General features: G+C 60.4%; 193 protein-coding genes, 8 tRNA genes, 2 other RNA genes and 1 pseudogene (2 of these 204 running past the window's edge). 112 read left to right on the top strand and 92 right to left on the bottom strand.

Annotated elements, in window-relative coordinates:
- A protein-coding gene (locus tag ACF6ZU_RS21445) for an HAD-IA family hydrolase (protein ID WP_392886757.1) crosses the window boundary here: on the top strand, positions 1-507 show its 3' portion. The gene continues 189 nt to the left of window position 1, outside the view; only the last 507 of its 696 coding nucleotides appear in the window; the start codon falls outside the window, past its left edge; the stop codon is at positions 505-507.
- 144 nt (positions 508-651) lie between these two features.
- Here the strand turns inward: ACF6ZU_RS21445 and ACF6ZU_RS21450 are convergent, their stop codons facing one another.
- A complete protein-coding gene (locus ACF6ZU_RS21450) occupies positions 652-1398 on the bottom strand; it encodes a 3-oxoacyl-ACP reductase family protein (RefSeq protein WP_392886758.1) in 747 nt (248 codons plus the stop codon).
- A 125-nt stretch (positions 1399-1523) separates the two neighbouring features.
- Here ACF6ZU_RS21450 and ACF6ZU_RS21455 point away from each other — a divergent pair, with 125 nt between their 5' ends.
- Entirely contained in the window at positions 1524-2447 is a 924-nt protein-coding gene (locus ACF6ZU_RS21455) for a LysR substrate-binding domain-containing protein (protein ID WP_392886760.1), read from the top strand.
- Positions 2448-2542: 95 nt separating this feature from the next.
- On the opposite strand, the gene ACF6ZU_RS21460 is transcribed toward ACF6ZU_RS21455, so the two are convergent.
- The 3 genes from ACF6ZU_RS21460 to ACF6ZU_RS21470 form a co-directional block, all read right to left on the bottom strand.
- A complete protein-coding gene (locus tag ACF6ZU_RS21460) occupies positions 2543-3271 on the bottom strand; it encodes an aspartate/glutamate racemase family protein (protein ID WP_392886762.1) in 729 nt (242 codons plus the stop codon).
- A gap of 57 nt (positions 3272-3328) precedes the next feature.
- Positions 3329-4864, bottom strand: a complete 1536-nt coding sequence (locus ACF6ZU_RS21465) for an NCS1 family nucleobase:cation symporter-1 (protein ID WP_392886763.1) — start codon at positions 4862-4864, stop codon at positions 3329-3331.
- Between the two features lie 576 nt (positions 4865-5440).
- Positions 5441-6181, bottom strand: a complete 741-nt coding sequence (locus ACF6ZU_RS21470) for a phosphoadenylyl-sulfate reductase (RefSeq protein WP_392886765.1) — start codon at positions 6179-6181, stop codon at positions 5441-5443.
- A 173-nt stretch (positions 6182-6354) separates the two neighbouring features.
- Between ACF6ZU_RS21470 and thrH the strand changes: the two genes are divergently transcribed.
- On the top strand, positions 6355-6972 hold the full coding sequence (gene thrH, locus ACF6ZU_RS21475) for a bifunctional phosphoserine phosphatase/homoserine phosphotransferase ThrH (RefSeq protein ID WP_392886768.1): 618 nt from the start codon (positions 6355-6357) through the stop codon (positions 6970-6972).
- Positions 6973-7055: 83 nt separating this feature from the next.
- Here the strand turns inward: thrH and pabB are convergent, their stop codons facing one another.
- The 4 genes from pabB to ACF6ZU_RS21495 form a co-directional block, all read right to left on the bottom strand.
- Positions 7056-8393 carry an aminodeoxychorismate synthase component I gene (gene pabB / locus ACF6ZU_RS21480; RefSeq protein ID WP_392886770.1) on the bottom strand — a complete coding sequence of 446 codons (1338 nt, stop codon included), beginning with the start codon at positions 8391-8393 and terminating at the stop codon, positions 7056-7058.
- Between the two features lie 203 nt (positions 8394-8596).
- On the bottom strand, positions 8597-9583 hold the full coding sequence (locus ACF6ZU_RS21485) for an alpha-L-glutamate ligase-like protein (protein ID WP_392886771.1): 987 nt from the start codon (positions 9581-9583) through the stop codon (positions 8597-8599).
- A complete protein-coding gene (locus ACF6ZU_RS21490) occupies positions 9583-11118 on the bottom strand; it encodes an inactive transglutaminase family protein (protein WP_392886773.1) in 1536 nt (511 codons plus the stop codon). Before ACF6ZU_RS21490 ends, ACF6ZU_RS21485 begins: the two co-directional genes overlap by 1 nt.
- Before the next feature lie 5 nt (positions 11119-11123).
- Positions 11124-11660 carry an ATP-dependent zinc protease gene (locus ACF6ZU_RS21495; RefSeq protein ID WP_392886775.1) on the bottom strand — a complete coding sequence of 179 codons (537 nt, stop codon included), beginning with the start codon at positions 11658-11660 and terminating at the stop codon, positions 11124-11126.
- 1292 nt (positions 11661-12952) lie between these two features.
- Here ACF6ZU_RS21495 and ACF6ZU_RS21500 point away from each other — a divergent pair.
- The 6 genes from ACF6ZU_RS21500 to prpD all read left to right on the top strand — a co-directional run bounded on the left by ACF6ZU_RS21500 (position 12953) and on the right by prpD (position 21573).
- Positions 12953-13672: a GntR family transcriptional regulator gene (locus ACF6ZU_RS21500; protein ID WP_392893863.1), complete on the top strand. Its 720-nt coding sequence runs from the start codon at positions 12953-12955 to the stop codon at positions 13670-13672.
- Positions 13669-14559 (top strand): methylisocitrate lyase, encoded by an 891-nt coding sequence (gene prpB, locus ACF6ZU_RS21505; protein WP_008027432.1) that lies wholly within the window; start codon positions 13669-13671, stop codon positions 14557-14559. Before ACF6ZU_RS21500 ends, prpB begins: the two co-directional genes overlap by 4 nt.
- A 155-nt stretch (positions 14560-14714) precedes the next feature.
- On the top strand, positions 14715-15842 hold the full coding sequence (gene prpC, locus ACF6ZU_RS21510; RefSeq protein WP_392886777.1) for a 2-methylcitrate synthase: 1128 nt from the start codon (positions 14715-14717) through the stop codon (positions 15840-15842).
- Between the two features lie 204 nt (positions 15843-16046).
- Positions 16047-18641, top strand: a complete 2595-nt coding sequence (gene acnD, locus ACF6ZU_RS21515; RefSeq protein WP_392886779.1) for a Fe/S-dependent 2-methylisocitrate dehydratase AcnD — start codon at positions 16047-16049, stop codon at positions 18639-18641.
- A 55-nt stretch (positions 18642-18696) separates the two neighbouring features.
- Positions 18697-19887 (top strand): 2-methylaconitate cis-trans isomerase PrpF, encoded by a 1191-nt coding sequence (prpF, locus tag ACF6ZU_RS21520; RefSeq protein ID WP_392886781.1) that lies wholly within the window; start codon positions 18697-18699, stop codon positions 19885-19887.
- A 201-nt stretch (positions 19888-20088) separates the two neighbouring features.
- On the top strand, positions 20089-21573 hold the full coding sequence (prpD, locus tag ACF6ZU_RS21525; protein ID WP_392886784.1) for a 2-methylcitrate dehydratase: 1485 nt from the start codon (positions 20089-20091) through the stop codon (positions 21571-21573).
- A gap of 100 nt (positions 21574-21673) precedes the next feature.
- On the opposite strand, the gene ACF6ZU_RS21530 is transcribed toward prpD, so the two are convergent.
- Positions 21674-22612: a DMT family transporter gene (locus ACF6ZU_RS21530; RefSeq protein WP_392886786.1), complete on the bottom strand. Its 939-nt coding sequence runs from the start codon at positions 22610-22612 to the stop codon at positions 21674-21676.
- Between the two features lie 93 nt (positions 22613-22705).
- Between ACF6ZU_RS21530 and ACF6ZU_RS21535 the strand changes: the two genes are divergently transcribed.
- Positions 22706-24115: a PLP-dependent aminotransferase family protein gene (locus ACF6ZU_RS21535; protein ID WP_392886788.1), complete on the top strand. Its 1410-nt coding sequence runs from the start codon at positions 22706-22708 to the stop codon at positions 24113-24115.
- Between the two features lie 106 nt (positions 24116-24221).
- On the opposite strand, the gene ACF6ZU_RS21540 is transcribed toward ACF6ZU_RS21535, so the two are convergent.
- Positions 24222-25040 (bottom strand): pyruvate, water dikinase regulatory protein, encoded by an 819-nt coding sequence (locus tag ACF6ZU_RS21540; RefSeq protein ID WP_392886789.1) that lies wholly within the window; start codon positions 25038-25040, stop codon positions 24222-24224.
- 175 nt (positions 25041-25215) lie between these two features.
- On the opposite strand from ACF6ZU_RS21540, the gene ppsA reads away from it, so the two are divergent.
- From ppsA to ACF6ZU_RS21580, 8 genes are all read left to right on the top strand, one after another.
- Positions 25216-27591 carry a phosphoenolpyruvate synthase gene (ppsA, locus tag ACF6ZU_RS21545; RefSeq protein WP_392886790.1) on the top strand — a complete coding sequence of 792 codons (2376 nt, stop codon included), beginning with the start codon at positions 25216-25218 and terminating at the stop codon, positions 27589-27591.
- Between the two features lie 165 nt (positions 27592-27756).
- Positions 27757-28746 carry an alpha/beta fold hydrolase gene (locus tag ACF6ZU_RS21550; RefSeq protein WP_392886791.1) on the top strand — a complete coding sequence of 330 codons (990 nt, stop codon included), beginning with the start codon at positions 27757-27759 and terminating at the stop codon, positions 28744-28746.
- A 122-nt stretch (positions 28747-28868) separates the two neighbouring features.
- Positions 28869-29360 carry a ribonuclease E activity regulator RraA gene (gene rraA, locus ACF6ZU_RS21555; protein WP_262112211.1) on the top strand — a complete coding sequence of 164 codons (492 nt, stop codon included), beginning with the start codon at positions 28869-28871 and terminating at the stop codon, positions 29358-29360.
- Positions 29361-29378: 18 nt separating this feature from the next.
- Entirely contained in the window at positions 29379-30374 is a 996-nt protein-coding gene (locus ACF6ZU_RS21560; RefSeq protein ID WP_392886794.1) for a zinc transporter ZntB, read from the top strand.
- Between the two features lie 63 nt (positions 30375-30437).
- The gene (locus tag ACF6ZU_RS21565) at positions 30438-30686 is read left to right on the top strand and encodes a CrfX protein (protein WP_077748196.1); all 249 of its coding nucleotides are present in this window, start codon (positions 30438-30440) and stop codon (positions 30684-30686) included.
- 2 nt (positions 30687-30688) lie between these two features.
- Positions 30689-31513: a mechanosensitive ion channel domain-containing protein gene (locus ACF6ZU_RS21570; RefSeq protein ID WP_008027407.1), complete on the top strand. Its 825-nt coding sequence runs from the start codon at positions 30689-30691 to the stop codon at positions 31511-31513.
- Positions 31514-31599: 86 nt separating this feature from the next.
- On the top strand, positions 31600-32190 hold the full coding sequence (sigX, locus tag ACF6ZU_RS21575; RefSeq protein WP_032834987.1) for an RNA polymerase sigma factor SigX: 591 nt from the start codon (positions 31600-31602) through the stop codon (positions 32188-32190).
- A gap of 107 nt (positions 32191-32297) precedes the next feature.
- Entirely contained in the window at positions 32298-33332 is a 1035-nt protein-coding gene (locus ACF6ZU_RS21580; RefSeq protein WP_392886798.1) for an OmpA family protein, read from the top strand.
- 156 nt (positions 33333-33488) lie between these two features.
- Here the strand turns inward: ACF6ZU_RS21580 and cobA are convergent, their stop codons facing one another.
- From cobA to ACF6ZU_RS21615, 7 genes and pseudogenes are all read right to left on the bottom strand, one after another.
- On the bottom strand, positions 33489-34259 hold the full coding sequence (gene cobA / locus ACF6ZU_RS21585; protein ID WP_392886800.1) for a uroporphyrinogen-III C-methyltransferase: 771 nt from the start codon (positions 34257-34259) through the stop codon (positions 33489-33491).
- A gap of 10 nt (positions 34260-34269) precedes the next feature.
- Positions 34270-36987: a molybdopterin-dependent oxidoreductase gene (locus ACF6ZU_RS21590; protein ID WP_392886801.1), complete on the bottom strand. Its 2718-nt coding sequence runs from the start codon at positions 36985-36987 to the stop codon at positions 34270-34272.
- 20 nt (positions 36988-37007) lie between these two features.
- A pseudogene (locus ACF6ZU_RS21595) lies at positions 37008-38207 on the bottom strand (NAD(P)/FAD-dependent oxidoreductase); the annotation flags it as partial.
- Between the two features lie 387 nt (positions 38208-38594).
- Complete coding sequence (locus tag ACF6ZU_RS21600; RefSeq protein WP_392886803.1) at positions 38595-40265, bottom strand: protein kinase; 1671 nt, start codon at positions 40263-40265, stop codon at positions 38595-38597.
- A 7-nt stretch (positions 40266-40272) separates the two neighbouring features.
- Positions 40273-41484, bottom strand: a complete 1212-nt coding sequence (locus tag ACF6ZU_RS21605) for a nitrate/nitrite transporter (protein WP_392886805.1) — start codon at positions 41482-41484, stop codon at positions 40273-40275.
- Positions 41485-41847: 363 nt separating this feature from the next.
- Positions 41848-42423, bottom strand: coding sequence for an ANTAR domain-containing response regulator (locus ACF6ZU_RS21610; protein ID WP_392886807.1), 576 nt, complete (start codon positions 42421-42423; stop codon positions 41848-41850).
- Between the two features lie 15 nt (positions 42424-42438).
- Positions 42439-43650: a CmpA/NrtA family ABC transporter substrate-binding protein gene (locus ACF6ZU_RS21615; protein WP_392886809.1), complete on the bottom strand. Its 1212-nt coding sequence runs from the start codon at positions 43648-43650 to the stop codon at positions 42439-42441.
- Positions 43651-43880: 230 nt separating this feature from the next.
- On the opposite strand from ACF6ZU_RS21615, the gene ACF6ZU_RS21620 reads away from it, so the two are divergent.
- The gene (locus tag ACF6ZU_RS21620) at positions 43881-44900 is read left to right on the top strand and encodes a quinone-dependent dihydroorotate dehydrogenase (RefSeq protein ID WP_392886811.1); all 1020 of its coding nucleotides are present in this window, start codon (positions 43881-43883) and stop codon (positions 44898-44900) included.
- A gap of 216 nt (positions 44901-45116) precedes the next feature.
- Here ACF6ZU_RS21620 and rmf read toward each other — a convergent pair whose 3' ends face one another.
- Positions 45117-45332: a ribosome modulation factor gene (gene rmf / locus ACF6ZU_RS21625; RefSeq protein ID WP_003223300.1), complete on the bottom strand. Its 216-nt coding sequence runs from the start codon at positions 45330-45332 to the stop codon at positions 45117-45119.
- Between the two features lie 530 nt (positions 45333-45862).
- Here rmf and rlmKL point away from each other — a divergent pair.
- Positions 45863-48133 (top strand): bifunctional 23S rRNA (guanine(2069)-N(7))-methyltransferase RlmK/23S rRNA (guanine(2445)-N(2))-methyltransferase RlmL, encoded by a 2271-nt coding sequence (gene rlmKL / locus ACF6ZU_RS21630; RefSeq protein ID WP_392886820.1) that lies wholly within the window; start codon positions 45863-45865, stop codon positions 48131-48133.
- A gap of 210 nt (positions 48134-48343) precedes the next feature.
- Positions 48344-50734, top strand: a complete 2391-nt coding sequence (locus tag ACF6ZU_RS21635; RefSeq protein ID WP_392886822.1) for a diguanylate cyclase — start codon at positions 48344-48346, stop codon at positions 50732-50734.
- On the opposite strand, the gene ACF6ZU_RS21640 is transcribed toward ACF6ZU_RS21635, so the two are convergent.
- Both ACF6ZU_RS21640 and dacB read right to left on the bottom strand, forming a co-directional pair.
- Complete coding sequence (locus ACF6ZU_RS21640) at positions 50731-51057, bottom strand: hypothetical protein (protein WP_392886825.1); 327 nt, start codon at positions 51055-51057, stop codon at positions 50731-50733. The genes ACF6ZU_RS21635 and ACF6ZU_RS21640 overlap by 4 nt on opposite strands.
- A gap of 873 nt (positions 51058-51930) precedes the next feature.
- Positions 51931-53391, bottom strand: coding sequence for a D-alanyl-D-alanine carboxypeptidase/D-alanyl-D-alanine-endopeptidase (gene dacB / locus ACF6ZU_RS21645; protein ID WP_392886827.1), 1461 nt, complete (start codon positions 53389-53391; stop codon positions 51931-51933).
- Between the two features lie 234 nt (positions 53392-53625).
- Between dacB and ACF6ZU_RS21650 the strand changes: the two genes are divergently transcribed.
- Positions 53626-53970 carry a YggL family protein gene (locus ACF6ZU_RS21650; protein ID WP_392886829.1) on the top strand — a complete coding sequence of 115 codons (345 nt, stop codon included), beginning with the start codon at positions 53626-53628 and terminating at the stop codon, positions 53968-53970.
- A 199-nt stretch (positions 53971-54169) separates the two neighbouring features.
- Here ACF6ZU_RS21650 and ACF6ZU_RS21655 read toward each other — a convergent pair whose 3' ends face one another.
- Positions 54170-55363: a benzoate/H(+) symporter BenE family transporter gene (locus tag ACF6ZU_RS21655; RefSeq protein ID WP_392886831.1), complete on the bottom strand. Its 1194-nt coding sequence runs from the start codon at positions 55361-55363 to the stop codon at positions 54170-54172.
- 349 nt (positions 55364-55712) lie between these two features.
- Here ACF6ZU_RS21655 and ACF6ZU_RS21660 point away from each other — a divergent pair, with 349 nt between their 5' ends.
- Positions 55713-56477, top strand: coding sequence for a GntR family transcriptional regulator (locus ACF6ZU_RS21660; protein WP_392886834.1), 765 nt, complete (start codon positions 55713-55715; stop codon positions 56475-56477).
- A gap of 171 nt (positions 56478-56648) precedes the next feature.
- Here the strand turns inward: ACF6ZU_RS21660 and guaD are convergent, their stop codons facing one another.
- The 4 genes from guaD to xdhA form a co-directional block, all read right to left on the bottom strand.
- On the bottom strand, positions 56649-57953 hold the full coding sequence (gene guaD, locus ACF6ZU_RS21665; RefSeq protein WP_392886836.1) for a guanine deaminase: 1305 nt from the start codon (positions 57951-57953) through the stop codon (positions 56649-56651).
- An 8-nt stretch (positions 57954-57961) separates the two neighbouring features.
- A complete protein-coding gene (xdhC, locus tag ACF6ZU_RS21670) occupies positions 57962-58807 on the bottom strand; it encodes a xanthine dehydrogenase accessory protein XdhC (RefSeq protein ID WP_392886838.1) in 846 nt (281 codons plus the stop codon).
- A gap of 142 nt (positions 58808-58949) precedes the next feature.
- Complete coding sequence (xdhB, locus tag ACF6ZU_RS21675) at positions 58950-61349, bottom strand: xanthine dehydrogenase molybdopterin binding subunit (RefSeq protein ID WP_392886840.1); 2400 nt, start codon at positions 61347-61349, stop codon at positions 58950-58952.
- On the bottom strand, positions 61342-62796 hold the full coding sequence (gene xdhA / locus ACF6ZU_RS21680; RefSeq protein WP_392886842.1) for a xanthine dehydrogenase small subunit: 1455 nt from the start codon (positions 62794-62796) through the stop codon (positions 61342-61344). The genes xdhB and xdhA overlap by 8 nt, the downstream gene beginning before the upstream one ends.
- A gap of 268 nt (positions 62797-63064) precedes the next feature.
- Here xdhA and ACF6ZU_RS21685 point away from each other — a divergent pair, with 268 nt between their 5' ends.
- The 8 genes from ACF6ZU_RS21685 to ACF6ZU_RS21720 all read left to right on the top strand — a co-directional run bounded on the left by ACF6ZU_RS21685 (position 63065) and on the right by ACF6ZU_RS21720 (position 75625).
- Positions 63065-63724: a GntR family transcriptional regulator gene (locus ACF6ZU_RS21685; protein ID WP_392893865.1), complete on the top strand. Its 660-nt coding sequence runs from the start codon at positions 63065-63067 to the stop codon at positions 63722-63724.
- Positions 63725-63726: 2 nt separating this feature from the next.
- Complete coding sequence (smc, locus tag ACF6ZU_RS21690; protein WP_392886844.1) at positions 63727-67215, top strand: chromosome segregation protein SMC; 3489 nt, start codon at positions 63727-63729, stop codon at positions 67213-67215.
- Between the two features lie 258 nt (positions 67216-67473).
- Positions 67474-68328 (top strand): cell division protein ZipA, encoded by an 855-nt coding sequence (zipA, locus tag ACF6ZU_RS21695; RefSeq protein WP_392886846.1) that lies wholly within the window; start codon positions 67474-67476, stop codon positions 68326-68328.
- A gap of 177 nt (positions 68329-68505) precedes the next feature.
- Positions 68506-70863: an NAD-dependent DNA ligase LigA gene (gene ligA / locus ACF6ZU_RS21700; RefSeq protein ID WP_392886848.1), complete on the top strand. Its 2358-nt coding sequence runs from the start codon at positions 68506-68508 to the stop codon at positions 70861-70863.
- Between the two features lie 172 nt (positions 70864-71035).
- Positions 71036-72199: a putative zinc-binding metallopeptidase gene (locus ACF6ZU_RS21705; protein ID WP_392886849.1), complete on the top strand. Its 1164-nt coding sequence runs from the start codon at positions 71036-71038 to the stop codon at positions 72197-72199.
- Between the two features lie 128 nt (positions 72200-72327).
- Positions 72328-72424, top strand: an RNA gene (gene ffs, locus ACF6ZU_RS21710) — signal recognition particle sRNA small type.
- A gap of 640 nt (positions 72425-73064) precedes the next feature.
- Positions 73065-74153: a nucleoid-associated protein gene (locus ACF6ZU_RS21715; RefSeq protein WP_392886852.1), complete on the top strand. Its 1089-nt coding sequence runs from the start codon at positions 73065-73067 to the stop codon at positions 74151-74153.
- A 2-nt stretch (positions 74154-74155) separates the two neighbouring features.
- Complete coding sequence (locus ACF6ZU_RS21720; protein ID WP_392886854.1) at positions 74156-75625, top strand: hypothetical protein; 1470 nt, start codon at positions 74156-74158, stop codon at positions 75623-75625.
- Positions 75626-75915: 290 nt separating this feature from the next.
- On the opposite strand, the gene ACF6ZU_RS21725 is transcribed toward ACF6ZU_RS21720, so the two are convergent.
- Positions 75916-76464, bottom strand: a complete 549-nt coding sequence (locus tag ACF6ZU_RS21725) for a recombinase family protein (RefSeq protein WP_392886856.1) — start codon at positions 76462-76464, stop codon at positions 75916-75918.
- 616 nt (positions 76465-77080) lie between these two features.
- Here ACF6ZU_RS21725 and ACF6ZU_RS21730 point away from each other — a divergent pair.
- Positions 77081-77464, top strand: coding sequence for a hypothetical protein (locus ACF6ZU_RS21730; RefSeq protein ID WP_392886858.1), 384 nt, complete (start codon positions 77081-77083; stop codon positions 77462-77464).
- Positions 77461-78321 (top strand): hypothetical protein, encoded by an 861-nt coding sequence (locus ACF6ZU_RS21735; RefSeq protein WP_392886860.1) that lies wholly within the window; start codon positions 77461-77463, stop codon positions 78319-78321. The genes ACF6ZU_RS21730 and ACF6ZU_RS21735 overlap by 4 nt, the downstream gene beginning before the upstream one ends.
- A gap of 516 nt (positions 78322-78837) precedes the next feature.
- On the opposite strand, the gene ACF6ZU_RS21740 is transcribed toward ACF6ZU_RS21735, so the two are convergent.
- Positions 78838-78915: a DUF4236 domain-containing protein gene (locus ACF6ZU_RS21740; RefSeq protein WP_392893867.1), complete on the bottom strand. Its 78-nt coding sequence runs from the start codon at positions 78913-78915 to the stop codon at positions 78838-78840.
- Positions 78916-79349: 434 nt separating this feature from the next.
- Positions 79350-79496, bottom strand: coding sequence for a hypothetical protein (locus tag ACF6ZU_RS21745; RefSeq protein WP_392886862.1), 147 nt, complete (start codon positions 79494-79496; stop codon positions 79350-79352).
- A 218-nt stretch (positions 79497-79714) separates the two neighbouring features.
- Between ACF6ZU_RS21745 and ffs (ACF6ZU_RS21750) the strand changes: the two genes are divergently transcribed.
- Positions 79715-79811, top strand: an RNA gene (gene ffs, locus ACF6ZU_RS21750) — signal recognition particle sRNA small type.
- Between the two features lie 183 nt (positions 79812-79994).
- On the opposite strand, the gene ACF6ZU_RS21755 is transcribed toward ffs (ACF6ZU_RS21750), so the two are convergent.
- Positions 79995-80309, bottom strand: coding sequence for a helix-turn-helix domain-containing protein (locus ACF6ZU_RS21755; protein ID WP_392886864.1), 315 nt, complete (start codon positions 80307-80309; stop codon positions 79995-79997).
- A 418-nt stretch (positions 80310-80727) separates the two neighbouring features.
- Here ACF6ZU_RS21755 and ACF6ZU_RS21760 point away from each other — a divergent pair, with 418 nt between their 5' ends.
- Entirely contained in the window at positions 80728-82428 is a 1701-nt protein-coding gene (locus ACF6ZU_RS21760) for a putative bifunctional diguanylate cyclase/phosphodiesterase (protein ID WP_392886865.1), read from the top strand.
- Between the two features lie 145 nt (positions 82429-82573).
- Here the strand turns inward: ACF6ZU_RS21760 and ACF6ZU_RS21765 are convergent, their stop codons facing one another.
- Complete coding sequence (locus ACF6ZU_RS21765; RefSeq protein ID WP_392886867.1) at positions 82574-83311, bottom strand: substrate-binding periplasmic protein; 738 nt, start codon at positions 83309-83311, stop codon at positions 82574-82576.
- A gap of 143 nt (positions 83312-83454) precedes the next feature.
- Here ACF6ZU_RS21765 and dnaX point away from each other — a divergent pair, with 143 nt between their 5' ends.
- From dnaX to ACF6ZU_RS21790, 5 genes are all read left to right on the top strand, one after another.
- Positions 83455-85524 carry a DNA polymerase III subunit gamma/tau gene (gene dnaX / locus ACF6ZU_RS21770; protein WP_392886869.1) on the top strand — a complete coding sequence of 690 codons (2070 nt, stop codon included), beginning with the start codon at positions 83455-83457 and terminating at the stop codon, positions 85522-85524.
- A gap of 66 nt (positions 85525-85590) precedes the next feature.
- Positions 85591-85929: a YbaB/EbfC family nucleoid-associated protein gene (locus ACF6ZU_RS21775; protein ID WP_008028561.1), complete on the top strand. Its 339-nt coding sequence runs from the start codon at positions 85591-85593 to the stop codon at positions 85927-85929.
- A 263-nt stretch (positions 85930-86192) separates the two neighbouring features.
- Positions 86193-87227: an NADP-dependent oxidoreductase gene (locus ACF6ZU_RS21780; RefSeq protein ID WP_392886871.1), complete on the top strand. Its 1035-nt coding sequence runs from the start codon at positions 86193-86195 to the stop codon at positions 87225-87227.
- A 66-nt stretch (positions 87228-87293) separates the two neighbouring features.
- Positions 87294-87896, top strand: a complete 603-nt coding sequence (recR, locus tag ACF6ZU_RS21785) for a recombination mediator RecR (RefSeq protein ID WP_392886872.1) — start codon at positions 87294-87296, stop codon at positions 87894-87896.
- Between the two features lie 174 nt (positions 87897-88070).
- Positions 88071-89219: an acyl-CoA dehydrogenase family protein gene (locus ACF6ZU_RS21790; RefSeq protein ID WP_392886874.1), complete on the top strand. Its 1149-nt coding sequence runs from the start codon at positions 88071-88073 to the stop codon at positions 89217-89219.
- Positions 89220-89329: 110 nt separating this feature from the next.
- On the opposite strand, the gene ACF6ZU_RS21795 is transcribed toward ACF6ZU_RS21790, so the two are convergent.
- Both ACF6ZU_RS21795 and fnr read right to left on the bottom strand, forming a co-directional pair.
- A complete protein-coding gene (locus tag ACF6ZU_RS21795; protein WP_027921719.1) occupies positions 89330-89878 on the bottom strand; it encodes an adenine phosphoribosyltransferase in 549 nt (182 codons plus the stop codon).
- A gap of 80 nt (positions 89879-89958) precedes the next feature.
- A complete protein-coding gene (gene fnr / locus ACF6ZU_RS21800) occupies positions 89959-90693 on the bottom strand; it encodes a fumarate/nitrate reduction transcriptional regulator Fnr (protein WP_392886877.1) in 735 nt (244 codons plus the stop codon).
- 155 nt (positions 90694-90848) lie between these two features.
- Between fnr and ACF6ZU_RS21805 the strand changes: the two genes are divergently transcribed.
- A complete protein-coding gene (locus ACF6ZU_RS21805; protein WP_392893868.1) occupies positions 90849-91328 on the top strand; it encodes a hypothetical protein in 480 nt (159 codons plus the stop codon).
- Here the strand turns inward: ACF6ZU_RS21805 and hemN are convergent.
- The 14 genes from hemN to ccoN (ACF6ZU_RS21875) all read right to left on the bottom strand — a co-directional run bounded on the left by hemN (position 91325) and on the right by ccoN (ACF6ZU_RS21875) (position 106249).
- Positions 91325-92707 (bottom strand): oxygen-independent coproporphyrinogen III oxidase, encoded by a 1383-nt coding sequence (gene hemN, locus ACF6ZU_RS21810; RefSeq protein ID WP_392893869.1) that lies wholly within the window; start codon positions 92705-92707, stop codon positions 91325-91327. The genes ACF6ZU_RS21805 and hemN overlap by 4 nt on opposite strands.
- A 191-nt stretch (positions 92708-92898) precedes the next feature.
- Positions 92899-93582: a sulfite exporter TauE/SafE family protein gene (locus tag ACF6ZU_RS21815; protein ID WP_392886879.1), complete on the bottom strand. Its 684-nt coding sequence runs from the start codon at positions 93580-93582 to the stop codon at positions 92899-92901.
- Complete coding sequence (gene ccoS, locus ACF6ZU_RS21820) at positions 93575-93793, bottom strand: cbb3-type cytochrome oxidase assembly protein CcoS (protein WP_392886881.1); 219 nt, start codon at positions 93791-93793, stop codon at positions 93575-93577. The genes ACF6ZU_RS21815 and ccoS overlap by 8 nt, the downstream gene beginning before the upstream one ends.
- A 24-nt stretch (positions 93794-93817) precedes the next feature.
- Positions 93818-96268 (bottom strand): heavy metal translocating P-type ATPase, encoded by a 2451-nt coding sequence (locus ACF6ZU_RS21825; RefSeq protein ID WP_392886883.1) that lies wholly within the window; start codon positions 96266-96268, stop codon positions 93818-93820.
- 111 nt (positions 96269-96379) lie between these two features.
- Entirely contained in the window at positions 96380-96919 is a 540-nt protein-coding gene (locus ACF6ZU_RS21830; protein ID WP_392886885.1) for a FixH family protein, read from the bottom strand.
- A gap of 11 nt (positions 96920-96930) precedes the next feature.
- Positions 96931-98346, bottom strand: a complete 1416-nt coding sequence (ccoG, locus tag ACF6ZU_RS21835) for a cytochrome c oxidase accessory protein CcoG (RefSeq protein ID WP_392886887.1) — start codon at positions 98344-98346, stop codon at positions 96931-96933.
- A gap of 1003 nt (positions 98347-99349) precedes the next feature.
- Entirely contained in the window at positions 99350-100333 is a 984-nt protein-coding gene (gene ccoP / locus ACF6ZU_RS21840; protein ID WP_392886889.1) for a cytochrome-c oxidase, cbb3-type subunit III, read from the bottom strand.
- Positions 100330-100515: a CcoQ/FixQ family Cbb3-type cytochrome c oxidase assembly chaperone gene (locus ACF6ZU_RS21845; RefSeq protein ID WP_003175465.1), complete on the bottom strand. Its 186-nt coding sequence runs from the start codon at positions 100513-100515 to the stop codon at positions 100330-100332. Before ACF6ZU_RS21845 ends, ccoP (ACF6ZU_RS21840) begins: the two co-directional genes overlap by 4 nt.
- Positions 100516-100520: 5 nt before the next feature.
- Complete coding sequence (ccoO, locus tag ACF6ZU_RS21850) at positions 100521-101129, bottom strand: cytochrome-c oxidase, cbb3-type subunit II (protein ID WP_122567923.1); 609 nt, start codon at positions 101127-101129, stop codon at positions 100521-100523.
- The gene (gene ccoN / locus ACF6ZU_RS21855; protein ID WP_392886898.1) at positions 101129-102571 is read right to left on the bottom strand and encodes a cytochrome-c oxidase, cbb3-type subunit I; all 1443 of its coding nucleotides are present in this window, start codon (positions 102569-102571) and stop codon (positions 101129-101131) included. The genes ccoO (ACF6ZU_RS21850) and ccoN (ACF6ZU_RS21855) overlap by 1 nt, the downstream gene beginning before the upstream one ends.
- Positions 102572-103054: 483 nt before the next feature.
- On the bottom strand, positions 103055-104008 hold the full coding sequence (ccoP, locus tag ACF6ZU_RS21860; RefSeq protein WP_392886900.1) for a cytochrome-c oxidase, cbb3-type subunit III: 954 nt from the start codon (positions 104006-104008) through the stop codon (positions 103055-103057).
- Positions 104005-104202: a cbb3-type cytochrome oxidase subunit 3 gene (locus ACF6ZU_RS21865; RefSeq protein WP_392886902.1), complete on the bottom strand. Its 198-nt coding sequence runs from the start codon at positions 104200-104202 to the stop codon at positions 104005-104007. The genes ccoP (ACF6ZU_RS21860) and ACF6ZU_RS21865 overlap by 4 nt, the downstream gene beginning before the upstream one ends.
- 3 nt (positions 104203-104205) lie before the next feature.
- The gene (gene ccoO / locus ACF6ZU_RS21870; RefSeq protein WP_392886904.1) at positions 104206-104814 is read right to left on the bottom strand and encodes a cytochrome-c oxidase, cbb3-type subunit II; all 609 of its coding nucleotides are present in this window, start codon (positions 104812-104814) and stop codon (positions 104206-104208) included.
- A 10-nt stretch (positions 104815-104824) separates the two neighbouring features.
- Positions 104825-106249 (bottom strand): cytochrome-c oxidase, cbb3-type subunit I, encoded by a 1425-nt coding sequence (ccoN, locus tag ACF6ZU_RS21875; RefSeq protein ID WP_392886906.1) that lies wholly within the window; start codon positions 106247-106249, stop codon positions 104825-104827.
- A 93-nt stretch (positions 106250-106342) separates the two neighbouring features.
- On the opposite strand from ccoN (ACF6ZU_RS21875), the gene ACF6ZU_RS21880 reads away from it, so the two are divergent.
- Complete coding sequence (locus tag ACF6ZU_RS21880) at positions 106343-107020, top strand: alpha/beta family hydrolase (RefSeq protein WP_392886909.1); 678 nt, start codon at positions 106343-106345, stop codon at positions 107018-107020.
- 178 nt (positions 107021-107198) lie between these two features.
- Here the strand turns inward: ACF6ZU_RS21880 and ACF6ZU_RS21885 are convergent, their stop codons facing one another.
- The 3 genes from ACF6ZU_RS21885 to acnA form a co-directional block, all read right to left on the bottom strand.
- Entirely contained in the window at positions 107199-108764 is a 1566-nt protein-coding gene (locus tag ACF6ZU_RS21885) for a methyl-accepting chemotaxis protein (protein ID WP_392886911.1), read from the bottom strand.
- Positions 108765-108867: 103 nt separating this feature from the next.
- Complete coding sequence (locus ACF6ZU_RS21890; protein WP_392886913.1) at positions 108868-109659, bottom strand: CPBP family intramembrane glutamic endopeptidase; 792 nt, start codon at positions 109657-109659, stop codon at positions 108868-108870.
- Between the two features lie 229 nt (positions 109660-109888).
- Positions 109889-112630, bottom strand: coding sequence for an aconitate hydratase AcnA (gene acnA / locus ACF6ZU_RS21895; RefSeq protein ID WP_392886915.1), 2742 nt, complete (start codon positions 112628-112630; stop codon positions 109889-109891).
- A gap of 222 nt (positions 112631-112852) precedes the next feature.
- On the opposite strand from acnA, the gene rlmM reads away from it, so the two are divergent.
- Both rlmM and tusA read left to right on the top strand, forming a co-directional pair.
- A complete protein-coding gene (gene rlmM, locus ACF6ZU_RS21900; RefSeq protein ID WP_392886917.1) occupies positions 112853-113926 on the top strand; it encodes a 23S rRNA (cytidine(2498)-2'-O)-methyltransferase RlmM in 1074 nt (357 codons plus the stop codon).
- Positions 113927-114102: 176 nt separating this feature from the next.
- Positions 114103-114354: a sulfurtransferase TusA gene (gene tusA, locus ACF6ZU_RS21905; protein WP_392886918.1), complete on the top strand. Its 252-nt coding sequence runs from the start codon at positions 114103-114105 to the stop codon at positions 114352-114354.
- A gap of 67 nt (positions 114355-114421) precedes the next feature.
- Here the strand turns inward: tusA and ACF6ZU_RS21910 are convergent, their stop codons facing one another.
- Complete coding sequence (locus ACF6ZU_RS21910; RefSeq protein WP_392886920.1) at positions 114422-115873, bottom strand: MATE family efflux transporter; 1452 nt, start codon at positions 115871-115873, stop codon at positions 114422-114424.
- A gap of 274 nt (positions 115874-116147) precedes the next feature.
- On the opposite strand from ACF6ZU_RS21910, the gene pdxB reads away from it, so the two are divergent.
- Positions 116148-117290, top strand: coding sequence for a 4-phosphoerythronate dehydrogenase PdxB (pdxB, locus tag ACF6ZU_RS21915; RefSeq protein ID WP_392886923.1), 1143 nt, complete (start codon positions 116148-116150; stop codon positions 117288-117290).
- A 156-nt stretch (positions 117291-117446) separates the two neighbouring features.
- Here pdxB and ACF6ZU_RS21920 read toward each other — a convergent pair whose 3' ends face one another.
- Positions 117447-117626, bottom strand: coding sequence for a PA1571 family protein (locus tag ACF6ZU_RS21920; RefSeq protein ID WP_392886925.1), 180 nt, complete (start codon positions 117624-117626; stop codon positions 117447-117449).
- A 256-nt stretch (positions 117627-117882) separates the two neighbouring features.
- Here ACF6ZU_RS21920 and ACF6ZU_RS21925 point away from each other — a divergent pair, with 256 nt between their 5' ends.
- Positions 117883-119679 carry an ABC transporter transmembrane domain-containing protein gene (locus ACF6ZU_RS21925; RefSeq protein ID WP_392886927.1) on the top strand — a complete coding sequence of 599 codons (1797 nt, stop codon included), beginning with the start codon at positions 117883-117885 and terminating at the stop codon, positions 119677-119679.
- Between the two features lie 187 nt (positions 119680-119866).
- Here the strand turns inward: ACF6ZU_RS21925 and ACF6ZU_RS21930 are convergent, their stop codons facing one another.
- Entirely contained in the window at positions 119867-121795 is a 1929-nt protein-coding gene (locus ACF6ZU_RS21930; RefSeq protein ID WP_392886929.1) for a transglycosylase SLT domain-containing protein, read from the bottom strand.
- A gap of 213 nt (positions 121796-122008) precedes the next feature.
- On the opposite strand from ACF6ZU_RS21930, the gene ACF6ZU_RS21935 reads away from it, so the two are divergent.
- A complete protein-coding gene (locus tag ACF6ZU_RS21935) occupies positions 122009-123928 on the top strand; it encodes an ATP-binding cassette domain-containing protein (protein ID WP_392886931.1) in 1920 nt (639 codons plus the stop codon).
- A gap of 166 nt (positions 123929-124094) precedes the next feature.
- On the opposite strand, the gene ACF6ZU_RS21940 is transcribed toward ACF6ZU_RS21935, so the two are convergent.
- Positions 124095-124535: a universal stress protein gene (locus ACF6ZU_RS21940; RefSeq protein WP_008028495.1), complete on the bottom strand. Its 441-nt coding sequence runs from the start codon at positions 124533-124535 to the stop codon at positions 124095-124097.
- Positions 124536-124639: 104 nt separating this feature from the next.
- Between ACF6ZU_RS21940 and ACF6ZU_RS21945 the strand changes: the two genes are divergently transcribed.
- The 7 genes from ACF6ZU_RS21945 (at position 124640) to ACF6ZU_RS21975 (ending at position 133202) form a co-directional block, all read left to right on the top strand.
- Positions 124640-125077, top strand: coding sequence for a hypothetical protein (locus tag ACF6ZU_RS21945; RefSeq protein WP_392886933.1), 438 nt, complete (start codon positions 124640-124642; stop codon positions 125075-125077).
- Between the two features lie 624 nt (positions 125078-125701).
- The gene (gene fadB, locus ACF6ZU_RS21950; RefSeq protein ID WP_392886935.1) at positions 125702-127849 is read left to right on the top strand and encodes a fatty acid oxidation complex subunit alpha FadB; all 2148 of its coding nucleotides are present in this window, start codon (positions 125702-125704) and stop codon (positions 127847-127849) included.
- Positions 127850-127881: 32 nt separating this feature from the next.
- The gene (gene fadA / locus ACF6ZU_RS21955) at positions 127882-129057 is read left to right on the top strand and encodes an acetyl-CoA C-acyltransferase FadA (RefSeq protein ID WP_008028488.1); all 1176 of its coding nucleotides are present in this window, start codon (positions 127882-127884) and stop codon (positions 129055-129057) included.
- A 99-nt stretch (positions 129058-129156) separates the two neighbouring features.
- On the top strand, positions 129157-129393 hold the full coding sequence (locus ACF6ZU_RS21960) for a DUF1653 domain-containing protein (protein WP_046047845.1): 237 nt from the start codon (positions 129157-129159) through the stop codon (positions 129391-129393).
- Between the two features lie 114 nt (positions 129394-129507).
- Positions 129508-132135 carry a type I DNA topoisomerase gene (gene topA, locus ACF6ZU_RS21965; RefSeq protein WP_392886937.1) on the top strand — a complete coding sequence of 876 codons (2628 nt, stop codon included), beginning with the start codon at positions 129508-129510 and terminating at the stop codon, positions 132133-132135.
- Between the two features lie 154 nt (positions 132136-132289).
- Positions 132290-132814: a DUF6586 family protein gene (locus ACF6ZU_RS21970; RefSeq protein ID WP_392886940.1), complete on the top strand. Its 525-nt coding sequence runs from the start codon at positions 132290-132292 to the stop codon at positions 132812-132814.
- A gap of 154 nt (positions 132815-132968) precedes the next feature.
- A complete protein-coding gene (locus ACF6ZU_RS21975) occupies positions 132969-133202 on the top strand; it encodes a hypothetical protein (RefSeq protein ID WP_392886942.1) in 234 nt (77 codons plus the stop codon).
- A gap of 86 nt (positions 133203-133288) precedes the next feature.
- Here ACF6ZU_RS21975 and sulA read toward each other — a convergent pair whose 3' ends face one another.
- Together sulA and lexA are read right to left on the bottom strand one after the other, a co-directional pair.
- A complete protein-coding gene (sulA, locus tag ACF6ZU_RS21980; RefSeq protein WP_392886943.1) occupies positions 133289-133762 on the bottom strand; it encodes an SOS-induced cell division inhibitor SulA in 474 nt (157 codons plus the stop codon).
- A 10-nt stretch (positions 133763-133772) separates the two neighbouring features.
- Positions 133773-134381: a transcriptional repressor LexA gene (gene lexA / locus ACF6ZU_RS21985; protein WP_007944149.1), complete on the bottom strand. Its 609-nt coding sequence runs from the start codon at positions 134379-134381 to the stop codon at positions 133773-133775.
- A 229-nt stretch (positions 134382-134610) separates the two neighbouring features.
- Here lexA and ACF6ZU_RS21990 point away from each other — a divergent pair, with 229 nt between their 5' ends.
- The 3 genes from ACF6ZU_RS21990 (at position 134611) to ACF6ZU_RS22000 (ending at position 137235) form a co-directional block, all read left to right on the top strand.
- Positions 134611-135318, top strand: coding sequence for a TetR family transcriptional regulator (locus ACF6ZU_RS21990; protein WP_392886944.1), 708 nt, complete (start codon positions 134611-134613; stop codon positions 135316-135318).
- Between the two features lie 156 nt (positions 135319-135474).
- Positions 135475-136485, top strand: a complete 1011-nt coding sequence (gene nagZ, locus ACF6ZU_RS21995; protein WP_392886946.1) for a beta-N-acetylhexosaminidase — start codon at positions 135475-135477, stop codon at positions 136483-136485.
- A 12-nt stretch (positions 136486-136497) separates the two neighbouring features.
- Positions 136498-137235: an S-methyl-5'-thioinosine phosphorylase gene (locus ACF6ZU_RS22000; RefSeq protein WP_392886947.1), complete on the top strand. Its 738-nt coding sequence runs from the start codon at positions 136498-136500 to the stop codon at positions 137233-137235.
- Positions 137236-137357: 122 nt separating this feature from the next.
- Here the strand turns inward: ACF6ZU_RS22000 and ACF6ZU_RS22005 are convergent, their stop codons facing one another.
- The 3 genes from ACF6ZU_RS22005 to mfd are packed head-to-tail and all read right to left on the bottom strand — an operon-like array spanning position 137358 to position 144086.
- The gene (locus tag ACF6ZU_RS22005; protein ID WP_392886949.1) at positions 137358-140048 is read right to left on the bottom strand and encodes an SNF2-related protein; all 2691 of its coding nucleotides are present in this window, start codon (positions 140046-140048) and stop codon (positions 137358-137360) included.
- Between the two features lie 11 nt (positions 140049-140059).
- The gene (locus ACF6ZU_RS22010; RefSeq protein WP_392886950.1) at positions 140060-140626 is read right to left on the bottom strand and encodes a CsiV family protein; all 567 of its coding nucleotides are present in this window, start codon (positions 140624-140626) and stop codon (positions 140060-140062) included.
- 10 nt (positions 140627-140636) lie between these two features.
- A complete protein-coding gene (gene mfd, locus ACF6ZU_RS22015) occupies positions 140637-144086 on the bottom strand; it encodes a transcription-repair coupling factor (protein ID WP_392886952.1) in 3450 nt (1149 codons plus the stop codon).
- A gap of 363 nt (positions 144087-144449) precedes the next feature.
- Between mfd and ACF6ZU_RS22020 the strand changes: the two genes are divergently transcribed.
- The 5 genes from ACF6ZU_RS22020 (at position 144450) to ACF6ZU_RS22040 (ending at position 153487) form a co-directional block, all read left to right on the top strand.
- Positions 144450-145913 (top strand): glyceraldehyde-3-phosphate dehydrogenase, encoded by a 1464-nt coding sequence (locus ACF6ZU_RS22020; protein WP_392886954.1) that lies wholly within the window; start codon positions 144450-144452, stop codon positions 145911-145913.
- Positions 145914-147439: 1526 nt separating this feature from the next.
- Positions 147440-148645, top strand: coding sequence for an HlyD family secretion protein (locus ACF6ZU_RS22025; RefSeq protein ID WP_392886956.1), 1206 nt, complete (start codon positions 147440-147442; stop codon positions 148643-148645).
- Positions 148642-149886 carry a hypothetical protein gene (locus tag ACF6ZU_RS22030; RefSeq protein ID WP_392886958.1) on the top strand — a complete coding sequence of 415 codons (1245 nt, stop codon included), beginning with the start codon at positions 148642-148644 and terminating at the stop codon, positions 149884-149886. Before ACF6ZU_RS22025 ends, ACF6ZU_RS22030 begins: the two co-directional genes overlap by 4 nt.
- A gap of 1 nt (position 149887) precedes the next feature.
- Positions 149888-152038, top strand: a complete 2151-nt coding sequence (locus tag ACF6ZU_RS22035; RefSeq protein ID WP_392886960.1) for a glycosyltransferase family 2 protein — start codon at positions 149888-149890, stop codon at positions 152036-152038.
- 9 nt (positions 152039-152047) lie between these two features.
- On the top strand, positions 152048-153487 hold the full coding sequence (locus ACF6ZU_RS22040) for an efflux transporter outer membrane subunit (RefSeq protein ID WP_392886962.1): 1440 nt from the start codon (positions 152048-152050) through the stop codon (positions 153485-153487).
- A gap of 104 nt (positions 153488-153591) precedes the next feature.
- On the opposite strand, the gene ACF6ZU_RS22045 is transcribed toward ACF6ZU_RS22040, so the two are convergent.
- Entirely contained in the window at positions 153592-154890 is a 1299-nt protein-coding gene (locus ACF6ZU_RS22045) for an MFS transporter (RefSeq protein ID WP_392886964.1), read from the bottom strand.
- Between the two features lie 117 nt (positions 154891-155007).
- Between ACF6ZU_RS22045 and ACF6ZU_RS22050 the strand changes: the two genes are divergently transcribed.
- Together ACF6ZU_RS22050 and sthA are read left to right on the top strand one after the other, a co-directional pair.
- Entirely contained in the window at positions 155008-155994 is a 987-nt protein-coding gene (locus ACF6ZU_RS22050) for an FAD:protein FMN transferase (protein WP_392886965.1), read from the top strand.
- A 208-nt stretch (positions 155995-156202) separates the two neighbouring features.
- A complete protein-coding gene (sthA, locus tag ACF6ZU_RS22055) occupies positions 156203-157597 on the top strand; it encodes a Si-specific NAD(P)(+) transhydrogenase (RefSeq protein ID WP_007984277.1) in 1395 nt (464 codons plus the stop codon).
- Positions 157598-157639: 42 nt separating this feature from the next.
- Here sthA and ACF6ZU_RS22060 read toward each other — a convergent pair whose 3' ends face one another.
- Both ACF6ZU_RS22060 and ACF6ZU_RS22065 read right to left on the bottom strand, forming a co-directional pair.
- Positions 157640-158362, bottom strand: coding sequence for a glycerophosphodiester phosphodiesterase (locus tag ACF6ZU_RS22060; RefSeq protein WP_392886967.1), 723 nt, complete (start codon positions 158360-158362; stop codon positions 157640-157642).
- Between the two features lie 14 nt (positions 158363-158376).
- A complete protein-coding gene (locus tag ACF6ZU_RS22065; RefSeq protein WP_392886970.1) occupies positions 158377-158955 on the bottom strand; it encodes a PilZ domain-containing protein in 579 nt (192 codons plus the stop codon).
- A 94-nt stretch (positions 158956-159049) separates the two neighbouring features.
- On the opposite strand from ACF6ZU_RS22065, the gene ACF6ZU_RS22070 reads away from it, so the two are divergent.
- The 3 genes from ACF6ZU_RS22070 to ACF6ZU_RS22080 all read left to right on the top strand — a co-directional run bounded on the left by ACF6ZU_RS22070 (position 159050) and on the right by ACF6ZU_RS22080 (position 162301).
- A complete protein-coding gene (locus tag ACF6ZU_RS22070) occupies positions 159050-160300 on the top strand; it encodes a lipoprotein-releasing ABC transporter permease subunit (RefSeq protein ID WP_392886972.1) in 1251 nt (416 codons plus the stop codon).
- 7 nt (positions 160301-160307) lie between these two features.
- Positions 160308-160991, top strand: coding sequence for a lipoprotein-releasing ABC transporter ATP-binding protein LolD (lolD, locus tag ACF6ZU_RS22075; RefSeq protein ID WP_167362922.1), 684 nt, complete (start codon positions 160308-160310; stop codon positions 160989-160991).
- Between the two features lie 65 nt (positions 160992-161056).
- The gene (locus ACF6ZU_RS22080) at positions 161057-162301 is read left to right on the top strand and encodes a lipoprotein-releasing ABC transporter permease subunit (protein ID WP_392886975.1); all 1245 of its coding nucleotides are present in this window, start codon (positions 161057-161059) and stop codon (positions 162299-162301) included.
- Positions 162302-162407: 106 nt separating this feature from the next.
- Here the strand turns inward: ACF6ZU_RS22080 and ACF6ZU_RS22085 are convergent, their stop codons facing one another.
- Both ACF6ZU_RS22085 and ACF6ZU_RS22090 read right to left on the bottom strand, forming a co-directional pair.
- Entirely contained in the window at positions 162408-163757 is a 1350-nt protein-coding gene (locus ACF6ZU_RS22085; RefSeq protein ID WP_392886976.1) for a heavy metal sensor histidine kinase, read from the bottom strand.
- On the bottom strand, positions 163757-164437 hold the full coding sequence (locus tag ACF6ZU_RS22090; RefSeq protein ID WP_392886978.1) for a heavy metal response regulator transcription factor: 681 nt from the start codon (positions 164435-164437) through the stop codon (positions 163757-163759). Before ACF6ZU_RS22090 ends, ACF6ZU_RS22085 begins: the two co-directional genes overlap by 1 nt.
- A 175-nt stretch (positions 164438-164612) precedes the next feature.
- On the opposite strand from ACF6ZU_RS22090, the gene ACF6ZU_RS22095 reads away from it, so the two are divergent.
- Positions 164613-165116 (top strand): plastocyanin/azurin family copper-binding protein, encoded by a 504-nt coding sequence (locus ACF6ZU_RS22095; RefSeq protein ID WP_392893871.1) that lies wholly within the window; start codon positions 164613-164615, stop codon positions 165114-165116.
- A gap of 61 nt (positions 165117-165177) precedes the next feature.
- Entirely contained in the window at positions 165178-166008 is an 831-nt protein-coding gene (gene queF / locus ACF6ZU_RS22100) for an NADPH-dependent 7-cyano-7-deazaguanine reductase QueF (RefSeq protein ID WP_392886980.1), read from the top strand.
- 165 nt (positions 166009-166173) lie between these two features.
- Here the strand turns inward: queF and ACF6ZU_RS22105 are convergent, their stop codons facing one another.
- Entirely contained in the window at positions 166174-166437 is a 264-nt protein-coding gene (locus ACF6ZU_RS22105; RefSeq protein WP_392886982.1) for a DUF4404 family protein, read from the bottom strand.
- A 109-nt stretch (positions 166438-166546) separates the two neighbouring features.
- Complete coding sequence (locus ACF6ZU_RS22110; protein ID WP_392886984.1) at positions 166547-167167, bottom strand: HAD family phosphatase; 621 nt, start codon at positions 167165-167167, stop codon at positions 166547-166549.
- 201 nt (positions 167168-167368) lie between these two features.
- Between ACF6ZU_RS22110 and ACF6ZU_RS22115 the strand changes: the two genes are divergently transcribed.
- Positions 167369-168058 (top strand): VacJ family lipoprotein, encoded by a 690-nt coding sequence (locus tag ACF6ZU_RS22115; RefSeq protein WP_392886986.1) that lies wholly within the window; start codon positions 167369-167371, stop codon positions 168056-168058.
- Positions 168059-168119: 61 nt separating this feature from the next.
- On the opposite strand, the gene ACF6ZU_RS22120 is transcribed toward ACF6ZU_RS22115, so the two are convergent.
- The gene (locus ACF6ZU_RS22120; RefSeq protein ID WP_392886988.1) at positions 168120-168419 is read right to left on the bottom strand and encodes a PilZ domain-containing protein; all 300 of its coding nucleotides are present in this window, start codon (positions 168417-168419) and stop codon (positions 168120-168122) included.
- A gap of 276 nt (positions 168420-168695) precedes the next feature.
- Between ACF6ZU_RS22120 and rssB the strand changes: the two genes are divergently transcribed.
- A complete protein-coding gene (gene rssB, locus ACF6ZU_RS22125; RefSeq protein ID WP_392886990.1) occupies positions 168696-169877 on the top strand; it encodes a two-component system response regulator RssB in 1182 nt (393 codons plus the stop codon).
- Positions 169877-170359, top strand: a complete 483-nt coding sequence (gene rssC, locus ACF6ZU_RS22130; RefSeq protein WP_007935262.1) for an anti-sigma factor antagonist RssC — start codon at positions 169877-169879, stop codon at positions 170357-170359. The genes rssB and rssC overlap by 1 nt, the downstream gene beginning before the upstream one ends.
- A 158-nt stretch (positions 170360-170517) precedes the next feature.
- Here rssC and tal read toward each other — a convergent pair whose 3' ends face one another.
- The 6 genes from tal to ACF6ZU_RS22160 form a co-directional block, all read right to left on the bottom strand.
- Positions 170518-171444, bottom strand: a complete 927-nt coding sequence (tal, locus tag ACF6ZU_RS22135) for a transaldolase (protein WP_392886993.1) — start codon at positions 171442-171444, stop codon at positions 170518-170520.
- Between the two features lie 207 nt (positions 171445-171651).
- Positions 171652-171963 carry a helix-turn-helix domain-containing protein gene (locus ACF6ZU_RS22140; protein WP_392886995.1) on the bottom strand — a complete coding sequence of 104 codons (312 nt, stop codon included), beginning with the start codon at positions 171961-171963 and terminating at the stop codon, positions 171652-171654.
- A complete protein-coding gene (locus ACF6ZU_RS22145) occupies positions 171950-172270 on the bottom strand; it encodes a transcriptional regulator (protein WP_392886997.1) in 321 nt (106 codons plus the stop codon). The genes ACF6ZU_RS22140 and ACF6ZU_RS22145 overlap by 14 nt, the downstream gene beginning before the upstream one ends.
- Positions 172271-172444: 174 nt before the next feature.
- Positions 172445-173464: a tRNA dihydrouridine(20/20a) synthase DusA gene (gene dusA, locus ACF6ZU_RS22150; protein WP_392886999.1), complete on the bottom strand. Its 1020-nt coding sequence runs from the start codon at positions 173462-173464 to the stop codon at positions 172445-172447.
- 223 nt (positions 173465-173687) lie between these two features.
- Positions 173688-174788: an acyltransferase family protein gene (locus ACF6ZU_RS22155; protein WP_392887000.1), complete on the bottom strand. Its 1101-nt coding sequence runs from the start codon at positions 174786-174788 to the stop codon at positions 173688-173690.
- Positions 174769-175005: a hypothetical protein gene (locus tag ACF6ZU_RS22160; protein WP_392887002.1), complete on the bottom strand. Its 237-nt coding sequence runs from the start codon at positions 175003-175005 to the stop codon at positions 174769-174771. Before ACF6ZU_RS22160 ends, ACF6ZU_RS22155 begins: the two co-directional genes overlap by 20 nt.
- A gap of 32 nt (positions 175006-175037) precedes the next feature.
- On the opposite strand from ACF6ZU_RS22160, the gene ACF6ZU_RS22165 reads away from it, so the two are divergent.
- On the top strand, positions 175038-175256 hold the full coding sequence (locus ACF6ZU_RS22165; protein WP_392887004.1) for a hypothetical protein: 219 nt from the start codon (positions 175038-175040) through the stop codon (positions 175254-175256).
- 47 nt (positions 175257-175303) lie between these two features.
- Here the strand turns inward: ACF6ZU_RS22165 and ACF6ZU_RS22170 are convergent, their stop codons facing one another.
- From ACF6ZU_RS22170 to ACF6ZU_RS22195, 6 genes are all read right to left on the bottom strand, one after another.
- Positions 175304-176065 carry a transporter substrate-binding domain-containing protein gene (locus tag ACF6ZU_RS22170; RefSeq protein WP_392893873.1) on the bottom strand — a complete coding sequence of 254 codons (762 nt, stop codon included), beginning with the start codon at positions 176063-176065 and terminating at the stop codon, positions 175304-175306.
- A 107-nt stretch (positions 176066-176172) separates the two neighbouring features.
- A complete protein-coding gene (gene copD / locus ACF6ZU_RS22175; protein WP_392887006.1) occupies positions 176173-177108 on the bottom strand; it encodes a copper homeostasis membrane protein CopD in 936 nt (311 codons plus the stop codon).
- A gap of 3 nt (positions 177109-177111) precedes the next feature.
- Positions 177112-177483, bottom strand: a complete 372-nt coding sequence (gene copC, locus ACF6ZU_RS22180; RefSeq protein WP_392887008.1) for a copper homeostasis periplasmic binding protein CopC — start codon at positions 177481-177483, stop codon at positions 177112-177114.
- 55 nt (positions 177484-177538) lie between these two features.
- A complete protein-coding gene (locus tag ACF6ZU_RS22185) occupies positions 177539-178426 on the bottom strand; it encodes a copper resistance protein B (RefSeq protein ID WP_392887010.1) in 888 nt (295 codons plus the stop codon).
- 10 nt (positions 178427-178436) lie between these two features.
- Complete coding sequence (locus ACF6ZU_RS22190) at positions 178437-180128, bottom strand: copper resistance system multicopper oxidase (protein WP_392887012.1); 1692 nt, start codon at positions 180126-180128, stop codon at positions 178437-178439.
- Between the two features lie 114 nt (positions 180129-180242).
- Entirely contained in the window at positions 180243-180947 is a 705-nt protein-coding gene (locus ACF6ZU_RS22195) for a murein L,D-transpeptidase catalytic domain family protein (RefSeq protein ID WP_392887014.1), read from the bottom strand.
- Between the two features lie 81 nt (positions 180948-181028).
- Between ACF6ZU_RS22195 and ACF6ZU_RS22200 the strand changes: the two genes are divergently transcribed.
- The gene (locus ACF6ZU_RS22200) at positions 181029-182771 is read left to right on the top strand and encodes a murein L,D-transpeptidase (protein ID WP_392887016.1); all 1743 of its coding nucleotides are present in this window, start codon (positions 181029-181031) and stop codon (positions 182769-182771) included.
- A gap of 33 nt (positions 182772-182804) precedes the next feature.
- On the opposite strand, the gene ACF6ZU_RS22205 is transcribed toward ACF6ZU_RS22200, so the two are convergent.
- Positions 182805-183647: a LysR family transcriptional regulator gene (locus tag ACF6ZU_RS22205; RefSeq protein WP_392887018.1), complete on the bottom strand. Its 843-nt coding sequence runs from the start codon at positions 183645-183647 to the stop codon at positions 182805-182807.
- A 108-nt stretch (positions 183648-183755) separates the two neighbouring features.
- Here ACF6ZU_RS22205 and ACF6ZU_RS22210 point away from each other — a divergent pair, with 108 nt between their 5' ends.
- The 3 genes from ACF6ZU_RS22210 to ACF6ZU_RS22220 all read left to right on the top strand — a co-directional run bounded on the left by ACF6ZU_RS22210 (position 183756) and on the right by ACF6ZU_RS22220 (position 186907).
- Complete coding sequence (locus tag ACF6ZU_RS22210; RefSeq protein ID WP_392887020.1) at positions 183756-184460, top strand: haloacid dehalogenase type II; 705 nt, start codon at positions 183756-183758, stop codon at positions 184458-184460.
- Between the two features lie 18 nt (positions 184461-184478).
- Positions 184479-185270 carry an aldolase gene (locus tag ACF6ZU_RS22215; RefSeq protein ID WP_392887021.1) on the top strand — a complete coding sequence of 264 codons (792 nt, stop codon included), beginning with the start codon at positions 184479-184481 and terminating at the stop codon, positions 185268-185270.
- A gap of 65 nt (positions 185271-185335) precedes the next feature.
- Positions 185336-186907, top strand: coding sequence for a diguanylate cyclase (locus tag ACF6ZU_RS22220; RefSeq protein WP_392887023.1), 1572 nt, complete (start codon positions 185336-185338; stop codon positions 186905-186907).
- 54 nt (positions 186908-186961) lie between these two features.
- Here the strand turns inward: ACF6ZU_RS22220 and ACF6ZU_RS22225 are convergent, their stop codons facing one another.
- Together ACF6ZU_RS22225 and ACF6ZU_RS22230 are read right to left on the bottom strand one after the other, a co-directional pair.
- Positions 186962-187297, bottom strand: a complete 336-nt coding sequence (locus ACF6ZU_RS22225; protein WP_392893875.1) for a hypothetical protein — start codon at positions 187295-187297, stop codon at positions 186962-186964.
- 89 nt (positions 187298-187386) lie between these two features.
- Positions 187387-187974, bottom strand: coding sequence for a GNAT family N-acetyltransferase (locus tag ACF6ZU_RS22230; RefSeq protein WP_392887025.1), 588 nt, complete (start codon positions 187972-187974; stop codon positions 187387-187389).
- Positions 187975-188101: 127 nt separating this feature from the next.
- On the opposite strand from ACF6ZU_RS22230, the gene ACF6ZU_RS22235 reads away from it, so the two are divergent.
- The gene (locus tag ACF6ZU_RS22235) at positions 188102-188896 is read left to right on the top strand and encodes an exodeoxyribonuclease III (RefSeq protein WP_392887027.1); all 795 of its coding nucleotides are present in this window, start codon (positions 188102-188104) and stop codon (positions 188894-188896) included.
- Positions 188897-189007: 111 nt separating this feature from the next.
- Complete coding sequence (locus ACF6ZU_RS22240; RefSeq protein ID WP_392887029.1) at positions 189008-189835, top strand: arylamine N-acetyltransferase; 828 nt, start codon at positions 189008-189010, stop codon at positions 189833-189835.
- On the opposite strand, the gene ACF6ZU_RS22245 is transcribed toward ACF6ZU_RS22240, so the two are convergent.
- Both ACF6ZU_RS22245 and ACF6ZU_RS22250 read right to left on the bottom strand, forming a co-directional pair.
- Positions 189832-190149 carry a BrnA antitoxin family protein gene (locus ACF6ZU_RS22245; RefSeq protein WP_392887031.1) on the bottom strand — a complete coding sequence of 106 codons (318 nt, stop codon included), beginning with the start codon at positions 190147-190149 and terminating at the stop codon, positions 189832-189834. The genes ACF6ZU_RS22240 and ACF6ZU_RS22245 overlap by 4 nt on opposite strands.
- Before the next feature lie 3 nt (positions 190150-190152).
- Positions 190153-190434, bottom strand: a complete 282-nt coding sequence (locus ACF6ZU_RS22250; protein ID WP_392887034.1) for a BrnT family toxin — start codon at positions 190432-190434, stop codon at positions 190153-190155.
- Between the two features lie 257 nt (positions 190435-190691).
- On the opposite strand from ACF6ZU_RS22250, the gene ACF6ZU_RS22255 reads away from it, so the two are divergent.
- Positions 190692-192209 carry a nucleobase:cation symporter-2 family protein gene (locus ACF6ZU_RS22255; protein WP_392887036.1) on the top strand — a complete coding sequence of 506 codons (1518 nt, stop codon included), beginning with the start codon at positions 190692-190694 and terminating at the stop codon, positions 192207-192209.
- 210 nt (positions 192210-192419) lie between these two features.
- On the opposite strand, the gene ACF6ZU_RS22260 is transcribed toward ACF6ZU_RS22255, so the two are convergent.
- Positions 192420-192495, bottom strand: a tRNA-Asn gene (locus tag ACF6ZU_RS22260).
- Positions 192496-192722: 227 nt separating this feature from the next.
- Here ACF6ZU_RS22260 and ACF6ZU_RS22265 point away from each other — a divergent pair.
- Positions 192723-192953 (top strand): hypothetical protein, encoded by a 231-nt coding sequence (locus tag ACF6ZU_RS22265; RefSeq protein ID WP_392887038.1) that lies wholly within the window; start codon positions 192723-192725, stop codon positions 192951-192953.
- Here ACF6ZU_RS22265 and ACF6ZU_RS22270 read toward each other — a convergent pair.
- Both ACF6ZU_RS22270 and ACF6ZU_RS22275 read right to left on the bottom strand, forming a co-directional pair.
- Positions 192950-193159, bottom strand: coding sequence for a hypothetical protein (locus tag ACF6ZU_RS22270; protein WP_392887040.1), 210 nt, complete (start codon positions 193157-193159; stop codon positions 192950-192952). The genes ACF6ZU_RS22265 and ACF6ZU_RS22270 overlap by 4 nt on opposite strands.
- A 236-nt stretch (positions 193160-193395) precedes the next feature.
- Entirely contained in the window at positions 193396-194592 is a 1197-nt protein-coding gene (locus tag ACF6ZU_RS22275) for an amino acid aminotransferase (RefSeq protein WP_392887041.1), read from the bottom strand.
- 338 nt (positions 194593-194930) lie between these two features.
- Here ACF6ZU_RS22275 and uvrB point away from each other — a divergent pair, with 338 nt between their 5' ends.
- Positions 194931-196946, top strand: a complete 2016-nt coding sequence (gene uvrB, locus ACF6ZU_RS22280) for an excinuclease ABC subunit UvrB (protein ID WP_392887042.1) — start codon at positions 194931-194933, stop codon at positions 196944-196946.
- 104 nt (positions 196947-197050) lie between these two features.
- On the opposite strand, the gene ACF6ZU_RS22285 is transcribed toward uvrB, so the two are convergent.
- The gene (locus tag ACF6ZU_RS22285) at positions 197051-198541 is read right to left on the bottom strand and encodes an MDR family MFS transporter (RefSeq protein WP_392893877.1); all 1491 of its coding nucleotides are present in this window, start codon (positions 198539-198541) and stop codon (positions 197051-197053) included.
- Positions 198542-198590: 49 nt separating this feature from the next.
- A complete protein-coding gene (locus ACF6ZU_RS22290; protein ID WP_392887043.1) occupies positions 198591-199640 on the bottom strand; it encodes an HlyD family secretion protein in 1050 nt (349 codons plus the stop codon).
- Between the two features lie 220 nt (positions 199641-199860).
- On the opposite strand from ACF6ZU_RS22290, the gene gltX reads away from it, so the two are divergent.
- The 10 genes from gltX to ACF6ZU_RS22340 all read left to right on the top strand — a co-directional run bounded on the left by gltX (position 199861) and on the right by ACF6ZU_RS22340 (position 205832).
- Positions 199861-201342 (top strand): glutamate--tRNA ligase, encoded by a 1482-nt coding sequence (gltX, locus tag ACF6ZU_RS22295; RefSeq protein WP_392887045.1) that lies wholly within the window; start codon positions 199861-199863, stop codon positions 201340-201342.
- A 189-nt stretch (positions 201343-201531) separates the two neighbouring features.
- Positions 201532-201607, top strand: a tRNA-Ala gene (locus ACF6ZU_RS22300).
- 79 nt (positions 201608-201686) lie between these two features.
- Positions 201687-201762, top strand: a tRNA-Glu gene (locus tag ACF6ZU_RS22305).
- Between the two features lie 53 nt (positions 201763-201815).
- Positions 201816-201891, top strand: a tRNA-Ala gene (locus tag ACF6ZU_RS22310).
- Between the two features lie 80 nt (positions 201892-201971).
- Positions 201972-202047: transfer RNA gene (locus tag ACF6ZU_RS22315), tRNA-Glu, on the top strand.
- Between the two features lie 183 nt (positions 202048-202230).
- Complete coding sequence (locus ACF6ZU_RS22320; protein ID WP_392887046.1) at positions 202231-202770, top strand: TetR/AcrR family transcriptional regulator; 540 nt, start codon at positions 202231-202233, stop codon at positions 202768-202770.
- A gap of 31 nt (positions 202771-202801) precedes the next feature.
- Positions 202802-203635 carry an alpha/beta fold hydrolase gene (locus ACF6ZU_RS22325; RefSeq protein WP_392887047.1) on the top strand — a complete coding sequence of 278 codons (834 nt, stop codon included), beginning with the start codon at positions 202802-202804 and terminating at the stop codon, positions 203633-203635.
- 47 nt (positions 203636-203682) lie between these two features.
- Entirely contained in the window at positions 203683-204138 is a 456-nt protein-coding gene (locus ACF6ZU_RS22330; RefSeq protein WP_392887048.1) for an acyl-CoA thioesterase, read from the top strand.
- 167 nt (positions 204139-204305) lie between these two features.
- Positions 204306-205265: a tRNA dihydrouridine synthase gene (locus tag ACF6ZU_RS22335; protein ID WP_392887049.1), complete on the top strand. Its 960-nt coding sequence runs from the start codon at positions 204306-204308 to the stop codon at positions 205263-205265.
- Positions 205266-205385: 120 nt separating this feature from the next.
- Positions 205386-205832, top strand: a complete 447-nt coding sequence (locus ACF6ZU_RS22340) for an Hsp20 family protein (protein WP_253439292.1) — start codon at positions 205386-205388, stop codon at positions 205830-205832.
- 182 nt (positions 205833-206014) lie between these two features.
- Here the strand turns inward: ACF6ZU_RS22340 and ACF6ZU_RS22345 are convergent, their stop codons facing one another.
- Both ACF6ZU_RS22345 and ACF6ZU_RS22350 read right to left on the bottom strand, forming a co-directional pair.
- A complete protein-coding gene (locus ACF6ZU_RS22345) occupies positions 206015-209293 on the bottom strand; it encodes a PAS domain S-box protein (RefSeq protein WP_392887053.1) in 3279 nt (1092 codons plus the stop codon).
- 66 nt (positions 209294-209359) lie between these two features.
- Entirely contained in the window at positions 209360-210250 is an 891-nt protein-coding gene (locus ACF6ZU_RS22350) for a LysR family transcriptional regulator (protein WP_392887054.1), read from the bottom strand.
- Between the two features lie 146 nt (positions 210251-210396).
- Between ACF6ZU_RS22350 and leuC the strand changes: the two genes are divergently transcribed.
- The 7 genes from leuC to ACF6ZU_RS22385 all read left to right on the top strand — a co-directional run bounded on the left by leuC (position 210397) and on the right by ACF6ZU_RS22385 (position 219827).
- Positions 210397-211815 carry a 3-isopropylmalate dehydratase large subunit gene (gene leuC / locus ACF6ZU_RS22355; protein ID WP_392887055.1) on the top strand — a complete coding sequence of 473 codons (1419 nt, stop codon included), beginning with the start codon at positions 210397-210399 and terminating at the stop codon, positions 211813-211815.
- 10 nt (positions 211816-211825) lie between these two features.
- Positions 211826-212470, top strand: a complete 645-nt coding sequence (leuD, locus tag ACF6ZU_RS22360) for a 3-isopropylmalate dehydratase small subunit (protein WP_008028298.1) — start codon at positions 211826-211828, stop codon at positions 212468-212470.
- Positions 212471-212606: 136 nt separating this feature from the next.
- Positions 212607-213374: a class I SAM-dependent methyltransferase gene (locus ACF6ZU_RS22365; RefSeq protein ID WP_392887057.1), complete on the top strand. Its 768-nt coding sequence runs from the start codon at positions 212607-212609 to the stop codon at positions 213372-213374.
- 65 nt (positions 213375-213439) lie between these two features.
- Positions 213440-214522: a 3-isopropylmalate dehydrogenase gene (gene leuB, locus ACF6ZU_RS22370; protein WP_392887058.1), complete on the top strand. Its 1083-nt coding sequence runs from the start codon at positions 213440-213442 to the stop codon at positions 214520-214522.
- A gap of 68 nt (positions 214523-214590) precedes the next feature.
- Positions 214591-215703, top strand: a complete 1113-nt coding sequence (asd, locus tag ACF6ZU_RS22375; protein ID WP_008037636.1) for an aspartate-semialdehyde dehydrogenase — start codon at positions 214591-214593, stop codon at positions 215701-215703.
- A gap of 259 nt (positions 215704-215962) precedes the next feature.
- Positions 215963-216973, top strand: coding sequence for an aspartate-semialdehyde dehydrogenase (locus ACF6ZU_RS22380; protein ID WP_392887059.1), 1011 nt, complete (start codon positions 215963-215965; stop codon positions 216971-216973).
- A gap of 208 nt (positions 216974-217181) precedes the next feature.
- The gene (locus tag ACF6ZU_RS22385) at positions 217182-219827 is read left to right on the top strand and encodes a FimV/HubP family polar landmark protein (protein ID WP_392887061.1); all 2646 of its coding nucleotides are present in this window, start codon (positions 217182-217184) and stop codon (positions 219825-219827) included.
- 162 nt (positions 219828-219989) lie between these two features.
- Here the strand turns inward: ACF6ZU_RS22385 and ACF6ZU_RS22390 are convergent, their stop codons facing one another.
- Positions 219990-220649 carry a M24 family metallopeptidase gene (locus ACF6ZU_RS22390; protein WP_392887062.1) on the bottom strand — a complete coding sequence of 220 codons (660 nt, stop codon included), beginning with the start codon at positions 220647-220649 and terminating at the stop codon, positions 219990-219992.
- Positions 220650-220836: 187 nt separating this feature from the next.
- Between ACF6ZU_RS22390 and truA the strand changes: the two genes are divergently transcribed.
- The 12 genes from truA to ACF6ZU_RS22450 all read left to right on the top strand — a co-directional run bounded on the left by truA (position 220837) and on the right by ACF6ZU_RS22450 (position 230287).
- Positions 220837-221661 (top strand): tRNA pseudouridine(38-40) synthase TruA, encoded by an 825-nt coding sequence (gene truA, locus ACF6ZU_RS22395; RefSeq protein WP_392893879.1) that lies wholly within the window; start codon positions 220837-220839, stop codon positions 221659-221661.
- 63 nt (positions 221662-221724) lie between these two features.
- The gene (locus tag ACF6ZU_RS22400) at positions 221725-222348 is read left to right on the top strand and encodes a phosphoribosylanthranilate isomerase (RefSeq protein ID WP_392887063.1); all 624 of its coding nucleotides are present in this window, start codon (positions 221725-221727) and stop codon (positions 222346-222348) included.
- Positions 222349-222557: 209 nt separating this feature from the next.
- Positions 222558-223478: an acetyl-CoA carboxylase, carboxyltransferase subunit beta gene (gene accD / locus ACF6ZU_RS22405; RefSeq protein WP_214382092.1), complete on the top strand. Its 921-nt coding sequence runs from the start codon at positions 222558-222560 to the stop codon at positions 223476-223478.
- Positions 223475-224782, top strand: a complete 1308-nt coding sequence (gene folC, locus ACF6ZU_RS22410; protein ID WP_392887064.1) for a bifunctional tetrahydrofolate synthase/dihydrofolate synthase — start codon at positions 223475-223477, stop codon at positions 224780-224782. The genes accD and folC overlap by 4 nt, the downstream gene beginning before the upstream one ends.
- The gene (locus ACF6ZU_RS22415) at positions 224766-225425 is read left to right on the top strand and encodes an SPOR domain-containing protein (protein ID WP_392887066.1); all 660 of its coding nucleotides are present in this window, start codon (positions 224766-224768) and stop codon (positions 225423-225425) included. Before folC ends, ACF6ZU_RS22415 begins: the two co-directional genes overlap by 17 nt.
- A 99-nt stretch (positions 225426-225524) precedes the next feature.
- A complete protein-coding gene (locus ACF6ZU_RS22420; protein WP_017337640.1) occupies positions 225525-226085 on the top strand; it encodes a CvpA family protein in 561 nt (186 codons plus the stop codon).
- A 41-nt stretch (positions 226086-226126) separates the two neighbouring features.
- The gene (purF, locus tag ACF6ZU_RS22425) at positions 226127-227632 is read left to right on the top strand and encodes an amidophosphoribosyltransferase (RefSeq protein WP_007935163.1); all 1506 of its coding nucleotides are present in this window, start codon (positions 226127-226129) and stop codon (positions 227630-227632) included.
- 61 nt (positions 227633-227693) lie between these two features.
- Positions 227694-228905 carry an O-succinylhomoserine sulfhydrylase gene (locus ACF6ZU_RS22430; RefSeq protein WP_008037621.1) on the top strand — a complete coding sequence of 404 codons (1212 nt, stop codon included), beginning with the start codon at positions 227694-227696 and terminating at the stop codon, positions 228903-228905.
- Positions 228906-228916: 11 nt separating this feature from the next.
- Positions 228917-229678 (top strand): SDR family oxidoreductase, encoded by a 762-nt coding sequence (locus tag ACF6ZU_RS22435; RefSeq protein WP_392887069.1) that lies wholly within the window; start codon positions 228917-228919, stop codon positions 229676-229678.
- Between the two features lie 234 nt (positions 229679-229912).
- Positions 229913-229988, top strand: a tRNA-Val gene (locus ACF6ZU_RS22440).
- Positions 229989-230042: 54 nt separating this feature from the next.
- Positions 230043-230119 (top strand) — tRNA-Asp (locus tag ACF6ZU_RS22445).
- Between the two features lie 91 nt (positions 230120-230210).
- A tRNA-Asp gene (locus tag ACF6ZU_RS22450) sits at positions 230211-230287 on the top strand.
- A 33-nt stretch (positions 230288-230320) separates the two neighbouring features.
- On the opposite strand, the gene ACF6ZU_RS22455 is transcribed toward ACF6ZU_RS22450, so the two are convergent.
- Positions 230321-230617 (bottom strand): hypothetical protein, encoded by a 297-nt coding sequence (locus tag ACF6ZU_RS22455; protein WP_392887071.1) that lies wholly within the window; start codon positions 230615-230617, stop codon positions 230321-230323.
- 33 nt (positions 230618-230650) lie between these two features.
- On the opposite strand from ACF6ZU_RS22455, the gene ACF6ZU_RS22460 reads away from it, so the two are divergent.
- Positions 230651-230686: the start of a sigma-70 family RNA polymerase sigma factor gene (locus tag ACF6ZU_RS22460; protein WP_392887073.1), read on the top strand. Its footprint extends 474 nt past the window's final position; only the first 36 of its 510 coding nucleotides appear in the window; it begins with the start codon at positions 230651-230653; the stop codon falls past the right edge of the window.

Genomic DNA, 230686 nt, shown 5'->3' on the forward strand with positions numbered 1-230686 from the left:
GTGGTCGAGGCGCTGGAATTGCCGATCACCGCCGAAGAGTTTCTGGTGATCCGCGAGCCACTGATGCGCGAGCGTTTTCCCACCGCACTGGCAATGCCAGGTGCCGAAGAGCTGGTTCGGCATTTGAAGGCCAACAACATTCCGATTGCGGTGGGCACCAGTTCTTCGCGGCAGTCGTTCGGCCAGAAAACCACCTTGCACCGCGACTGGTTTGCGCTGTTCGACTTCATCGTGACGGCGGACGACCCGGAGGTCGGCGCAGCCAAACCGGCACCGGACATCTTCCTGACGGCCGCGCGGCGCCTGGGCGTTGCGCCTGAGGATTGCCTGGTGTTCGAAGATTCGCCGTTCGGCGTCACGGCGGCGAAAGCGGCGGGGATGACGGCGATTGCGATCCCGGATGCGGCGATGGCCGATGAAAAGTACGCACACGCCGATGGCATTCTTCGTACGCTGAAAGCGTTTACGCCGAGTGCGTGCGGTTTGCCGGCGCTCGATTGGGCTTAACGCGATAGGTGCAATGACACAAACCAATGTAGGAGCGAGCCTGCTCGCGATGGCGGTGGATCAAGCGACATTTGTGTCGTCTGAAAAACCGCTATCGCGAGCAGGCTCGCTCCCACATTTTGTTTTGCGTTTGATCTGCCGGGATCAGGCGCCGAAACCGCCGTCGATGGTCAGGCTGGCACCGGTGATGTAACCCGCTTCCGGGCCTGCAAGGTAGGCCACGAAGCTGGCGATCTCTTCCGCTTTACCGTAGCGACCCACGGCCATCAACGGGATCAGGCTTTCGGCGAAGTCACCGCTGGCCGGGTTCATGTCGGTGTCGACCGGGCCCGGTTGCACGTTGTTGATGGTGATCCCGCGTGGGCCGAGGTCACGGGCCAGGCCTTTGGTCAGGCCGACCAGCGCCGCTTTGCTCATGGCGTACGGGCCGCCACCGGCGAAGGGCATACGGTCAGCGTTGGTGCTGCCGATGTTGATGACGCGACCGCCTTCGGTCATGTGTTGGGCGGCGGCCTGGGTGGCGATGAACACGCTACGCACGTTGATGGCCAGGGTCTGGTCGAAGTCTTCGAGTTTGAAATCTTCCAGCGGGGCAACGGCCAGCACGCCGGCATTGTTGACCAGGATGTCGAGGCGACCGAAGGCTTTGACGGTGGCGCTCACGGCATTGCGAATCGCCTCGGCGTCGGCGCTGTCGGCCTTGATCGCCAGGGCCTTGCCGCCGTTACCGGTGATGCTGTTCTGCAATTCTTCCGCCTTGGCGGTGGAGCTGACGTAGGTGAAGGCAACAGTTGCGCCTTCAGCGGCAAGGCGTTTGACGATGGCCGCGCCGATGCCGCGAGAACCGCCTTGAATCAAAGCCACTTTGCCGCTGAGGTTCTGAGTAGTCATGTCGATCTCCAAAGTCCCGAAACGAAATGTCCCGGTTGATGGAGCCTAGTATCGATTCCGGATTACACCCTGAGTAGCCGGTCATTGCGATAGTCTGTGTAAACCAAAAGTTTATAGTGGCGCCTATGGAAACCTTCAGCAGTATCGAATGCTTTGTCCGCAGTGCAGAGGTCGGCAGCTTTGCCGAAGCGGCGCGCCGCCTGAGCCTGACCCCGGCAGCGGTGGGCAAGAGCGTGGCAAAGCTTGAAGCGCGACTCGGTGTGCGGCTGTTCCAGCGCAGCACCCGCAGCCTGACGTTGACCGAAGCCGGGCAGCTGTTTCTCGGTGAAGTGAGTTCCAGCCTGCACACGATCCAGAATGCCGTGGCCAACCTCGCGAGTGCCGAAGGGCGTCCGGCGGGAACGCTCAAGGTCAGCATGGGCACGGTCTTCGGGCGTCTGTACATCGTGCCGTTGCTCGGGGAGTTTCTGAGGCGTTATCCGGCTATCAACCCCGACTGGCATTTCGATAACCGACAGGTCGATCTGATTGCCCAGGGTTTTGATGCCGCGATCGGTGGCGGGTTTGAGCTGCCGCAGGGTGTGGTTGCGCGCAAACTGACGCCGGCGCATCGCGTGTTGGTGGCTTCGGCGGACTACCTCGCGGAGCGTGAAGCCATCGTCGAGCCCGATGATCTCAAGCGGCACGACGGCATCCTGATTCGCTCGCCGCAGACCGGGCGGGTGCGTTCCTGGCAGTTGACCAGCCGAACCCGGCAACACAGCCCGCTGACGCTGAAGGCGCGGATGACCATGAGCGATTCGGAAGCGGCCTGTGCGACGGCGGTTCAGGGCTTGGGCATCGCGCTGGTGAGCATGCCGTTTGCCTCGGGATACCTGGAGGCCGGGACGTTGCAGCGGGTGTTGCCGGACTGGTACGTCGACGATGGCAACATTTCCATCTATTACGCGGAGCACAAGTTGCTGCCGGGCAAGACCCGGGCGTTTGTGGATTTCATCATCGAGCAGTTTGCGGAGCGCGGGTTGAGCGCTCGGTTCAGTGCGGTTTGAGCCAGGGCTAGTACCGCGTTGCCCCTTTCGCGAGCAGGCTCGCTCCCACAAGGAATCACCGATACCTGTGGGAGCGAGCCTGCTCGCGAAGCGGTCTACCGCCCAAACCGCCCCGGCCAGCCAATGATGTTCTTCGGCCGAGGCGTCGCATAAGTGCGCACCTTCGAGGTCGACAACCCCAATCGTACCAGCGACTCGGCAATCGTCACCGCCGCCGTCACGCCATCCACCACCGGCACGCCGGTGCGTTGGCGAATCTGCTCATCCAGCCCGGCCATCCCGCCGCAACCGAGGCAAATCACCTCGGCCTTGTCCTCGCTGACCGCCAGTTCCGCCTGACGAACAATCGCTTCCAGCGCTCGCTGCGGATCGGATTCCAGCTCCAGCACCGCCAGTCCGCTGGCCCGCACCGAAGCGCAGCGGTCCCACAGTCCGGAGAGTTTCAGGCGGTCCTCGATCAGCGGTACGGTGCGATCCAGGGTTGTGACCACCGAGTACGCATGACCGAGGAACATCGCCGTGCTGGCGGCCGCATCGGTGATGTCCACCACCGGCACGTTGAGCAACTCCTGCAACCCTTCGCGACCGTGCTCGCCGTAACCGGCCTGGATCACCGCATCGAACGGCTGGTCGTAGGACATCACCCGGTCCATCACGGCGATGGCGGCCAGGTAACTTTCGAAATTGCCTTCGATGGAGTCGGCGCCGAAATGGGGTGTCAGGCCGATGATTTCAGTGCCGGGCGCGGCCACGGCTTGCGCCGAACGGGCGATGGCCTGGGTGATGGATTCGGTGGTGTTGACGTTGACCACGAGAATGCGCATGGAAAGTCCTTATAGCAGGGTGATTCTGCGGCCCGGCAATCCCGGGCCGTCATGGGGTTAATGGCTGACGTTGTCGACTGCGATGGCTTCACCGCTGACATCCGCGTAGTGGGGCTGCCGTTTGGCGATGATCAGGTACAGCATCCCGGCGATCCCGGCACCGATCAGCCAGGAAAACGGCGAGACCAGGTGGAAACCCGGCACCAGCGCCAGGACGATGGCGATCAGCGCCGCAGGAATGAACGCCGCCACGGCGCGCAAGTTGACGCCGCGGCTGTAGTAATAAGCGCCGGCGGGGTCTTCGCTGTACAACTGCGGCACGTTGATCTGACCTTTTCGCACAAGCCAGTAGTCGACCATGATCACCCCGTACAACGGGCCAAGCAGGGCGCCGAGGCCGGACAGGAAGTACACGATCACCAGCGGGCTGTTGTAGAGGTTCCACGGCAGGATCAGCACGGCAATGGTTGCACTGATCAGCCCGGCGCGGCGGAAGGTCAGGTATTTCGGGGCCAGGTTGCTGAGCACGAAGGCCGGGGCGACGAAGTTGGCCATGATGTTCACCGCCACGGTCACGATCAGGAACGCCAGGCAACCGAGCACCAGGAAGAAGGTGTTGGGAATCGAGGCGATGATTTCCGTCGGGCTTTCGATGATCCGGCCGTTGATCTGAAATTGCGCGCCACAGAGCAGGACGGTGATGGCGGCGAACACCAGAATATTCACCGGCAGGCCCCAGAAATTTCCCACCTTGATGGTTTTGCGGCACGGCGATGAACGGGCGAAGTCGCAGAAGTTGAGAATCAGCGTGCCGTAGATCGCCAGCCACAACGCACCGCCGGCGAAGATGTTGCGCCACATCTCGCCGCCGGTCAGCGGTTCGCGGATCGACCAGGCGATGGTCGCGTTGGCCTGGGTGTACATCCACGCCGCGAGGGCGGCGACGGTCAGCAGGATCACCGGCCCAGCAAACGCTTCATAGCGCCGCACCATCTCCATGCCGTAGGCAAGGATGGCCAGTTGCACCAGCCAGATCGCCACGAAGCACACCCAACCGAGGCTCGACAAGCCGAGGATCGAGTTGTGGTCGTAGTCGGCGAATCCGGGGTGAACCGCCGTCAGCAACACGCGAAAGACCACGGAGGCCAGGTACGTCTGAATGCCGAACCAGGCGATGGCGATAACGGCGCGGATCAATGCAGGAATCTGCGCGCCGTGGATACCGAAACTGATCCGGCTGATCACCGGAAACGGCACACCGGTTTTCTGGCCCATGTAGCCGGACAGGTTCATGAAGCAATACACCAGCGCCGCACCGATCCCGAGGGACAGCAGAATCTGCCAGCCGCCCAGGCCCAGTGCGTAGAGGCCGATGGCGAAGGAGTAGTTGGCGATGTTGTGAACGTCGTTGGTCCACAGGGCGAAGATGCTGTAGCGGCCCCAGCGTCGGCCCTCGGCTTTGGTCGGCGCGAGGTCCTTGTTGTGCAGGCGCGGGCTGAGCACCACGGGTTCTTGAAAGGTTTGATCGTGAGCAGTGGGTGAAGAGGAGGGCAGATCCAGCGCGATATTGTTATTGGAGAGGCTAGTACGCATTCCGGCAGGCTCCTGAAGCTTGGCGTCGCGATGACTGTGCATGAGCGGGGGCTCGACAAATCTTCGTCGCGGGCAATAAGCATCATTGGTTACGGGGCATCTGCAGCCTGTACGGGATAGGGCGCTTCAGGCTTGCGGATCTAAAGTGTGTGTATGTTTTGAGTTGATTGTATACAAAACATGTATGCACTTAAGCCAGTTCCATGCCAGTCAGCGCTCTATGAAATTCACTTCTAATTTCGTTTGGCTATTGATTGGTGTTAAGTGGCTGAAATTACGGCGGTATAAATTGACCGATCGAACAGGTATTTATTTTTCGACGGGATTCGCGGACGGTGTCGGCGGGGGATCAAGGGCGAGGAAAATGTAACTTTTCAGGGCGTATAAACGAAAAGTGCACACATAAATGGCACCTATGGTGACATTCGTGTGTACACATTTATTTCGGTCGGTCACTACAACTGTAGGAGCCAGCTTGCTGGCGATTACGATCTTCCAGTCAATGCAGCTGTGACTGACACACCGCTATCGCCAGCAAGCTGGCTCCTACAGGGGGAATTCGTTTAACCCGGGGGATCAGGTATTGGACTTGCTGATGATATTCCCCGCATGCAGCCCGCATTCTTTCTGCGTTGCCTCTTCCCACCACCAGCGGCCTTCACGCTCGTGCTGGTTTGGCAGCACCGGGCGAGTGCAGGGTTCGCAGCCGATGCTGATGAAGCCGCGCTCATGCAGGCTGTTGTACGGCAGTTCGAGCATGCGGATGTAGCCCCAGATCTCTTCGCTGGTCATTTGCGCCAGCGGGTTGAATTTGTACAGGGTGCGTTCCGGAGTGGAGAAAGCGCTGTCGATTTCCAGTACCGCGACGGCGCTGCGGGTGCCAGGACTCTGGTCCCGACGCTGGCCGGTGGCCCAGGCGGTCACGCCCGAGAGCTTGCGGCGCAGCGGCTCGATCTTGCGGATGCCGCAGCATTCGCCATGGCCGTCCTTGTAGAAACTGAACAGGCCTTTTTCCTTCACGAACGGTTCAAGTTTCGTGTAGTCCGGCGACACCAGTTCGATGTCGATCTTGTAGTGCTCGCGCACCTGATCGATGAAGCGGTAGGTCTCGGGGTGCAAGCGACCGGTGTCGAGGCTGAACACTTTGATGTTTTTGTTCAGCTTCCAGGCCATGTCCACCAGCACCACGTCTTCGGCGCCGCTGAAAGATATCCACAGGTCATCGCCGAACTCGGCAAACGCGAGTTTCAGGATGTCCTGGGCGGATTTGTTGGCATAGGTCGTGGCGAGTTCCACGACGTCGAACGTTGGTCTCATCAGGGCGGCTTCCTACAGGTCGGTGGCGCTGGGCGCTCTATATGGAGCCGATGGTAACAAAATCCTGCCGCGACTGGCGCGCCCTCTGCGTTGCACAGGCCCGCCCGAGTCGCTAGAGTTCGGCAGTCTTTTTGCTCGCTCGACTCAATAATCAATACAAATGGGAGTGTCTTGTGGAAATTGCCTGTCTGGATCTTGAAGGTGTGCTGGTCCCGGAAATCTGGATCGCGTTCGCCGAAAAAACCGGGATCGAATCCCTCAGGGCCACCACTCGGGACATTCCCGACTACGACGTGTTGATGAAGCAGCGTTTGCGGATTCTCGACGAGCATGGCCTGAAACTCACCGACATCCAGGAAGTGATCGCCACGCTGAAGCCGCTGGACGGCGCCATCGAGTTCGTCAATTGGCTGCGCGAGCGCTTTCAGGTGGTGATTCTGTCGGACACCTTCTACGAGTTCTCCCAGCCGCTGATGCGTCAACTGGGGTTCCCGACCTTGCTGTGCCATCGTCTGATTACCGACGATACCGGGCGGGTGACGAGCTATCAGTTGCGTCAGAAAGATCCGAAGCGTCAGTCGGTTCTGTCCTTCAAGAGCCTTTACTACCGGGTGATTGCGGCGGGGGACTCGTACAACGACACGACGATGCTCGGCGAGGCCGATGCGGGGATTCTGTTCCATGCGCCGGATAACGTGATTCGTGAGTTCCCGCAATTCCCGGCGGTGCACACCTTTGAGGATTTGAAGCAGGAGTTCATCAAGGCCTCGAATCGGGCGTTGAGTTTGTAGTCGTCTGGGCTGACGTCTTCGCGAGCAGGCTCGCTCCCACAGTGATCACCGAAACCTGTGGGAGCGAGCCTGCTCGCGATGCGTCAGAGGTTTTGCAGGGTGTCGAGCAACACCTTCACTTTGGTAATCGACTCCTGGTATTCAGCCTGCCACTCCGAATCCGCCACAATCCCGCCACCGCCCCAGCAACACACCTGCCCATCCTTGACCAGCAAACTGCGAATGGCGATGGAGCTGTCCATCTCGCCGCGCACGTCCAGGTACAGCAGTGAGCCGCAATACAACCCGCGTCGCGTCGGCTCCAGTTCATCGATGATCTGCATCGCCCGGATCTTCGGCGCGCCGGTGATCGAGCCGCCCGGGAAACTGCCGGCGATCAGGTCCAAAGCATCGCGGTCGTCCGCCAGTTCGCCAGTGACGCTGCTCACCAGGTGATGCACGTTCGGATAACTTTCCAGGCTGAACAATTCTGGCACCCGCACCGAGCCGGTGCGGCACGTGCGGCCAAGGTCGTTGCGCAGCAAATCGACGATCATCAGGTTTTCCGCACGATCCTTGGGGCTGGCCAGCAGTTCGGCGGCGTTCGCCGCATCTTCGCTGGCGGTCAGGCCGCGAGGGCGGGTGCCTTTGATCGGGCGGGTTTCAACGAGACGGTCGCTGACTTTGATGAAACGCTCCGGTGACAAGCTGAGCACCGCGCCACCGTCGGGCAGGCTCTGGAAACCGGAAAACGGTGTCGGGCACGCAGCGCGCAGTGCGCAATAAGCGGCCCACGGATCGCCTTCGCACCCGGCGCGAAAACGCTGGGCGAAGTTGACCTGGTAGCAATCGCCCGCCTGGATGTATTGCTGAATGCGTTCCAGTGCCTGGCGATATTGATCGGCACTCAGGTCGGCGCTCATCGGGGCTTTCAGCTTGAACGGTTCGATTGCTTCAACCGATGGTTCAGTGAACAGGACGATCAGACGCTGGCGTTCGCTGTCGCTCAGCGACGGATGGAACACCAACTGACTGGTCATCTGTTGGTGGTCGCTGATTAATGCCCAGTCGTACAGTCCGAAACGCGCATCCGGCAGCTGCAGATCGTCTTGCGCCTGACTCGGCAACTGTTCCAGGTGCCGGCCGAAGTCGTAGCTCAGGTAACCGATCAGCCCGCCGGCGAAGGGCAGGTCGAACGGCACGGCGGCTTTACCAAGTCGTGTCAGGTTTTCGCGCAGGCGTTGCAGGAAAACGCTGCCGCTTTCGTCAGGCAATACCGCCAGCTGTTCGAGCGGCCAGGCGCTGAGCAGGTCGTAGCGACCGCGATCGGCTGTGGGCCGGCCGCTGTCGAGCAGCACGGCGCCGGGGGCATGACGAATCGCCGCGAAATACTCGGCGGGGTTGGCGCGATAGGGCAGCGGGTGTACGGAACAGGTCAACATGGGCGGGGCAGGTCAGCCATCGAGGCGGGGTGGCGATTGTAGTCCCCTCGGGGAATTGCTCCTAGGGGGGATGTCGGGGATTGGCAGATTGGGGGCAGGGTTGAATGCCGGGGTGACAGTCTGGGCCTCATCGCGAGCAGGCTCGCTCCCACAAGGTCCTGTGGGAGCGAGCCTGCTCGCGATGGGAGCAACTCGGTGCGGGATCACCCCTCGACCGGCGGAATATGCCCAAACATTTCCTGCACAAACGCCACGCGCTCTTCAACCGTCTCGACCACCCCGCGAGCCTTCAATTCTTCCAGTCGCGCCTCGACCGCATGAGTGCGCAGCGTCAACCCGCAATCATTGGCAATCTGGATGTTCAACCCCGGCCGGGCGTTGAGCTCCAGGATCAGCGGGCCTTTTTCCTGGTCCAGCACCATGTCGACACCGATGTAACCCAGCCCGCACAGCTCGTAGCAGCCGGCGGCGAGTTTCATGAAACCGTCCCAGTAGGGCAGTTGCACGCCGTCCACCGCGTTGGTGGTGTCCGGGTGTTTGGTGATGATGTTGTTCAGCCAGGTGCCGCGCAGGGTCAGGCCGGTGGCGAGGTCGACGCCGACGCCGATGGCGCCCTGGTGCAGGTTGGCCTTGCCGCCGGACTGGCGCGTCGGCAGGCGCAACATCGCCATCACCGGGTAGCCCATCAACACGATGATGCGAATGTCCGGTACACCTTCGTAACTGATGCTCTTGAAAATCTGGTCGGGGGTGACGCGGTATTCGATCAGCGCACGGTCGCGGTGCCCGCCCAGGGAATACAGGCCGGTCAGGATGCTGGAGATATGGTGCTCGATCTCTTCATGGCTGATGATCTTGCCGGACACGGTGCGATAGCGCCCCTCGAAACGGTCAGCCACCACAATAATGCCGTCGCCCCCGGCGCCCTGGGCCGGCTTGATCACGAAGTCGCTGCGCCCGCCGATGATCTCGTCGAGCTTGTCGATTTCTTTCTCGGTGGAAATCACGCCATACAGCTCCGGCACATGAATACCGGCGGCGATCGCGCGTTCCTTGGTGATGATCTTGTCATCGACAATCGGGTACAGACTGCGCTTGTTGTACTTGAGCACGTAGTCCGCGTTGCGCCGATTGATCCCCATGATGCCCCGTGCTTCCAGGGCCTTCCAGGTTTTCCAGAAGCCGAACATCAGGCGTCAGCCTTCTTCAGGAAAGCCTTGAAGCGCACCAGTTCGGTCAGGCGGTAACCGCGATAGCGACCCATTGCCAGCATGAAACCCACCAGGATCAGCAGGACCGCCGGGAAGGTGAACACGAAGTAGACCAGTTCCGGCACGCTCATGATCAGGTGCGCAAGGGACGCGGCGAACAGGGTGCCGATGGCGACTTTCATCGCATGCCCGGACCCGCGTTCTTCCCAGGTGATCGACAGGCGTTCGATGGTCATGGTCAGGATCACCATCGGGAACAGCGCCACGGACAACCCGCGTTCCAGGCCGAGTTTATGGCTGAACAAACTGATCGCCGCGATCAACACCACCACGAACGTCAACACCACCGACAGCCTCGGCAGCATTTGCAGTTTCAGGTGTTCAAGGTAGGAGCGCAGCGACAAACCCAGGGCCGTGATGATCGTAAACAGCACGATGCCGAACCCGAGCTGGGTTTCGCGGAAGGCCAGGGCGATCAGCACCGGGGTAAAGGTGCCAAGGGTCTGCAGGCCGATCAGGTTGCGCAGGATCAGGATCACCAGCACGCCGATCGGGATCATCACCATGATCATGAAGGTTTGCTGGGTTTGCAGTGGCAAACCGTACAGCGAGTATTCGAGGAAGTTGGCGTCGGTGTTTTCGTCCGTCAGCTTGGCCAGGCGAATGGCGTTCATTTCGCTGTTGTTCATGCTGAAGGTGACGGTGGCTTTCTTGCCGCCATCGACGGTGATCAGGTTTTCATCGCCGGTCCACCACAACAGGCGGTCGGCCGGCAGGCCTTGCTCGCCGGTTTCAGGGTTGAAGTACAGCCAGTCGGTGCCGTTGAAGCTGCGCAGCCAGAGTTCCGGGCTTTGCGGTTGATCGGCCACCAGACGGATGGTGTGGACCTTTTCCACCGGCACGTGGGCGATGGACAGGACCAGCTCGACGATCTTGGCTTTGTGGCTGCTGGACGGGTCGCCGCCCAGCAACAGCTTCACGTTGTCGTCATTGACGTTGTTGACCCGCTTGATCGCCTCGCCAATGAAGGTTTCAACGTCGGCCGAGTGCTGGCGAATCGGCGCCAGCAAAGCTTCGGCGGCGACTTTTTCTGCGCCTTCCACGGCGATGCTGTCGCGGAAAGTCGGGCCTTTGACCTTGGATTTTTCGCCGGTATAGCGCTTGGTCAACACCAGGCGGTAATACAGCGTCTGGTTGCCCTTTGCCCGGCGCGCCGACCAGGTCACCTTGCGGTTGCCGTCGATACGGTTCACGGCCACGCCGTAATTATTGGAGATGAAGCTTTCGTTGAGGCTGACGAAATCGCGGCTCAGCGGCGGCACGAACATCTGGATCTTCACCGGGTCCTTGGCACTGGGAACGAATTCGACTTTGGCGTCGATGTTCCACAAGTCGTCGGTGGCATCTTCGGTCACGGGAATGCCGAGCACGAAGATCTGATAGGCCGTAACCGAAATGCCCAGCACCACCAGGATGGCGATCAGCATTTTCAGATGGAGGGTAAGAGAGCGCATTGGAATTACTCTGCGGTATGTGCGGCGATGGCGCAGGCGGGTTTGCCAGCAGCGTATTTAAGACTGGGGTCGACCAGCGCATCAAAGCGTTTGAGCGCTTCGGAGCCGATCAAGAGCGGGTATTGGAAGGCACTTCGGTCGGTCAAGTTCACTTCGATGCTGCGTAAAGCCGAGCCCATGCAGATATCCAGCTCGATCACCGGACGGGCGGTGTACTTCTTGCCTTCTTCCGGATCGTAGTCACCGGCGCGGCGTTTGATCTTGCTGACGCGGGCCAGCGGGCGTTCGATCGGGTGCGAGTGCGCGGCGTCGATGGCCAGATAGAAGCGCACCCAGGACTCGCCGTTGCGTTTGAAGCGTTTGATGTCGCGGGCGCTCAGCGAGGCGGTTTTCGCGCCGGTGTCGAGTTTGGCGGCGACTTCGAGGTTGATGCCGTCCAGCGAGGCGTACTCGTTGAGGCCGTACACGGTTTTTTCCCCGGCTGTGGCGACACCGGGCAGGCAGAGCAGATAAAGGAAGGTGGGGAAGGGCTTGAGTCTCATAAATCCTGGTGCGCAGCGGTCCGTGTTCGATTCAAGGCCCTGGCATCGCTGCGCAAGCTCCCTCGTATGCCTATCAACTATTTGTGACAGTTCGTGCAGATGTCACAAGCAAATGCGGGCGGCATTCTAGCACGGTGGTTTTATGGCGCCAGCGCCGGGGCCTTGGGTTTGTTGATTGGATGATGGGGGGGTATATCCGTTATTTGGGTCAAGGCGGCTATTGGTTTCGCCCTTACGGCGAGTCACTTGGAGAAGCGCCAAGTAACCAAGCGCTTTTGCCCCTTTCGTTCGGTGCCTCGCCTAGGCTCGGCATGCCCTCGTTCCGGTCCTGCTCCGTGGGCCCGCCGCGATCGGCCATCCATGGCCGTGCGCGGCTAACCCGGCATCCATGCCGGGTTGCCCAGTGCGCAGAACCTCCACTCGGCCTCTCGAGGGGGCGCCCACCGCCACAGCCGCCGAGGCGGCCTTAAAGCCGACCTGGCTCTCCGCTTGACCGCATTCCCCCTGTGGGAGCGAGCCTGCTCGCGATGGACGTCAACGATAACGCGGGCTGTCTGGATGAACGCGGCGTCTGGACATTTTTCGCGAGCAGGCTCGCTCCCACACGGGGATCGGGTTCACACGGTCAAAACTGTAGGAGCCGGCTTGCTGGCGATGGACGTCAACGATGACGCGGGTTGTCTGTATGAACGCGGTGTGTTGGCGTTTTTCGCGAGCAGGGCTCGCTCCTACAAGGGATCGGGTTCACACCGTCGAAATTGTAGGAGCCAGCTTGCTGGCGATGGACGTTAACGATGACGCGCGCTGTCTGGATGAACGCGGTGTCTGGGTGTTTTTCGCCAGCAAGTTGGCTCCTACAGGGAATCGCATTCGCTTTTGACTTTCACCACTCATCAGGCCGAGCGTTAGCTCGCCTTGGCTTTTGATCTTGCGGTAGCCGCCCCCGGCCATGGATGGCCGATGGCGGCGGGCCCACGGAGCAGGACCGGAGCGAGGGCATGCCGAGCCTAGGCGAGGCACCGAACGAAAGGGGCAAAAGCGCTTGGTTACTTGGCGCCGGGCGGCGTTCCGTTTTTCCAAGTAACCCGCTGTAAGAGCGGAACCGATAGCTGCCGTTACCGAAGAAACGGATATGTACACCATCAAAAAACCAAGCCCCAGAAGCGCAAGCTTCACGCCTACAAACCACATAGGTTATTAGACGATTGTCGACAATACCTATTTATCCTTTGACTATTACCCTTTGATTAGCTAGTTTTTGCCGCATCAGCTTTCAAGGTGTCGACAATATGCTGGATCAACTCGATCCCCCCGTCATTGCCCAGGACGATTCGGAAACACTTTCCGAGAACGTCTTCCGGCGCATTCAGGCGGCCATCGTCAAGGGCGAGATCGCCCCGGGCAGCAAGATCTCCGAACCGGAACTGGCGCGCACCTACGGCATCAGCCGCGGCCCGTTGCGCGAAGCAATCCACCGCCTGGAAGGTCAGCGCCTGCTGGTTCGCGTACCGCACGTCGGCGCACGGGTGGTTTCCCTGAGCCACGCCGAACTGCTGGAACTCTACGAAATCCGTGAATCCCTCGAAGGCATGGCCTGCCGTCTGGCGGCCGAACGCATGACCGTCGAAGAAATCGACGAACTGCGCCATGTCCTCGAAACCCACGAGCGCGACGCCGCGTTTCAGGCCGGTGTCGGCTACTACCAGCAGGAAGGCGATTTCGACTTCCACTACCGGATCATCCAGGGCAGCGGCAACCGCACGCTGACACAGATGCTCTGCGGCGAGCTCTATCAACTGGTGCGCATGTACCGCATCCAGTTTTCCACCACGCCCAATCGCCCGCGCCAGGCCTTTGCCGAGCACCACCGGATTCTCGATGCCATCGCCGATCGTGACGGCGAACTGGCCGAGTTGTTGATGCGCCGTCACATCGGCGCCTCCAAACGCAATATCGCCCGTCACTACCAGGACGGCGCTAACCCGACAGTCACTGAACGAGGTGAGTCATGAGTTCCAACAAGAGCACTCCAGGCCAGCGTTTCCGCGATGCGGTCGCCAGCGAACATCCGCTGCAAGTGGTCGGCGCGATCAATGCCAACCACGCGTTGCTGGCCAAGCGCGCCGGTTTCAAGGCTATTTACCTGTCGGGCGGCGGCGTGGCTGCCGGCTCCCTCGGCGTGCCGGACCTGGGCATCACCGGCCTGGATGACGTGCTGACCGACGTGCGTCGCATCACCGACGTCTGCGACCTGCCGCTGCTGGTGGACGTGGACACCGGTTTCGGTTCCTCGGCGTTCAACGTCGCGCGCACCGTCAAGTCGATGATCAAGTTCGGCGCGGCGGCGATTCACATCGAAGACCAGGTCGGCGCCAAGCGTTGCGGTCACCGCCCTAATAAAGAAATCGTCTCGCAGCAGGAAATGGTCGACCGCATTAAAGCGGCCGTCGATGCCCGTACCGACGACAGCTTCGTGATCATGGCCCGCACCGACGCCCTAGCCGTCGAAGGCCTGGAATCCGCCCTGGATCGTGCCGCCGCGTGCATCGAGGCCGGCGCCGACATGATCTTCCCGGAAGCCATCACCGAGCTGGAAATGTACAAATTGTTCGCCAGCCGCGTGAAAGCGCCGATCCTGGCCAACATCACCGAATTCGGCGCGACGCCGCTGTACACCACCGAGCAGTTGGCCGGTGCCGATGTGTCGCTGGTGCTATACCCATTGTCCGCCTTCCGCGCGATGAACAAGGCAGCGGAAAACGTCTACACCGCGATCCGCCGCGACGGCACCCAACAGAACGTGATCGACACCATGCAGACACGTATGGAGCTTTACGATCGCATCGACTACCACACCTTCGAGCAGAAGCTCGATGCGTTGTTTGCCGCGAAGAAGTAATGAACACCCTGTACCTGTAAATGTAGGAGCGAGCCCGCTCGCGATAGTCGCCAGCGAAAACGCGGGACGCCTGACACACCGTGGTGTCAGCACTTGCATCGCGAGCATGCTCGCTCCTACAGGTTTCCCTAATAAATTCAAGATTGGAGACAGCAATGGCCGAAGCAAAAGTACTCAGTGGCGCCGGGCTCCGTGGCCAGGTCGCCGGGCAAACCGCACTGTCCACCGTGGGCCAGTCGGGCGCAGGCCTGACCTATCGCGGCTACGACGTTCGTGAACTGGCGGAAGGGGCGCAATTCGAAGAAGTCGCCTACCTGCTGCTGTACGGCGAACTGCCGAGCAAAGCACAGCTCGCTGCTTACCAGGCCAAACTGGGCAAGCTGCGCGACCTGCCGCAAGCCTTGAAAGAAGTGTTGGAACGCATCCCCGCCGAAGCCCACCCGATGGACGTGATGCGCACCGGTTGCTCGTTCCTGGGCAACATCGAGCCGGAGAAGGATTTCTCCGAGCAGCACGACAAGACCGACCGCCTGCTGGCCGCGTTCCCGGCGATCATGTGCTACTGGTATCGCTTCAGCCACGACGGCAAACGCATCAGCTGCGTGAGCGACGAACCGACCATCGGCGGCCACTTCCTGCACCTGCTGCACGACAAGAAGCCGAGCGAGCTGCACGTCAAGGTGATGAACGTGTCGCTGATCCTTTACGCGGAACACGAATTCAACGCCTCGACCTTCACCGCCCGGGTGTGCGCATCGACCCTGTCCGACCTGTTCTCCTGCATCACCGCGGCCATCGGCTCGCTGCGCGGTCCGCTGCACGGCGGCGCCAACGAAGCCGCGATGGAAATGATCGAGCGCTTCAAGTCGCCGGAAGAGGCGATCAAGGGCACCCTCGGCATGCTGGAGCGCAAGGACAAGATCATGGGCTTCGGCCACGCGATCTATAAGGACAACGATCCTCGCAACGAGGTGATCAAGGGCTGGTCGAAAAAACTCGCTGACGAAGTGGGTGACACCGTGTTGTTCCCGGTTTCCGAAGCCATCGACAAGACCATGTGGGAGCAGAAGAAACTGTTCCCGAACGCCGACTTCTACCATGCGTCGACGTACCACTTCATGGGCATCCCGACCAAATTGTTCACACCGATTTTCGTCTGCTCGCGCCTGACCGGCTGGGCGGCGCATGTGTTCGAACAACGTGCCAACAACCGCATCATCCGCCCGAGCGCCGAGTACACCGGCGTCGAACAGCGCAAGTTCGTGCCAATCGAACAACGCTGAATGGTGAGGGCCTACACCGGGATCTGAGCTCTACGCAGATCCCTGTGGGAGCGAGCCTGCTCGCGATAGCGGTGGGTCAATCGACATCAATGTCGGATATGACTCAGTCATCGCGAGCAGGCTCGCTCCCACAGTGGATTGTGTTGAATTCGAAATCGGTGCCAGCCCCCACCCTTTGTAATTACCGTGACCGAGTCCTGACCGATGAACACAGAATTCCGTAAACCGTTGCCCGGCAGCCAGCTGGATTACTTCGACGTCCGCGCGGCGGTCGAGGCCATTCAGCCTGGCGCCTACGACACCCTGCCGTACACCTCCCGCGTGCTGGCGGAAAACCTGGTGCGTCGCTGCGATCCGGCCACGCTCACCGAATCCCTGAAGCAATTCATCGAGCGCAAACGCGACCTCGACTTCCCGTGGTTCCCGGCCCGCGTGGTGTGCCACGACATCCTCGGCCAGACCGCACTGGTCGACCTCGCCGGCCTGCGTGACGCCATCGCTTTGCAAGGTGGTGACCCGGCGCAAGTGAACCCGGTGGTGCCGACGCAATTGATCGTCGACCACTCCCTGGCCGTCGAGCGCGGTGGTTTCGATCCCGAGGCGTTCGAGAAGAACCGCGCCATCGAAGACCGTCGCAACGAAGACCGTTTCCACTTCATCAACTGGACCAAAAAGGCCTTCAAGAACGTTGACGTGATTCCGCCGGGCAACGGGATCATGCACCAGATCAACCTGGAGAAAATGTCCCCGGTGATCCAGGTGCGTGACGGCGTTGCCTTCCCCGATACCTGCGTCGGCACCGACAGCCATACCCCGCACGTCGATGCGCTGGGCGTGATCGCCATCGGCGTCGGTGGCCTGGAGGCCGAAAGCGTGATGCTCGGCCGCGCATCGTGGATGCGCCTGCCGGAGAGCGTCGGCGTCGAACTGACCGGCAAGCTGCAACCGGGCATCACCGCCACCGACATGGTGCTGGCGCTGACCGAGTTCCTGCGCCAGCAGAAAGTCGTTGGCGCCTGGCTGGAGTTCTTCGGCGAAGGCGCCTCCGCGCTGACTCTGGGCGACCGCGCGACCATCTCCAACATGGCCCCGGAATACGGCGCCACCGCGGCGATGTTCTACATCGACCAGCAGACCATCGACTACCTCAAGCTCACCGGCCGTGAAGACGAGCAGGTGCAGTTGGTCGAGAACTACGCCAAGACCACCGGCCTGTGGTCCGACAGCCTGAAGGGCGCGCAATACGAGCGCGGCCTGACCTTCAACCTGTCCTCGGTAGTGCGCAACATGGCCGGGCCGAGCAATCCGCACGCCCGTGTGGCGGTGTCGGACCTGGCGGCCAAAGGCATTTCCGGGCAGTGGGATGACGTGCCGGGCCAGATGCCGGACGGCGCGGTGATCATCGCCGCCATCACCAGTTGCACCAACACCAGCAACCCGCGCAACGTGATCGCCGCCGGCCTGCTGGCGCGCAATGCCAACAAGCTCGGTCTGACCCGCAAGCCGTGGGTCAAATCGTCCCTGGCGCCGGGTTCGAAAACCGTGGCCTTGTACCTCGACGAAGCGGGGCTGACCGATGAACTGGAGCAACTCGGTTTCGGCGTCGTCGCTTTCGCCTGCACCACTTGCAACGGCATGTCCGGCGCGCTCGATCCGGTGATCCAGCAAGAGATCATCGACCGCGACCTGTACGCCACCGCCGTGCTTTCCGGCAACCGCAACTTCGACGGGCGGATTCACCCGTACGCCAAGCAAGCGTTCCTCGCGTCGCCGCCGCTGGTGGTTGCCTACGCCATCGCCGGCACCATCCGTTTCGACATCGAAAAAGACGTGCTGGGCGTGGTCGACGGCAAGGAAATCCGCCTGAAAGACATCTGGCCGAGCGACGAAGAAATCGACGCCGTGGTGAAAGCCTCGGTCAAGCCGGAGCAGTTCCGTCAGGTCTACATTCCGATGTTCGCCATCCATGAAGACACCGGCCCGAAAGTCACGCCGCTGTACGACTGGCGCGAGATGAGCACCTACATCCGCCGTCCGCCGTACTGGGAAGGCGCGCTGGCCGGCGCGCGTCCGCTCAAGGGCATGCGCCCGCTGGCGGTGCTGCCGGACAACATCACCACCGATCACCTGTCGCCGTCGAACGCGATCATGCTCGACAGCGCCGCCGGCGAATACCTGGCGAAAATGGGCCTGCCGGAAGAGGACTTCAACTCTTACGCCACGCACCGCGGTGACCACCTGACCGCACAACGCGCCACCTTCGCCAACCCGAAACTGTTCAACGAAATGGTCCGGGAAAACGGCAAGGTCAAGCAGGGTTCGCTGGCGCGCGTCGAGCCGGAAGGCCAGGTCATGCGCATGTGGGAAGCCATCGAAACCTACATGGAACGCAAGCAGCCGCTGATCATCATTGCTGGCGCCGACTACGGTCAGGGTTCGTCCCGGGACTGGGCGGCGAAGGGCGTGCGACTGGCGGGCGTGGAAGCGATTGCTGCGGAAGGCTTCGAACGCATCCACCGCACCAACCTGGTGGGCATGGGCGTGTTGCCGCTGGAGTTCAAGCCGGGCACCGACCGCCACACCCTGGCCGTCGACGGCAGCGAAACCTACGACGTGATCGGCGAGCGCACCCCGCGCGCCGAACTGACGCTGGTGATCCATCGCAAGAACGGCGAGCGCGTCGACGTGCCGGTGACCTGCCGTCTCGACACCGCCGAAGAAGTGTCGATTTATGAGGCGGGCGGCGTGTTGCAACGCTTCGCCCAGGACTTCCTCGAAGAATCGGCAGTCGCCGTCTAAAACCCGGTTGGCGGGCAGGGGACTTCAAGCCCTTGCCCGCCCTGAAGGAGTAACAATGGCTCACGCACCGCAGATCAAGATCCCCGCCACCTACATGCGTGGCGGCACCAGCAAAGGCGTGTTCTTCAGCCTGCAAGACCTGCCCGAAGCGGCACGGATTCCCGGCCCGGCGCGCGATGCGCTGTTGCTGCGGGTGATCGGCAGCCCCGACCCGTACGACAAGCAAATCGACGGCATGGGCGGCGCGACGTCCAGCACCAGCAAAACCGTGATCCTGTCGAAAAGCATCAAGCCCGATCACGACGTTGATTACCTGTTCGGCCAGGTCTCCATCGACAAACCTTTCGTCGACTGGAGCGGCAACTGCGGCAACCTGTCCGCAGCGGTCGGTTCGTTCGCCATCAGCAACGGCCTGGTGGACGCCAGCCGCATTCCGCACAACGGTGTGGCGGTGGTGCGCGTGTGGCAGGCCAACATCGGCAAGACCATCATCGCCCACGTGCCGATCACCAACGGTGAAGTGCAGGAAACCGGTGATTTCGAACTCGACGGCGTGACCTTTCCGGCCGCCGAAGTGCAGGTCGAATTCATGGACCCGGCAGCGGAAGAGGAGGGCGGTGGCGGTTCGATGTTTCCCACCGGCAACCTGGTGGACGACCTCGAAGTGCCCGGTGTCGGTACCTTCAAGGCGACCCTGATCAATGCCGGCATCCCGACGATTTTCGTCAATGCCGAAGACATCGGTTACACCGGCACCGAGTTGCAGGGCGCGATCAACGGGGATCCGAAAGCCCTGGCGATGTTCGAGACGATTCGGGCCTACGGTGCGTTGCGCATGGGGTTGATCAAGGATCTGGATGAAGCCGCGAAGCGTCAGCACACGCCCAAAGTTGCGTTCGTTGCCAAGCCGGCGGCGTACGTTTCTTCCAGCGGCAAAGCCATTGCGGTGGGTGATGTCGACCTGTTGGTGCGCGCGTTGTCGATGGGCAAGTTGCACCACGCGATGATGGGCACCGCGGCGGTGGCGATCGGCACGGCTGCCGCCATTTCCGGCACGCTGGTCAACCTCGCTGCGGGCGGTATCGAGCGCAACGCCGTACGCTTCGGTCATCCTTCGGGCACCTTGCGCGTAGGCGCGGAAGCCAGCCAGGTTAACGGCGAATGGACCGTGAAAAAAGCCATCATGAGCCGCAGTGCGCGGGTGTTGATGGAAGGTTTCGTGCGCGTGCCCGGCGATTCTTTCTGACTCGACACCGAACCAATGTGGGAGCGAGCCTGCTCGCGATGACGGTCTGACATTCAACATTGATGTCGACTGACGCACCGCTATCGCGAGCAGGCTCGCTCCCACTTTTGATCTTCATTGCCACAATAAGAAAGTAGTGACTGGCTGAGATTTACCTGAACCGAGGTCCCATCAACGAACCACTTCCAGAGTGAATCGAACATGAGTGCCAACGTCGACCTGAACAACCGCCCCGACTACGACACGGTCCTGCAGGACATTGCCGATTACGTCCTCACTTTCAACATCGAATCCGGCGAGGCGCTGGAGACCGCGCGCAACTGCCTGATCGACACCCTCGGCTGCGGCCTGCTGGCCCTGCGTTTTCCTGAATGCACCAAACACCTCGGCCCTCTGGTCGAAGGCACCATCGTGCCGTTTGGCGCCCGCGTGCCCGGTACCAGCTACCGTCTCGATCCGGTCAAGGCCGCGTGGGACATCGGCTGCATTGTGCGCTGGCTCGACTACAACGACACCTGGCTCGCGGCCGAGTGGGGGCATCCGTCCGACAACCTCGGCGGCATTCTCGCGGTGGCCGATCATCTGTCGCAAAAGCGCCTGGCCAATGGCGAAGCGCCGCTGACCGTTCGCGCCGTACTCGAAACGATGATCATGGCCCATGAGATTCAAGGCGTGATTGCCCTGGAAAACTCCTTCAACCGGGTAGGACTCGATCACGTCATCCTGGTGAAAGTGGCCTCGACTGCGGTCACGGCCAAACTCATGGGCGCCAACCGCGAGCAACTGTTGTCGGCGTTGTCCCAGGCCTTTGCCGACGGCCAGGCGTTGCGCACCTATCGGCACGCACCGAATGCCGGCTCGCGCAAATCCTGGGCCGCGGGCGATGCATCCAGTCGGGGCGTGCGTCTGGCGGACATCGCGATGCGTGGCGAGATGGGCATTCCCGGCGTACTGACGGCGCGCCAATGGGGTTTCTACGACGTGTTGTTCAGCCACACCAACAACGACCTGGCACTCAAACCCGAAGACAAGCGTGCTTTCAGTTTTTCCCGTGCGTACGGCAGCTACGTGATGGAAAACGTGTTGTTCAAAATCAGCTTCCCGGCGGAGTTTCACGCGCAAACCGCTTGCGAAGCGGCGGTCACCCTGCATCCGCAGGTCAGAAATCGCCTGCATGACATCGACAAAATCGTCATCACCACCCACGAATCGGCGATTCGCATCATTTCCAAGGTCGGCCCGCTGGCCAATGCGGCGGACCGCGATCACTGCATCCAGTACATGACTGCCGTGCCGCTGGCGTTCGGCAATCTGGTGGCCGAACAGTACGAAGACGACTTCCATGCCGCGCACCCGATCATCGATGTGCTGCGCGAGAAAATGGTCATCGTCGAAGACCCGCAGTACAGCCGCGAATACCTGGAGCCGGACAAGCGCTCGATTGCCAATGCGATTCAGGTGTTTTTCAAGGACGGTTCCAGCACCGAGAAAGTGGCGGTGGAATACCCGATCGGCCACCGCCGGCGTCGCGCCGAAGGCATTCCGCTGCTGGAAGACAAGTTCAAGGCCAACCTGGCGACGCGTTTCACTGCCCAGCGCAGTGCCGGGATCTTTGCGTTGTGCAAGGATCAGGCAGCGCTTGAAGCCACACCGGTGAACCGCTTCATGGACCTCTTCGTTATCTAGATAACGCACGAGAACCTGTAGGAGCCGGCTTGCCGGCGATTGCGGTCGTTCAGTTGACGTGATGTTGGCTGGACGGACGCCATCGCCAGCAAGCCGGCTCCTACAAAGTCCGTGTCAGCCATTTTTCCAGGGGTAATTTGGTGATCGCAAACCCGGTGAGCAAAATCGCCGAATACATCATCAACTCCCGCGAAAGGCTTTGCCCCTCGTACCAGGCACCGATGATCACCGCGAACACCGGAAAGATGATGAACACAAACGACAGGATGATCGGGCTCAGGCGTTTGAGCAGCAAAAAGTAAACGATGAACCCGCCCACCGACGCTACCAGCCCGAGGTAGAGCAGGGCGCTCCACGAACGCAGGCTGATGGCCGCGAAGACCGGCGCTTCGACGTTCAACCCCGCGACAAACAGCATCAACCCCGCAATGCCGATCGGCAGCGTGTTGTAGGTGATCACGCTGATCGACTGGCCGTGTTTCTTGGTTACCACGTAACACAGCGCATGCATCACCGCCGCGCAGAGAATCGCCAGCACCCCGAACAGTTCGGCATGGTCCAGGTGTAAGCCCTGGCTCCGAATAATCATGAACAGGCTGGCAAACCCGATGCCGATGCCGAGCACTTGTGACGGGTAGATCTTCTCCCGCAGAAACACCGCCGAAAACAGCAGGATGAACACCGGCATGCAACTGAACAGCAGCGCCGTGAGCCCGGAGGAAACATGCAGCTCGCCGTAGTTGAGCAAGTAGTACGGCAGGCTGAAATACGTCAGCGTGACGAACACGAAAAACCAGCGGCTTTCTTTGGGGAACAACAACGGCTCTCGGCGAACAAGGGCAAAAGCAAGGAACAACGGGAAGGCAATCAGGAATCGCAGCCCGGCGGCCGTCAACGGTGGCACGGTTTCAACGGCAATCTTGATCCCGAGCCACGTGGTGCCCCAGCTCAGGCACACGATCAGAAACAGCACGCTGGTGATCAGCGCGGCGAACCAGGGTTTTGCAGTACTTGCGGGAGTGCTGAGCGCGAGGGACATGATCGAGTGCCTTTTTGTCGTCGGAATTGACCTGCATCTGCAAAAGGTCTATCCCTGATTGAACCTGTTATCAGCACGCTATTCGGGACCTTAATGAGTGTCAAAGTAAGTATTGCCATGGTGTCAATCCTGCGCGACGGCCTCGCCAATGGCCTGGGTGTGAAGTACAAGCGCCTGGCCGATGCCATCGAGAGAGGCATCGCCGAAGGCTTGATCGAGCCCGGTTGCAAGCTGCCGCCTCACCGATTGTTGGCCGACAGCGTGGGCGTGACGATTGGCACCATCAGCCGTGCCTACGGCGAACTCGAACGTGTGGGATTGGTTGTTGCCCGTGTAGGAGACGGCACTTACGTGCGTCAGCGCGGGATGGAACGTCAGCGGGATGCCGGCTTTCGCAATGTCAGCGAAGAACCGCGGGTCTTTTTCGACATGAGCCGCAACCAGCCGATTCCGGGGCAGGAAGCGCTGTTTCTGAGCCAGACCTTGCAGGCGTTGGCCCTCGATCATGACGTGTTGCAACACCTCAACGGCTACAGCGCCGAGGCCGGATCGCTACGCCATCGGGCGGCCGGTGCGCACTGGTTACGGCATCAGGCATTCGTCCCGGTTGCCGAGCAGATTGTCTGCGTCAACGGCGGCCAGCACGGTTTGCTCTGCGCGTTGATGGGGCTGTTGAAGGCGGGCGATACCCTGGTGACGGAACACCTGACCTACCCCGGATTGATCAGCGTCGCACGCCTGCTCGGGATAAAACTGATCGGTGTTGCGATGGATGATGATGGGCTGCTACCCGAGGCGCTGGACGAGGTGTGCCGCAACCATCGCGTGTCGGCGTTGTACTGCACGCCGACGATCCAGAATCCTACGGCTGCGGTGATGTCCGTCCCACGACGCGAGGCGATTGCGCAGGTGTGTCGCCAGCACAATCTGTTGATCCTTGAGGACGAAGCCCACGCCGTGTTGGCGCAACAGCGACCGCTGCCCTTGAGCCATTTCGCTCCGGAACGCTCGGTGCTGATCGGCAGCTTGAGCAAAGCGGTTTCGGCCGGATTGCGCGTCGGTTATCTGCATGCGTCGCAGCCGCTGATCGGGCGTTTGAGCGCGGCCGTGCGCGGCACGAGCTGGATGGCCAGCCCGTTGACGCTGGAGGTGGCGAGTCTCTGGATTGAAAACGGTATCGCAGGGCAGTTGCTGACGCAGCAGATCGCCGAGATCGGTCGGCGCAAGGCGCTGGTCAGTGGTGTGCTGGAGGGGCTGGTTTACAAAACCCATGCTCACAGTCCGCACTTCTGGATCGAAGTGCCCGAACCGTGGCGAGCGTCGCAGATCGCGGCCGAGTTGAAGGAGAACAATTACCTGGTGGCCACCGCCGAGGCGTTTGCGGTCGGGCATGGCGCGGTGCCGCAGTTCATTCGGGCGAGTGTGTGTCATTCGGTGGGGGATGATCGGTTGTTGCTGGCGGGGTTTGATGCGTTGGTCGGGGCATTGACCGAGACCGTGTAATCGTTCATCGCGAGCAGGCTCGCTCCTACAGGGATTGTGTGAACACCGAAAATCCACTGTGGGAGTGAGCCCTGCTCGCGATGGCGGCCTAACAGGCGATAAATAACTACTTGAACCGCCGCTCCACGCCTTTCTCCACCAGAATCTTCGCGGAAATCTCTTCCACCGAAAAATGCGTGGAATTGATGTGCGGAATATTCTCGCGGCGGAACAGGTTCTCCACCTCGCGCACTTCGAATTCGCACTGGGCATAACTCGAATATCGGCTGTTCGGCTTGCGCTCGTTGCGGATCGCGGTGAGGCGGTCCGGGTCGATGGTCAGGCCGAACAGCTTGTGCTGATGGGCGCGCAGGGCGCTCGGCAGGGTCAGGCGTTCCATGTCGTCTTCGGTCAGCGGGTAGTTGGCCGCGCGGATACCGAATTGCATCGCCATGTACAGGCACGTCGGCGTCTTACCACAACGCGACACCCCCACTAGGATCAGGTCGGCCTTGTCGTAATAATGCGTGCGCGCACCGTCGTCGTTGTCGAGGGCGAAGTTCACCGCCTCGATACGCTCCATGTAATTGGAGTTGGTGCCGATGGAGTGCGACTTGCCGACGGTGTAGGAAGAATGCTCGGTCAGTTCCTGTTCAAGCGGTGCCAGGAACGTCGAGAAAATGTCGATCATGAAACCATTGGACGTCGCGAGGATCTCACGGATGTCCTGATTGACGATGGTGTCGAAGATGATCGGCCGGAAGCCGTCGGTTTCGGCGGCTTTGTTGATTTGTTGTACCATGGCCCGCGCTTTTTCCACGCTGTCGATGTACGGTCGCGTGAATTTGCTGAAGGTAATGTTTTCGAACTGCGCCAGGAGGCTTTGACCCAGGGTTTCGGCGGTAATGCCGGTGCCATCGGAGATAAAGAAAGCAGATCGTTTCATTTGCACCTTGGGCCTTAAGCTAATGTTCATTCTTGGATATGATAGGCGCGGTTTGCTGGCCGCGAGTGGCCCGCATTCTCACTTATTTTCCAGGTCCAGGCCATACAGCTGGCAAACGCTCCTTTAGAGCAGCCGGCTTCTGAGCTTTTCCAACACAGTTAGTGGAGAGATCACCTTGGTAGAGTACGTAGTTTCCCTCGATAAGCTCGGCAAACACGATGTTGAGCATGTGGGGGGCAAGAACGCATCCCTGGGCGAGATGATCAGCAACCTGGCAGGTGCCGGTGTATCGGTACCCGGTGGCTTCGCCACGACCGCGCAGGCTTATCGTGATTTCCTGGAACTGAGCGGCCTGAACAAGCAGATTCACGACGCCCTCGATGCCCTGGACGTCGACGACGTGAATGCCCTGGCCAAGACCGGCGCACAGATTCGTCAATGGATCATGGAAGCCGAGTTCCCAGAGAAGCTCAACGCCGAGATCCGTACCGCGTTCGCCACGCTGTCGGCCGGCAACCCTGACATGGCCGTGGCCGTGCGTTCTTCCGCTACCGCCGAAGACCTGCCCGACGCTTCCTTCGCCGGTCAGCAGGAAACCTTCCTGAACATCCGTGGTGTCGAAAACGTCATTCGCGCCGCCAAAGAGGTGTTCGCCTCCCTGTTCAACGACCGTGCGATTTCCTACCGCGTGCACCAGGGCTTCGACCACAAGCTGGTCGCCCTGTCGGCAGGCGTGCAGCGCATGGTCCGCTCCGAAACCGGCACCGCCGGCGTGATGTTCACCCTCGATACCGAATCGGGCTTCCGTGACGTGGTGTTCATCACCGGCGCCTACGGCCTGGGTGAAACCGTCGTACAAGGCGCGGTGAACCCGGATGAGTTCTACGTCCACAAAGGCACGCTGGCGGCGGGTCGTCCGGCCATCCTGCGTCGCAACCTGGGCAGCAAGGCCATCAAGATGATCTACGGCGAAGTCGCCACGGCCGGCAAGTCGGTCAAGACCATCGACGTCGACAAGGCCGATCGCGCACGTTTCTGCCTGAGCGATGCCGAAGTCAGCGAGCTGGCCAAGCAAGCGATGATCATCGAGCAGCACTACCAGTGCCCGATGGACATCGAATGGGCCAAAGACGGCGACGACGGCAAGCTCTACATCGTTCAGGCCCGTCCTGAAACCGTGAAGAGCCGCACCCAGGCCAACGTCATGGAACGTTACCTGTTGAAAGAAACCGGCACCGTGCTGGTGGAAGGTCGCGCCATCGGCCAGCGCATCGGCGCCGGCAAGGTCCGCATCATCAAGGACGTGTCCGAGATGGACAAAGTCCAGCCGGGCGACGTGCTGGTCTCCGACATGACCGACCCGGACTGGGAACCGGTCATGAAGCGCGCCAGCGCCATCGTCACCAACCGTGGCGGCCGTACCTGCCACGCGGCGATCATCGCTCGCGAGCTGGGCATCCCGGCCGTGGTCGGTTGCGGCAACGCCACCCAGCTGTTGAAAGACGGCCAGGGCGTGACCGTGTCCTGCGCTGAAGGCGACACCGGTTACATCTTCGAAGGCGAACTGGGCTTCGACATCAAGAAGAACTCCGTCGACGCCATGCCCGACCTGCCGTTCAAGATCATGATGAACGTCGGCAACCCGGACCGCGCCTTCGACTTCGCGCAACTGCCGAACGCCGGTGTGGGCCTGGCCCGTCTTGAGTTCATCATCAACCGCATGATCGGTGTGCACCCCAAGGCGCTGCTGAACTACGATGGCCTGCCACAGGAAATCAAGGAAAGCGTCGACAAGCGCATTGCCGGTTACAACGACCCGGTCGGCTTCTACGTCGAGAAACTGGTCGAAGGCATCAGCACCCTGGCCGCTGCGTTCTACCCGAAAAAGGTCATCGTGCGTCTGTCGGACTTCAAGTCCAACGAATACGCGAACCTGATCGGCGGCAAACTCTACGAGCCGGAAGAAGAAAACCCGATGCTGGGCTTCCGTGGCGCTTCGCGTTACATCAGCGAATCGTTCCGTGACTGCTTCGAACTCGAGTGCCGCGCCCTCAAGCGTGTGCGCAACGAGATGGGCCTGACCAACGTCGAAATCATGGTGCCGTTCGTCCGTACCCTGGGCGAAGCGAGCCAGGTCGTCGACCTGCTGGCCGAAAACGGCCTGGCCCGTGGCGACAACGGTCTGCGCGTGATCATGATGTGCGAACTGCCGTCCAACGCGATCCTGGCGGAAGAATTCCTCGAGTTCTTCGACGGTTTCTCCATCGGCTCCAACGACCTGACCCAGCTGACCCTGGGCCTGGACCGTGACTCCGGCATCATTGCGCACCTGTTCGACGAGCGTAATCCGGCGGTCAAGAAGCTGCTGGCGAACGCCATTGCCGCGTGCAACAAGGCCGGCAAGTACATCGGCATTTGCGGTCAGGGCCCTTCGGACCACCCTGACCTGGCCAAGTGGCTGATGGAGCAGGGCATTGAAAGCGTGTCGTTGAACCCTGATTCCGTACTGGAAACCTGGTTCTTCCTGGCGGAAGGTCAAGCTTCGGCTTGATGCAGTTGTTGTAGGAGCGAGCCTGCTCGCGATGGACTCTAACGATGACGCGCTTATCCTGGATAAACGCGGCGTCCTGAAGACCATCGCGAGCAGGCTCGCTCCTACAGTTGATTATGTAGGGCGGGCTCCTCTGGAAGCCGCCCTTTTTTGTGCAAGAGCATTATGCAAAGCAGCAGCAACCTATTTCCTGTCGCCCTGATCAGCGCCGAGCGGCGCGGCGATCTGAGCGAAGACGTTTATCGTTTGAAACCCGGCAACAGTCCTGATGGCACTGTGGAGTTGGCCGTGACCCGTCTGGGCATGGCGGACTCGCCCGCGCACGGCGGTGTGCCGGTGATTCTGTTGCACGGCAGTTTTTCCAATCGACGCTTCTGGTTCTCCCCCAAAGGCCTGGGGTTGGGCGCCTATCTGACGCGCCTGGGATTCGATGTGTGGATTCCGGAAATGCGCGGCCATGGCCTGTCCCAGCGCAACCAGAACTATCGCAAGAACCGCGTGGCCGAGTACGCCCGCTACGATCTGCCGGCCATCGGCGCCTTCGTGCGCGAGCAGAGCGGCCAGGTGCCGCACTGGATCGGTCATTCGCTGGGCGGTATCACCCTGGCGGCGGCGTTGGGCGGCGAGTACATCGGCGAACCGGTGGTGGCCTCGGCGGCGTTCTTCGGCACGCAAGTCAGCCGCACTTATTGGCCGTTGAAGATTCCACCAGTGGAGTGGGGCGGTCGATTCATCCTCAAGCGTTTTGCCCAGCTGTCCGGATCACGGCTCAAGCGCGGCCCGGAGGACGAGCCGATCGGCCTGGCCCTGGAAAGCATGCGCTGGTACGGCCTGTTCGGGCGTTTTGGCGATGTGGAAAAGGATTGGTGGGCCGGATTGGCCGACGTCCAGTTGCCGGTGCTGGCCGTGACGGCAGCGGGCGATCATCAAGACCCGGCGTGGGCCTGTCGCAAGCTGTTTGATCAGGTCGGGTCCGAGCACAAGCAATTCATCAACCTGGGCCGCGAGCAGGGTTTCGGCGACAATTTCGGTCACGTGGAAATGCTCGTCAGCAAGGCCGCTCAATCCGAAGTGTGGCCGTTGGTGGCGCGATGGCTGGCAGATCAGCAGACGCCGTTGCTCGGTGAAAAACCGGATCTCGCTGCGGCGATCTAAGCTGGATGCTCTATCAAGGGCATTCCGCTCTGATCGGCATGCGGCTAAGATATGACGCATTACGCTTTTCCGGTCATTTTTACGACATCCTCGATTGTCTTCCTCTTTACAGGAGTTTCTCGATGAACCATTACCTTACGCCTGACCTGTGCGACGCCTATCCGGAGCTGGTGCAGGTGCTGGAACCGATGTTCAGCAATTTTGGCGGCCGTGATTCCTTCGGCGGCGAAATCGTGACCATCAAGTGCTTCGAAGACAACTCGCTGGTCAAGGAGCAGGTCGAGCTCAAGGGGAATGGCAAGGTGCTGGTCGTCGATGGCGGTGGTTCCCTGCGCCGGGCCTTGCTGGGCGACATGCTGGCCGAGAAAGCCGCGAAAAACGGTTGGGAAGGGCTGGTGATCTACGGGTGCATTCGCGACGTCGATGTCATCGCGCAGACTGATCTGGGCGTTCAGGCCCTCGCCAGCCATCCGATGAAAACCGACAAGCGCGGGATCGGCGATCTCAACGTTGCGGTGACGTTTGCCGGCGTGACGTTCCGTCCGGGCGAATACATTTATGCGGACAACAATGGCGTGATCATCTCGCCAAGCCCGCTGAAGATGCCTGAATAAGTCATTCAAGGGGTGAGGATGTTCGAGGAAGAAAACGCGCAGTGGGGGCTGGTGCATGCCCTGGTGCTGGACGGTAAAGGCGGTGCGCGTTCGATAGCCCGGACTGAACTCGATGACTTGCAGCTTCAGGCCCATGAAAGCCTGTGGCTGCACTGGGATCGCAGTCACCCGCAAACCCAGACCTGGCTGCGCAAATCCAGCGGTCTGAGTGAATTCAGCTGCGACCTGCTGCTGGAAGAAAACACCCGCCCGCGTCTCTTACAGCTTTCCGACAGCGAACTGCTGCTATTTTTGCGTGGGGTAAACCTGAACCCGGGCGCCGAACCGGAGGACATGGTGTCGGTTCGGATCTTCGGCTCGGCACAGCGGGTGATTTCCCTGCGTTTGCGCCCGTTGCGCGCCACCGATGAATTGCTGGTGCAGCTCGGTGAAGGCAAAGGACCGAAAACAGCGTCGGAACTCATCCTTTATATGGCTCAGTACCTCACCAACAAGGTGCAGGATCTGGTCACTTGCCTCTCGGAAGTGGTCGATGAGGAGGAAGAAAAGCTGGATGCCGACGAACGGTATTCACCCGAGCATGATTCCATTTTGCAGATCCGTCGCAGGGCTGCTGCACTGAAGCGTTTCCTCGCGCCGCAACGGGATATTTTCGGACAACTGACGCGGATAAAACTGCCCTGGTTCGTCGAGGATGACGGCGACTACTGGAACGAATTGAACAACAGCCTGACCCGCTATCTTGAAGAGCTGGAATTGACCCGGGAGCGGGTGGGGCTGGTGCTGGAGGCTGAAGACCGGCGATTGAGCGTGCGCATGAACCGCACGATGTACCGCTTCGGGATCATCACCGGGATCTTTTTGCCGATGAGTTTCCTGACCGGTCTGTTGGGTATCAACGTTGGGGGAATTCCGTTTTCTGCCAGCCCTTACGGGTTCCTGATCGCTTGCCTGATGATGATCTCGGTGGCGCTCGGGCAGTGGTGGTTATTCCGACGTTTGCGCTGGGTCTGACGATGAGCCATGTGACCCGCTCAAATCTGGCCGCGTCTTTCACAGACATCACGAGAGGTGCGTATGCACGATCCGTTTGAACAGTCTTTGCGTGACATGCTGAATGCGTCACCGTCCACCCGCGACGATGACGCGTGCCTCGGCCGTGTCCTGAAAACCGCCAATCGCCAGGTCGGCGCCGGCGATCTGTTCAGCCTGCTGGGCCGCTGGTTGCCCGCGCTGATGATCGCCTTGAACAACGGATCGGCGCATGTCTCGCCGGTTTCCCGTCACCGTAAACCTACCGCTCGCACTGCTGATAAGGCTGATTGAATATGGAACTTGATCTCTGGACTCAGAGCCTCGTCACTGCAATGACTGCGTTATGGACCAAGGTTGCGAATTTCATTCCGAACCTGTTCGGCGCACTGGTTGTGCTGCTGTTGGGTTTTGTCGTTGCGAAACTTTTGGACACTTTGCTGTCCAAGTTGCTCGCGAAGCTGGGCCTCGATCGCCTGATGGGCGGCACCGGTCTGACAAAATTGCTGTCCCGGGCCGGCCTGCAAGTGCCGATCTCGACGTTGATCGGCAAGATTGTCTACTGGTTCGTTCTGCTGATTTTTCTGGTTTCTGCAGCAGAATCCCTTGGACTCGAGCGAGTTTCAGCTACGCTTGACATGCTTGCGCTGTATTTGCCGAAAGTGTTCGGTGCCGCGCTGGTGTTGCTGGTGGGCGTATTGCTGGCGCAACTGGCCAATGGGCTGGTGCGTGGGGCGGCAGAGGGTGTAGGGCTGGATTATGCCGCCGGGCTGGGGCGAATCGCCCAAGGCCTGGTGATCATCATCAGCATTTCGGTAGCGATCAGTCAGTTGGAGGTCAAGACAGACCTGCTCAACCACGTGATCGTCATCGTATTGATTACCGTTGGTCTGGCGGTTGCGCTGGCCATGGGCTTGGGAAGCCGGGAAATTGCCGGTCAGATTCTTGCGGGAATCTATGTGCGTGAGTTGTATCAGGTTGGGCAACAAGTGCGTGTTGGCGAGGTCGAAGGTCAGATCGAAGAGATCGGCACGGTTAAAACCACATTGCTGACCGATGAGGGTGAGCTAGTCTCTCTCTCCAATCGGATTCTCCTGGAGCAGCATGTGAGTAGCCGCTAACCCGGCAAACCCTGCTAATGTATGCCGCCGCAAAATGCCCTGAAGGGCTGCGGTGGACATTGACCTGACTGTCGGCCCGACTTGTTTTGAATAAAGCTCAATCGCTCTCCACGCGCTACGACCCCCGCGAGCTCTCTGATGAGGAGTTGGTCGCGCGCTCGCATACCGAGCTGTTTCACGTGACGCGCGCCTATGAAGAATTGATGCGGCGTTACCAACGAACATTATTTAACGTCTGTGCACGATATCTTGGGAACGATCGCGACGCGGACGATGTCTGTCAGGAAGTGATGTTGAAGGTGCTGTATGGACTGAAGAACTTCGAGGGGAAATCGAAGTTCAAGACATGGCTATATAGCATCACTTACAACGAATGCATCACGCAGTATCGGAAGGAACGGCGAAAGCGTCGCTTGATGGACGCGTTGAGTCTTGACCCCCTCGAGGAAGCGTCTGAAGAAAAGACGCCGAAACCCGAGGAGAAGGGCGGACTTGATCGCTGGCTGGTGTATGTGAACCCGATCGACCGTGAAATTCTGGTGCTACGATTTGTCGCAGAGCTGGAGTTTCAAGAGATCGCAGACATCATGCACATGGGTTTGAGTGCAACAAAAATGCGTTACAAACGCGCTCTAGATAAATTGCGTGAGAAATTTGCAGGCATTGCTGAAACTTAGTTCGGCGCAAATATCTCTTACGTGTAGGCAAGTTCTGTTAGACTTGCCGCCGAGTTGTCCCCCGGTTTGCGGGACTGCTTCACAATCACCAGATGGGGATTTAACGGATGAAACTGAAAAACACCTTGGGCTTGGCCATTGGTTCTCTTATTGCGGCCACTTCGATCGGCGCACTGGCACAAGGCCAAGGCGCAGTTGAAATCGAAGGCTTCGCCAAGAAAGAGTACTATGACAGCCAGCGCGATTTCAAAAACGACGGCAACCTGTTCGGTGGTTCGGTTGGTTACTTCCTGACCGACGACGTTGAACTGCGTCTGGGCTACGACGAAGTGCACAACGTTCGTAGCGATTCTGGCAAGAACATCAAAGGCTCCAACACTGCCCTGGATGCTCTGTACCACTTCAACAACCCAGGCGACATGCTGCGTCCGTACGTTTCGGCCGGTTTCTCCGATCAGAGCATCGGTCAAGACGCTCGCGGTGGTCGTAACGGTTCCACCTTCGCCAACGTTGGCGGCGGTGCCAAGCTGTACTTCACAGACAACTTCTACGCCCGTGCCGGCGTTGAAGCTCAGTACAACATCGACCAGGGCGACACCGAGTGGGCTCCTAGCGTCGGTATCGGTGTGAACTTCGGTGGCGGCTCCAAGCCAGCTGCTGCTCCAGTTCCAGCACCGGCTGAAGTCTGCTCCGACAGCGACAACGACGGCGTTTGCGACAACGTTGACAAGTGCCCGGACACCCCAGCCAACGTAACTGTTGACGCTGATGGCTGCCCAGCAGTTGCCGAAGTCGTTCGTGTTGAGCTGGACGTTAAGTTCGATTTCGACAAATCTGTTGTTAAAACCAACAGCTACGGCGACATCAAGAACCTGGCTGACTTCATGAAGCAGTACCCATCCACCACCACTACTGTTGAAGGTCACACTGACTCCGTCGGTCCTGACGCTTACAACCAGAAACTGTCCGAGCGTCGTGCAAACGCCGTTAAGCAAGTTCTGACCAACCAGTACGGTGTTGAATCGTCCCGCGTTCAGTCTGTTGGCTACGGCGAATCCCGCCCAGTTGCTGACAACAAAACTGAAGCTGGTCGCGCTGTTAACCGTCGCGTAGAAGCGCAGGTTGAAGCTCAAGCTAAGTAATTAGCCCGCAGCTCTGAGAAAAGCCCGGCTTAGGCCGGGCTTTTCTTTGCCTGCGATTTGGGTTTTGTATGACCTGGATCGCTGGATCACCGGTGCCCGGATCACCCGGATCCTGTAGGAACCGGCTTGCCGGCGATGGTCGTCAACGATTACGCGTTAAGCCTGACACCCCGCGGCGGTCTCGGGTTTTTCGCCAGCAAGCTGGCTCCTACAGGTGTCAGAGAGTGCCGCTACGGCACCGATGACCAGAATCGCTGGGCTTTTCAGCTCAAAGGCGCAGGCATCTTCTTCCATCGCTGTCAGATCACTCCGACACTCGCGCTGCTGCGGCAACGATGCGTTTTCAATCATCGCCACTGGCGTATCCGCTGCCATCCCTCCGGCGAGCAATTGCTCACGAATTTCACTCAGTTTCGCCACGCCCATGTACACCACCAGTGTCGTGCCACTTTGGGCCAGCGCCTGCCAGTTCAGGCTGCTGCCATCCTGCGTATGTGCCGTCACCAGCGTTACACCACGGGCAACACCGCGCAGGGTCAACGGGATATCGCAGTGTGTCGCTCCGGCCAGCCCCGCAGTGATGCCATTGACCATTTCGACCTCGATCCCGCGTTCACGCAGCCACTGCGCTTCTTCACCGCCCCGGCCAAATATGCACGGATCACCGCCCTTGAGCCGCGCCACGCATTTTCCCTGGCGGGCGTAACGCAGCATCAGTCGATGAATGAACGCCTGGGGCGTCGAGCGACAGCCACCACGTTTGCCCACGGGAATGATCCGCGCCTCGGCGCAATGCTCCAGCACGGCCTCGTTCACCAGATCGTCGATCAACACCACATCCGCTTCGCTCAACGCTCGAACGGCTTTCAAGGTCAACAATTCCGGATCGCCCGGGCCCGCACCCACCAGCCAGACTTTTGCGCTCATAGTGTTTTCCTCATGAGATGACGGCGATCGGCTGCGCGGTGGCAGCCAGCAAGCGTTTGATTTCCGGGACGCAGGAGCCGCATTGCGTGCCGCAGCCCAATTCCTGTTTCAAGCCCTGCAAATCCAGGCCTCGACGAATACCGGCGCAGACCGCGCCCTGGCTGACGTTCTTACAATTGCACAGGGTTTTGGAGCCGGCGGTCGGCGCGCTGGTGTTACCCGGTGGCGCACTCAGCGGCGCGAGCAGCCAGCGCCGCAGTTGTTCATCGACGCGGCCTTCCAGCCAAAGGTCCTGTAGCCAGTACTGGGCGAGGGTTTCACCGGCGAGGCGAATCGCGGTGATCCGGTCCCCTTCGATCCGTACCCGTTTACCGATTGAGCGCCGCGGATCGTCGTAGGCCATGACCGGCCCTTCGTTGAGCCCAAGGCACTGATCGATCTCACGCAGCAATTGCGGATCGGGCGCGAAGGCGCTGGCAGCGCGTATAAGCAGCGCAGGGCGTTCTCGGCCGGCCAAGCTGAGGCTGACGTAGGAAAACGCCTCGCACAGCGGTCGTAGCGTCTCAAAATGCTGTTGGACATCGCCTTCAATGAGGGCGAAAAATTTCCATTGCAGATCCACAGGGTCGAGCCGGACGCCGGTGTGTTTGAGTTCCGGTTGTTTCGACAGTGGGTCAAACGCCGGTTGGGTGATGCCATTGACCCCGCCCTTCAGAAAGCGATCCCCCCAGTGCATGGGCAGAAACGCCTGGCCCGGCCGCACGCTGTCGTCACTGCCGACGGCGACGATCACCGCGCCGCGACGGCTTTTCAGGCTGACCAGTTCGCCCGGTTGCAGCCCGTGGCGTTGCAGTTCATCCGGGTGCAGGCTCAGCACGGCTTCGCTGACATGACCGAACAATTGCGCGGCCGTGCCGGTGCGGCTCATGCCGTGCCATTGATCCCGCAGGCGGCCGGTGATCAGGGTCAGCGGAAATTGCCCGTCGCGTTGTTCCCGCGCGGCACGGAAGGGATCGGCGATAAAACGTGCCCGCCCGTTGGCAGTGGGGAAGACGCCGTCCACGTACAGTCGGGCCGTGCCTTCTTCCGCACCGACGGGGAATGGCCATTGCTGAGGGCCGAGGCGGTCGATCAGGTCGTGGCTGATACCGGACAAATCCAGGTCGCGGCCGCGGGTCAGCTGCTTGTACTCATCGAAGATCTGCGCCGGTTTATCGAACGCAAACAGGCTCGCCTGGCCAGGGCGCAGATGTTTTTCCAGGCGCTGTGCGAAATCCACCGTGATCGCCCAGTCGGAACGCGCTTCACCGGGTGCGACGATCGCCCTTCGGACGTGGGAAATCCGCCGCTCGGAGTTGGTTACCGTGCCGTCCTTTTCACCCCAACTGGCGGCGGGCAATAACAAGTCGGCAAACCCGGCGGTTTCAGTGGTACGAAAGGCTTCCTGCAGGACCACGAACGGGCAGGCCTGCAGCGCGGCGCGCACGGCGGTCTGGTCCGGCATCGATTGTGCGGGGTTGGTGCAGGCTATCCACAGAGCCTTGATGGTGCCGTTGCGCACCTGCTCAAACAATTCGATCGCAGTGAGCCCGGTGATTTCAGGCAGTTGCTCCACACCCCAGTACGCCGCCACTTCCGCGCGGTGTTCGGCGTTGGCCGCTTCACGATGGCCCGGCAGCAGGTTCGACAGGCTGCCGGTTTCGCGACCACCCATGGCATTCGGCTGACCGGTCAGGGAGAAAGGTCCTGCTCCCGGTCGACCAATTTGCCCGGTGGCGAGGTGCAGGTTGATCAGCGCGCTGTTTTTCGCACTGCCGGCGGTGGACTGGTTCAACCCCATGCACCACAACGACAGGAAACTCGGTGAGGTGCCGACCCACTCGGCACATTGCTGCAGTTGCTCGACGCCGATCCCGCACAGCTGCGCCACCATGGGTGGCGTGTAATCGCGCACCAGGTCTTTCAGTTCCGCCAGGCCTTCGGTGTGGGCCGCGATGAAGTCACGGTCGATCCAGCCTTCCCACAGCAACAGGTACAAAATCCCATGGAACAACGCGACATCGGTGCCGGGAAGAATCGCCAGATGCAGGTCGGCCAGATCGCAGGTGTCCGTACGACGTGGGTCAATGACGATGACTTTCATCTCTGGCCGGCGGGATTTGGCTTCTTCGAGGCGACGAAACAATACCGGGTGGGCGAAGGCCATGTTGCTGCCGACGATCATTACGCAGTCGCTCGATTCCAGGTCTTCGTAGCTGCACGGCGGTGCATCGGCGCCGAGGCTGCGCTTGTAGCCGACCACCGCCGAGGACATGCACAGCCGGGAATTGCTGTCGATGTTGTTGGTGCCCACCAGCGCTCGCGCCAGTTTGTTGAAGCTGTAGTAATCCTCGGTGAGCAGTTGCCCGGAAATGTAGAACGCCACGCTGTCCGGGCCGTGTTCGGCGATGGTTTTGGCGAAGACGCTGGCGGCGTGATCGAGCGCGGTGTCCCAATCGGTGCGGCTGCGCGCGAGGCCTTTGCCGAGGCGCAGTTCCGGGTACAACGCCCGGGCGGTGAGGTCGCCGGTCAAGTGCAGGGTCGAACCTTTACTGCACAGTTTGCCGAAATTGGCCGGGTGGGCCGGATCGCCGCTGACGCCGAGAATGCGCTCGCCGTCATGCTCGATCAGCACGCCACAGCCCACTCCGCAATAGCAGCAAGTGGAAGCGGTGGTCTGGCGGTTCATCAGCTGGCTTCCTGCAGGGTTTCACCGAACATCAAATGATCGCGCAGCTCGCCGATGTCGTGATTCCCACGGATCTGACCGAAATACCAACCGCCATCCGCGGTATCACCGTACAGGCAGGCGCCGACCAGCACGTCATCCTTGATCACCAGCTTCTTGTAAATGCCGCTGACGGGATCGGAGAGGGTAATGGTTTCAGTGCCTTCGCCGCCCATGAAGTCGCCGGCGGAAAACAGGTCGATGCCGGTGACTTTCAGTTTGGTCGAGGTCACCGAGCCCTTGTAAGTGGCGAAGCCCAGGCGCGCGAGGTGGTTGGCGCAGACCTTGGCCTGTTCGAACAACGGCGCGACCAGGCCATAGGCAATACCGCGGTGGCTGGCGCATTCGCCGATGGCGTAGATCCGCGGATCGTAGGTTTGCATCGTGTCATTGACCAGAATCCCGCGATTGCAGGGCAGGCCGGCCTTCTCCGCGAGTTCGATCGCGGGGCGAATGCCTGCGGCCATCACCACCAGGTCGGCGGGAATGATGTCGCCGTTGCTGAATTCGACCGAGCCGACCCGCCCGTTACCGGCATCGTGCAGGGCTCGGGTTTGTTCGCGAAGCCGGAAATGCAGGCCACGGGCTTCCAGCGCGGTTTGCAACATCTGGCCGCTGGTGCGATCCAGTTGCCGCTCCAGCAGCCACTCGCCGTTGTGCACCACGGTGACGTGCATGCCACGCAGCATCAGGCCGTTCGCCGCTTCCAGACCGAGCAAGCCGCCGCCGATGACGACGGCGTGACGGTGGGTTTTTGCGGTGTCGATCATGACCTGGGTGTCGGCGATGTCGCGGTAGCCGATCACGCCCTGCAACGTATTGCCCGGGATCGGCAGGATGAACGGGGTTGAACCGGTGGCGATCAGCAGGCGGTCATACTCGGCCACGGTGCCGTCTTCGGCGATGACCCGGCGTTTGATCCGGTCGATCTCCACCACTTTGCGGTTGAGCAGTAACTTGATGTGGTTGTCCAGGTACCAGTCCAGGTCGTTGAGCACGATCTCGTCGAAGCTTTGTTCGCCGGCCAATACCGGCGACAGCAGGATTCGGTTGTAGTTGGCGTGAGGTTCGGCGCCGAAGACCGTGATGTCGTACAGATCGCCGCTCAGCTTGAGCAGTTCTTCCAGGGTGCGAACCCCGGCCATGCCGTTGCCGATCATCACCAGTTTGAGTTTTTTCATCAGGTTCTCCGGGGAGCTCGGGCCGTGCTCGACAAATGCTGCGCAAACAAAAAAGGCGTCCCGCCAGTTGCCTGGCAGGACGCCTTTGTCCTGTTCCCGTTCTCGGGAAGCCCGGCCTTCGTCGTTGAAGGCTGGGCTTTATGTAAGTTGGGAGAGGTAATGCAGTGGTTGTGCCAAGTTACCCGGAGCCCGGTTTACTGGGTTTGTCTGCTGGATTGAGCGATTGGATTGCACCGAATCGAAGCGTGTTGCCCGTTATTGGAGCGGATTGCTGAGGGGGCCAGAGTGAATGTCAGTCCGCCATCGCGAGCAGGCTCGCTCCTACAGGGGAATGCGTTACAAATGTGGGAGCGAGACCGGCTTGCCGGTGATGGCCTCGACTCGGTTTCAGCTATGAAACACTAAAACCAGCAGCACCAGATTCACCACCAGCGACACCAACGCCAACGTCCGCCAAACCTTCAGCGGCTCGCGCTCCAGCAATGGCCTGGGCCGCAAGCTCAAACTGCGTCGTTCGCCTTGTTCCAGCAGCAACAACCATTCTTCTGCCGTTTCAAACCGCTCACCTGGTGCCGCCGCCACAGCCCGTTCCAGACTCTGCGCAATCCATTCGGGCAAATCGGGCCGGTAGCGACTGGCACTGACCGGCACCCCGAACCGGGGTCGCTGGAACGCTTCGATTTCACCGTAGGGGTAGTGCCCGGTCAGCAGGAAATACAAGGTCACGCCCACCGCATACAGGTCCTGTTGCGGCGATGGCGGATCACCGCGAAACGCTTCGGGCGCGATGTAGCTCGGCGTGCCGGGCAGGGCGGATGGCTGGTCTTCGGACAGGCCGGGGCAATAAGCGAGGCCGAAGTCCAGCAGGCGCAGCTCGCCGTCGTCCCCGAGCAGCAGGTTTTCCGGTTTGATGTCGCGGTGGATGATCTGCCGTCGATGCAGCATGCCCACCGCCCGCAGCAGGCGTTCCGCCAGACCCTGCCATTGGGCCAGCGGTAGCGTTGTGGTGCGCTGCGCCAGTTGTGCCAGGGTCGAACCGGAATATTCACGCATCACGTAGTACAAATGCTGACGCTGGCCGGCGGCATGGACTTCAGGAAAATGCCGCCCGGCTACACGCTTGAGAAACCATTCTTCCGACAGCAGCGCTTGCCCGGCCAGGTGATCGTCGCGCAGGGCAAGGGGCAGGGTCTTCAGCAGCCACGGTTGTTGCTGGGCATCACGCACCCGATACAACAGCGACTGCTGGCTCTGGCCGAGAATCCCTTCGACCTGCCAGCCTTCGAAGACCTGACCCCCTTTCAGTGCAGGCGGCAGTGGCCATTGCTGCGAATGAATCAGCGCATCGCCGATGCTCGTTTCACCGAGGGCATCGACCCGCACCAGCAATGCGCTGGCATTGTCCTGACTGCCCGCCAGATGCGCCGCGTTCACCAGGGTTTGCGCGGCGCTGTGCAAATCCGGTTGATCGCGCAGGATTGCGGCAATCGCGGTGTCCCCCAGCACGGCCCAGATGCCATCGCTGAGCAGCACGAAACTCTCATCCAGACGCAACTCGCCATCGAGGAAATCCAGCACCAGGTGTTGATCCAGACCCAGTGCACGCTTGAGCACATGCTGCATGCCCGGCTGGTCCCAGACGTGATCCTCGCTGACCCGTTGCAACTGATCCGCGTGCCAGCGATACACCCGGCAATCACCGACATGGGCCAGGGTGAAACGCCGGCCGCGCATGACCAGGGCACTGACGGTGGTGAGCAGCGGTTGCCCGCCGCCGTTGGCCTGCAACCAGCGATTCTGCGCCAGCAGCAAGCGATCGAGTGCCTGGGCGACACCCCAGGTTTCCGGGGTGGCGTAGTAGTCCAGCGCCAGCGCCTGCAAGGTCGAACGGGCGGCGAGGCCGCCATCGGCGCATTGGCTGACACCGTCGGCGATGGCGAACAGGTAACCCTTGCTCGCCGCCAGTGCCGGCGCCGGAGTGACCAGGCGCAGGGCGTCCTGGTTCTCCTCGCGCGGGCCGATGGCGCTGGCTTCGGCGAAACTCAGTTGCAGGCTCATTCGGCCCTCACACCCGAGCGGCGGTCACAGCGGCCGAACCCCAGGTGGTTCTCCAGCGACGTTTCACACCGTGCAGGCCGAACCAGGCGAGAACGCCAAGGCTGGCGAACAACCACAGCGCCAGTTGATAGCTGCCGGTACTTTGCTTGATCGCGCCCATGCCGGCCGCCAGGGCGAAGCCGCCGATGCCACCGGCCATGCCGATCAGGCCGGTCATCACACCGATCTCGCGACGGAAACGCTGCGGCACCAGTTGGAAAACCGCGCCGTTACCCGCGCCCAGACCGAGCATGGTGCAAACGAACAGTGCCAGCGCCGCGTAAGAACTTGGCAAGTTGAATCCCACCGCGGCGATGCAGATCGCCGCCACCGTATACATCCCCAGCAGTGTGCGAATCCCGCCGAAACGGTCGGCCAGTGCGCCGCCCAGCGGGCGCATCAGACTGCCGCCAAACACACAGGCTGCGGTGTAGTAACCGGCGGTCACCGGGCTCAGGCCATATTGGTCGTTGAAGTAGCCGGGCAGGGCGCTGGCCAGGCCGATGAAGCCGCCGAAGGTCACGCTGTAGAAAAACATGAACCACCAGCTGTCACGGTCGCCGAGGGCCTTGAAGTAGTCGGACACCGACTTGGCTTTTGGTCGCTCAGGCGCGTTTTTCGCCAACCAGGCGAACACGATGAGGGTCAGGATCAGCGGGATCAACGCGAAGCCGAACACGTTGCTCCAGCCAAACGCTGCCGCCAGCACCGGCGCGATCAGCGCCGCCAGCACGGTGCCCGAATTACCGGCCCCGGCGATGCCCATGGCCTTGCCTTGGTGCTGCGGCGGATACCATTGCGACGCCAGCGGCAGGGCCACGGCGAACGACGCGCCGGCCATGCCGAGGAACAGGCCCAGCAGCAGCGCCTGCTCGTAAGTGTGGATGCCGAGTTTCCAGGCGCCAAACAGGGCGCAGATGACGATCACCTGGCCGATCAGCCCGGCGGTTTTCGGTGACAGACGATCGGCGAGCATGCCCATGATGAAGCGCAACACGGCACCGGCCAGAATCGGCGTGGCCACGACCATGCCGCGTTGCTGGGTGGTCAGGTGCAGGTCGCCGGCAATCTGTACCGCCAGCGGGCCGAGCAGGTACCAGACCATGAAGCTCAGGTCGAAATAGAGGAAGGCCGCGAACAGGGTCGGGGTATGGCCGGATTTCCAGAAGCTTGAATTCATCGCGCACCTCAGCTGTGAGTCGTCTCGAAAAAGGAGTCATGAGCTTGCAGGTGGGGCGCCGCAACGGCCGCACCACCGGCCCCGGTCTATGGGGCCAAAACAAAAAAACGCCGCCACCGGATTCGCCATGGGCAAATGAGGTGAGCGACGTCTTTGTCGTAGGTGGGGCAACCGCCGTTGGTTACCTGTGGTGAATGCTTAGCGAGATTTGTGCCAACAATCCGGGACCGAGGCGCGCCCATCGCGAGCAGGCTCGCTCCCACAGGGATTTTGATCGCACACAAATTGTATGAGCAATGAAGATCCATTGTGGGAGCGAGACCGGCTTGCCGGCGATGGCAATGTAGCAATCACCGCAGGATTTCAGCCGAGCAGCTCACTCATCGCAATAATCTGCTCCGCCACCTGAATCAGCTTCTGCTGCCGGCTCATGGCCTGGCGGCGCATCAGGGTGTAGGCCTCTTCTTCGTTGCAGTCCTTCATCTTCATCAACAGCCCCTTGGCCAGCTCGATCCGCTTGCGCTCGGCCAGTTGCTGGTCACGGGCGTGCAGTTGCGCGCGCAGGGCCTGGTCGCTTTCGAAGCGCGCCATGGCAACGTCGAGAATCGGCTGCAGGCGTTGTGCGTGAATGCCTTCGACGATGTAGGCGCTGACCCCGGACTTGATCGCCTGGCGCATCACATCGGGGTTGTGTTCATCGGTAAACATCACGATCGGCCGTGGCTGGTCTCGGCTCACCAGCACCACTTGCTCCATCACATCGCGGCTCGGTGACTCGGTATCGATCAGGATCACGTCCGGACGCACCGTTTCGACGCGCGCGGGCAGGTCGATGGTCAGGCCGGACTCGTCGATGACCTCGAAGCCGGCTTCGGTCAGGGCGGCCTTCAAGCGGCCGACTTTTTTCGCGGTGTCGTTGATCAGCAGGATACGCAACATGTTCGCAGTCTCCTGTCAGCGGCTGGCGAGTAGGGGCGAGCTGTCGCTCATGGCGTGCAGCTTGAAACTGCGGGCATAACCGGCCGGGTCGCTGCCTTCCCAGATTTTGCCGTCGATCAGTTGGCTGCTGCGCATTTCCTGGCCGGAGGAGGCAACACCGATAGCGTTGGCGGCCTCACGGTACAAGTCTAGTTGCTGGACCTGACGGGCCACCGCGAGGTAGTCCGGATCGTCGCGCAACAAACCCCAGCGGCGGAACTGGGTCATGAACCACATGCCATCGGACAGGTAAGGCAGGTTGACCTCGCCAGCGCCATGGAAACGCAGCGCGTGCGGGTCTTGCCAGCGATTGCCGAGGCCGTCGGCGTAATCACCGAGCAAGCGCGGTTCGATGCAATCGAGCGGGGCATCGAGGTATTCCGGGGCGCTCAACAACTGCGCGGTGCTGCGGCGGTTTTCGGTGCTGTCTTCGATGAAGCGGCTGGCTTGCAGGATCGCCATCACCAGCGCTCGGGCGGTGTTGGGGTATTGCTCGACGAAGGCGCGGGTGCAGCCGAGGACCTTTTCCGGGTGGTCGGGCCAGATGGTCTGGGTGGTCGCCATGGTGAAGCCGAGGTTCTGTTTCACCGCGCTGGCGGACCAGGGTTCGCCCACGCAGAAACCGTCGATTCGCCCTGCTTGCAGGTGCGCGACCATTTGCGGCGGTGGCACCACCACGCTGTCGACGTCGTGCAGCGGATGAATGCCCTGGCTCGCCAGCCAGTAATACAGCCACATGGCATGGGTCCCGGTCGGGAAGGTCTGGGCAAAGGTGAGTTTTGGGCGAGTTTGGTGCACGTGGCGGTCGAGTGCTTCAGGACCGGTCACGCCCTGGGCCTGCAAACCGTGAGACAGGTTGATGCTCTGGCCGTTCTGGTTCAGGCCCATGAGCACCGCCATGTCGGTGGGGGCGACGCCGCCGATGCCCAGGTGCACGGCGTACATCAAACCGTACAGGCTATGTGCGGCATCCAGTTCGCCGCTGACCAGTTTGTCCCGCAGGTTGGCCCAGGAAGACTGGCGCTTTAGATTCAAGGTCAGCCCGTAAGGCTGGGCAAAACCCTGGGTGGCGGCAACCACCACTGACGCACAGTCACTGAGGGCCATGAAGCCAAGGTTGATGTCGGTCTTTTCCGGGGCATCGCTGCCGTTGACCCAGGCCAGCGGGCTCGTCGTGGTTTCATTCATGGCAAAACACCTTCCAAAAAAAAGCGCCGTCCCGGGCCTTCGCGCGAGCAAAGCCGGGTGACGACGCCTTTGTCTTTCAACTCATTCCGACGTTGGCATGAGTGCATATGCCTTGGTCGGTGCAAGGCATATGCCATCGCCCGCTGATTTTCTCGCGCGCCTCGCTTGCGACCCCGATGCCCGGCTATAATCGCCGCCTCATTTCGCCGCCATTCGAGTCAAAACCGCCCATGTACACCCTGGCCCGTCAGCTGTTGTTCAAACTTTCCCCGGAAACCTCCCACGATCTGTCCCTGGACCTGATCGGCGCGGGCGGGCGTTTGGGCCTCAACGGCTTGCTGTGCAAGGCGCCGGCGAAGATGCCGGTCAACGTCATGGGCCTCGATTTCCCGAACCCGGTCGGTCTGGCGGCGGGTCTGGACAAGAATGGCGCGGCCATCGACGGTTTTGCCCAGTTGGGTTTCGGTTTTGTCGAAATCGGCACCATCACGCCGCGTCCGCAGCCGGGCAATCCGAAACCACGGATTTTCCGCCTGCCCGAAGCTGAAGCGATCATCAACCGCATGGGCTTCAACAACCTCGGTGTCGATCACCTGCTGGCCCGCGTGGCTGCGGCCAAGTACAAGGGCGTGCTGGGGATCAACATCGGCAAGAACTTCGACACCCCGGTCGAGCGTGCCGTTGACGATTACCTGATCTGCCTCGACAAGGTGTACGCCCACGCCAGCTATGTGACGGTCAACGTCAGCTCGCCGAACACGCCGGGCCTGCGCAGCCTGCAATTCGGTGATTCGCTCAAGCAGTTGCTGGCCGACCTGGCCACCCGCCGTGCGGAACTGGCGCTGCGCCACGGCAAGCATGTGCCGCTGGCGATCAAGATCGCGCCGGACATGTCGGACGAAGAAACCGCGCAAGTGGCCCAGGCGCTGATCGAAACCGGGATGGACGCGGTGATCGCCACCAACACCACCCTGAGTCGTGTCGGTGTCGAAGGCATGGAGTACGGTGACGAGGCGGGCGGCTTGTCCGGTGCTCCGGTTCGCGACAAGAGCACCCACACCGTGAAGGTGCTGGCAGCGGAATTGGGTGGTCGCTTGCCGATCATCGCCGTGGGCGGCATTACCGAAGGCAAACACGCCGCCGAGAAAATCGCTGCGGGTGCGAGCCTGGTGCAGCTCTACTCCGGCTTCATCTACAAGGGCCCGGCGTTGATTCGCGAATCCGTCGACGCCATCGCTGCCCTGCGCTGAACCCCGTACCTGTAGGAGCCGGCTTGCCGGCGATAGCGTCCTCGAGACCGCCATCGCCGGCAAGCCGGCTCCTACAGGGGGTTGTGTCTGGCCAAAAAACGGGCATAAAAAAGGGCTCCTCGAAGGAGCCCCTGGGCCGAAGCCCGCCGCCCGGATGGGGCGTGCGTGTTAAGTCGTTACGTATTCAGGATGTCGTGTCGGAGTGTGTGCCCTGTGTCAGCCGACGGCGTGAAGTTCGTTGAGTCTGTGGATTCCCGCAGTGCCGGTCATACCGTCCCAGTTGTCGCCGCGTCCTTCTCGCCAGCCGTTGATCCAGGCTTGGCGTACTGACGGTAGAGTAAATGGGCAAAGCTCACGGGATTTGCCACCAACGCCATATTGATATCCGCGCAAAAATGCTCTTTCCAACGGATCACGCTTAAGTCTTCTCATAGGGTGTTGCCCTCACTTGTTGACTGTAATTATCGCGTTGACCTCAATCGAGGTCTGGCAGAAATGTCTGCCGTTGGGGGGCTCGCTGCCGGCGTGGCGAGCCAAGGTGTTGACGTCCGTTGTGGCGCCAACCTGTATTGAGTTCTAACCAATGCGTCACATCGAGGGAATGATCGTTTTGTCATAAGGACGTAACCATAAAGATGCTAAGGCCATAAGTAACACGATGTTTGTCCCGTGTTTATTGGTCAAAGCCCTGTATGATCAGCGCCCTGCAGGATGATGGAGTTAATCCTTTAGTGAGAATGGCTCGTGTTGCGCCGAGGCATTATTCGACGAAGGGTCGACTTATGACATTTTGTTGCATCAACTTTTTTATCTGCCCGTGCATCTAAGCTCTTCTAACCTGAGCAGCACGGGTGGGACGGCACACCTTCGTGCCACGCGGGCGCTCTTTTAGAAAAGCGCCTGATTGAAAACCGGGCCGGCAATGCGTTGCCGCTCCACTAGCCAAAGGCTCTGAAACTCCAATGTCCGACCAATTCGAACTCTTCCTCACTTGCCCCAAAGGCCTTGAAGGCCTGCTCATCGAGGAAGCCGTCGGGCTTGGCCTTGAAGAAGCCCGCGAGCACACCTCTGCCGTGCGCGGCATGGCGACCATGGAAACCGCCTATCGCCTGTGCCTGTGGTCGCGCCTGGCGAACCGGGTGCTGCTGGTGCTCAAGCGATTCCCGATGAAGGACGCCGAAGACCTGTACCACGGCGTGCTCGATATCGAGTGGCAAGACCACATGCTCAACGACGGCACCCTGGCCGTCGAGTTCAGCGGCCATGGCTCGGGCATCGACAACACCCACTTCGGCGCCTTGAAAGTCAAAGACGCCATCGTCGACAAATTGCGCACCCCGCAAGGCGATCGACCTTCCATCGACAAACTCAACCCGGACCTGCGCGTTCACCTGCGCCTGGACCGTGGCGAAGCCATTCTCTCCCTCGACCTTTCCGGCCACAGCCTGCACCAGCGCGGTTACCGCTTGCAGCAGGGCGCGGCGCCGTTGAAGGAAAACCTCGCGGCCGCGATCCTGATCCGTTCTGGCTGGCCACGTATTGCCGCTGAAGGCGGCGCACTGGCCGACCCGATGTGCGGTGTCGGTACGTTCCTCGTCGAAGCCGCGATGATCGCCGCCGATATGGCGCCGAACCTGCGTCGCGAGCAGTGGGGCTTCACCGCGTGGCTCGGTCACGTGCCGGCGCTGTGGAAGAAACTGCACGAAGAAGCCGTCGAACGTGCTGCCGCCGGTCTGGCCAAGCCACCGCTGTGGATTCGCGGCTACGAAGCCGACCCGCGCCTGATTCAGCCGGGCCGCAACAACGTCGAGCGTGCCGGCCTGAGCGAGTGGATCAAGATCTACCAGGGCGAAGTCGGCACCTTCGAGCCGCGCCCGGACCAGAACCAGAAAGGCCTGGTGATCTGCAACCCGCCGTACGGTGAGCGTCTGGGCGACGAGGCGAGCCTGCTCTATCTCTACCAGAACCTCGGCGAACGCCTGCGTCAGGCCTGCCTGAACTGGGAAGCGGCGGTGTTCACCGGCGCCCCGGACCTGGGCAAGCGCATGGGGATCCGCAGCCACAAACAGTATTCGTTCTGGAACGGCGCGTTGCCGTGCAAGTTGTTGCTGATCAAGGTCACGCCGGACCAGTTCGTCACCGGCGAGCGTCGCACCCCGGAACAGCGTCAGGTCGAGCGTGAGCAGGCGGAATACGATCAGGCGCCGAACGAGCCGCAGGAACGCCAGTACAACAAAAACGGCAACCCGATCAAACCGGTCGCGGCCCCCGCGCCCGTGATCGAGCAACCGCGTTTGAGCGAAGGCGGGCAGATGTTCGCCAATCGCCTGCAAAAAAACCTCAAGGCGCTGGGCAAGTGGGTCAAGCGTGAAGGCGTCGACTGCTACCGCGTCTACGATGCCGACATGCCGGAATACTCCATGGCCATCGACCTGTATCAGGATTGGGTCCACGTCCAGGAATACGCCGCGCCGAAGTCCATCGACCCGGAAAAAGCCTCGGCGCGCATGTTCGATGCCTTGGCCGCGATCCCGCAGGCGCTGAACATCGACAAGAGCCGCGTGGTGGTCAAGCGCCGCGAACGTCAGAGCGGCACCAAACAGTACGAACGTCAGGCCGCGCAGGGCAAGTTCGTCGAGGTCAACGAAGGGGGCGTGAAGTTGCTGGTCAACCTCACCGACTACCTCGACACCGGGCTGTTCCTCGACCACCGGCCGATGCGTTTGCGGATTCAGAAAGAAGCCGCCGGCAAGCGCTTCCTCAACCTGTATTGCTACACCGCGACCGCCAGCGTTCACGCGGCCAAGGGCGGCGCGCGCAGCACCACCAGCGTCGACCTGTCGAAAACCTACCTCGACTGGGCGCGTCGCAACCTGTCGCTGAACGGTTTTTCCGACAAGAACCGCCTGGAGCAGGGCGACGTGATGGCCTGGCTCGAAGCCAGCCGTGACGAGTACGACCTGATCTTCATCGACCCGCCGACGTTCTCCAACTCCAAGCGCATGGAAGGGATCTTCGACGTGCAGCGTGACCAGGTGCAACTGATCGATCTGGCCATGGCCCGACTGGCGCCGGGGGGCGTGTTGTACTTCTCCAACAACTTCCGCAAGTTCGTCCTGGAGGACAACCTCAGCGCGCGTTACGCGGTCGAGGAGATCACGGCGCAGACCATTGATCCGGATTTTGCCCGTAATGGGAAGATCCATCGGGCCTGGAAAATCACCGCCCGGTAACGGTCGGATCTACTGTAGGAGCAAGCTTGCTCGCGATGGTCGTTAACGATAACGCGCGCATTCTGAATAAACGCGATGTCCTGACGTTTTTCGCGAGCAGGCTCGCTCCTACAGGGGGAATTTCAGTGCTGGTCAAATTGATGGCTAATAGCTATAACTCAAGCAGGGCCTGTGGGTTTTCCCGGCGCTTGGTATTTTGAGTTTGCCTTTATGTCGTTGCACGCCGTGCGCCCCAAGATCCTGGGTTTTATCAGTGAAGACGCTTCGGCCTGGCTGGTCGCGCTGCTGGTATTGCTTATTGGTGGAGTTCTCACGGCGCTGCTGACCTGGTCGACACTGAATCTGTTTCACCATCAATTGCGGCAACGTTTCCAACTGCTGGCCAGCGAACGTTACAGCCGTATCGAAGAACGCTTTGAAGATCAGGAACAGCGCCTCGACGGCCTGCGCCGGTTCTTTGCCAACTCCGATGCGGTCGCCCGCGAGGAATTCAACGGCTACACCCAACCCCTGTTGCACCGGACCCAGGCGTATTCGTTCGCCCGGCGGGTCAGCGGCACCGAACGCGCGGAATTCGAGCGCCAGGTGCGTAGCGAGGGCTTACCCGATTTCAACATTCGTGAACTGAATGCCGACGGTGAGTTGCAACTGGCGGCTGAGCGCGATGAGTACGTGGTGGTGCTTTACAGCCAGACGCAAAGCAAACTCGGCTCGCCGCTGGGCTACGACTTGCTGGCCCAACCCCTGCGCCGCGCCACTCTCGAACGGGCCGACCAGCATGGGCAGATGGCGGTGTCGCAGCCGATGCACCTGGTCAGTATCGAGCCGGCCTATGCCCGGGGCGTGCTGCTGGTTGCGCCGGTCATGCTCCGCGAGCAGCCGACGTCAAAACCTTTCGGCTATGTGATGGCGGTGATCAGCATGCGCCAGTTGCTGGCCGATGGCTTGCCGGAGGCGGCGCGCGATTACCTTTCGGTGCGCATCCTCGACCTGTCCACCGACGACCAGCACGAAGTGCTTTACGAATCCCCCAACGGACCCGCCGCCAGTGAGCTGTCCGCGACCCGGCTGTTGCGGCTCGCCGACCATGACTATCAGGTCGACATCCAGCCCAGCGAAGCCTTCCTGCAGGCCAATCATTCTTCGGTGAACAGCCTGGTGGTGCTGGGCGGTCTGCTCAGCCTGTTGCTCAGTGCGCTGCTCTATGTGCTGGTCAGCCAGCGTCAGCGCGCGCTGAAGATGGTCGAGCAACGAACCCAGGAACTGCGCGCCCGCGAGCAGGAACTGCGCGGCACCCACGGTCAGTTGCGTGGCGTGCTGAATGCCGCGACTCAGGTAGCGATCATCGCCACCGACCTGCGCGGCGTCATCAGTACCTTCAACGCCGGGGCGGAGCAGATGCTCGGCTACTCCAACATGGAAGTGGTCGGCCACATGACCCTGGAAAACCTGCACCTGCCCCGGGAACTGGCGGCGCGGTCGGCGGAGTTGAGCGCGCGCTACGGCAAGCCGATTCCGACCTGCCAGGCGATGCTGGTCGAGGGCGGCGAGGACGGTGGTCACGAGGCGCGGGAGTGGACGCTGGTCCGTGGCGACGGCAGCCATTTGACCGTGAACATGCTGGCGACCCCGGTGCTCGACGAGCAGGGTTTGTGGGTCGGGCACCTGGCGATCTGCATCGACGTCACTGAGCGCAAGCGGGTGCACGAGGCGCTGGCGGCGCGGGATTTGTTGCTGAAGAAACTCAGCGCCCATGTGCCCGGCGGGATCTACCAGTTCAAGATGGAGTTCGACGGGCGCTTCAGTGTGATCTACGCCAGCGACGGCATTCGCGAGATCTACGAACTCGATCCGGATGTGTTGCTGCTCAACGCCGAAGCGATTTTCACCCGGATTCATCCTCAGGACACCACCCGGGTCCGCGCCTCGATCCGGGCCTCTGCGGACACGCTCAGCCCGTGGCGCGAGGAATACCGCGTGCAACTGCCCGTGCGCGGACTGCGTTGGGTGCGGGGGGAAGCGACCCCGGAAGAACTGCCCGGTGGCGGCGTGCTCTGGCACGGCTACATCTCGGACATCTCCGACCTGAAACGCGTGGAAGAGGAGCTGCGGGCGCTGTCGATCACCGATTCACTGACCGGCATCCACAATCGACGCTACTTCCAGGAGCGCCTGACCACCGAGATGGCGCGGGTCGAGCGCGGTGGCGGCGAGTTGTCGGTGATCATGCTCGACATCGACCACTTCAAACGCATTAATGACCAGCATGGCCACGCGGTGGGCGATCGGGTGTTGCAGGCGGTGTGCGAGCGCATTGGCCACCGGCTGCGCCGCACCGATGTGTTCTGTCGCCTGGGCGGCGAGGAGTTCATGGTGCTCTGCCCGGACATCGACGGCGAACAGGCCCATGTGCTGGCGCTGGAGTTGTGGCAGGGCTTGCGCAGCTCACCGATCGACGACGTCGGCATCGTCACCGCGAGTTTCGGCATTGCCAGCTGGCGGGTCGGCGAGGGCGCGGATGCGCTGTTGCTGCGGGCGGACTCTGGCGTCTACGCGGCGAAGCAGGGCGGGCGGGATCGGGTTGAAGGGGAGATGAACTAATCCACGCTGCCGGCGAAAAACACCCGGACACCGCGCTTATCCAGACAAGTCGCGTCATCGTTGACGCCCATCGCCAGCAAGCTGGCTCCTACAGTTTTGACCGTGTGAACCCAGTCCCCTGTAGGAGCGAGCCTGCTCGCGAAAAACGCCCAGGCACCGCGTTCATCCAGATAGCCCGTGTCATCGTTGAAGTCCATCGCCAGCAAGCTGGCTCCTACAGTTTGACCGTGTGAACCCAATCCCCGTGTGGGAGCGAGCCTGCTCGCGAAAAACGTCCAGACGCCGCGCTCAACCAGACAGCACGCGTTATCGTTGACGTCCATCGCCAGCAAGCTGGCTCCTACAGTTTTGACCGTGTGAACCCAATCCCCGTGTGGGAGCGAGCCTGCTCGCGAAAAGCGCCCAGACACCGCGCTTATCCAGACAGCCCGCGTCATCGTTGACGTCCATCGCCAGCAAGCCGGCTCCTACAATTTTGACCGTGTGAACCCGATCCCCGTGTGGGAGCGAGCCTGCTCGCGAAAAACGTCCAGACGCCGCGCTCAACCAGACAGCACGCGTTATCGTTGACGTCCATCGCCAGCAAGCTGGCTCCTACAGTTTTGACCGTGTGAACCCGATCCCCGTGTTGGAGCGAGCCTGCTCGCGAAAAACGTCCAGACGCCGCGCTCAACCAGACAGCACGCGTTATCGTTGACGTCCATCGCCAGCAAGCTGGCTCCTACAGTTTTGACCGTGTGAACCCGATCCCCGTGTGGGAGCGAGCCTGCTCGCGAAAAACGTCCAGACGCCGCGTTCATCCAGACAGCCCGGGTTATCGTTGACGTCCATCGCGAGCAGGCTCGCTCCCACAGGGGGAATGCGGTCAAGCGGAGAGCCAGGTCGGCTTTAAGGCCGCCTCGGCGGCTGTGGCGGTGGTCGCCCCCTCGAGAGGCCGAGTGGAGGTTCTGCGCAGTGGACAACCCGGCATGGATGCCGGGTTAGCCGCGCACGGCCATGGATGGCCGATCGCGGCGGGCCCACGGAGCAGGACCGGAGCGAGGGAATGCCGAGCCTAGGCGAGGCACCGAACGAAAGGGGCAAAAGCGCTTGGTTACTTGGCGCTTCTCCAAGTAACTCGCCGTAAGGGCGAAACCAATAGCCGCCGTTACCGCAGCAATGGATATGCCCCCAAAGCCCAGTCACATCAAGGCGCCTTACAAAACCGAAGCCGTCTCCGGCAATTTCGGCTGGCGATACAAATCCAGCAGCACCTGATCCAGCACCGACGACGCACCGAACGGAGCCTTGTCGTTGAGAATCGCCACCACCGCCCAGGTATTACCATTAACGTCGCGGCTGAAACCGGAAATCGCACGCACCGTGTTCAAGGTGCCAGTCTTGACGTGGGCCTCACCGCGCATCGCAGTGGTCTTCAAACGCTTACGCATGGTGCCATCGGTCCCCGCAATCGGCATCGAACTGATGAACTCGGCGGCGTACGGACTGCGCCACGCGGCCTGCAGCATCGCGGCCATCTCCCGTGCACTCACACGTTCAGCGCGGGACAGGCCGGAACCGTTCTCCATCACCAGGTGCGGCGCGGTAATGCCTTTCTTCGCCAGCCACTGACGCACTACACGCTGGGCGGCCTTGGCGTCGTCAGCATCGGCATCGGTGCGGAAGCGCTGGCCCAGGCTCAGGAACAGCTGCTGCGCCATGGTGTTGTTACTGTATTTGTTGATGTCGCGGATGATTTCCGCCAGGTCCGGCGAGAACGCACGAGCCAGGACCTTGGCGTCTTTTGGCGTAGGTGCCAGAACGTCCTTGCCCTGAATGCTGCCGCCCAGCTCCTTCCAGATCGCCCGAACCGCGCCTGCGGTGTAAGTGGCATGGTCGAGCAGCGACAGGTAAGTCTGGGAGCTGCAGCCATCGCCCAACTGACCGCCGACGGTCACGGTGACGGTTCCGTCAGGCTGAGCCACCGGGTTGTAGCGCACGCCACCGGTGCATTGCTTGGAATTGACGGCCTTGACCTGGTTTTCGATGCGGATGCTGGAGATCGGCGGTTCCACCGAGATCAGCACCCGGCCACCGTCGTTGCGCGCGACAAAGCGCAAGGCCTTGAGGTTGACCAGCAGCGAGTCGGGTTTGACCAGGAACGGTTTGTTCTCGTCATTGCCGTCATCGTTGAACTCGGGCAATTGCGGTTGCACGAAAAAGCCGCGATCCAGCACCAGGTCGCCGGTGACTTGGGTCACGCCATTGGCGCGCAGATCGCGCATCAGCAGCCAGAGTTTTTCCATGTTCAGTTTCGGGTCGCCGCCACCCTTGAGGTAGAGGTTGCCGTTGAGAATGCCGCCGCTGAGCGTGCCGTCGGTGTAGAACTCGGTTTTCCACTGGTGGTTCGGGCCGAGCATTTCCAGCGCGGCGTAGGTGGTCACCAGTTTCATGGTGGACGCCGGGTTGACCGAGACGTCAGCGTTGAAAATCGTCGGGGTGCCCGGGCCGTTGAGCGGGATCATCACCAGCGACAGGGCGTTGTCCTGCAGCTTGCTGGCTTTCAGGGCCTTTTCGACATTGGGCGACAGGGCGGTGTTGATGGTGGCGGCGGAAACGGGGAGGGCCAGGGGGAGAAGAAGACTGGCCAGCAACAGTGGACGCAAAGATTTGATCATATGAAATAAGACCCTACAGCCGAGGGGGGAAAAGACGAGGGCATGAAGATAAATTCCCTCAGTGATCATGAAAGTGTCGGCATTATGCCCCAAGGTGTAGCGGCTTGTGCCGTACCCGAGTCACCTAATCCGCTATTTTTTTACCGACGGTAACGCCTTGCGCCCAGAGAATCGGGCAATTGGCGGCTTAAACTGCTAAAGTGCCGCCCGTTATTACTTATGAGGATTGTTCCAATGGCGACTAACCGTTCCCAGCGTCTGCGCAAAAAACTGTGCGTCGATGAATTTCAAGAGCTGGGTTTCGAACTGAACCTGGATTTCAAAGAAGATTTGGCTGATGAAGCCATTGATGCTTTCCTCGACGCGTTCCTGAAAGAAGCCATGGAAGCCAACGGTCTGGGCTATGTTGGCGGCGACGACGTCGGTCTGGTTTGCCTGCAGAAGCGTGGCTCGGTATCCGAAGAGCAGCGTGCCGCTGTTGAAGCCTGGCTCAAGGGCCGCAGCGAACTGACCGAAGTCACCGTCAGCCCGCTGATCGACGTCTGGTACCCGGAAAAGCCGATCAATCCGGTAGCTTGATGTCATGGCTTGATGTCATAAAAGAAGCGGCGACCCACGGGTCGCCGTTTTTTTATGCCTGCCAGAAACCACCGCCCGCTCCCCTGTGGGAGCGAGCCTGCTCGCGATGGACTTCAGAGCACCGCGGGGTATCAGATTCCCCCGCGTTATCGTTAACGTCCATCGCGAGCAGGCTCGCTCCTACAGGTGACGGTGTGTATTAAGCAGCCTTGCGCCAATTCAGAATCACCAGCGTCAACACCCCCGCCACAATCCCCCAGAACGCCGAACCGATGGAAAACAGCGTCAGCCCCGACGCCGTGACCATGAAGGTGATCAGCGCCGCTTCACGTTCCTTCACTTCGGTCATGGCGATGCTCAAGCCGTTGATGATCGAGCCGAACAACGCCAGCGCCGCAATCGACAGCACCAATTCCTTCGGCAGCGCGGCAAACAGCGCTGCCAACGTCGCGCCGAACACCCCGGCAATCCCGTAGAAAATCCCGCACCAGACCGCCGCGGTGTATCGCTTGTTGCGATCCTCGTGAGCATGCGGCCCGGTGCAGATTGCCGCGCTGATGGCGGCCAGGTTGATCCCGTGGGAACCGAACGGCGCCAGCAGCAGCGAGGCGATGCCTGTCGTAGTGATCAGCGGCGAGGCCGGCACCGTGTAGCCGTCGGCGCGCAGCACCGCGATGCCCGGCATGTTCTGCGAGGTCATCGCCACCACGAACAGCGGAATGCCGATGCTGATGGTTGCGGCCAGGGAGAAGTGCGGCGTGGTCCAGACCGGTGTCGCCACTTCCAGGTGAAACGCGCTGAAATCCAGCAGCCCCATCAACCCTGACAGCGCAGTGCCGATCAGCAGCGCAGCGAGCACCGCGTAGCGCGGCGACAGGCGCTTGACCACCAGGTAAGTGAAGAACATGCCCAGCACCAGCGCGGTGCGATGCTGGGCGGCAACGAAGATTTCGCTGCCGATCTTGAACAGGATCCCCGCCAGCAGCGCGGCGGCCAAGGAGGCCGGGATCTTCTTCACCAGGCGTTCGAAGCTGCCGGTCAGGCCGCACACGGTGACCAGCACCGCGCAGGTGATGTAGGCGCCAATCGCTTCGCCGTAGCTCACACCGCCCAGGCTGGTGATCAGCAACGCTGCGCCGGGCGTCGACCAGGCAATGGTGATCGGCGTGCGATAACGCAGGGACAGGCCGATCGAGCACACTGCCATGCCAATGGAAATCGCCCAGATCCACGACGAAATCTGCCCGCTGCTCAGGCCCGCCGCTTGCCCGGCCTGGAACATCAACACCAGGGAGCTGGTGTAGCCGGTCATCATCGCGATGAAGCCGGCGACGATGGCGGAAGGGGACGTGTCCGCCAACGGGCGGAGCGGCGTGTGAATGGCGTCGTTCATGACAACGGTGTTCCTTAATGCGTACGAAAATATCCGTTGCAGCGCGACCCCCTGTAGGAGCCAGCTTGCTGGCGATGGTGTGTCAGTCAACGTCAATGTGTCTGACACACCATCGCCAGCAAGCTGGCTCCTACAGGGGATCTTGTTGGCTGCGGATTCTGCGGTTAAGCCTAAACTCAAACGTAAGCAATCGTTGCAATACAGCAAAGGCGACAAACAGCCGTACAGTCGTGTTGCCACCATCCATTGTGTACAATCGCGGTGTTTTTTACGCGATACTTGCCAGCGACCCACTGTGCCGTATTACAGTCACGGTCAATTCGCCGCAGTTCTCCCGACTCGAGTGCCCATGAACGAACAGTTGCAACCCCTCAAGAAACAACCGCGAGCAGGCAAAGCCGGCCGTAGCGGTACCCAGGACGATATTGTCTACGCGCATATCTTCGAGGCCATCCTCGAACAGCGCCTGGCGCCCGGCACCAAGTTGAGCGAAGAAGCGCTGGGGGAAATTTTCGGGGTCAGCCGCACCATCATTCGCCGTGCGCTGTCGCGCCTGGCCCATGAAGGCGTCGTGCTGCTGCGACCGAACCGCGGCGCGGTGGTGGCCAGCCCGAGTGTCGAAGAGGCGCGCCAGGTGTTCCTCGCCCGCCGTCTGGTGGAGCGCGCGATCACTGAACTGGCGGTGCAACACGCCACCGCCGAGCAGATCGCCGAATTGCGCCAGATGGTCAACGACGAACGCGACAGCTTCTCCCGCGGCGATCGCGGTGCCGGTATCCGTCTGTCGGGCGAATTCCACCTGAAACTGGCCGAAGCGGCGAAGAATGCCCCGTTGATCAGCTTCCAGCGCAGCCTGGTATCCCAGACGTCGTTGATCATTGCCCAGTATGAAAGCGGCAACCGTTCGCATTGTTCCTACGACGAGCACACCCAGCTGATCGACGCCATCGAAGCGCGCAACGGTGAGCTGGCGGTGGACCTGATGATGCATCACATGGATCACATCGACAGCAAGCTCAACCTCGACGAGGAAAGTGCGTCGGATGATCTGCATGCGGTGTTCTCGCATCTGCTGCAGACCAAGAAGCCAGGGCGTTCGCCAGCGAAAATCTGACACAGTCCCCTGTAGGAGCGAGCCTGCTCGCGATGGTCTCGAGGGCACCGCGGGGTATCAGATTCCCTGCGTAATCGTTAACGACCATCGCGAGCAGGCTCGCTCCTACAGGGCATAAAAAATCCCCCGGAATCTGATGATCACGGGGGATTTTTTATGCCTGGAGAAAACTCAGCGCTGATGCACCTGCGCCCCCGCCGCATACGTCTGCAGCACAGTCCGGTCATCCCCCAGCGTCATCAACACGAACAGTGTCTCGGCGATGTTGGTTGCCTGCTTCAAGCGATAGCTCAACAGCGGTGTGGCGTTGTAGTCCAGCACCAGGAAGTCTGCGTCGGTGCCCGGTTGCAGCGTGCCGATCTTGTCCTCAAGCCGCAGCGCGCGAGCACCGCCGAGGGTCGCCAGGTACAGCGATTTGAACGGGCTCAGTCGCGCGCCTTGCAACTGCATGACCTTGTACGCCTCGTTCAAGGTTTGCAGTAGCGAGAAACTGGTGCCGCCGCCCACGTCCGTGCCCAGGCCCACATTCAACTTGTGCTTCTCGGCCATCGGCAGGTTGAACAAACCGCTGCCGAGGAAGAAGTTCGAGGTCGGGCAAAAGGCGATCGCCGAACCGGTTTCGGCCAGGCGCGCACATTCGTCGTCGCACAGGTGCACGCCGTGGGCAAACACCGAACGCTCGCCGAGCAACTGGTAGTGATCGTAGACGTCGAGGTAGCCCTTGCGCTCCGGGAACAGTTCCTTGACCCACTCGACTTCCTTGAGGTTTTCGCTGATGTGGGTCTGCATGTACAGGTCCGGAAATTCGCTTAGCAACTGGCCGGCGAGGGTCAGTTGTTCCGGGGTGCTGGTCGGGGCGAAGCGCGGCGTCACGGCGTAGTGCAAGCGGCCCTTGCCGTGCCAGCGTTCGATCAGCGCCTTGCTTTCGACGTAGCTGGATTCGGCGGTGTCGGTCAGGTAGTCCGGCGCGTTGCGGTCCATCATCACTTTGCCGGCGATCATTCGCAGGTCCAGCTGTTCGGCGGCTTCGAAGAACGAGTTCACCGATTGCGGGTGTACGCTGCCGAATACCAGGGCCGTGGTGGTGCCGTTGCGCAGCAGTTCCTTGATGAAAATGTCCGCGACTTCGTCGGCATGGGCCTTGTCGGCGAACTGGCTTTCGCACGGGAAGGTGTAGGTGTTGAGCCAGTCCAGCAGCTGCTCGCCGTAGGCACCGACCATGCCGGTTTGCGGCAAGTGGATGTGGGTGTCGATGAATCCGGGTGTGATCAGGGCGTCCTGGTAATGGGTGATCTCGATATCGGCCGGCAGGGTCGGCAGCAATTCGCTGGCATGGCCGAGGGCGCTGATCTGGCCGTTATCGACCACCAGCAAACCGTCTTCGAAATACTCGTACGAGGCTTCGATCCCGACTTCGGCAGGGTCGGCGATGCTGTGCAGGATGGCGGCGCGGTAGGCTTTGCGAGTCAGAGGCATGGGCGTTCTCAATTAGAGGCTTGGCTGCGGCGTGAAGCAGGCAGCAGTTTGGCAATCGACGATCCGGCGCTGGCAGTGTTCTGGCCGAAATTCGCGTTATAGGTGGCGATGATTTCGCCGGCGATGGAGATGGCGATTTCCACAGGCAATTTGCCTTTGACTTCGCCGATGCCCATCGGGCAGCGCACGCGTTGCAGCACGCTGCTGTCAAAACCGCGGTCGCGCAGGCGATGTTCGAACTTCACCCGTTTGGTCTTCGAACCGATCAGGCCGAAGTAGGCAAAGTCGTTGCGCTTGAGGATCGCGGCGGTGAGTTCGAGGTCGAGCTGGTGGTTGTGGGTCATGACGATGCAGTAGCTGCCGGCGGGCAGGTCGTCGATCTCATCCACTGGTTCTTCGGCGACGATCTTGCGTACGCCGTGGGGGATCTGTTCCGGGAATTCATCTTCCCGGGAATCGATCCAGCGTACCCGGCAGGGCAGGCTGGCGAGCAGCGGTACCAGCGCGCGACCGACATGGCCGGCGCCGAACACGGCGATTTGCGCCTGGACCTGGCCCATCGGTTCGAACAGCAACACGGTCACGCCGCCGCAGCACTGGCCGAGACTGGCGCCGAGGCTGAAGCGCTCCAGGTGCGTGTCCTGCTTGCCGCTGGCGAGCATCTCGCGGCCAATCTGCATGGCCTTGTATTCCAGGTGTCCGCCACCGATGGTGTCGAAGGTCTGGCTGGCGCTGATGACCATTTTCGAACCGGCATTGCGCGGAGTCGAGCCGAGCTCTTCGATGATGGTCACCAACACGCAGGGTTCACCGCGGTTTTGCAGGTCGGCGAGGGCGTCGATCCAGTTGTACATATTTCACCTCAACATTTCTGTTGTCTGTTCCGGCCTCATCGCTGGCAAGCCAGCTCCCACAGTGTCTTGTGGTGTCCACAGAATTTTGATTCAACTCAGATCCTGTGGGAGCTGGCTTGCCAGCGATGGGCGCGCCTCGGTCTTAGAGCGAAGCCAACTCGGTTTCGGCTTCAACGGCCTTCGCCGCCTTCAACTGGCGCATCTGCTCACACCCCCACAACACCCGCTCCGGAGTCGCCGGCGCATCGATTTTCGGCTGGTGCTTGTAGTCACCTAGACTCGCCACGGCGTCCTTGATCGCACACCACGACGCGATGCCGAGCATGAACGGCGGCTCGCCCACGGCCTTGGAATGGAACACCGTGTCTTCCGGGTTCTTGCGGTTTTCCACCAGCTTCACCCGCAGGTCCAGCGGCATGTCCGCAACAGCCGGGATCTTGTAGCTCGCCGGGCCGTTGGTCATCAGCTTGCCCTTGGCATTCCACACCAGCTCTTCCATGGTCAGCCAGCCCATGCCCTGGATGAATCCGCCCTCGACCTGGCCAATGTCGATCGCCGGGTTCAGCGAGGCGCCGACATCGTGGAGAATGTCGGTGCGCAGCATCTTGTACTCGCCGGTCAGCGTATCGACGATCACTTCGCAGCACGCCGCGCCGAACGCGTAGTAATAGAACGGCCGGCCACGGGCCTGACTGCGGTCGTAGAAGATTTTCGGCGTCTTGTAGAACCCGGTGCTCGACAGCGACACCTGAGCGAAATACGCCTGCTGGATCAGCGCTTCGAACGTCAGGATGTGATCGCGAACCCGTACGTGACCGTTGTGGAATTCCACGTCTTCTTCGCTGACCTTGTACTGGCGGGCGGCGAATTCGATCAGGCGTTTCTTGATGATTTCTGCGGCGTTCTGCGCGGCTTTACCGTTCAGGTCGGCACCGCTCGACGCGGCGGTCGGCGAGGTGTTCGGCACCTTGTCGGTGTTGGTCGCGGTGATCTGCACACGGTCCATTTCCACCTGGAACACTTCGGCCACGACCTGCGCGACTTTGGTGTTCAGCCCCTGGCCCATTTCTGTGCCGCCGTGGTTCAGGTGGATGCTGCCGTCGGTGTAGACGTGGATCAGCGCACCGGCCTGGTTGAGGAAGCTGGCGGTGAAGGAAATCCCGAATTTCACCGGGGTCAGCGCCAAACCTTTTTTCAGGATCGGGCTGTTGGCGTTGTAGCGGCGAATCGCTTCGCGGCGCTCGGCGTACTGGCTGCTTTCTTCCAGTTCGGCGGTCATTTCCTCGAGCATGTTGTGCTCGACGGTCTGGTAGTAATGGGTGACGTTGCGCTCGGTCTTGCCGTAGTAGTTGGCCTTGCGCACGGCCAGCGGATCCAGGGCCAGATGGCGGGCGATCGCGTCCATCACTTCTTCAATGGCGACCATCCCTTGCGGGCCGCCGAAACCCCGATACGCGGTGTTCGACGCGGTGTTGGTCTTGCAGCGGTGACCGTTGATGGTCGCGTCGCCGAGGTAGTACGAGTTGTCGGCGTGGAACATCGCGCGGTCGACAATCGAGTTCGACAGGTCCGGCGAGCAGCCGCAGTTACCCGCCAGTTCCAGCAGGATGCCGTGCAGGCGCCCGCTGTCGTCGAAGCCCACGTCGTATTCGACATAGAACGGGTGACGCTTGCCCGTCATTAACATGTCTTCGACCCGTGGCAGACGCATCTTGGTCGGCTGGCCGGTCAAACGCGCGATCACCGCACACAGGCAGGCCGGGCTCGCGGCCTGGGTTTCCTTGCCACCGAAACCACCGCCCATGCGGCGCATGTCGACGACGATTTTGTTCATCGACACGTCCAGTACTTCCGCCACCAGCTTTTGCACTTCGGTGGGGTTCTGCGTGGAGCAGTAGACGATCATGCCGCCGTCTTCGGTGGGCATTACCGAGGAGATCTGAGTTTCGAGGTAGAAGTGCTCCTGGCCGCCGATGTGTAACGTGCCCTGGATACGATTTTTCGCTGTCGCCAGCGCGTTGACCGAATCACCGCGTTCATGGGTGTGGCTGTCGAGCACGTAATGTTTTTTGCGAAAGGCCTCGACCACATCCAGTACCGGTTCCAGGTCTTCGTATTCGATCACCGCGGCCATGGCGGCTTTGCGTGCGGTCTCGAGGTCGCGGGCGGCCACGGCCATGACAACCTGACCGACGAACTGCACCGTGTCGATGGCCAGCAACGGATCACCGGGCATCAGCGGGCCGATGTCTTTCAGCCCCGGCACGTCTTCGTGGGTGATGGCGATGCGCACGCCTTCGAAGGCGTAGCAAGGCTTGGTGTCGATGCTGATGATTTTCGCGTGGGCGCGGTCCGACAGGCGTGCATAAACATGCAGCTGATTGGGAAATTCCAGGCGGTCGTCGATGTACTGCGCTTCACCGGCCACGTGCTTGGCGGCGCTGTCGTGCTTGACGCTGCGGCCGACACCGGTGGTCAGGTCCTTGGCGAACAGTTCAGCCAGTTCGGCCTGGGTCTTCTCTACGGCGTGATGGTTAGACATAAGCGGTCACCCGAGTCTCGATGTGCGGCGTTTGCAGTTCGATGAAGTATTTGCGCAGCAGGTTTTGCGCACTGAGCAGGCGGTATTCCTTGCTGGCGCGGAAGTCCGAAAGCGGGGTGAAATCTTCGGCCAGGGCGGCGCAGGCGCGCTCGACGGTGGCATGGTTGAACGGCGCGCCGAGCAGTACGGTTTCGCAGTTATTCGCGCGTTTTGGAATCGCCGCCATGCCGCCGAATGCCACGCGGGCATCAGCGATCACACCGTTGTCGATGCGCAGGTTGAAGGCCGCACACACCGCGGAGATGTCATCGTCCAGGCGCTTCGATACTTTGTAGGCGCGGAACGTTTGCTCGATGCTGGCGCGGGGCACGATGATCTTCTCGATGAACTCGCTTTCCTGGCGCGCGGTGACGCGGTAATCGATGAAGTAATCTTCCAGCGCCAGGGTGCGACGGGTGTCGCCCTTGCACAGGACAATCTGCGCGCCCAGGGCGATCAGCAGCGGTGGCGAGTCACCGATCGGCGAAGCGTTGCCGATGTTGCCGCCGAGGGTGCCCTGGTTGCGGATCTGCAACGAAGCGAAGCGATGCAGCAATTCGCCGAAATCCGGGTACTCGGCGTTCAAGGCTTCATAGCAGTCGGAGAGGGCGGTGGCGGCGCCGATTTCCAGGCGATCTTCAAAGCGCTCGATGCGCTTCATCTCGGCGACGTTGCCGACGTAAATCATCACCGGCAAGGTGCGATGGAACTGGGTGACTTCCAGCGCCAGGTCCGTACCACCGGCCAGCAGGCGGGCTTGTGGATAAGCGTCGTAGAGGTCGGCCAGATCGGCCACGGTCAGCGGCACCAGGCAACGTTTGTCGCCACTGTTGAGCTCGCCGATATCGGTGGGCGCAATGGCTTTCAGGCGGGTGATGGTCTCGGCTTCACGGGCGTCGAACTGGTCCGGTTGCTTGCCGCAGCAGGATTGCTCGGCGGCTTCCAGGATCGGCCGATAGCCGGTGCAGCGGCACAGGTTGCCGGCGAGGGCTTCGTGCGCTTTGTGGGGGTCCGGCTGATCGCTGTTCTTTTGCAGCGCGAACAGAGACATGACGAAACCGGGGGTGCAGAAGCCGCATTGCGAGCCGTGGCACTCGACCATGGCTTTCTGCACGCTGTGCAGTTCGCCTTTGTGCTTGAGGTCTTCGACGCTGATCAGCTGTTTGCCGTGCAGCGACGAAACGAACGTCAGGCACGAGTTGAGGCTGCGATAGCGAATGTGTTCGCGGCCCGCGTCATCCGTCTGCAACTCGCCGACCACCACGGTGCAGGCGCCGCAGTCACCGCTGGCGCAGCCTTCTTTGGTGCCGGGTTTGCCCACATGGTCGCGCAGATAATTGAGCACGGTCAGGTTCGGGTCCAGGGCGTGCTCGCTACGGAGTTCCTGGTTTAGTAAAAACTGGATCACGGAAGGCCTCGCAGACTCATTATTGTTGTTAACCGACGTGGACCGAATTTATCAGGTCTGACTTTTGGGTCAATGATTTTCTGACTTAAAGGTCAGGAAATAGCGTTTTGTCGATCAACGACTCGTTCCTTCATTATTGACCCTCACGGGATAGCCTGCTTTTTTGCGGGATTCGTGCCAAAAACCGCCGAGTGGGCACTCCGCCATGACCCATCATCTGCGCTACACTGCGCCGCTTGTGCAGATCGAAGAGTTTGAAGGGACAACCATGACGTTCAAGGCGCCGGACAGCCTCGCCGAGCAAATTGCTCACCACCTCGCCGAACGCATCATTCGTGGCGAAATGAAGCCCGGGGAGCGCATCCAGGAACAGAAGGTCACGCTGGCCCTCAATGTCAGCCGCGGCTCGGTACGCGAGGCCTTGCTGATCCTCGAGCGTCGCCACCTGATCGCGATCCTGCCGCGACGCGGCGCCCACGTGACCGAACTCACCGCCCACAAGGTGCAGAGCCTGTGCGCGCTGATGAGCGAGTTGTACATCCTGCTCGGCAACGCGGTGGCCAACGGCTGGCAAGTCCAGGCCGACCTGGCGCCGTTCGTGCAGATCCAGCAGCGCCTGACCGCCAGTTACGAGCGCCAGGACATCCGCTCCTTCGTCGATGACAGCTTCAGCGTGATGCGTGCGGCGTACCCGTTCGCCAACAACCCGTACTTGCAGGAAACCGTCGAGAATCTGCAACCGGCCATGAGCCGTGCGTATTTCCTCGCACTGGACCAGCGCAAGGCTGAGATGAGCGAGTTTCTCGAGCTGTTCGAGCGCTTGCTCGCCGCCGTGATCGCCCGTGACTTTCCGCAGATCCGCGAAGTGCTGACGGCGTATGCCCAGCGCAGCAGCGATCTGGTGGTTTCCGCCCTGACGGACGCTTAAGCGTGCGGCTCAAGTGCATCAAGCTGGCGGGGTTCAAGTCCTTCGTCGATCCGACCACGGTGAACTTCCCCAGCAACATGGCGGCAGTGGTCGGGCCCAATGGTTGCGGCAAGTCGAACATCATCGACGCCGTACGCTGGGTGATGGGCGAGAGTTCGGCGAAGAACCTGCGCGGCGAGTCGATGACCGACGTCATCTTCAACGGTTCGACCAGCCGCAAGCCGGTGAGCCAGGCCAGCATCGAACTGGTGTTCGACAACACCGACGGTACGCTGCTCGGGGAATACGCCGCCTATGCGGAAATTTCCATCCGCCGCAAAGTCACCCGCGACAGCCAGACCACTTATTACCTCAACGGCACCAAATGCCGTCGTCGTGACATCACCGACATCTTCCTCGGCACCGGCCTGGGCCCGCGCAGCTACTCGATCATCGAGCAGGGGATGATCTCCAAGCTGATCGAGTCCAAGCCCGAAGACTTGCGCAACTTCATTGAAGAAGCGGCGGGCATCTCCAAGTACAAGGAGCGCCGGCGCGAGACCGAAAACCGCATCCGCCGCACCCACGAAAACCTCGAGCGCCTGACGGACCTGCGCGAAGAGCTGACGCGTCAGCTCGAACGCCTGCACCGCCAGGCCGAAGCGGCCAAGAAATATCAGGAATACAAGGGTGAGGAGCGTCAGCTCAAGGCCCAACTGTCGGCTCTGCGCTGGCAGGCGTTGAACGAACAGGTCGGCCAGCGCGAAGCGATCATCGGCAACCAGGAAGTCACGTTCGAAGCGCTGGTGGCCGAGCAGCGCAACGCCGATGCGAGCATCGAGCGCTTGCGTGACGGGCACCATGACCTGTCGGAACGCTTCAATCTGGTGCAGGGACGCTTCTATTCGGTGGGCGGCGATATCGCCCGGGTCGAGCAGAGCATCCAGCACGGTCAGCAGCGCCTGCGTCAGTTGCAGGACGATCTGAAAGAGGCCGAGCGCGCGCGCCTCGAAACCGAGTCGCACCTGGGCCATGACCGCACCTTGCTGCTGACCCTCGGCGAAGAGCTGGACATGCTCACGCCGGAGCAGGAAGTCACCAGCGCCGCCGCCGAAGAGGCCGCCGCCGCGCTGGAAGAATCCGAAACTACCATGCACGGCTGGCAGGAGCAGTGGGACACGTTCAACCTGACCGCCGCCGAACCGCGTCGCCAGTCCGAAGTTCAGCAGTCGCGCATCCAGCAGCTGGAAACCAGCATGGAGCGCCTGGCGGATCGTCAGAAGCGTCTCGGTGAAGAGCGCGCCTTGCTTTCGGCGGATCCGGAAGACGCGGCGATCATGGAACTCAGCGAGCAGTTGGCCGCCTCCGAGGCCACGCTCGAAGATTTGCAGGCCAGCGAAGAAGCGCAGGTCGAACGCCTTGAGCAACTGCGTCAGGAATTGCAGCAAGCGCTGTCGGCACAGCAGCAGGCCCAGGGTGATTTGCAGCGCCTCAACGGTCGTCTTGCCTCATTGGAAGCTCTTCAACAAGCCGCTCTTGATCCGGGCACCGGCACCGCTGAATGGCTGCGCGATCAGCACTTGGCGGACCGTCCGCGACTCGCCGAAGGCTTGAAGGTTGAAGCCGGTTGGGAGCTGGCGGTGGAAACCGTGCTCGGTGCCGACCTGCAAGCGGTATTGGTGGATGACTTCGGCGGGTTCGACCTGGCCGGTTTTGCCCAGGGCGATTTGCGTTTGCTCAGCCCCGCCAGCGATGGCGTGCGCGTGCCCGGCAGCCTGCTCGACAAGGTCGAGGCGCAGGTCGATCTGTCGCCATGGCTGGGGCAGGTCAAGCCGGTTGAAAGCCTCGAACAGGCGTTGGCGTTGCGCAGCCAATTGACCGCCGGCCAGAGCCTGATCAGCCGCGACGGTTACTGGGTTGGCCGGCACTTTTTGCGGGTGCGTCGGGCCAGCGAAGCGGAAAGCGGTGTGCTGGCGCGCGGTCAGGAAATCCAGCGTCTGGGCAGCGAGCGCGAAGAGCGCGAGGCCACGGTCGAAACCCTCGAAACGCAACTTCAGAATCTGCGTGCGCAGCAGCGTCAGCAGGAAAACGGTCGCGAACATTTGCGCCGTTTGCTGCAGGACGAAGCGCGTCAGCAAGGCGAGTTGAAAGCCCAGTTGTCCGCCGGCAAAGCCAAGGTCGAGCAGTTGACGTTGCGCCGCACCCGGCTCGATGAAGAGCTCACCGAGCTGGCCGAACAGCGCGCGCTGGAGCACGAAAACATCGGCGAAGCGCGCCTGCAATTGCAGGAAGCCCTCGACGCCATGGCGCTGGACACCGAACAGCGTGAACTGCTTCTGGCCCAGCGCGACAGCCTGCGCGAACGCCTCGACCGCGTGCGTCAGGAAGCGCGGCAGCACAAGGACCACGCGCATCAATTGGCGGTGCGTCTGGGTTCACTCAGGGCGCAACACGACTCGACACGCCAGGCGCTGGAACGCCTGGAAATGCAGTCCGAGCGTCTGACCGAAAAGCGCGAACAGCTGAGCCTCAACCTGGAGGAGGGCGAGGCGCCGTTGGAAGAGCTGCGCCTGAAACTCGAAGAGTTGCTCGACAAGCGCATGACTGTCGATGAAGAGCTTAAGACCGCGCAGATTGCCCTCGAAGACGCTGACCGCGAATTGCGCGATGCCGAGAAACGCCGCAACCAGGCCGAGCAGCAATCGCAGTTGATCCGTGGCCAGATGGAAACGCAACGCATGGAATGGCAAGCCCTGACCGTGCGCCGCAAGACCCTGGAAGATCAGTTGCTGGAAGACGGCTACGACCTGCACGGCGTGCTCGCCACGCTGACCTCCGAGGCCAGCGAGAAGGACGCCGAAGAGGAGCTGGAACGGATTGCCGCGCGCATTCAGCGCCTCGGCGCGATCAACCTCGCGGCCATCGACGAATACCAGCAACAATCAGAGCGTAAACGTTATCTGGATGCGCAGAACGATGACCTGGTGGAAGCGCTGGACACCCTCGAGAACGTGATTCGCAAGATCGACAAGGAAACCCGTAACCGTTTCAAGGATACCTTTGATCAGATCAACGGCGGTTTACAGGCGCTTTTCCCAAAAGTTTTCGGTGGTGGACGCGCGTATTTGGAACTGACGGGCGAAGATCTACTCGATACAGGGGTGACGATCATGGCGCAGCCGCCCGGAAAGAAGAACAGCACCATCCATTTGCTCTCCGGCGGCGAAAAAGCCCTGACCGCACTGGCCCTGGTTTTTGCGATCTTCAAGTTGAATCCGGCGCCGTTCTGCATGCTCGATGAAGTTGACGCGCCACTGGATGACGCTAACGTTGGACGCTACGCACGGTTGGTGAAAGAGATGTCACAGACGGTGCAGTTCATCTATATCACCCACAACAAGATCGCCATGGAAATGGCCGATCAATTGATGGGGGTGACGATGCACGAGCCAGGGTGTTCGCGTCTGGTGGCAGTGGATGTCGAGGAGGCGATGGCGATGGTGGATGCCTGAGTCGGCGTGTGTAGGTTGGGTATTTTTTGTCTGTAGGACGTATTTACCTTCCTTGACTTGCTGGCCAATCGACATATTCGCGCAAGCCATTGTGACAGACGGTGTAAAGTTGCCTTTGGTCGTGCTAGTTTAATGTCAATTTTTCGTATACGTGGGCAAAACGCCTGTCAGAACATAGAGTTGGCGCCACGTTTTAAAGCGGTTTACGAGTTGTAAACCCCTTATTTTTCAGCATTTTTTATAGAGGCACGGGATTACATGGAAATCGGTCTGCGCGAGTGGCTGATCGTCATCGGCATTATTGTCATTGCCGGTATTCTTTTCGATGGCTGGCGCCGGATGCGCGGCGGCAAGGGAAAACTGAAGTTCCGTCTTGATCGAAGTCTGTCCAATCTGCCGGACGAGGACAGCAGCGCCGAGCTGTTGGGCCCGCCGCGCGTTCTGGATACCCACAAGGAACCGCAACTGGACGAGCAGGATCTGCCGTCGGTGAGCATGCCGGCCCGCGAGCCCCGTGAGTCGGGGTCCAAGCGCGGCAAGCGTGGTCATGGCGAGCCGTCGCAGGGCGATATGAACCTCAGCCTCGACCTGGACGGCGGCCCGAGCTTTAGCAGCCGTGACGACGATTTCCCGGATGACGCCAAGTCCTCGCCTTCGGTGAGCGACAAGGAACAGCCGCAAGCCGAAGAAGTGCTGGTGATCAGCGTGATCTGCCGCGACGCCGCCGGGTTCAAGGGCCCTGCGCTGTTGCAGAACATTCTGGAAAGCGGTCTGCGCTTTGGCGAAATGGACATCTTCCACCGCCACGAAAGCATGGCCGGTAACGGCGAAGTCCTGTTCTCCATGGCCAATGCGGTCAAGCCGGGCATCTTCGATCTGGACGACATCGATCACTTCAGCACGCCGGCCGTGAGTTTCTTCCTCGGCCTGCCGGGCCCGCGTCATCCGAAGCAGGCTTTCGACGTGATGGTGGCTGCAGCGCGCAAACTGTCCCAGGAGCTGAACGGCGAACTGAAAGACGACCAGCGCAGCGTGCTGACCGCGCAGACGATCGAGCATTACCGTCAGCGCATCGTTGAGTTCGAACGCCGCGCGTTGACACAGAAGCGTTGATATTGGAGGCCTGCGGAAAATCCTGAATTCCCCGCAGGCCTGTGTAGGAGCCAGCTTGCTGGCGATGGGGTATCTGAGATCGCCATCGCCAGCAAGCTGGCTCCTACAATTAAAATCGCCGCCGTACTTACAGATTGAGCAGCCTCGGCTGCTCTTTTGCTTTATGAGAGAACACCCATGACCGCCGCCAAAACCCGCATTCTAGAGCTGCGCGCTGAGCTGGATCAGCACAACTATCGCTACCACGTGATGGATGAACCGAGCATTCCGGACGCCGAATACGACCGGTTGTTCCACGAGCTCAAAGCCCTCGAAGCGGCCAACCCCGATCTCGTCACCAGTGATTCGCCGACCCAGCGTGTCGGCAGCGCGGCGCTGTCGGCGTTTACCCAGGTGCGGCATGAAGTGCCGATGCTCAGCCTCGGCAACGCCTTCGAAGAAACCGACATGCGCGAGTTCGATCGCCGCGTGACCGAGGGCCTCGACCTGCCGGCCGGCGATCTGTTCGGCGGCGGTGCGGCGGTGGAATACAGCTGCGAACCTAAGCTCGATGGCCTGGCGGTCAGCCTGCTGTATCAGGACGGTGTACTGGTGCGCGGCGCAACGCGCGGCGACGGCACCACCGGCGAAGACATCAGCGTCAACGTACGCACGGTGCGCAACATCCCGCTCAAGCTGCAAGGCAGCGGCTGGCCGGTGACCCTGGAAGTGCGCGGCGAAGTGTTCATGTCCAAGGCCGGTTTCGAGCGCTTGAACGCCACACAACTGGAAGCCGGCGGCAAGACCTTCGCCAACCCGCGCAACGCAGCGGCAGGCAGTCTGCGCCAGCTGGATTCGAAGATCACCGCCAACCGCCCGCTGGAATTCTGCTGCTACGGCATCGGCCAGGTGTCGGCGGACATAGCCGACACGCACATCGGCAATCTCAAGCAGCTTCAGGCCTGGGGCATGCCGATCAGCCGCGAACTGAAACTGGCGCACGGCATCGACGAGTGCCTGGATTACTACCGCGACATCGGCGAGCGCCGCAACAGCCTGGCCTATGAAATCGATGGCGTGGTGTTCAAGGTCAACAGCATCGCCTCCCAGCGTGAACTGGGTTTCCGCGCTCGCGAGCCGCGCTGGGCGATTGCCCACAAATTCCCGGCCATGGAAGAGCTCACCGAATTGCTCGACGTGGAATTCCAGGTCGGCCGCACTGGCGCGGTGACGCCCGTGGCGCGCTTGAAACCGGTCAAGGTCGCCGGGGTGACCGTGGCCAACGCGACGCTGCACAACATGGACGAAGTCGCGCGACTGGGCTTGATGATCGGCGACACCGTGATCATCCGCCGCGCGGGCGATGTGATTCCGCAAGTGGTGCAAGTGGTCATGGAGCGCCGTCCCGATAACGCGCGCGCGGTACAGATTCCCGAGCAGTGCCCGGTCTGCGGTTCCCATGTCGAACGCACGCAACTGGTCAAGCGCAGCAAGGGTCGCGAAACGGTCAGCGAAGGCGCGGTGTACCGCTGCGTCGGTCGCCTGGCCTGCGGCGCGCAGCTCAAGCAGGCGATCATTCACTTTGTCTCGCGCCGCGCGATGGACATTGAAGGCCTGGGCGATAAAAGCGTCGAGCAACTGGTCGATGAAGGCCTGGTCAGTTCCCCGGCCGATCTGTACGCCCTGAAGTTCGATGACATTGTCGACCTGGAAGGGTTTGCCGAGCTGTCGAGCAAGAAGCTGCTGAGTGCAATCGAAGACAGCAAGAAACCGAGCCTGGCGCGTTTTATCTACGCCCTCGGCATTCCCGATGTCGGCGAGGAGACGGCCAAGGTCCTGGCGCGCTCGCTGGGTTCGCTGGAGCGGGTTCAGCAAGCCTTGCCGCAAGTGCTCACGTATTTGCCGGATGTCGGCCTGGAAGTGGCTCACGAGATTCACAGCTTCTTTGAAGATGCACATAACCAGCAGGTGATCGCGGATCTGCTCAAGCATGGCCTGCAGATTCAGGATCAAGGCGAGTTGAGTGCCGAGTTTGCCGCGAGTACCACGCTGGGCGGGTTCCTCGACAAGTTGCACATTCCGTCGGTCGGCCCGGGCGGGGCGCAGAAGCTGGCGGAAAAATTCGGTTCGCTGGAAGCGGTGGTCAGCGCTGATTGGCTGGACATGCGCCAGGCATTGCCGGAGAAGCAGGCGAATGCGGTTCGGGAGTTTTTCGCTTCCGAGGAAAATCGCCAGATCGCTGAAGCCGCCGAAAAGCAGCTGCGTGATTTCGGCATGCACTGGCAGAGCGAGAAAAAGGTCGTCGAAGGCTTGCCGCTGGCAGGGCAGACCTGGGTGCTGACCGGTTCGCTGGAGTTGATGAGCCGCGATGTCGCCAAGGACAAGCTCGAAAGCCTCGGCGCCAAGGTCGCCGGTTCGGTGTCGGCCAAGACCCATTGCGTGGTGGCCGGGCCGGGTGCCGGTTCGAAGTTGGCCAAGGCCAACGAGCTGGGTTTGAAGGTGCTGGATGAAGAGGCGTTTGTCGCGTTTCTGAGTACGCACGGTATTTCCGTGTGAGGCCAATCGCGAGCAGGCTCGCTCCCACATTCGATCGCATTCCTACTGGAAAAACGCGGTTACCTGTAGGAGTGAGCCTGCTCGCGATGGCGATATTCGCCATCACGCAAAATCCGGGAACGATCGGTAACCAATCATGATCTAGTCTTGGCAAGCCCAAGGAGAGATCGCCATGTACCGCTTCTTCGAACAGCTCAGCTCGCGCATCGCCGCGCCCTTCATTGGCGAGAGTTCGCGCAACAGCAAGGTCTGGCACTGTCGCTGCGGGCAGTCGCTGTTCTTTCGCAACAGCCAGTGCCTGGCCTGTTCGGCGGCTCTGGGCTATCAGCCGGAGCAGAGTCGCTTGTCGTCGCTGCAGCCCGGTTTGCAGGTCGACACCTGGACACTCGATGCCGATCCCGAAGCCGGGCTCTTCCGACGCTGCGCCAATCTCGACACCCCGGCCGCCTGCAACTGGCTGTTGCCGGCCAGCGATCATGATTCCCTGTGCATCGCCTGTAGCCTGAATCACACCATTCCCGATCTATCGATTCCCGAGAACCACGAACGCTGGCGCAAAGTCGAAATCGCCAAGCGCCGACTGGTGGCGCAACTGGTCAGCCTGGGGTTGCAGGTCATCCCGAAAACCGTGAACGACGAAACTGGCCTGGCCTTCGATTTCATCGGCGTCGACCTCGAAGGCAAGCCGCCGATGACGGGCCACGCCAACGGCCTGATCACCCTCGACATCAAGGAAGCCGATGATGCCCACCGCGAGCAGGTCCGGGTGCAGATGCACGAGCCGTATCGCACGCTGCTCGGGCATTTTCGTCACGAAGTCGGGCACTATTATTGGGACCGGTTGATCGCCAACGGCCAATGGTTGGAGCCGTTTCGCAGCCTGTTCGGTGACGAGCGTGCAAGTTATGCCGAGGCCCTCGATCGGCATTACCAGCAAGGCGCGCCGCTCGACTGGCAGCAACATTTCGTCAGCGCTTACGCGACCATGCATCCGTGGGAAGACTGGGCGGAAACCTGGGCGCACTACCTGCACATGATGGATGCAGTGGACACCGCGCTGGGTTTCGGCATGAGCGCACGGGAAATGGATTTCGACTACCAGCCGTTTCCATCGAGCACTCTCTACGATCCACAGCATCCCGGCGGCGCGGCGTTCCTGTCCTTCGTCAACGCGTGGATCGAACTGGCGGGCATGCTCAACGAGCTGTCCCGCAGCATGGGCCAGCCGGATTTCTACCCGTTTGTGTTGCCGCCCGCGGTGATCGCCAAGTTGCACTTCATTCATCTGGTAATCCAGCAGGAAGGGGGCAGGGCGGATGAGGTGTTGGCGCAGTAGGATTTTCAGGCCTGCTGCATGTCCTTGAAGCCGTTCAGGTTTTTTAATCCACGCGAACGGTTGTAACTTCGTCTCAGACAGGTACAATGGCGCGGCTCGCCGTCAGGTGAGCGTCGTTATGGTGATCCCATCGGTCCCCCCGCAACGATTACCCGTGAACCTGGTCAGATCCGGAAGGAAGCAGCCACAGCGGGAACATTGTGTGCCGGGGTGTGGCTGGTGGGGTCGCCACCTATCTCTAAATCCTTGATTCTACAAGGATTTGTCAGTCAAAAATCTTGAAGTGTGACAGCGTTTAGGTACACCGAAGTGGTGCACTGTGCTGACAATCTTACCTTGATCATTTTTCTCTCGCCATCAAACCCGTTTTGGATGCGTTGTCATTGATTGAGCATCCGTGACTGAGTGGGGGAGTGTCTAAGTTTTATCGCGCTTTCGACAGTGCATAGGGTTCGAATCACTATCTTTTCGCCATGCATCGAAAAGCCCCGTAGATCAAGCTCTACGGGCTTTTTTGTTTTTGCATTGTACGTAGGGTTTGTACGTAAAATCCTATCCCAGTCACTAGCCCTACAACACTCCATGCGCCATTTCTGGAGTTTAGCGATGGGGTTGGGTTGCCTTCGTATCTCACGCCCTAGCTCTCTCTCTAAGGAGCTCCTCACACGCCAGTCGTCGCCTCGGGGTAGCCAAGCCGCTTGACTATGGCAAACTCACGTTTCGATACTGTTTTTTTGTACAGTTAATTTGAAGTGAGGCTGCTTGAAAAATCGCCGACGACGTGGACACGTTATGTTTCATTGATTATCGTGAAGGCAATGTGTCATCAATTTTTGATGGTCGCTCTTGAAAGGGAATTTTGATAGTGAGAAATCGTGTCAGTGTATTGACTGAAGTGCAGCGAAATGAGCTTGTTGTTGAGAACTTTATTTACCATATCCTGAAATCTGGCGAGGAAGAGCCTGAATGTCTGGATGAGGTACTTCTTTCAAGCGATACACAAAGAGCATTCTTCAAAAAAATCATATCGGAAACAGGTCAGGGTACTCAGTACACCTTTGTCGATAAAGAAACTTCCCATCTAGTGACGGCATGTAATGCAATTGTTGATAATCCCGACACTCAGTTTGTCGAGCAGTCTAAAGAAATAGCTAGGTTGTTTTTGGGGCAACATTCAGCGGGGCAAACAGCTGATGGAGTCCTAATCGTAGCAAGGGTGACTATAATTTCTGGTACGTCAAGGCAGTCTCTAGTCGCTTTAATTAAGTTGGATTATAGTACCGTACTGCGTCAGCAAAGAGATGCAGTACAGAATACGAGGGTTAGATTGGAAGAAATTATAGAGGCTCTTTCTGAGCAGGCTGCTGCCGTTCAAAAGAAGGCGCTAATTCAGCTTGGAGACGATTTTGCTTGGGATGTGCTGGCAGTAGAGCGGAAAAAAACCGGTGCGGTACTTGATACGGAGGACGCGATTACCGATTATTTTAAGCGATTCCTTGGCGTCCGTCTTAGAGTAAATGATTCGACCTTGACTAAGCAAATGGTAGTGGCGTGCCATCGATGGGCAAGAGCATACGGCGGGGATTTGGGTGGTAGAACTCCTTCAGACGTTAGGCATTCAGTAATCGGTTTGCTCGACGCTTTTGCGGATGGTGAAATTGCCTATAGCGATATTAAAGATCGCGTCTGTACTCATACGGATCCCGCAGAAGTTACTCGTATGAAAAGTAGCTTTGACTCGCATATGGATGAGCTTGGGCTTGGTGGAGTGTCGTTTTCACCCAAGCCGGGGTCAATTCCGAATAAGGATAGGAAAGGTGAGTGGGTTACTGATGCAGGGGTCAAAGTAATTTGGCAGGGAGAGCGTAATCCAAGTATTTTGGACAAGGCAAAGCAGGCTGATGGTTCATATATAATTACCATCAGAGCTACTACCGTGGAAGAGCGAGAGTAGTTATGGCTGTTGATTTAGGGTTATTGTCCGGGCTTTTAGTCAATTTGCAGCGGGAGGCTAATATCTCTTGTAGCGAAAACACGTTCGGGGCTAACTATTCTGGTCTTCTTAGTCCTGCTTCTCGGACTGTTTTAGGCGAGTTATCTAAGTTGGTTTGTGAGCATCCTATAACGAGCATTCGCTTGCAGGTCGATGGGCAAGATGAAGCTTGGGATGAGGTGGATTTCACTGATCAGCGTATGCTGGATTGGGTTGTATCTGTTACCGACAAGGCTGCTTTGCTACGAGATTCCTTGGCGATTAATGTTGATATAGATGGATTATTATTTTTTGACAAAGCCTACTTCTTGGATAGTTGGCTTCCAAAAGTTTCCGGTTTGCTAGGTGGTGATCTACACCAGAGTCTCCAATCTGAAAGACCGCTTAAAATATTTGTATACGGTATCGATGCTTCGTTTGGTGGGCCTAGAATTGCAATAGTCCCGACAAATAAATACGATCAAGTTTTACCTGTCGAGTGGATGATGTCAACGAAGCTTCCTAACCTGGAGAAGCTTCTTAAATCGGTACATTTTGTTACCGGAAACGCCGTTATGGTGTCCCCTGAGCGTTTTCTGTTCAATTGGGGAGATATTGATAATGCTATTGGAGCCTACTTTAATAAAGCTTGTGTTATTTACGCCATGATCTCATTGGTTCAAGAGTTTTATGGTTGGGATAAAGTTACCTTGAAGGGGCGCAGAAAGCTTGAATTAAGTGTCTGTGATAGCGAATTACAAGAGTTTTCGAGGCGGGATATTGATGCTGTGATTGGTTGTGTTGAATGGTGCTACGCAGAAAGTGATGAAGAAACAAGAATATTACTTGTTGTTGATAGGCTGACTCTTGATTTGAAGGATGACCAGACTTTGATTGGCGCGGTTCGCCTCGTGTTTGCTGCATTTGCAGAGGCAAAGTCCAGGTATAAATATGTGGTTTTGGATAGAAAAAAAGATTACACGAAAGAATTGTCCGATATACAAAAGGACTTGTCTGGTGTAGTTGATAAATATGTTTCGGCAAGTCATCAATTTACGGGAAGCTTGCTTGCGGATGTGCTGGCATTAGCTTTTGTGCTGACTGCTGGGGTCGTATCTCGAAGATTTATTGCTGAAGATGCGCTGAGGAGTCCAGAAGCTGTGGTGTTGTTCAAGTCATTTTCCATTTATTTGGTTGTGGCTGTGATTTTGAGGTTCTGGGGAGCAATTTCTGTAAGTTTAATTTCTACAAAGTTGTTTACAGATTGGAAGGGTATAGTTAGGTCACATATGTCGGCAGAGGAGCTTCAGAGGATCGTTGATAATTCTTTGTTTTCGGTAAAATTAAATTTCTGGATTACGTGCGTTGTTGTGTTTGTTATCTATGTAGTTATGGCGTTATCGTGTTGGAATGTTGAATTGACACTGGGTTTGTTTGGAGTCCAGGAGCGATAGTCGAAGGTGTGCTTGTAGATCTCCTATTTCCCGTGATTAGTATGAATTCCGTAGATTAACGTCTACGGTTTTTTGTTTTTATCTTGCATCTAAAATGCGCCAGTAAAAACAATTTGAACTGGAAAAATTTTTTGGATCTTTTTTTTAAATCGACTATGCCCATAAAAAGGGACCCATCGCACCCTTTAGGGCTGCTGTGGCAGCATGTAGTGGTCCCCCGCCCATTTTGAGGGTTTCCCCTAGGGTTCCTAAGTACCGGTGGGCTAAATTTGGTCGTTGCGCTTGAAAACCTACGATTGCGCTTTCATAGCCCTTTGCACTGTGCTCAGACTCACTTCTAGAGACTTCGCGACTTTGCGGAACGATGCACCTTCCGATTGCATCGCGGTCCTGATGGCAGCGTCATCTACAGTCTTTGCGCGACCCTTGTACACCCCAGCTTCCTTCGCTTTAGCTATACCTTCCCGCTGACGTTCCTTAATCATTGCCCGTTCGAACTGGGCAACACTGCCCAATAACGACAGCATCAGTTCCTGCATGGGATTAGTTTCACCTGTAAAGAGTAGTTGCTCCTTGTGGAAGTGGACACCGACTTTCCGAGCGTTCAAATCCTTAACTAGTTTCAGCAGATCTTCCAGTGATCTAGCCAGCCTGTCGATGGAGTGGACGTGTACCGTGTCACCTTCACGGATGAAATTCAGCATTTCTTTCAACTGGGGGCGGTCTGTTGTCGCACCCGACACTTTGTCTTCAAACAAGCGATCCAGTGTCAGGCCATCCAGCTGACGAGCTGTATTCTGATCAGCCGATGAAACTCTGACATAACCTACATTTGCCATTTTCTTTACCTTTTTGTATTTATTAGAGTCTAGATGTTTTGAGTATTACTGTGTTCATTTATAAAATCAACTCTATTGAATACGATTTTATGATGGATTCCGTATTCAGTGATTTGTTTTCATATGGGTGTACTTACTGAGCCGGGCAATGGCTTAGTGCTGCCTGCCAAACTAGGAGGGAGGGTACGGTTCCACGGTATGCTTGTCCCTTACATGGTGGCGGTCACGGTGGCGCGGGTCTAGGATGGTCGCGATGGCGTATATGGGTGACAGTGGGCGGGTACGGGGGGAGCTTGGTCGTGACCTTACTTGCTAAGGTCGCTCGGATTTTTCACCTGAAAATAGGTTGGCCACTCCATTTCCACCGACAGAGACCGACTAAATACAGACTATGGACAAGTTGTTAACAGTCTCGTAACCTATGCACGGGGCATGTCAGTTTTTCTCCTTGAATTATGTTGTGTTTCTACAGCGACGATTAGCTCAAGGAGTAATGCGTGTAAAGGGAACTTTCTGCGAAATAGTTCGAAGAAAATATTACGTCTCTTGCGGTGATTGGTTGTAGTCAAAGGGAGAAGTTTATAAGCATGCAGAGCTCAAGTTGCCGGAGACCTATGTGAAGACAGATCAGGAATTAGTGCAAGATGGACTTACTACATCGGGCCTGAAACGATATAAGGATGCGGTATTAGACTTCGAAAAGACTCTACTTGATAAAGCTATCGTGTTCGCCCAGGCAGATAAGGCAGATGACTCGAATATTGAAGTGACTCACGATCATGTACGCTCGGGTGCTATGGCAATGGCCGCCAGTCTCGGAAAGTCTAAACCCTCAACTTGGTCAGTTCCGGTTCAAGTCGGCGAGTATGTTTTTACGGCTCTCGCAGGAGTTGGCGGCGGTTCCTTGAAAGAGTCTTGGGGGACACCGTTATTCGTTTTGAGTATTGCACTAGCTGTAATCCTATTCGTTGTTCGTAGCACGAGGCTGAAGCAGCCATGAAGATTATTTACACAGAATCAGGGAAGAACGCGCTCGAAAGCTTTAAGGAAAGCAAGGCCAAGGAGCTAGAGGAGAACATCAAGCAGAAAAAGTATGTTCTCGGCGATGATCTAATTGAAATTACCGGAGCAGATATAAAAGAAGCCCAAAACGAAATGGGCCACGACAAGCAGTTTGCTCGACGGGGATCCTCGTCCTACAAGCTAGTCCTTCAACTCTACTCAGTCCTGGGGATCCTGTTAGCCTTTTGCGGTGTCTTCTATCAAGATGTTATTTATATTTTCGAAGAGAGACCGCAGCAGCTTGCTTTTATTGTCGCTGGTATCAGCACTTCGATCGTTGGCTTGGTAATGCTATGGCGATTGAAAATCAAAGAACAGGCCGATCAAGAGCTGATCCGAATTCAGCGAATTTCTGCTGCTTCGAAATCCGACGTTGCGCAATTGCACATGCCAGGAGCTTTCACGTCCGGAGGCAGCCCGTTCTTTATCGAAGAGCCGAAGCGCACTGTGAAAGAGGCTGTCGATACTTCTAGAACAACCGGAAAGCCTATATTTCTTGTTATCTACGACGAAAATCACCCCTCCAAGAGCAAACTCTACTACTCACTTGGGTATTTCATGGAGTACCACACGACTAAAAAACTCGTGATGGATCATTTCATTCCTGCTTTGGTGCCGCAAAGCGATAAAGATGCAGCTGCACTCGTCCCCCCCGATGACCCATTGGAAAACTGTCTTTGGGTAGTGCTGGATCAAGATGGGGTCATCATCCGCAGGGAGGGTGTATACGCGAACCCGGATGAAGGGCTAAATCGGGTTCGGGCTGTTGTAAAAGAACTTGGCGCGCCCCAATAGGTTTCAAACTGACGAGTCAGTGGATTAGCCTAGGCTTTAGCAGCTCGTCTGGCAGTTTATTGCCCGTCATGTCGATGCCGCCTAGTAGCCAGGGCTGGCATCGGCAGCTCACGGGGCTGCCAAGTATGCGCGCCGCTAGTCATGGGTACACTCCGCTCTATACGACCTTTCTGTCGCGCGTTTACAGGTCTCTCGCAAATCTAGGTGGTTCGATTTCACGTAGTGCTTCGTCTTTACCGATAACTTCAACCCTCTGCTCGGCACGCTGGCTGTTGAGGTAGGCATCTCTTCTATCTCTGGGAGGTCAACATCCATGAGTAAAGCCCGGCCAGCTTCAATCAGGTCCAAGGAGATTGCCGTCTCTTTGGGCCATTGTGTGTCCTATAGGTTGGGGCTGGTTTGTTGCTCTGCGAAGGGCAAGAGAGTTTTTGGCTACTGGAAAACCCCCATGAAGCTGTTTTTCAGCCAGGCTCCTCGCTTACCAATTCCCACAGATTCCCCTCGTGGGCCTAGTGTTCAATCAACGCCAGACCCGCTCAAATTCATTCGGATGCCTGGAGCAAGCTTGATTGACTTCCTGAATCGCATCGCCATGACTAACTATCCCTGTTGGTTGTGCCACCGTCTGTGACCATGGAGCAAGCCTGCGGAAACCAGCCGTTTTTAGCAAGCCACGGCAATAAGGATTCCACCGCCCATAAGTAGCTGATTTATTCGATGATGCGCCTCTTGATCTCCTCAACTGTGCCGATTAAGTCGCTGCCGTCACGATGCCTTTGTAATCCAAACTTTGCCCCAAACGCCTCCGACTCTTCATTGGTCGACTCAATACCGATCTAGCTGTACCCGACGCGCTCCGCGCATTCCACCAGGAACACCATGAAGCTCCGCCCGTGGCCTTTACGAGTAGGTGTGAGGCCTATTCGGGCTATGACCAAGCAGTTGTGTCCTGTCCATTGTCCCCTCTGCGGGGTAACTCGGAGGTAGAGGTCATATTTGAGCGTCCTTGCGTTTACCGTAGTCCCCAGTCACAGCGTCACATAGTTGCGCTTATAACCAAACTGGGTGGCAAGGTACGGAGCCAGCAACTCCGCGAAATGCCCAGCTCTTGCGCGCGCCTCCTTGTTCTCCCGCTGCTCTGCTTTTAGGTCACGCTCCTCAAGCATTGGGGTCATAACTTGTTCCTCATTGGTCGAAACGGGCTGCGCGCCGTTTAGTGGGGCCTGGTAGGCGCCTTCAGGTGGTACAAAAGGGAGGCAAATAGATGATACAAACGGCTTGCATGGCTTGCCTGCACTGGCCATACAATCGCACCAAATTCACAGCCGCGTGATGGTGAAGAATCGTGCGATGCTCCTTTGGAAGCCCCAGGTGAGCGTCGTTATGGTGATCCCATCGGTCCCCCCGCAACGATTACCCGTGAACCTGGTCAGATCCGGAAGGAAGCAGCCACAGCGGGAACATTGTGTGCCGGGGTGTGGCTGGTGGGGTCGCCTCCATAACGCCCCGCGAGCCTTCTCTCGCGTCGTCGCCAAAAAATACTGTCTTGTCGTTCCGCCATGGATATCGTCCGGGGTGGATTTTTTTCGTTCCCGTTTTTTAAGCAAGGCGAAAAAAAAGGAGGCCGACCTGTCGAACCACGACAAGTCGGCCTCCTTTTTTCATTTCTGCCACTAAGGCTTGGACAAGGCCTGGTCAACCGCTGCAATCAGCTTTCCCAGATCCTTCGGGGGGGCTTTGTGTATGACTGCGAACAGGTACGCTCGCTGTTCATCTTCATCGCCCAGATCGGCGAAAAAGGCTTTCAGCTTCACACCCAGCACATCGGCAAGCAGGAACAGGGCTTCCACGCTGGGGGTATAGGTGCCGGTTTCGAAGCGGCTGATGGTTTTGGGGTCAAAACCGGTTTTCTCGCCTAGTTCAGCCTGAGTAAGCCCCACGACCTTGCGGTAATGCCGAATGGCTGGACCCAAACTTGAAATTTGCATCGCTCAATTCCCATTTAGAATCAAGAACTTAACGATAGATTTTTGCATTAGACAACCGCATGATTCATCACCTTGCTTTGCAAAATGTGATGCGTTTCGTAGAATCGGCGCGCCAAAGAGGATATTGGGCGACCTGTTCTCTGAAGTCTGGCTGTCAGGGAAGTGCCAGTGCCGCGCTGCCTCACAAGTATGCGGAGGGCCCGGATTGAACCTGAGGCCTTGCAAAAAGTTACCGAAATGGCTGTTGCTGCCCTTTTGACAGGGTCTTCGAGACTAGTTGATTGTCAGCTGCCAATGGGCCATCAATTGCTATGCATGGAGTGCTCACGTGGCGCTGCGCATCAAGATTCAACACATCTCTTCCGGGCTTTTCGTGCTGGTCGAGCGGTTCCACCGCTAGCGACAGCGAGCCTGACTCATGGATGAGAAATACCGCAGGGCCGTGGATGCCGCCGCGATTTTTTCCGAGACCGACCTGACCGGCCGGATTACCTACGTTAACGATCAGTTCTGCGCCGTGTCTGGCTACAGCCGCGACGAGCTGCTCGGACAGAACCATCGCGTGCTCAATTCCGGACTGCACTCCGCAGATTTCTTTGCCGTCATGTGGCGCACCATCGCCCTGGGCAATGTCTGGAAGGGCGAGATCTGCAACCGCGCCAAGGACGGCAGCCTGTATTGGGTCGAGAGCACCCTGGTGCCGGTGCTGGATGATGTCACGGGGCGGATTCACCGTTACCTGGCGATTCGTTTCGACATCAGTGAAAAGCGCCAGTTATTGCATTCCCTGCAATGGCGGGTTGGCCATGACGTGCTGACCGGGCTGCCCAATCGCGCGTTCCTCTCGGATTTGCTGGACCAGGCGTTGACGTTCTCCCGGGAGGAAGACATCCCGCTGGCCGTGTGCATGCTCGATCTCGATGGCTTTAAAGCGGTCAATGACGGGTATGGGCACGCCAGTGGCGATCTGTTGCTGGTAGAAGTGGCCAAGCGTCTGCGCGACATCGTTCGCGGCGAAGATGTGGTGGCCCGGCTGGCCGGTGACGAGTTCGTGCTGGTGCTGCGTTACGTGCGCGACGTGCCGGAATTGCGCGCCGCGCTGAACCGCGTGCTCGGCGCGATTTCCGCGCCGTACGCGTTGCAGGGCAAGGTTCTGAATGTGTTTGCCAGCATCGGCGTCACCCTGTACCCCCACGACAACGAAGATGCCGAAACCCTGTTGCGCCATGCCGATCAGGCCATGTACGTGGCCAAGCAGAGCGGGCGCAATCGCTTTCATCTATTCGACGTGTTCCGCGATCAGGAGGTGAAAGCCACTCACCAGACCGTCGAGCGGGTTCGGCAGGCTCTGGCCGCCGGTGAGCTGCGTCTGTATTTCCAACCCAAGGTGAATATGCGGCGCGGTGTGGTGGTCGGTTTCGAGGCGCTGTTGCGCTGGGAGCACCCGCAAAATGGCACGGTTCCGGCCCGGGATTTTCTGCCAGCGGTGGAAGAAACCGACCTGATCATCGATATCGGTGAATGGGTGATGGATCAGGTGTTGTTGCAACTGGACCGTTGGCAGCAAGCGGGGCCGGTGTGGCCGATCAGCGTGAACATAGCCGCCCGGCATTTCCAGCGGGCGGACTTCGTTGACCGTCTTAAACAGGTGCTTGCGCGGCACGCCAGAGTCGCACCGCAGATGCTCGACCTGGAAATCGTCGAGTCAGTGGCCATCGAAAACATTCAGCATGTCAGCGCCTGCCTGCAGGCCTGCCAGGCACTTGGCGTGCAGTTTTCATTGGGCGACTTCGGCACCGGTTATTCGTCGATGAGCTACCTCAAGCGGTTGCGCACCCAGACCATCAAGATCGACAAATCGTTTATCCGCGACATCCTGCATGACCATGATGACCTGGCCCTGACCACGGCGGTCATCGGCCTGGCCCGGGCGTTTGGCCGGCAAGTGATCGCCGAAGGGCTGGAAAGCATCGAGCACGGTGAATTGTTGTTGCAGTTGGGCTGCGACGTTGCCCAGGGCTATTTCATCGCCAGGCCGATGCCGGCGGATGAGGTGACGGGCTGGGTCGAGAGGTTTGTTGCGCCGCTGCAGTGGCGGCAATCGGATACCACAGACTGAAGCTGATCTGCGTGACGTTCAAATTGTGGAAGATCAAATGTGGGAGCGAGCCTGCTCGCGATAGCGATGTACCAGTCGAAGTAAATGTCGAATGACACACCGCTATCGCCGGCAAGCCGGTCTCGCTCCCACAGGTACCACTGGCTCAGGGTTTTCCTACATACAGCCGAATGATGTCATCGATTTCCCCGGACATTTTCATTCGCAGCAACGTCCGCAAAATCCGCTGCACCGGCACGTCGGGATCGTTGCGCACATAGCAGCCGACGCTTTGCTCCTGCAGCACCGCGACGCCTTGCAGTTGCCGCTCGGGCAGCAGGCGCTGGTTGAACCAGTCCAGTGTCCATTGATTGCTGACGGCGTAGCGATAACGTCCGGCCAGCAACTTCTCCAGCACCTGGTCCTGATTGCGCGCATCTTCGCGAAGCAGGTGGCCGCTGTCGAACAGCGGTTGCAGGGTCGGGTAGCTGTAACCGAGCACCGTCCCGATAGTCTGGCGTGGCAGGCTTGCCGGAACGACGGGGGTGAGAGGTTCGTGCCGGCTGATCAAAACGTCGGGCTGAGTCCAGAGCGGAATGCTCCAGATGTAATCCCCGGACTGGTTCGGCAGCCACGATTGCGCGGCGTAGCAACGCACATCGACTTCGCCGTGCTCCATCGCGCTTTGCACCCGCGCCCGGGGCAGTACGTGGAACTCGGCCGGAACGCCGACCTGGGTGGCGAGGCTGACCATCACGTCATGCAGGATGCCCTGGATCGGCTGGCCGCGTTCCAGTTGCACCATCGGCATCGCCCAACTGTCGGGCACTACAAAGCGCAACGGCGCAGCAACTGCCGTGACACTCAGACTTATCCACAGCAGTGCCCCCAAGGCCAGCCGCATAAACGCTCCGGTACCGATGAAACCCGAGCCGATAAAAGCCCCCCAAGTGCATCTTAGCCAGATTAGACGAGCGCGCCGGATGCAATTTTGCCCTTGCTCCGCTAGCATTAGCCGCTTGTGTTCCTTCGTTGCGACGGTTTTCCATGAGTTATCAGGTTCTTGCACGTAAATGGCGTCCGCGCTCGTTCCGCGAAATGGTCGGCCAGACCCATGTGCTCAAGGCTCTGATCAACGCCTTGGACAGCCAGCGGCTGCACCACGCCTACCTCTTCACCGGGACACGCGGGGTCGGCAAGACCACCATCGCGCGGATCATCGCTAAATGCCTGAACTGTGAAACAGGTATCACTTCGACGCCTTGCGGCGAGTGTTCGGTGTGCCGTGAAATCGATGAAGGGCGCTTCGTCGACCTGATCGAGATCGACGCCGCGAGCCGGACCAAGGTCGAGGACACCCGCGAGCTGCTGGATAACGTGCAGTACGCGCCGAGCCGTGGGCGCTTCAAGGTCTACCTGATCGACGAAGTGCACATGCTCTCCAGCCATTCCTTCAATGCGCTGTTGAAAACCCTCGAAGAGCCACCGCCCTACGTCAAGTTCATCCTGGCGACCACCGACCCGCAGAAACTTCCTGCAACGATTCTCTCGCGGTGCTTGCAGTTCTCCCTGAAAAACATGACCCCGGAACGGGTGGTCGAGCATTTGACCCACGTGCTGGGCGTCGAGAACGTGCCGTTCGAAGACGACGCGCTGTGGTTGCTTGGCCGTGCCGCCGACGGTTCGATGCGTGACGCCATGAGCCTGACCGACCAGGCCATCGCCTTCGGTGAAGGCAAGGTCATGGCCGCCGACGTACGGGCGATGCTTGGGACGCTCGATCACGGCCAGGTCTACGACGTTCTGCATGCGCTGATCGAAGGCGACGCCAAGGCGTTGCTGGAAGCCGTCCGCCACCTGGCTGAACAAGGCCCGGACTGGAACGGCGTGCTCTCGGAAATCCTTAATGTGCTGCACCGTGTCGCCATCGCCCAGGCCTTGCCGGAAGGTGTCGACAACGGTCACGGCGACCGCGACCGGGTGCTGGCGCTGGCCCAGGCCTTGCCGGCCGAAGACGTGCAGTTCTACTACCAGATGGGCCTGATCGGGCGCCGCGATTTGCCGCTGGCGCCGGACCCGCGCGGTGGTTTTGAGATGGTCCTGCTGCGAATGCTGGCGTTCCGTCCCGCCGACACCGAGGACGCGCCGAGGCAACCGCTAAAGCCAGTGGGGATCAGCCAGGCCACAGTTGATTCCGCAAATTCAGTGGCTGCCGCGCCGGTTGTTGCGCCGGTAGTCGCTGCGGCAGTTGCACCGGTTGCGGCGGTGGTTGCTCCGGTTCCCGAGCCTGAGCCGGTCGCGCCGGTTATCGTGCCTGAACCGGTGGCTGTACCCGAGCCCGTTGCGGTCGAAGCCGTCGTCGATCTGCCGTGGAATGACCCGGTAGAGCCCGAAGTCGTGCAGCAACCCGCCGTCGAGCCGGTACTGGAAACCGCCGCTGAACAACCCGAATTGCCGCCGATGCCGCTGCCGACGCCGGATAGCGTGGTGCCGGACGCGCCGGAGTGGGTCGCTGCGCCGATTCCGGAGCCGTCCGTGGCCGAGGTCGATGCCGCCACGCCGGGCATCGACATGGATGACGAGCCGCCGCTGGACGAGGACTACATTGAGCCGGACATGGATTCGGCGTACAGCTACCTCGACGAGCTGGCCAGTGAACACGCCGCCGAACCCGCGCCGGAACCTGAGCCTGAGCCGGCGGCGATGCCCGCTACCGGTCTGGCCCTGCAATGGCTCGAGTTGTTCCCGAAACTGCCGATCTCCGGCATGACCGGCAGCATCGCCGCCAACTGCACGCTGATCTCCGTGGAAGGCGACCATTGGCTGATGCACCTGGACCCGGCCCATAGCGCCTTGTTCAACGCGACCCAGCAACGTCGTCTCAACGATGCGTTGAACCAGTTCCACGGGCGCACGCTGACCCTGAGCATGGAACTGATCAAGCCCGAGCAGGAAACCCCGGCCCAGGCCGCATCCCGGCGTCGTGCCAACCGTCAGCGCGAGGCGGAGGAATCGATCCACGGTGATCCGTTCATCCAGCAAATGATGCAGCAGTTCGGTGCGGTGGTCCGTCACGATACTATTGAACCTGTCGAAGCCCTGGCCAGTCAGGGCTAATAACTGAAGGCGTTTGGCCGAACGGGCCGGGCGCTGTTTTTATCCAAGTACTTTGAGGTGATTCCCATGATGAAAGGTGGCATGGCCGGCCTGATGAAGCAGGCACAGCAGATGCAGGAAAAAATGGCCAAGATGCAGGAAGAGCTGGCCAACGCCGAAGTCACCGGTAAAGCGGGTGGCGATATGGTCACTGTGGTGATGACCGGCCGTCATGACGTCAAGCGCGTGACCATCGACCCAAGCCTGGTCGAAGGCCTGAGCGAAGACGACAAGGAAATGCTCGAGGCTGTATTCGCCGCCGCCGTCAACGACGCCGTGCGCAAGATCGAAGCCAACAGCCAGGACAAAATGTCCGGCATGACCGCAGGCATGCAATTGCCGCCGGGCATGAAACTGCCGTTCTGATTCGCCAAAGCGCGTCGGATGAGCTACAAAAAAATGCCAGGCATTGCGCCTGGCATTTTTGTTTCTGCCTGTTGGTCATGTGGCGTCTGTGAGGCCGCCATCGCGAGCAGGCTCGCTCCCACAGGTCATCGGATTCCAATGTGGGAGCGAGCCTGCTCGCGATGGCAACGACTCGGTCTGTGGGCAGAAACATCGAACGCCCAGTCGCCACAAAGGTCTGCTTCCCTATACCGCCAAATTCACCGATCAAAGGAGACGCTCACATGCCACAAGCATTGACCCTCAACCAACGCATCGTCCTGGCGTCCCGTCCCGTGGGCGCGCCGACGCCCGAGAATTTCCGCCTGGAACGGGAAGCGCTGCCGGACTTGGCCGACGGTCAGGTGTTGCTCAAGACCCTGTTCCTGTCACTGGATCCCTACATGCGCGGACGCATGAGTGACGCGCCGTCCTACGCCGCACCGGTGGAAATCGACGAGGTGATGACCGGTGGCGCTGTCAGTCGGGTCGAGCGTTCGCTGAATCCGAAGTTCCAGGAGGGTGATCTGGTGGTGGGCGCGACCGGCTGGCAGAGCCACAGCATCAGTGACGGTCGCAACGTCATTCCGGTGCCGTCCGGGCTGCCGAGTCCATCGATGGCGCTGGGTGTGCTCGGCATGCCGGGCATGACCGCCTACATGGGGTTGATGGACATCGGCCAGCCCAAGGCAGGCGAAACCCTGGTGGTCGCCGCGGCGTCCGGAGCGGTGGGTTCGGTGGTGGGGCAGGTGGCGAAGATCAAAGGCCTGCGGGTGGTCGGTGTCGCGGGCGGCGCGGAAAAATGCCGTTATGTCGTGGATGAGCTGGGCTTCGATGCCTGCATTGATCACAAGAGCCCCGATTTCGCTAATGAGCTGGCCCTGGCATGCCCCAAGGGGATCGACGTTTATTATGAGAATGTCGGCGGCAAGGTGTTCGAGGCGGTGCTGCCGTTGCTCAACGCCAAGGCGCGAATTCCCCTGTGCGGCCTGATCGCGTCCTACAACGCCCACGAAGCGCCGACCGGTCCGGATCGCCTGCCGCAATTGCAGCGCACCTTGCTGACCAAGCGTGTGCGGATTCAGGGCTTCATCGTCTTCGATGACTACGGTGACCGTCAGCCGGAATTCGTCAGCGCCATGGCGCCGTGGGTGCGTGATGGCAAGGTGAAATTCCGCGAGGACGTGGTCGAGGGCTTGGAGAATGCGCCCGAGGCGTTCATCGGTCTGCTGGAAGGACGCAACTTCGGCAAACTGGTGGTGCGGGTCGCGCAGGACTGAGTATTTGACGCTAAAGAGAGGCGCGGGTATAAACCGCGTCTCGTTGTTATGTCGGACGTTTCCCCCATGAGCTTCAGCCCTTTGATTCGCCAACTGATCGATGCCCTGCGAATTTTGCCAGGTGTCGGTCAGAAAACTGCCCAGCGCATGGCATTGCAGCTGCTGGAGCGTGATCGCAGCGGCGGTTCGCGCCTGGCGTCGGCGCTGAGCCAGGCCATGGAAGGGGTGGGCCATTGCCGGTTGTGCCGCACGCTGACCGAAGACGACCTGTGCCCGCAATGCGCCGACAACCGCCGCGACGACACCTTGCTGTGTGTGGTCGAAGGGCCGATGGATGTCTATGCGGTGGAGCAGACCGGTTTCCATGGTCGCTACTTTGTGCTCAAGGGCCACCTGTCCCCGCTCGACGGGCTGGGGCCGGAAGCCATCGGGATTCCGCAGTTGCTGGCGCGGATCGAAGAAGCGGGCACGTTTACCGAAGTCATTCTGGCGACCAACCCGACGGTCGAGGGTGAGGCCACGGCTCACTACATCGCCCAGTTGCTCAACAACAAAGGCCTGATCGCCTCGCGCATTGCCCACGGCGTGCCGTTGGGTGGCGAGCTGGAGTTGGTGGATGGCGGGACGTTGGCGCATTCGTTTGCCGGGCGTAAGCCGATCGCTTTGTAGTGTTTTTACCGACGCTATCGCCGGCAAGCCAGCTCCTACAAGGGAACACGATACCTCTGTAGGAGCCGGCTTGCCGGCGATCCAGACGACTCGGTTTATCTGATTCACACAATCCTGTTGAAAACCAAGCAAGCGCTCGGTTAACGTCGCTGAACCCTTCAGTGGAGTTCGCCGATGCCTGCCTTCCAGGAATACTTCGACCCCAGCCACCAATTGGTCCGCGACAGCGTCAGACGTTTCGTCGAACGCGAGATCCTTCCGGACATCGACCAGTGGGAAGAAGCCGAAAGCTTTCCCCGCGAGCTCTACCTCAAGGCCGGCGCGGCAGGGATACTGGGCATCGGTTACCCCGAAGCCCTGGGTGGCAGTCATGAAGGTGATCTCTTCGCCAAGATCGCCGCCAGCGAAGAGTTGATGCGCTGCGGTTCCGGCGGGCTGGTTGCCGGATTGGGCTCGCTGGACATCGGCCTGCCGCCGATCCTCAAATGGGCCCGGCCCGACGTCCGTGATCGAGTCGTGCCCTCGGTGCTGGCCGGCGAAAAAATCAGCGCCCTGGCCGTGACCGAGCCCAGCGGCGGCTCCGATGTCGCCAACCTGCAAACCCGTGCCGTGCGCGACGGCGATTTCTACCGGGTCAGCGGCAGCAAAACCTTTATTACCAGTGGCGTCCGCGCGGATTACTACACCGTCGCGGTGCGCACCGGTGCGCCCGGTTTCGGTGGTATCAGCCTGTTGCTGATCGAGAAGGGCACGCCAGGGTTCACCGTGGGCCGTCAGCTGAAGAAAATGGGCTGGTGGGCGTCAGACACGGCTGAACTGTTCTTCGACGATTGCCGCATCCCTGCGAGCCATTTGATCGGTGCCGAGAACATGGGCTTCGCCTGCATCATGGGCAACTTCCAGAGCGAACGCCTGGCGCTGGCCCTGATGGCCAACATGACCGCGCAGCTTGCGCTGGAGGAGAGCCTTAAATGGGCCCGCCAGCGCGAGGCGTTCGGCAAGCCCATCGGCAAGTTCCAGGTGCTCAAGCATCGCCTCGCGGAAATGGCCACGGCGCTGGAAGTGTCACGGGAATTCACGTATCGCCAGGCCGCAAAAATGGCGGCGGGGCAGAGTGTGATCAAGGAGATTTCCATGGCGAAGAATGTCGCCACCGACACGGCGGATCGCATCACCACCGATGCGGTGCAGATCCTCGGCGGTCTCGGTTACATGCGCGAAAGCCTGGTGGAGCGGCTGTACCGGGACAACCGGATCCTGTCGATTGGCGGCGGGACGCGGGAAGTGATGAACGAGATCATCAGCAAGCAGATGGGGCTTTGAGTCTTGCGGTGATGCTGCTGACGCTATCGCGAGCAGGCTCGCTCCCACATTGAAATGCATTCCACCTGTGGGAGCGAGCCTGCTCGCGATGAGGCCGGTGCAGGCGCCGCTTACTTATCGGTCAGGGCAAACTGCGTCAGGCAGAACGTGGGAATCCCCATGTCTTCCAGGCGCTGCGACCCGCCCAGCTCCGGCAGGTCAATGATCGCCGCCGCTTCATGCACCCGCGCGCCCATGCGCCGAATCAGGTTGGCCGCCGCAATCAGCGTGCCGCCGGTGGCGATCAGGTCATCGAACATCACCACCGAATCGCCTTCGCACAGGCTGTCGGCGTGCACTTCGAGGAAGGCTTCGCCGTACTCGGTCGCATAACCTTCGGCCAACACGTCGGCCGGCAGCTTGCCTTGCTTGCGGAACAGCACCAGCGGCTTGTTCAACTGATAGGCCAGCACCGAACCGATCAGGAAGCCACGGGCATCCATGGCACCGATGTGGGTGAAGTCGGCCTCGACGTAGCGGTGGGCAAAGCTGTCCATCACCAGGCGCAGGGCCGTGGGCGACTGGAACAGCGGGGTGATGTCACGAAAGATGACGCCCGGCTTCGGGAAGTCGATCACGGGGCGGATCAGGGATTTGATGTCGAAGGAGTCGAAGACCATCGTCGAGGTGTCCTGGCAGGGCTGCAAACGTCGCAGTATAACGGCGGCTGAACCGTTTCGCTCAGCCGCCGTCGTCGCAATCAGCCTTCGATCGAGCCACCGGCGAGGGCGCAGAGCTGGATCGGGTCAAGGATGTGGATTTCCTTGCCTTCGGCGGCTATCAGCTCGTTCTGCTGGAAGCGCGTGAACACCCGCGACACGGTTTCCACCGCCAGGCCCAGGTAATTGCCGATTTCGTTGCGCGACATGCTCAGGCGGAACTGGTTGGCCGAGAAGCCGCGAGCGCGGAAGCGCGCCGACAGGTTGACCAGGAACGTGGCGATGCGCTCGTCGGCGGTTTTTTTCGACAGCAGCAACATCATTTGCTGATCGTCGCGAATCTCGCGGCTCATCACCCGCATCAACTGACGGCGCAGTTGCGGCAGTTGCAGCGCCAGTTCGTCGAGGCGTTCGAATGGAATTTCGCAGACCGAGGTGGTTTCCAGCGCCTGGGCGGTGACCGGGTGTTTTTCCGTGTCCATGCCCGACAGCCCGACCAGTTCACTCGGCAAATGGAAGCCGGTGAGCTGCTCTTCACCGCCATCGCTGAGGCTGAAGGTTTTCAGGGCGCCCGAGCGCACTGCATAGACGGAATCGAAAACGTCGCCCTGGCGGAACAGGAATTCGCCTTTTTTCAACGGGCGGCCACGTTTAACGATCTCGTCCAGCGCATCCATGTCTTCCAGATTCAGAGAAAGTGGCAAGCAGAGGGGGGCCAGGCTGCAGTCCTTGCAATGAGCCTGGTTATGAGCGCGCAGTTTTACTGGCTCGGACATTTCTTCAATCCTTGTGGGAAATCACACATAAGACGTAAGGGTAACCCACAGGAAGAGGATCAGGCCAGCGCTGCGCCGATTTGTCACATCGCGGTAAAGGGTCGTTGTCGGCGGCCGATAACCCGGTACCCACATTGACCCAAGGTACTCGCTTCATGGCCACCATCGGCGTGCTCAACCCCGGCAACAGTGGCGTGCAAGCACTGCTTGAACCTTCAAGCGTTTCGGCCGGCGATGACTCGGAAACTTCTGCCGGCACCTTCAGTTCGCCGGTGGCCGAAGGGATCAGGGTGTCGTTGTCCGGCGCCGGTTTGAGCAAGGCTGCCGAGTCGCACGGCAGTAACAAGGACATCGAAGAAAGCGGCTTGCCGGAAAACATTCAACAGATCCTGAAAATGATTCGTCAGATCCAGCAGCAGATCGCCGAGAAAGTCGCGCGCATGCAAGTGGTGATGGCGGACAAGCGACTCTCGGAAGAAGAGCGCAAGGCCAAACTCAGCGCGTTGCGTACGGCCATCAGCACGCTTAGTGGCGGCTTGATTACCGCCAATATGGCCCTGTCCAAAGCCATGAAGCAGGCCAATTTATCTCCTGAGCAAGTGCTGAAGGCCGCTTCCCTGGCGATGAAGTCTTAGATCACCCGTGAAAACCGCTGACGGTTCTGCTGTTCGAGGTACGCATCGAACACCATGCACACCGAACGCACCAGCAAACGTCCGGCGGGCAGCACCGTGATGCGTTCACTGTTCAGCTCAATCAGCCCGTCCTTGGCCATTGCTTGCAGTTGCGGCCACACCTCGCCGAAGTAACCGCGAAAATCGATATTGAACGCCTGTTCGATCTCGGCGAATTCCAGGTTGAAGCTGCAAATCAGTTGCTGGATCACCGCCCGCCGCACGCGGTCGTCGGTGTTGCACAGCAAACCGCGATTGGTCGCCAGTTGCGTGGACGCCAGGGCGTTCTGGTACTGGTTTAAATCGCTGCTGTTCTGGCAGTACAGGTCGCCGATCTGGCTGATGGCCGAAACGCCCAGACCAATCAAATCGCAATGCCCGTGAGTGGTGTAGCCCTGGAAGTTGCGTTGCAGCGTTGACTCTTCCTGGGCGATCGCCAGTTCATCGTCGGGCAGGGCGAAATGATCCATGCCGATGTAGCGGTAACCGGCGGCGGTCAGTTGTTCGATGGTGCGCTGGAGCATTTCCAGTTTCTGCGCTGGCGTCGGCAGTTCGTCGCTGTTGATTCGCCGCTGCGGCATGAAGCGCTCCGGCAGGTGCGCGTAGTTGAAGACTGACAGCCGGTCCGGTTGCAGGTTGATCACTTCATCGACGGTGCGGGCGAAATTCTCCGGTGTCTGCCTCGGCAGGCCGTAGATCAGGTCGATGTTGATCGAGCGGAATTGCAACGTTCGCGCAGCGTCGATCACTGCGCGGGTTTCTTCCAGGCTTTGCAGGCGATTGACCGCGCGCTGCACCGCGGGGTCGAGGTCTTGCAGGCCGATACTGACCCGATTGAAACCCAGTTCACGGAGCAGGCCCATGGTCGACCAGTCGGCCTCGCGCGGGTCGATCTCGATGCCGTAGTCGCCTGAATCGTCGTCCAGCAGGTTGAAGCTTTTGCGCAACTGAGTCATCAGCTGGCGCAATTCGTCATGGCTGAGAAAGGTCGGCGTGCCGCCGCCGAAGTGCAGTTGCTCGACCTTCTGCGTCGGGTCGAGGTGGCAGGCGATCAGCTGGATTTCCTGCTCCAGGCGCTGCAAATAGGGCAGGGCGCGCCCGCGATCCTTGGTGATGACTTTGTTGCAGGCGCAGTAGTAGCAAATGTTCGCGCAGAACGGCACGTGCACGTACAGCGACAACGGTCGCAGGGCCTTGCGGCTGTCGCGCAGCGCGTGGAACAGGTCGAATGTGCCGACATGGCTGTCGAACTGTACGGCGGTCGGATAGGAGGTGTAGCGCGGTCCCGCCAGGTCGTAACGGCGGATCAGATCGGTGTCCCAACGAATGGCGTCGAGCATCATGCGGGCATTCCCCCGGATAGGCTGGCAGTGTCTGCGAGTCTAGAGGGGGTGGCGTTGGGGCTTCTTGATTTGCATCAACAGAGGGATTTGCGGTGTTAGGGCTGGCTCCATCGCGAGCAGGCTCGCTCCCACATTGGAATGCATTCCCCTGTGGGAGCGAGCCTGCTCGCGATGGACGCGCCGCCGATCTAATGCCCCATGAGCCAATGCTGATGCGGCCCCGGTAAGGTCCAGATCCCGAACAGGATCACCAGCAAGCCACCGGCCATGCGCACGCTGCGTTTGCGCAACAGCGCCGTGACCCGCTCCGCCGCCAGCCCGGTGGCGAGCAGAACCGGCCAGGTGCCGAGGCCGAACGCGAGCATCAGCAACGCACTGTCGAGCGCATTGCCCTGGCTCGCCGACCACAACAGCGTGCTGTAAACCAGCCCGCACGGCAGCCAGCCCCAGAGCGCGCCGAGCAACAAGGCGCGGGGCAGGCTCGACACCGGCAGCAGCGTGTTGGCCACTGGCTGAATGTGCCGCCACAAACCGCGACCGAGGCTTTCGATGCGGGTCAGGCCGCTCCACCAGCCGGCGAGATACAGGCCCATCGCAATCAGCAGCAATCCGGCGAGGACGCGCATGAACATCGCCGCCGGGCTGTTCGCCACCGCCCAGCCCGCCAGGCCGATCAGCAGGCCTGCCGTGGCGTAACTGAGAATCCGCCCGAGGTTGTAAGCCAGCAGCAATCGAAAACGGCGGCTGCGTTGTTCCTTGGGAATCGCCAGGGTCAACGCGCCCATCAGGCCGCCGCACATGCCCAGGCAATGACCGCCGCCGAGCAGGCCCAGAATCACCGCGGAAACCAGAAGGGGTGCCAGTTCAAACATTCGGCGGGGCCTTGTCGTCCGGTTTGGCCGGATGGCCGCTGGCTTCATCCACCGCCGCGGTGTGTTTCGGGTCCTGGTCGTCGAACAGGATGCTGTGGGCCGGGCCGTCGAGGTCGTCGTACTGGCCGCTGTCGACTGCCCAGAAGAAGATGTAGACCGCGATGGCGACGATCAGCAGCGCGGCCGGGATCATCACGTAGAGAGCTGGCATGGTGAGGCTCCATGCCCGCGCGGCTCAGGCCGGCAGCGGGCGGGTTTCTGGCGTGGCGCTGGCGGCAGGCGCGCTCGGCAGGCGAGTCAGGCGCAGGGCGTTCAGCACCACGGTCAACGAACTGATGGACATGCCGACCGCGGCCCATACCGGCGTGATCCAGCCGAGGGCGGCGAACGGCAACATGAGGCCATTGTACAGCCCGGCCCACAGCAGGTTCTCGATGATTACCCGACGGGTGCGCCGCGCCAGGCTGAAGGCCTGCACCAGAGCATCGAGACGGTTCGACAGCAGCACGGCGTCGGCGCTGGTTTTCGCCAGGTCAGTGGCCGAGCCCATCGCGACGCTGATGTCGGCGGCGGCCAGTACCGGCACGTCGTTGACCCCGTCACCGAGCATCAGCACTTTGCGACCTTCCCTGTGCAGCTGTTGCAGGACCTGCAATTTATCGTCCGGGCGCAAACCGCCACGGGCCTCGTCGATGCCCAGTTCCGCGGCGACGCTGGCGACCATCGGCGAACTGTCGCCGGACAGCAGCAAGGTGCGCCAGCCCCGCGCCCGACAAGCCTCCAGCAACGCCGGCGCATCGGCGCGCAAGCGGTCGTCGAGGACCAGCCACGCCAGCGGTCCCTGACGGTCGCCGAGCAGCAGCCACTGGCCTGCTTCGTCGGGCATCGAAGGGATTTCAGCGCCACTGAGCTCGCAGACAAAACCCGGCTGGCCGATGCGCAGGCGTTGTTCGCCGACCACGCCTTCCAGGCCCAGCCCCGGCGTGCTGTGGACTTCTTCAGCCGCCAGCGGCGCACGACCGAACGCGCGGGCGATCGGGTGTTCGGAACGGTTTTCGAGGGCGGCGGCGAGGCTCAGGCATTGATCACTGTCGAGGGCGCCGAGGGGGCGAATCGAACGCAGCGCCAGACGCCCTTCGGTGAGGGTGCCGGTCTTGTCGAAAATCACCGTGTCGATCTGGTTCAGGCCTTCCAGCACATGGCCGCGTGTCAGCAGCAGCCCAAGCTTGTGCAGGGTGCCGGTGGCGGCGGTGAGCGCGGTCGGGGTGGCGAGAGAGAGGGCGCACGGACAGGTGGCGACCAGCATCGCCAAAACAATCCAGAAGGCGCGCGATGAGTCCAGCTCCCACCACAGCAGGCCGATGCAGGCGCAGGCGATCAGGGTCAACAGCAGGAACCATTGCGCGGCGCGGTCGGCGATCTCCGCCAGTCGCGGCTTCTCGGCCTGGGCGCGGTCCAGCAGGCGGACGATGGCGGACAGCCGGGTGTCCTGGCCAAGGGCGAGGACTTCCACGGTCAGCGCCCCCTCGACGTTCAGGGTGCCGGCGGTGACTGCGTCCCCGAGTGTGCGCGGCTGCGGCAGGTATTCGCCGGTCAGCAGGGATTCGTCGATGCTCGACTGGCCGTCGAGGATCTTGCCGTCGGCCGGGAGGATCGCGCCGGGATGGACCAGAACCTGGTCGCCGACGCGCAGCTCGCTGAGCAGGATGCGCTCGCTCTGGCCATCAGCCCCCAGCCGCAGGCAGGAGGCCGGCAGCAGGTTGACGAGTTGTGCGGTGGCGGCGGCGGTGCGTTCCCGGGCGCGGCGCTCCAGATAACGTCCTGCCAGCAAGAACAGGGCGAACATGCCGACAGCATCGAAATACAGCTCGCCGACGCCGCTGATCGAAGTCCAGATCCCGGCGATGTAGGCACTGCCAATCGCCAGCGACACCGAGACGTCCATGGTCAGGTGGCGGGTGCGCAAGTCGCGCATCGCCCCTTTGAAAAACGGCGCACAGCTGTAGAACACGATCGGTGTGGTGAGGAACAGCGCGACCCAGCGCAGGATGGTGTGCAGCTCGGGGCTGAGGTCGATATTGAATTCCGGCCAGGTGGCCATGGTCGCCATCATCGCCTGGAACCACAGCAGCCCGGCGACTCCGAGCTGGCGCAGGGCCAGGCGGTTTTCGCTGGCCAGTTGTTCACTGGCGCGGTCGGCCTGATAGGGGTGCGCGGCGTAACCGATGTGGCGCAATTCGCTGAGCACCTGGCTCAAAGGCAATTGCGCATCGGCCCAACGCACGTGCAGGCGATGGTTGGACAGGTTCAGCCGCGCTTCCGCCACCGCCGGCAAGCCGCGCAGGTGTTTCTCGATCAGCCAGCCGCACGCCGCGCAACTGATGCCTTCCATCAGCAAGGTGGTTTCGGCGAGTTCGCCGTCGTGGCGCACGAAGGGTTGTTGCACGTCGGCGCGGTCGTACAGCGCCAGTTCGTCCACCAACTGCACCGGCAATGCTTCGGGGTTGGCTGAGGCTTCGCTGCGATGCTGGTAATAGCTTTCCAGCCCACCGGCGACGATTGCTTCGGCCACGGCCTGGCAACCCGGGCAGCAGAACTCGCGGGGTTCACCGAGGACGGCAGCGGTGAAGCGGCTGCCGGCCGGGACGGGCAGGGCGCAGTGGTAGCAGGGGGTTGGGGTGTTCATGGTTTTGGATTTATGTCGTCTGGAAGGGCTTCATCGCTGGCAAGCCAGCTCCTACAAGGGCTCGCACGATCCTGTAGGAGCCGGCTTGCCGGCGATGCGCGAAGCGCGACTTTATTTTTTCAGGTCTTCGGCGCCCTGCAACGGTTCGTCACCCAGCAGCAGATCCTTGTCATGGCTGACCTGTTCTTCTTCGAACATGCGCCAGATATGGTCGTCCTGAGTACCCAGCAATTCGACAAAGCGACGACCTTCGATCTTGTCGCTCAGCTGGCCGATGTAGCGGCCCTTTTCGGTTTCACTGCGGGCGAGGGTGATCTTGCGATCCTTCTCGGGCTGGGTCGGCGAGATCAGGTTCAGTTCGAGGGTTTTCGGCTGGCTGTTGCCGCTCAGGCGCACGTCGACTTCGCCGGTCACGTCGTCCAGGTGCACGCTGGCACGCAGGAGCAGGGTCTGCGCCAACAGTTCGCGGTCAAGGGAGCGGTTGATGCCTTTGCCGGCCTCGTAATAGTTGTCGTTGACCAGGTTGTCCGGGTTGTTCACCGCAATCGTCACCATGGACAGGGTCAGCGTCACCGAACAGGCGAGGATGCCGATGATGATCCACGGCCAAAGGTGCTTGTACCAGGGACTTGCGGCGTTTGCTGCGGGCATGATCACTTCTCTCAACGAATTTGTGGGCCGATGAATCGGCTCTTGGCTTCAACGTGGATGCTTTCGTCATCGGCGTCCTTGAGGATGAATTTCACCTCGTTGGTGCTCGATGGCAGTTTTTCCGGAGCGATGGACAGTTCCACCGGCTGGCTGAAAATCTCGCCGGCGGCGACCTTGATCTCGCGCTTGCCTTGCAGCTTCAGGTCCGGCAGGCCGGCGGCTTCCAGCACGTAGGTGTGGTCGCGCTGATCCTTGTTCATGATCTTCAGGCTGTAGACGTTTTCGATCCGGCCTTCGGCGTTCTCGCGGTACAGCACGCGGTCCTTGCTGACATCGAAACCGACCAGCGAACGCATGAAGAACGCTCCCGCCAGCAGCGCCATCATCGCCAGCAACACCACCGCGTAGCCGATCAGGCGCGGGCGCAGTTTATGGGTTTTTTGCCCGGACAGGTTGTGCTCGGTGGTGTAGCTGATCAGGCCGCGCGGGTACTCCATTTTGTCCATGATGCTGTCGCAGGCATCGATGCACGCGGCGCAACCGATGCACTCGATTTGCAGGCCGTCACGAATGTCGATGCCGGTCGGGCAGACCTGGACGCACATGGTGCAGTCGATGCAATCACCCAGGCCCTGGGCCTTGTAGTCGATGCCTTTCTTGCGCGGGCCGCGGCTTTCACCGCGACGGGGATCGTAGGAAACGATCAGCGTGTCTTTGTCGAACATCACGCTCTGGAAGCGCGCATACGGGCACATGTAAATGCACACCTGTTCGCGCAGCCAGCCAGCGTTGCCGTAGGTGGCGAGGGTGAAGAAACCGACCCAGAAATACGACCAGCCATCGGCCTCGCCGGTGAAGAAATCGATGGTCAGCTCGCGGATCGGCGAGAAGTAGCCGACGAAGGTCATGCCGGTGACGAAGCCGATCAACAGCCACATCGTGTGCTTGCTGAATTTGCGCAGGAACTTGTTGGCGCTCATCGGCGCCTTGTCGAGTTTGATGCGCTGGTTGCGGTCGCCTTCGGTGACCTTCTCGCACCACATGAAAATCCAGGTCCAGACGCTCTGCGGGCAGGTATAACCGCACCAGACGCGCCCGGCGTAAACGGTAATGAAAAACAGGCCGAAGGCGCTGACGATCAGGATCCCCGAGAGCAGGATGAAGTCTTGTGGCCAGAACGTGGCGCCGAAGATGAAGAACTTGCGCTCCGGCAGGTTCCACCACACCGCCTGGTGACCGCCCCAGTTCAGCCACACCGTGCCGAAATACAGCAGAAACAGAAAGGCCCCGCCCATCATCCGCAAATTGCGGAACAGGCCGGTGAAGGCGCGGGTGTAGATCTTTTCTCGAGAGGCGTAGAGGTCGACGCTGTTGTTCGCGTTTTTGGCAGGCGGGGTAACGTCGTGTACCGGAATCTGGTTGCTCATCGGTTGCATCCCACGGCAGTGGAAAAATGCCTCGGTCAGTACATGCCGACCGCGGTCAAAAAGAGGTAGTGCAGTGGCGCAATGATACGCCTGTCGCTCTAGCTCAAGGGTGCGACCTTTGGTCACGTTGGTGGAAATCAAATGACGGTGTAATGACTTGAATCAATTGACTGGTGAAATTATGGACGGTTTTTCAGGTGTGAGCGGAATAGGTGAGCTTTCAAGATAACGCAAAACCTGTAGGAGCCGGCTTGCCGGCGATGGACTGAAGGACGCCGCGTTAATCCAGACAGCACGCGTAATCGTTAACGACCTTCGCCAGCAAGCTGGCTCCTACGGAAGTTTGGCGTGGCTTTAGACGTGTACATATCCGTTTCTGCTTTAACGGCCACTGTTGGTTTCGCCCTTACGGCGAGTCACTTGGAAGCACGGAACGCCGCCCGGCCCCAAGTAACCAAGCGCTTTTGCCCCTTTCGTTCGGTGCCTCGCCATGGCTCGGAATGCCCTCGCACCGGTCCTGCTCCGCGGCCATCCATGGCCGGGGGGCGGCTAACTCGGCATCCATGCCGGGTTGCCGACTGCGCAGAACCTGCGCTCGGCCTCTCGAGGGGGCGACCACCGCCAGAGCCGCCGCGGCGGCCTTAAAGCCGACCTGGCTCTTAGGTGACCCCGTTAACTCATTCCGGATTTGTACACCGATCCCGTGTAGGAGCCGGCTTGCTGGCGATAGCGTCCGTCCCGTCAACACATCGTTGCCTGACCCACCTCCATCGCCAGCAAGCCGGCTCCTACATGGAATCGGGTTCACCCAATTCGAAACTGTAGGAGCCAGCTTGCTGGCGATGGACGTTAACGATCACGCGTGCTGTCTGGATTAACGCGGCGCGTTTGAGTCCATCGTCGGAACGCCGCCCGCAGCAAGCTGCTCCTACAGGAAAAGAGTCATAAAAAAAGCCCCGCCAATTCTCATTGGCGGGGCCGTTTTTTGTATCAGGCGATCAGCTTACTGTGCGTCTGGCGCCGGAGCCTTCTCACCGTGAGACAGGCTGTAGACGTAAGCGGCCAGCAGGTGGACCTTGTCGTTGCCCTGCAGTTGTTCCTGCGCAGGCATCTGGCCCTGACGGCCGTAACGGATGGTCTGCTGCAGCTGAGCGAAGCTCGAACCGTAGATGAACGCCGCCGGGTGGGTCAGGTTAGGTGCGCCCATCGCTGGGGTACCTTTGCCTTCCGGACCGTGGCACACGGCGCAGTTGGCGGCGAACAGTTTCTGCCCGGCAGCCGGATCGGCCTTGGTGCCTTCCGGCAGCTTGCGGCCATCGAGGTTGGTCAGGACGAAGGCGGCAACGTCTGCAACGCCTTGTTCACCGATCACTTCAGCCCAGGCCGGCATCACGGCGTGACGACCGCCCATGATGGTGGTCTTGATGGTTTCCGCTTCGCCGCCCCAGCGCCAGTCGGCGTCGGTCAGGTTCGGGAAGCCATAAGCGCCCTTGGCGTCGGAGCCGTGGCAAACCGAGCAGTTGGAGGCGAACAGGCGGCCACCCATCTTCAGGGCTTGCGGGTCCTTGGCGACTTCTTCGATCGGCATGGACGCGAACTTGGCGAAGATCGGGCCGAACTTGGCGTCCGACTTGGCCATTTCCTTTTCCCACTCGTGAACGCCGGTCCAGCCGCTCTGGCCGTTGGCGAACGCGGTCTGCTTCTCGTTATCCAGGTAGTTGTAACCCGGCAGCAGGCCTTTCCAGTTGCCCAGGCCCGGGTACAGCACCAGGTAGCCCAGGGCGAAGATGATGGTGCCGACGAACAGCATGAACCACCATTTCGGCAGCGGGTTGTCGTACTCCTCGATCCCGTCGAAGGAGTGGCCAACCGTCTCTTCGGTGGCTTCGCTGCGCTGGCCCTTGCGGGTCGACAGCAGCAGCCAGGTCAGGGCGAAAATGGTGCCGAGACTGAGGACTGTGACGTACAGACTCCAGAACGTAGTCATTCTTTGTTACTCCTAGAAGCTTGCTCGACGTGCTTGATGGCTTCGGGATCATCCGCGAAAGGCAGCAAGGTCGCGTCTTCAAACTCCGACTTGCGCTTGGGGCTGAACACCCACAACGCCAGACCGATGAAGGCCACCATCACGACAACGGTGCCCAGGCCACGAATCATCCCGATATCCATCTAAATCACCGTTTGCTTTTGATGATGGTGCCCAGGCCTTGCAGATAGGCCACCAGCGCGTCCATTTCGGTTTTGCCCTTCACGGCATCCTTGGCACCGGCGATGTCTTCGTCGGTGTAAGGGACGCCGAGCGCGCGCAAGACTTCCATTTTCTTCGCGGTGTCTTTGCCGTCGAGCTTGTTTTCCACGAGGAACGGGTAGGCCGGCATTTTCGATTCAGGCACGACGTTGCGCGGGTTGTACAAGTGCGCACGCTGCCAGTCATCGGAGTAACGACCGCCGACACGGGCCAGGTCCGGACCGGTACGCTTGGAACCCCACAGGAACGGGTGGTCCCAGACGCTTTCACCGGCGACCGAGTAGTGGCCGTAGCGTTCGGTTTCAGCACGGAACGGGCGGATCATCTGCGAGTGGCAGCCGACACAACCGTTGGCGATGTAGATGTCGCGGCCTTCCAGTTCAAGGGCGGTACGTGGCTTCATGCCTTCGACCGGCTTGTTGGTGACGTCCTGGAAAAACAGCGGAACGATCTGGGTCAGGCCGCCGACGCTGACGGCGATAACCATGAAGAAGGCCAGCAGGCCAATGTTCTTCTCGACTGCTTCATGCTTCATCAGTGAGCTCCAACTACAGCAATCTGAGCGGCGGCTTCGGCTTCAGCCGGGTTCGAGGCACGTACGGTACGCCATACGTTGTAGGCCATGAACAGCATGCCGCTGGCAAAGAACGCACCGCCCAGGGCGCGAACGATGAAACCAGGGTGGCTGGCTTGCAGCGCTTCAACGAACGAGTAGGTGAGGGTGCCGTCGTCGTTGATTGCACGCCACATCAGGCCCTGGGTGATGCCGTTGACCCACATCGAAGCGATGTACAGAACGGTACCGATGGTCGCGAGCCAGAAGTGCGTGTTGATCAGGCCGATGCTGTGCATCTGCGCGCGACCGAACAGTTTCGGGATCATGTGGTAGATCGCGCCGATCGAGATCATCGCTACCCAGCCCAAAGCGCCGGCGTGTACGTGGCCGATGGTCCAGTCGGTGTAGTGCGAGAGCGAGTTGACGGTCTTGATGGCCATCATCGGGCCTTCGAAGGTCGACATGCCGTAGAACGCCAGCGACACGACCAGGAAGCGCAGGATCGGGTCGGTGCGCAGCTTATGCCAGGCGCCCGACAGGGTCATCATGCCGTTGATCATGCCGCCCCAGCTCGGAGCCAGCAGGATGATCGACATTGCCATGCCCAGGGACTGGGCCCAGTCCGGCAGTGCGGTGTAGTGCAGGTGGTGCGGACCGGCCCAGATGTACAGGGTGATCAGCGCCCAGAAGTGCACGATCGACAGGCGATAGGAGTAGATCGGACGCTCGGCCTGCTTCGGAACGAAGTAGTACATCATCCCCAGGAAGCCGGTGGTCAGGAAGAAACCTACGGCGTTGTGGCCGTACCACCACTGGATCATCGCGTCCGTCGCACCCGAGTAGGCGGAGTACGACTTGAACAGGCTGACCGGCAGCGACATGTGGTTGACGATGTGCAGCATCGCGGTCACGACGATGAACGCGCCGTAGAACCAGTTGCCCACATAGATGTGCTTGGTCTTGCGCTTGACGATGGTGCCGAAGAACACCAGACCGTAGGTGACCCAGACAATGGCCAGCAGAATGGCGAGGGGCCATTCCAGTTCGGCGTATTCCTTGGTGGTGGTGTAACCCAGCGGCAAGGTAACGATTGCCCCGATGATCACCGCTTGCCAACCCCAGAAGTGGAAGGCCGCGAGGCTGTCGGAAATCAGTCGCGTTTGGCAGGTTCGCTGCACGACGTAATAAGAAGTGGCAAACAGTGCACAACCACCGAAGGCGAAAATCACCAGGTTGGTGTGCAACGGGCGTAAGCGTCCAAAGGTCGTCCACGGCAGACCGAAGTTCAATTCCGGCCATACGAGCTGTGAGGCGATGAAGACACCGAGCCCCATGCCAAGGATCCCCCAGACCACCGTCATGATGGCGAACTGGCGGACTACCTTATAGTTATAAGCAGTCGGACTGATTGCTGTGCTCATTCTAAGGTTCCACGGTTTGGGTGTTTTATTAGGAGTAAAAATCGGCCGCAAGTATGGAGAAAGCAGGGGGTCATTGCAACGCGCCATGACCTGGGTCAATGCTTTCAAAAGCTGATTCTGCGGCCTTTCCATGCGCCGCGTAAGGACAAAATCGCCCTCGGACAAAATGTCGCAGCGAACGAAAATGATGAGAGGGTCAGGTCAGTTGTAACGGGGTGTGTTCAAACGCAACGACCGGGTGACCGATGGCAATTGGCACGACAGCCGGTATCTACCAGCCTTTGCGGCCTGTCATCGAGCAGACTCGTCGAACACATCGGGTTGGGTCGACCTGGAACCGGCTCATGCCAGTCCGCATCGGAGCAAGCTTAGACCCGAATCTGGTGAACCGAAAGGAGGACTAACGGAGGGTGCGACAATGAGTCGCAAAGCGGCAGGGAACTGCCGCATCCGGGGAGAATGCGGCAGCAGAGCGGTCAGGAATTATTCGCCTTTGCCTTCGGCCTGCAAACGTTCTGTATTCAGACCGTGGGACAGGCTGTACACATAAGCGGCCAGCAGTTGCACCTTATCGTTGCCGAGCAGTTCGTTCTGCGCCGGCATATGGCCCTGGCGGCCATGGCGAATGGTTTGTTGTAGTTGCGCCAGGCTGGTTCCGTAAATGAATCCGGCCGGTTGCGTCAGGTTCGGCGCCCCCATGGCTTTAGTGCCGTGGCCGGTTGCCCCATGACAGGCTACGCACGTGGTGCTGAACAGTTGCTGTCCGGCTTGCAGGTCGGCGGTGTCGTCGGCCGGCAAAGGCAGGCCGGCCAGATCATGACGCACGTACGCGGCGACGTTTTTCACGCCCGTTTCACCGAGGATTTCACCCCAGGCCGGCATGGCCGCCATGCGACCGCCCATGATCGTGGTCTTGATGGTGTCGGCCGTACCGCCCCAGCGCCAGTTGCTGTCGGCCAGGTTCGGGAAGCCGAAAGCACCCTTGGCATCCGAGCCGTGGCACACCGAGCAGTTCGAGGCGAACAGGCGACCGCCCATTTTCAGCGCTTGCGGGTCCTTCGCCACTTCTTCCAGCGGCATGGCGGCGAATTTGGCGAAGATCGGTCCGAACTTAGCGTCGGCCTTGTTCATCTCCTTTTCCCATTCGTGCACGCCGGTCCAGCCGTCCTCGTAACCCGGCAGAATGCCTTTCCAGTTGCCCAGGCCCGGGTACAGCACCAGATAACCCACGGCGAACACCAGCGTGCCGGCGAACAGCATGAACCACCATTGCGGCAACGGGTTGTCGTACTCCTCGATGCCGTCGAAGCTGTGGCCCATGGTCTGGTCGACGCTGCCCTTGGTTTCGCCCTTGCGGGTGCCGATCAGCAGCCAGGTCAGGCCGATCAGGCTGCCGATGGTCAGTACGCAGATCCACGTACTCCAGAAGGTGGTCATGACCGGGTACTCCTTGTTTCAGGTTCTTGGGTGGCATCGGGTTGTGGCTCATCGGCGAACGGCAGCAGGCGCGCTTCGGCGAATTCCGGATTGCGCTTGCCGTTGAACACCCACAACGTCAGGCCGACGAACGCCACGAACACCACCACCGTGCCGAGGCCGCGAATCATTCCACTGCTCATCTCAACGACCATGGCTCACCTCTTGCTCTTGATGGCAGTGCCGAGCACTTGCAGGTAGGCGACCAGCGCGTCCATCTCGGTCTTGCCCTTGATCGAGGCCACGGCGCCCGTGATGTCGTCGTCGGTGTACGGCACGCCGAGGGTGCGCATCGCCTTGATCTTGCTTTCGGTGTGGCTGCTGTCGAGCTGATTGGCCACCAGCCACGGGTAGGCGGGCATCTTCGATTCCGGCACCACGTTGCGCGGGTTGTACAAGTGCGCGCGGTGCCAGTCTTCGGAGTAACGGCCGCCGACCCGGGCCAGGTCCGGACCGGTGCGTTTGGAGCCCCACAGGAACGGGTGATCCCAGACGCTTTCCCCGGCCACCGAGTAGTGCCCGTAGCGTTCGGTCTCGGCGCGGAACGGCCGGATCATCTGCGAGTGGCAACCGACGCAGCCTTCGCGGATGTAAATGTCGCGGCCTTCCAGTTGCAGCGCGGTGTAGGGCTTCATGCCTTCCACCGGTTTATTGGTCACGTCCTGGAAGAACAGCGGGACGATCTGGGTCAGACCGCCGATGCTCACGGCCAGGACCATCAGCAGCATCAGCAGGCCGACATTTTTCTCGATTGTTTCGTGTTTCATGGCGGACTCCTCAGACCATCTGCGCGGCAGCGGCGACGTCGGCAGGCTGCGAGGCCCGCACGGTGCGCCAGGTGTTGTAAGCCATCAGGAACATGCCGCTGAGGAAGATCGCACCGCCCACCAGTCGCACGATGAAGCCGGGGTGGCTGGCCACCAGGGTTTCGACGAAGGAGTAGGTCAGCGTGCCGTCCTCGTTCACCGCACGCCACATCAGGCCCTGGGCGATGCCGTTGACCCACATCGAGGCGATGTACAGCACAGTGCCGATGGTCGCGAGCCAGAAGTGCGCGTTGATCAGGCCGATGCTGTGCATCTGCGGCCGGCCGAAGATTTTCGGGATCATGTGGTACAGCGCGCCGATGGAAATCATCGCCACCCAGCCGAGCGCGCCGGCGTGAACATGGCCGATGGTCCAGTCGGTGTAGTGGGAGAGGGCGTTCACGGTCTTGATCGCCATCATCGGCCCTTCGAAGGTCGACATGCCGTAGAACGCCAGGGACACCACGAGGAAGCGCAGGATCGGGTCGCTGCGCAACTTATGCCAGGCGCCCGACAGGGTCATCATGCCGTTGATCATCCCGCCCCAGCTCGGGGCCAGCAGGATCAGCGACATCACCATGCCCAGCGACTGCGCCCAGTCCGGCAGCGCCGTGTAGTGCAAGTGGTGCGGGCCGGCCCAGATGTAGAGGGTGATCAGTGCCCAGAAGTGCACGATGGACAGGCGATAGGAATACACCGGGCGTTCGGCCTGTTTCGGCACGAAGTAGTACATCATCCCGAGGAAGCCGGCGGTGAGGAAAAAGCCTACGGCGTTGTGGCCGTACCACCACTGCACCATGGCATCGGTCGCACCGGCGTACAGCGAGTAGGACTTGGTGAAACTCACCGGCAGCTCAAGGTTGTTGACGATGTGCAGGATCGCCACGGTGATGATGAAGCCACCGAAGAACCAGTTGCCCACATAGATGTGCTTGGTGTTGCGCTTCATGATCGTGCCGAAGAACACGATGGCGTAGGCGACCCAGACGATGGTGATCAGGATGTCGATCGGCCATTCCAGCTCGGCGTATTCCTTGGAGCTGGTGTAACCCAGCGGCAGGCTGATCGCCGCCAGCAGGATCACCAGCTGCCAGCCCCAGAAGCAGAACGCGGCGATTTTAGGTGCAAACAATTGCGTCTGACAGGTGCGCTGCACCGAATAAAACGAACTGGCGAACAGGGCGCAGCCGCCGAAGGCGAAGATCACCGCGTTGGTGTGCAGCGGGCGCAAGCGGCCGAAACTGGTCCACGGCAAATTGAAGTTGAGTTCGGGCCAGACCAATTGGGCCGCGAGAAAAACCCCGAGCCCCATGCCGACGATGCCCCACACCACCGTCATAATGGCGAATTGGCGGACCACCTTGTAGTTGTAGGCGGTACTGATAGAAGTGTTCATGGTTCCCCATCCACGGTTCAGCCGAAAGGGCGTTCGCGCAAGGCGGACGCTCCCTTCGCCTGGAGTTATAGGCAGACTAAAAGCGAGGCAAGCATGGACAAAGAGCACAAGGCCAGTATTGACGGGGATCAATGGGCGCAGTGCCTGCGTGAACATGGATGGTTATGGAATGCCGCGGCAGCACCGGCCTCGGCGACGCTGATCCTGGCCCATGGCGCCGGTGCGCCGATGGACAGCGCCTGGATGAACGACATGGCTGCGCGCCTTGCCGCGCAGGGCGTCAACGTGCTGCGCTTCGAGTTTCCGTACATGGCGCAGCGGCGTGCCGATGGCGGCAAACGCCCGCCGAACCCGGCACCGAAGCTGCTGGAATGCTGGCGTGAGGTGTACGCCGTGGTGCGACGCCATGTCACTGGGCGCCTGGCCATTGGCGGCAAGTCCATGGGCGGGCGGATGGCGAGTCTGCTGGCGGATGAATTGGGCGCGGATGCGCTGGTGTGCCTGGGGTATCCGTTTTATGCCGTGGGTAAACCGGAGAAACCTCGTGTTGAACATCTGGCCGGGTTGAAGACGCGGACGTTGATCGTTCAAGGCGAGCGGGATGCGTTGGGTAATCGCGAGGCGGTTGAGGGTTACACGCTGTCACCGGGAATCGAGGTGTTCTGGTTGGTGGCGGGGGATCATGATTTGAAGCCGCTGAAGGTTTCCGGGTTCAGCCATGAGCAGCATTTGGCTTCGGCGGCGAGCAAGGTTGCCGCGTTTCTTCAGTGAGGTTTGCGGTGCCTGTCCCGGCCTTATCGCGAGCAGGCTCGCTCCCACAGTTGGAATGCGTACCCCTTGTGGGAGCGAGCCTGCTCGCGATGAGGCCAGGACAGGCAACTCACTTTCAGGGCGGCAATAAAAAACCCGGAGGCTTTCACCATCCGGGTTTTTGTCATTCCAGCATCAATCAGCGGTTAAACCGCTCCACCAGCGAATACTGGGTATTCGCCGTCCTGGTCAGCTCTTCACTCAGCAGCGCCGAGTTCTGCGCCTGTTCCGAGGTCTGGTCCGCCAGTTGCGAGATGTTGCTGATGTTGCGGCTGATCTCTTCGGCCACCGAGCTTTGCTCTTCGGTCGCCGCCGCAATCTGCGTGGTCATGTCGGTGATGTGCGCCACGGCTTCGCTGATCCCGATCAGCGCCTGATCCGCTTCCAGCACTCGCGCCACACCTTCTTCCGCCTGGCGATGCCCGGCTTCCATGGTTTGCACCGCCGTGCCCGCAGTCTGCTGCAGCTTGGCAATCAGGGCGTGGATCTGCCCGGTGGATTCGCTGGTGCGTTGCGCCAGTTGACGGACTTCGTCTGCCACCACCGCAAAGCCGCGCCCCATCTCGCCGGCACGCGCCGCTTCGATGGCCGCGTTCAAGGCCAGCAGGTTGGTCTGGTCGGCGATGCCTTTGATCACATCGACCACGCCGCCGATTTCGTCGCTGTCCTTCGCCAGTTGGGTCACGGTCATACCGGTTTCACCGACCACCACCGACAGGCGCTGAATGGCTTCGCGGGTTTCCCCGGCAATGTCGCGACCGCGGCCGGTCAGGCGATTGGCTTCCTGAGTGGCGTCCGCGGTGCGCTGCACGTGGCTGGCGACTTCTTGCGTGGTGGCGGCCATCTGGTTGACGGCGGTCGCCACTTGCTCGGTTTCCACGCGTTGACGTTCCAGGCCGGTAGAGCTGTTGTGGGCCAGGGCGTCGGACTGCTTCGCTTGCTCGGTCAGGTGCTCGGCGGTGTCCTGCAGGCGGGTCAGGCAGGTTTTCAGGCGGGCTTCCTGGCTGAGGATCGACATCTCCAGACGTGCCTGGGCGCCGCGACTGTCGGTGTACATCTGCGCGATCAGCGGGTCGGACGTGGTCTGCTCGGCCAGGCGCAGCAAACGCTTGAGACCACGCTGTTGCCAGCTCAACCCCATCAGGCCCAGCGGCACCGAAAGACCGGCGGCCAGGGCAAAACCCCACTGGGAGGTGAGGGTGGCGCCGATCATGAAGCTCAGTTGGCTGACCAGGATGAACGGCAGCCAGTCTTGGAGAACCGGCAGCCATTTATCGGTGGACGGAATCGCCGACTTGCCCTGGTTGATGCGTTGATAGAGCGATTCGGCACGCTGAATCTGTTCTGCGGTGGGTTTGATCCGCACCGACTCGTAGCCGACGACCTGGTTGCCATCGAACACCGGCGTGACGTAGGCGTTGACCCAATAGTGGTCACCGGACTTGCAGCGATTCTTGACAATGCCCATCCATGGCAAGCCTTGTTTCAGGGTGCCCCACATGTGCGCGAACACCGCAGACGGTACGTCGGGGTGACGGACCAGATTGTGCGGTGCTCGGATCAGCTCTTCACGGGAAAACCCACTGATTTCAACGAACGCGTCGTTGCAGTAAGTGATCATGCCCTTGGCATCGGTGGTGGAAATCAACCGTTGCTGGGCCGGGAAGGTCCGTTCGCGTTGAGTAATGGGCTGGTTGTTACGCATGGCTTTTTCAATCCGTGAGGCTTTGAGAGGTTGTCGGCGGCGTCAGGAATTTATTGAAATTATTTTTCAATAATCAGCAGCGCGTCGCAAAACGACCGTTGCGTCAGCCCGCCAGCATCGGATAAGTGAACAGGCCGAAATGCAGCAGGTTCAGGCCAAAATGCGTGGCAATGGCCGCACCCAGCCCGCCGAAACGGTAGGCCAGACCATAGCCGACACCCGCCAGGCTCGCCAGCAACACCCAGTGCCAGCCCGCGCCAAGATGCACCAGGCCAAACAACAGCGACGCGAGCAGCAAGGCCAGGTGTTCGCCATGGCGCAGGTTTTTCAAATACCGGCTCAGCCCGCCCTGGATATAGCCACGAAACAGCGCTTCCTCGACCAGCGTCACCAGCAACAGATTGTTGAACAGCCACAGCCAGGCCTGATCCGGCCACTTGGGTGCCCAACTGATCACGCCCAGCAACAGCGCGCCGCCCAGCGCCAATACCGTGCTTAGCGCCAGCCCCATCGCGGTGGCATAAACGCCAAGCCGCAGCGAGCGCCGGCCGACAATCCACGGACACACCAGCAACAGCCAGAAACCAATCAGCGGTTTATCCAGGTTCAGGTACATGGAAAACGGCACGGCGTCGTCGGTGAAGCGTTGCAACTGGATGCCGCGACCGTTGTAGAAACCGGGGAGCCAGTGCAAGGCCAGGGCGAGGGCCATGAAAATGAACAAGCCATGACCGAAATAGCGGCCGATGCGCAGGTGTTGCTGGCGTGCGGCGAAACCGGCGACCACCAGCAAGGCGACCGAGATCAGCACCAGCCAGCCGAGGCGGCCGTAGGTCAATGCCAGGCCGTAGCCGAGGGAGAGCAGGACGAGGAAGGTCCAGGGCAGAGCAAGCATCTGAAGTCCTTGTTTATGGAGTGTTTCGGATCACCTCGATCCCTTGTAGGAGCGAGCCTGCTCGCGAAGCGGACTATCAAACAACATCATTGTCGTCTGGCACACCGCTTCGCGAGCAGGCTCGCTCCTACAGGGGATTTGTGTCGGGGTTAAAAAAGGCGCGGCGATTATAGATATGTGTCCACGAACAAAAACACCGCCCGAAGGCGGTGTCTTTTTCTGCAATCCCCTACGACGCAATCAACTGCCGCAACACGTAATGCAAAATCCCCCCTGACTTGAAGTACTCGACTTCATTCAGCGTGTCGATCCGGCACAGCACCTCGATCTTCTCGCGGCTGCCGTTTTCACGGGTGATGATCAGCGTCAGGTTCATCCTCGGTGTCAGTTCGACACCGGTCAGGCCCTGAATATCCAGGGTCTCCCGGCCGGTCAGGTTCAGGCTCTTGCGGTTCTGATCGAGCTTGAACTGCAACGGCAACACGCCCATGCCCACCAGATTGGAGCGGTGAATCCGCTCGAAGCTTTCGGCGATGACTGCTTTCACCCCCAGCAGGTTGGTGCCCTTGGCTGCCCAGTCGCGGCTCGAACCGGTGCCGTATTCTTGCCCGGCGATCACCACCAGCGGCGTGCCCGAAGCTTGATAGCGCATGGCCGCGTCGTAGATCGCCATTCTTTCGCCGGTGGGAATGTAAATCGTATTGCCGCCTTCCTCACCGCCGAGCATTTCGTTGCGAATGCGGATGTTGGCGAAGGTGCCGCGCATCATCACTTCATGGTTACCGCGACGGGAGCCGTAGGAATTGAAGTCTCGCGGTTCCACGCCTTTTTCGCGCAAGTAGTTGCCCGCCGGGCTGTCGGACTTGATGTTGCCGGCGGGGGAGATGTGGTCGGTGGTCACCGAATCGCCGAGCAGCGCGAGGACCCGGGCCCCCGCGACATCCTTGACCACCGGTGGCGGCCCGCCGATGTCGTCGAAAAACGGTGGATGCTGGATGTAGGTCGAATCGTCCTGCCAGACATAGGTCGCGGCTTGCGGGACTTCAATCGCCTGCCACTGCTCGTCGCCGGCAAACACTTCGGCGTATTCCTTGTGGAACATCGCGGTGTTGACCTTGTTCACCGCGTCGGCGATTTCTTTTGTGCTCGGCCAGATATCCCGCAGATAAACCGGGTTGCCGTCCTTGTCATCGCCCAGGGGTTCGCTGCTGATATCGATGCGCACCGTGCCGGCGAGCGCATACGCGACCACCAACGGCGGCGAGGCCAGCCAGTTGGTTTTCACCAGCGGGTGCACGCGGCCTTCGAAGTTGCGGTTGCCCGACAGCACCGAAGCAACGGTCAGGTCGGCTTTCTGGATGGCTTTTTCGATGGGCTCCGGCAGCGGGCCGGAGTTGCCGATGCAAGTGGTGCAACCGTACCCGACCAGGTCGAAACCGAGTTGATCGAGGTACTGGGTCAGGCCAGCCGCCTTGTAGTAGTCCGTCACCACTTTGGAGCCGGGGGCGAGAGAGCTTTTTACCCATGGTTTGCGCGTCAGGCCTTTCTCCACGGCTTTTTTCGCCACGAGACCGGCGGCCATCATCACGCTCGGGTTCGAGGTGTTGGTGCAAGAAGTGATCGCGGCGATCACCACTGCGCCGTTTTTCAGGCGATAGGTGTGACCGTCGTATTCGTAGTCCGCTTCGCCGACCAGATCGGCATTGCCCACCGCGACGCCGCCACCACCTTCGCTTTCGAGGCGACCTTCTTCCTTGCTGGTGGGTTTGAATTGCAGGCCGAGGAAGTCACTGAACGCTTGCGCGACGTTGGGCAGCGAGACGCGGTCCTGCGGGCGTTTCGGCCCGGCGAGGCTGGCTTCGACGCTGGCCATGTCCAGCGCCAGGCTGTCGGTGAACACTGGTTCCTTGCCCGGCAGGCGCCACAAACCTTGCGCCTTGCTGTAGGCCTCGACCAGTTTCACCGTGGCCAGCGGCCGGCCGGACAGGCGCAGGTATTCCAGCGTCACCTCGTCCACCGGGAAGAAACCGCACGTCGCGCCGTATTCCGGGGCCATGTTGGCGATGGTCGCGCGGTCGGCCAGTGGCAGGTCGGCGAGGCCGTCGCCGTAGAACTCGACGAATTTGCCGACCACGCCTTTCTTGCGCAGCATCTGCGTGACGGTCAGCACCAGGTCGGTGGCGGTGATGCCTTCTTTCAACTTGCCGGTGAGTTTGAAGCCGATCACCTCGGGAATCAGCATCGACACCGGTTGGCCGAGCATCGCCGCTTCCGCTTCGATCCCGCCGACGCCCCAGCCCAGTACGCCGAGGCCGTTGATCATGGTGGTGTGGGAATCGGTGCCGACCAGGGTGTCAGGGAACGCATAGGTGCGGCCGTCTTCTTCTTTGGTCCAGACCGTACGGCCGAGGTATTCGAGGTTGACCTGGTGACAGATGCCGGTGCCCGGCGGCACCACGCTGAAATTGTCGAAGGCGCTCTGGCCCCAGCGCAAAAAGGCGTAACGCTCGCCGTTGCGCTGCATCTCGATGTCGACGTTCTGTTCGAAGGCGCTGGCACTGCCGAACTTGTCGACCATCACCGAGTGGTCGATCACCAGGTCCACTGGCGACAGTGGATTGATCCGCTGCGGATCGCCACCGGCCTTGGCCATTGCGGCGCGCATGGCCGCCAGGTCGACCACGGCGGGAACGCCGGTAAAGTCCTGCATCAGGACGCGGGCAGGGCGGTACTGGATTTCGCGATCGGAGCGACGTTCCTTGAGCCAGGCGGCAATCGCTCGCAGGTCGGCGCCGGTGACGGTTTTTTCGTCTTCCCAGCGCAGCAGGTTTTCCAGCAGCACTTTCAACGACATCGGCAGCTTGTCCAGGTCACCGAGGCTTTTGGCGGCATCGGGCAGACTGAAATAGTGGTAGGTCTTGTCGTCGACTTGCAAAGTCTTAAGGGTTTTCAGGCTATCGAGGGACGGCATTGCGATCACTCCTTTAAGTCCGCACGGCTACGGACTGAGGGGACGGACAGAGCATTAAACCTAGCCCTGTTTTAAGTAGCTGGCTAATAACTGGACTCTATGGGCAAGTCCGAGGTTCCGAAGTCGGCTATCATGCGCCGGTTTTCGTGACAGGCTTTGCTTCAACGCAAGCCTGGGCATCGCGCAGTGGCTGAATTCTTCGCCAACTGCCCAGGAGTAAGAATGAACACCCTCTTTATGCACTGCCGGCCGGGCTTCGAAGGCGAAGTCTGTTCCGAGATTTCCGAACACGCCGCACGGCTGAACGTGGCCGGTTACGCCAAGGCCAAGACCGCCAGCGCCTGCGCCGAGTTCATCTGCACCGAAGAAGACGGCGCCGAGCGCCTGATGCGTGGCCAGCGTTTCGCTGATCTGATCTTCCCGCGCCAATGGGCTCGCGGGATTTTCATCGACCTGCCGGAAACCGACCGCATCAGCGTGATCCTCGCGCACATGGCCGACTTCCCCCTGTGCGGCAGCCTGTGGCTGGAAATGGTCGACACCAACGACGGCAAGGAACTGTCGAATTTCTGCAAGAAGTTCGAAGTGCACCTGCGCAAGGCGCTGATGGCGGCCGGCAAACTGGTGGACGACGCGCACAAGCCGCGTCTGCTGCTGACCTTCAAAAGCGGGCGTGAAGTGTTCATGGGCCTGGCCGAGTCGAACAACTCGGCGATGTGGCCGATGGGCATTCCGCGCCTGAAGTTTCCGCGCGAGGCACCCAGCCGTTCGACGTTGAAGCTGGAAGAGGCGTGGCACCATTTCATCCCGCGCGACCAGTGGGACGAGCGTCTGCACAGTGACATGACCGGTGTCGACCTCGGCGCCGCGCCGGGTGGCTGGACCTGGCAACTGGTCAACCGTGGCATGCTGGTGACCGCCATCGACAACGGTCCGATCGCCGAAAGCCTGATGGACACCGGGCTGGTGCAACACTTGATGGCCGACGGTTTCACCTACAAGCCGCGGCAGCCGGTGGACTGGATGGTCTGCGACATCGTCGAGAAACCGGCGCGCAACGCCGCGATGCTGGAAGAGTGGATCGGCGAGGGCCATTGCCGCGAAGCGGTGGTCAACCTCAAGCTGCCGATGAAACAGCGTTACGCCGAGGTGAAACGCTTGCTGGAGCGCATTGCCGACGGTTTCAAGGAGCGCGGCATCCGCGTCGAGATCGGCTGCAAACAGCTGTACCACGACCGCGAAGAAGTGACGTGTCACCTGCGCCGTCTCGACGTCAAGAAACCGAAATCCCGCTGATATACACAAAACCTGTAGGAGCCAGCTTGCTGGCGATGGCGGTGTGTCAGTCGATACTAGTGTTTCTGATACACCGCCATCGCCGGCAAGCCGGCTCCTACAGGGATGGCGTGATGCCACAGATGACCGAACACCCGGCAATGCGCGACAATGCCGGCCAGTTTCAGGAGTGAATCATGAGTGAAATGCTTGATACGCCGGTAGACGGCACCCTCGACGCCACCGGCCTCAACTGCCCGGAGCCGGTGATGATGCTGCACCAGCACATCCGTGACCTGGCGCCCGGCGGTCTGCTCAAGGTCATCGCCACGGACCCGTCGACCCGCCGCGACATCCCCAAGTTTTGTGTGTTCCTCGACCACGAACTGGTCGCGCAGCATGAAGAGGCAGGCACCTACCTCTACTGGATCCGCAAAAAGTCCGTTTAAAAGCAGAAAACCGCTTGGGAGTTATGTCCCTTGTAGGAGCTGGCTTGCCAGCGATGGTCGTGAACGATTACGCGTGTTCACCGGTTGCTCGTGTCGTTCTGGAGTTCTTCGCTGGCAAGCCAGCTCCTACACGGATCCGCTTGCGTGCACTGCGCGTCAGGCGGATCAACAACATCACTGCCGCGCAACTCAGGCCGACGATCAGACCCTGCCACAGCCCGCTCGGGCCACGGGGGGCGCCGAGCCAGTCCGTCAAGCCGAGGGCGTAACCCACCGGCAAGCCGATGCCCCAATAAGCGAACAGCGTCAGGATCATCGTCACCCGGGTGTCCTGATAGCCGCGCAACGCGCCCGCCGCAGTGACCTGGATGGCGTCGGAAAACTGGAACAGCGCCGAGTACACAATCAGCATCGCCGCGATATGGATCACCGTCGGGTCGGCGGTATAGATCGCCGCGATGGGCTCGCGCAGCAGCAACATCATGCTCGCCGACAGGCAGGCGTAAGCCAACGCGGTGCCCATGCCGACGCCAGCGGCAAAACGCGCCTCGCGCGGTTCCTCGCGCCCGAGTGCCTGACCGACGCGTACCGTCACGGCCATGCCCAGGGAGTAAGGGATCATGAACACCAGCGAGCTGACGTTCAGGGCAATCTGATGCCCGGCCACCACGGTGGCGCCGAGGCTGCCGATCAGCAGCGCAATCACCGCGAAGATGCTCGACTCGGCAAACACCGCAATACCAATCGGCAGGCCGATGCCCAGCAGGCGCTTGATCACTGACCATTGTGGCCAGTCGAAGCGGCTGAACAGCTCACTCGACTGATACGCCGGCGCCCAGCGCTCCCAGCCGGTCATGCCCAGCGCCATCACCCACATCACGATCGCCGTGGCCCAGCCGCAACCGACACCGCCCATGGCCGGTACACCGAAGTGGCCATAAATGAACACGTAGTTCAGCGGAATGTTCAGCGCGAGCCCGCACAAACCGAGGAACATGGCCGGGCGCGTACGGCCCAGGCCATCACTGAAACAGCGCAACACATGGTAGAACGCGACGGCGGGCAAGCCGCTGGCGATGCCGTGCAGGTATTGCATGCACGGGCCGATCAGTTCGGGGTCGACTTTCATGAGGTGCAGGATCGGTTCGGCGCTGAACAGCATGCCGGTCGCCATCAAGCCCACCACCAGGGCCAGCCACAACGCCTGGCGCACGATCGGGCCGATTTCGCTGTGGGTGCCGGCGCCGTAACGCTGGGCGACTTTCGGCGTGGTGGCCAGCAGCGTGCCGGTCATCAGCAGGAACACCGGAACCCAGATCGAGTTGCCCAGCGCTACCGCCGCCAGATCCCGTGGACCGACGCGGCCGGCCATCACCGCATCGACGAAGCCCATCGCCGTGGTGGCCAGCTGCGCGATCATGATCGGCAGTGCCAGGCTGAGCAGGTTTTTCAGCTCCAGGCGAACCCGTGCGGGGCGGTTGAGGGAAAGGGCAGCGGGGCGGTCAGTCACGGAATTCAAAGGCGAAACGTCCGAAAGATTTTGATACACGAGGCGAGGCATTCTACGCGTTGACGCAGTGGTCAGGAAAAGTCCTGTGTTACCCATTTGTAATCACCCAGAACCCTGTGGGAGCGAGCCTGCTCGCGATGGACGAAAGGGCGCCACGTTCATTCAGGCAACCCTCGTCATCGTTGACTTCCATCGCGAGCAGGCTCGCTCCCACATTAGGGATGTGTGCTAGGCGTGAAGTGTCATCTGCGCCTACACTGCCGATCCGCCAAAGGAGCCTGCCATGCTGATTGTTGCCGACGAAAATATTCCGCTGCTCGATGCCTTCTTTGAAGGTTTCGGCGAAATCCGCCGGGTGCCGGGACGTTCCATCGACCGCGCCACCGTCGAACAGGCCGATGTCTTGCTGGTGCGCTCGGTGACCAACGTCAATCGCGCGTTGCTCGAAGGAAGCAACGTGCGTTTTGTCGGTACCTGCACCATCGGCACTGACCACCTTGACCTCGAATACTTCCAGCAGGCCGGCATTACCTGGTCCAGCGCTCCCGGCTGCAATGCCCGTGGGGTGGTCGACTATGTGCTGGGCAGTTTGCTGACCCTCGCCGAGATCGAGGGCGCCGACCTCACTCAGCGCACTTACGGCGTGGTCGGTGCCGGTGAAGTGGGCGGTCGACTGGTCAAGGTCCTGCAAGGGCTGGGCTGGAACGTGCTGGTCTGCGACCCGCCACGGCAAGCCGCCGAAGGTGGGGATTTTGTCAGCCTCGAACAGATCGTCGAGCAATGCGACGTCATCAGCCTGCACACGCCGCTGAAGAAACACGGGACCGGATCGACCTGGCATCTGTTCGACAAAGAGCGTCTGAACCAGCTCAAACCCGGCACCTGGCTGATCAACGCCAGCCGTGGCCCGGTGGTGGATAACGCTGCCCTCTGCGAAGTGCTGCTGCAGCGCGAAGACCTGCAAGCGGTGCTCGACGTCTGGGAAGGCGAGCCCGAAGTCGACGTGGCGCTGGCCGATCTGTGTGTGCTGGCGACGCCGCACATCGCCGGTTACAGCCTCGACGGCAAACAGCGCGGAACGGCGCAGATCTATCAAGCGTATTGCGAGTTTCTCGGGCAACCGGCACAGGTCAGCCTGAGCGATCTGCTGCCGGCACCCTGGCTGTCGCAGGTGACCTTGCACGCCGACAGCGATCCGGCCTGGGCCTTGGCGATGTTGTGCCGGGGCGTGTACGACCCGCGCCGTGACGACGCGGATTTCCGCCGCAGTCTTGTGGGCAGTGTGAGTGAGCAGCGTGCGGCGTTTGATGTGTTGCGCAAGAATTATCCGTCGCGGCGCGAGATTGACGGATTGCAGGTGCGGATTGAAGGGGATGCGCCCGGGTTGCTGAAGATTGTGGCGGCGTTGGGGGCTACGGCTGTCTGAATACCGAGTTGGCTCCATCGCGAGCGGGCTCGCTCCCACAGGGGAGCGCATTACTTGTGGGAGCGAGCCTGCTCGCGAATGGCCTCACCGAGATTCCGGATCAGCACCCACAAAAAACCCGGCCATCAGGGCCGGGTCAAGAAGACGGGGGCGATATCAATCTTGTTTGGCAGGCTTGACCAATCGCTTCTCCAGCTCGCGGCAGGCGTCCTGGATCATGCCTTCAGTGATCGGTACTTCTTTGCCATTTTCGTCAACGATTGAGCAACCCAGAGACTGGTCTGGCTGTGTGCGGATCACTTGAATCTTGTCATCGCTGCTGTTTTGCAAGGACATGGCCTGTCTCCTCATCAGGTTGTGTGCTTACTGTAGAACCGCCAGGTGACCGGGCTGTGACAACTCCCTGCGATCTCCTCGGAACGGCAACACCAGTCCACCAGAAATACCGCGACGTTGCCACCCGGACTTTAGACCAATAGCGTCTAGGGGCTGCTCCTTGCGGTCATAATTAACCTGACTCATTGTGATTTACAGAGTTCCCCCCCATTGAACGGTAGAGCCGGCCCCTAAACTTTAGAACTGGAAAACCCCGATGCTATCTGCCCGTCACCGTCGTGCGATTCGCCTGGCCTGCCGATTCCTTTTACCGTATCGCTGGCAATCCTTCGGCGCCTTGCTCGCGCTGATTGTCACGGCGGGCATCACCTTGTCCATGGGGCAGGGGATTCGGTTGTTGGTGGATCAGGGGTTCATGACCCAGTCCCCGCATTTGCTCAACCAGACCATTGGTCTATTCATGTTGTTGGTGTTGGGGCTGGCGGTCGGCACCTTCGCGCGTTTTTACCTGGTGTCGTGGATTGGCGAGCGCGTGGTGGCGGACATTCGTCGCCAGGTTTTCAACCACCTGGTCTACCTGCATCCGGGGTTCTACGAGGACAACCGCAGCTCCGAGATCCAGTCGCGACTGACCGCCGACACCACGTTGCTGCAATCGGTGATCGGCTCTTCGCTGTCGCTGTTTCTGCGCAATCTGCTGATGGTGATCGGCGGGATTGTGTTGCTGTTTATCACCAATCCCAAGCTCACCAGCATCGTGGTGGTGGCGCTGCCGCTGGTCATCGCGCCGATCCTGATTTTTGGCCGACGGGTGCGCAGCCTGTCACGCCTGAGCCAGGACCGGATCGCCGACATCGGCAGCTACGTCTCCGAAACCCTCGGCCAGATCAAAACCGTGCAGGCCTACAACCATCAGGTGCAGGACGAGCGGCGGTTTGCCGTGACCGTCGAGGAGGCGTTCAACACCGCCCGTAAACGGATTTTCCAGCGTGCCTGGCTGATTACCCTGGTGATCGTGCTGGTGCTGGGCGCGGTCGGCGTGATGTTGTGGGTCGGCGGCATGGACGTCATGGCCGGGCGGATTTCCGCAGGTGAACTGGCGGCGTTTGTCTTCTACAGCCTGATCGTTGGCAGCGCGTTCGGTACGTTGAGCGAGGTGATCGGCGAGCTGCAGCGCGCCGCCGGCGCCGCTGAGCGGATTGCCGAATTGCTGCGCTCGGAAAACATCATCCAGCCACCCACCACGGGGCTGGTGACATTACCGGAACGGGTGACCGGCAATCTGCAGTTGCAAGCGGTGCGTTTTTCCTACCCGTCGCGTCCCGAAAGCTATGCCGTCGATGGCTTGAACCTGACCATCAAGGCCGGCGAAACCCTGGCGCTGGTCGGGCCGTCCGGCGCGGGCAAATCAACAGTCTATGACTTGTTGCTGCGCTTCTATGACCCGGCGGAAGGCCGCATCCTGCTCGACGGCGTGCCGCTGACGCAGCTCGATCCGCTGGACTTGCGCCGCTGTTTCGCCCTGGTGTCACAATCCCCGGCGCTGTTCTTCGGCAGCATCGAAGAGAACATTCGCTACGGCAATCCGACGGCGACGCTGGAACAGGTCAAGGAAGCGGCGAAAATTGCGTACGCCCACGATTTCATCGAGGCGATGCCCCAGGGTTATCAGACTCATCTGGGGGACGCGGGGCTCGGCTTGTCCGGTGGCCAGCGCCAACGCCTGGCCATCGCCCGGGCGCTGCTGGTGGACGCGCCGATCCTGCTGCTCGACGAAGCCACCAGCGCGCTCGACGCCCAGAGCGAACACTTGATCCAGCAAGCCTTGCCCAGCCTGATGAAAAACCGCACCACCCTGGTCATCGCCCATCGCCTGGCCACGGTGAAAAACGCCGACCGGATTGCAGTGATGGATCAAGGGAAACTGGTGGCCGTGGGTACGCATCAGGAGCTGATTGCGAGCAATGCGCTGTACGCGCGGCTGGCGGCGTTGCAGTTCAATGACGGGCACGATGTCCCCACTCCGCTCGGAGAGGTCACCCCGAACCTGTAGGAGCCAGCTTGCTGGCGATAATCGTTAACGATTAAGCGTACGGACTGGTTCACCGCAGCGCACTCGAGTCCATCGTCGGAACGCCGCCCGCAGACAAGCTGGCTCCTACAGTGGACCGTGACGTACTCGCAAAAAAAATGCCCGCATTGAGAAATGCGGGCATTTTTGTTTTTCGCCTCAGGCAGGCTTATTGATCATCAAAATACCGCTCATGCCAATCCACCAGCGGCTGTGGCGAGTTGAGCTTCTGCCCGTAGATCACCGAATACGACAACACGTTCTGCACGTACTGGCGGGTTTCGTCGAACGGGATGCTTTCCACCCAGACGTCGAAACTCAGGTGATCCGCGCCACGCAGCCACTGGCGCACACGGCCCGGGCCGGCGTTGTAGGCGGCGGAGGCGAGGACGCGGTTGCCGTTGAACTGGCTGTGCACCTGGCTCAGGTACGCGGCGCCGAGCTGGATGTTCTTGTCCGGATCGAACACCTGCTGCGGCGAAGCCAATGGAATGCTGAACTTGCGCGCGGTTTCCTTGGCGGTGCCAGGCATCAGTTGCATCAGGCCGCTGGCGCCGACGCCGGAGCGGGCGTCGTCCATGAAGGCGCTTTCCTGGCGGGTGATGGCGAACACCCAGCTCGAGTGCAGGCCACGCACCTTGGCTTCACGCACGAGGGTTTCGCGGTGGGCCATCGGGAAGCGGATGTCGAGGTCGTCCCAATATTGCGCCTGGCTGATGGTGCGGATCGCCGGGAAATACCATTTCAGGTCGTAGGCCAGTTTCGCCTGGGCGACCATTTCGTCCCGGTTGAAGTGACGGCTGACGTGATACCACTCGCGCCTCCCGTCGACGATCTGCCCACGGGCATGGAATTCCAGAGCACGACGAACGCCCGGCGTGTTACGAACCTTGTTGATCAGCGCCTGGCTCAGCACCAGCGGTTTGTTGATCAGCGAGTAAGGCTGCTGCGAACGGTCGGCAGCAAGGAAACCGTAGAAATCACGTTCGCGGGCCAGGCCTTTGTACAGGGTCAGCGCTTCCGGGTTCTGCGGTTGCGCCAGTTCCAGGCTGCGGGCCTGCCAGTAGCGCCAGCGGTTGGTGGTCGCCAGGTCTTGTGGCAAGCGGCGGGTCAACTGATAGGCATCGTCCCAGCGGGCCAGACGCAGCAACAGGCGCAAGCGCCATTCGGACACGGTGTTGTCGCGCAGTTCCGGGTCGTACTTGGTCATCACGTCCAGTGCACGGCTGTCGAAACGGCGGGCCAGGGTCAGGCCGATTTCCCGGGCGATCGCGACTTTTTCATCGCGGGAAAAATGCATGCTGCTGGCATAGCCGTCGAGCAACGCCATGGCTTTGTCAGGGTCTTGCTTGGCCAGACGGCGCAGGCCAAGGCTGACGATGTCGGACATCGGTTCGTCGGCCGGGGTGAAGCGCGACGGCTGGTTGAGCAGCTCGGGTTTCTGCGCCACATCCACCAGCAGGCGACCACGCGGGGCGAGGGTGGTCAGGCCGTTGACCAGGCTGTTGGCCAGCGGATAGTTGCGCGCCTGGGCGGCCAGCTTGGTGCGCTCCCAGCGTTTCTGTTCGGTCAGTTGGCCCTCGGCGGCCCAGGCGCCGAACAGGGCGTCGCATGCGGCAGGCTGGGATTTGCCGGTCAGCCACAGCTTGTTGGCGTTGGCATAGCCTTCGGATTTCTGGTTGTGCCCGATCTGATATTGCGCGTTCAGGCAGTCCAGTTCGGTGAAGTTGAGCTTGGGATCGTAATACTTGACGAAGGTCGCCCAGTCGCCGCGATCGGCCAGCCAGCGCAACCAGCGCAGTTTCATCCAGTTGGCCTGCGGCAGGTCACCGTGCTCGGCGAGGAATTTCTCGATCTCGGCGTTGCTCGCGGTTTTCAGGCGTGCGGTCAGTTCGTCATAGGCCAGGTACGGCTCCAGCGGGTAGTCGCTGAGTGCCTGGCTGTAACGGAAATAAGGACCGGTATCGCCCTTGGCCAAGGCGCGCTTGGCCTCGTCGTAATATTGGCGCTGGGTGGACAGGTCCACCGCCTGGGCGGTCTGGACGGCAGTGGCAGTAAGAAGAAAACACGATAAAAGACTGAAAAGGCGACTGCGCATGAGACATCCGGGCAGAGAAATCATGACAAGCGCAGCCATGGGCCGCACTGAATAATCTGTAGCTTAGCCTTTTGCCAGCAGCGGGCGAAAGCTTTGCGGGCCCGTCTGCATCAGTTCGCAACATTTGTCATGCAGAGTGTCGCCAAGGTGAAATTGCCGGCCTTCTGAAGCCTCAAGTCAGGTAGAATGCGCGCCCGGTTTTTGGAGAAGCTCATGACCCTGCTCAAATTCAGCGATGTGTCCCTTGCTTTCGGCGCTATGCCGTTGTTGGACAAGGTGTCCTGGCAGATCGCCCGTGGTGAGCGGGTGTGCATCATCGGCCGCAACGGCACTGGCAAGTCCAGCATGATGAAGCTCGTCAAGGGCGACCAGAAGCCCGACGACGGCTCCGTTTGGCGCGCACCCGGCCTCAAGATCGGCGAATTGCCGCAAGAATTGCCGGTCGCCGAAGAGCGGACCGTGTTCGACGTTGTGGCTGAAGGCCTGGACGGTGTCGGTGCGTTGCTGGCCGAGTACCATCACCTGAGCCAGAACATCGTCACCGACGCCGACCTGGACAAGCTGATGCACGTCCAGCACGACCTCGAAGCCCGCGATGGCTGGCGTTTGCAGACCCTGGTCGACAGCACCCTCAGCCGCCTGCAACTGCCGGCCGACAAGACCCTCGCCGAGTTGTCCGGTGGCTGGCGTCGTCGCGTCCTGCTGGCGCAGGCCCTGGTGTCCGAGCCGGATCTGTTGCTGCTCGACGAACCAACCAACCACCTGGACATCGGTGCGATCGCCTGGCTCGAAGAAGCGCTGAAGGATTTCCAGGGCGCCGTGCTGTTCATCACGCACGACCGTTCCTTCCTGCAAAACCTCGCGACCCGCATTCTTGAACTGGACCGTGGCGGCCTGATCGACTGGAACGGCGACTACGCCAGTTTCCTCGTGCACAAGGAAGCCGAACTGGCCGCCGAGGCCACGGCCAACGCGCTGTTCGACAAGAAACTGGCCCAGGAAGAAGTCTGGATCCGCCAGGGCATCAAGGCCCGTCGCACCCGTAACGAAGGCCGCGTCCGCGCCCTGAAAGCCTTGCGCGTCGAGCGCAGCGAGCGTCGCGAGCGCACCGGCAAGGCCAACATTCAGCTGGACACCGCTGACAAGTCCGGCAAGCAGGTGATGGTCCTCGAGAACGTGAGTTTCGCGCATCCGGGCGGCCCGTTCCTGATCAAGGATTTCTCGATGGTCCTGACGCGCGGCGACCGTATCGGCCTGCTCGGCGCCAACGGCACCGGCAAGACCACGCTGCTTAAGCTGATGCTCAGCGGTCTGCAACCGACCAGCGGCAAAGTGGAAGAGGGCACACGCATCGACGTGGCGTACTTCGACCAGTTACGCCACCAGTTGGACCTGGAAAAGACCGTGATCGACAACGTGGCCGAAGGTCGCGACTTCATCGACATCGATGGCCAGAGCCGTCACGTGCTGAGTTACCTCGGCGACTTCCTGTTCAGCCCGCAGCGTGCCCGCACGCCGGTCAAGGCGCTGTCGGGTGGTGAGCGTGCGCGTCTGTTGCTGGCGAAACTGTTCAGCAAGCCGGCCAACCTGCTGGTCCTCGACGAACCGACCAACGACCTCGACGTGGAAACCCTCGAACTGCTGGAAGAGGTCTTGCTGACCTTCAACGGCACTGTGCTGATGGTCAGCCACGACCGGGCATTCCTCGACAACGTGGTCACCAGCACCCTGGTCTTCGAAGGTGAAGGCAAGGTTCGCGAATACGTCGGTGGTTACCAGGACTGGTTGCGTCAGGGCGGTTCGCCGCGCCTGCTGGGCGTGACCGAGAGCAAGTCCGGCAAGGCCGACCTGACATCCGCCGTCGTCAAGGCTGAGCCTGCGCCGGTTGCGGCGGCAGTCGAAGCGCCGGTGGCGAAGAAAAAGCTCAGCTACAAGTTGCAGCGTGAGCTGGAAATGTTGCCGGGCCAGATCGAAGGCATGGAGCAGCAGATCGCTGCAGTTGAAGCGCAGATGGCCGATGTTGCCTTCTATCAGCGTCCTGCTGCCGAGACCGCCGCTGTGATCGCGTCGCTTGAGCAGTTGCAGGCTGAACTCGACGTGATGGTCGAGCGTTGGGCTGAGCTGGATGCCTGATTGATCCTGTAATAAAAAAAGCCCGGCGCTCAGTGATGAGCGCCGGGCTTTTCATATGCGATCCCTTGTAGGAGCCGGCTTGCCGGCGATCGCGGTTTGTCAGCTGGCATTGAGGTCGACTGATGCACTGCGATCGCCAGCAAGCTGGCTCCTACAAGGACCGGTTTCAGCTTTTGTTTTGCAGGCGCACGGCAAGTACGTCGCAAGGCGCACCGTGCAGCACGTCGTTGGCCGTGGAACCCAGCAGCAGCGCCAGGCCGTGTCGGCCATGGCTCCCCACCACGATCAGGTCACAGGTCTGTTCCTTGGCCAGGTGGTGAATCTCCTGGCGTGGCTGGCCGTAAGTCAGGTGGCTGTACTCTTTGGACAGTTCCGGGTACTTCACGATCAGCCGGTCGAGGCGTTCCTTGGCCTGATCGAACTGTTGCTGCTGCAACTGGGAAAGGTCCATCGGCACGTCGCCGCCAAAGGCCATGGCCATTGGCTCGACAATATGCACCAGGGACAGCTTCGCGCCGTTGCTCACCGACAGTTCGCGAGCTCGGTGGATGACAGGGTCGCACTCTTCGGTCAGGTCTACAGCGACCAGAATGTGGTTGTAGGGCATGAGGTGCTCCTCCTGAGGATTGCAATATTGGTAAGTATGGCTGGTTTCAAGCGCAGTGTTTCCAAAGTGACTCAAAGCGCTCATCAAGAATCGGGAGTACAGATATGACGGTCTGGATAGTGGTGTCAATCCTGTTGGTGGTTCTTAGCCCGCTGGCGTGGTTGCGTCCGTCCCGTGGTCAGAGCGGCCGCATGGCCCTGCGGATGGAGGCCCGGCGCATCGGACTGGCCATGCAACTGGCGCCTCAGGAGTGGCCGCACTGGCTGAGCCAGGAGCCGCCGAGCCCTTGCGCGCAGTACCATCGACCACGCCGGGGCAATCAGCCGACGTGCTGGAGCTACTGGCAGAAATCGCCGGGTGTGTGGGTGAATCAGTGGCAGGAGGTTTGCGAAGATCAGGTGCTGCTGAATCATTTCGAAAAATTGCCAGCCAACGTCTACAAAGTCGAAGCCGACAAACAAATGATCACCTTGTACTGGGGCGAGAAGGGCGACGCGGCCGTTTTGCAACAAATCGATGCAACTCTCAAAGCATTAGCCTGACCCCGGTCCCCTTGTAGGAGCGAGCTTGCTCGCGATAAACCTGAGAGCGCCGCTGGGTGTCAGAAACCCAGCGTTATCGTTAATGACCATCGCGAGCAAGCTCGCTCTTACAAGAGCATTCGCGTCTCTGCAGGCAATAAAAAGCCCGACATTCATCATCGGGCTGGAGTTGGCCAGGCAGGCCGGAAATTCGGTGTTGGCAGATCTTACGCTGGGCATTCGCCAAAAGCGTTCACATTTTTCTCAATCTCCCGCCCAGCGTAGCCTGTTAAACAAAGGCTGCAGCGAATTAGGGCGACTTTTCTAACTATTGATTCTATGAATGGCTTCGCATGCATCCGCGTGTTGCAGGCCTTCGTGGTGCGGAAATGACCGGAAAGTCGCGTTTCAACCCGCATTTTGGGCGATTGACAATTGTCGGAAATTCCGTGAAGGTGGCGTACCCAAATCAAACGGGCGTATGAATTGAGCGTTTGCATTGCAGAACGCTCCTACAGAATCCCGACTATCGCGTTGGCGGGTGTGCCGGGTGGATTGGCGTAGCATCGACGTTTAACGTCCTGCCAAGCCGGTCGCCTGCTTCCGACGTGTACTGTTCAGCTTCCATATCGTGGAGATCAGTTGATGATTTACGAAGGTAAAGCCATCACGGTTAAGGCTCTTGAAAGTGGCATCGTCGAACTGAAGTTCGACCTCAAGGGTGAGTCCGTCAACAAGTTCAACCGTCTAACCCTGAACGAATTGCGTCAGGCTGTAGACACCATCAAGGCAGATGCTTCGATCAAGGGTGTGATCGTCAGCAGCGGCAAGGACGTGTTCATCGTCGGCGCCGACATCACCGAATTCGTCGACAACTTCAAGCTGCCGGATGCAGAGCTTGTTGCTGGCAACCTCGAAGCCAACAAGATTTTCAGCGATTTCGAAGACCTTAACGTCCCGACTGTCGCCGCGATCAACGGCATCGCCCTGGGTGGCGGTCTGGAAATGTGCCTGGCGGCGGACTACCGCGTCATGTCCGTCTCGGCCAAGATCGGTCTGCCGGAAGTCAAGCTGGGCATCTACCCGGGCTTCGGCGGCACCGTGCGCCTGCCGCGCCTGATCGGTGCAGACAACGCTATCGAGTGGATTGCCGCCGGTAAGGAAAACCGTGCTGAAGACGCGCTGAAAGTCGGCGCAGTCGATGCAGTGGTTGCCCCTGAGAAGCTGCAGGAAGCCGCTCTGGAACTGATCAAGCGCGCCATTTCCGGCGAGTTCGACTACAAGGCCAAGCGCCAGCCGAAACTTGAAAAACTCAAGTTGAACGCGATCGAACAAATGATGGCTTTCGAAACCGCCAAAGGTTTCGTGGCCGGTCAGGCTGGCCCGAACTACCCGGCGCCGGTCGAAGCGATCAAGACCATCCAGAAAGCCGCGAACTTCGGTCGCGAAAAGGCACTGGAAGTCGAAGCCGCCGGTTTCGTCAAACTGGCCAAGACCTCTGCCGCGCAGAGCTTGATCGGTCTGTTCCTGAACGATCAGGAACTGAAGAAAAAAGCCAAGGCCTACGACGAAATCGCCAAGGACGTGAAGCAGGCTGCCGTATTGGGCGCCGGTATCATGGGTGGCGGTATCGCTTATCAGTCGGCGTCCAAAGGCACGCCGATCCTGATGAAAGACATCAACGAGCACGGTATCGAGCAAGGTCTGGCTGAAGCCGCCAAGCTGCTGGTAAGCCGCGTTGATAAAGGCCGCATGACCGCCGCGAAAATGGCTGAAGTGCTCAACGGCATTCGTCCGACCCTGTCCTACGGCGACTTCGGTCACGTGGATCTGGTCGTCGAAGCGGTCGTCGAGAACCCTAAGGTCAAGCAAGCCGTACTGGCTGAAGTGGAAGACAAGGTCAAAGAGGACACCATCCTCGCGTCCAACACCTCGACCATTTCCATCACCTTGCTGGCCAAAGCCCTCAAGCGTCCGGAAAACTTCGTCGGCATGCACTTCTTCAACCCGGTGCACATGATGCCGCTGGTTGAAGTGATCCGTGGCGAGAAGTCCAGCGAACTGGCCGTGGCCACCACCGTTGCCTACGCCAAGAAAATGGGCAAGAACCCGATCGTCGTCAATGACTGCCCGGGCTTCCTGGTCAACCGCGTTCTGTTCCCGTACTTCGGCGGTTTCGCCAAGCTGGTCAGCGCCGGTGTGGACTTCGTCCGTATCGACAAGATCATGGAAAAATTCGGCTGGCCGATGGGCCCGGCATACCTGATGGACGTGGTCGGCATCGACACCGGTCACCACGGTCGTGACGTGATGGCTGAAGGCTTCCCGGACCGCATGAAAGATGACCGCCGTTCCGCTGTCGACGTGCTTTACGAAGCCAAGCGCCTGGGCCAGAAAAATGGCAAGGGCTTCTACGCCTACGAGACCGACAAGAAGGGCAAGCAGAAGAAAGTTGCCGATCCGTCGGTACTGGAAGTGCTCAAGCCGATCGTTTACGAGCAGCGCGAAGTCACTGACGAAGACATCATCAACTGGATGATGATCCCGCTGTGCCTGGAAACCGTGCGTTGCCTGGAAGACGGCATCGTCGAAACCGCTGCCGAAGCCGACATGGGTCTGGTCTACGGTATTGGTTTCCCTCCATTCCGTGGCGGTGCGCTGCGCTACATCGATTCGATCGGTGTTGCCGAGTTCGTTGCCCTGGCTGACCAGTACGCTGATTTGGGCGCGCTGTACCACCCGACCGCAAAACTGCGTGAAATGGCCAAAACCGGCCAACGGTTCTTCGGTTAAGCGTCCCAACTTTTGAGCGAGAGTGAAATTTTATGAGCTTGAATCCAAGAGACGTCGTGATTGTCGACTTCGGTCGTACTCCGATGGGCCGCTCCAAGGGCGGCATGCACCGCAACACCCGTGCCGAAGACATGTCGGCACACCTGATCAGCAAGTTGCTGGAACGCAACGTCAAGGTTGATCCGAACGAAGTCGAAGACGTGATCTGGGGCTGTGTGAACCAGACCCTGGAGCAGGGCTGGAACATCGCGCGCATGGCGTCGCTGATGACCCAGATCCCGCACACCGCTGCCGGCCAGACCGTCAGCCGCCTGTGTGGCTCGTCGATGAGTGCACTGCACACTGCCGCGCAAGCGATCATGACCGGCAACGGTGACGTGTTCGTCGTCGGCGGCGTCGAGCACATGGGCCACGTGAGCATGATGCACGGTGTCGATCCTAACCCGCACATGTCGCTGTACGCGGCGAAAGCCTCGGGCATGATGGGCCTGACCGCTGAAATGCTGGGCAAAATGCACGGCATCACTCGCGAGCAGCAGGACGCCTTTGGCGTGCGCTCCCACCAACTCGCCCACAAGGCGACCGTGGAAGGCAAGTTCAAGGACGAAATCATCCCGATGCAGGGCTACGACGAGAACGGTTTCCTGAAACTGTTCGACTACGACGAAACCATTCGTCCGGAAACCACCCTGGAAAGCCTGGCCGCTTTGAAGCCAGCGTTCAATCCGAAGGGCGGCACCGTGACAGCCGGTACCTCGTCGCAGATCACCGACGGTGCTTCGTGCATGATCGTGATGTCGGCGCAGCGTGCACAGGACCTGGGTATCCAGCCTCTGGCGGTGATTCGCTCGATGGCGGTGGCAGGTGTGGATCCGGCGATCATGGGCTATGGTCCAGTACCGGCGACACAAAAAGCACTGAAGCGTGCGGGCCTGGGGATTAACGATATCGACTTCTTCGAGCTCAACGAAGCTTTCGCCGCACAGGCCCTGCCAGTGCTGAAAGATCTGAAAGTGCTCGACAAGATGAACGAGAAGGTTAACCTGCACGGCGGCGCGATCGCCTTGGGTCACCCGTTCGGTTGCTCCGGTGCGCGTATCTCCGGCACCCTGCTGAACGTGATGAAGCAAAATGGCGGCACCTTCGGGGTAGCCACCATGTGCATTGGTCTCGGCCAAGGCATCTCCACCGTCTTCGAACGCGTTTAAGCGTTCCGTCGACGGAAGCCGGGGCCAAGTGCCCCGGTTTTTGTTTTTCCGGATTTATTTTTGTTTTTATTTTGAAAAGATTTGAGTGAGGGCCAAACCATGCCGATACAACCAGGGCTCTACCAACATTACAAAGGTCCGCAGTACCGCGTATTCAGCATTGCGCGGCATTCGGAAACCGAAGAAGAAGTGGTCTTCTATCAAGCCCTGTATGGCGATTACGGCTTTTGGGTGCGTCCCTTGAGCATGTTCCTGGAGTCGGTCGAGGTTGACGGCGAACAGGTGCCACGCTTTGCTTTGGTGCAAGCCGAACCGAGCCTTTTTTCGAAGCCATAAGCTGAGTGCGCGCAAAACCCTGCGCTTGACCTCACCTTGTAGCCACTATATATAGCGGTGCCGCGTCAGGCGCCAACCGCCTTTCACTTCTAGAATTCAGGAATTTTCTGATCCATGGGCAAATCGCTGGTCATTGTGGAATCCCCGGCTAAGGCCAAGACCATCAACAAGTATCTGGGTAACCAATACGTGGTGAAGTCGAGTATCGGCCATATCCGAGACCTGCCCACCAGCGGTTCGGCTAGCGCCAGCAAAGAGCCAGCCGCCAAGCGCGGCAAGGCCGCCGCGGGCGAAGGTCCGGTGCTCACGCCGAAAGAGAAAGCGCGCAAGCAGCTTGTCTCGCGCATGGGTGTCGATCCCGATCATGGCTGGAAAGCCAAGTACGAGATCCTCCCGGGCAAGGAAAAAGTCATCGAAGAGCTGCGCCGGCTCGCCAAAGATGCTGACACCATCTATCTCGCAACCGACTTGGACCGCGAGGGGGAAGCCATTGCCTGGCACCTGCGCGAAGCCATCGGTGGTGACGACAGCCGCTACAAGCGCGTGGTGTTCAACGAAATCACCAAGAAAGCGATTCAGGAAGCCTTCTCCAAGCCGGGCGAGCTGGACATCGACCGTGTAAACGCCCAGCAGGCGCGTCGTTTCCTCGACCGCGTGGTCGGTTACATGGTATCGCCGCTGTTGTGGGCCAAGATTGCCCGTGGCCTGTCCGCCGGTCGCGTGCAATCGGTTGCCGTGAAACTGGTGGTCGAGCGTGAACGCGAAATCCGCGCGTTCATCCCTGAAGAATACTGGGAAGTCCACGCTGACCTCGGCACCGCCAAGGGCGCCACCGTGCGCTTCGACGTGGCCCGCGAGAAGGGCGAAGCCTTCAAGCCGCTGAACGAAGCCCAGGCCATGGCCGCGCTGGAGAAGCTCAAGGCTTCCAGCTACAGCATCGTCAAGCGCGAAGACAAACCGACCAGCAGCAAGCCGTCGGCACCGTTCATCACGTCCACCCTGCAGCAGGCCGCGAGTAACCGCCTGGGCTTCGGCGTGAAGAAAACCATGATGATGGCCCAGCGTTTGTACGAAGCGGGCTACATCACGTATATGCGTACCGACTCCACCAACCTCTCGGCTGATGCCGTGACGATGGCGCGTACTTATATTGAAAGCGAGTTCGGCAAGAAGTACCTGCCGGAAACCCCGAACGTCTACAGCAGCAAGGAAGGCGCGCAGGAGGCTCACGAAGCGATTCGTCCGTCCGACGCCAACACCGAGCCAAGCAAGCTGTCGGGCATGGAGCGCGATGCCGAGCGTCTGTACGAGCTGATCTGGCGCCAGTTCCTCGCCTGCCAGATGCTGCCGGCCCAATACCTGTCGACCACGGTCACCGTCGGTGCCGGCGATTTCGAGCTGCGCGCCAAGGGCCGTATCCTCAAGTTCGACGGTTACACCCGCGTCATGCCGCAAATCGCCAAGCCTGGCGATGATGACGTGCTGCCGGACATGGCCCAGGGCGACGCGATGAAGCTGATCAAGCTTGATCCGACCCAGCACTTCACCAAGCCGCCGGCGCGTTACTCGGAAGCGAGCCTGGTAAAAGAAATGGAAAAACGCGGCATCGGTCGTCCTTCGACCTACGCGGCGATCATTTCGACCATCCAGGACCGCGGCTACGTGGCACTGCACAACCGTCGTTTCTATTCGGAAAAGATGGGTGACATCGTCACCGAGCGTCTGTCCGAGAGCTTCTCCAACCTCATGGACTACGGCTTCACCGCCGGCATGGAAGAGAACCTCGATGACGTGGCCCAGGGCGAACGCGACTGGAAAAACGTGCTGGACGAGTTCTACGGCGACTTCAAGAAAAAACTCGAAGTGGCCGAAAGCCCGGAAAACGGCATGCGTGCCAACCAGCCGGTAATGACCGACATCCCGTGCACGACCTGTGGCCGCCCGATGCAGATTCGCACTGCATCGACTGGCGTATTCCTCGGGTGCTCGGGTTACAGCCTGCCGCCGAAAGAGCGCTGCAAGGCCACCGTCAACCTGGTGCCGGGCGATGAAATCGCCGCGGACGACGAGGGTGAGTCGGAATCCCTGGTGCTGCGCGGCAAGCATCGTTGCCCGATCTGCAGCACGGCGATGGACGCTTACCTGCTCGACGAAAAGCGCAAGTTGCACATCTGCGGTAACAACCCGGATTGCGACGGCTACGAAATCGAGGAGGGTACTTACCGCATCAAGGGCTACGAAGGTCCGAGTCTGGAATGCGACAAGTGCGGCAGCGAGATGCAACTCAAGACAGGCCGTTTCGGCAAGTTCTTCGGTTGCACCAACGCAACGTGCAAGAACACCCGCAAGCTGCTGAAAAGCGGTGACGCGGCGCCGCCGAAGATGGACCCGGTGAAGATGCCTGAGCTGAAATGCGAAAAGGTCAACGACACCTACATCCTGCGCGACGGTGCTTCCGGGCTGTTCCTGGCGGCCAGCCAGTTCCCGAAAAACCGCGAGACCCGTGCGCCGCTGGTCATGGAAATCATCCCGCACAAGGATGAAATCGATCCGAAGTACCACTTCCTCTGCGAAGCGCCGAAGAAGGACCCGGATGGTCTCCCGGCCGTGATCCGTTACAGCCGCAAGACCAAAGAGCAGTACGTGCAGACAGAAGTCGACGGCAAGCCGACTGGCTGGAAAGCGTTCTATGATGGTGGCAAGTGGAAGGTCGAGGACAAGCGACCGGCTGCGAAGGCTTAAATCGCAAGACCTTGTAGGAGCGAGCTCGCTCGCGATAAACCTGAGAGCACCGCGGGGTGTCAGGCATCCCGCGTTATCGTTGACGTCCTTCGCGAGCAAGCTCGCTCCTACATGACCTGCGTTACGCAATTATTTCGTTGTGGAGGCTGCCGTCATGGCCCACGAACTCTATACCCGTACCAACCAGAAGATTTATTTCGCCGGCCTGTCGCTGGAAGCGCTTGCGAAGGCCGAAGAGGGGCGGGCGATGAATTCCCTGGCGCTGATTCAGGCCGGGCGCGAATCGGCGTTGTTCCACCTGTACGGTGCGCTGCTCGGGCTTTGCCATGAAATCGCCGGCTTCTATCGGCTGTCGCAGGCCAATGCACCGCGGGCGGAAATGCTGCTGACCCGGGAAGTACTGGAAGCCATCGCCATTCCTGAAATGGCCGAGATGGTGGAGTTGGCGCAAAACCCGGAAACCTGGCTGGCCAAGTTGCTGTCGGCGCATGCGGCACTGTTTCAACCGCCGCGTGCACCGCACAAACCGAAGGGCGATGTGACACAACCGTTGATTCTGGCCGTTAACCTGGATGAAGAAGACGCGCCTGAAGAGCTGAGTCGTGAAGAGCTGGAGAGCTGGCGTCAGAACCTGAAGGGGCTGGCGATCCGGTTTCGCGAAGGATTGAACGAGTGCTGAAGGATTGAGCGTTCGACGGACGGTTGAGAGGCTGTCCGTTCAGGGATGAGCGTGTTGTCAGAAATTTCTCTTCGTGGTGGCATCTGGTCAAGATCCCGAGCGAAGCCTGGCTGATGCCTATATAATCCCCGCCTTTCGTGGAGAACAGACCTTTATGCCTACGTCCTTTCTAGAAATTGTCGAGTTACCAGACGGCCGAATCGAGCTACGAAGGGCTGAGGACGAGGGTTCTCTGGTTACTTTGAATTTCTCCGAGGATGCCAAGGCGTTCCTGCAAGGCCAGCACGTGGAAGTCGCCAAGGCGATGTTGAGCGTCGGCGTTCAGATGGCCGGTCGCCTGGTTGAAGGTGATTTCAACACGGATGAGGCTTCTCGGGTCCTTCATTGATCCCGTTCGTCGCTTTTTACTGATACTGCTACAGATCGGCTTCTCTGTCCTTGGAGAAGCCCCGCGTTGCTCGACGCACTCTTTGTTTAACCCAATCGAATATTCAGGCTCTGTGCATCCCCGGTCCGGGCGGCGCTGACCAGCTGCTGCCGTGATGCTGCGTTCAATGGATTCAGCCAGCTGACGACAGTGTGGCTGCGGCCCAGGCGCAAGGCTTCGCAGGTCAACTGTTGTGCGCTCTGGGTGCCGCGTGGTTGCAGCAGCAGGATGCGTTCACGATTCAGGCCGGCATCTCGCAACCAGGCTTGTGTCAGGCTGGCGGGCGGGGCGATCAATGTCAGCCAACGCGCGTCCTGATCCTCGCTCAATTCCCTGAGGATCGGTGCCAGAAGGCTCAGGCAGTTCCCGGCCGCACCACGCAATGACAGCTCACTGAAAACTTCGGGTTCGGCGCTCCAGGGCGACTCGACCACGTCTTTCAGAATCGGTGCCATCGGCTGCACCATGAACGCCTCGAACAACGGCAGTTGGGCTTGCTGTGATGTGTGTGGGAACTGCATAAAGCCTCCTTTAGCGGCGAATGACGCCAACACTCAAGCCTTCGATCACCAGTTCCTGATCTTTCAGGTTCACTTCGATAGGGGCGAATTCAGGGTTTTCGGCAATCAGCCAGACTTTGCTGCCGTCACGCTTGAAGCGTTTGACCGTTACTTCGTCGCCGATCCGCGCTACCACGATCTGGCCGTTGCGGGCTTCACGGGTGGTATGGACGGCCAGCAGGTCGCCGTCGAAAATGCCCACGTCCTTCATGCTCATGCCATGCACGCGCAACAAGTAGTCCGCACGAGGATGGAAGAAGGCAGGGTTGATGTTGCAGGATTCTTCAATGTGCTGTTGCGCAAGGATCGGTGCGCCTGCGGCGACTCGACCGATGATGGGCAGCGTGGATTCGTCAGCCTTGGCTTCGAAACCAGGGATGCGAATGCCGCGGGAGGCGCCGGGGGTCATCTCGATCGCGCCTTTGCGGGCCAGGGCCTTGAGGTGTTCTTCCGCCGCGTTGGGCGACTTGAACCCTAGTTCCTGAGCGATTTCCGCGCGGGTCGGCGGATAGCCGTTGTCTTCCAGGCAGCGTTTGATGAAGGCCAGAATCTCGGCTTGGCGTGGCGTCAGCTTTAGCATATTGATCGCTCTGTCTTTTTATACAGTGACTGGGATTATATACAGTGAAAGCATCTTGGCAATGCCCCTTTTTTTGATGTCCGCCAGACGGTCAGTCAGCCCGCTGATTAACACCACACTGTTGTATGGTTAAATAGCTGACTGACCATTCCCGAAACGAACCGCCAGGCTTGACAAGGCCCGGGCTGAAACGTATGTTTCAAACAAGTGTTTGTCAGGCGGAGTAGCCATGGCCCAGTCGGAAACCGTTGAACGCATTCTCGATGCTGCCGAGCAATTGTTCGCGGAGAAAGGTTTCGCTGAAACCTCGTTGCGTTTGATCACCAGCAAGGCCGGCGTCAACCTGGCGGCGGTGAACTATCACTTCGGTTCGAAGAAGGCGCTGATTCAAGCGGTCTTCTCGCGCTTCCTCGGCCCTTTCTGCCTGAGCCTCGACAAAGAGCTGGAGCGGCGCCAGGCCCGGCCGGAAAACAAGCCGACCCTGGAAGAACTGCTGGAAATCCTCGTCGAGCAAGCCCTCGTGGTGCAGCCACGCAGCGGCAACGATCTCTCTATCTTCATGCGTTTGCTGGGGCTGGCGTTCAGTCAGAGCCAGGGTCACTTGCGTCGTTATCTGGAAGACATGTACGGCAAGGTGTTCCGCCGCTACATGATGCTGGTCAACGAAGCCGCGCCTCGTATTCCACCGATTGAACTGTTCTGGCGTGTGCACTTCATGCTCGGCGCCGCGGCGTTCAGCATGTCGGGCATCAAGGCCTTGCGTGCGATTGCCGAGACCGATTTCGGCGTCAACACTTCCATTGAGCAAGTGATGCGTCTGATGGTGCCGTTCCTGGCGGCCGGGATGCGTGCCGAAACCGGCGTCACCGACACGGCCATGGCCACCGCGCAATTGCGTCCGCGCAGCAAATCGACGCCGGTTGCCGCCAAGGTTTAACCGCACGGGTGGGCGCGGCAGCTGACATCCGCTAAGCTAGCCGCCCATGCCGACTCTCGTTCTGAACCCGCTCCCCATTTTTATCGCTGACCTGCCGGGCATGGCCCTGGGCGGCGAATGCGTGCGAGCCGGGTTTCTCGTTATCAAGGAATCACTATGACTGCTGGCCTGCAAGGCTCGTTGATGGTGGACGTCGCCGGTACCTGGCTGACGGCCGAAGATCGCCAATTGTTGCGCCAGCCTGAAGTGGGCGGCCTGATCATTTTTGCCCGCAACATCGAGCATCCGCGCCAGGTGCGCGAACTGAGCGCGGCGATCCGTGCCATTCGTCCTGATCTGCTGCTGGCGGTGGACCAGGAAGGTGGGCGGGTGCAGCGTCTGCGTCAGGGCTTCGTGCGATTGCCCGCCATGCGCGCCATCGCAGACAACCCGAACGCTGAATACCTGGCTGAGCAATGCGGCTGGATCATGGCCACCGAAGTGCTGGCGGTCGGCCTCGACCTGAGTTTCGCTCCGGTGCTGGACCTGGATTACCAGCGCAGCGCGGTGGTTGGTACTCGCTCGTTCGAAGGCGATCCGGCGCGCGCGGCGCTGTTGGCGGGTGCATTCATCCGCGGCATGAACAGCGCAGGCATGGCGGCCACCGGCAAGCACTTCCCCGGTCACGGCTGGGCCGAAGCGGATTCCCACGTTGCCATCCCGAATGACGAGCGCAGCCTCGACGAGATCCGCGCCAACGACCTGGTGCCGTTTGCCAAGCTGAGCAAGCAACTGGCCGCCGTCATGCCGGCCCATGTCATTTATCCACAAGTCGATTCCCAGCCGGCCGGCTTCTCCCGCCGCTGGTTGCAAGACATCCTGCGCGGCGAATTGCAGTTCGACGGCGTGATCTTCAGCGACGATTTGTCGATGGCCGGCGCCCACGTGGTTGGCGATGCCGCCAGCCGTATCGAAGCCGCGCTGACCGCAGGCTGCGACATGGGCCTGGTGTGCAACGACCGCGCTGCCGCGGAACTGGCGCTGAGCGCCGCCCAGCGTCTGAAGGTCAAACCGTCCGAGCGCATTGCCCGGATGCGCGGCCAGTCCTACGCCAGCACCGAATACCGTCAGGATCCACGCTGGCTGGCGGCCATGGGTGCGCTCAAAGACGCTCAACTGATTGATTAAGGACTTTACGTTATGACGGTTTACGCGATTATCGGTGGCACCGGCCTGACCCAGCTCGAAGGTCTGAGCATTCGTCAGTCACTGGCGGTGGACACTCCTTATGGCGCGCCTTCGGCCGACGTGCAGATCGGCGAGTACGCCGGCAAGGAAGTGCTGTTCCTCGCGCGCCACGGCCACCCGCACCGTTTCCCGCCGCATCAGGTGAACTACCGCGCCAATCTCTGGGCGCTGAAACAGGCGGGTGCCGAGGCGATCCTCGCGGTCAACGCCGTGGGCGGGATTCATGCCGCGATGGGCACCGGGCATTTCTGTGTGCCGCATCAGCTGATCGACTACACCAGCGGTCGCCAGCACACCTACTTTGCCGATGACCTGGAACAGGTCACTCACATCGACTTCAGCTATCCCTACAGCGAAGCGTTGCGCCAGCAGTTGATCGCGGCGCTGGCCGCTGAAGGCGTCGGCTACAGCAGTCATGGCGTTTATGCTTGCACCCAGGGGCCACGTCTGGAAACTGTGGCTGAGATCGCGCGACTGGAGCGTGACGGCTGCGACATCGTTGGCATGACCGGCATGCCGGAAGCGGCACTGGCGCGTGAGCTTGAGCTGGATTACGCCTGTCTGGCGCTGGTGGTGAACCCGGCGGCGGGCAAGTCGACGGCGGTGATTACCATGGCCGAGATCGAGCAGGCATTGCATGACGGGATGGGGAAGGTGAAGTCGACGTTGGCGCGGGTGCTCAAAGGTTAGGCAGTCGATAGATCGAGTCGACGCTATCGCGAGCAGGCTCGCTCCCACAAGGGATTTGGTTAGGCCAGAATCCCTGTGGGAGCGAGACCGGCTTGCCGGCGATGGCGATCTAACAAGCACCGCTACTTGTCGATCTTCTCCGGCAATGGCGCAAACAACGCCTCGATATCATCACTCTGCAACTTCCAGTCCCCGGCCTTGCGCCCATCCAGCACGCCCGCAGCGAGGTCGGATTTTTCCTTCTGAAGGTGCTGAATCTTCTCTTCCACCGTGCCCCTGGCAATCATCTTGTAGACGAACACCGGTTTTTCCTGGCCAATACGGTACGCACGGTCTGTCGCCTGGTTTTCCGTCGCCGGGTTCCACCACGGATCGTAATGAATCACCGTGTCCGCTTCCGTCAGGTTCAGGCCCACGCCACCGGCCTTCAAACTGATCAGAAAGATCTGACGCTTGCCGCTCTGGAAATCCTTCACCGGTGAGCGTCGATCGCGGGTCTGTCCTGTCAGCAGCGCATAGTCGACGCCACGCTTCTTCAGCTCGACCTCGATCAGCGCAAGCATCGACGTGAACTGCGAGAACAGCAGGATCCGCCGACCCTCTTCGAACAATTCCTCAAGCATTTCCATCAGGCTGTCGAGCTTGCCCGACGTGCTTCCACGCGCTGGCAGGGCAGCGTCGTTGACCAGGCGCAAATCGCAGCAGACCTGACGCAGTTTCAGCAGCGCCTCCAGAATGATGATCTGGCTGCGCGCCACGCCCTTGCGGGTGATCTCATCGCGCACCTTTTTGTCCATGGCCAGGCGCATGGCTTCGTACACATCGCGCTGGGCTTCGTTGAGCTCGACCCAATGGATGATTTCCGTCTTCGGCGGCAATTCCGTCGCCACCTGTTCTTTGGTCCTGCGCAACAGAAACGGTTTGATCCGACCGTTCAGGTGTTGAAGTCTTACTTCGCTGGCGCGCTTTTCAATCGGCACGCGGTAATCGCGGTTGAAGCTTTTCACATCACCCAGCCAGCCCGGCAGCAGAAAGTGGAACAGCGACCACAGCTCGCCCAGGTGGTTTTCCAATGGCGTACCGCTCAGGCACAGGCGCTGGCGAGCATTCAGCTCGCGGGCGGCGTGGGCGGCTTTGCTGTTGGGGTTCTTGATGTATTGCGCTTCGTCCAGCACCAGCACGTGCAGCGGCTGTGCGGCCAGGCGTTCGACGTCCTTGGGCAGCAGCGCATAGGTGGTGAGGATCAGGTCGTAATCGGCCAGCGTGTCGAAATGCTTCTTGCGACTGGCGCCGTACAGCGCCAGCACTTTCAGTTGCGGCGTGAAGTGCGCCGCTTCGTCGAGCCAGTTGGGAATCAGGCTGGTGGGCATCACCACCATGCACGGCCGATCCAGGCGTCCGGCGTTCTTCTCGCTGAGCACATGCGCCAGGGTCTGTAGGGTTTTGCCCAGGCCCATGTCGTCCGCGAGAATCCCGCCGACCTCCAGTTGTCGCAACGACTGCATCCAGCTCAAACCTTCCAGCTGATACGGGCGCAGCGTCGCGTTCAAGCCTTCTGGTGCCGAGGCGGTGTAATCCTTGATGTCCCGCAGGCGCTGGGCAAAGGTGCGGATTTGCTCGCCACCTTCCCAAAGCAGTGGCATGTCTTCCAGCGGGTTCAACCGAATGGCGTCGGCCTTGCTCAGGCGCAGCGTGGTCTCGCCGGGCTCTTGCAGGTAGAACTCGCCAAGGGTCGCCAGTACCGGTTTCAAGCGACCGAAGGGCAGGGCCACTTGCAGCGGGCCGTGCTCGGAGTTCGGGCGATTGGGAATGTTGACCAGAATCAGCTCGTCGTCGCGGCGACGGGCGAGGCGTTCCGGGTTGAGAATCTCGGTGTGGGAACGCATCAGGTTCAACAGGATCGGCAACAGGCTCAGCCGTTCGCCGTTGACGATAATCCCCAGTTCAAGATCGAACCAGTCGCGCTCCGGCGCCTGCTCGACGGTGGCGTACCAGTCGTCCACGGCGGTCAGGTCGAAGCCGAAATCCTCGTCGATCTGCAGTTCCCAGCCTTGAGTGCGCAGCTTCGGCAGCTCGTTGAGGGTAAACGTCAGCCAGGCGCTGTCGTTGACCATCTCGTAGAGTTCGCCGGCGCTTTCGGGCAGTGCTTTGCTTTGCCGGGTGGCGACTTTGAAACCGAGGATTCTCAGCTGTTCCCTGTAGGCCTGTTCGACCTCCGGGTGGCGTTTTATCCGCAGAGTCTGCGTCTCCTGACGAATCAGGATGTCGGCGTTTTTCTGCCCGCAGACGTATTCATCCAGATAGCTGAAGGACAACGCCGCGCGATGCTGGATATAGCGCTGCATCTTGCCGTTACGCGGTTCGAAGGCGCTGAACTCGATACTTGCCAGCCACAGGCGCGGCACCGGTTGCACATTGTCCACCAACACTTGTGGAGGTGCTTTGGGGCTGCGGTTTTCCAGCACGGCCTGAAGCTTTTCCAGCAGTTCGGCGTCTTGCGCGGCAGCAGGGTAGTCGAGGGTTTCCTGTATTTTCAGCAGCACTGCAGCGCAATGTTTGCAGTTGCTGCGGACCGGACATGTGCAGGTGGCGTCGACCATCAGCAAAGTCGCTTTGGCTGACTCGCGCAGGCGAATGGTCTGACGGTAGACGTTACCGCCAGAACCTTCGCACGCGGCAGTGATGGTCGCGTCGCCAACTTCCACGATCCTGACGCGGTTCTCCAGCGCATAGCGGCGGCCGCGCTCCAGGCTTTGTTCCTTGAACCGACTGACCCAAGAAGGTGCCAGGGGTTTGCTCAGGGTCGCGGGCATAGGGACTTCAATCAGTCCGGAATTTCATCGGGGACTGGCCGGGGCGCAGGGGCGGTGAGCGAGGTGATCTTGATCAACAGGCCGAGGTGGCCATTGTCGAGGAAGTTCAGCTGGCCGTTCTTGGTGTGGCTTTCCTGCTTGAGGCGTTCGCTGGCGGTGACCATGCCATTGCCATCGATCTGGTTGACCCAGAAATCCGCATCGACATCGGTGAAGCGTCCCAGCTTCAGGTTCAGCGTGCCCTCGATCGGGAACTGGCCGAACTGCTCGGTGCCTTCGCTGATCGCGACTTTGCTGGCTTCTTCGCCGAGGTTCTGTTGCCAGGCCTTGTGCAGCAGTACGGTGTATTCGTTGCTGGCGGTGAGCTTTTCCACTTCGCCATTCAGGCTCGGCGTGCGCAGGCTCTCGGGGCTGATGCGCTGGGCGCCAGCCGCCCAGTCTTCCGGTGCGGCGCGGCTGACGATGGCGGGCACGGCGTTCTGCCGGACCAGAATCATTTCGATCTGATACAGGTCATCGGCAAACGCCGTCGGGGCGACCAGGGTGGTCAGCAAGGTCAGTAAGCGAAACAGGCGCATGCGGCGTCCTTCAAGCAGTTTTCGGAATGAGGCATTCAAGCAATGCCTCTACAGTATTAAAGCGCTCTTCCGGGCGCTCCATCGGGACCATGAATTTAAACATCGTGGCGCCTTCGAATTTGTAGCGTTTGGGCTGGCCCTGAATCAGTTTGATCAGGGTCAGCGGGTCGACCGGTGTCTGCGCCGCGAACTCGATCCGGCCGCCTTGCGGGCCGCCGTCGACCTTCTTGATGCCCAGCAATTCGGCCTGCAACTTCAGCGCGGTAATGCGCATCAGGTTCTTGGTCGGCTCCGGCAGCAGGCCGAAACGGTCGATCATCTCCACTTGCAGGTCCTTGAGGCCGTCCTCATCGGTGGCCGAGGCAATGCGCTTGTAGAGAATCAGCCGCGCGTGGACATCCGGCAGGTAGTCCTCGGGAATCAGCGCCGGCACCCGCAGGTTGACTTCCGGGCCACCGCCCAGCGGCTGATCGAGATTCGGTTGTTCGCCCTTGCGGATCGACTTCACCGCGCGTTCGAGCATCTCCATGTACAACGTGAAACCCACGGCCTGGATCTGCCCGCTCTGCCCGTCGCCGAGCAGTTCGCCGGCGCCACGGATTTCCAGGTCGTTGGTGGCGAGCACGAAGCCCGCACCGAGGTCCTGGGTATTGGCGATCGCCTCCAGACGCTTTTCCGCATCCGGGGTGATTTGCTGGCGCGGCGGTGTCAGCAGATAAGCGTACGCCTGGTGGTGACTGCGACCGACACGGCCACGCAGCTGGTGCAACTGCGCGAGGCCGAACTTGTCGGCGCGCTCGATGATGATGGTGTTGGCACTCGGCACGTCGATGCCGGTCTCGATGATGGTCGAGGCGATCAGCACGTTGAAGCGCTTGTGGTAGAAGTCGCTCATCACCTGTTCGAGTTCGCGCTCACGCATCTGCCCGTGGCCGATGCCGATCCGCGCTTCCGGCACCAGTTCGGCGAGGTCGGCGGCGCATTTCTCGATGGTCTTCACGTCGTTGTGCAGGTAGTAGACCTGGCCGCCACGCAGCAACTCACGGAGCAGGGCCTCTTTGACCGTGCTCTTGTTCTGCTCCATGACGAAGGTCCGCACCGACAGGCGACGGGCCGGAGGCGTGGCGATGATCGACAGGTCGCGCATGCCCGACACTGCCATGTTCAGTGTGCGCGGAATCGGCGTCGCGGTCAGGGTGAGGATGTCGACTTCGCTGCGCAGCGCCTTCAGCTGTTCTTTCTGGCGGACGCCGAAACGGTGCTCTTCGTCGATGATCACCAGGCCGAGGTTTTTGATCTTCACGTCGTCCTGCAGCAATTTGTGCGTGCCGATGACGATGTCGATCTTGCCTTCGGCGAGGTCGGCGACGGCGGCATTCACTTCCTTGGCCGACTTGAAACGGCTCATCACTTCCACGGTCACCGGCCAGTCGGCGAAGCGGTCGCGGAAGCTGTTGTAATGTTGCTGGGCGAGCAGGGTGGTCGGCACCAGGATCGCCACCTGACGGCCGCCGTGCACGGCAATAAAGGCCGCGCGCATGGCCACTTCGGTCTTGCCGAAACCCACATCGCCGCAGACCAGGCGGTCCATCGGTTTCGGCGCGAGCATGTCCGCGCGCACGGCTTCGATGGTGGTTTGCTGGTCCGGGGTTTCTTCGAACGGGAAACCGGCGCTGAAGGTCGCGTAATCGGCTTTCGGATCTGCGAACGCATAACCTTCGCGAGCGGCGCGGCGGGCATAGATGTCGAGCAGCTCGGCGGCGACGTCGCGCACCTGTTCGGCGGCTTTGCGTTTGGCTTTCTGCCAGGTTTCCGAGCCGAGGCGATGCAGCGGAGCCAGGGCATCGTCGCTGCCGGTGTAGCGGGCGATCAGGTGCAGGTTGGCCACCGGCACGTACAGCTTGGCGCCTTCGGCGTATTGCAGGGTCAGGAACTCGGCGGCCTGATCGTCGATTTCCAGTGTGGCCAGGCCCAGGTAGCGGCCGACGCCGTGATCGATGTGCACCACCGGCGCGCCTTCGCGCAGCTCGGTGAGGTTCTTGATCACGGCATCGTTGTTGGCGTCGGCGCGTTTTTCACGACGCCGACGCTGCATCACGCGCTGACCGAACAGCGGACTTTCGGCGACCAGCGCCAGGGCCGGATCGTCGAGCACCAGGCCTTCGTCGAGCGGTGCGATGGTGATCGCCAGGCGTTCCTTGCTCGCAACGAAGTCCGGCCAGCTGTCGACGGTTTTCGGTCGCAGCTTCAGGCGCTCCAGCAACTCCAACAGCACTTCGCGACGGCCCGCGGACTCGGCGGTGAACAGCACGCGACCGGGGAACTCGTCGAGGAAACCGGCCAGCGCCGCCAGCGGTTGGGTGGCCTTGGCTTCGATGGCCAGGTTCGGCAGTTCACGCGCCGGGAAGCGTTCGCGACCGACGCCGGTTTCCACGTCCTGTTGGCTGGCGACGACGCGCGGCCAGTTCTTCAGGCGTGCGAAGCAGTCTTCCACCGGCAGGAACAGCTCGGCTGGCGGTAATAAAGGACGGGACGGATCGACGCGGCGCTCTTCATAACGATTGCGTACGTCGTTCCAGAAATTCTCCGCCGCCTGCTCGATGCCTGGCAGGGAAAAAACCTGGGTGTCCTGGGGCAGGTAATCGAACAGCGTTGAGGTTTCGTCGAAGAACAACGGCAGGTAGTACTCGATACCGGCGGGTGTAATCCCGCTGCTTAAGTCCTGAAAGATCGGGCAACGGCGGAAGTCGACATCAAAGCGCTCACGGAAGCGTGCCTTGAAGCGGGTGACCGCATCTTTCTGCAGCGGGAACTCGCGGGCCGGCAGCAAGCGGACCGTGTCAACTTTATCGATGGAGCGCTGGTTTTCCGGATCGAATGTGCGCAGCGTCTCGATTTCGTCATCGAACAGGTCGATCCGGAACGGCAGTTTGCTGCCCATCGGGAACAGGTCGATCAGCGAGCCGCGTACGGTGAATTCGCCGTGTTCGTACACCGTGTCGACGTAGCGATAGCCGCTGGCTTCAAGCCGTGTGCGCATCTGCTCGACGTCGAGCTTCTGGCCAACGTCCAGCACCAGGCTGCTGCCCAGCAGGAACTTGGTCGGCGCCAGGCGATGCAGCGCCGTGGTGATCGGCACCACCAGCACGCCATGGCTCAACTCCGGCAATCTATATAGAGCAGAGATGCGCTGGGAAATGATGTCCTGGTGTGGCGAAAACAGATCGTAGGGCAGGGTTTCCCAGTCGGGGAAATGCAGCACCGGCAAATCCGGGGCGAAGAACCCCAGCTCCTGCTCCAGCCGTTCGGCACTTTGGCTGTCGGCGGTCAGCAGCAGGGTAAAGCGCTTGGCAGCGCTGGCAGCCTCGGCGATGGCCAGGCTGAGGGCGGCACCGGGCAAGTTGCCCCAGTGCTGTTTACCTGCCGCGGCAGGGAGAAGCGGTAGACGCAGAACGGGCACGGAAGGTTGAGCTCCAAGCGTTGCGACAAAGTCGGTAATTGTAGCGGCCCCGGGTGCCGCCTGTCAGTTGCTGACTGTGTCTATTACGCAGGTTTGGCGAAATGTAGTGGTAAAGACAATATCCGCCGGTTTTTTGCTGAAAATTACCGATTATGTAGTGGCAAAACGACCGAGTGTTACGGAGGGTTACGGACAAGACAGCGGTGTCTCCAAAAAATTGACTGCGCTGAAAGCCGCGGTTTTACTGGGCTCCGCCAGCGCGTCTTTTTTTTGAACGGGAAATTGTTACGGATCGCACGACAGGCGCGCATTGCTACCGGGGTCACTCGGCGGCATAATGTAGCCCCTTTTTTCTGCCCCTACATGTGGAAGGTTCCCGTGACTCAGAAGCCCGACCAGTGTCTTGGTGAATGGATCGACCGTGAAGCACTCGCAGAAGCGATGATTCCGCTTATCGGTCAGCTCTACCGCAATAACAACGTGGTGAGCTCGATCTATGGCCGCAGCCTGATCAACCAGTCTGTCATCGCGATTCTCAAAGCTCACCGCTTTGCTCGCCATCGTTCTTCCGACGATAGCGAACTCTCCGTCCACGAAACATTCCCTCTGCTGAAAGCCATGAGCGAGCTCAAGCTCGGCGCAGCTTCGGTGGACCTGGGCAAGTTGGCGTACAAATTCCGCGTCGAAGGCAATGGCCGCACTGCCGAGCAGTTCGTCCGTGAAGAAATGGCCGACGTGGTTGGCCAGCAAAACGCCTCCGCTCGCAAAGGCACCGACGTTGTGCTGTACGGCTTTGGTCGTATCGGCCGTCTGCTGGCGCGCATCCTGATCGAGAAAACCGGTGGCGGCGACGGCCTGCGACTGCGCGCCATCGTGGTCCGCAAGGGCGCCGAGAACGACCTGACCAAGCGCGCCAGCCTGCTGCGCCGCGATTCGGTACATGGTTCGTTCAACGGCACCATCACCATCGATGAAGAAAACAACACTATCACCGCCAACGGCAACCTGATCCAGGTTATCTACGCGAAGAACCCGACTGAAGTGGATTACACCCAGTACGGCATCAAAGACGCGCTGCTGGTGGACAACACCGGTGTATGGCGTGATGCCGATGGTCTGGGCCAGCACCTGGCCTGCCCGGGTATCGACCGCGTTGTTCTGACCGCGCCTGGCAAAGGCAAGCTGAAGAACATCGTTCACGGTATCAACCACGGTGAAATCACCGCTGACGACAAGATCGTCTCGGCCGCTTCCTGCACCACCAACGCCATCGTGCCGGTGCTGAAAGCCGTCAACGACAAGTTCGGTATCGTCAACGGTCACGTTGAAACGGTTCACTCGTACACCAACGACCAGAACCTGATCGACAACTTCCACAAGGGCGATCGCCGTGGTCGTAGCGCCGCGCTGAACATGGTAATCACCGAGACCGGTGCAGCCACCGCTGCTGCGAAGGCATTGCCTGAGCTGGCTGGCAAGCTGACCGGTAACGCGATCCGTGTTCCGACGCCAAACGTGTCGATGGCCATTCTCAACCTGAACCTTGAGAAAGCCGCCACCCGTGAAGAGATGAACGAGTACCTGCGCTACATGGCGCTGCACTCCGAACTGCACAAGCAGATCGACTACGTCAATTCGCAGGAAGTGGTTTCCACCGACTTCGTTGGCTCGCGTCACGCCGGTGTTGTGGATGCTGAAGCAACCATCACCCAGGATAACCGTGTTGTTCTGTACGTTTGGTACGACAACGAGTTCGGTTACAGCTGCCAGGTGGTTCGCGTGATGGAAGACATGGCCGGTGTAAACCCGCCAGCGTTCCCGCGCTAAGCATTAGCTGCACATGAAAACGCCCCGGCTTTGGTCGGGGCGTTTTTGTTTGTGCTGGTTTTTGGGTGTATATCCGTTTTTTCGGTGATGGCTGATATTGGTTTCGCCCTTACGGCGAGTCACTTTCGAAAAGCGCGAAAGTAACCAAAGCGCTCTTGCCCCTTTCGTTCGGTGCCTCGCTTAGGCTCGGCATGCCCTCGCTCCGGTCCTGCTCCGTGGGCCCGCCGCGATCGGCCATCCATGGCCGTGCGCGGCTAACCCGGCATCCATGCCGGGTTGCCCACTACGCAGAACCTCCACTCGGCCTCTCGAGGGGGCGATCACCGCCACAGCCGCCGAGGCGGCCTGGTAGCCGACCTGGCTCTTTGATGTGCGCGTTCCCTCATTCCGGATATGTACACCGCTCCCTTGTAGGAGCCGGCTTGCTGCGGGCGGCGTTCCGACGATGGCGTTCGTTCAGCCAATAAATATGTTGGATGACCCACCGCTATCGTCGGAACGCCGCCCGCAGCAAGCCGGTTCCTACAGGGAGTTGGGTTCACACGGTCAAAATGATTGGACCCGCCTGGATCTAAATTGTAGGAGCCAGCTTGCTGGCGATGGACGTCAACGATGACGCGGGAGGTCTGGATGAACGCGGTGCCTGGGCGTTTTTCGCCAACAAGCTGGCTCCTACAGGGGATCGCGTACGCTTTTGCTTCTCACCACTCATCAGGCCGAGCGTTAGCTCGCCTTCCGCTTTTGATCTTACGGTGCACGCCCCCTCGTGAGGCCGAGTGGAGGTTCTGCGCAGTGGGCACCGCGGCAAGGATGCCGCGGTAGCCGCCCCCGGCCATGGATGGCCGATGGCGGCGGGCCCACGGAGCAGGACCGGAACGAGGGCATGCCGAGCCTTAGCGAGGCACCGAGCGAAAGGGGCAAGAGCCCTTGGTTACTTAGGGCCGGGCGGCGTTCCGTTTTTCCAAGTGACTCGCCGTAAGGGCGAAACCAATAGCCGCCGTTACCGCAGAAACGGATATGTACTCCAACAAAGCCCACGCTTATTAATCAGTCTACTTATATCGTTTTAATCTGAGCCCTTAAACATTAAGACTTATCTCAAATTCAATACAAAGTTCATTCGTGTATTAAAAATAAAAACCTCCAATAAAAATAAACAGTTGCCTTTCAATCGCCATTAATAATTCGGAGTGGATCCAATACAATAAGCGCTACATATTTGGCGCCATTTAATTGCTCAGCTCAAATACTTGACACTGCCTAACACTGAATCTAGTGTCGCCAATGACAGCGCCCGCTCTGCCTCGGGCTCGCCATGCTGTCGATAACTGCGCTGCACAGCAACTCTCCAAAAAGACAGGAATCCCATTCCTGCTCACATCACAATAAAAACCAGATACAACAGCGTCGGCTTAGTTGCCGTCCATGAAAATCATTGTGTCTCGCTCACCCTGCCAAAAGTGTTTTGCGGTCACGGCCTTCTATTGCCTGGACTTTACGCGGTTGGTTTATCGGGAGAGTCGAATATGGCGGAAGAACGATCAAAACTGTTGTCACTGTTACCCCGGCTGGTGGGGTTGGGTGTTCTTGGATTTATCATCTGGCTGCTGATGTCGACACTGTTGATGCCCTTGGTATCAGCGTCGGCGACCAGGGCGATATTGAATGCGCCGGTGATTTTGCTGACAACACCCATTGACGGCGTCGTCAGCACATTGGAGGTCAAACCCGGTGCGACGTTTGTCCAGGGCCAGAAGATCGCCGTGGTGGAAAACCCGCGCGCTAACCAGGAAACCTTGCTGACCCTGCAAACCCGGCGACTCACGCTGGAGCAGCAATTGTCGTCTTCGGCCAGCCAGGCCGAGCATGACCAGCAGTATTACGAGGCGTTGGAGAAAACCAGTCAGCAATATCAAACCGCGTTTCATACCCGCCAGCTCTTCACCCAGAAAGCCCTGAAAGCCGAAAGCAGCGCCGCCAGTGCGCGGTTGATGGATGCGCAGGAAACCGTCGAGCGCAATCTTGAGTTGTTCGTGCAAGGGGCGGTGAGTGGCGCGGTGGTCGCTTCGTCGAAAGCGCAACTCGCTTCCTTGCAGGGCGCCGCAGAATCGGTGCGTTCGCAATTGCGCATCAACGACGGCGATGTCAGCGCCGCCAACCAGCGGGTCTACCTCGATCCCGATCAGATGCGCATGTTCGACCTCAGTGCGCAGATGACCACTTTGAAACTCAGCCTGGAGAACCAGGCGCGCAATCGCGCGACCTATCAACAGGAGCTCGACAACCTCAATCAGCTGATCGAAACCGAACAGAACCGGGTCAAGCTGATGACCGGTTACGACGTCGTGGCCTATTCGCCCGGCACCGTCCAGGAGTTGCTGGCGCCGCAGGGGACGTTGGTGCAAGCGGGCTCGACCTTGTTGCGCGCCACCGATTGCGGGCAGAGCTACGTGATCGCGGTGTTCCCGGAACGCATGGCCAGCAAGATCGATCGCGACAGTGTGCTCACCGTGAAAATCCGCGGCCTCGATCAGCCGCTCAAAGCCAGCGTGGTGCAGTTGCTGTCCAGCGCCTCGGACATTCGCGCCAATACCTACAGCGTGCCGTTTCCCTATGCCGAGCAGAATTCGGTTTACGTGGTCGGCACGTTTGCCGCTGACCTGACGGAGAGCCAGCGCGCCATGACCTGCAACCCGGGATTGTGGGCCAGCGCCGAGGTGTCGCGACCATGAACGGCTTTTTGCGAGGAGTGGTCGGGGTGATGCTGATCAGCGGCGGGGCATCCGCGTTCGCGGCCCAAGCGCGGCCGCAACTGGCGGCAATGACCTGCGCGGCGCTGGATCGGGCGGTGACGTCGCAGCCCGCGGGGCCGGTGCTGGTGGCCAGTTATCCAGCGCTGAACGGTCAGCCCGCACCGATCCTGGCCCTGCGCGGCGTGGCGTTCACCTACGACAACGCGCTGGCGAGCATCGCCCTGTTTGCCTGCGGCAAGGCCGAGTCGGCGCGGCGTATCGCTGATGCCCTGGTGTTTGCCACACAACACGATCCCGAGTATCAGGACGGTCGCTTGCGCAACGCTTACGCTGCCGGTCCGGTGAGCTCGCCATCGATGAAGTTGCCGGGTTACTGGAGCACTGAGCGCAACGCCTGGAATCAGGACGCTTATCAGGTCAGCAGCGCCACCGGCAATCAGGCGTGGGCCGCACTGGCCTTGCTGGAGGCGTTTCGCCAAAGCGGCGAGGCGTCTTACCTGGACGCAGCGAGAAAAGTCCTGCACTGGTCGCAGGAAAACACCTACGACGCTCAATCACCAGCCGGCTTCAGTGGCGGTTACTACGGATATTTCACCCAACAGGTCCAGCAGAACTGGAAGTCCACCGAGCATAACGTCGACCTCGCGGCGGCGTGGTCAGCACTCGATGCGGTCGCGCCGGATCCCGGCTCGGCGCAACAGGCCCGGATTGCCCGGCAATTCGTCGCAAGCCAGTGGGACGCCGGGGAAGGGCGATTCCTGATCGGCACCGGTGCCGACGGCCAGACGTCCGACCGCGTGCGTTCCGGGCTGGATGCACAGATCTGGCCGCTGATTGCCTTGCAGGACCCGCCCAAGGATTGGCGGCGGGTCTTCGCGTTTATCGATCATGCCCACCGGTCTGGCGACGGCTACGGTTTCAACCGCAACCCCGACGGCTTGTGGACCGAAGGCACCGCCCAGGCGGCAGCCGTGGCGCAATTAAACGGCTTGAGTGACAAGGCGCAACCGCTGTGGAGCGTGTTGCTTGCCCAAGAGGCGGGCGATGGCTGGCTGTTTGCGACACCGGCCCCGCGCATCAGCACCGGGCTGGCCATCGGCCCGGATTCGGTCACCAACGATTTCTTCTATTACCACCTGCCTCACCTGGGCGCCACGGCGTGGGCGGCGATCGCGGCCACCGGCGTCAATCCTTTCACCGGCTCGCCAGAGGCTAACTGACATGCAGGCACTCGACTCGCTGCAACTGCTGCAAATCAACTTCTGGACCCTGGCGGTGGTGATTCTGTTCACCTGTCTGACGCACCGCGACCAATGGTTCGCCCGCGCAGGGTTTGGCGCCGTCACCGCGTTGTTGCTGGTCAACTACGCGGCGTGGCGGATCCGCGACACTTTGCCCGATGGCCACTCGGGGTTTGCCACGGTCTGGGCCTACGCCTTTTTGTTTTTCGAAATGCTGGCGATCGGTTACACGCTGTTTTCCATCGTCGTCATGCTCTGCCGCTCGGATCACAGCAAGGACGCTGACGCCGGCGAGCGACGGTTGCGCGCTCAAGGTACAGATGCGCCGGCGGTGGACATCTTCATCGCCACCTATAACGAAGGCCTGGATATCCTCGAAAAAACCATCATCGCCGCCCAGGCCATTGATTACCCCAATTTCACCATCTGGGTACTCGACGATACGCGCCGCGACTGGTTACGCGATTACTGCGCCGAGGTGGGCGTGCAATACGCGCGGCGCCCGGACAATTCCCACGCCAAGGCCGGCAACCTCAACAACGGTTTGCGCCAATCGGCGGCCGCCAGCAATGCGCCGTACATTCTGGTGCTCGATGCCGACTTTGCCCCGCAGCAGCCGATCCTGCTGCGCACCCTGGGGCTGTTCGACGATCCGAAAGTCGGCCTGGTGCAGACGCCGCAGTTCTATTACAACCCCGATCCGATTCAGCACAACCTCGGCACGTCGGCCTGCTGGGTCGATGAACAGCGGGTGTTCTTCGACGTGTTTCAACCGGCGAAGGATGGCTGGGACGCGGCGTTTTGTGTCGGCACGTCCTTCGTGGTGCGGCGCGATTTGATCAATGAAATCGGCGGTTTTCCTACAGGCTCGGTCTGCGAGGACATCTACACCACGTACCGGCTGCTGCAAAAGGGCTACGTCACGCGCTGGCTCAATGAGCGTCTGTCGATCGGCTTGTCGGCGGAGGGCCTGACCGAGTACATCAACCAGCGCGGGCGCTGGTGCCTCGGCACCATACAAGTGGCCCTGCTCAAGGAGGGCCCGTTACGCGGCGGCGGTTACACCTTCAATGACCGGCTGCATTACATCCACGGGCTGATGCATTGGTTTTCCAAGCCGTTCATTTTGATGATGCTGGTGTCGCCGGTGTTGTACTGGTACTTCGGCATCGCCGGGTTCTACGCCAACCCGGTGGACTTTCTCGCGTTCGGCATGCCGGCGCTGATTGCCTTCTGGGGGTACGGCACGTGGGTCACGGACCGCCGCACCTTGCCGATTTTCACTGAAGTCACGCAGATTGTTGCTTCGCTGGCAGTCACGGCCACCATCGCCAGCGCCATGATCCGGCCGTTCGGGCGACCGTTCAAAGTCACCGCCAAAGGGCTGGACCGGACGAAGACCATGGTCCACTGGAAACTGTTCGGGTTCTTTTTCGCCTTGACCCTGTTGTCTCAACTCGGTGCCTACGTCGCCATCAGCACAGCCGCTGCATTCGACGGCAACATGATGTTCAACCTCTGCTGGACGGTGGTCGCGCTGGTCTACAACCTGGCGACCCTGGTGGCCTGTGTCGATCGCCCGCGCTTGCATGGGGAGGAGCGTTTTCCGTTCGACAAACCCACCGGATTCCGTTTTGGCGGCAAGGTGCTTCCCGGTCGCCTGGTGGATATTTCCCTCAGCGGCGCGTCGCTGACCTGCGCCTTCGCGTCGTCGATCAAACCGGGTTTGTGCGGCGAGATTTGGGTCGACAAGTTGGGATGGTTGAATGTCGAGGTCATGCGCAATCACGGCGAGGACCAGTTGGGCCTGCGTTTTGCCGAGCTCGATGAAGCGCTGCGTCGAAGGCTGATTGCGCGGCTGTTCAGTGACGCATCGATCAATGTGGTCAGCAAGGCCGAGCCGGGGCTGGCATTCGGCACCCTGCTGCGTCGTTCGCTGCTGGGCGAGAAACGTATGGCGCCGCGTTTGCCTGCGCCGATCAAGGCATCATCCTACGTGCCCCAGCGTCGCTGGCGGCCGGTCAGCGTTCGCTCGCGCAAACAGGCGCTGCCGCACATCAGTGCTGGTCGTTCCAGTCTGTGGACAGTGCTTCTTTCTCCCTTGCGAGCTTTGCTCGGCCAACGTTTTTAGGTGCGCGCCATGAACAGTTGCTTACCGACCACGTGTTTCATGTCTTTGCTCCTGCTCGCCGGGTGTTCGCTGGAACCGACCTACGAGAAACCTGATGCGCCCATCGACCAGCAATGGCCGGCCAACGCGAGCGGCGAGTGCTGCGCCGGCAAGCAGGCGTTCGACAAGGATTGGCGCGGCTTTGTGGTGGATGACCGCCTGCGTCAGTTGATCGAGATAGCCTTGGTCAACAACCGCAGCCTGCGCCAGTTCGCCGCCAGCGTCGAAGAGGCGCGGGCCGGGTACGACAGCGCGCGGTCAGGGCTTTTTCCTACGATTGGCATCGATACCTACGCTGGCCGCAGCAAATTACCGCCTTTGGTGCGAACGCCCAATGGTGGCGACAGTTCTGGCAGCATCGCCAACACCTTTCAGGCAACCGGCGGGTTCACGTCCTACGAACTGGATCTGTTCGGTCGCATCCGCAGTCAGCGCAATGCCGCCGGGGCGCGTTTCGAAGCGTCCGAGGCGGACTATCAGACCGCGCGCCTGGCGCTGATCGGCGAAGTGGCCAGCACCTGGCTGAGTCTCAAGGCCAATCAGCATTTGCTTGATCTCGCGCAGAACACCTGGCAAGCCCAGGACCGTTACGGACAGCTGCTGCGCAAGAGTTTCAACCTCGGCTCCAGCGCGCGGATCGACGTTCACCAGGCGGATGCGCAAACCAACACGGCGGCGGTGCAGGTCAACACCTATCGGATGCAAGTGGCGCAGAACAGCAATGCGTTGCGCGTACTGGTCGGGCAGCCGGTGCCGGCGAACCTGCTGCCGACCGGTGCGCTGGGCGAGCAGTTGGCGACGCTCGACGTGCCGGCCGGGTTGCCATCGTCACTGGTCGAGCGCCGTCCCGACATCATGTCGGCGGAAGCTTCGTTGCGTGCGGCGAATGCCGACATTGGCGCCGCGCGGACGGCGTACTTCCCGACGTTCTCCCTGACCGGCGCGCTGGGCAGCCTGACCGGGGATTTTTCCCGCTTGCTCAGTGGCCCGGCCGAGTTCTGGTCGGTGGCGCTGGCAGGGACGTTGCCGCTGATTGACGGTGGTGCGCGGCGGGCGCAGGTGGACGCCAGTCATGCGCGGTTTGACGGTCAGGCCGCGGCGTATGAGGCCACCGTGCAGAACGCGTTTCGCGAAGCGGCGGATGCGCTGAATGCGCGGCAGGAAATGCTCACTCAGGTGGCGTACCAGAAGAAGCTGGTGGGGGATTATCAGGAGGCGTACCGGCAGTCGCGCTTGCGTTTCGAGGCGGGGCTGGACAGTTACTTTTCCACCATGGATGCGCAGAGGTCGTTGTTTGATGCGCAGCAGAAATGGGCACAGCTGGAGTTGGCGCGGGAGATTAATCAGGTGACGTTGTACAAGGCGCTGGGTGGGGGGTGGAGTGGGGCGTTGAAGGTGGCTGAGCGTTAAATGTGTGGCGATTTTGCGGGCCTCTCGCGAGCAGGCTCGCTCCCACAGGTGTCCTGCAGGCACAGGTCCATTGTGGGAGCGAGCCTGCTCGCGATGGCGATCGATCAGGCGCCGCCAACTACCGCTGCCTGCGCCGTGCGCAATTCATGCTTGTTGCCACGGAACAGCACCAGCGTCGCGATCAATCCCAGCACCGCCGCACCACTCAGCCAGATCCCCGGCGCAGCCTTGTTGTCCAGCACATGAATCAGGTACGTACAGGCCGCCGGGGTAAACCCGCCGAAGGTTGCGGTCGCCAGGCTGTAGGCCAGGGAGAAACCGGTCGTACGAACTTCCACCGGCATGATCTCGGTCAGCGCGACCACCATGGCGCCGTTGTACGAGCCATAGAGGAACGACAGCCACAACTCGACGATCAGCAAATGGCTGAAACTCGGGTTGGCCACCAGCCATGACAACGCCGGGTAAGCGGTGAGAATCGCCAGAATGGTCGCCGCCAGCAGCAGGGGTTTACGTCCGATCCTGTCGGACACAGCACCCATCACCGGCAACCAGAAGAAGTTCGACAGGCCGATGCACACCGTGACCAGCAACGCATCCAGGTCCGACAGGTGCAGTTCGGCTTTGCCGAAAGTCGGCGTGTAGGCGGTGATCAGGTAGAACGACACAGTGGTCATCACCACCAGCGCCATGCCGGCGATGACGATGCCAAAGTTCTGACCGATCGAACGGACGATTTCCCGCAGGGTAGGGCGATGTTTTCGTGCCTGGAACTCCGGGGTTTCTTCCAGCGAGCGGCGAATCACGAAGATCACCGGCACGATCATGCAGCCGATCAGGAACGGCACGCGCCAGCCCCACTCACCCATTTGCTCCGGGCTGAGCCAGTGGTTCAAGCCGACGCCGAGCAAACCGGCAAACACCACCGCCGCTTGCTGGCTGGCGGACTGCCAACTGACGAAAAAGCCTTTGCGACCGGGTGTGGAAATCTCCGCGAGATACACCGACACACCGCCCAATTCCACGCCGGCGGAGAAGCCTTGCAGCAGGCGACCGAACAGCACGATCAGCGGCGCCGCGACACCCAGCGTCGCGTAACCCGGCACGCAGGCAATCAGCACGGTACCGGCGGCCATCATGGCGAGGGTGATGATCAGGCCTTTGCGACGGCCGTGGCGGTCAATGTAGGCACCGAGGAAAATCGCCCCCAGCGGACGCATCAGGAAGCCGGCACCAAAGGTGGCCAGCGACAACATCAGGGAGGCGAAGGCGCTGTCGGCGGGGAAGAAGGTTTTGGCGATGGCCGTGGCGTAAAAGCCGTAGACCATGAAGTCGAACATCTCGAGAAAGTTGCCGCTGACAACGCGAAAAATCGCCTTGCCTTTGCCGGTCGTGGAGGACATGTCTGGATACTCACTTTTAAATCTTGTAAGAAAGCGTTTCGCGTGTCTCCCATAATGGCTGGCGTGCTTTTGCCGGGAGATGAAGATTTGTTAACTGGACGTTGGAAGGTGGTTGTGATGCTGGCTGGTGTTTTGGCTGGCTGCGGCAATGGCGGTTCCATGGAGAGCTTCGGCGGCCGGACCATGGGCAGCACTTATTCAATCAAATACGTGCGCCACGCCAATCTGCCCGCGCCCGAACAGGTGCGCAGCGAGGTGGAGAAGATCCTCGCCGAGGTCGACAAGCAAATGTCGACCTATCGCAGCGATTCGGACATCGAACGCTTCAACGATCTGCCCGCCAATCGCTGTCAGAAAATGCCCGCATCCATCCTCAAATTGATCCGCGTTGGCGAACAACTGTCAGAGCAAAGCGAAGGCTCCTACGACCTGACTGTGGAGCCACTGCTCAATCTCTGGGGATTCGGTCCGCAGGCCCGCGAAGAAAAAGTCCCAAACGCCGAAGCCTTGGCCGAGGTGCAAAAGCGAGTCGGTTATCAACATCTGCGCATCGAAGGCAATCAACTGTGCAAGGACGCCGCCGTTGAAGTCGACTTCAACAGCATCGCTGCCGGCTACGCGGTCGATACCATTGCGGCAAGACTCGACGCCATGGGTATTCACAACTACCTCGCTGAGGCCACCGGTGAACTCAAGGCGGCTGGCCGCAAACTGGACGGCTCGCCCTGGAAGATTGCGCTGGAAGAACCCCGCGACGATCAGCAGGTGGCTCAGCGCATCATTCCGGTGGATGGCTATGGCGTGTCCACGTCCGGCGACTACCGCAACTATTTCGAGCAGGGCGGCCGGCGTTATTCCCACACCTTCGATGCCCGCACCGGTGCGCCGGTCTTACACACCCTGGCGTCCGTCACGGTGATTCATCCTTCAGCGTTGATGGCCGATGGCTTATCGACCCTGTTGCTGATTCTCGGCCCTGAACGGGGTTGGGACTATGCCGAAACTCACAATATCGGTGCATTCTTTGTGATTCGTGCCGATACAGGTTTCGTCACACGAACCAATCAGGCTTTTGAGCGCCTCAGTGGCGGCAAAACCGAATGATTGCGGCGAATTGCGCATTGAAGACTGGCGTTGTAGTGCAGGCAAAAGTAGCCTACGACGCGACCAAGGGTTAATGTGCGCGGCGTTGACGCTTCTATAGACTGTGTCCGGGTTCTGCACTGGCCCCAAATTGTTCCTTCACGCCGCAGATTCGGCGTGATTTAGCCGCAGGTGCCGAGGGCGCCGCGGCCTGTTCTGAGGAGTACGCATGGCTGTCTACAACTACGACGTGGTGGTGCTGGGTTCCGGCCCGGCGGGAGAAGGCGCGGCAATGAACGCCGCCAAAGCAGGGCGCAAGGTGGCGATGGTCGACAGCCGTCGCCAGGTCGGCGGCAACTGCACCCACCTGGGCACCATCCCGTCCAAGGCACTGCGTCACTCGGTCCGGCAGATCATGCAGTTCAACACCAACCCGATGTTCCGGGCGATTGGTGAACCGCGCTGGTTCTCGTTCCCGGACGTGCTGAAAAGCGCCGAGAAAGTCATTTCCAAACAAGTCGCTTCGCGTACCGGCTACTACGCCCGTAACCGCGTCGACGTGTTCTTCGGCACCGGCAGCTTCGCCGACGAGCAAACCATCGAAGTGGTCTGCGCCAACGGTGTGGTCGAAAAACTGGTGGCCAAGCACATCATCATTGCTACCGGCTCGCGTCCTTATCGCCCGGCGGACATCGATTTCCACCACCCGCGTATCTACGATAGCGACACCATCCTCAGCCTCGGCCACACCCCGCGCAAACTCATCGTTTACGGCGCAGGCGTGATCGGCTGCGAATACGCCTCGATCTTCAGCGGTCTGGGTGTACTGGTCGAACTGGTGGACAACCGCGGCCAGTTGCTGAGCTTCCTCGACTCGGAAATTTCCCAGGCGTTGAGCTACCACTTCAGCAACAACAACATCACCGTTCGCCACAACGAAGACTACGACCGCGTCGAAGGCGTGGACAACGGCGTGATCCTGCACCTCAAGTCGGGCAAGAAGATCAAGGCCGACGCCTTGCTCTGGTGCAACGGCCGTACCGGTAACACCGACCAGCTCGGCCTGGAAAACATCGGCGTCAAGGTCAACAGCCGTGGCCAGATCGAAGTCGACGAGGCTTACCGCACCTGCGTGCCGAACATCTACGGTGCCGGTGACGTGATCGGCTGGCCAAGCCTGGCCAGTGCGGCCCACGACCAGGGCCGTTCGGCTGCCGGCAGCATCGTTGATAACGGTAGCTGGCGCTTCGTGAACGACGTGCCGACCGGGATCTACACCATTCCGGAGATCAGCTCGATCGGCAAGAACGAGCAGGAGCTGACCCAAGCCAAGGTGCCGTACGAAGTCGGCAAGGCGTTCTTCAAGAGCATGGCGCGTGCGCAGATCGCCGGCGAGCCGCAAGGCATGCTGAAGATCCTGTTCCACCGCGAGACCCTGGAAGTGCTGGGCGTTCACTGCTTCGGTTATCAGGCGTCGGAGATCGTGCACATCGGTCAGGCGATCATGAACCAGCCGGGCGAACTGAACACGCTGAAGTACTTCGTCAACACGACGTTCAACTACCCGACCATGGCCGAAGCCTATCGGGTAGCGGCGTACGACGGCCTCAATCGGCTTTTTTGAGCGGCTCCGGCCGGTGGCCTGAGCCGGCCGGGGAGACCGATTTCAGCAATTCTCGAGCGTGGCAGTGGCCAAACCGGGAAAGTCTGTAATCAGGCTGTCAACGCCGAAGTCGGCGAGTCTGCGCATCAGCGCGGGCTCGTTGACTGTCCACACCGACACATGCAGCCCTTGACGCTGCGCCTTCTCCAGGCGTTCCGGCGTACACAGGGTCCAATTCAGCGCCAGAATCTCGCAGCCATAGCTTTGCGCGACCTTCAACGGGTCGAGCCAGGCGTATTCGGCCACCAGTCCGCGGGACACGTCCGGTACCAGGTCCAAAGCCGCTTTCAATACTTCCCGCGAACTCGAGGTGATCGTGACCTTGTCGAGCAGGCCAAAACGCTGGGCCATTTCACGAATCGCCAGCACCGTGCTGGCGGCGCGGGTGCGTGAAGCGCTTTTGACTTCCAGCTGCCAGTGCTCGAAATCGCATTTCTCGAACAGTTCTTCCAGCGTCGGAATCGGGCACGGCTTGATCCAGCCCGGGCCGCCCTTGCGCGCGTCGTAGGTCACCAGCTCGGCGGCGGTGTGCTCGACCACCTTGCCGCGCCGGTCGGTGGTGCGCTTGAGCGTCGGGTCGTGGATGACCATCAACTCGTTGTCCATCGACAGGTGCAGGTCCAGTTCGCATCGGCGCACGCCGTGCTTGAGGCATTCCTGAAAGCTGTTCAGGGTGTTTTCCGGTGCTTCGCCCTTGGCGCCGCGATGGCCGTAGATGAGGGTCACGGGTCTTCCTTAATTTAAATGCCAGATTCGTTTTCGCGGGCCAGACGTCGTTCCTGGGCCTGCTTTTGCAAAATGTAGCGCGCCAGCAGTTGGCGCTGGGCATCGGTCGGGCGTTCGAACTCGGTGCCGACGTCGTAGCCACCACCTTTGCGATCGCAATGGGTGACCCGCGCCCGCAGCAACAGGCCCAGGGCTTGCGGCATCAACACCAGTTTCACCGACAGGTGCGCGCCGACGGCGATCGGGGTCGGGTGCTGGAAGTCGACGCCCCCCTCGGAAATGATGACGGGCTGTGGCTCGCCGATCTGGCCGAGCACGGTAATGGCGATGACCTGGCTGAGCAGGTCGATGCGTTTGTTCTGGGATTTCAGGAACGCCGCGATGTTGCGATCGCGCTCGCTGATCTGGCGCAGCAAGTGTTGCGACTCGAATTCGCTCAGGTGCAATTCGCTGAGCAGGTTGAAGAGTGGGGAAGCATCCTGCAACACTTCCTGGCCTGCGGCTTCGGGAGCGGACAGGGGCCGAATTTCCAGTGCGATCGTGTCCTCGATACGGTAGTATTCGCGGCGATCTTCTTCATCTAATGTCGACATGGCGAACCCATGGTAGCGGCGGTGGTCTGAGTGTAAAGCTGGTTATCGACCCCCGCCACAAGGACGTTCCTTTTCCCTCCGAACAAGCCCCGACATGTTCAGACCTCTCTTCGTATTTATTGGCACGCGTTACACCCGTGCAAAGCGTCGCAATCATTTTGTGTCGTTCATTTCCCTGACTTCGATGATCGGTCTCGCCCTCGGCGTGATCGTGATGATCGTCGTGCTGTCGGTCATGAACGGCTTCGATCATGAAATGCGCACCCGCGTGCTGGGCATGGTGCCCCACGCGACCATCGAGTCCGGCGAGCCGATCAGCAACTGGCAAAGCCTTGCCGACAAGGTCAAGCAGAACCCGCAGGTGACGGCCGTGGCGCCATTCACCCAGATGCAGGGGTTGCTGACCAACAACGGCAAGGTTTCCAAAGTATTGCTCAATGCCATCGACCCGGCGCTGGAACGGCAGGTGTCGATCATCGACAAGTTCATGCTGCAGGGGAAACTCGACGACCTTGAGCCCGGCAGTTTCGGCATCGTCATCGGCGACAAGGCGGCGGCCAAGCTCGGCGCGGCCATCGGCGACAAGCTGACCTTCGTCGCGCCGGAAGTCACCGTGACCCCGGCCGGCATGTTCCCGCGCATGAAGCGCTTCACCGTGGTCGGCATCTTCCACGTCGGCGCCGGCGAGATTGACGGTTACCTGGGCGTCACCAACTTGCAGGACCTGGCCCGGCTGCACCGCTGGAAACCGGATCAGGTCCAGGGCATCCGCCTGAAATTCGACGATCTGTTCCAGGCACCGCGCACCGCGTGGAACATCGCCCAGCAGCTGGGGGAAGACCATTTCTACGCCCGTGACTGGACCCGCACCCACGGCAATCTGTATCAGGCGATCCGCATGGAAAAAGCCATGATCGGCCTGCTGTTGCTGCTGATCGTCGCCGTCGCTGCGTTCAACATCATTTCCACGCTGGTGATGGTGGTGAACGACAAGAAGGGCGACATCGCGATTTTGCGTACCCTCGGCGCCACGCCGGGTTCGATCATGGCGATCTTCATGGTCCAGGGCACCGTCATCGGGGTGGTGGGTACACTGATCGGCGCCGTGGTCGGGATCTTCGCCGCGTTGAACGTCAGTGCAGCCATCTCGGCCCTCGAAGGCCTGATCGGCCACAAATTCCTCAACGCCGACGTGTATTTCATCGATTACCTGCCGTCGCAAGTGCAGAGCCAGGATGTGTTGATGGTCTGCGCCGCCGCGTTGGTCCTGAGTTTCCTCGCCACCCTGTATCCCGCCTGGCGTGCCGCGCGCACCCAGCCGGCGGAGGCGCTACGTTATGAGTGAGTCGGGCATGAGTGATAAAGCAATCTTGAGCTGCCGCAACCTGGGCAAATCCTACGAGGAAGGTCCGGAGTCGGTAGAAGTGTTGGCCGGCCTGCAACTGGAGCTGCATCCGGGTGAGCGCGTGGCGATCGTCGGCACCTCGGGTTCGGGCAAAAGTACCTTGCTCAACCTGCTGGGCGGCCTCGATACACCGACCAAGGGCAGCGTCTGGCTCGATGGCGAAGAGTTGTCGGCCCTGAGCGAGAAGAATCGCGGTCTGTTGCGCAATCGGTCGCTGGGTTTCGTTTACCAGTTCCACCACTTGCTGCCGGAATTCACCGCGCTGGAAAACGTCTGCATGCCGCTGCTGATCGGCAAGACCGCGATCCCGGAAGCGCGTCAGCGGGCGACGGCATTGCTGGAGCGGGTAGGGCTGGGTCATCGCCTGGAACACAAACCGGCCGAACTGTCCGGTGGCGAACGTCAGCGCGTGGCCATCGCCCGCGCCCTGGTGAACAAGCCGGGCCTGGTGATGCTCGACGAGCCGACCGGCAACCTCGACTCCCACACCGCCCAAGGCATTCAGGATTTGATGCTGGAACTCAGCACCTCGATGCGCACGGCGTTCCTGGTGGTGACTCACGACATGAACCTGGCTCGCCAGATGGATCGCGTCCTGCACTTGCAGGAAGGTTGCCTGACGCCCATCTGATTGGCCGAAACCCGGCGCACTGAACGGTGCGTCGGGTCTTTTATTTTTATACGGTGCCCCAGCGAATGTTCAGACCGTTATCGATCTTTATCGGCACGCGCTATACCCGCGCCAAGCGCCGCAATCGCTTTGTTTCCTTCATCTCGATGACCTCGATGATCGGCCTCGCCCTCGGCGTGCTGGCGATGATCGTGGTGTTGTCGGTGATGAACGGCTTCCAGCGCGAAATGAGCTCGCGCATCCTCGGCATGGTGCCCCACGCGACCATCGTCGGCGTCAACCCGATCGATGATTGGCAGCCGGTGGCCGCCGCGGCGTTGAAGAACCCGGAAGTGACCGCCGCCGTACCGTTTACCGAAATGGAAGGCATGCTGTCCTATAAAGGCACGATGCAGCCGATCCAGGTCAGCGGCGTCGATCCGGCACTGGAAGGCAAGGTGTCGATCGTTGCCCAGCACATCGTTCAGGGCCGTCTCGATGCCTTGAAGCCGGGTGAGTTTGGCGTGGTGATCGGCGAGATCACGGCGCGGCGTTTCCGCTTGAATGTCGGCGACAAGATCACCCTGATCGTTCCGGAAGTCAGCAATGCGCCGGGCGGGATTACCCCGCGCATGCAGCGCTTGAACGTGGTCGGCGTGTTCAAGGTCGGCGCCGAGCTGGATGGCTCCATGGCGCTGATTCACGTCGCCGATGCCGCGCAGATGCAGCATTGGGAACCGAACCAGGTGCAGAGCGTGCGCCTGGCGGTGAAGGATCTGTACGCGGCGCCGCAGGTGTCCAGCGACATCGCGGGCGGCTTGGGTACGGCCTACAAGGCTGACGACTGGACCCACACCCAGGGCAGCCTGTTCAGTGCGATGAAGATGGAAAAAACCATGATCGGCCTGCTGTTGCTGATGATCGTCGCGGTGGCGGCGTTCAACATCATCGCCACGCTGATCATGGTGGTGAACGACAAGGGCGCGGACATCGCGATCCTGCGCACCATCGGCGCGACGCCACGGCAGATCATGGCGATCTTCATGGTCCAGGGCACGGTGATCGGGGTGGTCGGCACCTTGATCGGTGGCGTGCTCGGCGTGATTGCCGCGCTGAACGTCAGTGAGCTGGTGGGCTGGATGGAGCGGGTCAGCGGCCAGCACATCTTCAGTTCCGATGTGTATTTCGTCAGCAACCTGCCTTCGGAATTGCAGGGCGGGGATGTGCTGTTGATTTGCTCGGCGGGGTTCGTGTTGAGCTTCCTGGCGACGGTTTACCCGGCGTGGCGTGCGGCGAAGATCGAGCCGGCTCACGCGTTGCGGTATTCGTAAGCCCTGACACCGCTATCGCGAGCAGGCTCGCTCCCACAATTGACCGAGGCGACTCAGGGCTAATGTGGGAGCTGGCTTGCCAGCGATGAGGCTGGACCTGCCGGCCTCAATCGCCCTTAGGCATTTCAATCACAAACCGCGTCCAGCCAATCTCCGATTCGCAACGAATCTGCCCGCCATGGGCCCGAATAATCGACTGGGTAATCGCCAACCCCAGCCCCGCATGTTCACTGCTGCCTTCCTGTCGCGCCGGGTCCGCTCGATAAAACCGGTCGAACAAACGCGGCAGCATCGCCCCGTCAATCCCGTCGCCGCTGTTCTCGACCGTCAGACTCAAGCCTTTTGCCAGATCGGCAATCCGCACCCGAACCTCACCCCCGGCCGGGGTAAACCGCAGCGCGTTATCCAGTAGGTTCGAAAGCGCCCGGCGCAGCATGCTCCGGTCACCGTCCATGTGCGCCGAACCCTCACGGCTCAACGTCACCCGGGCGTCTTCGGCCAGGGGCGCAAAAAACTCCAGCAACACATCCGCTTCTTCCGCCAGTTCCAGCGGCTCACGTTTGGGCATCAGCAACCCGTGATCGGCCTTGGCCAGGTACAACATGTCGTTGACCAGTTGCGCCATCCATTGCAGTTCTTCGAGGTTGCTGTGCAACGCTTCGCGGTAGTCCTCGAGGGGGCGCGGGCGGGTGAGGGTGACCTGGGTGTGGGTCAGCAGGTTCGACAGTGGCGTGCGCAGTTCATGGGCGATGTCGGCCGAGAACGCCGAGAGCCGCTGAAAAGAGTCGTCGAGACGTCCGAGCATGGCGTTGAAGTGGTGGGCCATTTCCGCGAGTTCAGGCGGCATGTTCTCTTCGGGCAGGCGAGCGTCGAGCGATTGCGCCGATACACCGCGAGCCACCGCACTCATGCGTCGCAACGGCCGCAGCCCGCTGCGCGCGGCCCAGGCACCGAGCAGCGCCGTGGCCAGGGCGGACAAACCGACGGTGAGCCAGATCAAATGCTGCATGCGTTGCAGAAAGTGCTGGTGATGGGTGATGTCCAGCAGCAAGGTCAATTGCGGTGAGTCTGGCTTGTCGACAAATAGCGGAGCATTGAGGACGCGGTAGTCGGTGCCGTTGTCGTTGAGGGTCGACAAGCCCGGTTGTTGTGGCAGCTTGTCGGGCAGGTGCGCCGAGCTGTCGTACCAACGCTGGCCGTCACCGCCGGTGATCCGCAGGGAAAGATCCGCCTGGCGACTCAATTCTTCCGCCAGTTTGACCTCGCTGTCACTCGACTGGAGGTCGTGAAGCGCCCGGCGCAAACCAATCAATTTGCCGTCCAGCAGTTGCTGATCCAGTTCAACAAAATGCGCTTCACTGGCGCGACTGAACAACACCCCGGCAAACAACGAAACCACGGCGGTGCAGGCGGCAAACAGCAGCGCCAGGCGGCTGCTCAGGGACAAACGACGCATCAGGCAGAACGCTCTTCGAGGACATAACCCATGCCGCGCACGGTGTGGATCAACTTGTTCGGAAACTCGTCGTCGATTTTCAGGCGCAAACGACGGATCGCCACTTCGATGACATTGGTGTCGCTGTCGAAATTCATGTCCCAGACCTGGGAGGCGATCAGCGACTTGGGCAACACTTCGCCCTGGCGGCGCAGGAGCATTTCCAGCAGGGCGAATTCCTTGGCGGTCAGGTCGATGCGTTGACCGCTGCGTTCGACGCGGCGGCGGATCAAGTCCAGGCGCAGATCCGCCAGTTGCAGGCTGGTTTCCTGCGACGCGCTGCTGCCGCGACGCAGCAGGCTACGGACCCGCGCCAGTAATTCGGAAAAGGCGAAGGGCTTGACCAGGTAATCGTCGGCGCCGAGTTCGAGCCCGTGGACCCTGTCCTCCACCGCATCCCGTGCTGTCAGAAAAAGTACCGGCGTATCGAGACCGGCGCTGCGCACGGCTTGCAGGATTTGCCAGCCATCGCGACCGGGCAGCATCACGTCGAGGATCAATAACGCGTAGTCACCGCTCAATGCCAATTGCTGGCCGGTGCTGCCGTCGGCCACCAGTTCGGTGTTGAACCCGGCCTCGGCCAGGCCTTGGCGCAGATAGTGGCCGGTTTTTGCTTGGTCTTCGACGATCAGCAGTTTCATGGTCAACTCGGGTCAAATGGAACGAACGCTTTATACCGTGGGACGTCCCGGTACAGGCCAACCTGACAAAGTTGTAATCTGGCTGTCAGGTTGCGGGCAGTGGCTGCAGTTTAAAGTTTTCCACAGCTGAACCTTATCTTGTTGGAGCATGACTATGTTTTTGCGCAAACCTTTGATGCTGGCCGCGTGTTTGCTGGCGCTGAGTTCGCCGGTATGGGCCGCGCCGGCGCACACCTTCGACTTCGGGCAACCGGCCCCGGCCGCCAAGGCCACCCGCAGCGTCGAGGTGGTGATGGGCGACATGTCGTTCACCCCGAAGGCCATCGATATCAAGGCCGGTGAGACGGTTCGCTTTGTGCTGGTGAATAAAGGCCAGTTGCTGCACGAATTCAACCTTGGCGACGCGGCGATGCATGCCAGGCATCAGCAGGAAATGCTGAAGATGCAGCAGAGCGGCATGCTCACGCCTACAGGCATGAAGGAAATGGACCACGGTTCGATGGCCGGCTTGGATCACGGAATGATGAAACATGACGACCCCAATAGCGTCCTCGTCGAACCGGGCAAAACCGCCGAGCTGACCTGGACCTTCACCAAGGCCACCAGCCTGGAATTTGCCTGCAATATCCCCGGCCATTACCAGGCGGGCATGGTCGGCAAGTTGACTGTCAGTCAGTAAGCACTCAAAGGCGGGAGCAAAGGCTGGTAGAATCCGCTGATTCTTCAGTCAGGTTTCCGCCATGCATCCCGCAGCCGAACACTCGCCGCTGGGCAAATCCAGCGAATACATCGCCACGTACACGCCGTCCTTGCTGTTCCCGATCCCGCGCACCGCCAAGTGGGCCGAATTGGGCCTGACGGCCGAAACCCTGCCGTACAAAGGCGTGGATTTCTGGAACTGCTTCGAACTGTCGTGGTTGCTGCCGTCCGGCAAGCCTGTGGTGGCGATCGGTGAATTCAGAATTCCGGCGGACTCGCCGAACATCATCGAATCCAAGTCGTTCAAGCTGTACCTGAACTCGCTGAACCAGACGCCGTTTGCCGACACCGCGAGCCTTGAAGCGACGCTGGTGAAAGACTTGTCCGCCGCTGCAGGCAAACCGGTTGGCGTGCGGATTCGCAGCCTGAAAGATGTCGAAGCCGAAGGCGTCGTGGCGCTGCCGGGCGTGTGCATCGATGATCTGGACATCAGCGTCAGCAACTACGAGCATCCGCGTCCGGAGCTGCTGCGTTGCGATGATTCGCGGATCGTCGAGGAGAGCGTGCACAGCCATCTGCTCAAATCCAACTGCCCGGTGACCAGCCAGCCGGACTGGGGCAGCGTGGCGGTGGAATACCGTGGCGCGGCGCTGGATCACGCGAGTCTGCTGGAATACATCGTGAGCTTCCGTCAGCACTCGGACTTCCATGAGCAGTGCGTGGAGCGGATCTTCCTCGACCTGCAACGGTTGCTGAAACCGGAAAAACTGACGGTGTACGCGCGGTATGTGCGTCGGGGCGGGTTGGACATCAATCCGTATCGCAGCACTGAAACCGTTCAACTGCCGAACCATCGCCTGGTCCGCCAGTAACAACTACCTGTAGGAGCGAGCCTGCTCGCGATGGTGTGTCAGTCGACATCGACTTATCTGACACTCCATCGCGAGCAGGCTCGCTCCTACAAGGGGTTGCATTGCAAATCCCGGATATGAAAAAGCCCCGCTATCGCTAGCGGGGCTTTTTTGCATCTGAGGGGTTCAGATCCCCATGCTGACCAGCGATTGCACGATGTTGCGCAAGGTGCCAGCGAGGGTCGGGTGTTCGATTTCGAAGCGTTCTACCGCCAGATTCACATTGTCGGACAGGCTAGAATTTTGAGTTTTGGTTTCCAGCTCAAGCTCCAGCTCGATCTGTTGCATCAGTGCGTGCAGGTCTTCGCGCTCGGCTTCCGACAGCGGCGGATTCTGTTCCAGTTGCTCGCGCAGAGTGTTGAGCTGTTGTTGCAGTTCGCGGGCAGGCATGGCGTTCTTCCTTTTATCGATAGGCACTGGCATAGACCGCAGCGTATCGCCAAAGGTCTATGGCTGACCTTTAGATTAATCCACTCGTGCCTAACCTGCATGATCTCGATCAGGGCTTTTCACCCTTGAGCCGGCGCAAGCTGATGTCGGCCAGGCAGTTATCGAGTTCGCCAAGGTGGTCGATCACCGAATGCACCCCCAGGCTGAACAATTGAACGGTGGCCTTTCCGCGCAGGTGCTCACGTTCCTTTTGGCTCAAGGCTTGCCATTCGCTGGGGGCCAACCCGCAGAGCGAGCCGCAGGAGGCCAGGCCAATCGTCCACAGCCCGGCGTTCAGGCCAGATTGCAACAGTCGCGGTTCGCCGCTGACCAATACGCAACCGTCCAGTCGCTCGACATTCAGCGCCATCAAGGCTTGCCAGCAGGCATTCGGTGCGGGCCATGGATTGATTGTTGCAGGGTGTTGCGAAGGCTTGATCCATTCCGGCAGGGCCGCCGCAAGGGAATGGCTGAGGGCAGGGGAGAGTTCATCAAGCCAGGCGCAGGGAATCTGTTGGCGCTGCAAGCTGCGCAAGCTGTCGAGGGCGCCTGGCGTGGCCTCCGCATGCTCGACGGAAGAGGCATTGTGCAGGCGCGTACGGGCGCCGAAATCCACCAGGCAACCGCTGAGGCCAAACAGGACGGCGGTCAGGCTGGGGGCGACGAGGGGCAAGGCTTCGGCGTGCGGCATGTGAACGTCCCTGAAATAGCGTCAAGGCTATGCGCTGCCGGTGACAGTTCAGTGACATTGATGTGAATCGCTTACAGTCAGGGCGAATCATCCGTAGGCCATTGCGCCCGATGCTGCCTAAAGCGGCTTTTCCGTCTTATACTAGCCAGCTTAATGCCCGGGCCAAGATGTCCGCGCCAGTACAATCCAAGGAGTTTTTCTATGCGCTGGAGCAATCATCTCGCTCAGCTTTGTGTGTGCGCCAGTGTGTTTCTGGCCCCGTTCGCTGCCCAGGCAGCCACGGAAGACGACCCTTGGGAAAGCATCAACCGTCCGATCTACAAGTTCAACGACGTGGTCGACACCTATGCACTGAAGCCTCTGGCGCAGGGCTACCAGTTCGTCACCCCGCAGTTTCTTGAAGACGGCATCCACAACATGTTTCGCAACGTCGGTGACGTCACCAACCTTGCCAACAACATCTTGCAGGCCAAACCGGCCGCTGCCGGCGTCGACACCGCACGCCTGATCTTCAACACCACCTTCGGCCTGCTGGGCTTCTTCGACGTGGGCACCAAGATGGGCCTGAACCGTAGCGACGAGGACTTCGGTCAGACGCTGGGCTACTGGGGCGTAGGAAGCGGCCCGTACGTGATGCTGCCGTTGCTGGGTCCAAGTACCCTGCGTGACGCGCCGGCCAAGTTCGTCGATGGCTACACCGGCCCGTACCCGTACATTCACGACGTTCCGGTGCGCAACTCGATTTTCGCCCTGAACATCGTCGACACCCGCGCCAGCCTGTTGTCCGCCGAGAAGTTGATCAGCGGCGACAAGTACACCTTCATCCGCAATGCGTACCTGCAGAACCGCGAATTCAAAGTCAAAGACGGCCAGGTCGAAGACGATTTTTGATCTCGACCGGTAAAACGAAGAAGGCGGCCCATGGGCCGCCTTCTTTCGTTCTGGATCCTGGTTATTTCATCTTCAGGATTGTAAGGCCGAGTTTCTGGCTGCCGCCGTCCTGCTCTTTTACCCACACGACTTCTGTGTCGGCCTCGAGGCCTTTGAGCGCCGCGTGATCGGACTCTATTCGCACGCTAAGGCGGTCACCCACCTTGAACAAACGAGGTGCCTCGACCTGCATGCCACTGCTGGAAAGGTCGATGCAGACGCCTGCAACCTCGTCTCCTTCGTGAATCAGCGCGACATCGGCATCGACCCGCATGCGGATGAAATCACGCTTTTCGCTGTAGTCCCGATCGGTTTGACTCATGGGCTTCATCCTTCCATTGGGTTACGGTTTTGTCTGTTCTTATAACTCCCGGTGATTTGACAAGTAAAGACGTCAAGCGACCATCGGCGTGAGCTTGAAACGCCCCGCGGATGGGAGTACCGTCTGCGCCTTAGAAGGGCACCTCTGGTGTGCCTGCGAGTAGGGTTCATGCCCGAAAGCGGTGCGGCAGAGAGGCTAGAAAGCGAATCCAGTAGTGTGAGCCGGGACAAACCCCCAGCCTGCTACGCCAACCTAATTCTGGCGCCGTTTGCCCACATGCCAAAAACCAGTGCCACGCTGCTGATAATCGATGATGACGAAGTAGTGCGCGCGAGCCTCGCCGCCTATTTGGAAGACAGTGGTTTCAGCGTCTTGCAGGCCAGCAATGGTCAGCAGGGTCTTCAGGTATTCGAGCAAGACAAGCCCGACTTGGTCATCTGCGATCTGCGCATGCCGCAGATGGGCGGACTCGAACTCATCCGCCAGGTCACCGAGCGGTCGCCACAAACCCCGGTCATCGTGGTCTCCGGCGCCGGCGTGATGAACGACGCGGTCGAGGCGCTGCGCCTGGGCGCGGCGGATTACCTGATCAAGCCTCTCGAAGATCTGGCCGTGCTCGAGCACTCCGTGCGCCGGGCCCTGGATCGCGCGCGCCTGCTGCTGGAAAACCAGCGCTACCGCGAGAAGCTGGAAAAGGCCAACCGCGAGCTTGAAGCCAGCCTGAACCTGCTCCAGGAAGACCAGAACGCCGGTCGCCAGGTGCAGATGAACATGCTGCCGGTCAGCCCCTGGACCATCGACGAGTTCCAGTTCGCTCACCAGATCATCCCGTCGCTGTACCTGTCGGGTGATTTCGTCGACTACTTTCGGGTCGATGAGCGTCGGGTAGCGTTCTACCTGGCGGACGTTTCCGGTCATGGCGCCTCTTCAGCCTTCGTTACCGTGCTGTTGAAGTTCATGACCACGCGCTTGCTGTTCGAATCCAAGCGCAACGGCACATTGCCGGAATTCAAGCCTTCAGAAGTCCTTGGTCATATCAACCGGGGCCTGATCAGTTGTAAGCTGGGTAAACACGTCACAATGGTCGGTGGTGTCATCGACGAGGAGACAGGTTTGTTGACCTATAGCATCGGCGGTCATTTGCCGTTGCCTGTGTTGTACACGCCAGACAGTGTCCGTTATCTGGAAGGGCGTGGCCTGCCGGTGGGCCTCTTCAATGAGGCCACCTACGAAGACCACGTGCTGGAGCTGCCGCCGACGTTCAGCCTGACGCTGATGTCTGATGGCATTCTGGACCTTTTGCCAGAACCTACACTCAAAGAAAAAGAAGCGGCCTTGCCCCAGCGGGTCAAGGATGCGGGCGGCACCCTGGATGGGTTGCGTCAGGTTTTTGGATTGGCCACGCTAGGGGAGATGCCGGATGATATCGCCCTGTTGGTGTTGAGCAGGAATCTTTAATGAGTACCGGTAGAATCCAGTTCGCCGAGCAGGACGGCACCTTCGTCCTGAAGTTCGTCGGTGAAGTTCGCCTGACCCTGTGTTCGGCGTTGGATGCGACTATTGAGCGGATCTTCACGGCGTTGAACTTCAACGCGATCGTGATCGACCTGACCGAAACCCGCAGCATCGACAGCACCACGCTGGGCCTGTTGGCCAAACTGTCGATCCTGTCGCGGCAAAAGGTCGGCTTGCTGCCAACCGTTGTCACCACCCACGAAGACATCACCCGTCTGCTGCAGTCCATGGGCTTCGAGCAGGTGTTCAACATCGTTGATCGCCCGATCCCGTGCCCTGAATGCCTGACCGACCTGCCAGACCAGGATCAGTCCGAGGAAGTGGTGCGGATCAAAGTGCTCGAAGCGCACAAGATCCTCATGGGGTTGAACGATTCCAATCGTGAGGCGTTTCACGATCTGGTGAATGCCTTGGAGCGGCATTGATCCTTTGAGAGAGCTGGCAAGTCTCGTCCCTGTAGGAGCCGGCTTGCCGGCGATGGCGGCCTGACAGCCCCACATCCCCACAGCGAACACCCAACAAACGCACACAAAAAAGGGCGAACCCATCAAGGTTCGCCCTTTTTGCATTGCGCCGAACTAGATCACAGCTTGGCCTGCAACAGTGCCTCAAGCTTTTCCTGGTCCCGGGCAAACTGACGAATGCCCTCGGCCAGTTTCTCGGTCGCCATCGCATCTTCGTTGGACAACCAGCGGAACTGCGCTTCATTCAGGCTCAGACGCGCTTCACCCGCATGACCCGGCGCCAGCTTGCGCTCCAGCTTGCCGGTGTCCGCGGCCAGCTTGTCGATCAGATCCGGGCTGATGGTCAAGCGGTCGCAACCGGCCAACTGCTCGATCTGGTTCAGATTACGGAAGCTCGCACCCATGACGACGGTCTTGTAGTCATTGGCCTTGTAGTAGTTGTAGATGCGTGTCACCGACTGCACGCCCGGATCATCTGCGCCGGTGTAGTCGTTGCCGTTGGCCTTCTTGTACCAGTCATAAATCCGGCCCACGAACGGCGAAATCAGGAACACGCCCGCATCGGCGCAGGCTGCGGCCTGAGCGAACGAGAACAGCAGCGTCAGGTTGGTCTGGATGCCTTCCTTTTCCAGGATCTCGGCAGCGCGGATGCCTTCCCAGGTGGAGGCGATCTTGATCAGCACGCGGTCGCGGCCGATGCCGGCCTTGTCGTACAGCTCGATCAGACGGTGCGCACGCTTCAAAACGGCGTCTGTGTCGAACGACAGGCGCGCATCCACTTCGGTGGAAATACGGCCAGGAATCACCTTAAGAATCTCTTGCCCTACCGCCACGCCAAAACGGTCGCTGGCCAGGCCCACGTCGCCCTTGCAGTCGTTGACGCAAGCGTTCAGCAACTCGGCATAAGCGGGAATGGCCGCGGCTTTCAGCAGCAGGGAAGGGTTGGTGGTGGCGTCCACCGGTTTAACGCGAGCGATCGCTTCGAAGTCGCCGGTGTCGGCAACCACGGTAGTCATTTGTTTGAGTTGTTCCAGCTTGGAAGTCATGGGCGTGCTCTGTCCTATGGGTCTAATGACATTACCCGAGCGCTGACAGCCACTCAAGGGCACATGTACGTATCGAAGGCCCCGGCGGCAACATCCGGAAAACGGATGTTTGAAAGGCGGGGCGCGGTGTCCGTAAATACGATGCCGAATCCGGGCGCAGGTTCAATCCGAGCGACTGTATGCGCCCGGAAGGCCTGACTCATGACTTCAGTTCGCTAACACTTCCCGGAAGACGTCAGGGCGAATTGCGGCGATGTGGAGGAGGGACCGTGCAGCTCCAGAAGGGGACCGCCGACCTTGTTCCCATTCCTGCAAGGTGCGCACGGAAACACCCAGCAACTCCGCAAACTTAGGTTGCGATAGACCGGTTTTGCTGCGGGCCTCTGCGGCCTCGGTTACTTCAACCTTGTGAACGTCGCCGTGCAGGCCGGCTTTGACTTCAAGAATCGACGCCAACAGTTCTTCGCCAATATTGCGTTTGGCATCCCGTTCCATCAGTTCTTTTTCAGTCAGGGGCATGATTCAGCTCCTTTGCGATTTTGCGCAGTATATGCGCGGGGATGTTCTCTGTGGCGCCTTTGCCGTAGATCAGCAATGTGACCAAGGCGCCGCTGGCAAGTTGTGCGGTGTAGATAATTCTAACCGCGCCACTTTTACCGCGACCATCCATGCTCCAGCGCACTTTTCGGCACCCCTCCGAGCCGGGGATAACTGCGCCTGCGTCCGGATTGTTCGCCAGAAAGGACATGAACGCGCCGCGTTCTTCTTCAGTCCAGTAATCCGGCCAGAGTTTAGTAAAAAGCTTGGATTCAATGATTGTCAGCATGGTCGCGATCATACGTCTTTGACGTAGGGGCTGACAATTGGAGGCTAAATGCCTTTTGTTAGATCTGGCGACGGGATCGTGGTCGCAACTCTTGTTGCCTCGGTCCGCTTGCGAACAAGACCTTCGAGCGCATGAGCAGAGCCCGTTTTGACGGGCGTAGTAAGGGATCTCCGGTTACCGCCCCTCCAATAACTCCGCCGCCTGATCCAGCAACACCAAGGGCTCCTTGGCCTTGTGAATATCCACTGACAACAACTGCCGAAACTTCCGCGCCCCCGGAAAACCGGTGCCCAATCCCAGTACATGCCGGGTGATGTGGTGCATCGAACCGCCGGCCTCGATGTGCGCTGCAATATAAGGCCGCAACTGCGCCAGCGCCTCGGCCCGAGTAATCACCGGCGCCGTGCTGCCGAACAGTTGCTGATCCACCTCTGCCATCACGTAGGGATTGTGGTAAGCCTCGCGACCCAGCATCACGCCGTCGAACGTCTGCAAATGTTCGTGACAGGCTTCCAGCGTCTTGATCCCGCCATTGAGAATGATTTCCATATCCGGAAAATCCTTCTTCAACTGCGCCGCCACGTCATAGCGCAGGGGCGGAATATCGCGGTTTTCCTTGGGTGACAACCCCTCCAGGATCGCGATCCGCGCATGCACGGTAAAACTGGTGCACCCGGCATCCCGAACCGTGCCGACGAATTCACACAACTGCTCGTAACTGTCCCGCCCGTTGATCCCGATCCGATGCTTCACCGTCACCGGAATCGACACCGCGTCGCGCATCGCCTTCACGCAATCGGCCACCAACTGCGGATGCCCCATCAACACCGCGCCGATCATATTGTTCTGCACCCGATCACTCGGGCAGCCGACATTCAGGTTCACCTCGTCGTAACCGTGCTCCTGCGCCATGCGCGCGCAGGCAGCCAGGTCCAGCGGAACGCTGCCACCGAGTTGCAGGGCGAGAGGGTGCTCGGCTTCGTTGTGACGCAGGAAACGCTCGTAATCGCCGTTGAGCAGCGCGCCGGTGGTGACCATTTCGGTATAGAGCAGGGCGTTCTTGGAGAGCAGGCGCAGGAAAAACCGGCAATGCCTATCAGTCCAATCCATCATCGGCGCCACACTGAAGCGGCGGGAGGGCTCAGAACGGGAAAGGCTAGCGTTTACGAGTGCTTGAGGTTTTTCGACGGTCATTGGTACTGATCTTTTATACGACGGTTTTTACCCGATTACCTGGCTGTTGAGCGCCGAAAAGCGAGTTCGGCGATGTCGCAACTGGAAATTGGGCACGATCACATCACGCAAGCTCAGGGCCGGCGCGGATATGGATCAATCAGAGCGGGACGGCAGTTTATCAGGAAAGCCCGGCCTGTGACCGTGACCGGGCAGCTCAGGTCGGGTCAATGTTTGCCTGACTTTACGTACGATTCAGAACAACTGCATCAGGCCGCTTGAACTTGATGCGTCTGCTCCAAGCGATGGCGGGGCGTTCGAACAGTAGATAGGCCATGGCCGAGAATGCGATGCACGTTGCAATGATCAGGACGGCAGCCAGGGCGTCTGAGAAAAGGCCGGTTGGCATGAAAGCCCGGTAAAGGCGCATGAAGAAACCGGTCACAGGAGCGTGGAACAAGTACAGGCTGTAGGAAATCAGCGCAATTTTCTGCACGGGGTAGCTGGATATAAAACCCAGCGTGGTGGAGCGATTAACCAGGAAGCAGAACAGTAAGCCCGTCAACCCGGCAGCAATGGTGAATGAGTTTTTAGTTGCAAGACCGATAACTAGCGCCAATGCACAGTAACCCATGGCGATGTAACGGCTTTGTTTAGTGCCGCTCAGGGTTTGAGCGCACAACACCCCGGCCATGAAGCTGAACCAGAACGCAATAAACCCGCCTTTCCAGCCTATCGCATGAATTATCCCGGCAGGCCACAGCAGCGCCAGCAATGCGCTGCCCCAAATCCAGAGGTTGCGACGTTTGGGGGTTATACCGTCACCGGCACGATCGGCTAACCACAGCAGCACGGCAAAAAAGATGTAGAACTGCACCTCGATACACAGGGTCCAGAACACCGTGATGATGTTTCTGATGCCAAGGAAATCCTGGAGAAACAGCACGTGGGCGAGTATGGCCGTCACGCCGGGGATTTCGATTCCGGGTTGCCCAAGCATGTGTTTCGCGGCGATCACGGCCATGCCCAGCGCAATGGCGGCGTAGTAGGGAGGGGCGAGGCGTACCAGGCGACGTGCCACAAAGTTCGTAGCGTTCACGTTATTCATTGGCACCCGGGACGTCGTAGTCGCCATGACAATGCCGCTTAGTACAAAAAATATGGGCACTCCCAAGTGGCCAGCGTCGAAGACTGCATATTTCAACCAGCCTGGAATGGCTGCCAGCAGGGTTGGGATGTGATTGCCTTCGGATAAATGAAACAGAACCACCCAGAAGCATGCAAAACAGCGCAATGCGTCAACCAGGGCAAGACGATGTTTGTCGTCAACGGTGATTCCACTCATTCAATGCTTCCTTTCTCTCGCGGCGGATGTTGTTTTTTGTGCGGGCACTGAACGCAAAGCTTAGCAGCTGCAGCAGCCTGTCGAGCTTGTGAACACGACCGGCCACGGCCTTTTTGGAGGGCGCGGGAAATCGGAATACCTGAACAAATGCTGTCGCTGCGCGAAGTTTCACAATGCTGCCGGGTTCGCAGCCTAGGATGGACTCTGAAGATTGCATCACCCCACCTCCGGCCACAGGGAACCTGAAAAATGATCTCGAACCTCTTCAAAGTCTTGCTGATCGGTGGTGCGCTGCTGTTGAGCGCCTGTTCGGGCGTCAGCACACGTAACGACTATTCAGAAAACCTCGAACCGTCCGCAGGCTTCGGTCCTGGCCCGACCAATAGCCACAGTCAGTTGAATTTCCATGGCAGTGCGCTGGGCAGCAGCTTCGGTGAATACGGTTCGGGACTGTTGCACGACGACTGACCGGCAACGGCGCGGTATTCCTGCCGTTGCGGCTACGTGAAATAAGTTTATTTGGTCTCGGGCGTGGCGATCCACTGGCCTAAAACTTTCTGGTAGTTGCCCGTCACTTTGGCCAGGTGCAGCCATTGATCGACGTACAACTTCCACGTCATGTCGTCTCGCGGCAACAAATAAGCTTTCTCACCGTACTGCATGTACTGGCCTGGATTCACTGCGCACAAACCGGGTTTGAGTTTTTGCTGATACAACGCCTCCGACGCATCGGTGATCATCACGTCCGCCTTCTTGTCCAGCAACTCCTGGAAGATGGTCACGTTGTCGTGCAACCGCAACTCCGCCGCCGGCAAATAGGCGTGAACAAAGGCTTCGTTGGTGCCACCCGCCGGTTCTACCAGGCGCACCGAAGGCCGGTTGATCTGTTCGACGGTCTGGTACAGCGCCTGATCTTCGCAACGCACCAGTGGGACTTTGCCATCGACATCCAGCGTCGTGCTGAAGAAGGCCTTTTTCTGCCGCTCCAGCGTGACCGAGATGCCGCCCATGCCGATGTCGCATTTACCGGCCAGCAGGTCGGGCATCAGGGTTTTCCAGGTGGTTTGCACCCACTCGACTTTGACGCCGAGGCTGTCGGCCAGCGAGCGGGCCATGGCGATGTCGATCCCCGAGTATTCGCCGTCCTCGGCCTTGAACGTGTAGGGTTTGTAATCGCCCGTGGTGCACACGCGAAGCTGGCCTTGCTGGATGACGCTGTCCAGGTGCGAAGGCTCGGCCTGAGCATTCAACGAGAGGGCAAGCAGCCCGCCAAGCATCAATTTGCGTTTTACGTTTTTCATTGTTATCCGGCGTCCTTGATGGATTTGGGTTTTTTTGGGGCTTCGGGAGTTTAGATAGACAGCGAACTCCGGTCACGCGTCCTTTAAAGATCAGCCCCCTCCATTTCCGGGCTCAGCGTTCCCAGCCACGCCACGAGGCCTGCGATCAGCACCGCCAGCGACAACTCGACCACCATGCTGCGCCGCAACGCGTTGGCGGCCACGACGTATTCGCCTTGCCGCAACGACCGCTCCAGAAACGGCCCAAGATGAAACCGGTTCAGCGCCGCAAGCACCAGCATCCCCGCGAACAGCGCGACCTTGATTAACAGCAATACACCGTAGGTGCTGAAAAGCAGTTCATCGAGCTTCGGCCCGACGATGAACAGGTAATTCACGACTCCTGTCACCGAGATCACCACCACAATCAAGGCACCGATCCTTTCAAACCGGGTGACGGCTCGGGCCAGTAACCGGATGCGCTTCGCGGTTTGCAGTGCGTTGATCCTCGCCAACAACGCAAACGCCGCCAGCGCGCCCACCCATGCGCCGGCCGCCAGCAAATGCAGAATATCCACCGCAAAGTGCCAATACCGCCGACTGCCCTCATCCATTGCCCCATGACCGCTCCAGGCCAGGGAGGCGAGGGCGATGCCGCCGGCGGCAGACGCGAGCAGCAAGCTGATAGCGGGCGCGCGAGGGTTGAGCGCGACGGCCCCGCCTGCGACCAACAGCGCGACGAGGCGGACTACCCACGCCATGCCGGCATCGGTCTCGAACACCATCATTTCGATGTGCGGCCGCAGCTCGGTGATGTCCGACTCCCCGCTCATTGTGCTTACCATCATCAGCATGCCCAGGATGGACAACAGCACGCCCAGTATCACCGTTGCCGCCAGCACCGGCCGAAACGGCAATACCTCGCCCGAGGTCCGCTGCTGCCTCTCAAGGCTGTAGAGCCCAAACAACCCGACCCCAAACAACACCATCAAATCCACGTACAACCCAAACCGCAGCGCAATGCTGATCCACTCGCTCATTGATCACTTCACTTTGAACGTCACGTTGCCGGTGATCGGGTGAGTGTCTGAAGACACCGCGCGCCATTCGACTCTGTAGCTGCCGGCGGGCAAGGGCGAGAGTGGTGTGATGAGCATGGTTTTCGGATCGCTGCCGCCGGAGACTTTGGCTTTTATCGGCATGGGCGAATGTGCCATGCCGGGCATTTCGGTCATGACCAGTTTCGCGCCGGAAAATTGCGTCACGAGGCTTTCGGAAAAGTGCAGTTCAATTCTGTCCGGTGTCGCGCCGTCCTCGCCTTCGGTCGGGGTGGAGGAGAGCAGTTTCGGGTGTGCCTGAGCCAGCGCACTCATGAACAATCCGATGGCAATAGCGGTGATTTGGATGGCGCGCATGCAAGGCCTCTTTTCCGCTCGAAGCGGTGGTTTTTTGATGGGTGAAAAGGTGCGATCAGAACCACAGGCGAACGCCGAGTACGAGGCGTGTTTCACTGCGATCCTCGCCTTCAGCGAGGGCGTAATCGGCGGTTTTGCCGTAGGTACGGTTCCAGGTCACGCCGATGTAAGGCGCGATTTCCCGGCGGATCTCATAGCGCAGGCGCAAACCCGCTTCGGTGTTGGATACGCCGGAGCCGATGCCCCGTTGCGGGTCGTTTTTGCCGTAGACATTCACCTCGGCCGTTGGCTGCAAAATGAGCCGGTTGGTCAGCAGGATGTCGTAGTCACCTTCCAGCCGCGCCGCCGTCTGGCCGCCTTCACCGATGAACGCTGTGGCCTCGACTTCGAAGTTGTACAGCGCCATGCCTTGTACGCCGAACGCGGCCCAGGTTTGCGGGGCGCCGGGTTTGAAATCCTGGCGCACGCCGCTCACCACGTCCCACCAGGGGGAAATGGCGTGGCCCCACAACGCCTGGATTTCCGCGTCTTCGGTTTTGCCGTTGCTGCGTTCGCCTTCGGAACGCAGCCACAGGCGATCGATGTCGCCGCCGATCCAGCCCGATAAATCCCAGGTCAGTGCACTGCCGTGGTCGGCGTCCTGCCATTCGAGTTTGTCGGCGAGGAAGTAGGCATTGCGTTCGCTGTCATGCACGCCGTGGCCAGTGGGGCTGACGAACACGGCGGCGCGGTCGGCATCGGTCAGGGCCGGGATCGGCGTGCGGCTTTCGGTCGGCGCAGCGCTCTGCATCTGGCCGTTGTCCATGCTTTGCATCTGGCTGTGGTCCATGCCGGTCATCTGGCTATGGTCCATGTTCTGCATGTCATCAGTGGCGGCCATCGCCGCAGAAAGCGCCAGGCTCGTGCTCAGGAATACCAAGGGAATCGAGATCAATCGGGTCATGGGGAGCGCCTCATTCTTCTACGCGAACTTCACGGAACATGCCCATTTCCATGTGGTACAGGAGATGGCAGTGATAGGCCCAGCGGCCGAGTGCATCGGCGGTCACCCGATAGCTGCGTCGGGAGCCGGGCGGCATGTCGATCGTGTGTTTGCGCACCATGAACTCGCCGTTTTCGTCTTCGAGGTCGCTCCACATTCCGTGCAGGTGGATGGGGTGGGTCATCATCGTGTCGTTGACCAGCACGATGCGCACGCGCTCGCCGTACCTGAGGCGCAGCGGTTCGGCGTCGGAGAATTTCACCCCGTTGAACGACCACGCGAACTTCTCCATGTGGCCGGTCAGGTGCAGTTCGAAACTGCGTCCGGGGTCGCGGCCGTCGGGGTCTTCGAAGGTGCTGCGCAGGTCGGAATAGGTCAGGACGCGGCGACCGTTGTTGCGCAGGCCGAGGCCAGGGTCGTCGAGTTTCGGCGAGGGGCTCATGGCCTGCATGTCCACCAGCGGGTTGTCGTTTTCCGCGGCCGGATGCGATTGCAGGCCACCCATGGCGCTGTGATCCATGCCGGCCATGCTGCCGTGATCCATCCCGCCCATGCCCATGTCGTCCATGGCCACCAGCGGTCGCGGGTCGAGCGGCGGTACTTGAGCGGACACACCCGCTTTCGTCGTCAGTGTGCCGCGTGCGTAGCCGGTTCGATCCATCGACTGAGCAAACACGGTGTAGGCCTCGAGTGCCGGTTCGACGATCACATCGAACGTCTCCGCCACCGCGATGCGCAACTCGTCGACGCTCACCGGTTTGACGTGCAGCCCGTCCGCCGCGACCACCGTCATCTTCAGCCCGGGAATGCGCACGTCGAAGTAGGTCATGGCCGAGCCGTTGATAAACCGCAGGCGCAGTTTTTCACCCGGGTGGAACAGGCCTGTCCAGTTAGAGTCCGGCACCTGGCCGTTCATCAAGTAGGTGTAGGTGGCACCGCTCACGTCGGCGAGGTCTGTGGGATTCATCTTCATTTCGGCCCACATCTTTCGATCGGCGACCGTGGAGGCCCAACCGTTCTCGCTGACGTCGTGGATGAAATCGCCGACCGTGCGCTTGTTGTAGTTGAAGTAGTCGGACTGCTTTTTCAGCGTCTTCATCAGGCTGGCCGCGTCTTCGTCGGTCCAGTCGGTCAGCATCACCACGTAGTCGCGGTCGTACTGGAAAGGCTCCGGCTCCCGGGCGTCGATCACCAGCGGGCCGTAAACGCCGGACTGTTCCTGCAGGCCGGAATGGCTGTGGTACCAGTAAGTGCCGTTCTGTCGCAGCTGGAAGGTGTAGACGTACATCCCACCCGGCTCGATGCCGTGAAAGCTCAGCCCCGGCACACCGTCCATGTTGGCCGGCAGCAAGATGCCGTGCCAGTGAATGGACGTGTTTTCCTTGAGCCGGTTCTTTACCCGCAGCGTCACCGTGTCGCCTTCACGCCAGCGCAGCAGCGGGCCGGGGATGCCGCCGTTGATGGTCATCGCGGTGCGCGCGTTGCCAGTGATGTTGACCGGGGTTTCACCGATGAACAGGTCGAAATCGGTCCCTGCCAACACCTGCGGTTCGCCCGGGCTGGTGATCGCCCACACAGGTGTTCGCCATAACCCGAGGCCGCCGAGCAGTCCGCCGGCGGCGAGCCCTTTCACGAAAGTGCGTCTTGAAGTGTTGGAGTGCATGCCGTTTTTATTCCCGGTCCGTCAGTTGGGAGACAACTTGACGACGAGGCTAACGGGCGATGCCTTTCAGCAGGCTGAGGCGGGGATTACAGTTCTGACAGGTTCACGCTGCATTCAACGGTTGGTGGAAGATTTGGAGGCGGTCGCCATCGTCCCGCTCCCGCAATTGATATACGACGACGTTTTCAACCAGCGCTGATCCGGGTAGTACGAAAACAGCAACTGCCCGTCCTTCATCGAATCAATCAGCTTGTGCGCAATCGCCGGTCGCACGGCGGGGCAGCCCAGGCTGCGACCGATGCGCCCGTTTGCCCGCGCCAGCACCGGGCTGACGTAAGGCGCGCCATGAATCACGATCGCCCGGTCAAAGGCATTGTCGTTGAAACCCGGCTCCAGGCCTTCCATGCGCAGCGAATAGCCGTTCTGCCCGACATAGCTCTGCTGCGTGCGGTACAGGCCGAGGCTGGTGGCAAAGCTTTCGTTTTGATTGGAGAAGTTGACGGCCATGTTCTCGCCGCTGTTGCGGCCATGGGCGACGAGTTCATGAAACAGCAACTTGCGCTTCTTTAAATCGAACACCCACAGGCGCTGTTCGGTCGAAGGCAGGGAGTAATCGATCACCGCAAGTCTTTGGACAGGAGCAGCGCCTTGAGCGATGCTGCATTGCGAGGCGCGAACGGCGAGATTGATGACGTTGGCGTTAGCTTTCGGGGCCGCTTTGATGAGGGCGGCCGCGAGCGAATCGGCGTAGGCTGACGGTACGGACATTGCAGTCAAGAGCAGGCCCGGCAATAGAAAGCCAAAACGTAGTGGCGCCATATAGATGTCTCATCATGTTAAGTTCGAGTCTAGCAGTGTGTTGAAAGCCAGGCGTTGAATGCGGGAGATTAAGGATTATCCATGGTGCTTTTAACAAGGTTATTCGTCATAAGCCGCGTATTTTTTATGGGCTTTCTGATCAGCGGCACAGCGCTTGCTGAAACTTCGCCGATTGAGCCGGCAAATGCGCCGAGCTCCATTATCGAAGCCGCCGTGGACGACAACGTCGGCCAAGCGATCCAGTCGTCGCTTGAGCCGCTGAAAACCGCGTTTCCACCGTTGCTGACCTCATCTCGCCACCGGCGGGTGGATGTCAGCCGTCTGGTCATGGATTTCTATACCCATCGCGCCTATCGCGCGGCATGGACCAATGACACCGATGTTGCCCAACTGATTGCCAGCCTCAACGCGACGGAGGCCGACGGACTGAGCCCCGCGGATTTTCATGTCGAGGAACTGGTCCGGTCCCAGGCTGCCTTGCAGACCACGCCGGCCACGCCCGAGCAACGGGCCGCTTTTGACATCGCGACCACCCACACCTTCATAACCGCGCTGCTGCAATTGCGGCGGGGCAAGGTCGATCCTTCTCGGCTCGACATTCACTGGAATTTTGATGCCGATGGCGTCGACCCGCGCGATGACGTCAATGCGTTTTTCGCAGCCCTGGACAGTCACGATGTGGCGAAAGCGTTTGCCATTGCGCCGCCGCAAGAAGCGGTTTACGTGGGGTTGCGCCAGGCGCTGGCGCAACTGCGCGGTATTCGCGACCGGGGCGGCTGGCCGAAAGTGGTGGTCGATCATTCGCTCAAGCCGGGCATGGACGAACCGGCCGTCGCGCAATTGCGCGCGAGGATGGTCGCTGCAGGTTTCCTCGATCCGCGCCTGATTCACGGCACGAAGTACGACGGTGCCGTGACCGCGGCGGTGAAAAAGTATCAGAACGAGCAGTACCTTGGCGCCGATGGCATGGCGGGGGCGACGACGCTGGCGGCGTTGAACGTGCCCGTTGACGCACGCATTGACCAGGTGCGGGTGAACATGGAGCGGGCGCGCTGGCTGTTGTACAAACTCCAGGGCACCTTCGTGATCGTCGATATCGCCGGCTATAAAGTGGCGATGTACCGCGATGGGCAGCCGATCTGGCGTTCCCGGGTGCAGGTGGGCAAAACCGCGCGCAATACCCCGATCTTCCAGGCGCAGATTACCTACGTCACGTTTAACCCGACCTGGACGGTGCCGCCGACCATCCTCAAGGAAGACGTGCTGCCGAAGATTCAGAGCAATCCCGGTTACCTGGCCGCCAACCGTATTCGCGTGATCGATCGTGAAGGCCACGAGGTCGATCCATCCACCGTCGACTGGACCAATCCGCGCGGCCTCAGCCTGCGCCAGGACGCTGGGGCGGACAGCTCGCTGGGTCAGGTGGTGATCCGTTTCCCCAACGACTACGCGATTTACCTTCACGACACGCCGCATCGCGAGCTGTTTGCCAAGACCGTTCGCGCGACCAGTTCGGGCTGCATCCGTGTGGAGAACCCGTTGCAACTGGTGGAGTTGCTGTTCAACGACCCGGTGAAATGGAACAGCGCCGGTATCCAGAAACAGCTGGCCAACGGCAGGACCGAGAACATTCGGCTGCCGGTGAAAGTGCCGGTGTTGCTGGCCTATTGGACGGTGGATCTGGGCAGTGACGGGCGAGTGGCATTTAAACCGGATGTGTACGGCTACGATGCGCCGGTGTTGAAGGCGTTGAATCGACCTGCGCAAATGCCGGTGTTGAATCTGCATACGGCGACGGCTTCGACGGGCACGGGGCAGCCGTAGGGCAAATGGTTGTTTGCGGTAGGCAGTGGGCGTTTACGGTTTGCCCAATTCTTTCCGCAAAAACTCCACCAACCCTCGTTGCAGCCCGGTCAGCGCACCTTCCCGGCTGATCAGCGCCAGTTCGGTCGGCGGTAACGCCGGCAGGTCGGTGCACACGGTGTGCTCGGGCAACACCGCCGAAGCGGGAAGCACCGACAGGCCCAGGCCTGACGCCACCGCGGCCTGAATCCCCGTCAGGCTGTGGCTGCCGAACGCCACCCGCCAGGGCCGCTGGGCCACATCCAGCAGGCGGATCGCCCGTTGCCGGTAAATGCAGCCCTGGGGAAACAGCGCCAACGGCAAGACCCCGTGCGATGAGTCGACCCCCGGACCTTTGACCCACACCAGCGGCTCCGGCCAGGCGGCCCAGCTCGGTCCGCTGTCCGGTTCACGCTTGACCAGCGCGATGTCGATGGCGCCCGTCGCGAGTTTCTGTTTGAGATCGGTGCTCATGCCGCTGACGGTTTCCAGCCGCGCTTCCGGCCGGGCCCGGTTGAAGCCGGCGAGGATCAGCGCCATCCGTCGGGCGTCGAAATCTTCCGGCACGCCGATACGCAGGATTTCCAGGTCAAGGTCGCTGGCGAGGGCTTCCACCGCTTCCGAGGACAGGGCCAGCAAGCGTCGGGCGTAGTGAATCAGCATCTCGCCATGCTCAGTGACGCTGATGTTCTGCCCGGTACGGTCGCGCAACAACAGCGGGTGCCCGACCAGCTCTTCCAGTTTGCGAACCTGCTGGCTCACGGTGGATTGGGTGCGGTGCACGCGTTCGGCGGCGCGGGTGAAGCTGCCTTCGTCCACCACACAGACGAAGGATTTGAGCAATTCGAGGTCGAGCATGGCGGCTTCTCTGATATTCGATTTATCACTGACAAGACGGTATTAATTTAATTTCACACTAACACCCTTGGCTCGTAACCTGAAGCTCACCCTTCAGAGGACAACGACATGACGCTCAAAAACACCCCGCGCCCCGAGTGGCTGACCTTCGATTGCTACGGCACGCTGATTCAATGGGATGAGGGCTTGAAAGCGGTGGTCGCGCAGATCCTGCGCGACAAGGGCGATCACCGCGTCGATGTCGATCAGCTGATCAAGGTCTATGACCGGCACGAGCACCGGCTGGAGCAGATTCCGCCACATCGCTCGTTCCGTCAGTTGAGCACCCTCGGGTTGCAGCTCGCGCTGGAGGAACTGGGGCTCGCCAGTTCGGCTGACGACAGCCAGCGGCTGGCCGGGGCGATTCCACGGATGCCGCCGTTTCCCGAAGTGATCGAGACGCTTGCCCGGCTCAAGGCCATGGGGTTCAAGTTGTGCATCGTGTCCAATACCGATGACGACATTATCGCTGGCAACGTTGCGCAGCTGGGCGGGCACATCGATCGGGTCATCACTGCCCAGCAGGCCGGCGCCTACAAGCCGGATCCGCGACTGTTCGACTACGCTCACCAACAACTGGGCGTCCGTCGCGACCAGGTAGTACACATTTGCGCAAGCCCGACGCTGGACCACACCGCCGCGCGGGACATGCATTTTCGTTGCGTCTGGATCGACCGCGGCACCGGTCGGCAATTGCTGCCCGATTATCGACCCGATGCAATATTGAGCACGCTGGATCAAGTCGTGCCTCTGTTCGAATCCCTTGGCTGGTAACCCCCCGGAGTCTTTGCCATGGCACATACGCTTGCAGCCGGTTCCCGTTCCACGCGTTACAGCGACCTGAACCTGGATTCGCCAGCCGCAATCACGGCGCGCTCGGAACTGGCGGCGTGTTTTCAACTGGCGGCGCTGCACGGGTTGGAGGAGGGGATCTGCAACCACTTTTCCGCCATGGTGCCGGGGCGTGACGATCTGTTTTTCGTCAATCCGTACGGTTATGCATTTGCCGAAGTCACCGCCGACAACCTGCTGGTCTGCGATTTCCACGGCAACGTCGTGGCCGGCGAAGGCCAGCCGGAAGCGACCGCGTTCTACATCCATGCGCGCCTGCATAAACAGTTGCCGAGGGTCAAAGTGGCGTTCCACACCCATATGCCCCACGCCACGGCGTTGTGTTTGCTGCAAGGCCCGCCGCTGTTGTGGCTGGGGCAAACGGCACTGAAGTTCTACGGGCGTACGGCGGTGGACGAGGACTACAACGGCCTGGCCCTCGATGAGTCCGAAGGCGACCGGATTGCCAGCGTCATGGGCGATGCCGATATCCTGTTCCTGAAGAACCACGGGGTGATCGTCGCCGGGCCGACCATTGCCGAGGCCTGGGATGATCTTTATTACCTGGAGCGCGCCGCCCAGGTTCAATTGATGGCGATGGCCACCCAGCGCGATCTCAAGCCAGTGGCCCCGGCCATCGCGCAACGCGCTTACGAACAAATGCGCCAGGGGGATGCCGAGAGTGCCCAGGCCCATTTGCGCAGTGCGATGCGACGCCTGTCCAAAGGACAATTGCCCCGCACCATCCCGTAGACTAAGCTCGCCAACTTTGAGGGGTTGGGCTTTTCGCCCATGCCTTACCCTTGCAGGACGAGCTTTTGCCTATCTCCCATGACGACCCGCGCCACGCCAGTGGCGTCGCTTTGAAACGGCTGCCCCTGCGCACGTCGGCGGTGCTGTTTATTGCGGTGGTATGTCTGTGCCTGTGCGGTTTGCTGTACCTGCAACTGGAGCAATCGCGCCGGCACGACCTGGCGGTGGCGGAAGTGGCGTCCTCCAACCTGACGCGCGCCATGGCGCAACAGGCCGAAGACACTTTCATGAAAGCCGATCTGGTGCTGACCAGCCTGGCGGACTGGATTCAGGTGGATGGCTTCGATCAGGTACAGAAGCCACGACTGCAAAAGACCTTCGCCCGCCGGGTGCAGGCGCTGAGCCAGTTGCACGGGATCTTCCTGTTCGACCGGAAGGGGCAATGGGTCGTCACCTCGTTCGAGGATCTGCCCCGGGGACCGGGCGTGGCGGACCGCGATTATTTTCTGTTTCACCAGCAGAACGTGTCGTCCGTGGCGCACATCGGGCCGGCGATTCGCAGTCGCGCGAACAGCGAATGGATCATTCCCGTCTCCAAGCGGGTGAACGATCAGGACGGCAATTTCCAGGGCGTTTTGCTGGCCGGGATCAAAATGTCCTACTTCGATCAGTTCTTCAAAAGCTTCAGCCTCGATGACGACGGCTCGATGTTCCTCGCGCTGACCGACGGAACGCTGCTGGCGCGGCGACCGTTCGTCGAGTCGCAGATTGGTCAGTCGCTGGCCAAAGGGGAGATTTTCAGCAAGCACCTCACCGGTGCCATGTCCGGCAACGCGATGATTGGTTCCGTGCTCGATGGCACCGTTCGCTTGCATGGTTACCGGCAGCTGGATGCTTATCCGGTGGTGGTGTCCGCGGCCTCGTCGAGGGACTCGATCCTCAAGGGTTGGCACGACACGGCATTTCAATCGAGTGTCATCGTGGCGCTGGTACTGCTGGGCGTAGGCCTGTTCGGATGGGTATTCGTGCGCCAGGTGCGCCTCGGCGAGCGGGTCGAGAAAGACCTGCGCAAGGCCAAGGACGCGTTGAAGCTGATCGCGACCCACGACAGCCTGACGGGCCTGGCCAATCGCCGACTGTTCGAGCAGGCGCTGGAAGTCGAGTTCGGGCGTGGCATCCGGCAGTCGAGCTCGCTGGGCCTGATCATGCTCGATATCGATTATTTCAAGCGTTACAACGACGCTTACGGTCACGTCGCCGGTGACCATTGCCTGGCAGAAGTGGCGCGGGCGGTGAAGAGTTGCTGCCATCGCCCCGTCGATCTGGCGGTGCGCTACGGCGGGGAAGAATTTGCCGTGTTGTTGCCGGATACCGATATTCAGGGTGCGCTGGTCATTGCCGAGCAGATCCGCCGCAGCGTCATGACCCGCAACATCAACCACAGCGGCGCGCCCAGCGGTTACGTGACGGTCAGTCTGGGCTGCTATGCGTTCGTGCCGACCCGCCTGGACAGCACCGAAGTATTCATCGAACGCGCGGACGCGGCGTTGTACCAGGCCAAGCATTCCGGACGAAATCGCTCGGCGGTGTTGTCGATGGAAGGCAGTTTCGGCGAGTTGATGCGTTCGGATCGTTGATAGCCCGGATGGCAAACGACCCGTGATTCAACCTCACGGGTCGCTCTTGTGCGTTCAGCTGCCAGTCCCGCCTCCGGCCCCGCCGGTTCCACCGCCTGCGGCACCGGTGCCACCTCCCGCACCTGAACCACTGGCACCGCCGGCACCGCTCGTTCCGCCGGAGCTGCCGCCCGAGGAGCCCGAGGAGCCCGAGCTGCCACTGCCGCCGTCACTGCTATGCCCGCCGGACGGTTCGCCTGGATTGTTGTTGGGTGACATGGTCGAGCCGCCCGTCGACCCGGACTTGGTGCCGGTGGCGTCGGCACCGTCGCCACTCGCTGCGAACGTGCTGGCGGAGGCCGCTGCCAACAGGCTCGCCAGCAACAGGGATGTGATTTTGATGTTCATCAGGATGCCTCTCCAAAGATGAGTCGGTACCTGATGTTGGGGTGGTTTATTGTGCGATTGGTGCCGGTTCGATGACGAGCGGCTGTCTCGGGTCAGTCAGACCAGAAGGCCGCGAGCTTTTGTTCGAGGCCCTGCCGCACCATCGCCCATTCATCATCAATGATGCTGAACCGCACCGAGTTGCGCTTGCGTCCGTCCGGCATGATCCGTTCGTGGCGCACGATGCCTTCCTGCTGTGCGCCGAGACGGAGGATGGCGTTGCGCGATTTCTGGTTGTTTTCATCGGTGGTGAATTGCACCCGCACACAATCCAGCACCTCGAAGGCATGGCGCAGCATCAGGTATTTGGCTTCGGTGTTGACGAAGGTTTTCTGCCAGCGGGCCGAGATCCAGCTGCTGCCGATTTCCAGCTTGCGGTTGAGTCGGTCGATTTTCCAGAAACGCGTCGAGCCGATGACTTCGCCGGTGTCCTTGAGCACGATGGCGAAGGGCAAGACGGTCCCGGCATCCCGGCCATCGAGGGCTTTTTTCAGGTAGCTGTCGACGGTGGTCGGGGAGGGCACGACGGTGACGGTCAGGTTCCACAGTTCGCCGTCGCTCGCGGCATGTACCAGCGCGTCGGCATCGCTGTATTGCAGCGGGCGCAGTTTGATTCCGTGGCCTTCCAGGATGGTGTCCATGACGTCGGTTTTCTCGGCGGATCGGGGGGATATTGAACGCTCATTACGCCGTACTTGGGACAGCCGACGCAACCACCGGAAGGCATGGATGTCACACATTGAACACCTTTCTGCGGAGCGCCGGCCCATGAAAAATCTGCGTATCGCGACATTCAACGTCAACGGCCTGCGCGCCCGGTTGCCCAACCTGCTGGCGTGGCTGGAGCGGGAGAAGCCGGACATTGCCTGTTTGCAGGAGCTCAAGTCGGCAGACAGCGCCTTTCCCGCCGCAGAACTGGAGGCGGCCGGCTACGGGGCGATCTGGCAGGGGCAGTCGTCGTGGAACGGGGTGGCGATCCTGGCGCGGGATGCGCAGCCGCTGGAAAGTCGGCGCGGTCTGCCGGGCGACGACAGCGATACCCACAGTCGGTATCTGGAGGCGGCCGTGCACGGTGTGCTGGTGGGGTGTCTTTACCTGCCCAATGGCAATCCGCAGCCGGGGCCGAAGTTCGATTACAAACTGGCCTGGTTCGAACGGTTGATCACCTACGCCAAGGATCTGCAAAGCAGCGAGCACCCGGTGGTGCTGGCGGGCGACTACAACGTGGTGCCGACCGACCTGGATATCTACAACCCGCGGTCCTGGCTCAAGGATGCGCTGCTGCAACCACAAAGCCGCGCGTGTTATCAGCGGTTGCTGGATCAGGGCTGGACCGATTCCCTGCGTCATCTCTACCCAGAGGATCGGCTCTACACCTTCTGGGATTATTTCCGACAACACTGGCAGAAAAATTCCGGGCTGCGGATCGATCATCTGCTGCTCAACCCGGCGTTGAGCCCCTATTTGCAGGACGCCGGTGTCGATGCCTGGGTGCGCAACGAGCCACATGCCAGCGACCATGCTCCGACGTGGATTCGACTGGGTTCGCGCAAGCGCCGTTGATTTTGCGTCAGGGGCGATTGGCGAAATCAATTGTCGGTCGCAACGCTTTATCCCTTATACATGGCGCCCATCGGCGGAGTGATCCGCGGCCTCGTGCATAAGGACCGAGCAATGAGCGAACCACGTCTGAGCAACCCCGGGTTGTACCTGCAACGTCTGGGTTTCGACGCGCCACCGGCGCCAACCCTGGAAACCCTGCGTCAGTTGCAGCTGCGTCATACCGGCGCGTTTCCCTTCGAAAACCTCACTACTTTGTCAGGCGAGCCGGTGCTCATCGACTTGCCGTCCATCGAACAAAAAGTCTTGCACGGCGCGCGCGGTGGCTACTGCTATGAGCTCAACAATCTGTTCCTGGCCTTGCTTCAAGAGTTGGGCTTCGACGCTCGCGGCATCTCCGGCCGAGTAGTCATGGGCCAACCCGAAGGGGCGTGGACCGCGCGGACGCACCGCTTGAGCCTGGTCACCCTGGAGGGCGTGCGCTACATCACCGACGTCGGCTTCGGTGGCATGGTTCCCACCGCACCGCTGTTGCTCGACACTCAGGACGCGCAGCTCACCCCTCACGAACCCTATCTCATCGAGCAGCATGTCGACGGCTACACGCTGCGCGCCGAGGTGTCCGGTGAGTGGCGGCCGATGTACATCTTCGACCTGCAACGCCAGGAAGATATCGACTACACCGTCGGCAACTGGTACGTCTCGACCCACCCCGAATCCTCTTTTGCCAGGCAACTGATGGTGGCGCGGACCGGAGAGGGCTGGCGGCGTACGCTGAACAACGGCAGCTTCGCCATCCACCGGGTTGGCAGCGAGAGCGAACGGCGGCAAATCACTGAGGTGGATGATCTGGTCCGATTGCTGGAGAGCGAGTTCGGTATTCAAGTCCCCGAGCATCCGCATCTCAAGCGAGTGCTTGGACGTTTGATCGAACCCGTCTAGGGGCGAGCATCAGGCTCCATCATTCGTTGGATTTCACTGACGGCATCCAGCAATTTTTTCTCCAGGCTTTTCAGGTCGGTGGACGTGATCCCTTTTTTCAGATGCCCTGTCTCGACAGACTTGTCCTTTGCATTGAGCAAGGCATGACGGAGTGTGTTGTTGATCACCGTCTGGTATCCATAGCCCTCGCTTTCCGCGAGTGACCGGGCAGCCTCTATGACTGCTTCATCCAGCATGATGGTGATGCGGGTTTTGCCTTTTCCAGAGGCGACCGCTCCACGTCTGGCATCGCTGAAGTCGTACTCGTCTTTCATTTCTCAAGTCTCCAGATAGCGGCGTCGCTCGTTTTTAGTGGCGAGGCGCGCGGAAATAATTCGAACGAAATTCGGATCGCGGTAGGTATACGCGACGACCAGCAAGCGCCCCTTGGCACCCAGTCCCATGGTGATCCACCGCTGTTCATTGTGATGGTCATCCTGAATTGTCAGTGCATGCTCGTCGTGGAACACGGCCTCTGTCTCTGCGAGGCTGACGCCGTGATGCTTCAATTTGTTCGCCGCGTTCTTTGCCTTGTGATATTGAATTTCGAATGACTTCATTATGCATACTTTATATGTATAAAAAAGAGGGCAACCACTACCGGTGGTCGCCATGAACTCAAAAGACTAGCGGGCGAACGGAGAGGGCTCGGGGCAGATATATTTCAAGGTTTATTGGAGGATCTGGCGGGTCAGCCAAGGGCAGGGATGAACACATGTTCATAATTTGACTGATGAGTTGTATACAACTCTATAGACATTTGTCCTGAGTCTTGCATACAGTGTGTGCATAACAAAAACCAGGGAACCCCCCAATCATGAAAACGCCCCATGTTTCACACCAACGGCCTGAGGACGAAAACCTCGGGGTCGGCGCGAATATGGCTTACGGCCTGCAACATGTTCTGACCATGTACGGCGGTATCGTTGCGGTGCCGTTGATTATCGGCCAGGCGGCCGGGCTCTCGCCGGCGGACATCGGTTTGTTGATTGCTGCTTCATTGTTTGCGGGGGGCTTGGCGACGTTGCTGCAGACCCTCGGTTTACCGTTTTTTGGTTGTCAGTTGCCGCTGGTGCAGGGCGTGTCTTTCTCCGGCGTCGCCACCATGGTGGCGATTGTCAGCAGTGGGGGGGAGGGCGGGTTCCAGTCGATTCTCGGGGCGGTGATTGCCGCGTCGTTGATCGGGTTGCTGATCACGCCGGTGTTTTCGCGAATCACCAAGTTCTTCCCGCCGCTGGTCACGGGCATCGTGATCACCACCATCGGCCTGACGCTGATGCCGGTGGCCGCGCGCTGGGCCATGGGCGGCAACAGCCATGCGCCGGATTTCGGCAGCATGGCGAACATCGGCCTGGCGGCGGTGACCCTGGTGCTGGTGCTGTTGCTGAGCAAGATCGGCAGCGCGACCATTTCCCGGTTGTCCATCCTGCTGGCCATGGTCATCGGCACGATCATCGCGGTGTTCCTCGGGATGGCGGACTTCTCTTCCGTCACCCAAGGCCCGATGTTCGGTTTCCCGACCCCGTTCCATTTCGGCATGCCGACCTTCCACTTCGCCGCGATCCTGTCGATGTGCATCGTGGTCATGGTGACCCTGGTGGAAACCTCGGCGGACATCCTGGCGGTCGGTGAAATCATCGGCACCAAGGTTGACTCCAAACGGCTTGGCAACGGTTTGCGTGCGGACATGCTGTCGAGCATGGTTGCGCCGATTTTCGGTTCCTTTACCCAAAGCGCGTTCGCCCAGAACGTCGGGCTGGTGGCGGTGACCGGGATCAAAAGCCGCTTTGTGGTGGCCACCGGCGGCTTGTTCCTGGTGATCCTCGGCCTGCTCCCGTTCATGGGCCGGGTCATTGCCGCCGTACCGACCTCCGTGCTCGGCGGTGCCGGGATCGTGCTGTTTGGCACCGTAGCGGCCAGCGGCATTCGCACCCTGTCCAAGGTCGACTACCGCAACAACGTGAACCTGATCATCGTCGCCACCTCCATCGGTTTTGGCATGATCCCGATCGCCGCGCCGAACTTCTACGATCACTTCCCAAGCTGGTTTGCGACGATCTTCCACTCGGGCATCAGCTCCTCGGCCATCATGGCCATCGTGCTGAACCTGGCCTTCAACCACCTCACTGCCGGCAACTCGGATCAACAGTCGGTGTTTGCGGCGGGGACTGAGCGGGTCCTGCGTTACCAGGATCTGGCGGCGTTGCGCGAAGGGGATTATTTCAGCGAAGGCAAGCTGCATGACTGCGACGGGAAAGAGATCCCGGTGGTGGAGGCGGACCATGGGCATGGCGAGCCGAGGGCCGTACATACAAAAAGCAGTGAGCATGTCTGAATAAAAAGGCGCCCCCAGGGGCGCCTTTTTACATGGCATGACCCCGTCCTGTAGGAGCCGGCTTGCCGGCGATGGCATCCTCAAGAACCATGCATTCTTCAAGGGCCAATCGCCGGCAAGCCGGCTCCTACAGGTCTGACGTCATCTTTCCATCGCGCACAAAAAAGCCCCTGAACCTTTCGATTCAGGGGCTTTTAGTTTGTTGCTGTCTGGCTCCACGACCTGGACTCGAACCAGGGACCCAGTGATTAACAGTCACTTGCTCTACCAACTGAGCTATCGCGGAATGGCGTGTATGTTACTGATTCAAAAAGAGAAGTCAAGCATCTGTTGTTAACTTGGGTGATTCGTCGGGACGTACGGCGGTTTATCGGCGATTGGCGGTTACCAGAATCGCCTCAGGGGACTACCATGGCCGCCCGGAAGTGGTGACACGCGCTGCCGGCCATTCGCCGAAAAGGTACGCGCCATGAATCACCCAGCTCCTGCACGTCGCTGCAACGAGGTGCTCGCATGAGCATCGCCCAGATCAGCCTGCCGAAAGGCGTCGGTCCGCACGCCGAAAAACTCTTCGATGCGATCACTCAGGCCAGCACCGCTGACGAATTGAACCGCGCCGGCGGCAAAGCCGAGGGATTCGTCCTGGGTCTGGAAAGCACCAAGGCGATCAAAAGCCAGGTCGCCGAATCGCTGTACGTCGCTTACGACGATGCCGCCAGCCAGCGTGCGAGCGAACTGAGTTAACCGCCGAACGTCACGGTGGCGAGCATCAGTTTGGCGTAAAGCAGCGTCGCGCCCAGTTGCACCAGCCACAGGGCCAAGCCGCCAAGAAAAACCCCCGCCGCCACTTGCAGTACCAGGCTTTTGCCGCGCTTGGCCGGGGTGCGGGGGGTGAAGTCGTTCAAGTCATCCAGGTCGTCGCGCTCGGCGCGCAGGTCATCGTTTTTCATATTGGCTCACATCGAATCCGGTGGTGTACACAAACCGTGTAGGAGCCGGCTTGCTGGCGATAGCGTCCGTCCAGCCAATAAGTAAGTTGGCTGACCCACCGCTATCGCCAGCAAGCTGGCTCCTACAGGTGGCATGTGTGCAGTCTAGAGGGCTTGGTTGTCGGGTTGAGAATTATCTGCGACCAATAAAAAACGGGAAGCCCAAGGGCTTCCCGTTTTTCGTGTCAGCGTACGACTCAGATCACCGCAACGATGGCCTTGGTCACGACGTCGATGTTGCTCTGGTTCAGCGCGGCAACGCAGATGCGGCCGGTGTCCAGGGCGTAGATGCCGAACTCGTTGCGCAGGCGGGTCACTTGCTCAACGGTCAGGCCGGAGTAGGAGAACATGCCGCGCTGACGGCCCACAAAGCTGAAGTCGCGCTGTGGAGCCTGTTTCGCCAGCAGGTCAACCATCTGGGTGCGCATGCCGCGAATCCGCAGGCGCATTTCGGCCAGTTCCGCTTCCCACTGGGCGCGCAGTTCCGGGCTGTTCAAAACGGCGGCGACGATGCTTGCACCGTGGGTCGGCGGGTTGGAGTAGTTGGTACGGATCACGCGTTTGACTTGCGACAGCACGCGCGCGCTTTCTTCTTTCGATTCGCTGACGATCGACAGGGCGCCCACGCGCTCGCCGTACAGCGAGAACGATTTGGAGAACGAGCTGGAGACGAAGAACGTCAGGCCCGACTCGGCGAACAGGCGCACGGCGGCGGCGTCTTCGTCGATGCCATCGCCAAAGCCCTGGTAGGCCATGTCGAGGAACGGCACGTGACCTTTGGCCTTCACCACTTCCAGGACGTTTTTCCAGTCCGCCGGGCTCAGGTCCACGCCGGTCGGGTTGTGGCAGCACGCGTGCAGCACAACGATCGAGCCAGACGGCAGGGCGTTCAGGTCTTCCAGCAGACCGGCGCGGTTAACGTCGTGGGTCGCGGCATCGTAGTAGCGATAGTTCTGCACTGGGAAACCGGCGGTTTCAAACAGCGCGCGGTGGTTTTCCCAGCTCGGGTCGCTGATCGCGACGACGGCGTTCGGCAGCAGTTGCTTGAGGAAGTCGGCACCGATTTTCAGTGCGCCAGTGCCGCCCACGGCCTGGGTGGTGATGACGCGGCCAGCAGCGATCAGCGGCGAGTCATTGCCAAACAGCAGTTTTTGCACGGCCTGGTCGTAAGCCGCGATGCCATCGATCGGCAGGTAGCCACGGGAAGCGTGTTGAGCGACGCGAATCGTCTCGGCTTCGACAACGGCGCGCAGGAGTGGAATTCGCCCCTCCTCGTTGCAGTAAACACCGACCCCCAGGTTGACCTTGTTGGTACGGGTATCGGTGTTGAATGCTTCGTTGAGGCCCAGGATTGGATCGCGTGGTGCCATTTCGACAGCGGAGAACAGGCTCATTTTTGCGGCGGCTCTGAATGGAGAGTGGAGGGACGTGTCGCGCTCCAGCCGAATGCACTAGAGCGGTGCACAAACGGGGAGCTAGTATAGAGGCCATCTGCGATTGAAGGCGACAGCCGATTCGGCTTTTAGCGTAAGTTTTTCCGATTATTTTTCGACCGTTAGTCGATTGATCGCGTCAAACTCATCAATGGATGTAGGACGTTTGCCTTGAAAGCGCGGGTAATCGACTCCACATTGAGCACAATCCAGTTTTTTCCTCGGGCGACGTCGGTCGTTTGTGGTCTTTCTCGTTGCCGTCCGGTCTGCCCGGGCGGGCGCGACCCAGAGGGTATTTCATGTCTGAATTCCAGCTAGTCACCCGCTTCGAGCCCGCCGGCGACCAGCCGGAAGCCATCCGCCTGATGGTCGAGGGCATCGAGGCCGGGCTGGCGCACCAGACGTTGCTCGGTGTGACCGGTTCGGGCAAGACGTTCAGCATTGCCAACGTCATCGCCCAGGTTCAGCGCCCGACGTTGGTACTCGCTCCGAACAAGACCCTGGCGGCGCAGTTGTACGGTGAGTTCAAGGCGTTTTTCCCGAACAACGCCGTCGAGTACTTCGTTTCCTACTACGACTACTACCAGCCCGAAGCCTACGTGCCGTCCTCGGACACCTTCATTGAGAAAGACGCCTCGATCAACGACCACATCGAACAGATGCGACTCTCGGCGACCAAGGCGTTGCTGGAGCGCAAGGACGCGATCATCGTCACCACGGTGTCGTGCATCTACGGTCTGGGCAGTCCGGAAACCTACCTGAAAATGGTGTTGCACGTGGATCGCGGCGACAAGCTCGATCAGCGCGCCTTGCTGCGCCGCCTCGCCGACCTGCAATACACCCGCAACGACATGGATTTCGCCCGTGCGACGTTCCGTGTGCGTGGCGATGTGATCGACATCCACCCGGCGGAATCCGATTTCGAAGCGATCCGCATCGAACTGTTCGATGACGAAGTCGAAAGCCTCTCTGCATTCGATCCGCTGACCGGCGAAGTCATCCGCAAGCTGCCGCGTTTCACCTTCTACCCGAAAAGCCACTACGTGACGCCGCGCGAAACCCTGCTCGATGCCATCGAAGGGATCAAGGTCGAATTGCAGGAGCGCCTGGAATACCTGCGCTCCAACAACAAACTGGTGGAGGCGCAGCGCCTTGAACAGCGCACCCGTTTCGACCTGGAAATGATCCTCGAGCTGGGCTACTGCAATGGCATCGAAAACTACTCGCGCTACCTGTCCGGCCGCGCGTCCGGTGAGGCGCCGCCGACCCTGTTCGATTACCTGCCGGCGGACGCCTTGCTGGTGATCGACGAATCCCACGTCAGCGTGCCGCAAGTCGGCGCGATGTATAAGGGCGACCGCTCACGTAAAGAGACGCTGGTGGAGTACGGCTTCCGCCTGCCTTCGGCGCTGGACAACCGGCCAATGCGCTTTGACGAGTTCGAAGGCATCAGCCCGCAGACGATTTTCGTCTCGGCCACGCCGGGAAACTATGAGGCAGAACACGCCGGACGCGTCATCGATATGGTGGTGCGGCCGACCGGCCTGGTGGACCCGCAAATCGAAATCCGTCCGGCGCTGACCCAGGTCGACGATCTGCTGTCGGAAATCACCAAGCGCGTCGCACTGGAAGAGCGGGTGCTGGTCACGACGCTGACCAAGCGCATGTCCGAAGACCTGACCGATTACCTCGCCGACCACGGCGTGCGCGTGCGGTATCTGCACTCGGACATCGATACCGTGGAGCGGGTGGAAATCATCCGCGACCTGCGCCTCGGCACCTTCGATGTGCTGGTGGGGATCAACCTGCTGCGCGAAGGCCTGGACATGCCGGAAGTTTCGCTGGTGGCGATCCTCGATGCGGACAAGGAAGGCTTCCTGCGTTCCGAGCGCTCGCTGATCCAGACCATCGGCCGCGCGGCGCGGAACCTCAATGGCCGGGCGATTCTCTACGCGGACCGGATCACCGGTTCCATGGAGCGGGCGATCGGCGAAACCGAGCGTCGGCGCGACAAGCAGATTGCCTTCAACCTGGCCAACGGCATTACCCCTAAAGGCGTGTTCAAGGACGTGGCCGACATCATGGAAGGCGCCACGGTACCGGGCTCGCGCAGCAAGAAGCGCAAAGGCATGGCCAAGGCCGCCGAGGAAAGCGCCAAGTACGAAGCGGAATTGCGTTCGCCGGGGGAGGTTGCCAAGCGGATCAAGGCGCTGGAAGAGAAGATGTACCAGCTGGCCCGCGATCTGGAGTTCGAGGCGGCGGCGCAGATGCGCGACGAGATTGCCAAGTTGCGGGATCGGTTGATTACTGTCTGATTGTTGCGTTGCCTTTACCGGCCTCATCGCGAGCAGGCTCACTCCTGCAAGGACTGGCGTAATCCTTGTAGGAGTGAGCCTGCTCGCGATTGGGGCGCCCCGATCTAATGGGCTTCGCCAGCCTTGATCCCCACCGGCAATTTCTTGGTCAACAACACCGCAATCATGCTGATCCCCAGCGCAATCCCGACAAAGTGAAACGCATCGTTGTAAGCCATGATCGACGCCTGCTGATGGGCGATTTCACTGAGCTTGCCCAGCGCCGCCGCTTCACTGCCAAACCGGTCGGTCAACGACGCCATCCGCTCGGCCACCTGCGGGTTGGTCGGCACAATCGCTTCGCGCAAATAATCAAAGTAAGTCTTGGTCCGCGCGTCCAGCAACGTGGCGAGGAGGGCGATGCCGATCGCGCCGCCGAGGTTGCGCAGGATGTTGAACAGACTCGATGCCGAGCCCGCATCCTGCGGCAGGATGTACGCGGTGGCGATCAGCGAGATGGTCACCATGATCAACGGCTGGCCCAGCGCCCGGATGATCTGGATCTGGTTGAACTGCGGCCCGGCGAAATCCGGGTTCAGCACGCCGGACGAAAAACTCGCCAAGCCGAACAGGCCGAAACCCAGGGTGCACAGCCATTTCGGTGAAATGACCTTCATCAGCTTCGGCACCAGCGGAATCAGGAACAGCTGCGGCACGCCCATCCACATGATCACCTCGCCGATCTGCAGGGCGTTGTAGTTCTGGATCTGTGCCAGGTACAGCGGCAACAGAAAGATCGAGCCGTACAAACCGACTCCCATTCCCAGGCTGGAAATACTCGACAAACCGAAGTTGCGATTGCCGAGAATGCTGAGGTTGATCAGCGGATTGGGCTTGGAAAACTGCACGATCACGAAGGTGATCAGGCTGATCAGGGCGATACTGCCAAGCGTCACGATCAAATCCGATTCGAGCCAGTCCTTGCGATGGCCTTCCTCGAGAAACACCTGCAAGCAGCCGAGGCCGATGCCGAGGGTGACAATCCCCATGTAGTCGGTGCTTTTCAGCAGTTCCCAGTGCGCCTCTTTCTTTTCCAGGCCGTACATCAGGCCGGCGATCATGATCAGGCCCGGCGGGATGTTGATGTAGAAGATGTATTCCCAACCCCAGTTTTCCGTGAGCCAGCCGCCGAGTGTCGGGCCGATTGAGGGCGCGAAGGTCGCCGTCATCGCGAACATCGCCATGCCCTTGGCGCGGTGGTGTTCGGGCAGCTTGATCAGCGTGAGGGTGAACGCCAGCGGGATCAGCGCGCCGCCGGTGAAGCCTTGCAGGGCGCGGAACACGATCATGCTTTCCAGGCTCCAGGCCATGGAGCACAGCAGCGACGAGGCCAGAAACCCGAGCGAAACCCACACCGCCAGGCGGCGCGCCGAGAGCAATTGCACCAGCCACGCCGTCAGCGGAATCATGATGATTTCCGCGACCAGGTACGACGTGGAAATCCATGAGCCTTCTTCAAGGGTCGCCGACAGCGCGCCTTGAATGTCCTTGAGCGACGAGTTGGTGATCTGGATGTCGAGCACCGCCATGAAGGCGCCGAGCATCACGCTCATCACCGCGATCCAGTCCCGCCGGGTCGGTTCGCCGGCCGGGCGGATCAGTTGATCACCGGCCATCGTCAGGGGTGTCTTTGATGTTCACTTTGGCGGTGACCGACATGCCCGGACGGATCTTGCCGTGCAGCGGGTTGTCCGCGGCGAAGGTCAGTTTGACCGGAATCCGTTGTACGACTTTGGTGAAGTTGCCCGTGGCATTGTCCGGCGGCAACAGGCTGAACTGTGCACCCGAGGCGGCGAACAGGCTGTCGACCCGGGCGTCGATCGGCGTGTCGCTGTAGGCGTCGAAGGTCAGCTGGGCTTTCTGGCCGGGCTGCATGTGGCCGATCTGGGTTTCCTTGAAGTTGGCCTGGATCCAGATGTCCTGGTCCGGAACGATCGACAGCAGGTAAGCACCGGCCTGCACGTATTGGCCTTCGCGCGCGGCGCGCTGGCCGATGAGGCCGCTGATCGGCGCATGGATTTCGCTGCGGGTCAGGTTCAGTTCGGCCTGGGCCAGATCGGTTTTGGCGTTGGCAATCATTGCGTCGAGGCGCTTGATTTCGGCTGTCAGGGAGTTGACCTGCTGGCGCTGACTTTGCGCATCCGCCTGGGCCTTGCTCACTTGCGAGCGGGCGATGTGGTTGTCGGCGGAAAGGGTGGTCACCCGTTCTTCAGAGACGTAACCGGGCTTGCGCAGGGTTTGTGCGCGGGACAGGTCGATCTGCGAGCGGCCGAGGCTGGCCTGGCTGGAAGCGACCTGTGCGTCGCTGGCGGCAATCAGGCTGGCTTGCTGGGTCAGTTTGCTCTGGGCTTGCAGGCGTTCAGCCTGGCGGGTGGCGAGGGCGGCATTGGCGCGGTCGACGGCGAGCTGGAAGTCATCGCCTTCGAGCCGGATCAGCAACTGGCCTTTCTCGACGTGCTGGTTGTCCTGCACCAGCACCCGATCGATACGCGCGCCCAACTGGCTCGACACACGGGTGATCTCGCCCTGGACATAGGCGTTATCGGTGCTTTCATAAAACCGTCCCTTGAAGAACCACTGGGCAAAAAAGCCCCCGGCAATCAGCAGGACGATCAACAGGAAAATAGACAGGCGACGCTTGAGTTGGGCAGGCATGGGGCAAACTGTAGTCGAGAAATTGTAAGGAAAGTTATCAGCAGGCGAATTTGGCATACAGTCGATAGTGGGTAAATGCCATCGGCTGATAATCCATCATTCATCCCGGCCAAGGCCCGTTGTAGACGCAAACTTGGCTTAAATGCCCTGTTCACTGGAGCCGGGCGGGCAACGCCTGTTACCATTCGCCCTTTGTTTTATCTTCATTTCGAGACTTGCCATGACCACCGTCCGCACGCGCATCGCGCCATCGCCTACCGGGGACCCCCACGTAGGTACCGCTTACATCGCTTTGTTCAACTACTGCTTTGCCAAGCAGCACGGCGGTGAGTTCATCCTGCGGATCGAGGACACCGACCAGCTGCGTTCGACCCGCGAGTCCGAACAGCAGATTTTCGACGCCCTGCGCTGGTTGGGCATCGACTGGAGCGAAGGCCCGGACGTCGGCGGCCCGCACGGTCCTTACCGTCAAAGCGAGCGCGGCGAGATTTATCAGAAATACTGCCAGCAGCTTGTCGATCTCGGTCACGCATTCCCGTGCTTCTGCACCGCCGAAGAACTGGACCAGATGCGCGCCGAGCAAATGGCCCGTGGCGAAACCCCGCGCTACGACGGCCGTGCACTGCTGCTGTCGAAAGAAGAAGTCGCACGTCGCCTGGCCGCTGGCGAGCCGCACGTGATCCGCATGAAAGTCCCGAGCGAAGGCGTCTGCGTGGTGCCGGACATGCTGCGTGGCGACGTCGAGATCCCGTGGGATCGCATGGACATGCAAGTTCTGATGAAGACCGACGGCCTGCCGACGTACTTCCTGGCCAACGTGGTCGATGACCACCTGATGGGCATCACCCACGTGCTGCGTGGCGAAGAATGGCTGCCTTCGGCGCCGAAACTGATTCTCCTGTACGAATACTTCGGCTGGGAACAGCCGCAGCTGTGCTACATGCCGCTGCTGCGTAACCCGGACAAGAGCAAGCTGTCCAAGCGCAAGAACCCGACCTCGGTCACGTTCTACGAGCGCATGGGCTTCATGCCGGAAGCGATGCTCAACTACCTTGGCCGCATGGGCTGGTCGATGCCGGACGAGCGCGAGAAGTTCTCGCTGCAGGAAATGGTCGATCACTTCGACCTGAGCCGCGTCTCCCTCGGCGGGCCGATTTTCGACATCGAGAAACTGTCGTGGCTCAACGGCCAGTGGCTGCGTGACTTGCCGGTGGAAGAGTTCGCCAGCCGCTTGCAGACCTGGGCGCTGAATCCCGAGTACATGATGAAGATCGCGCCGCACGTGCAGGGCCGCGTTGAAACCTTCAGCCAGGTTGCACCGCTGGCCGGGTTCTTCTTTGCCGGGGGCGTGAACCCGGATGCCAAGCTGTTCGAATCCAAAAAGCTCTCGGGCGATCAGGTTCGTCAGTTGATGCAGTTGATCCTGTGGAAGCTGGAAAGCCTGCGTCAGTGGGAGAAGGACAGCATCACTGCGACCATTCAAGCGGTGGTCGAATCCCTGGAGCTGAAGCTGCGTGACGCCATGCCGCTGATGTTTGCCGCGATCACGGGGCAGGCCAGCTCGGTGTCGGTGCTGGATGCGATGGAAATCCTCGGTCCGGACCTCACACGTTTCCGTCTGCGTCAGGCCATCGACTTGCTCGGTGGCGTGTCGAAGAAGGAAAACAAGGAGTGGGAAAAACTTCTGGGCAACATCGCCTGAGGTTGTTTGCCCCTGAAGGAACTGCCGAAGGTCGTGGTCTTTTGATCCTGATCTTCGGCTCTTCCCCCGAATTTACGGGGGGAGGGCGGTAAGTGATTGTTATGTCGGCAAAAAACTTTGGAAATTGTTAAAAATAAATTTGACACGTTTCCGAAGCGCCATTAAGATTCGCCCCGTCCTCAGCGATGAGGGGCTATAGCTCAGCTGGGAGAGCGCTTGCATGGCATGCAAGAGGTCGACGGTTCGATCCCGTCTAGCTCCACCAATTTACACTTCAAGGTCTGGCCACACCGGCCTTGAAGCGATCAACACTCAGCGTTGATCTGTTGTATAGAAGGGTTTGCGTCCCCTTCGTCTAGTGGCCTAGGACACCGCCCTTTCACGGCGGTAACAGGGGTTCGAGTCCCCTAGGGGACGCCAGTTTTACAGAAGCGATGTTGCAAGATGTCGCTCCGCCGCGAGGCGAAAAATCCGGGGCTATAGCTCAGCTGGGAGAGCGCTTGCATGGCATGCAAGAGGTCGACGGTTCGATCCCGTCTAGCTCCACCAATTTTACAGTTCAAGGTCTGGCCACGCAGGCCTTGAATCGATCAGCTCTCAGCACTGATCAGTTGTATAGAAGGTTTTGCGTCCCCTTCGTCTAGTGGCCTAGGACACCGCCCTTTCACGGCGGTAACAGGGGTTCGAGTCCCCTAGGGGACGCCACGATTACCCGCTCTGCGGGATTTTATAAGGGTCATTCAATTATTGAATGGCCCTTTTGTTTGTCTGGCGTTTGGCCAAATCCCCCATTTCTTTCAAACTGTTCTTCAGACCAGCGGTCACAATCACGACTTGCGGAAAATTATTATGAGAATAATATTCTAGTCGTAATATTCGGAGGCAACGATGAACGATAAAAAAGCTCAGACCCGCGAACGCATTCTCAAGGCCGCCAGCGCAGCGCTGATTCAGCGCGGACCGGCCGAACCGAGCGTGGGCGAAGTGATGGGCGCAGCCGGCCTGACGGTTGGCGGCTTCTATGCGCACTTCGAAAGCAAGGACGCAATGATGCTGGAAGCGTTCAAGCAACTGCTCGGTCACCGCCGCAGTATGATTGCCGACATGGACGCCGAGTTGACCGGCGAAGAGCGCCGCGCGCTGGTGGCGGCGTTTTACCTGTCACGCAAACACCGCGACTCCTCGGAGTCGGCATGCCCGATCCCGGCGTCCGTCGGTGAACTGGGACGTCTGCCGGACTCGTTTCGCGTGGCATTGAATGAGCACCTGGAAATGATGGTCGCGCAGTTGGCGGCCAGTCCTGAAGACACCGACAAAGCCCTGGCCGACATGGCCTTGATGGTCGGTGGTCTGGCTCTGGCGCGGGCGCTGGGGCCAGGAGATTTGTCCGATCGATTGCTGCGTGCCGCCAAGTCGGCGGTGCTATGACCTGAAGGCAATGGCCTGGGGAGTGAGAGCGATGAGCACGTTGAAGTGGGTTCGTGGCGTTAATGGCACCTTGGGCTGGTTTGCACCGAAGCTGGTCGCGAGCAAAATGCGACTGGCGTTCATGACGCCGCGGGATCTACCGCCGCGTGAATGGGAATTGCCGCTGCTGGCGAAATCCGAACGCATCACTTTGCGCTTCGGGCTCTCGGCGTTGCGCTGGGGGCAAGGCCCGGCCGTGCTGCTGATGCACGGTTGGGAAGGGCGTCCGACGCAGTTCGCCAGTCTCATCACCGCATTGGTCGATGCCGGATACACCGTGGTGGCGCTCGACGGTCCGGCCCATGGCCGTTCACCGGGCAACGAGGCCAACGTCGTGCTGTTTGCCCGCGCCATGCTTGAGGCCGCTGCAGAATTGCCACCACTTCAGGCGGTCATCGGTCACTCGATGGGTGGCGCCAGTGCCATGCTCGCCGTCCAGTTGGGCCTGCGCACCGAAACCCTGGTGACGATCGGTGCGCCGGCGCGGATTCTCGGGGTCCTGCGTGGTTTCGCCCGCTATGTGCGCCTGCCGCCAAAAGCCCGTTCGGCGTTCATCCGCCAGGTCGAGAAAGATGTGGGCATGCGCGCGGCGGCGCTGGATGTTGCGCACTACCAGCTCGACATGCCAGGCCTGATCGTTCACGCCGAAGACGATTGCTTTGTCTCGGTCAAGGAATCCCAGCTGATCCACGAAGCCTGGTTCGACAGCCGTCTGCTGCGGCTGGAAGAGGGGGGGCATCAGCGGGTGCTGGCGGACCCTCGGGTGATTGATGGTGTGTTATCACTGCTGTCGGGTCGCAGCCTGCAATCGCGCCAATCGGCCTGAGCATCCGTTACACTGCCCCGGTCGAATTATCTGACCGGGAGTGAGGCATGGGCTGGGATCGGGCAACGCCATTTATCATTGATCTTGAGGTGGGCGCCGAGGACATCGACGGGCTGGGGCACGCCAATAACGCGGTATACGTGACCTGGCTCGAACGCTGCGCCTGGCGCCATTCTCAGCGGCTTGGCCTGGATCTGGTCGAATATCGGCGGCTGGATCGGGCGATGGCGGTGGTGCGGCACGAAATCGATTACCTGGCCGCGGCCTACGAAGGCGATCAGCTGGAGTTGGCGACCTGGATCGTCGATTGGGACCAGCGCCTGAAAATGACCCGGCACTTCCAGCTCAAGCGCCCGAGCGACAACACCACGCTGCTGCGTGCGCAAACCACGTTTGTCTGCATTGAACTGTCCACGGGCAAGCCCAAGCGCATGCCGGAGGAGTTCATCGAGGGCTATGGCCCGGCGTTGCTATCCCCAGCATTAAGCACAACCCAGATCTAATGTGGGAGCGAGCCTGCTCGCGATAGCGATGTATCAGCCGACATCAATGTTGAATGACACTCCGCTATCGCGAGCAGGCTCGCTCCCACAAGGGATTCTGCGATGTTCTGCAGATTTCTCGCGCAATCCAGTAAACTGCCGCACGTTTTTCGTCGAGTGTGTTTTTCATGCAAATTGCTTTGGCGCCCATGGAGGGGTTGGTCGACAACATCCTGCGGGACGTGCTGACTCGTGTGGGCGGTATCGATTGGTGCGTGACCGAGTTCATCCGGATCAACGACCAACTGCTCACCCCTGCGTATTTCCACAAGTTCGGGCCTGAATTGCTGACGGACGCGCGCACCGCGTCTGGCGTGCCGTTGCGCGTGCAGCTGTTGGGTTCCGACCCGGTGTGCCTGGCGGAAAACGCGGCGCTGGCCTGCGAGCTGGGGTCCGAAGTCATCGACCTGAACTTCGGCTGCCCGGCGAAAACCGTGAACAAATCCCGTGGCGGCGCGGTGTTGCTCAAAGAGCCCGAACTGCTCAACCAGATCGTCGAACATGTCCGTCGCGCCGTACCCGCGCATATCCCGGTCACCGCGAAAATGCGTCTCGGCTTCGACAGCCCGGACGGCTCGCTTGTCTGCGCCACGGCCCTGGCCGAAGGCGGTGCGGAACACATCGTGGTGCATGCGCGGACCAAGATGGACGGCTACAAACCGCCAGCGCACTGGGAGTGGATCCCCCGCGTGCAAGAGGTAGTCAAGGTCCCGGTGTTCGCCAATGGCGACATCTGGTGCGTCGAAGACTGGCGCCGTTGCCGCGAAATCAGCGGTGTCGAAGACATCATGCTCGGTCGCGGCCTGGTCTCGCGCCCGGACCTGGCCCGGCAGATTGCCGCCGCCCGTGCCGGTGAAGAGGTGGTCGAGATGACCTGGGCCGAGCTGCTGCCGCTGATCCAGGACTTCTGGTTGCAGGCCAAGGCGCAGATGACGCCACGTCAGTCGCCGGGGCGTTTGAAGCAGTGGCTGGCCATGCTGACGCGTAATTATCCCGAAGCGGTCCAGCTGTTTACCCTGCTGCGCCGTGAAACGGAACTGGATCAAGTTTCGCGTTTACTGGGGTTACAGGTCGCCGAGGCGGCCTGAAAAAAATCTCGAAATAATCTCTTGAAATGCAATCAGCGGTCCCTATCTAAGGGTTACGCGATGCCGAATTCGGGTCGCGGAGACAAAAAACTTGCTGATTGTTTTCAGGAGATTTGAATCATGACTACCGCATTTTCCCTGGCCCCACTGTTCCGTTCCTCGGTGGGTTTCGACCGTTTCAACGACCTGTTCGAAACCGCCCTGCGCAACGAGCCAGGCAGCACCTACCCACCTTACAACGTGGAAAAACACGGTGACGATCAATACCGCATCGTCGTGGCCGCGGCCGGTTTCCAGGAAGAAGACCTGGACCTGCAAGTCGAGAAGGGTGTGTTGACCATCAGTGGCGGCAAACGTGACGCGACTGAAGGCGTGACCTTCCTGCATCAAGGCATCGCCCAGCGCGCATTCAAACTGTCGTTCCGCCTGGCCGATCACATCGAGATCAAGGCCGCCGACCTGCGCAACGGCCTGCTGAGCATCGACCTGCTGCGGGTCGTGCCGGAAGAGGCGAAAGCCAAACGCATCCCGATCAACGGGACGCAAAAACCTGCTCTGCAGCACTAAGGCAGGGGAATGAAAAAGGGCGCCAATGGCGCCCTTTTTTTGTGCCGGCAACCCACCTGTAGGAGCGAGCTTGCTCCGGGCGGCGTTCCGACGATGGACTTCTGGACGACGCGTTTATCCAGGCAGTACGCGTCATCGTTGACGACCATCGCGAGCAGGCTCGCTCCTACAGGAGATCGGGGTTACTTCAGGAGTTTTTCGAAGGCCTCCACCGGCAACGGCTGGCTATGTAGATACCCCTGATAAAAATGGCACTCCAGCCCCAGCAGGAATTCCAGCTGCTCCGGCGTTTCCACCCCTTCGGCAATCACTTTCAATTCGAGGCTGCGGGCCATGGCGACGATGGCGCGGATGATCTCGGCGTCGTTGGGGTCGGTGGTGGCGTCGCGGATGAACGACTGGTCGATTTTCAGGGTGTCGACCGGCAGGCGCTTGAGGTAGGTCAGCGAGGAATAACCGGTGCCGAAGTCGTCCATGGCGAAGCTCACGCCGAGCTTCTTCAGGCGGCGCATTTTGTTGATGGTGTCTTCCAGGTTCTGGATGACGATGCCCTCGGTAATCTCCAGTTTCAGCAGCGAGCAGGGCAGGCCGTGGGTGGAGAGGCTGTGTTCGATGCGCTCGACGAAGTCGTTCTGGCGGAATTGCCGCGGGCTGATATTCACGCACAGGCTGAAATTCAGCGGATCTATCAAGCCCTTGGCGATCAATTGTTTGAACGCATCGCAGGCCTCGTCGACGATCCAGGTGCCGACCTCCAGAATCAGCCCACTGTCTTCCAGGACCTTGATGAATTCGGTCGGCGATTGCGCACCGAGTTCGGGGTGGTTCCAGCGCACCAGCGCCTCGGCGCCGACGATGCGATTATCCCTGGCGTCGATCTGCGGCTGGTAATGCACGTCGAATTCGCCCCGGGAAAGGGCCAGGCGCAGGTCGGTTTCCATGCGCAGCCGTTCGCTGGCGGCCTTCTGCATGGTGTTGTGATACATCTGCGTGGTGTTGCGTCCCGAATCCTTGGCCCGATACAGCGCGATGTCGGCACGCTTGAGCAGGTCGGTCGGGGTCGAGCCGTGATCGGGAATCAGCGCGATGCCGATGCTCGGCGTCACTTGCAGGCGCTGGCCGTCGAGGAACATCGGTTCCGAGAGCAACTCGCGCAAGGTGTCCGCCAGCTCGCGGACCTGTGTCGTCACTTCATTGCGCGAACCTTCCAGGCCGCTGAGCAGCACCACGAATTCGTCACCGCCCAGCCGCGCGACGGTGTCCTCCATGCGCACGCTGGCTTCCAGGCGTGCGGTGATGATCTTCAGCACCGTGTCGCCCACCGGGTGGCCGAGCGAATCGTTGATATGCTTGAAGTGGTCGAGGTCGAGAAACATCAGCGCGCCTCGCAGGTTGTGGCGCTTGAGCAGGGCGATCTGCTGGCTCAGGCGATCCATCAGCAGCGCACGGTTCGGCAGATTGGTCAGCGGGTCGTGGTAGGCCAGGTGACGAATTTGCGCTTCGGCGTTTTTCAGCAGGCTGACGTCCCGTGCGGTCAGCAACAGGCAAGCCGTTTCGTTGAGGGTGATCGGTTCCACCGACACTTCGACGGTCAGCAACTCGCCGCGCTTGTTGCGCCCGAGCATTTCCTGGTGGTGCACGCGGCCCTTGATCTGTAGCTCGGCCAGCAGCGCCGAACGTTGTTTTTCCTCGGCCCAGATTCCGACCTGGTACACCGTACGGCCCACCACTTCGTCGGCGCGATAACCGGTCAGACGGCAGAAGCCATCGTTGACCTCCAGGTAACGCCCGGTGTCGCGTTCGGTGATGGTGATGGCGTCAGGGCTGGAGTGGAACGCCTTGGCGAACTTCTCCTCGCTAGCCTTGAGCGCCGCTTCCGAGCGTTGTTGCTGGGTGATGTCGCGCAACGTGGTGACGATGCACGGCTGGTCGCCGACGCTGATCTGACGGCTGGAAATCACGCAGGTCAGCACCTGGCCGTCCTTGTGCTGGACGAGGATGGCGACGTTGTTCAGGCCTTGTTCGCGGATAACCTGTTCGATCCGGCGCAGGCTTTTGGCCGACGCGTCCCAGAGGCCGATCTCGTCGGCGCTGCGGCCAATCACCTCGGCGGTGCTCCAGCCGAATGTCTGGGTGAAACTGGAGTTGATTTCGATGAACTGGCCAGTGTCCTGGCGGGTAACGCAGATCGGGTCCGGGCTGACCTGGAACAGCGTGGCGAATTTCTCTTCGGAGGCGACCAGCTTCTGTTCGCGCTCGACCTGATCGGTGATGTCCAGCAAGGTCCCGGCCATGCGGAACGGCACGCCGTTTTCATCGCGGTAGAGGCGGGCGCGGCTTTCCAGATAGCGCGAAGTGCCGTCCTCCAGTTGTACACGGTAGGTCAACTGATAGTTGCCCGCCGGACCTTCGCGCAGGCTGCGATAGGCATCGCGCATGCTGTCGCGCTCTTCGCCGGGCACGCCTTCGAAAAACTCTTCGAAGGATTCATGGAACGGCTTGGGATCCAGCCCGTGCAACTGGGCAGCCCGGGCTGAGCCATAGAGCATGCCGCTGGGAATATGCCAGTCCCAGGTGCCGAGTTGCGCCGAGTCCAGCGCCAGGTCGAGGCGCTCCTGGCTGTCCTTCAGGGCCAGTTCGGCGGCCTTGCGTTCGGTGGTGTCGAGGAAGGTGCTGAGCAGATAGGGCTGGCCCTCAAGCTCGACTTTCTGCGCGCTGAGGATGCCGTCGTGGACCTGGCCATTGCTGGCGCGGAACTGCACTTCCATGCTGATCAGCTCGCCTTTGGCCTTGGTCGCCTTGACCAGTTTCTCGCGTTGTTCCGGGTGCACCCACAGGCCCAGTTCCACGGTGGTGCGGCCGATCGCGTTCTGTACCGGCCAGCCGAACAGGCTTTCGAAATACTGGTTGGCTTCGGTGATCAGCCCGTCTTCCTGGCGGGTCAGCAGGACCATGTTCGGGCACAGGTGAAACAGCGTCGCAAAACGTTTTTCCGAGCTGCTCAGGGCCTGTTCGCGCTGGCGCTGGTGGGTGATCTCGCGGATCACACCAATCATGCGTGGGCGGCCGTTTTTGTCCGGCAGCAGGCTGCCGTTGATTTCCAGCCAGTGCAGGCTGCCATCGGGCCAGCGAATGCGGTGGTGCATCGCCTGTTCCAGCGGGGCGCCGGCAATCACCGCGTGGAAGGCGCGGATGGTTTTCGCCCGGTCCTCGGGTGGCAACAAGTCGAGGTATTCCAGGTCCTCCGGCAACGGCTGGCGGGGGTCGAAGCCGAACAGGGCCTGGGTGCCTCTGGACCAACTGATCTGCCCGCGCTCGATGTCCCAATACCAGGCGCCCAGACGTGCTCCGTTGAGGGCGGCCAGCAACTGCGGCGCGCTTTCCCAACTCTGCTCCGACCGTTTCGGGTCGAGCGCCTGGATACGTGGCATCGGAGGAATACGGTCAACAGATTTCGGCATTGGCAGGCCTTGGGCTGAATTGGGCGTTAGGCACAGGAATTCGAGGCTCTATAGGAGTAGCACAAGTTAGCCTTGAGTCCCTGGCAGATCGATTTGCGCATCCAGCAAAGCCATGAAGGCCCGTGCTGCGTTCGACAGCGTCCTTTCGGTGTGCAAGATATAGCCTAGCTGGCGAGTCAGTTGTATGCCCGGCAAAGGTATTCGCGCAACCTGATCATCCAGCATGGTGCGCGGCAGCACGCTCCAGGCCAGGCCGATCGACACCATCATCTTGATGGTTTCCAGATAATTCGTGCTCATGGCGATGTTCGGCGTCAAGCCTTGGGCCTCGAACAGGCGCTGGACGATGTGATGGGTAAAGGTGTTGCCGCCGGGGAACACCGCCGGGTGCAGGGCGATGTCCGCCAGGCTGACCGCACCATTGCTGATCAATGAATGCTCCGGGGCGACCACGAAGTCCAGCGGGTCGTCCCACACCGGTGTGGCCTTGACCAGTGCGTGGGGCTCTGGGGCGAGGGTGATGACCGCCAGTTCGGCGCGGCCATGGAGAATTTCTTCGTAGGCCACTTCCGAATCGAGGAACTGAATATCCAGCGCGACCTGCGGGTAGCGGCGGGTGAACTCCCTTAATAAGGGCGGCAGACGGTGCAGGCCGATGTGGTGACTGGTGGCCAGGGTCAGCCGCCCGGTCACTTCCCCGGTCAGGTTGGTCAGCGCGCGACGGGTGTCGTCCAGCACATTGAGAATCTGGTAGGCCCGCGGCAGCAGGGCGCGCCCGGCCTCGGTCAGGCCGACTTCACGGCCCAGGCGGTCAAACAGCCGCACCTTCAATTGCTGTTCCAGCCCGGCAATGCGTTTGCTGATCGCGGGCTGCGTCAGGTGCAGCCGTTCACCGGCGCCGGAGAAGCTTCCGGTCTCGGCGATGGCAATAAAGGCATTGAGGTTGGCGAGGTCCATTGCTGTATTCCAGTTGGTTATCCAAAGCATAAAAAATATGAATTTGAGTTATTTAATGTAACCCCCTAGGATCGACCTCACAAGCCAAAGGGTTATTGAATCTCTCAAGACCCAGGGCATAGAAACAAGCTGATGAGGACCGTCTGATGGCCGGCAAAACGCTTTACGACAAGCTGTGGGATTCCCATGAAGTGAAACGGCGCGACGATGGGTCGTCGCTGATCTATATCGACCGCCACATCATCCATGAAGTGACTTCGCCCCAAGCTTTCGAAGGCCTGCGTCTGGCCGGGCGCAAGCCTTGGCGCGTCGACTCGATCATCGCTACGCCGGACCACAACGTACCGACCACTCCGGATCGCAAGGGCGGCATCGAAGCGATTACCGATCAGGTCTCGCGCTTGCAGGTTCAGACCCTCGACGACTACTGCGATGAATATGGCATCACCGAATTCAAAATGAATGACGTGCGCCAGGGCATCGTTCACGTGATCGGTCCGGAGCAGGGCGCGACCTTGCCGGGCATGACCGTGGTCTGCGGCGACTCGCACACCTCGACCCACGGCGCGTTCGGCGCACTGGCCCACGGCATCGGCACTTCCGAGGTCGAGCACGTGTTCGCCACGCAGTGCCTGGTCGCCAAGAAAATGAAGAATATGCTGGTGTCGGTCGAAGGCAAATTGCCGTTCGGCGTGACCGCCAAGGACATCGTGCTCGCGGTCATCGGCAAGATCGGCACCGCCGGCGGTAACGGCCATGCCATTGAGTTCGCCGGTAGCGCCATTCGCGACTTGTCGATCGAAGGCCGCATGACCATCTGCAACATGTCCATCGAGGCCGGCGCTCGCGTGGGCCTGGTGGCGGCGGATGAAAAAACCGTGGCCTATGTCAAAGGCCGTCCGTTTGCCCCGAAAGGCGCGGAATGGGACCTGGCGGTCGAAGCCTGGAAAGACCTGGTTTCGGACGAGGATGCCAAGTTCGACACCATCGTCGAGCTCGACGCGACCCAGATCAAACCGCAAGTCAGCTGGGGCACTTCGCCCGAGATGGTGTTGGCCGTCGATCAGAACGTGCCGGACCCGGCGAAGGAAATGGACCTGGTCAAACGCGGTTCCATCGAGCGCGCCTTGAAGTACATGGGTTTGACCGCCAATCAGGCGATCACCGACATTCAGCTGGACCGCGTGTTCATTGGCTCCTGTACCAACTCGCGGATCGAAGACCTGCGTGCTGCGGCGGTGATCGCCAAGGGCCGTAAAGTCGCTTCGACCATCAAGCAGGCCATCGTAGTGCCGGGCTCGGGTCTGGTGAAGGCGCAAGCCGAGGCCGAAGGCCTGGACAAGATTTTCCTCGAAGCCGGTTTCGAGTGGCGTGAACCGGGTTGCTCGATGTGCCTGGCGATGAACCCGGACCGTTTGGAGTCGGGCGAGCATTGCGCATCGACCTCCAACCGCAACTTCGAAGGGCGTCAGGGCGCTGGTGGCCGTACGCACCTGGTCAGCCCGGCCATGGCCGCGGCGGCTGCCGTCAACGGTCGTTTCATCGACGTTCGCGAACTGATCTGAGGAACCGCACATGAGAGCTTTTACCCAACACACCGGTTTGGTCGCGCCATTGGACCGTGCCAACGTCGACACCGACCAGATCATTCCGAAGCAGTTCTTGAAGTCGATCAAGCGCACCGGTTTTGGTCCGAACCTGTTTGACGAATGGCGCTACCTGGACGTGGGTTATGCCTACCAGGACAACTCCAAGCGTCCGCTGAACAAGGATTTCGTGCTCAACGCCGAGCGTTACCAAGGCGCCAGCGTATTGCTGGCCCGTGAGAACTTCGGTTGCGGCTCCAGCCGCGAGCACGCGCCGTGGGCGCTGGAAGAATACGGTTTCCGCAGCATCATCGCGCCGAGCTACGCCGACATCTTCTACAACAACAGCTTCAAGAACGGCTTGCTGCCGATCATCCTGAGCGACGCTGAAGTGGATGAGCTGTTCCAGCAGGTCGAAGCGAACCCGGGCTACGAGCTGAAGATCGACCTGCAAGCCCAGACCGTGACCCGTCCGGACGGCAAGGTCTACAGCTTCGAACTCGACGAGTTCCGCAAGCATTGCCTGGTCAATGGCCTCGATGACATCGGCCTGACCTTGCAGGATCACGAGGCCATCGCATCGTTTGAAGCCAAACACCGGGCGAGCCAGCCGTGGTTGTTTCGCGACGCGTAAATTTGCATAAGGCGTGATGACGCCATCGCGAGCAGGCTCGCTCCTACATTTGAAATGCGAACTCCTGTAGGAGCGAGCCTGCTCGCGATGAGGCCCGAACCAACACCCCAAGACTCACCCGAAAAAGGAAGTCCCCATGACCAGCACCGCCCAGCACAGTCAGGTAGTCCAGAAACAATTCGGTGAACAGGCTTCGGCCTACCTGAGCAGCGCCGTCCACGCTCAAGGCACCGAATTCGCACTGCTACAGGCTGAACTGGCGGGGCAGGGCGATGCGCGGGTGCTGGACCTCGGTTGCGGCGCCGGTCACGTGAGTTTTCACGTGGCGTCGCTGGTCAAGGAAGTGGTGGCCTATGACCTGTCGCAGCAGATGCTCGACGTGGTCGCCGGCGCTGCCGTTGATCGTGGACTGGGCAACGTGTCCACGGTCCTCGGTGCCGCCGAGCGCCTGCCGTTCGCCGATGGCGAATTCGACTTCGTGTTCAGCCGTTATTCGGCGCACCATTGGAGCGATCTCGGCCTGGCCTTGCGCGAAGTGCGCCGGGTGCTGAAGCCGGGCGGCGTGGCAGCCTTCATCGACGTGTTGTCACCGGGCAGCCCGTTGTTCGACACTTACCTGCAAAGCGTCGAAGTGCTGCGTGACACCAGCCATGTGCGCGACTATTCCGCTGGCGAATGGCTGCGTCAGGTCAGCGAGGCGGGATTGCATACCCGCAGCACCACCCGTCAGCGCCTGCGTCTGGAGTACAACTCCTGGGTCGAGCGCATGCGCACGCCGCAGGTGATGCGCGCAGCGATCCGCGAGTTGCAGCAGTCGATGGGCAATGAAGTGCGCGAGTATTTTGAGATTGAGGCCGATGGTTCGTTCAGCACAGATGTACTTGTGTTGTGGGCTGAACGATAAGCATCGAGCGACAGACTTTTTCCGGGTGCGCCCATGGGCGCGCCGACTGATGACATGAGGAAAGCATGAGCAAGCAGATTCTGATTCTCCCGGGTGACGGCATTGGTCCGGAAATCATGGCCGAAGCGGTCAAGGTGCTGGAACTGGCCAACGACAAGTACAGCCTGGGCTTCGAGCTGAGCCACGACGTGATCGGCGGCGCCGCCATCGACAAGCACGGCGTGCCACTGGCCGACGAAACCCTGGAGCGTGCCCGTGCCGCCGACGCCGTTCTGCTGGGCGCCGTGGGCGGCCCGAAATGGGACACCATCGAGCGTGACATCCGCCCTGAGCGCGGTCTGCTGAAAATCCGTGCGCAACTGGGCCTGTTCGGCAACCTGCGTCCGGCGATCCTGTACCCGCAACTGGCCGAGGCATCGAGCCTGAAAGCGGACATCGTGTCCGGCCTGGACATCCTGATCGTTCGCGAGCTGACCGGCGGTATCTACTTCGGCGCGCCACGTGGCACCCGTACCCTGGAAAACGGCGAGCGTCAGTCCTACGACACCCTGCCGTACAGCGAAAGCGAAATCCGCCGTATCGCCCGTGTCGGTTTCGACATGGCCATGGTGCGTGGCAAGAAGCTGTGCTCGGTGGACAAGGCCAACGTATTGGCCTCCAGCCAGCTGTGGCGTGAAATCGTCGAAGAAGTGGCCAAGGATTACCCGGAAGTCGAACTGAGCCACATGTACGTCGACAACGCCGCCATGCAACTGGTGCGCGCGCCGAAGCAATTCGACGTGATCGTCACCGACAACATGTTCGGCGACATCCTGTCCGACCAGGCATCGATGCTCACCGGCTCCATCGGCATGCTGCCGTCGGCATCCCTGGATACCCACAACAAGGGCATGTACGAGCCTTGCCACGGTTCGGCGCCGGACATCGCGGGCAAAGGCATCGCCAACCCGTTGGCGACCATTTTGTCGGTGTCGATGATGTTGCGTTACAGCTTCAACCAGTCGGGCGCGGCGGACGCGATCGAGAAGGCCGTCAGTCTGGTTCTGGACCAGGGCCTGCGCACAGGCGACATCTGGTCGGCCGGTTGCACTAAAGTCGGTACGCAGGAAATGGGTGACGCAGTAGTCGCCGCGCTGCGGAATCTGTAATCTCTCGGGCCCGCTGCCACTTTCAAAATCGAAGGCAGCGGCCCACTTTTCAAGAAGGTGTAGTTGCGATGAAACGTGTAGGTCTGATCGGTTGGCGCGGTATGGTCGGTTCCGTGCTCATGCAGCGGATGCTGGAAGAGCAGGATTTCGATCTTATCGAGCCGGTGTTTTTCACCACTTCCAATGTCGGTGGCCAAGGCCCGTCCGTGGGCAAGGACATTGCTCCGCTCAAGGACGCTTACAGCATTGAAGAGCTGAAAACCCTCGACGTGATTCTGACCTGCCAGGGTGGCGACTACACCAGCGAAGTCTTCCCGAAGCTGCGCGAAGCCGGCTGGCAGGGTTACTGGATCGACGCCGCTTCCAGCCTGCGCATGCAGGATGACGCGGTGATCGTGCTGGACCCGGTGAACCGCAAGGTCATCGACCAGCAGCTCGACGCGGGCACCAAGAACTACATCGGCGGCAACTGCACCGTCAGCCTGATGCTGATGGGCCTGGGCGGTCTGTTCGAAGCCGGGCTGGTCGAGTGGATGAGCGCCATGACTTATCAGGCGGCCTCCGGTGGCGGCGCGCAGCACATGCGTGAACTGATCAAGCAAATGGGTGTGACCCACGGCGCCGTCGCCGATCAACTGGCCGACCCGGCCAGCGCGATCCTCGACATCGACCGTCGTGTGGCCGAAGCCATGCGCAGTGATGCGTACCCGACCGAAAACTTCGGCGTACCGTTGGCCGGCAGCCTGATCCCGTGGATCGACAAGGAACTGCCGAACGGTCAGAGCCGCGAAGAGTGGAAGGCCCAGGCCGAGACCAACAAAATCCTCGGTCGCTTCAAGAGCCCGATCCCGGTCGATGGCATCTGCGTGCGCGTCGGCGCCATGCGCTGCCACAGCCAGGCACTGACCATCAAGCTGAACAAAGACGTGCCGATCGCCGACATCGAAGGGCTGATCAGCCAGCACAACCCTTGGGTCAAACTGGTGCCGAACAACCGTGACATCAGCATGCAGGAGCTGAGCCCGACGAAGGTCACCGGCACCCTGAATGTTCCGGTTGGCCGTCTGCGCAAGCTGAACATGGGTTCGCAGTTCGTCGGTGCCTTCACTGTCGGCGACCAGCTGCTGTGGGGCGCGGCTGAACCGCTGCGTCGCATGCTGCGGATTTTGCTTGAGCGTTGATCGATTGACGCAATGAAAGAGCCCGCGCCTTGAAAGAGGTGCGGGTTTTTTTATGGGGTTGTGTTGCCAGTCAGGCCGCCATCGCTGGCAAGCCAGCTCCCACAAGGTCGTGCGCATTTTCAAAAAATGGCGCGCAACCTGTGGGAGCTGGCTTGCCAGCGATGAGGACATTAGGGTCGCCGCAAACCCTTGGCCGAATTGCCTGCACGCCACCCACCCGGTAAAGTGCCGCTCCCCCCGTTTCGCCAGAGGTAGCACCATGAGCCAGTCCCTTGATATTGCCGTGATCGGCGCCACCGGTACTGTCGGCGAAACGCTCGTGCAGATTCTCGAAGAGCGCGACTTTCCAGTCGGCAACCTGCACCTGCTGGCCAGCAGCGAGTCAGCCGGGCATTCGGTGCCGTTTCGCGGCAAGAACGTGCGGGTGCGGGAAGTCGATGAGTTCGACTTCAGCAAAGTCCAGCTGGTGTTCTTCGCCGCAGGTCCGGCGGTCACCTTGAGTTTCGCCTCGCGTGCCGCAGCTGCCGGCTGCTCGCTGATCGACCTGTCCGGCGCCTTGCCGGCCGATCAGGCGCCGCAAGTAGTGCCTGAGGCTAATGCCCAAGTGCTGGCCGGTCTGAAAAAGCCGTTCCAGGTCAGCAGCCCGAGCCCGTCGGCCACCACCCTGGCCGTGGCGCTCGCTCCGTTGCTTGGTCTGCTCGACCTGCAGCGCGTCCATGTGACCGCCGCCCTCGCTGTTTCTGCCCAAGGTCGAGAGGCCGTCACCGAACTGGCCCGGCAGACCGCCGAACTGCTCAACGTGCGCCCGCTGGAGCCGACCTTCTTCGATCGGCAGATGGCGTTCAACCTGCTGGCACAAGTCGGCAAGCCGGATGATCAGGGCCATACGCTGCTGGAAAAACGCCTGGTGCGCGAGCTGCGTCAGGTCGTGGCATTGCCTTTATTAAAGATTTCCGTCACTTGCATTCAAGCCCCGGTGTTTTTTGGCGATAGCTTTAGCGTGACCTTGCAGTCGGGCAGCGCTGTGGACCTGGCGAAAGTCAACGTGGCGCTGGAAGACGCTCCGGGTATCGAGCTGGTGGAAGCCGGTGATTACCCGACGCCGGTCGGCGATGCAGTCGGGCAGGACGTGGTTTACGTCGGTCGGGTTCGCGCGGGAATCGACGACCCGTCGGAACTTAATTTGTGGCTGACGTCAGATAACGTACGCAAAGGCGCGGCGCTCAATGCTGTGCAGGTGGCTGAATTGTTGATAAAAGACCTGCTGTAAAAGATACTTGGCAACAATTTGCAAGCTACTTCCAGCCGGGCGCTATGCTTGGCCAGATTGCTGAAGGCAAGCCACCCTGCGGGGCTTTCCGGGGCATGAAAGAAATTATCGCGCGCGACGACTCTTCGCCGTCGCGCGCAATGCCTTACGGCAGCGACTATCAACACCTTCTCGCTGGCCGAGGAATGTTCAAACAAAGGATGAGGCTATGGTTCAAGTTCGCAAACTGGTGTTAGCAATAGCGGCCGCCTCGGCGCTGTCCTCCGGTATGGCGCATGCGCTCGGGCTCGGGGAATTGACCCTGAAGTCGTCGCTGAACCAGCCGCTGGTAGCGGAAATCGAGCTGCTGGACGTCAAGGACCTCACCGCTGCCGAAGTGGTGCCGAGCCTGGCTTCACCCGACGATTTCGCCAAGGCCGGTGTCGACCGTCAGGCGTTTCTCAACGACCTGAGCTTCACCCCGGTGCTCAACGCCGGTGGCAAAAGCGTCCTGCGCGTGACCTCCAGCAAGCCGCTGTCCGAGCCAATGGTGAAATTCCTGGTTCAGGTGATGTGGCCTAACGGCCGTCTGTTGCGTGACTACAGCGTGCTGCTCGATCCGTCCAAGTTCTCGCCGCAAACCGCTGAAGCGGCTGCGCAACCGGCACCGACCCAGACGGTTGCCGCACCAGTCACCGGCGCCACCAAACCGACTCAGTACACCACCACGCCGCGCGATACCCTTTGGGAAATCGCAGCGAAGGCGCGCAACGGTGGTTCGATCCAGCAAACCATGCTGGCCATCCAGGCGCTGAACCCGGATGCGTTCATCAACGGCAACATCAACTTGCTCAAAACCGGTCAGGTCCTGCGCATGCCGGATCAGGCGCAAAGCACCAGCGTGCCGCAGCCCAAGGCAGTTGCAGAAGTCGCTGCGCAGAACACGGCATGGCGTCAGGGTCGTCGGTATGTGGCGAAGCCGGGCACCGGCCAGCAGCAACTCGATGCCACCAAGCGCGGTCGCGGCGAAGTCGCTCCTGCGAAGCCCGCCAAGGACAATCTGAGCCTGGTTTCTGCCGAGTCCGGCAAGACCGGCAAAGGTGCCAAGGGTGATGCGAAGGCCTTGAACAACAAGCTGGCCGTGACCCAGGAAAGCCTGGACACGACCCGTCGTGACAACGCTGAACTGAAAAGCCGCATGGCCGATCTGCAAAGTCAGATGGACAAGCTGCAGCGCCTGATCGAACTGAAGAACAATCAACTGGCCAAGTTGCAGGCCGAAGGCGCGGCGGCACCAACAGCGCCGGCCGCACCTGCGGCTGCCGTGGCGACGGCTCCGGTCATCTCCGCCGAACTGACGCCTGCTCCTGCGCCAGCGCCGGTCGAAGCTGTGCCGACGCCTGCTCCAGAGGCAGCACCGGCCCCGATCGAGGCGCCTGTCGAGCCGGCACCTGCCGCCTCTGACGATAAAACGTTCAACGAGCTGCTGACCAATCCGGTGCTGCTGGGTCTTGTCGGTGGTGGTGCGGTAGTTCTGCTGTTGCTGCTGTTGTTGCTGGCTCGTCGTCGCAAGGCCCAGCAGGAAGCCGAAAAACACATGCGGATGGCCCGTGCCTTGTCCGAGGAGCAGGAGTTCTCCGTTGAGCAGGACCTGCCGGAAAGCAGCTTCGAAGGTCTGGAAGTTCCGCCGCCAAGCGTGAACCTCGCGAGCGCGCCGACTCCTGCGCCAGCGCCGACCCCGGCACCTGCACCTGCACCGGCTCCAGCGCCTGTGGTTGCTCCAGTCGTGATGACTACGCCAATTGCCGCGCCATTGGTGGCGCCAGCCGCTGATCGTGATGACGACGTTCTGGGCAAGGTGCAGTCGCACATCGCCGCCGGTCGCCTGAATCAGGCTGCCGCGCTGCTGGAAGACGCCATCAAGCAAGAGCCTCAGCGCAGCGACCTGCGCCTGAAGCTGATGGAAGTCTACGGTCAGCAGGGCGATCGTGATGGTTTCGTCGGCCAGGAGCGCAAGCTGGTGGCCAACGGCGAAAACTTCGCCCGCGTCGAAGAACTGAAAAGCCGCTTCCCGGCCATGGCTGTGGTCGCTGCCGGTGGCCTGGCCGCCGCGGCCATCGCTGCCGAGCTGGATGCGCAGTACGTCAAGGACCTGTTGCTGGACGAGCCAGAGGCACCGGCCGCCGCGCTGGAAGACGCTGACTTCGACAGCGCGTTCGACCTGAGCCTGGACGATCTGGAAACGGCATCGCCGGCGGTGGTCGCTGCGGCGCCGACGCCGGAAGACCTGGCTGAGCTGGACGAGTTTCCGCTGGATGACGACCTGAGCTTTGAGTCGGTTCTGCAACAGCAGACCGAAATCAAAGAGAACCTCGACGACCTGTCGGACTTCGATCTGGACATGGACCTCGGCGCGGATCCGGCTCCGGCCACGCTGGCTGAAGACGATTTCCTGTTGAGCCTGGATGACGACGCCAAAGGTCTGCCTGCCGCTGGTGCGCCGGCTGTGGCTGAAGTGGCGCTGGATGACCTGGATCTGCCGGCTGATTTCGATCTGTCGCTGGCGGATGAAATGGACGCGCCGGATGCCTTCGCAGCCGAGCTGGACGACGTCAACGCCGAACTGGATCGCCTGTCCCAGAGCATCGGCGAGCCGACCTTCACGGCAGAGGATGCATTGGCTTCCGCTGCCGACGAGCCGGACTTCGATTTCCTCTCCGGCACCGATGAAGTCGCCACCAAGCTCGATCTGGCCCAGGCCTACATCGACATGGGCGACGCCGATGGCGCGCGGGACATCCTCAACGAGGTGGTCAGCGAAGGTGATGCCGGTCAGAAGAGCGAAGCCAAGGAAATGCTGTCGCGTCTGGCTTGAGTGATCGGTAAGGCATAAAAAACGGCAGCCCATCGAGGCTGCCGTTTTCGTTCCGGATCACCGTAATCCCCCCCTGTGGGAGCGAGCCTGCTCGCGAAGCGGTGTGTCAGACACCCTATGCGGCACTGGCACACCGCATCGCGAGCAGGCTCGCTCCTACACTTACGCCAGTAAATCCTCATAAAACGCACCAAACGGCCGGGTAGGGTGGGCGATCTGGATTTCCAGAATCCACAACCCGACATTCGGGCACTCCTCGAAATTGCCCAGATCCCCCGCACGATAAATGGCATGGGGAAAATCGCTGACCCGGTGCCCCTTGATCTCCAGGTTCAATTTCCAGCCCATCGCCGTCGCCTGTTCGTCGGCGTAACGGTACAGCTCCGGACCGGCCACCTGCCGGGTTCGCCAGTAATCGTGGACCTGATCGAACAAGGTCTTCGCCGCCACCGCGCACGCCGCCATCTCGGGATCGTGACCGACCACAAACGTGGCACCCGAGTCGCCTTCATGGCGATCCCAGACCACACCCAGGTCGATGAAGAAAATGTCGTCTTCAGCCAGTACCGGATCACCTTCGGAGCGCTGCTTGAAGGTTTTCAGGGTGTTTTCGCCAAAGCGGATCTTCGAAGGGTGCCAGATCCGGTCCATGTCCAGTTCGTTCAGCACTTCGAGGCTCATGGTCAGGGCTTCGGACTCGCGCATGCCGGGCTTGATGCGTCGGGTCATTTCGTCGATGGCTTCCCATGTCTTGCGTTTGGCGTGCAGCATGCCTTCCAGACTGTATGCCAGGCCGACGGCTTCTTTGAGTGTGGCGGTCATCATCAGGTCTCGGTGGTGTGGTGTTTTCGTTGTGTAGTTATCTATATAGTGAAGTCTGCACAGTCACCGCAACGCTACAAAAGCCACGCGCCGCTGGCGTCCGGGTACGACGGCCTTATAATGCCCGCCTTTGCGCATATCAGCAGGCTTTCACTCCTTGGCAAATATCGATAATCCGGCCGCCGAAATGGCAGCCGACGGCTTTTTCCGCATCGCCCTGGGCGTTGAATACAAAGGCTCGCGCTATCGCGGCTGGCAGCGCCAGGCCTCTGGCGTGCTCACGGTGCAGGAAACTCTGGAGAACGCCCTGTCCAAGGTCGCCGATTCGCCGGTGTCGCTGCTCTGCGCCGGGCGCACCGACGCCGGTGTGCATGCGTGCGGTCAGGTGGTGCATTTCGATACGCAGGTCGAGCGTTCGATGAAGGCCTGGGTCATGGGCGCCAACATCAATCTGCCCCACGATGTCAGCGTCAGTTGGGCCAAGGTCATGCCGGCGCATTTTCATGCACGGTTCAAGGCGATCGCCCGGCGTTATCGTTATGTGATCTACAACGATCAGATCCGCCCGGCGCACCTCAACGAAGAAATCACCTGGAATCACCGCCCGCTCGACGTCGAGCGCATGGCCGAGGCCGCGCAATACCTGGTCGGCACCCATGACTTCAGCGCTTTTCGCGCGGGTCAGTGCCAGGCCAAGTCGCCAATCAAGGAGTTGCATCACCTGCGCGTCACGCGCCACGGCAAGATGATTGTGCTGGATATCCGCGCCAGCGCCTTCCTGCACCACATGGTGCGCAACATCGCCGGGGTGCTGATGACCATCGGTGCCGGCGAGCGTCCGGTGGAGTGGATGAAGGAAGTGCTGGAGAGTCGGATTCGCCGGTCCGGCGGGGTCACGGCCCATCCGTTTGGCCTGTATCTGGTGCAGGTCGAGTACCGCGACGAGTTCGAATTGCCCGAGCGTTACATCGGCCCACACTTCCTTACCGGTTTCACCGAACTTGACGGCTGACGCCCTCGAACGCATTTGTTACCATCCGGGACTTTCCCGGATTTGCCCTGAGGTTTTATCGACATGTCGGCCGTTCGCAGCAAGATTTGCGGGATTACCCGCATAGAAGATGCGTTGGCGGCAGTCGAGGCGGGTGCCGATGCGATCGGGTTTGTGTTTTACGCCAAGAGCCCACGGGCGGTGACGTTCCAGCAGGCGCGCGACATCATCAAGGCGCTGCCGCCGTTCGTGACCACCGTGGGTTTGTTCGTCAATGTCAGTCGTTGCGAGTTGGGCGAATTGCTCGACGCGGTGCCGCTGGACCTGTTGCAGTTCCATGGCGACGAAACCGCTGCCGAGTGCGAAGGCTGGCACCGTCCGTACATCAAGGCGCTGCGGGTCAAGGCCGGCGACGACATCGCGGCGGCATGCGATGCCTTCCCGAGCGCCAGCGGTATCCTGCTCGACGCCTACGTTGAAGGCATACCCGGCGGAACCGGCGAAGCGTTCGACTGGTCTCTGATACCGCAGGGCTTGAGCAAGCCGATCATCCTGGCGGGCGGCTTGACGCCGGAGAATGTCGCCGGGGCAATCGCACAGGTTCGGCCTTATGCCGTGGACGTCAGTGGCGGGGTGGAGGCGAGCAAGGGCATCAAGGATCACGCAAAGATTCAGGCGTTCATTAACGCGGTACGCAGCAGCACGTAGTTGATGTGACGGCTGGCAGACTGCCGCCGTCCCAAAATGCACTGCGCTGCACAAAGCAGGCACGGCTGAGGATTGATGGGTTGTACGCAGGTCACGCTTCACTGACCCGGCCACCCGCCGATCATCGCCACACACATGAATTTAGCTCAAGGGCATACGCGGGGCTGCGAACCAGAGCGTTCGGGCCGCCGGTACTGGAGAAAGAAAGCATGAGCAACTGGTTAGTAGACAAACTGATCCCTTCGATCATGCGTTCCGAGGTCAAGAAGAGCTCGGTGCCTGAAGGTCTGTGGCACAAATGCCCGTCTTGCGAGGCTGTGCTCTATCGTCCGGAGCTGGAAAAGACCCTGGACGTTTGCCCCAAGTGCAACCACCACATGCGTATTGGCGCCCGCGCCCGTATCGACATCTTCCTCGACGCCGAAGGCCGTAACGAGCTGGGCGCGGACCTGGAGCCGGTTGACCGTCTGAAATTCCGCGACGGCAAGAAGTACAAGGACCGCCTGACCGCTGCACAAAAGCAGACGGGCGAAAAAGATGCGTTGATCTCCATGAGCGGCACCTTGCTGGGCATGCCGGTCGTGGTGTCGGCCTTCGAGTTCTCCTTCATGGGCGGTTCCATGGGTGCCATCGTCGGTGAGCGCTTCGTTCGCGCCGCCAACTACGCCCTGGAAAACAAATGCCCGATGATCTGCTTCGCCGCTTCCGGTGGCGCGCGGATGCAGGAAGCCCTGATTTCCCTGATGCAAATGGCCAAGACCTCTGCGGTGCTGGCGCGTCTGCGTGAAGAAGGCATCCCGTTCATCTCCGTGCTGACCGACCCGGTCTACGGCGGCGTTTCCGCCAGCCTGGCGATGCTGGGCGACGTGATCGTCGGCGAGCCGAAAGCCCTGATCGGCTTCGCCGGTCCGCGCGTGATCGAGCAGACCGTTCGCGAAAAACTGCCGGAAGGCTTCCAGCGCAGCGAGTTCCTGCTGGAGCACGGTGCGATCGACATGATCATTCACCGTCAGGAACTGCGTCCGCGCCTGGGTAACCTGCTGGCGCAACTGACCGGCAAGCCGACGCCGAAATTCGTCGCTGCGCCTATCGAGCCGATCGTGGTTCCGCCGGTGCCTGCGAACATATGACCCAACGTACCCTTGGCGAGTGGCTCGCCTACCTTGAGCAGTTGCACCCTTCGGCCATCGATATGGGGCTGGAGCGCTCGCAGCAGGTAGCGTCCCGCATGGGGCTGGGCAAGCCGGCGCCTCGGGTGATCACGGTCACCGGCACCAACGGCAAGGGTTCTACCTGCGCGTTCGTAGCTTCGTTGCTGCGGGCGCAGGGTCTGAAGGTGGGTGTCTACAATTCTCCGCACCTGCTGCGTTACAACGAGCGGGTGCAGGTCAACGGTGTCGAAGCGACTGACGCCGAGCTGTGCGAAGCCTTTGCAGCGGTCGAGGCGGGTCGCGGCGAGACGTCCCTGACGTATTTCGAGATGGGCACCCTGGCAGCGTTCTGGCTGTTCCAGCGCTCCGGGCTGGATGCCGTGGTGTTGGAAGTCGGCCTTGGCGGGCGTCTGGACACGGTCAACGTGGTGGATGCCGACATGGCGCTGGTGACCAGCATCGGTGTCGATCACGCGGACTATCTGGGCGATACCCGCGAATCCGTTGCCTACGAAAAAGCCGGCATCTTCCGCCAGGGCGCGCCTGCGCTCTGTGGCGACCTGAATCCCCCACAACCTTTACTGGATAAAGCGCGCGAGCTGGCTTGCCCGTTTTTCCTGCGTGGGCGCGATTTCGATCTCGGTGTGACCGATCACAGCTGGCAATGGCGCGGTGTTGACGCCCAGGGGCGTGCGGTAGAGCTGCATGACCTGCCGCTGCTCGATCTGCCGATGGAGAACGCCGCGCTGGCGTTGCAGGCCTATCTGCTGCTCGGTTTGCCTTGGGTGGATGCACAGATTATTGAGGCCCTCAAAGCTACCAAAGTGGTCGGACGTCTCGATCGTCGCCAGTTCGACTGGCAGGGCAAGCGTCTAAACTTGTTACTGGATGTCGGGCATAACCCTCATGCCGCCGAATACCTGGCTCGTCGCCTGGCGAGCCGGCCACCCGCAGGCAAGCGCCTGGCGGTGTTCGGTTTGTTGGCGGACAAGGACCTGGAGGGGGTTGTCGGCGAGTTGAAGGCCAGTGTCCAGCACTGGGCCGTTGCACCGCTGGATTCGCCGCGGGCGCGACCGGTTGCCGATCTGCAAGGGGCGCTGGAGAACCTTGGTGCTTCAGTAACGTCCTATGGCAGTGTGGCTGCGGCGCTGGAAGGGCAGTGCGCACAAGCGACAAGCGACGACGAGATTCTGTTGTTCGGATCATTTTATTGTGTCGCCGAGGCCCTCGAATGGCTGGCCCGGCGCTCCACGGAGGAAGCGGCAAATGGCATTGCTGGATAAGGCATACAAGCAGCGCATGGTCGGCGCCCTGGTTCTGGTGGCGCTGGCGGTGATTTTCCTGCCGATGTTGTTCTCCCGTCAGGACGAGCAGCGTCAGGTCACGGTCGAAGCGCCTGCGGCACCGCAGGCGCCTTCGGTGCCGCAAGTGCAGGTTGAGCCAGTGGTGGTGCCTGAGCCGCAAGTCTTGCCGCAGGAACCTGTGCCGAGCGATGACGACATCGCCCAGCAGGAAGAGCCGGCGATTCCGGCAGCACCGGTCGCGCCTGTCGCCCCTGCACCCGTCGCCAAGCCGATTCCGCAACCTCCGGCCCCGGTCAACAAGCCAACGACCGCACCGAGTCAGCCGATTACCGCTGCACCGGGCAAACCGGACACCACGCAAAGCCGCATCGATGCCAATGGCTTGTCGGTCAGCTGGTCGGTGCAACTGGCCAGTCTGTCGAGCCGTGCCAGCGCCGAAAACCTGCAGAAAACCCTGCGCAGCCAGGGCTACAACGCCTATATCCGCACCGCCGACGGCAAGAATCGGGTGTTCGTCGGGCCGTTGATCGAGCGTGCGGAAGCCGATCGTCTGCGTGACTTGCTGAACCGCCAGCAGAACCTCAAGGGTTTTGTGGTGCGCTTCCAGCCTGAGCGCGGTTGAAAACTATCGACCCGATTTGAAATGCACTGACAATCGCAGCTTACCGATAAGCATGGGCTCTGCTAAAATGCGCCGCCTTATCCGTCTGTAGGCTGCACTGTGCCATTTACCTGGGTTGACTGGGCGATCGTTGCAATCATCGCCATCTCCGCATTGATCAGTCTGAGCCGCGGCTTCGTCAAGGAAGCATTATCGCTGGTGACCTGGATCATCGCAGGAGTCGTCGCCTGGATGTTCGGTGGTGCATTGTCCGAGTACCTCGCCGGATACATCGAAACGCCATCGGCTCGCGTGATCGCGGGTTGCGCAATTATGTTTGTCGCCACGTTAATCGTAGGCGCAATGATCAATTATCTTATCGGCGAATTGGTTCGCGTCACCGGCCTGTCCGGGACCGATCGATTCCTCGGCATGGCCTTCGGCGCCGCCCGTGGCGTGTTGCTGGTGGTCGTGGCGGTCGGGCTGTTGAGCCTGGGGCCGGTACAGCAGGACGGGTGGTGGCAACAGTCGCAGCTCGTGCCAAAATTTCTATTGGTCGCAGACTGGTCCAAAAACCTGATCCTCGGGTGGAGCAGTCAGTGGCTTGCCAGCGGTATCAGCGTACCCGCTGAGATACCGTTCAAGGAGCATCTCTTGCCGACGGCCAAAACGCCTCAGTGAGTTGTGTTCAGTTCAGATCCATTAAGTAGGGGTTGCGTCGCATGTGTGGCATCGTCGGTATCGTCGGTAAGTCGAACGTCAATCAGGCGCTGTATGACGCGCTAACCGTCCTCCAGCACCGCGGCCAGGACGCTGCCGGTATCGTGACCAGCCATGACGGCCGGTTATTCCTGCGCAAGGACAATGGCCTGGTGCGTGACGTGTTCCATCAGCGTCACATGCAGCGCCTGGTCGGCCACATGGGCATTGGCCATGTGCGCTACCCGACCGCGGGCAGCTCGACGTCGGCCGAAGCTCAACCGTTTTACGTCAACTCGCCTTACGGCATCACCCTGGCGCACAACGGTAACCTGACCAACGTTGAACAGCTGGCCAAGGAGATTTACGAATCTGACCTGCGCCACGTCAACACCAACTCCGATTCGGAAGTGCTGCTGAACGTGTTCGCGCACGAACTGGCCCAGCGCGGCAAGTTGCAGCCGACCGAAGAAGACGTGTTCGCGGCGGTGACTGACGTGCACAACCGTTGCGTCGGTGGCTACGCCGTCGTGGCGATGGTGACCGGTTACGGCATCGTCGGTTTCCGCGACCCGCACGGCATCCGCCCGATCGTCTTCGGCCAGCGTCACACCGACGAAGGCGTCGAGTACATGATCGCCTCCGAGAGCGTGTCCCTGGACGTGCTCGGTTTCACCCTGATTCGCGACCTGGCGCCGGGCGAAGCGGTCTACATCACTGAAGACGGCAAGCTGCACACCCGTCAGTGCGCGACCAACCCGTCCCTGACCCCGTGCATCTTCGAACACGTCTACCTGGCGCGTCCGGACTCGATCATCGACGGCGTGTCGGTCTACAAGGCCCGCCTGCGCATGGGCGAGAAGCTGGCCGAGAAGATCCTGCGCGAGCGTCCGGATCACGACATCGACGTGGTCATCCCGATTCCGGACACCAGCCGCACCGCGGCGCTGGAGCTGGCGAACCACCTGGGCGTCAAGTTCCGCGAAGGCTTCGTGAAGAACCGCTACATCGGCCGGACCTTCATCATGCCGGGCCAGGCTGCGCGGAAAAAATCCGTACGCCAGAAGCTCAACGCCATCGAACTGGAATTCCGCGGCAAGAACGTGATGCTGGTGGACGACTCGATCGTTCGCGGCACCACTTGCAAGCAGATCATCCAGATGGCCCGCGAAGCCGGCGCCAAGAACGTCTACTTCTGCTCCGCGGCACCGGCCGTTCGCTACCCGAACGTCTACGGCATCGACATGCCGAGCGCCCACGAGCTGATCGCCCACAACCGTTCGACCCAGGACGTTGCCGACCTGATCGGCGCTGACTGGCTGATCTATCAGGACCTCCCTGACTTGATCGAAGCGGTCGGCGGCGGCAAGATCAAGATCGACAAGTTCGATTGCGCGGTGTTCGACGGCCAGTACGTGACCGGCGATGTCGACGAGGCCTACCTGAACAAGATCGAGCAGGCACGCAACGATGCCTCCAAGGTCAAGACGCAGGCAGTCAGCGCGATCATTGATCTGTACAACAACTGAGTAACTACCGGCCCTGAGGGGCCGGTTTTGTATCTACTGGAACAGGGCAAGGAGTGAAAGCATGAGTCAGGATTGGGATGCCGGTCGGCTGGACAGCGACCTCGAAGGCGTAGCGTTCGATACCCTGGCCGTACGCGCCGGACAGCACCGTACGCCGGAAGGCGAACACGGTGATCCGATGTTCTTCACGTCCAGCTACGTATTTCGTACCGCCGCCGACGCGGCCGCACGCTTCGCCGGTGAAGTGCCGGGCAACGTTTATTCGCGTTATACCAACCCGACCGTACGGGCGTTCGAAGAACGCATTGCCGCGCTGGAAAGCGCCGAGCAAGCCGTGGCGACCGCCACCGGCATGGCCGCGATCATGGCGGTGGTGATGAGCCTGTGCAGCGCTGGTGACCATGTGCTGGTCTCGCGCAGCGTGTTCGGTTCGACCATCAGCCTGTTCGAGAAGTACTTCAAGCGCTTCGGCATCGAAGTCGACTACGTGCCCCTGGCGGACTTGTCCGGCTGGGATGCCGCGATCAAGGCCAACACCAAGTTGCTGTTCGTCGAGTCGCCGTCCAATCCGCTGGCCGAATTGGTGGATATCGCCGAACTGGCGAAAATCGCTCACGCCAAAGGCGCGATGCTGGTGGTCGACAACTGCTTCTGCACCCCGGCGCTGCAGCAGCCACTGAAGATGGGCGCGGACATCGTCGTGCACTCGGCGACCAAGTTCATCGACGGCCAGGGTCGTTGCATGGGCGGCGTGGTGGCCGGTCGTAGCGAGCAGATGAAGGAAGTGGTCGGTTTCCTGCGCACCGCCGGGCCGACCTTGAGCCCGTTCAACGCGTGGATCTTCCTCAAGGGCCTGGAAACCCTGAACCTGCGGATGAAGGCGCACTGCGCCAACGCGCAGCAACTGGCTGAATGGCTGGAGCAGCAGGACGGTATCGAGAAAGTCCACTACGCCGGCCTGAAAAGCCATCCGCAGCACGCGTTGGCCCAGCGCCAGCAGAAAGGTTTTGGCGCCGTGGTGAGTTTCGAGGTCAAGGGCGGCAAAGAGGGCGCCTGGCGCTTTATCGACGCGACCCGTCTGATTTCGATCACCGCCAACCTCGGCGACAGCAAGACCACCATCACGCACCCGAGCACCACTTCCCACGGCCGTCTGGCGCCGCAGGAACGTGAGGCCGCCGGCATTCGCGACAGCCTGATCCGCATCGCGGTTGGCCTGGAAGACGTGGCCGACCTGCAAGCCGACCTGGCGCGCGGGTTGGCTGCCTTGTGATCGAGTTGTCCATGTCGACGACCGGTTCCAATGGACGCGTTGCACTGGTGACTGGTGCAGCGCGAGGCATTGGGCTGGGGATCGCGGCCTGGCTGATCAGCGAAGGCTGGCAGGTGGTGCTCACGGACCTCGACCGGGTGCGCGGATCGAAAGTGGCGAAGGTGCTGGGCGAAAACGCCTGGTTCATCGCCATGGATGTTTCGAACGAAGGGCAAGTGGCGCTGGGTGTCGCTGAAGTGCTGGGGCAATTCGGTCGCCTGGATGCGTTGGTGTGCAACGCCGCGGTGGCCGACCCGCACAACATCACCCTGGAAAGCCTGGATCTGGCTTACTGGAATCGGGTGCTGGCGGTGAATCTCAGCGGGCCGATGTTGTTGGCCAAGCACTGTGCGCCTTATCTGCGTGCTCACAGCGGCGCGATCGTCAACCTGGCCTCGACCCGTGCCGGGCAGTCGGAACCGGATACCGAGGCTTACGCGGCGAGCAAGGGCGGTTTGTTGGCCCTGACTCACGCGTTGGCCATCAGCCTTGGCCCGGAAATCCGTGTCAACGCCGTCAGCCCGGGCTGGATCGATGCGCGGGACCCTGGGGTGCGGCGTGCTGAACCTCTCACCGAGGCCGACCATGCGCAACATCCGGCGGGCAGGGTAGGGACGGTCGAGGACGTGGCGGCGATGGTTGCCTGGCTGTTGTCGAAGAATGCGGGTTTCGTCACGGGCCAGGAGTTTGTGGTCGATGGCGGCATGACCAAGAAGATGATTTACAGCGAATAGCAGTGCGGTGGCGGTCTTCACCGCTGATTCCGAATGGACCGGCGTCATCGCGAGCAGGCTCGCTCCCACATTAGAAACGCGATCCACTGTGGGAGCGGGCCTGCTCGCAAAGCGGTCTGACGGTCGTGCGCGTACCCAGGGATGACACGATTTTGTCTTTTTAAGAAAAACTTCAATCCTGCTATTGACTTAGCTTCGTTAGATGCGTAAATTTCGCGGCCTCAGAGAAGCAAAGGGTGATTAGCTCAGCTGGGAGAGCGTCTGCCTTACAAGCAGAATGTCGGCGGTTCGATCCCGTCATCACCCACCACTTCTTGAGACTCTTGCGAAAGCAGGAGGGAAGCTGAAAAGCCTCCACCGACGCGCAGCGGTAGTTCAGTCGGTTAGAATACCGGCCTGTCACGCCGGGGGTCGCGGGTTCGAGTCCCGTCCGCTGCGCCATATTTTCCGAGTCAGGTTTTCCTGGTTCGAGATTGAAAGCCTCGAAGCTTCCAGTCAGACGAGTTACTTGGATGAAAGTCCAAAGCGATACGCAGCGGTAGTTCAGTCGGTTAGAATACCGGCCTGTCACGCCGGGGGTCGCGGGTTCGAGTCCCGTCCGCTGCGCCATATCTGCTACAAGGCCCACTGAACGCCTTGGAGCTACGAAGAAAGCCACTGGCTTATTCGAGTCGATAGCAAAGACCCTGGTCGAAAGACCGGGGTTTTTTGTGTCTGCAATTTGCCTCCCCCCATACCTGAAATCCGTTCCCTGTAGGAGCGAGCCTGCTCGCGAATAACGTCAACGATGACGCGGCGCATCAGGCAGGTCGCGTTATCTGTCAGTTTTTCGCGAGCAGGCTCGCTCCTACAGTGGGTGTGCCATCTCACACCTTTCTGCACGTTCGATGCATAAAGCGCTTCCTTCACATCGCCGACATTAATTAGAATCACTCTCATTTACGATAACTCCTTGGCACAGGGCTTCTTGAGATGAGTGATGCAGCGATGCCGAAGGAGCAAACCCTT

The organism is Pseudomonas migulae (assembly GCF_043225285.1).
Taxonomy (GTDB): domain Bacteria; phylum Pseudomonadota; class Gammaproteobacteria; order Pseudomonadales; family Pseudomonadaceae; genus Aquipseudomonas; species Aquipseudomonas migulae_C.

Excerpts from the sequence above, each read along its gene's own strand:
- ACF6ZU_RS21450 (WP_392886758.1), bottom strand. The coding sequence starts at position 1,398 with ATGACTACTCAGAACCTCAGCGGCAAAGTGGCTTTGATTCAAGGCGGT.
- ACF6ZU_RS21455 (WP_392886760.1), top strand. The coding sequence starts at position 1,524 with ATGGAAACCTTCAGCAGTATCGAATGCTTTGTCCGCAGTGCAGAGGTC.
- ACF6ZU_RS21460 (WP_392886762.1), bottom strand. The coding sequence starts at position 3,271 with ATGCGCATTCTCGTGGTCAACGTCAACACCACCGAATCCATCACCCAG.
- ACF6ZU_RS21465 (WP_392886763.1), bottom strand. The coding sequence starts at position 4,864 with ATGCGTACTAGCCTCTCCAATAACAATATCGCGCTGGATCTGCCCTCC.
- ACF6ZU_RS21470 (WP_392886765.1), bottom strand. The coding sequence starts at position 6,181 with ATGAGACCAACGTTCGACGTCGTGGAACTCGCCACGACCTATGCCAAC.
- pabB (WP_392886770.1), bottom strand. The coding sequence starts at position 8,393 with ATGTTGACCTGTTCCGTACACCCGCTGCCCTATCGCGCCAACCCCGCC.
- ACF6ZU_RS21485 (WP_392886771.1), bottom strand. The coding sequence starts at position 9,583 with ATGTTCGGCTTCTGGAAAACCTGGAAGGCCCTGGAAGCACGGGGCATC.
- ACF6ZU_RS21490 (WP_392886773.1), bottom strand. The coding sequence starts at position 11,118 with ATGCGCTCTCTTACCCTCCATCTGAAAATGCTGATCGCCATCCTGGTG.
- ACF6ZU_RS21495 (WP_392886775.1), bottom strand. The coding sequence starts at position 11,660 with ATGAGACTCAAGCCCTTCCCCACCTTCCTTTATCTGCTCTGCCTGCCC.
- prpB (WP_008027432.1), top strand. The coding sequence starts at position 13,669 with ATGAGTTCCAACAAGAGCACTCCAGGCCAGCGTTTCCGCGATGCGGTC.
- prpC (WP_392886777.1), top strand. The coding sequence starts at position 14,715 with ATGGCCGAAGCAAAAGTACTCAGTGGCGCCGGGCTCCGTGGCCAGGTC.
- acnD (WP_392886779.1), top strand. The coding sequence starts at position 16,047 with ATGAACACAGAATTCCGTAAACCGTTGCCCGGCAGCCAGCTGGATTAC.
- prpF (WP_392886781.1), top strand. The coding sequence starts at position 18,697 with ATGGCTCACGCACCGCAGATCAAGATCCCCGCCACCTACATGCGTGGC.
- prpD (WP_392886784.1), top strand. The coding sequence starts at position 20,089 with ATGAGTGCCAACGTCGACCTGAACAACCGCCCCGACTACGACACGGTC.
- ACF6ZU_RS21530 (WP_392886786.1), bottom strand. The coding sequence starts at position 22,612 with ATGTCCCTCGCGCTCAGCACTCCCGCAAGTACTGCAAAACCCTGGTTC.
- ACF6ZU_RS21535 (WP_392886788.1), top strand. The coding sequence starts at position 22,706 with ATGAGTGTCAAAGTAAGTATTGCCATGGTGTCAATCCTGCGCGACGGC.
- ACF6ZU_RS21540 (WP_392886789.1), bottom strand. The coding sequence starts at position 25,040 with ATGAAACGATCTGCTTTCTTTATCTCCGATGGCACCGGCATTACCGCC.
- ACF6ZU_RS21550 (WP_392886791.1), top strand. The coding sequence starts at position 27,757 with ATGCAAAGCAGCAGCAACCTATTTCCTGTCGCCCTGATCAGCGCCGAG.
- rraA (WP_262112211.1), top strand. The coding sequence starts at position 28,869 with ATGAACCATTACCTTACGCCTGACCTGTGCGACGCCTATCCGGAGCTG.
- ACF6ZU_RS21560 (WP_392886794.1), top strand. The coding sequence starts at position 29,379 with ATGTTCGAGGAAGAAAACGCGCAGTGGGGGCTGGTGCATGCCCTGGTG.
- ACF6ZU_RS21565 (WP_077748196.1), top strand. The coding sequence starts at position 30,438 with ATGCACGATCCGTTTGAACAGTCTTTGCGTGACATGCTGAATGCGTCA.
- ACF6ZU_RS21570 (WP_008027407.1), top strand. The coding sequence starts at position 30,689 with ATGGAACTTGATCTCTGGACTCAGAGCCTCGTCACTGCAATGACTGCG.
- ACF6ZU_RS21580 (WP_392886798.1), top strand. The coding sequence starts at position 32,298 with ATGAAACTGAAAAACACCTTGGGCTTGGCCATTGGTTCTCTTATTGCG.
- cobA (WP_392886800.1), bottom strand. The coding sequence starts at position 34,259 with ATGAGCGCAAAAGTCTGGCTGGTGGGTGCGGGCCCGGGCGATCCGGAA.
- ACF6ZU_RS21590 (WP_392886801.1), bottom strand. The coding sequence starts at position 36,987 with ATGAACCGCCAGACCACCGCTTCCACTTGCTGCTATTGCGGAGTGGGC.
- ACF6ZU_RS21600 (WP_392886803.1), bottom strand. The coding sequence starts at position 40,265 with ATGAGCCTGCAACTGAGTTTCGCCGAAGCCAGCGCCATCGGCCCGCGC.
- ACF6ZU_RS21605 (WP_392886805.1), bottom strand. The coding sequence starts at position 41,484 with ATGAATTCAAGCTTCTGGAAATCCGGCCATACCCCGACCCTGTTCGCG.
- ACF6ZU_RS21610 (WP_392886807.1), bottom strand. The coding sequence starts at position 42,423 with ATGTTGCGTATCCTGCTGATCAACGACACCGCGAAAAAAGTCGGCCGC.
- ACF6ZU_RS21615 (WP_392886809.1), bottom strand. The coding sequence starts at position 43,650 with ATGAATGAAACCACGACGAGCCCGCTGGCCTGGGTCAACGGCAGCGAT.
- ACF6ZU_RS21620 (WP_392886811.1), top strand. The coding sequence starts at position 43,881 with ATGTACACCCTGGCCCGTCAGCTGTTGTTCAAACTTTCCCCGGAAACC.
- rmf (WP_003223300.1), bottom strand. The coding sequence starts at position 45,332 with ATGAGAAGACTTAAGCGTGATCCGTTGGAAAGAGCATTTTTGCGCGGA.
- rlmKL (WP_392886820.1), top strand. The coding sequence starts at position 45,863 with ATGTCCGACCAATTCGAACTCTTCCTCACTTGCCCCAAAGGCCTTGAA.
- ACF6ZU_RS21635 (WP_392886822.1), top strand. The coding sequence starts at position 48,344 with ATGTCGTTGCACGCCGTGCGCCCCAAGATCCTGGGTTTTATCAGTGAA.
- ACF6ZU_RS21640 (WP_392886825.1), bottom strand. The coding sequence starts at position 51,057 with ATGGACGTCAACGATAACGCGTGCTGTCTGGTTGAGCGCGGCGTCTGG.
- dacB (WP_392886827.1), bottom strand. The coding sequence starts at position 53,391 with ATGATCAAATCTTTGCGTCCACTGTTGCTGGCCAGTCTTCTTCTCCCC.
- ACF6ZU_RS21650 (WP_392886829.1), top strand. The coding sequence starts at position 53,626 with ATGGCGACTAACCGTTCCCAGCGTCTGCGCAAAAAACTGTGCGTCGAT.
- ACF6ZU_RS21655 (WP_392886831.1), bottom strand. The coding sequence starts at position 55,363 with ATGAACGACGCCATTCACACGCCGCTCCGCCCGTTGGCGGACACGTCC.
- ACF6ZU_RS21660 (WP_392886834.1), top strand. The coding sequence starts at position 55,713 with ATGAACGAACAGTTGCAACCCCTCAAGAAACAACCGCGAGCAGGCAAA.
- guaD (WP_392886836.1), bottom strand. The coding sequence starts at position 57,953 with ATGCCTCTGACTCGCAAAGCCTACCGCGCCGCCATCCTGCACAGCATC.
- xdhC (WP_392886838.1), bottom strand. The coding sequence starts at position 58,807 with ATGTACAACTGGATCGACGCCCTCGCCGACCTGCAAAACCGCGGTGAA.
- xdhB (WP_392886840.1), bottom strand. The coding sequence starts at position 61,349 with ATGTCTAACCATCACGCCGTAGAGAAGACCCAGGCCGAACTGGCTGAA.
- ACF6ZU_RS21685 (WP_392893865.1), top strand. The coding sequence starts at position 63,065 with ATGACGTTCAAGGCGCCGGACAGCCTCGCCGAGCAAATTGCTCACCAC.
- zipA (WP_392886846.1), top strand. The coding sequence starts at position 67,474 with ATGGAAATCGGTCTGCGCGAGTGGCTGATCGTCATCGGCATTATTGTC.
- ligA (WP_392886848.1), top strand. The coding sequence starts at position 68,506 with ATGACCGCCGCCAAAACCCGCATTCTAGAGCTGCGCGCTGAGCTGGAT.
- ACF6ZU_RS21705 (WP_392886849.1), top strand. The coding sequence starts at position 71,036 with ATGTACCGCTTCTTCGAACAGCTCAGCTCGCGCATCGCCGCGCCCTTC.
- ACF6ZU_RS21720 (WP_392886854.1), top strand. The coding sequence starts at position 74,156 with ATGGCTGTTGATTTAGGGTTATTGTCCGGGCTTTTAGTCAATTTGCAG.
- ACF6ZU_RS21725 (WP_392886856.1), bottom strand. The coding sequence starts at position 76,464 with ATGGCAAATGTAGGTTATGTCAGAGTTTCATCGGCTGATCAGAATACA.
- ACF6ZU_RS21735 (WP_392886860.1), top strand. The coding sequence starts at position 77,461 with ATGAAGATTATTTACACAGAATCAGGGAAGAACGCGCTCGAAAGCTTT.
- ACF6ZU_RS21740 (WP_392893867.1), bottom strand. The coding sequence starts at position 78,915 with ATGGCGATGCGATTCAGGAAGTCAATCAAGCTTGCTCCAGGCATCCGA.
- ACF6ZU_RS21745 (WP_392886862.1), bottom strand. The coding sequence starts at position 79,496 with ATGACCCCAATGCTTGAGGAGCGTGACCTAAAAGCAGAGCAGCGGGAG.
- ACF6ZU_RS21755 (WP_392886864.1), bottom strand. The coding sequence starts at position 80,309 with ATGCAAATTTCAAGTTTGGGTCCAGCCATTCGGCATTACCGCAAGGTC.
- ACF6ZU_RS21760 (WP_392886865.1), top strand. The coding sequence starts at position 80,728 with ATGGATGAGAAATACCGCAGGGCCGTGGATGCCGCCGCGATTTTTTCC.
- ACF6ZU_RS21765 (WP_392886867.1), bottom strand. The coding sequence starts at position 83,311 with ATGCGGCTGGCCTTGGGGGCACTGCTGTGGATAAGTCTGAGTGTCACG.
- dnaX (WP_392886869.1), top strand. The coding sequence starts at position 83,455 with ATGAGTTATCAGGTTCTTGCACGTAAATGGCGTCCGCGCTCGTTCCGC.
- ACF6ZU_RS21775 (WP_008028561.1), top strand. The coding sequence starts at position 85,591 with ATGATGAAAGGTGGCATGGCCGGCCTGATGAAGCAGGCACAGCAGATG.
- ACF6ZU_RS21780 (WP_392886871.1), top strand. The coding sequence starts at position 86,193 with ATGCCACAAGCATTGACCCTCAACCAACGCATCGTCCTGGCGTCCCGT.
- recR (WP_392886872.1), top strand. The coding sequence starts at position 87,294 with ATGAGCTTCAGCCCTTTGATTCGCCAACTGATCGATGCCCTGCGAATT.
- ACF6ZU_RS21790 (WP_392886874.1), top strand. The coding sequence starts at position 88,071 with ATGCCTGCCTTCCAGGAATACTTCGACCCCAGCCACCAATTGGTCCGC.
- ACF6ZU_RS21795 (WP_027921719.1), bottom strand. The coding sequence starts at position 89,878 with ATGGTCTTCGACTCCTTCGACATCAAATCCCTGATCCGCCCCGTGATC.
- fnr (WP_392886877.1), bottom strand. The coding sequence starts at position 90,693 with ATGTCCGAGCCAGTAAAACTGCGCGCTCATAACCAGGCTCATTGCAAG.
- ACF6ZU_RS21805 (WP_392893868.1), top strand. The coding sequence starts at position 90,849 with ATGGCCACCATCGGCGTGCTCAACCCCGGCAACAGTGGCGTGCAAGCA.
- hemN (WP_392893869.1), bottom strand. The coding sequence starts at position 92,707 with ATGCTCGACGCCATTCGTTGGGACACCGATCTGATCCGCCGTTACGAC.
- ACF6ZU_RS21815 (WP_392886879.1), bottom strand. The coding sequence starts at position 93,582 with ATGTTTGAACTGGCACCCCTTCTGGTTTCCGCGGTGATTCTGGGCCTG.
- ccoS (WP_392886881.1), bottom strand. The coding sequence starts at position 93,793 with ATGCCAGCTCTCTACGTGATGATCCCGGCCGCGCTGCTGATCGTCGCC.
- ACF6ZU_RS21825 (WP_392886883.1), bottom strand. The coding sequence starts at position 96,268 with ATGAACACCCCAACCCCCTGCTACCACTGCGCCCTGCCCGTCCCGGCC.
- ACF6ZU_RS21830 (WP_392886885.1), bottom strand. The coding sequence starts at position 96,919 with ATGCCCGCAGCAAACGCCGCAAGTCCCTGGTACAAGCACCTTTGGCCG.
- ccoG (WP_392886887.1), bottom strand. The coding sequence starts at position 98,346 with ATGAGCAACCAGATTCCGGTACACGACGTTACCCCGCCTGCCAAAAAC.
- ccoP (WP_392886889.1), bottom strand. The coding sequence starts at position 100,333 with ATGACTACGTTCTGGAGTCTGTACGTCACAGTCCTCAGTCTCGGCACC.
- ACF6ZU_RS21845 (WP_003175465.1), bottom strand. The coding sequence starts at position 100,515 with ATGGATATCGGGATGATTCGTGGCCTGGGCACCGTTGTCGTGATGGTG.
- ccoO (WP_122567923.1), bottom strand. The coding sequence starts at position 101,129 with ATGAAGCATGAAGCAGTCGAGAAGAACATTGGCCTGCTGGCCTTCTTC.
- ccoN (WP_392886898.1), bottom strand. The coding sequence starts at position 102,571 with ATGAGCACAGCAATCAGTCCGACTGCTTATAACTATAAGGTAGTCCGC.
- ccoP (WP_392886900.1), bottom strand. The coding sequence starts at position 104,008 with ATGACCACCTTCTGGAGTACGTGGATCTGCGTACTGACCATCGGCAGC.
- ACF6ZU_RS21865 (WP_392886902.1), bottom strand. The coding sequence starts at position 104,202 with ATGGTCGTTGAGATGAGCAGTGGAATGATTCGCGGCCTCGGCACGGTG.
- ccoO (WP_392886904.1), bottom strand. The coding sequence starts at position 104,814 with ATGAAACACGAAACAATCGAGAAAAATGTCGGCCTGCTGATGCTGCTG.
- ccoN (WP_392886906.1), bottom strand. The coding sequence starts at position 106,249 with ATGAACACTTCTATCAGTACCGCCTACAACTACAAGGTGGTCCGCCAA.
- ACF6ZU_RS21880 (WP_392886909.1), top strand. The coding sequence starts at position 106,343 with ATGGACAAAGAGCACAAGGCCAGTATTGACGGGGATCAATGGGCGCAG.
- ACF6ZU_RS21885 (WP_392886911.1), bottom strand. The coding sequence starts at position 108,764 with ATGCGTAACAACCAGCCCATTACTCAACGCGAACGGACCTTCCCGGCC.
- ACF6ZU_RS21890 (WP_392886913.1), bottom strand. The coding sequence starts at position 109,659 with ATGCTTGCTCTGCCCTGGACCTTCCTCGTCCTGCTCTCCCTCGGCTAC.
- acnA (WP_392886915.1), bottom strand. The coding sequence starts at position 112,630 with ATGCCGTCCCTCGATAGCCTGAAAACCCTTAAGACTTTGCAAGTCGAC.
- rlmM (WP_392886917.1), top strand. The coding sequence starts at position 112,853 with ATGAACACCCTCTTTATGCACTGCCGGCCGGGCTTCGAAGGCGAAGTC.
- tusA (WP_392886918.1), top strand. The coding sequence starts at position 114,103 with ATGAGTGAAATGCTTGATACGCCGGTAGACGGCACCCTCGACGCCACC.
- pdxB (WP_392886923.1), top strand. The coding sequence starts at position 116,148 with ATGCTGATTGTTGCCGACGAAAATATTCCGCTGCTCGATGCCTTCTTT.
- ACF6ZU_RS21920 (WP_392886925.1), bottom strand. The coding sequence starts at position 117,626 with ATGTCCTTGCAAAACAGCAGCGATGACAAGATTCAAGTGATCCGCACA.
- ACF6ZU_RS21925 (WP_392886927.1), top strand. The coding sequence starts at position 117,883 with ATGCTATCTGCCCGTCACCGTCGTGCGATTCGCCTGGCCTGCCGATTC.
- ACF6ZU_RS21930 (WP_392886929.1), bottom strand. The coding sequence starts at position 121,795 with ATGCGCAGTCGCCTTTTCAGTCTTTTATCGTGTTTTCTTCTTACTGCC.
- ACF6ZU_RS21935 (WP_392886931.1), top strand. The coding sequence starts at position 122,009 with ATGACCCTGCTCAAATTCAGCGATGTGTCCCTTGCTTTCGGCGCTATG.
- ACF6ZU_RS21940 (WP_008028495.1), bottom strand. The coding sequence starts at position 124,535 with ATGCCCTACAACCACATTCTGGTCGCTGTAGACCTGACCGAAGAGTGC.
- ACF6ZU_RS21945 (WP_392886933.1), top strand. The coding sequence starts at position 124,640 with ATGACGGTCTGGATAGTGGTGTCAATCCTGTTGGTGGTTCTTAGCCCG.
- fadB (WP_392886935.1), top strand. The coding sequence starts at position 125,702 with ATGATTTACGAAGGTAAAGCCATCACGGTTAAGGCTCTTGAAAGTGGC.
- fadA (WP_008028488.1), top strand. The coding sequence starts at position 127,882 with ATGAGCTTGAATCCAAGAGACGTCGTGATTGTCGACTTCGGTCGTACT.
- ACF6ZU_RS21960 (WP_046047845.1), top strand. The coding sequence starts at position 129,157 with ATGCCGATACAACCAGGGCTCTACCAACATTACAAAGGTCCGCAGTAC.
- topA (WP_392886937.1), top strand. The coding sequence starts at position 129,508 with ATGGGCAAATCGCTGGTCATTGTGGAATCCCCGGCTAAGGCCAAGACC.
- ACF6ZU_RS21970 (WP_392886940.1), top strand. The coding sequence starts at position 132,290 with ATGGCCCACGAACTCTATACCCGTACCAACCAGAAGATTTATTTCGCC.
- ACF6ZU_RS21975 (WP_392886942.1), top strand. The coding sequence starts at position 132,969 with ATGCCTACGTCCTTTCTAGAAATTGTCGAGTTACCAGACGGCCGAATC.
- sulA (WP_392886943.1), bottom strand. The coding sequence starts at position 133,762 with ATGCAGTTCCCACACACATCACAGCAAGCCCAACTGCCGTTGTTCGAG.
- lexA (WP_007944149.1), bottom strand. The coding sequence starts at position 134,381 with ATGCTAAAGCTGACGCCACGCCAAGCCGAGATTCTGGCCTTCATCAAA.
- ACF6ZU_RS21990 (WP_392886944.1), top strand. The coding sequence starts at position 134,611 with ATGGCCCAGTCGGAAACCGTTGAACGCATTCTCGATGCTGCCGAGCAA.
- nagZ (WP_392886946.1), top strand. The coding sequence starts at position 135,475 with ATGACTGCTGGCCTGCAAGGCTCGTTGATGGTGGACGTCGCCGGTACC.
- ACF6ZU_RS22000 (WP_392886947.1), top strand. The coding sequence starts at position 136,498 with ATGACGGTTTACGCGATTATCGGTGGCACCGGCCTGACCCAGCTCGAA.
- ACF6ZU_RS22005 (WP_392886949.1), bottom strand. The coding sequence starts at position 140,048 with ATGCCCGCGACCCTGAGCAAACCCCTGGCACCTTCTTGGGTCAGTCGG.
- ACF6ZU_RS22010 (WP_392886950.1), bottom strand. The coding sequence starts at position 140,626 with ATGCGCCTGTTTCGCTTACTGACCTTGCTGACCACCCTGGTCGCCCCG.
- ACF6ZU_RS22020 (WP_392886954.1), top strand. The coding sequence starts at position 144,450 with ATGTGGAAGGTTCCCGTGACTCAGAAGCCCGACCAGTGTCTTGGTGAA.
- ACF6ZU_RS22025 (WP_392886956.1), top strand. The coding sequence starts at position 147,440 with ATGGCGGAAGAACGATCAAAACTGTTGTCACTGTTACCCCGGCTGGTG.
- ACF6ZU_RS22030 (WP_392886958.1), top strand. The coding sequence starts at position 148,642 with ATGAACGGCTTTTTGCGAGGAGTGGTCGGGGTGATGCTGATCAGCGGC.
- ACF6ZU_RS22035 (WP_392886960.1), top strand. The coding sequence starts at position 149,888 with ATGCAGGCACTCGACTCGCTGCAACTGCTGCAAATCAACTTCTGGACC.
- ACF6ZU_RS22040 (WP_392886962.1), top strand. The coding sequence starts at position 152,048 with ATGAACAGTTGCTTACCGACCACGTGTTTCATGTCTTTGCTCCTGCTC.
- ACF6ZU_RS22045 (WP_392886964.1), bottom strand. The coding sequence starts at position 154,890 with ATGTCCTCCACGACCGGCAAAGGCAAGGCGATTTTTCGCGTTGTCAGC.
- ACF6ZU_RS22050 (WP_392886965.1), top strand. The coding sequence starts at position 155,008 with ATGCTGGCTGGTGTTTTGGCTGGCTGCGGCAATGGCGGTTCCATGGAG.
- sthA (WP_007984277.1), top strand. The coding sequence starts at position 156,203 with ATGGCTGTCTACAACTACGACGTGGTGGTGCTGGGTTCCGGCCCGGCG.
- ACF6ZU_RS22065 (WP_392886970.1), bottom strand. The coding sequence starts at position 158,955 with ATGTCGACATTAGATGAAGAAGATCGCCGCGAATACTACCGTATCGAG.
- ACF6ZU_RS22070 (WP_392886972.1), top strand. The coding sequence starts at position 159,050 with ATGTTCAGACCTCTCTTCGTATTTATTGGCACGCGTTACACCCGTGCA.
- lolD (WP_167362922.1), top strand. The coding sequence starts at position 160,308 with ATGAGTGATAAAGCAATCTTGAGCTGCCGCAACCTGGGCAAATCCTAC.
- ACF6ZU_RS22080 (WP_392886975.1), top strand. The coding sequence starts at position 161,057 with ATGTTCAGACCGTTATCGATCTTTATCGGCACGCGCTATACCCGCGCC.
- ACF6ZU_RS22085 (WP_392886976.1), bottom strand. The coding sequence starts at position 163,757 with ATGCGTCGTTTGTCCCTGAGCAGCCGCCTGGCGCTGCTGTTTGCCGCC.
- ACF6ZU_RS22090 (WP_392886978.1), bottom strand. The coding sequence starts at position 164,437 with ATGAAACTGCTGATCGTCGAAGACCAAGCAAAAACCGGCCACTATCTG.
- ACF6ZU_RS22095 (WP_392893871.1), top strand. The coding sequence starts at position 164,613 with ATGCTGGCCGCGTGTTTGCTGGCGCTGAGTTCGCCGGTATGGGCCGCG.
- queF (WP_392886980.1), top strand. The coding sequence starts at position 165,178 with ATGCATCCCGCAGCCGAACACTCGCCGCTGGGCAAATCCAGCGAATAC.
- ACF6ZU_RS22105 (WP_392886982.1), bottom strand. The coding sequence starts at position 166,437 with ATGCCTGCCCGCGAACTGCAACAACAGCTCAACACTCTGCGCGAGCAA.
- ACF6ZU_RS22110 (WP_392886984.1), bottom strand. The coding sequence starts at position 167,167 with ATGCCGCACGCCGAAGCCTTGCCCCTCGTCGCCCCCAGCCTGACCGCC.
- ACF6ZU_RS22115 (WP_392886986.1), top strand. The coding sequence starts at position 167,369 with ATGCGCTGGAGCAATCATCTCGCTCAGCTTTGTGTGTGCGCCAGTGTG.
- ACF6ZU_RS22120 (WP_392886988.1), bottom strand. The coding sequence starts at position 168,419 with ATGAGTCAAACCGATCGGGACTACAGCGAAAAGCGTGATTTCATCCGC.
- rssB (WP_392886990.1), top strand. The coding sequence starts at position 168,696 with ATGCCAAAAACCAGTGCCACGCTGCTGATAATCGATGATGACGAAGTA.
- rssC (WP_007935262.1), top strand. The coding sequence starts at position 169,877 with ATGAGTACCGGTAGAATCCAGTTCGCCGAGCAGGACGGCACCTTCGTC.
- tal (WP_392886993.1), bottom strand. The coding sequence starts at position 171,444 with ATGACTTCCAAGCTGGAACAACTCAAACAAATGACTACCGTGGTTGCC.
- ACF6ZU_RS22140 (WP_392886995.1), bottom strand. The coding sequence starts at position 171,963 with ATGCCCCTGACTGAAAAAGAACTGATGGAACGGGATGCCAAACGCAAT.
- ACF6ZU_RS22145 (WP_392886997.1), bottom strand. The coding sequence starts at position 172,270 with ATGCTGACAATCATTGAATCCAAGCTTTTTACTAAACTCTGGCCGGAT.
- dusA (WP_392886999.1), bottom strand. The coding sequence starts at position 173,464 with ATGACCGTCGAAAAACCTCAAGCACTCGTAAACGCTAGCCTTTCCCGT.
- ACF6ZU_RS22155 (WP_392887000.1), bottom strand. The coding sequence starts at position 174,788 with ATGAGTGGAATCACCGTTGACGACAAACATCGTCTTGCCCTGGTTGAC.
- ACF6ZU_RS22160 (WP_392887002.1), bottom strand. The coding sequence starts at position 175,005 with ATGCAATCTTCAGAGTCCATCCTAGGCTGCGAACCCGGCAGCATTGTG.
- ACF6ZU_RS22165 (WP_392887004.1), top strand. The coding sequence starts at position 175,038 with ATGATCTCGAACCTCTTCAAAGTCTTGCTGATCGGTGGTGCGCTGCTG.
- ACF6ZU_RS22170 (WP_392893873.1), bottom strand. The coding sequence starts at position 176,065 with ATGCTTGGCGGGCTGCTTGCCCTCTCGTTGAATGCTCAGGCCGAGCCT.
- copD (WP_392887006.1), bottom strand. The coding sequence starts at position 177,108 with ATGAGCGAGTGGATCAGCATTGCGCTGCGGTTTGGGTTGTACGTGGAT.
- copC (WP_392887008.1), bottom strand. The coding sequence starts at position 177,483 with ATGCGCGCCATCCAAATCACCGCTATTGCCATCGGATTGTTCATGAGT.
- ACF6ZU_RS22185 (WP_392887010.1), bottom strand. The coding sequence starts at position 178,426 with ATGACCCGATTGATCTCGATTCCCTTGGTATTCCTGAGCACGAGCCTG.
- ACF6ZU_RS22190 (WP_392887012.1), bottom strand. The coding sequence starts at position 180,128 with ATGCACTCCAACACTTCAAGACGCACTTTCGTGAAAGGGCTCGCCGCC.
- ACF6ZU_RS22195 (WP_392887014.1), bottom strand. The coding sequence starts at position 180,947 with ATGGCGCCACTACGTTTTGGCTTTCTATTGCCGGGCCTGCTCTTGACT.
- ACF6ZU_RS22200 (WP_392887016.1), top strand. The coding sequence starts at position 181,029 with ATGGTGCTTTTAACAAGGTTATTCGTCATAAGCCGCGTATTTTTTATG.
- ACF6ZU_RS22205 (WP_392887018.1), bottom strand. The coding sequence starts at position 183,647 with ATGCTCGACCTCGAATTGCTCAAATCCTTCGTCTGTGTGGTGGACGAA.
- ACF6ZU_RS22210 (WP_392887020.1), top strand. The coding sequence starts at position 183,756 with ATGACGCTCAAAAACACCCCGCGCCCCGAGTGGCTGACCTTCGATTGC.
- ACF6ZU_RS22215 (WP_392887021.1), top strand. The coding sequence starts at position 184,479 with ATGGCACATACGCTTGCAGCCGGTTCCCGTTCCACGCGTTACAGCGAC.
- ACF6ZU_RS22230 (WP_392887025.1), bottom strand. The coding sequence starts at position 187,974 with ATGGACACCATCCTGGAAGGCCACGGAATCAAACTGCGCCCGCTGCAA.
- ACF6ZU_RS22235 (WP_392887027.1), top strand. The coding sequence starts at position 188,102 with ATGAAAAATCTGCGTATCGCGACATTCAACGTCAACGGCCTGCGCGCC.
- ACF6ZU_RS22240 (WP_392887029.1), top strand. The coding sequence starts at position 189,008 with ATGAGCGAACCACGTCTGAGCAACCCCGGGTTGTACCTGCAACGTCTG.
- ACF6ZU_RS22245 (WP_392887031.1), bottom strand. The coding sequence starts at position 190,149 with ATGAAAGACGAGTACGACTTCAGCGATGCCAGACGTGGAGCGGTCGCC.
- ACF6ZU_RS22250 (WP_392887034.1), bottom strand. The coding sequence starts at position 190,434 with ATGAAGTCATTCGAAATTCAATATCACAAGGCAAAGAACGCGGCGAAC.
- ACF6ZU_RS22255 (WP_392887036.1), top strand. The coding sequence starts at position 190,692 with ATGAAAACGCCCCATGTTTCACACCAACGGCCTGAGGACGAAAACCTC.
- ACF6ZU_RS22265 (WP_392887038.1), top strand. The coding sequence starts at position 192,723 with ATGAGCATCGCCCAGATCAGCCTGCCGAAAGGCGTCGGTCCGCACGCC.
- ACF6ZU_RS22270 (WP_392887040.1), bottom strand. The coding sequence starts at position 193,159 with ATGAAAAACGATGACCTGCGCGCCGAGCGCGACGACCTGGATGACTTG.
- ACF6ZU_RS22275 (WP_392887041.1), bottom strand. The coding sequence starts at position 194,592 with ATGAGCCTGTTCTCCGCTGTCGAAATGGCACCACGCGATCCAATCCTG.
- uvrB (WP_392887042.1), top strand. The coding sequence starts at position 194,931 with ATGTCTGAATTCCAGCTAGTCACCCGCTTCGAGCCCGCCGGCGACCAG.
- ACF6ZU_RS22290 (WP_392887043.1), bottom strand. The coding sequence starts at position 199,640 with ATGCCTGCCCAACTCAAGCGTCGCCTGTCTATTTTCCTGTTGATCGTC.
- gltX (WP_392887045.1), top strand. The coding sequence starts at position 199,861 with ATGACCACCGTCCGCACGCGCATCGCGCCATCGCCTACCGGGGACCCC.
- ACF6ZU_RS22320 (WP_392887046.1), top strand. The coding sequence starts at position 202,231 with ATGAACGATAAAAAAGCTCAGACCCGCGAACGCATTCTCAAGGCCGCC.
- ACF6ZU_RS22325 (WP_392887047.1), top strand. The coding sequence starts at position 202,802 with ATGAGCACGTTGAAGTGGGTTCGTGGCGTTAATGGCACCTTGGGCTGG.
- ACF6ZU_RS22330 (WP_392887048.1), top strand. The coding sequence starts at position 203,683 with ATGGGCTGGGATCGGGCAACGCCATTTATCATTGATCTTGAGGTGGGC.
- ACF6ZU_RS22335 (WP_392887049.1), top strand. The coding sequence starts at position 204,306 with ATGCAAATTGCTTTGGCGCCCATGGAGGGGTTGGTCGACAACATCCTG.
- ACF6ZU_RS22340 (WP_253439292.1), top strand. The coding sequence starts at position 205,386 with ATGACTACCGCATTTTCCCTGGCCCCACTGTTCCGTTCCTCGGTGGGT.
- ACF6ZU_RS22345 (WP_392887053.1), bottom strand. The coding sequence starts at position 209,293 with ATGCCGAAATCTGTTGACCGTATTCCTCCGATGCCACGTATCCAGGCG.
- ACF6ZU_RS22350 (WP_392887054.1), bottom strand. The coding sequence starts at position 210,250 with ATGGACCTCGCCAACCTCAATGCCTTTATTGCCATCGCCGAGACCGGA.
- leuC (WP_392887055.1), top strand. The coding sequence starts at position 210,397 with ATGGCCGGCAAAACGCTTTACGACAAGCTGTGGGATTCCCATGAAGTG.
- leuD (WP_008028298.1), top strand. The coding sequence starts at position 211,826 with ATGAGAGCTTTTACCCAACACACCGGTTTGGTCGCGCCATTGGACCGT.
- ACF6ZU_RS22365 (WP_392887057.1), top strand. The coding sequence starts at position 212,607 with ATGACCAGCACCGCCCAGCACAGTCAGGTAGTCCAGAAACAATTCGGT.
- leuB (WP_392887058.1), top strand. The coding sequence starts at position 213,440 with ATGAGCAAGCAGATTCTGATTCTCCCGGGTGACGGCATTGGTCCGGAA.
- asd (WP_008037636.1), top strand. The coding sequence starts at position 214,591 with ATGAAACGTGTAGGTCTGATCGGTTGGCGCGGTATGGTCGGTTCCGTG.
- ACF6ZU_RS22380 (WP_392887059.1), top strand. The coding sequence starts at position 215,963 with ATGAGCCAGTCCCTTGATATTGCCGTGATCGGCGCCACCGGTACTGTC.
- ACF6ZU_RS22385 (WP_392887061.1), top strand. The coding sequence starts at position 217,182 with ATGGTTCAAGTTCGCAAACTGGTGTTAGCAATAGCGGCCGCCTCGGCG.
- ACF6ZU_RS22390 (WP_392887062.1), bottom strand. The coding sequence starts at position 220,649 with ATGACCGCCACACTCAAAGAAGCCGTCGGCCTGGCATACAGTCTGGAA.
- truA (WP_392893879.1), top strand. The coding sequence starts at position 220,837 with ATGGCAGCCGACGGCTTTTTCCGCATCGCCCTGGGCGTTGAATACAAA.
- ACF6ZU_RS22400 (WP_392887063.1), top strand. The coding sequence starts at position 221,725 with ATGTCGGCCGTTCGCAGCAAGATTTGCGGGATTACCCGCATAGAAGAT.
- accD (WP_214382092.1), top strand. The coding sequence starts at position 222,558 with ATGAGCAACTGGTTAGTAGACAAACTGATCCCTTCGATCATGCGTTCC.
- folC (WP_392887064.1), top strand. The coding sequence starts at position 223,475 with ATGACCCAACGTACCCTTGGCGAGTGGCTCGCCTACCTTGAGCAGTTG.
- ACF6ZU_RS22415 (WP_392887066.1), top strand. The coding sequence starts at position 224,766 with ATGGCATTGCTGGATAAGGCATACAAGCAGCGCATGGTCGGCGCCCTG.
- purF (WP_007935163.1), top strand. The coding sequence starts at position 226,127 with ATGTGTGGCATCGTCGGTATCGTCGGTAAGTCGAACGTCAATCAGGCG.
- ACF6ZU_RS22430 (WP_008037621.1), top strand. The coding sequence starts at position 227,694 with ATGAGTCAGGATTGGGATGCCGGTCGGCTGGACAGCGACCTCGAAGGC.
- ACF6ZU_RS22435 (WP_392887069.1), top strand. The coding sequence starts at position 228,917 with ATGTCGACGACCGGTTCCAATGGACGCGTTGCACTGGTGACTGGTGCA.
- ACF6ZU_RS22455 (WP_392887071.1), bottom strand. The coding sequence starts at position 230,617 with ATGAGAGTGATTCTAATTAATGTCGGCGATGTGAAGGAAGCGCTTTAT.